The 187,282-nt window shown below is 66.7% G+C and carries 150 protein-coding genes, 1 tRNA gene, 2 pseudogenes and 1 riboswitch; of the genes and pseudogenes, 71 read left to right on the top strand and 82 right to left on the bottom strand.

Translation table 11 applies throughout. From position 1 onward, the window contains the following. Positions 1 to 587: hypothetical protein (locus AC16HO_RS17150; protein ID WP_484335600.1), on the top strand; the 587-nt coding region annotated here is incomplete at its 5' end. Positions 588 to 665: 78 nt separating this feature from the next. Here AC16HO_RS17150 and tsaB read toward each other — a convergent pair. Both tsaB and creD read right to left on the bottom strand, forming a co-directional pair. Then, on the bottom strand, positions 666 to 1,454 hold the full coding sequence (tsaB, locus tag AC16HO_RS17145; protein ID WP_395642045.1) for a tRNA (adenosine(37)-N6)-threonylcarbamoyltransferase complex dimerization subunit type 1 TsaB: 789 nt from the start codon (positions 1,452 to 1,454) through the stop codon (positions 666 to 668). A gap of 164 nt (positions 1,455 to 1,618) precedes the next feature. After that, a complete protein-coding gene (gene creD / locus AC16HO_RS17140) occupies positions 1,619 to 2,965 on the bottom strand; it encodes a cell envelope integrity protein CreD (protein ID WP_395642044.1) in 1,347 nt (448 codons plus the stop codon). Positions 2,966 to 3,137: 172 nt separating this feature from the next. Here creD and AC16HO_RS17135 point away from each other — a divergent pair, with 172 nt between their 5' ends. After that, entirely contained in the window at positions 3,138 to 3,323 is a 186-nt protein-coding gene (locus tag AC16HO_RS17135; RefSeq protein WP_395642043.1) for a hypothetical protein, read from the top strand. Between the two features lie 62 nt (positions 3,324 to 3,385). On the opposite strand, the gene AC16HO_RS17130 is transcribed toward AC16HO_RS17135, so the two are convergent. The 4 genes from AC16HO_RS17130 to mrcB all read right to left on the bottom strand — a co-directional run bounded on the left by AC16HO_RS17130 (position 3,386) and on the right by mrcB (position 9,752). Next, the gene (locus AC16HO_RS17130) at positions 3,386 to 4,201 is read right to left on the bottom strand and encodes an aminotransferase class IV family protein (protein ID WP_395642042.1); all 816 of its coding nucleotides are present in this window, start codon (positions 4,199 to 4,201) and stop codon (positions 3,386 to 3,388) included. Beyond that, positions 4,198 to 6,129 carry a DNA repair helicase YoaA gene (yoaA, locus tag AC16HO_RS17125; RefSeq protein WP_395642041.1) on the bottom strand — a complete coding sequence of 644 codons (1,932 nt, stop codon included), beginning with the start codon at positions 6,127 to 6,129 and terminating at the stop codon, positions 4,198 to 4,200. Before yoaA ends, AC16HO_RS17130 begins: the two co-directional genes overlap by 4 nt. 729 nt (positions 6,130 to 6,858) lie before the next feature. Continuing rightward, positions 6,859 to 7,383, bottom strand: coding sequence for a tetratricopeptide repeat protein (locus AC16HO_RS17120; protein ID WP_395642040.1), 525 nt, complete (start codon positions 7,381 to 7,383; stop codon positions 6,859 to 6,861). 80 nt (positions 7,384 to 7,463) lie between these two features. Continuing rightward, a complete protein-coding gene (mrcB, locus tag AC16HO_RS17115; RefSeq protein ID WP_395642039.1) occupies positions 7,464 to 9,752 on the bottom strand; it encodes a penicillin-binding protein 1B in 2,289 nt (762 codons plus the stop codon). Between the two features lie 414 nt (positions 9,753 to 10,166). Between mrcB and AC16HO_RS17110 the strand changes: the two are divergent. After that, positions 10,167 to 11,801, top strand: a pseudogene (locus AC16HO_RS17110) (glycosyltransferase); the annotation flags it as partial. Positions 11,802 to 12,392: 591 nt separating this feature from the next. Beyond that, positions 12,393 to 14,528: a glycosyltransferase gene (locus tag AC16HO_RS17105; protein WP_395642169.1), complete on the top strand. Its 2,136-nt coding sequence runs from the start codon at positions 12,393 to 12,395 to the stop codon at positions 14,526 to 14,528. A gap of 63 nt (positions 14,529 to 14,591) precedes the next feature. On the opposite strand, the gene AC16HO_RS17100 is transcribed toward AC16HO_RS17105, so the two are convergent. The 7 genes from AC16HO_RS17100 to AC16HO_RS17070 all read right to left on the bottom strand — a co-directional run bounded on the left by AC16HO_RS17100 (position 14,592) and on the right by AC16HO_RS17070 (position 25,727). Further along, positions 14,592 to 15,350: an NRDE family protein gene (locus AC16HO_RS17100; protein WP_395642038.1), complete on the bottom strand. Its 759-nt coding sequence runs from the start codon at positions 15,348 to 15,350 to the stop codon at positions 14,592 to 14,594. A gap of 19 nt (positions 15,351 to 15,369) precedes the next feature. Further along, positions 15,370 to 17,673: a serine/threonine-protein kinase gene (locus AC16HO_RS17095; RefSeq protein ID WP_395642037.1), complete on the bottom strand. Its 2,304-nt coding sequence runs from the start codon at positions 17,671 to 17,673 to the stop codon at positions 15,370 to 15,372. A 44-nt stretch (positions 17,674 to 17,717) separates the two neighbouring features. Beyond that, positions 17,718 to 18,563 (bottom strand): peptide chain release factor N(5)-glutamine methyltransferase, encoded by an 846-nt coding sequence (prmC, locus tag AC16HO_RS17090; RefSeq protein ID WP_395642036.1) that lies wholly within the window; start codon positions 18,561 to 18,563, stop codon positions 17,718 to 17,720. A gap of 161 nt (positions 18,564 to 18,724) precedes the next feature. Continuing rightward, positions 18,725 to 22,951: a hypothetical protein gene (locus tag AC16HO_RS17085; protein WP_395642035.1), complete on the bottom strand. Its 4,227-nt coding sequence runs from the start codon at positions 22,949 to 22,951 to the stop codon at positions 18,725 to 18,727. Between the two features lie 135 nt (positions 22,952 to 23,086). Beyond that, a complete protein-coding gene (locus tag AC16HO_RS17080; protein WP_395642034.1) occupies positions 23,087 to 24,208 on the bottom strand; it encodes a glycerate kinase in 1,122 nt (373 codons plus the stop codon). A gap of 22 nt (positions 24,209 to 24,230) precedes the next feature. Further along, the gene (locus AC16HO_RS17075) at positions 24,231 to 25,148 is read right to left on the bottom strand and encodes an ROK family protein (protein ID WP_395642033.1); all 918 of its coding nucleotides are present in this window, start codon (positions 25,146 to 25,148) and stop codon (positions 24,231 to 24,233) included. An 18-nt stretch (positions 25,149 to 25,166) separates the two neighbouring features. Continuing rightward, positions 25,167 to 25,727, bottom strand: coding sequence for a Pycsar system effector family protein (locus AC16HO_RS17070; RefSeq protein WP_395642032.1), 561 nt, complete (start codon positions 25,725 to 25,727; stop codon positions 25,167 to 25,169). Positions 25,728 to 25,954: 227 nt separating this feature from the next. On the opposite strand from AC16HO_RS17070, the gene AC16HO_RS17065 reads away from it, so the two are divergent. Next, the gene (locus tag AC16HO_RS17065) at positions 25,955 to 26,857 is read left to right on the top strand and encodes an alpha/beta hydrolase (RefSeq protein WP_395642031.1); all 903 of its coding nucleotides are present in this window, start codon (positions 25,955 to 25,957) and stop codon (positions 26,855 to 26,857) included. Between the two features lie 35 nt (positions 26,858 to 26,892). Here AC16HO_RS17065 and AC16HO_RS17060 read toward each other — a convergent pair whose 3' ends face one another. Further along, on the bottom strand, positions 26,893 to 27,501 hold the full coding sequence (locus AC16HO_RS17060) for an ERAP1-like C-terminal domain-containing protein (RefSeq protein ID WP_395642030.1): 609 nt from the start codon (positions 27,499 to 27,501) through the stop codon (positions 26,893 to 26,895). A gap of 56 nt (positions 27,502 to 27,557) precedes the next feature. Further along, positions 27,558 to 29,564: pseudogene (locus tag AC16HO_RS17055) on the bottom strand (M1 family metallopeptidase); the annotation flags it as partial. A gap of 237 nt (positions 29,565 to 29,801) precedes the next feature. Here AC16HO_RS17055 and ahpC point away from each other — a divergent pair. From ahpC to oxyR, 3 genes are all read left to right on the top strand, one after another. Further along, entirely contained in the window at positions 29,802 to 30,365 is a 564-nt protein-coding gene (gene ahpC, locus AC16HO_RS17050; protein ID WP_395642029.1) for an alkyl hydroperoxide reductase subunit C, read from the top strand. 164 nt (positions 30,366 to 30,529) lie between these two features. Next, positions 30,530 to 32,125 (top strand): alkyl hydroperoxide reductase subunit F, encoded by a 1,596-nt coding sequence (gene ahpF, locus AC16HO_RS17045; protein ID WP_395642028.1) that lies wholly within the window; start codon positions 30,530 to 30,532, stop codon positions 32,123 to 32,125. Between the two features lie 149 nt (positions 32,126 to 32,274). Then, positions 32,275 to 33,273, top strand: a complete 999-nt coding sequence (gene oxyR, locus AC16HO_RS17040; protein ID WP_395642027.1) for a DNA-binding transcriptional regulator OxyR — start codon at positions 32,275 to 32,277, stop codon at positions 33,271 to 33,273. Here oxyR and AC16HO_RS17035 read toward each other — a convergent pair. Next, on the bottom strand, positions 33,251 to 34,882 hold the full coding sequence (locus tag AC16HO_RS17035; protein ID WP_395642026.1) for a SulP family inorganic anion transporter: 1,632 nt from the start codon (positions 34,880 to 34,882) through the stop codon (positions 33,251 to 33,253). The two genes, oxyR and AC16HO_RS17035, sit on opposite strands and share 23 nt — an antisense overlap. Positions 34,883 to 35,101: 219 nt before the next feature. Here AC16HO_RS17035 and AC16HO_RS17030 point away from each other — a divergent pair, with 219 nt between their 5' ends. From AC16HO_RS17030 to AC16HO_RS17020, 3 genes are all read left to right on the top strand, one after another. Next, entirely contained in the window at positions 35,102 to 35,521 is a 420-nt protein-coding gene (locus tag AC16HO_RS17030) for a rubrerythrin family protein (RefSeq protein WP_395642025.1), read from the top strand. A 100-nt stretch (positions 35,522 to 35,621) separates the two neighbouring features. Continuing rightward, on the top strand, positions 35,622 to 36,965 hold the full coding sequence (locus AC16HO_RS17025) for a heterodisulfide reductase-related iron-sulfur binding cluster (RefSeq protein WP_395642024.1): 1,344 nt from the start codon (positions 35,622 to 35,624) through the stop codon (positions 36,963 to 36,965). 46 nt (positions 36,966 to 37,011) lie between these two features. Then, positions 37,012 to 37,590, top strand: coding sequence for a DUF3501 family protein (locus AC16HO_RS17020; protein ID WP_395642023.1), 579 nt, complete (start codon positions 37,012 to 37,014; stop codon positions 37,588 to 37,590). A 58-nt stretch (positions 37,591 to 37,648) separates the two neighbouring features. Here the strand turns inward: AC16HO_RS17020 and AC16HO_RS17015 are convergent, their stop codons facing one another. Together AC16HO_RS17015 and AC16HO_RS17010 are read right to left on the bottom strand one after the other, a co-directional pair. Further along, positions 37,649 to 38,167: a lipocalin-like domain-containing protein gene (locus AC16HO_RS17015; RefSeq protein ID WP_395642022.1), complete on the bottom strand. Its 519-nt coding sequence runs from the start codon at positions 38,165 to 38,167 to the stop codon at positions 37,649 to 37,651. Positions 38,168 to 38,259: 92 nt separating this feature from the next. After that, on the bottom strand, positions 38,260 to 38,994 hold the full coding sequence (locus AC16HO_RS17010) for an LssY C-terminal domain-containing protein (RefSeq protein WP_395642021.1): 735 nt from the start codon (positions 38,992 to 38,994) through the stop codon (positions 38,260 to 38,262). Positions 38,995 to 39,077: 83 nt separating this feature from the next. Between AC16HO_RS17010 and AC16HO_RS17005 the strand changes: the two genes are divergently transcribed. Both AC16HO_RS17005 and AC16HO_RS17000 read left to right on the top strand, forming a co-directional pair. Further along, positions 39,078 to 39,575 carry an SET domain-containing protein-lysine N-methyltransferase gene (locus tag AC16HO_RS17005; RefSeq protein ID WP_395642020.1) on the top strand — a complete coding sequence of 166 codons (498 nt, stop codon included), beginning with the start codon at positions 39,078 to 39,080 and terminating at the stop codon, positions 39,573 to 39,575. 7 nt (positions 39,576 to 39,582) lie between these two features. Further along, positions 39,583 to 40,179: a HutD/Ves family protein gene (locus tag AC16HO_RS17000; RefSeq protein WP_395642019.1), complete on the top strand. Its 597-nt coding sequence runs from the start codon at positions 39,583 to 39,585 to the stop codon at positions 40,177 to 40,179. A gap of 29 nt (positions 40,180 to 40,208) precedes the next feature. Here the strand turns inward: AC16HO_RS17000 and AC16HO_RS16995 are convergent, their stop codons facing one another. The 5 genes from AC16HO_RS16995 to AC16HO_RS16975 form a co-directional block, all read right to left on the bottom strand. Beyond that, complete coding sequence (locus tag AC16HO_RS16995; RefSeq protein WP_484335599.1) at positions 40,209 to 40,676, bottom strand: hypothetical protein; 468 nt, start codon at positions 40,674 to 40,676, stop codon at positions 40,209 to 40,211. 23 nt (positions 40,677 to 40,699) lie between these two features. Beyond that, positions 40,700 to 41,575 carry an FAD:protein FMN transferase gene (locus tag AC16HO_RS16990; protein ID WP_395642017.1) on the bottom strand — a complete coding sequence of 292 codons (876 nt, stop codon included), beginning with the start codon at positions 41,573 to 41,575 and terminating at the stop codon, positions 40,700 to 40,702. Then, positions 41,572 to 42,093 (bottom strand): FMN-binding protein, encoded by a 522-nt coding sequence (locus AC16HO_RS16985; RefSeq protein ID WP_395642016.1) that lies wholly within the window; start codon positions 42,091 to 42,093, stop codon positions 41,572 to 41,574. Before AC16HO_RS16985 ends, AC16HO_RS16990 begins: the two co-directional genes overlap by 4 nt. Before the next feature lie 61 nt (positions 42,094 to 42,154). Then, positions 42,155 to 43,534: a hypothetical protein gene (locus AC16HO_RS16980; protein WP_395642015.1), complete on the bottom strand. Its 1,380-nt coding sequence runs from the start codon at positions 43,532 to 43,534 to the stop codon at positions 42,155 to 42,157. 60 nt (positions 43,535 to 43,594) lie between these two features. Continuing rightward, a complete protein-coding gene (locus tag AC16HO_RS16975) occupies positions 43,595 to 44,782 on the bottom strand; it encodes a cytochrome-c peroxidase (protein ID WP_395642014.1) in 1,188 nt (395 codons plus the stop codon). Between the two features lie 263 nt (positions 44,783 to 45,045). Here AC16HO_RS16975 and AC16HO_RS16970 point away from each other — a divergent pair, with 263 nt between their 5' ends. After that, the gene (locus AC16HO_RS16970) at positions 45,046 to 45,537 is read left to right on the top strand and encodes a hypothetical protein (RefSeq protein ID WP_395642013.1); all 492 of its coding nucleotides are present in this window, start codon (positions 45,046 to 45,048) and stop codon (positions 45,535 to 45,537) included. Positions 45,538 to 45,547: 10 nt separating this feature from the next. Further along, complete coding sequence (locus tag AC16HO_RS16965; RefSeq protein WP_395642012.1) at positions 45,548 to 46,882, top strand: GAF domain-containing protein; 1,335 nt, start codon at positions 45,548 to 45,550, stop codon at positions 46,880 to 46,882. Positions 46,883 to 46,890: 8 nt separating this feature from the next. On the opposite strand, the gene AC16HO_RS16960 is transcribed toward AC16HO_RS16965, so the two are convergent. The 4 genes from AC16HO_RS16960 to sufU form a co-directional block, all read right to left on the bottom strand. Next, complete coding sequence (locus AC16HO_RS16960; protein WP_395642011.1) at positions 46,891 to 47,547, bottom strand: hemerythrin domain-containing protein; 657 nt, start codon at positions 47,545 to 47,547, stop codon at positions 46,891 to 46,893. 202 nt (positions 47,548 to 47,749) lie between these two features. Next, positions 47,750 to 48,070: a non-heme iron oxygenase ferredoxin subunit gene (locus AC16HO_RS16955; RefSeq protein ID WP_395642010.1), complete on the bottom strand. Its 321-nt coding sequence runs from the start codon at positions 48,068 to 48,070 to the stop codon at positions 47,750 to 47,752. Between the two features lie 10 nt (positions 48,071 to 48,080). Further along, positions 48,081 to 48,632 carry a GNAT family N-acetyltransferase gene (locus tag AC16HO_RS16950; RefSeq protein WP_395642009.1) on the bottom strand — a complete coding sequence of 184 codons (552 nt, stop codon included), beginning with the start codon at positions 48,630 to 48,632 and terminating at the stop codon, positions 48,081 to 48,083. Next, a complete protein-coding gene (sufU, locus tag AC16HO_RS16945; protein ID WP_395642008.1) occupies positions 48,629 to 49,078 on the bottom strand; it encodes a Fe-S cluster assembly sulfur transfer protein SufU in 450 nt (149 codons plus the stop codon). The genes AC16HO_RS16950 and sufU overlap by 4 nt, the downstream gene beginning before the upstream one ends. A gap of 76 nt (positions 49,079 to 49,154) precedes the next feature. Between sufU and AC16HO_RS16940 the strand changes: the two genes are divergently transcribed. From AC16HO_RS16940 to AC16HO_RS16930, 3 genes are read left to right on the top strand one after another with little or no spacing between them, the layout of a single operon-like run. Beyond that, complete coding sequence (locus tag AC16HO_RS16940) at positions 49,155 to 50,852, top strand: GMC oxidoreductase (protein WP_484335598.1); 1,698 nt, start codon at positions 49,155 to 49,157, stop codon at positions 50,850 to 50,852. Further along, positions 50,852 to 51,406: a gluconate 2-dehydrogenase subunit 3 family protein gene (locus AC16HO_RS16935; RefSeq protein ID WP_395642006.1), complete on the top strand. Its 555-nt coding sequence runs from the start codon at positions 50,852 to 50,854 to the stop codon at positions 51,404 to 51,406. Before AC16HO_RS16940 ends, AC16HO_RS16935 begins: the two co-directional genes overlap by 1 nt. A 28-nt stretch (positions 51,407 to 51,434) precedes the next feature. Next, positions 51,435 to 52,163, top strand: coding sequence for a 3-keto-disaccharide hydrolase (locus AC16HO_RS16930; RefSeq protein WP_395642005.1), 729 nt, complete (start codon positions 51,435 to 51,437; stop codon positions 52,161 to 52,163). 3 nt (positions 52,164 to 52,166) lie between these two features. Here AC16HO_RS16930 and AC16HO_RS16925 read toward each other — a convergent pair whose 3' ends face one another. The 8 genes from AC16HO_RS16925 to AC16HO_RS16890 form a co-directional block, all read right to left on the bottom strand. Further along, positions 52,167 to 53,387, bottom strand: coding sequence for a cysteine desulfurase (locus tag AC16HO_RS16925; protein WP_395642004.1), 1,221 nt, complete (start codon positions 53,385 to 53,387; stop codon positions 52,167 to 52,169). A 129-nt stretch (positions 53,388 to 53,516) separates the two neighbouring features. Beyond that, complete coding sequence (sufD, locus tag AC16HO_RS16920; RefSeq protein ID WP_395642003.1) at positions 53,517 to 54,638, bottom strand: Fe-S cluster assembly protein SufD; 1,122 nt, start codon at positions 54,636 to 54,638, stop codon at positions 53,517 to 53,519. A gap of 1 nt (position 54,639) precedes the next feature. Further along, positions 54,640 to 55,401, bottom strand: a complete 762-nt coding sequence (gene sufC / locus AC16HO_RS16915) for a Fe-S cluster assembly ATPase SufC (RefSeq protein ID WP_395642002.1) — start codon at positions 55,399 to 55,401, stop codon at positions 54,640 to 54,642. A gap of 27 nt (positions 55,402 to 55,428) precedes the next feature. Further along, a complete protein-coding gene (locus tag AC16HO_RS16910) occupies positions 55,429 to 55,923 on the bottom strand; it encodes a GNAT family N-acetyltransferase (protein ID WP_395642168.1) in 495 nt (164 codons plus the stop codon). Further along, positions 55,923 to 56,390 carry a hypothetical protein gene (locus AC16HO_RS16905; protein ID WP_484335597.1) on the bottom strand — a complete coding sequence of 156 codons (468 nt, stop codon included), beginning with the start codon at positions 56,388 to 56,390 and terminating at the stop codon, positions 55,923 to 55,925. Before AC16HO_RS16905 ends, AC16HO_RS16910 begins: the two co-directional genes overlap by 1 nt. Next, on the bottom strand, positions 56,371 to 56,577 hold the full coding sequence (locus tag AC16HO_RS16900) for a hypothetical protein (RefSeq protein WP_395642000.1): 207 nt from the start codon (positions 56,575 to 56,577) through the stop codon (positions 56,371 to 56,373). The genes AC16HO_RS16905 and AC16HO_RS16900 overlap by 20 nt, the downstream gene beginning before the upstream one ends. Then, positions 56,574 to 58,013, bottom strand: coding sequence for a Fe-S cluster assembly protein SufB (sufB, locus tag AC16HO_RS16895; protein WP_395641999.1), 1,440 nt, complete (start codon positions 58,011 to 58,013; stop codon positions 56,574 to 56,576). The genes AC16HO_RS16900 and sufB overlap by 4 nt, the downstream gene beginning before the upstream one ends. A 16-nt stretch (positions 58,014 to 58,029) precedes the next feature. Next, positions 58,030 to 58,476, bottom strand: coding sequence for an SUF system Fe-S cluster assembly regulator (locus AC16HO_RS16890; RefSeq protein WP_395641998.1), 447 nt, complete (start codon positions 58,474 to 58,476; stop codon positions 58,030 to 58,032). Between the two features lie 164 nt (positions 58,477 to 58,640). Between AC16HO_RS16890 and AC16HO_RS16885 the strand changes: the two genes are divergently transcribed. The 3 genes from AC16HO_RS16885 to AC16HO_RS16875 all read left to right on the top strand — a co-directional run bounded on the left by AC16HO_RS16885 (position 58,641) and on the right by AC16HO_RS16875 (position 63,522). Beyond that, entirely contained in the window at positions 58,641 to 59,429 is a 789-nt protein-coding gene (locus tag AC16HO_RS16885; RefSeq protein WP_395641997.1) for a YdcF family protein, read from the top strand. A gap of 193 nt (positions 59,430 to 59,622) precedes the next feature. After that, positions 59,623 to 59,854: riboswitch (cobalamin riboswitch) on the top strand. Positions 59,855 to 60,130: 276 nt separating this feature from the next. Further along, positions 60,131 to 62,515, top strand: a complete 2,385-nt coding sequence (locus AC16HO_RS16880) for a ribonucleoside-diphosphate reductase subunit alpha (protein ID WP_395642167.1) — start codon at positions 60,131 to 60,133, stop codon at positions 62,513 to 62,515. Continuing rightward, complete coding sequence (locus AC16HO_RS16875; protein ID WP_395641996.1) at positions 62,512 to 63,522, top strand: ribonucleotide-diphosphate reductase subunit beta; 1,011 nt, start codon at positions 62,512 to 62,514, stop codon at positions 63,520 to 63,522. Before AC16HO_RS16880 ends, AC16HO_RS16875 begins: the two co-directional genes overlap by 4 nt. A gap of 13 nt (positions 63,523 to 63,535) precedes the next feature. On the opposite strand, the gene AC16HO_RS16870 is transcribed toward AC16HO_RS16875, so the two are convergent. After that, positions 63,536 to 64,489, bottom strand: coding sequence for a transporter (locus tag AC16HO_RS16870; protein WP_395641995.1), 954 nt, complete (start codon positions 64,487 to 64,489; stop codon positions 63,536 to 63,538). A gap of 146 nt (positions 64,490 to 64,635) precedes the next feature. Here AC16HO_RS16870 and AC16HO_RS16865 point away from each other — a divergent pair, with 146 nt between their 5' ends. Then, positions 64,636 to 65,658: an aminoglycoside phosphotransferase family protein gene (locus AC16HO_RS16865; RefSeq protein ID WP_395641994.1), complete on the top strand. Its 1,023-nt coding sequence runs from the start codon at positions 64,636 to 64,638 to the stop codon at positions 65,656 to 65,658. Continuing rightward, complete coding sequence (gene murU / locus AC16HO_RS16860) at positions 65,658 to 66,347, top strand: N-acetylmuramate alpha-1-phosphate uridylyltransferase MurU (RefSeq protein ID WP_395642166.1); 690 nt, start codon at positions 65,658 to 65,660, stop codon at positions 66,345 to 66,347. Before AC16HO_RS16865 ends, murU begins: the two co-directional genes overlap by 1 nt. Positions 66,348 to 66,408: 61 nt before the next feature. Here murU and hda read toward each other — a convergent pair whose 3' ends face one another. Genes hda through AC16HO_RS16840 form a run of 4 tightly spaced genes read right to left on the bottom strand, consistent with a single transcriptional unit; the run spans position 66,409 to position 69,617 of the window. Then, on the bottom strand, positions 66,409 to 67,101 hold the full coding sequence (gene hda, locus AC16HO_RS16855) for a DnaA regulatory inactivator Hda (RefSeq protein WP_395641993.1): 693 nt from the start codon (positions 67,099 to 67,101) through the stop codon (positions 66,409 to 66,411). Further along, positions 67,098 to 68,282 carry an AI-2E family transporter gene (locus AC16HO_RS16850; RefSeq protein WP_395641992.1) on the bottom strand — a complete coding sequence of 395 codons (1,185 nt, stop codon included), beginning with the start codon at positions 68,280 to 68,282 and terminating at the stop codon, positions 67,098 to 67,100. The genes hda and AC16HO_RS16850 overlap by 4 nt, the downstream gene beginning before the upstream one ends. Beyond that, positions 68,279 to 68,884 (bottom strand): CDP-alcohol phosphatidyltransferase family protein, encoded by a 606-nt coding sequence (locus AC16HO_RS16845; RefSeq protein ID WP_395641991.1) that lies wholly within the window; start codon positions 68,882 to 68,884, stop codon positions 68,279 to 68,281. Before AC16HO_RS16845 ends, AC16HO_RS16850 begins: the two co-directional genes overlap by 4 nt. Before the next feature lies 1 nt (position 68,885). Further along, a complete protein-coding gene (locus AC16HO_RS16840) occupies positions 68,886 to 69,617 on the bottom strand; it encodes a DUF2066 domain-containing protein (RefSeq protein WP_484335596.1) in 732 nt (243 codons plus the stop codon). A gap of 160 nt (positions 69,618 to 69,777) precedes the next feature. Here AC16HO_RS16840 and purM point away from each other — a divergent pair, with 160 nt between their 5' ends. The 3 genes from purM (at position 69,778) to AC16HO_RS16825 (ending at position 72,237) form a co-directional block, all read left to right on the top strand. Further along, a complete protein-coding gene (purM, locus tag AC16HO_RS16835) occupies positions 69,778 to 70,815 on the top strand; it encodes a phosphoribosylformylglycinamidine cyclo-ligase (RefSeq protein ID WP_395641989.1) in 1,038 nt (345 codons plus the stop codon). Then, positions 70,812 to 71,474 (top strand): phosphoribosylglycinamide formyltransferase, encoded by a 663-nt coding sequence (gene purN / locus AC16HO_RS16830; protein ID WP_395641988.1) that lies wholly within the window; start codon positions 70,812 to 70,814, stop codon positions 71,472 to 71,474. Before purM ends, purN begins: the two co-directional genes overlap by 4 nt. Before the next feature lie 73 nt (positions 71,475 to 71,547). Continuing rightward, entirely contained in the window at positions 71,548 to 72,237 is a 690-nt protein-coding gene (locus AC16HO_RS16825) for a DUF3108 domain-containing protein (RefSeq protein WP_395641987.1), read from the top strand. 76 nt (positions 72,238 to 72,313) lie between these two features. Here the strand turns inward: AC16HO_RS16825 and murA are convergent, their stop codons facing one another. Both murA and AC16HO_RS16815 read right to left on the bottom strand, forming a co-directional pair. Continuing rightward, a complete protein-coding gene (gene murA, locus AC16HO_RS16820; RefSeq protein WP_395641986.1) occupies positions 72,314 to 73,573 on the bottom strand; it encodes a UDP-N-acetylglucosamine 1-carboxyvinyltransferase in 1,260 nt (419 codons plus the stop codon). A gap of 9 nt (positions 73,574 to 73,582) precedes the next feature. After that, positions 73,583 to 73,825 (bottom strand): BolA family protein, encoded by a 243-nt coding sequence (locus AC16HO_RS16815; protein WP_395641985.1) that lies wholly within the window; start codon positions 73,823 to 73,825, stop codon positions 73,583 to 73,585. A 414-nt stretch (positions 73,826 to 74,239) separates the two neighbouring features. Here AC16HO_RS16815 and AC16HO_RS16810 point away from each other — a divergent pair, with 414 nt between their 5' ends. From AC16HO_RS16810 to AC16HO_RS16785, 6 genes are all read left to right on the top strand, one after another. Beyond that, a complete protein-coding gene (locus AC16HO_RS16810; protein ID WP_395641984.1) occupies positions 74,240 to 75,256 on the top strand; it encodes a KpsF/GutQ family sugar-phosphate isomerase in 1,017 nt (338 codons plus the stop codon). A 150-nt stretch (positions 75,257 to 75,406) separates the two neighbouring features. Further along, on the top strand, positions 75,407 to 75,931 hold the full coding sequence (locus tag AC16HO_RS16805) for a KdsC family phosphatase (protein ID WP_395641983.1): 525 nt from the start codon (positions 75,407 to 75,409) through the stop codon (positions 75,929 to 75,931). Further along, positions 75,928 to 76,554, top strand: a complete 627-nt coding sequence (gene lptC / locus AC16HO_RS16800; RefSeq protein ID WP_395641982.1) for an LPS export ABC transporter periplasmic protein LptC — start codon at positions 75,928 to 75,930, stop codon at positions 76,552 to 76,554. The genes AC16HO_RS16805 and lptC overlap by 4 nt, the downstream gene beginning before the upstream one ends. Next, complete coding sequence (gene lptA / locus AC16HO_RS16795) at positions 76,551 to 77,270, top strand: lipopolysaccharide transport periplasmic protein LptA (RefSeq protein WP_395641981.1); 720 nt, start codon at positions 76,551 to 76,553, stop codon at positions 77,268 to 77,270. The genes lptC and lptA overlap by 4 nt, the downstream gene beginning before the upstream one ends. After that, a complete protein-coding gene (gene lptB / locus AC16HO_RS16790) occupies positions 77,270 to 77,989 on the top strand; it encodes an LPS export ABC transporter ATP-binding protein (RefSeq protein WP_395641980.1) in 720 nt (239 codons plus the stop codon). Before lptA ends, lptB begins: the two co-directional genes overlap by 1 nt. Before the next feature lie 31 nt (positions 77,990 to 78,020). After that, a complete protein-coding gene (locus tag AC16HO_RS16785; RefSeq protein WP_395641979.1) occupies positions 78,021 to 78,461 on the top strand; it encodes a nucleoside deaminase in 441 nt (146 codons plus the stop codon). Positions 78,462 to 78,509: 48 nt separating this feature from the next. On the opposite strand, the gene AC16HO_RS16780 is transcribed toward AC16HO_RS16785, so the two are convergent. From AC16HO_RS16780 to AC16HO_RS16755, 6 genes are all read right to left on the bottom strand, one after another. Beyond that, a complete protein-coding gene (locus tag AC16HO_RS16780) occupies positions 78,510 to 79,580 on the bottom strand; it encodes a hypothetical protein (RefSeq protein ID WP_484335595.1) in 1,071 nt (356 codons plus the stop codon). An 817-nt stretch (positions 79,581 to 80,397) separates the two neighbouring features. Then, the gene (locus AC16HO_RS16775) at positions 80,398 to 81,327 is read right to left on the bottom strand and encodes a right-handed parallel beta-helix repeat-containing protein (protein ID WP_395641977.1); all 930 of its coding nucleotides are present in this window, start codon (positions 81,325 to 81,327) and stop codon (positions 80,398 to 80,400) included. A gap of 176 nt (positions 81,328 to 81,503) precedes the next feature. Continuing rightward, a complete protein-coding gene (locus AC16HO_RS16770; RefSeq protein ID WP_395641976.1) occupies positions 81,504 to 82,970 on the bottom strand; it encodes an efflux transporter outer membrane subunit in 1,467 nt (488 codons plus the stop codon). A 164-nt stretch (positions 82,971 to 83,134) separates the two neighbouring features. Next, positions 83,135 to 86,308, bottom strand: coding sequence for a multidrug efflux RND transporter permease subunit (locus tag AC16HO_RS16765; RefSeq protein WP_395641975.1), 3,174 nt, complete (start codon positions 86,306 to 86,308; stop codon positions 83,135 to 83,137). A gap of 280 nt (positions 86,309 to 86,588) precedes the next feature. Continuing rightward, positions 86,589 to 89,846 (bottom strand): efflux RND transporter permease subunit, encoded by a 3,258-nt coding sequence (locus AC16HO_RS16760; RefSeq protein WP_395641974.1) that lies wholly within the window; start codon positions 89,844 to 89,846, stop codon positions 86,589 to 86,591. A gap of 94 nt (positions 89,847 to 89,940) precedes the next feature. Beyond that, positions 89,941 to 91,302, bottom strand: a complete 1,362-nt coding sequence (locus AC16HO_RS16755) for an MdtA/MuxA family multidrug efflux RND transporter periplasmic adaptor subunit (RefSeq protein ID WP_395641973.1) — start codon at positions 91,300 to 91,302, stop codon at positions 89,941 to 89,943. 259 nt (positions 91,303 to 91,561) lie between these two features. Here AC16HO_RS16755 and AC16HO_RS16750 point away from each other — a divergent pair, with 259 nt between their 5' ends. Together AC16HO_RS16750 and AC16HO_RS16745 are read left to right on the top strand one after the other, a co-directional pair. Next, complete coding sequence (locus AC16HO_RS16750; RefSeq protein WP_395641972.1) at positions 91,562 to 92,884, top strand: ATP-binding protein; 1,323 nt, start codon at positions 91,562 to 91,564, stop codon at positions 92,882 to 92,884. 31 nt (positions 92,885 to 92,915) lie between these two features. Next, a complete protein-coding gene (locus tag AC16HO_RS16745) occupies positions 92,916 to 93,482 on the top strand; it encodes a response regulator transcription factor (RefSeq protein WP_395641971.1) in 567 nt (188 codons plus the stop codon). Positions 93,483 to 93,503: 21 nt separating this feature from the next. Here the strand turns inward: AC16HO_RS16745 and AC16HO_RS16740 are convergent, their stop codons facing one another. Both AC16HO_RS16740 and AC16HO_RS16735 read right to left on the bottom strand, forming a co-directional pair. Continuing rightward, a complete protein-coding gene (locus AC16HO_RS16740; RefSeq protein WP_395641970.1) occupies positions 93,504 to 95,921 on the bottom strand; it encodes a sensor domain-containing phosphodiesterase in 2,418 nt (805 codons plus the stop codon). Between the two features lie 223 nt (positions 95,922 to 96,144). Continuing rightward, on the bottom strand, positions 96,145 to 97,140 hold the full coding sequence (locus tag AC16HO_RS16735; protein ID WP_484335594.1) for an isoaspartyl peptidase/L-asparaginase family protein: 996 nt from the start codon (positions 97,138 to 97,140) through the stop codon (positions 96,145 to 96,147). A 58-nt stretch (positions 97,141 to 97,198) separates the two neighbouring features. Here AC16HO_RS16735 and AC16HO_RS16730 point away from each other — a divergent pair, with 58 nt between their 5' ends. Next, positions 97,199 to 97,537 carry a DMT family protein gene (locus AC16HO_RS16730; protein WP_395641968.1) on the top strand — a complete coding sequence of 113 codons (339 nt, stop codon included), beginning with the start codon at positions 97,199 to 97,201 and terminating at the stop codon, positions 97,535 to 97,537. A 348-nt stretch (positions 97,538 to 97,885) separates the two neighbouring features. Here AC16HO_RS16730 and AC16HO_RS16725 read toward each other — a convergent pair whose 3' ends face one another. Together AC16HO_RS16725 and ubiH are read right to left on the bottom strand one after the other, a co-directional pair. Further along, positions 97,886 to 99,073, bottom strand: coding sequence for a UbiH/UbiF/VisC/COQ6 family ubiquinone biosynthesis hydroxylase (locus AC16HO_RS16725; protein ID WP_395641967.1), 1,188 nt, complete (start codon positions 99,071 to 99,073; stop codon positions 97,886 to 97,888). Then, the gene (gene ubiH, locus AC16HO_RS16720; RefSeq protein WP_395641966.1) at positions 99,070 to 100,299 is read right to left on the bottom strand and encodes a 2-octaprenyl-6-methoxyphenyl hydroxylase; all 1,230 of its coding nucleotides are present in this window, start codon (positions 100,297 to 100,299) and stop codon (positions 99,070 to 99,072) included. The genes AC16HO_RS16725 and ubiH overlap by 4 nt, the downstream gene beginning before the upstream one ends. Positions 100,300 to 100,391: 92 nt before the next feature. On the opposite strand from ubiH, the gene AC16HO_RS16715 reads away from it, so the two are divergent. From AC16HO_RS16715 to AC16HO_RS16705, 3 genes are read left to right on the top strand one after another with little or no spacing between them, the layout of a single operon-like run. Further along, complete coding sequence (locus AC16HO_RS16715) at positions 100,392 to 101,036, top strand: DUF6580 family putative transport protein (RefSeq protein WP_395641965.1); 645 nt, start codon at positions 100,392 to 100,394, stop codon at positions 101,034 to 101,036. A 12-nt stretch (positions 101,037 to 101,048) separates the two neighbouring features. Then, complete coding sequence (locus AC16HO_RS16710; protein ID WP_395641964.1) at positions 101,049 to 101,606, top strand: cob(I)yrinic acid a,c-diamide adenosyltransferase; 558 nt, start codon at positions 101,049 to 101,051, stop codon at positions 101,604 to 101,606. Between the two features lie 8 nt (positions 101,607 to 101,614). After that, positions 101,615 to 102,535: a histone deacetylase family protein gene (locus AC16HO_RS16705; protein ID WP_395641963.1), complete on the top strand. Its 921-nt coding sequence runs from the start codon at positions 101,615 to 101,617 to the stop codon at positions 102,533 to 102,535. Positions 102,536 to 102,709: 174 nt separating this feature from the next. Here the strand turns inward: AC16HO_RS16705 and AC16HO_RS16700 are convergent, their stop codons facing one another. Then, positions 102,710 to 103,618, bottom strand: coding sequence for a cation diffusion facilitator family transporter (locus AC16HO_RS16700; RefSeq protein WP_395641962.1), 909 nt, complete (start codon positions 103,616 to 103,618; stop codon positions 102,710 to 102,712). A 2-nt stretch (positions 103,619 to 103,620) separates the two neighbouring features. Continuing rightward, entirely contained in the window at positions 103,621 to 104,028 is a 408-nt protein-coding gene (locus AC16HO_RS16695) for an MmcQ/YjbR family DNA-binding protein (RefSeq protein ID WP_395641961.1), read from the bottom strand. A gap of 130 nt (positions 104,029 to 104,158) precedes the next feature. Here AC16HO_RS16695 and AC16HO_RS16690 point away from each other — a divergent pair, with 130 nt between their 5' ends. Then, positions 104,159 to 104,800: a GNAT family N-acetyltransferase gene (locus tag AC16HO_RS16690; protein WP_395641960.1), complete on the top strand. Its 642-nt coding sequence runs from the start codon at positions 104,159 to 104,161 to the stop codon at positions 104,798 to 104,800. A gap of 20 nt (positions 104,801 to 104,820) precedes the next feature. Here AC16HO_RS16690 and AC16HO_RS16685 read toward each other — a convergent pair whose 3' ends face one another. The 3 genes from AC16HO_RS16685 to AC16HO_RS16675 all read right to left on the bottom strand — a co-directional run bounded on the left by AC16HO_RS16685 (position 104,821) and on the right by AC16HO_RS16675 (position 109,059). Then, a complete protein-coding gene (locus AC16HO_RS16685; RefSeq protein ID WP_395641959.1) occupies positions 104,821 to 106,893 on the bottom strand; it encodes a M13 family metallopeptidase in 2,073 nt (690 codons plus the stop codon). Positions 106,894 to 107,004: 111 nt separating this feature from the next. Continuing rightward, positions 107,005 to 108,312 (bottom strand): metal-dependent hydrolase family protein, encoded by a 1,308-nt coding sequence (locus tag AC16HO_RS16680; protein WP_484335593.1) that lies wholly within the window; start codon positions 108,310 to 108,312, stop codon positions 107,005 to 107,007. Positions 108,313 to 108,360: 48 nt separating this feature from the next. Continuing rightward, positions 108,361 to 109,059, bottom strand: coding sequence for a L,D-transpeptidase family protein (locus AC16HO_RS16675; protein WP_395641957.1), 699 nt, complete (start codon positions 109,057 to 109,059; stop codon positions 108,361 to 108,363). A 29-nt stretch (positions 109,060 to 109,088) separates the two neighbouring features. On the opposite strand from AC16HO_RS16675, the gene AC16HO_RS16670 reads away from it, so the two are divergent. Continuing rightward, positions 109,089 to 109,670: a DUF3224 domain-containing protein gene (locus AC16HO_RS16670; RefSeq protein WP_395641956.1), complete on the top strand. Its 582-nt coding sequence runs from the start codon at positions 109,089 to 109,091 to the stop codon at positions 109,668 to 109,670. 36 nt (positions 109,671 to 109,706) lie between these two features. Here the strand turns inward: AC16HO_RS16670 and AC16HO_RS16665 are convergent, their stop codons facing one another. The 3 genes from AC16HO_RS16665 to recQ form a co-directional block, all read right to left on the bottom strand. Beyond that, positions 109,707 to 111,056, bottom strand: a complete 1,350-nt coding sequence (locus tag AC16HO_RS16665; RefSeq protein ID WP_395641955.1) for an aspartate aminotransferase family protein — start codon at positions 111,054 to 111,056, stop codon at positions 109,707 to 109,709. 81 nt (positions 111,057 to 111,137) lie between these two features. Further along, the gene (locus AC16HO_RS16660) at positions 111,138 to 111,848 is read right to left on the bottom strand and encodes an MtnX-like HAD-IB family phosphatase (RefSeq protein WP_395641954.1); all 711 of its coding nucleotides are present in this window, start codon (positions 111,846 to 111,848) and stop codon (positions 111,138 to 111,140) included. Positions 111,849 to 112,007: 159 nt separating this feature from the next. Then, positions 112,008 to 113,828 (bottom strand): DNA helicase RecQ, encoded by a 1,821-nt coding sequence (recQ, locus tag AC16HO_RS16655; protein ID WP_395641953.1) that lies wholly within the window; start codon positions 113,826 to 113,828, stop codon positions 112,008 to 112,010. Between the two features lie 113 nt (positions 113,829 to 113,941). Here recQ and AC16HO_RS16650 point away from each other — a divergent pair, with 113 nt between their 5' ends. The 8 genes from AC16HO_RS16650 to AC16HO_RS16615 all read left to right on the top strand — a co-directional run bounded on the left by AC16HO_RS16650 (position 113,942) and on the right by AC16HO_RS16615 (position 122,252). Next, positions 113,942 to 114,412, top strand: coding sequence for a hypothetical protein (locus AC16HO_RS16650; RefSeq protein ID WP_395641952.1), 471 nt, complete (start codon positions 113,942 to 113,944; stop codon positions 114,410 to 114,412). A 79-nt stretch (positions 114,413 to 114,491) separates the two neighbouring features. Further along, complete coding sequence (locus tag AC16HO_RS16645; protein ID WP_395641951.1) at positions 114,492 to 116,282, top strand: acyl-CoA dehydrogenase C-terminal domain-containing protein; 1,791 nt, start codon at positions 114,492 to 114,494, stop codon at positions 116,280 to 116,282. A 31-nt stretch (positions 116,283 to 116,313) separates the two neighbouring features. Then, positions 116,314 to 116,802, top strand: coding sequence for a GNAT family N-acetyltransferase (locus AC16HO_RS16640; RefSeq protein ID WP_395641950.1), 489 nt, complete (start codon positions 116,314 to 116,316; stop codon positions 116,800 to 116,802). A 61-nt stretch (positions 116,803 to 116,863) separates the two neighbouring features. After that, a complete protein-coding gene (locus AC16HO_RS16635) occupies positions 116,864 to 118,687 on the top strand; it encodes a tetratricopeptide repeat protein (protein WP_395641949.1) in 1,824 nt (607 codons plus the stop codon). Positions 118,688 to 118,884: 197 nt separating this feature from the next. Continuing rightward, entirely contained in the window at positions 118,885 to 119,487 is a 603-nt protein-coding gene (locus AC16HO_RS16630; protein WP_395641948.1) for an HNH endonuclease, read from the top strand. Positions 119,488 to 119,963: 476 nt separating this feature from the next. After that, positions 119,964 to 120,272, top strand: coding sequence for an EthD family reductase (locus AC16HO_RS16625; RefSeq protein ID WP_395641947.1), 309 nt, complete (start codon positions 119,964 to 119,966; stop codon positions 120,270 to 120,272). Between the two features lie 532 nt (positions 120,273 to 120,804). Beyond that, on the top strand, positions 120,805 to 121,200 hold the full coding sequence (locus AC16HO_RS16620) for an ester cyclase (protein WP_395641946.1): 396 nt from the start codon (positions 120,805 to 120,807) through the stop codon (positions 121,198 to 121,200). A 266-nt stretch (positions 121,201 to 121,466) separates the two neighbouring features. Next, positions 121,467 to 122,252 (top strand): class I SAM-dependent methyltransferase, encoded by a 786-nt coding sequence (locus AC16HO_RS16615; RefSeq protein WP_395641945.1) that lies wholly within the window; start codon positions 121,467 to 121,469, stop codon positions 122,250 to 122,252. 332 nt (positions 122,253 to 122,584) lie between these two features. Here AC16HO_RS16615 and AC16HO_RS16610 read toward each other — a convergent pair whose 3' ends face one another. Beyond that, entirely contained in the window at positions 122,585 to 124,633 is a 2,049-nt protein-coding gene (locus tag AC16HO_RS16610; RefSeq protein ID WP_395641944.1) for a hypothetical protein, read from the bottom strand. Positions 124,634 to 124,800: 167 nt separating this feature from the next. Here AC16HO_RS16610 and AC16HO_RS16605 point away from each other — a divergent pair, with 167 nt between their 5' ends. The 7 genes from AC16HO_RS16605 (at position 124,801) to AC16HO_RS16575 (ending at position 133,173) form a co-directional block, all read left to right on the top strand. Beyond that, entirely contained in the window at positions 124,801 to 126,690 is a 1,890-nt protein-coding gene (locus AC16HO_RS16605) for a chloride channel protein (protein ID WP_395641943.1), read from the top strand. 757 nt (positions 126,691 to 127,447) lie between these two features. Beyond that, on the top strand, positions 127,448 to 129,346 hold the full coding sequence (dxs, locus tag AC16HO_RS16600) for a 1-deoxy-D-xylulose-5-phosphate synthase (protein WP_395641942.1): 1,899 nt from the start codon (positions 127,448 to 127,450) through the stop codon (positions 129,344 to 129,346). A gap of 125 nt (positions 129,347 to 129,471) precedes the next feature. Next, entirely contained in the window at positions 129,472 to 130,362 is an 891-nt protein-coding gene (locus AC16HO_RS16595) for a cyclase family protein (protein ID WP_395641941.1), read from the top strand. 105 nt (positions 130,363 to 130,467) lie between these two features. Next, positions 130,468 to 131,292 carry an alpha/beta hydrolase gene (locus AC16HO_RS16590; protein ID WP_395641940.1) on the top strand — a complete coding sequence of 275 codons (825 nt, stop codon included), beginning with the start codon at positions 130,468 to 130,470 and terminating at the stop codon, positions 131,290 to 131,292. Between the two features lie 65 nt (positions 131,293 to 131,357). Further along, complete coding sequence (locus AC16HO_RS16585; RefSeq protein WP_395641939.1) at positions 131,358 to 131,630, top strand: acyl carrier protein; 273 nt, start codon at positions 131,358 to 131,360, stop codon at positions 131,628 to 131,630. Positions 131,631 to 131,765: 135 nt separating this feature from the next. Then, positions 131,766 to 132,989, top strand: a complete 1,224-nt coding sequence (locus AC16HO_RS16580) for a beta-ketoacyl-[acyl-carrier-protein] synthase family protein (protein WP_395641938.1) — start codon at positions 131,766 to 131,768, stop codon at positions 132,987 to 132,989. 109 nt (positions 132,990 to 133,098) lie between these two features. Beyond that, a tRNA-Val gene (locus AC16HO_RS16575) sits at positions 133,099 to 133,173 on the top strand. Positions 133,174 to 133,371: 198 nt separating this feature from the next. Here AC16HO_RS16575 and uvrB read toward each other — a convergent pair. Continuing rightward, positions 133,372 to 135,405, bottom strand: coding sequence for an excinuclease ABC subunit UvrB (gene uvrB, locus AC16HO_RS16570; RefSeq protein ID WP_395641937.1), 2,034 nt, complete (start codon positions 135,403 to 135,405; stop codon positions 133,372 to 133,374). A 150-nt stretch (positions 135,406 to 135,555) separates the two neighbouring features. Between uvrB and AC16HO_RS16565 the strand changes: the two genes are divergently transcribed. The 4 genes from AC16HO_RS16565 to AC16HO_RS16550 all read left to right on the top strand — a co-directional run bounded on the left by AC16HO_RS16565 (position 135,556) and on the right by AC16HO_RS16550 (position 140,731). Then, positions 135,556 to 136,683, top strand: coding sequence for an aromatic ring-hydroxylating oxygenase subunit alpha (locus AC16HO_RS16565; protein ID WP_395641936.1), 1,128 nt, complete (start codon positions 135,556 to 135,558; stop codon positions 136,681 to 136,683). A 69-nt stretch (positions 136,684 to 136,752) separates the two neighbouring features. Further along, entirely contained in the window at positions 136,753 to 138,186 is a 1,434-nt protein-coding gene (locus tag AC16HO_RS16560) for a phospholipase D-like domain-containing protein (protein ID WP_395641935.1), read from the top strand. Between the two features lie 63 nt (positions 138,187 to 138,249). Continuing rightward, positions 138,250 to 139,566: an exodeoxyribonuclease VII large subunit gene (gene xseA / locus AC16HO_RS16555; protein ID WP_395641934.1), complete on the top strand. Its 1,317-nt coding sequence runs from the start codon at positions 138,250 to 138,252 to the stop codon at positions 139,564 to 139,566. 52 nt (positions 139,567 to 139,618) lie between these two features. Continuing rightward, a complete protein-coding gene (locus AC16HO_RS16550) occupies positions 139,619 to 140,731 on the top strand; it encodes an alpha/beta fold hydrolase (RefSeq protein ID WP_395641933.1) in 1,113 nt (370 codons plus the stop codon). A gap of 20 nt (positions 140,732 to 140,751) precedes the next feature. On the opposite strand, the gene def is transcribed toward AC16HO_RS16550, so the two are convergent. After that, a complete protein-coding gene (gene def / locus AC16HO_RS16545; protein WP_395641932.1) occupies positions 140,752 to 141,285 on the bottom strand; it encodes a peptide deformylase in 534 nt (177 codons plus the stop codon). Between the two features lie 168 nt (positions 141,286 to 141,453). Between def and AC16HO_RS16540 the strand changes: the two genes are divergently transcribed. The 4 genes from AC16HO_RS16540 to AC16HO_RS16525 are packed head-to-tail and all read left to right on the top strand — an operon-like array spanning position 141,454 to position 145,407. After that, a complete protein-coding gene (locus tag AC16HO_RS16540; RefSeq protein WP_395642165.1) occupies positions 141,454 to 142,005 on the top strand; it encodes an RNA polymerase sigma factor in 552 nt (183 codons plus the stop codon). Next, the gene (locus AC16HO_RS16535) at positions 142,002 to 142,988 is read left to right on the top strand and encodes a hypothetical protein (RefSeq protein ID WP_395641931.1); all 987 of its coding nucleotides are present in this window, start codon (positions 142,002 to 142,004) and stop codon (positions 142,986 to 142,988) included. Before AC16HO_RS16540 ends, AC16HO_RS16535 begins: the two co-directional genes overlap by 4 nt. Next, positions 142,985 to 143,581, top strand: coding sequence for an IMPACT family protein (locus AC16HO_RS16530; RefSeq protein WP_395641930.1), 597 nt, complete (start codon positions 142,985 to 142,987; stop codon positions 143,579 to 143,581). Before AC16HO_RS16535 ends, AC16HO_RS16530 begins: the two co-directional genes overlap by 4 nt. Positions 143,582 to 143,634: 53 nt before the next feature. Then, positions 143,635 to 145,407 (top strand): ABC transporter transmembrane domain-containing protein, encoded by a 1,773-nt coding sequence (locus AC16HO_RS16525; RefSeq protein ID WP_395641929.1) that lies wholly within the window; start codon positions 143,635 to 143,637, stop codon positions 145,405 to 145,407. Between the two features lie 43 nt (positions 145,408 to 145,450). Here the strand turns inward: AC16HO_RS16525 and AC16HO_RS16520 are convergent, their stop codons facing one another. Together AC16HO_RS16520 and AC16HO_RS16515 are read right to left on the bottom strand one after the other, a co-directional pair. Further along, entirely contained in the window at positions 145,451 to 148,201 is a 2,751-nt protein-coding gene (locus AC16HO_RS16520; RefSeq protein WP_395641928.1) for a protein kinase domain-containing protein, read from the bottom strand. A 65-nt stretch (positions 148,202 to 148,266) separates the two neighbouring features. Continuing rightward, on the bottom strand, positions 148,267 to 148,812 hold the full coding sequence (locus tag AC16HO_RS16515) for an ECF-type sigma factor (protein WP_395641927.1): 546 nt from the start codon (positions 148,810 to 148,812) through the stop codon (positions 148,267 to 148,269). 181 nt (positions 148,813 to 148,993) lie between these two features. On the opposite strand from AC16HO_RS16515, the gene AC16HO_RS16510 reads away from it, so the two are divergent. Next, positions 148,994 to 150,577 (top strand): di-heme oxidoredictase family protein, encoded by a 1,584-nt coding sequence (locus AC16HO_RS16510; RefSeq protein ID WP_484335592.1) that lies wholly within the window; start codon positions 148,994 to 148,996, stop codon positions 150,575 to 150,577. 106 nt (positions 150,578 to 150,683) lie between these two features. Here the strand turns inward: AC16HO_RS16510 and AC16HO_RS16505 are convergent, their stop codons facing one another. From AC16HO_RS16505 to AC16HO_RS16495, 3 genes are read right to left on the bottom strand one after another with little or no spacing between them, the layout of a single operon-like run. Then, positions 150,684 to 151,427, bottom strand: a complete 744-nt coding sequence (locus tag AC16HO_RS16505) for a hypothetical protein (protein ID WP_395641925.1) — start codon at positions 151,425 to 151,427, stop codon at positions 150,684 to 150,686. A 9-nt stretch (positions 151,428 to 151,436) separates the two neighbouring features. Next, positions 151,437 to 152,090 carry a hypothetical protein gene (locus AC16HO_RS16500; protein WP_395641924.1) on the bottom strand — a complete coding sequence of 218 codons (654 nt, stop codon included), beginning with the start codon at positions 152,088 to 152,090 and terminating at the stop codon, positions 151,437 to 151,439. Beyond that, positions 152,087 to 155,320, bottom strand: coding sequence for a CHAT domain-containing tetratricopeptide repeat protein (locus AC16HO_RS16495; RefSeq protein ID WP_395641923.1), 3,234 nt, complete (start codon positions 155,318 to 155,320; stop codon positions 152,087 to 152,089). The genes AC16HO_RS16500 and AC16HO_RS16495 overlap by 4 nt, the downstream gene beginning before the upstream one ends. Positions 155,321 to 155,519: 199 nt before the next feature. On the opposite strand from AC16HO_RS16495, the gene AC16HO_RS16490 reads away from it, so the two are divergent. Beyond that, the gene (locus AC16HO_RS16490; RefSeq protein WP_395641922.1) at positions 155,520 to 160,034 is read left to right on the top strand and encodes a protease pro-enzyme activation domain-containing protein; all 4,515 of its coding nucleotides are present in this window, start codon (positions 155,520 to 155,522) and stop codon (positions 160,032 to 160,034) included. 72 nt (positions 160,035 to 160,106) lie between these two features. On the opposite strand, the gene AC16HO_RS16485 is transcribed toward AC16HO_RS16490, so the two are convergent. The 6 genes from AC16HO_RS16485 to miaA all read right to left on the bottom strand — a co-directional run bounded on the left by AC16HO_RS16485 (position 160,107) and on the right by miaA (position 166,489). Next, positions 160,107 to 161,399 (bottom strand): adenylosuccinate synthase, encoded by a 1,293-nt coding sequence (locus AC16HO_RS16485; protein WP_395641921.1) that lies wholly within the window; start codon positions 161,397 to 161,399, stop codon positions 160,107 to 160,109. 84 nt (positions 161,400 to 161,483) lie between these two features. Then, the gene (gene hflC / locus AC16HO_RS16480; protein ID WP_395641920.1) at positions 161,484 to 162,374 is read right to left on the bottom strand and encodes a protease modulator HflC; all 891 of its coding nucleotides are present in this window, start codon (positions 162,372 to 162,374) and stop codon (positions 161,484 to 161,486) included. Next, the gene (hflK, locus tag AC16HO_RS16475; protein ID WP_395641919.1) at positions 162,371 to 163,426 is read right to left on the bottom strand and encodes an FtsH protease activity modulator HflK; all 1,056 of its coding nucleotides are present in this window, start codon (positions 163,424 to 163,426) and stop codon (positions 162,371 to 162,373) included. The genes hflC and hflK overlap by 4 nt, the downstream gene beginning before the upstream one ends. Before the next feature lie 89 nt (positions 163,427 to 163,515). Beyond that, positions 163,516 to 164,964 (bottom strand): ribosome rescue GTPase HflX, encoded by a 1,449-nt coding sequence (gene hflX / locus AC16HO_RS16470; RefSeq protein WP_395642164.1) that lies wholly within the window; start codon positions 164,962 to 164,964, stop codon positions 163,516 to 163,518. A 6-nt stretch (positions 164,965 to 164,970) separates the two neighbouring features. Then, positions 164,971 to 165,231: an RNA chaperone Hfq gene (gene hfq, locus AC16HO_RS16465; protein ID WP_395641918.1), complete on the bottom strand. Its 261-nt coding sequence runs from the start codon at positions 165,229 to 165,231 to the stop codon at positions 164,971 to 164,973. Between the two features lie 292 nt (positions 165,232 to 165,523). Further along, positions 165,524 to 166,489 (bottom strand): tRNA (adenosine(37)-N6)-dimethylallyltransferase MiaA, encoded by a 966-nt coding sequence (miaA, locus tag AC16HO_RS16460; RefSeq protein ID WP_395641917.1) that lies wholly within the window; start codon positions 166,487 to 166,489, stop codon positions 165,524 to 165,526. Between the two features lie 504 nt (positions 166,490 to 166,993). Here miaA and tdh point away from each other — a divergent pair. Both tdh and AC16HO_RS16450 read left to right on the top strand, forming a co-directional pair. After that, the gene (tdh, locus tag AC16HO_RS16455) at positions 166,994 to 168,016 is read left to right on the top strand and encodes an L-threonine 3-dehydrogenase (RefSeq protein ID WP_395642163.1); all 1,023 of its coding nucleotides are present in this window, start codon (positions 166,994 to 166,996) and stop codon (positions 168,014 to 168,016) included. A 121-nt stretch (positions 168,017 to 168,137) separates the two neighbouring features. Continuing rightward, entirely contained in the window at positions 168,138 to 169,658 is a 1,521-nt protein-coding gene (locus AC16HO_RS16450; RefSeq protein ID WP_395641916.1) for a hypothetical protein, read from the top strand. Here the strand turns inward: AC16HO_RS16450 and AC16HO_RS16445 are convergent. Then, positions 169,639 to 171,087 carry a hypothetical protein gene (locus tag AC16HO_RS16445; RefSeq protein WP_395641915.1) on the bottom strand — a complete coding sequence of 483 codons (1,449 nt, stop codon included), beginning with the start codon at positions 171,085 to 171,087 and terminating at the stop codon, positions 169,639 to 169,641. The two genes, AC16HO_RS16450 and AC16HO_RS16445, sit on opposite strands and share 20 nt — an antisense overlap. Positions 171,088 to 171,202: 115 nt before the next feature. Here AC16HO_RS16445 and kbl point away from each other — a divergent pair, with 115 nt between their 5' ends. After that, complete coding sequence (gene kbl / locus AC16HO_RS16440) at positions 171,203 to 172,393, top strand: glycine C-acetyltransferase (protein ID WP_395641914.1); 1,191 nt, start codon at positions 171,203 to 171,205, stop codon at positions 172,391 to 172,393. On the opposite strand, the gene AC16HO_RS16435 is transcribed toward kbl, so the two are convergent. Together AC16HO_RS16435 and AC16HO_RS16430 are read right to left on the bottom strand one after the other, a co-directional pair. Further along, positions 172,383 to 173,150, bottom strand: a complete 768-nt coding sequence (locus AC16HO_RS16435; protein ID WP_395641913.1) for a pseudouridine synthase — start codon at positions 173,148 to 173,150, stop codon at positions 172,383 to 172,385. The genes kbl and AC16HO_RS16435 overlap by 11 nt on opposite strands. Positions 173,151 to 173,221: 71 nt before the next feature. Then, positions 173,222 to 174,355: an OmpA family protein gene (locus tag AC16HO_RS16430; RefSeq protein WP_484335591.1), complete on the bottom strand. Its 1,134-nt coding sequence runs from the start codon at positions 174,353 to 174,355 to the stop codon at positions 173,222 to 173,224. Positions 174,356 to 174,749: 394 nt separating this feature from the next. Between AC16HO_RS16430 and AC16HO_RS16425 the strand changes: the two genes are divergently transcribed. Together AC16HO_RS16425 and AC16HO_RS16420 are read left to right on the top strand one after the other, a co-directional pair. After that, entirely contained in the window at positions 174,750 to 176,744 is a 1,995-nt protein-coding gene (locus AC16HO_RS16425) for an OPT family oligopeptide transporter (protein ID WP_484335590.1), read from the top strand. Positions 176,745 to 176,872: 128 nt separating this feature from the next. Further along, a complete protein-coding gene (locus AC16HO_RS16420; RefSeq protein WP_395641910.1) occupies positions 176,873 to 181,279 on the top strand; it encodes a DEAD/DEAH box helicase in 4,407 nt (1,468 codons plus the stop codon). A 78-nt stretch (positions 181,280 to 181,357) separates the two neighbouring features. Here the strand turns inward: AC16HO_RS16420 and AC16HO_RS16415 are convergent, their stop codons facing one another. From AC16HO_RS16415 to surE, 5 genes are all read right to left on the bottom strand, one after another. Continuing rightward, complete coding sequence (locus AC16HO_RS16415; RefSeq protein ID WP_395641909.1) at positions 181,358 to 182,275, bottom strand: sigma-70 family RNA polymerase sigma factor; 918 nt, start codon at positions 182,273 to 182,275, stop codon at positions 181,358 to 181,360. Between the two features lie 149 nt (positions 182,276 to 182,424). Next, entirely contained in the window at positions 182,425 to 183,480 is a 1,056-nt protein-coding gene (locus tag AC16HO_RS16410; protein WP_395641908.1) for a peptidoglycan DD-metalloendopeptidase family protein, read from the bottom strand. A gap of 23 nt (positions 183,481 to 183,503) precedes the next feature. Further along, entirely contained in the window at positions 183,504 to 184,103 is a 600-nt protein-coding gene (locus tag AC16HO_RS16405) for a YqaA family protein (RefSeq protein WP_395641907.1), read from the bottom strand. Positions 184,104 to 184,228: 125 nt separating this feature from the next. Continuing rightward, complete coding sequence (locus tag AC16HO_RS16400) at positions 184,229 to 184,933, bottom strand: protein-L-isoaspartate(D-aspartate) O-methyltransferase (protein WP_395641906.1); 705 nt, start codon at positions 184,931 to 184,933, stop codon at positions 184,229 to 184,231. Between the two features lie 2 nt (positions 184,934 to 184,935). Continuing rightward, positions 184,936 to 185,712 (bottom strand): 5'/3'-nucleotidase SurE, encoded by a 777-nt coding sequence (gene surE / locus AC16HO_RS16395; RefSeq protein WP_395641905.1) that lies wholly within the window; start codon positions 185,710 to 185,712, stop codon positions 184,936 to 184,938. 405 nt (positions 185,713 to 186,117) lie between these two features. Between surE and AC16HO_RS16390 the strand changes: the two genes are divergently transcribed. Continuing rightward, on the top strand, positions 186,118 to 187,282 hold a 1,165-nt coding region (locus AC16HO_RS16390; RefSeq protein WP_484335589.1), incomplete at its 3' end, for a 2-oxoglutarate dehydrogenase E1 subunit family protein.

The following is a 187,282-nucleotide window of genomic DNA, read 5'->3' as shown; positions in this document are numbered from 1 at the left end:
CCCCCCCCCAGGCCACGGTCGCGTCGCCACGACCCGGCGTCATCGTCGTGGCCATCCTCGCGTTCACGCTGGCGCTGCCCGTATTCGCCCAGCCCACGCAACACGGCGGCAACATCTATGCTGCGCTGGTGCGCGGCGACATCGACAACATGGCGACCGCAAGCATCGTCGGCGTGATCGATCGCGGCAGAAACCTGGGCGAAACGATTCCCGAAGAATTCGTTCGCGGCATTCCGATACTGGCCGCGCATCGCGTCGCCCAGTTCGCCACACCCGCCGCCGCCACGATCGGCAAGACGCTGCCCGCGCAGAGCGGCATTCCCGTCGTGGATGTCACGCTGGAAACCCGACCGGTCGACGCCAACCTGCTCGGCGAGCCCGGCACCGCTGTCGCACTGCGTACGGCGCAACCGTCGCCACACGACGGTTTCCTGCTGATCGACCGCGACCGTCGCGTCGTCGGCTATGCGGTGCGCGATGCGCGCATGCAACCCGCGGGCTACAGCGGTTACGCCCGCGGCCTGCGCTCCCCCGACGAATTGCAGGCGATACCCGTCTCGACCGTCGCAAGCGGATACGAGCGCTGAGATCGCGCGGCCCGCCGCATCGAAACAAGGTCAGGATCAGGGCGGCGATCGATTTCGTCGGCGAACGATGCGCCGCTTTCAGCGCGCGCGCTGTTCTTCCAGCGTCAGCGCCACCTTGTCGCGAAGGTAGACCGGCAGCGCGGCTTCGGGCGCGAGGCCTTCGCCACGCGCGAAGCGCGGTGCCGCCAGACGCAACACGGCTCGCGCCTGCGGGTAGCGCGCACCGTCGGCGAACACCGGAGCTGCCGGCAAACGCGCGGCGAGCGCAGCGCGATGCGCATCCCAGCCGCTGCCGACCACGCTCCAGCGAACGCCGCGCAGCCCGGATGGAGGCGCGTCGCGCCGCAATCCCGGGGAATGCGTCCCGGATTCCGCTGCCGCTTCATCCGGGTTACGCGGCCGAATCCACGTTTGCGCCGGACCGACGCTCTCGTCGGCGATCGCCTCGACCAAACCATCGGTCGTGCGCTGGAACACGCCCGCGTAGATCTCGCCCATGCGCGCGTCGATCACGGCGAGTATCGCGTTGCCTCGATGCGCCTCATCGTCCGGTGCATCGATGGCAAGCGCGGCCAGCGAGGAAACCGGCACGACGGGCAGGTCGAGCCCGAGCGCGAGGCCCTGCGCGACTGAAATCGCCAGGCGCACTCCGGTGAACGCGCCCGGCCCGCGCCCGACCGCGATGCCGCCGAGATCGCGGCGCGACAGGCGCGCCTCGGCGAGCAGCGACTCGATCATCGGCAGGATCAACTCGGCGTGCCGGCGCGGCGCGATCTCGCTGCGTTCGATGACATGTCCGTCGACGCCCAGCGCGGCCGAGCAGGCTTCGGTAGCGGTGTCGATGGCGAGAATGGCAAGGTTGGACATGGGCAGCGAGGTCTCGGGAAATACCCTCTCCCCCGACGGATTCATCGTCGCAAGAGGGTGGTGTGAGGGGGCGCTTTGCAGGCGATATCGAAGTCCGGAGCGCGCGCTTACCCTACCCTCTCCCCCATCAAAAAGCGATGGGGAGAGGGGCTCTCGATGCGAATTCAACTCTGCCGCACCACGCTGGAGTACGCATACCAGTCGACCTTGCGCGTGAGGTACATCAAGGCCGCGACGACGGCGAGCAGCGCGAGCGCGCCCATCAGCAACGAGTACTGCTCGCTGACAACGAGGCCGTAGAGCAGCGCGTAGATCAGCGCGAGCGCGGCACCGAGTACCGCTCCCGCCTTTCGTGCGCGCAACACCGCCGCCGCGTAGCCACCGACGAGCACTGCCACGGAAGTTGCGGCGGCAAGATAGGCCCAAGCAAAACCGATCTGCTCCGACAGGGCGAGCAGCACGACATAGAACGTCGTCAGCGCGAGGCCGACGAGCAGGTATTGCACCGGATGCACGCGCAGCTTCTTCAGCACCTCGAACAGGAAGAACGCAACGAAGGTCAGGGCGACGAAAAGTACGCCGTACTTGCCCGCGCGTTCGTTCCGCTGATAGAGGTCGGCCGGCTGGTACAGGTTGACGCCGAACGCCGCGGCGGTCGGATCGATGCCGCCCTCGCCTTCCTGCCAGTGCTGGCCGTAGCTGCGGTTGAGATCGAGCACCTGCCACTGCGCGGAAAATCCCTTCGCGTCGAGCGCGCGCTGCGCGGGCAGGAAGGCACCGCCGAAGCCGGGATTCGGCCACGGCGCGGCGAGGCTGGCCTCGGTCCGCCGCGCGAGCGGCAGGAACTGCAGGCTGCCGGTGCCGGCGAGAGTCAATTCCAGCTCGAAGCGATGCGCCTCGTCACCCGGCGCCTTCAGCCAAGCGGACAAGTCGAGTGGCAACGCGATCGCGCGCAACGCGCCGTTGCCGTTGACTGGACCAAATGCATGTTCGCCGCCATCGACCTTCAGCGCCGAGATGCGGCGGATGCCGCGCACATCGGTAATCGGCAGGCGCAGTTCGGCCTGGTCGAACAGCCAGGTCGTCTCGCGCGTTTCCTCGGCCGCGCCCGCGCGCCCCGCGAGCGCGCGCAGATCGCGCGCACGAAATTGCCCGGACAACTTCAGCTCAGCCAGATACACCGGCGTCGAATAGATGCCGTAGCTGCGTACTTCCGGCGCGAGCGTGCCGGTGATGTCGAGCCGGTCGGCGAGCACGATCTCCGTGCCCTCCTGCGTGATCCAGCCGTTCGACGTGGACACGCGCACGCGCTTGGGAATCGCTAGTACCGCGCCGCCGACCTGCTGCGCCGCGCCCCAGCGCCGGGCGATGTCGCCGATCGCCTGCGCGCGCAAGCCACTGCGCTCACCGATCAGGCCTTGCACCTGCAACAGCGGAATCAGCATCAGCAGCGCGAGCAAGCCGATGCCGAGCACCTTGAGCGTGATCGATTGCCCGATTGCAGTGAACATGGTGTGTTTTTCCGAGGGGCCGATGTTGAGCACCATTGCAGCAGCTCCAACGGGCGTCGCGCGGCAAGACGCAGGTCGGCACGCGGGCGTTCACTGGCTTTTGAAGGGCAGCATCGGCACAGTCCACCATCATGCTTGTCCGTCTTAGCGGTGTTCGCGCGAGTTGGTCATCGTGGAAAACCGGAGTCGGAACGAGCAGTATCTGCCGCGCACGCTGTTGATGTACGACAATGGCTTTCGCGTGTTGTTCGATTGCAGTTACGCATGCTGGCGCTTGCCCGAACTGGTACGTGGTGCGCTCGCGCATCCGAATGGTCACGCATTCGCCGGCGGCGGCTTCTGGATCGAGCGCTGCTGATCACCATCACCTCGCGCATCGCCCACCGCTGTCGACGCGCCATGCAGCGAGTGGCGCAGCGATCAGGGCAATTGCAACGACTCGGATCCGTGACAGCGCCCCAGCATCGCGAAAGCGTCGTCGTCGACGTCGAGATCATGCGCATCGATGCTCGCGATGGATCTCACCGGTGTCGTTGCATTGGTGAAGAACGCGGCGCGGAATTCGCCCAGATCCGCGAGTCGGATCGTGCGCGTGATGCTGCGCATCCCGGCCCGCGCCAGCCCGGCCTTGAGCAACTGCATGGAGACGCCGTCGAGCTGCGGTGCATCGGGCCAGACGATGCCGCCGTCGCGGTCGACGAAGCCGATGTTCCAGACCGAGCCCTCGCTTATGCGGCCGTCCGCGTCTACGAACAGTGCGTCATCGCAGCCCGCCTGCCGGGCACGGCGGCGATGGTGGAACAGCGGCAATGTGCCGACATGCTTGATCGCCGGAAGGTCGCGCGTGTAGCGGAACGACTTCACGCGCAGCGGCGTCGTTGCGGGCGTCGATGCGGGCGCGACGATCACGAGCACGTCGGCAGCGACCGGTTGGTCGAGGCGTTCGCGGTCGAGCGCGCGCGCGAAGACATTGACGCGCACCGACAACTCGCGCGTCTCGCCGGCAACCGCGCGGCGCACCCAGGCGCGCACGCGCTCGCGATCGAGTTCGCTGGCGAACAGTTCGCGCGTCGCGTGCTGCAGGCGATCCAGATGCAGATCGAGGCCGCGCACCATTCCGTTTTCCACGCGGAACGCGGTGAAGTGGCCGTAGTTGGTCTGCACGAGATGACGCAGGTCGTCCGCGCTTGCGGCTTCGCCGTTCAATTCGATGCGCGGAAAAATCGCGGCACTCATCCGGCGGCCGCCGCGACATCGAAAAACCGCTGCACGTCGCCCAGCTCGCGCGTCAGCGGCATCGGCGGCAGGCTGCGCAGGAACAGCTTGCCGTAGGCCTTGGTCGTCAGGCGCGGATCGCAGAGCATGAGCACGCCGCGATCGGCGACGTCGCGAATCAGGCGGCCCGAGCCTTGTTTGAGCGCGATCACCGCGGCCGGTACCTGCCAGTCGAAGAACGGATTGGCACCGCTCTCGCGCAGTGCGTTGAGGCGCGCGACCAGCACCGGATCGTCGGGTGCGGCGAACGGCAGCTTGTCGATGATGACGCAGCTCAGCGCCTCGCCCGACACGTCGACGCCTTCCCAGAAACTCGCCGCACCGAGCAGCACGCCGTTGCCCGATTCGCGGAACTCGGTGAGCAACTGGTGCCGCGGCGCGGTGCCCTGGATGAACAGCGGAAACGGCGCATCGGCAAGCAGTTCCGCCGCGCGACGCAGCGCGCGATGCGAGGTGAACAACAGGAACGTGCGCCCGCGCGCCGCGTCGAGCACGGGCCGCGCCGCCGCGATCACGCGCTCGGTGTAGTCCTGTGCATTCGGATCGGGCAGGCCCTTCGGCAGGTACGCCAATGCCTGGCGCGCATAGTCGAACGGGCTGTCGAGCGAAAGGCGCACCGGATCGTCGAGCCCGAGCTGACGCGAAAAATGCTGGAAATCGCCCGCGACAGACAGCGTCGCCGAGGTGAAGATCCAGCTCGCATGCGAAGCCTCGCGCAGGGCGCGCATCGGCGGCGCAAGGTCGAGCGGCGTCGCGTGAAACGAAAAACCCTGCTGGAACAGCTCGTACCAGTGCACCGCGTCGTGTGCGGCGCCGTCGAGCACGGCGTGCAGGCGCTGGCACAGGGCCTCGGCACGCTGCTGCAGCGAGTCCATGCCGCGCGAGCGTTCCGCGTGCGGAGCCAGCGCCTCCGCGAGTTTCCGCAGCACCTCCTCGAGATCGTGCAGCTCACTCTGCGCGATGCTGTCGGTCTCGATCAATGCGAACGCGCCCTTCGCCGGCAGCTTGTCGAGCGCGAGGCGGGTGCGGCGCAGCGCGGGCGCGACCGCCTCGATCGGCTCCTTCAACGTGGCCAGCGCGCCGGCGACCGAAGCGCATTCGGCCAGCGCGTCCTGTGCGAGTTCGGCGATCTGGCGCGAGGTAACGCTGGTCGAGAAGAACACGCCGGCCAGCTCGGGAATCTGGTGCGCCTCGTCGAGAATGAAGGCCTGCGCGCCGGGCAGGATCTCGCCGAAGCCCTCCTGCTTGATCGCCAGATCGGCGAACAGCAAATGGTGGTTGACGACGACGAGGTCGGCCTCCTGTGCCGCGCGCCGCGCCTTGACCACGAAGCAGTCGCCGAACATCGGGCACTCAGCACCGAGACAGTTCTCCGCGGTCGAAGTCACGCGCGGCCACAGCGGCGAGTCTTCGGGCACTTCGGCAAACTCGCCGCGATCGCCCGAACCGCTGCGCTTGGCCCAGGCGCGGATTGCCTGCAGATGCGCGACCTGCTCGCGCGAAGCCAGGCGGCCGTCGCGCGCAACCTGGTCGGTGCGGTACAGGCACAGATAGTTCGCCCGCCCCTTGAGCAGGCTGGTTTTCAAACGCGCGCCGATCGTCTCGCGCACGCGCGGCAGGTCGCGATGGAACAGCTGGTCCTGCAGCGTCTTCGTGCCGGTCGACACGATCACGCGCTTGCCCGAACGCAGCGCGGGCACGAGGTAGGCGAACGTCTTGCCCGTGCCGGTGCCCGCTTCCGCAATCAGCGTTTCGCGATCGGCGATCGCTTCCTCGACGGCTTCGGCCATGACCTGCTGCGATTCGCGCGTGGCGAAGTTCGGAACTTCGTGGGCGAACGGGCCGTCGGGGCCGAGCAGTTCGCGCGCACTTTGGTTGTGAGTGTTCATGCGAGCGCGACCGTGCGTTTGCTCGTCATTCCCGCGAAGGCGGGAATCCAGTTTCTTCTTCGGCCTCTCATTTCATTGTTGCCGCGTCCATTCGCTTTTCCGCGCGCGTCCGGCGCGCGGGTCACTTTTCTTTGCTTGCACAAAGAAAAGTAACCCAAAGAAATGCACCCCGGATGCCGCGCCCTGCGCGCTTCGCGCTCCGGGTACGCGAGGTCGGGCCGGGGTTCGTTGACTGAACTTCCCTGTCCAGGCAACGAACTCGGCGCGATCCATCGCGCCGACCCTGCGGGCGTTTCCGTCATGCCCTCGCCGCGGCAAACGGGGACCCGGAGATCAAGAGCCACAGCGTGCAAGGCTTTTCTGCTTTCGCTTCTGCGCGCAACAGCGCGCTGCTCTTGCCCTTCCGGGCCCCCATTGCATTGCGGCGGCAGCGGTCGATCAGGCCCGCAGGGGGCGCGCGAGGACCGCGCGCATTGCGCTGTTGCACACGCAGGTGCAATCAGCGGAACCCGACCGCTGGCGCGGACCCGGAGCGCAGGATGCGCGCAGGGCGCAATGCTCTGGGGTGTGTTCTCTTTGGTTACTTTCTCTTGCACAAGCAAGAGAAAGTAACCCGCTCGCCGCAGGCTAGTGGAAGCTCTTGCTCTGGAAAACCGAAAAGCAAGAACTGGATTCCCGCCTTCGTGGGAATGACGGGCGAGAACAGAAGCCAAGCGCAGCGCCAACGTGTCAATAGCGCGCCGGCGCCGCCTGCCGACAGGTCGCAACCATCTGCTGCGCCTGCGCTGCGCCTGCGGCGTCGCCGAGCGCGCTGCGCACCTCGACCAGGGTCTGCTGGTTGCGCGCGCAGATCGCGCCAACCTTGGGACCGCTGTCGTAAGCCTTCTGCGCGACCTCGCCGGCCTGGCGCCATGCACGCGTCTGGATCAGCAGTTCGGCCTCGAACTGGAGAATGTCGGGCGCGGGACCGGCGATCTTCTCCGCCTTGCGCACGGCATCGAGCGCCGGCGCCGGCTGGGCCTGCGCTTCGAGGTCGCGCGCCTGCTTGAGCAGGCCTTCGGCGGCGGGGTCGCGCAGCGGCTTGACCTCGAGCGCGGAATCGACCTTGGCACCGGCCGCGCGGATCGCGGTGACTGCGGCGACCGGATCGCGGTCGGGCCGCGCCGCGGCCTTCGCCGGCGGCGCCGGCTGGGAACAGGCGGCGAGCAGCGCGCCGCAAACGACGGCAACAATCACAGACAGGAAAAATTTCATTTGTATACTCTTGGGCGGAATGCAGTTCATTTTGCCCGTCGTTCCGGCAGCGAATGCCGGGACGACAGCGACTGCATAGTTTACTGATTTCCCGAAAAAATCGATCGTATTTCCTGCATCACGCAATGGTCGGCCGCGGTCGGCGCGAAACCGGCCATGAACGGCAACTGGCGCGCACCGGTGCATTGCTCGTCAGTGCGCTCGCCCGATTGCGGGTTGACCGTGACCATTTCGATGCCGTCGAGCGGAACGGTCAGCGGCGCGCTCGGCAGTTTCTTGAACAACGCGACCCAGGTGGCGACGCCGCCGCTCCAGCTCCACAGGCCGGTCACTTTGTTGTCGTCGCGGCCGACCCAGATGACGGCGAGGTGCGAACCGGTGAAACCGGCGAACCAGGCGTCGCGCTGCGAGTCGCTGGTGCCGGTCTTGCCCGCGGCGTGCAGACCGCCGAGGCCCTGGTCGGAAATCGCATGCGCGGTGCCGCGCTCGACTACGTCCTGCATCGCGAACGTGACCAGCCGCGCCGGCTGGATGTAGTTGCCCGCGCCGGATTTCACGCCATAGCGCGCGAGCGGTTTGCCGTGCGCGTCGACCACGCCGCGCAGCGCGCGCAGCGGCAATGCGTGGCCATCGGCAGCAAAATACTGGTACATCTGCGCGACCTGGAACGGCGACAGGTCGACAGCACCGAGCAGCAGCGACGGATTGGGGTTGATCTCGGCATCGAGGCCGAACGATTCGAGCAGGCCGCGGATCTTCGCAAGACCCAGGGCGAGGCCGAGGTGCACGGTCGCGAGATTGTACGAATGCGCGAGCACGTCGATCATCGGCACCTGGCCGTGGCTTTCGTGGTCGTCGTTCTGCGGCGTCCAGCGCGAGCCGTTCGGCATCGCCATGTCCACCGGCAAGTCGTCGAGCAGCGTGGCCAGCGAGTACTTGTCCGGCTGCGCGAGGGCGACGAGATTGACGAACGGCTTGACCAGCGAACCGATCGGCCGGCGGGCGTCGAGCGCGCGGTTGAACCCGGGATCGGCCGGATCGCGCGCGCCAATCAGTGCCTGCACCTCGCCGTCGCGCGCGCCGGTCACGACCATCGCGCCCTGCGTCTCCGCCTGCTTCTTGCCGAGGCCGTCGAGCGTCTTCGTCAGCGCGGCCTCCGCGAACGCCTGGGTCGACGGCGCCAGCGTGGTGTAGACGACGAGGCCGGCGCGCTGCAGTTGCGCGTCGGGATAGTCGTTGGTCAATTGCTGGCGCACGAGGTCGAGGAACGCCGGATAGCGGTTGCGCGGCAAGCCCGGGGTGTCGGCCACGCCGAGCTTTTCCGCGCGCGCCGACTTGAGTGTGTCGGCGTCGATCAGGCCGGTATCGTGGAACGAGGCGAGCACGACGTTGCGCCGGTTCAGCGCAAGCTCGGGGTTGCGCCGCGGATCGTACAGACTCGGCCCCTTGACCATGCCGACCAGCAGTGCGATCTCGGCCGGCTTCAGGTCCTTGGCGTCGCGGCCGAAGTAGAACTCCGCCGCCGCCGCGAAGCCGTGCACCGCCTGACCGCCCTGCTGACCGAGGAAGACCTCGTTGCAATAGGTTTCGAGGATGCGATGCTTGTCGTAGCGCGCCTCGATCAGCAGCGCGATGATCGCCTCGTTGAACTTGCGCGTGAACTTGCGGCTATTGTCGAGGAACAGGTTCTTGACCAGTTGCTGGGTCAACGTGCTGCCGCCCTGCACCGCGTGCCCGGCGAACAGGTTGGCGAGAAGCGCACGCGCGATCGCGAACGTGTTGATGCCGTGGTGATGCTTGAATTCGCGGTCCTCGACCGCCTGCAGGCCGGCAACGAGCAGCGGCGGCAGCTGTTCGAGCTTGACCACGCGCCGCTCTTCCTGCTCGGAGCCATACAGGGTGGCGATGCGCGCGGGATCGAGGCGCGCGTAGTCGAGCGTGGCGCCGGTGTCGGCATCGCCGACGCTGGCGACCGCGTTCGCGGTCAGCACCACCGCGACGCGGCGCGGCTTCTGCGCCCCCTGCGCATCGACGAACGCGCGGCGCGCGATGACGAACTTCGCGCCGTTGCGCGCGTAGGTGCCGGGCACCTTTGCCGCCGCATCGGCCTCGTAACGCGCGGCGTCGAGTTCGAGCAGCAGCGTATCGGCCGACATCGGCATGCCCGCGCGCAGTTCGAGCGGGCGCGCATAGACGCGACTGGGCAGGTCCCAGGAAAAATCATCGAAGCGACTGCGCAGTTGCGCGTCGAGATTGTGCACGTACAACGGCAGGAATCCGGGCGCGAAGCCGAGGCCGAGCCAGAACGGCACGCGCAGCCAGCGCCAGAGGAAACCCGGGGTTTGCAGGAGACCGGACAGGAAGGACAATGCGGGTCGAAGTCGGTGGAATCGCAAAAAGTCTACCCGATCCGCCTGAATGCCGAGCCGCCGCGATGACTTTGCGCGCCTCATCCGCGATAATTTCGCCGTTTTGCCACAACTGGCCCCGGATTCCGCCCTCGCGCGCCGGTTGCCGAGCCAGGGCACGCAACGGACCTTGCTTTGACCGAATCGAATTCCACGAACCAAAGGCGCCTGTGCGTGTTCGGCGCGCAGGCCGCGAGCGCGACCTGGCTGGCGCGCGTACGCAACGAGATCGCGAACGCCGGGCTCGAGCTGTTCGGCCCGTCCTCGGCGCTGGCCGGCGCCTCCGCGCACGGCGCGTTCGCCGCAATCGCCGATGACGACGCCGTGGCCGTGTTGCGCGCCGCCGCCCGGGCATGGCCCGGCGACGACCTGATCATGCTGCGTGCGAATACCGTGCTGCCGCCGCTGTGGTTCGTCCGCCTCGTCAATGCCATCGGCGACGACGTGCTCGTCGCCTCGCCGCTGGACAACGTCGACCCCGCGCGCGCACCGCTGGCGACCGGTGAACACAGCGACGCCGACGCGGAATCGATCGACGCGCTCTGCCACGCCTACGGCCGCGGCCAGGCGATCGCCACCTCGGCCTGGTCGCCGCTGCTCAGCGCCTGGAACGGCGCGAACCTGCGCCGTATCGATGCGGAAAAAGTGCGATCGCATACTTTGCCGCAGACCCTGGCGCCGCTGCGCGGCGTGATGTTCGACCACCTCTACGTCGCCGACCCGGCGCGCGCGCTGCGCGGCCCCGCGCCAGTTCCGCCCGGCGGCGACGCGCGACCGCTCTCGCCGCTCGGCGAAATGCGCGAGAAGGTGTGCGCCGCGCTGGCGGCGATGGAAACATCCGCCACGCGCGATGCGTGTGAACTTCCCTTCGCGCGGGACGGGCGAAGGCCACGCGCGTACTACGGCCTCGACGGCAAGCCCGTCGTGCTGCACGTGCTGCACGGCTGGGGCGGCGGCGCCGAACGTTTCGTGCGCGATCTCGCCGCAGCGGACACGATGCGCCACCACCTCGTGCTGGTCGCACGCGGCAACTTCCCGCGCCGCAGCTACGGCGAATCGCTGGAACTGCTCGATGCGGAATTCTCCACGCCGGCGCTGCGCAGCCTTGCATTGCCCGATCCGATCCGCAGCACCGCGACCGGGGATGCGACCTACCAGGCTTTCCTCGCCGAAGCGCTGCGCGATTTCCAGGTCGATGCGCTGATCGTCTCCTCGCTGATCGGCCACAGCCTCGACGCGCTGCGCACGGGGCTGCCGACCGTGCTCGTCACCCACGACTACTATCCGCTGTGGCCGATCCTGCATCGCGATTTCGGCAATGCCGGCCTGGCTTTCGACGACGCACAGCTCGTCGCCGACCTGCGCGCCGCAGGCGACGGCTTCGAGTTCGCCGAGCGCGACGCCGACTACTGGCGCAGCCTGCGTGCGGCCTATGTCGCCGCGGTGCTCGCCGCGAAAGCGCAGATCGTTGCGCCAAGCCGTTCCGCGCTGGCCAACCTGTTGCGCATCGAGCCGCGCCTCGCGTCGCTCACCGCGAGCGTGATCGCGCACGGCCTCGCGCCCTGGCCGCCCGCAGCGCCGGTGCCGACGCCGGCACCACCCCCGCGCGACCGCCTGCGCCTGGTCGTACCCGGCCGCGTGCGTCGCGGCAAGGGCGCCGAATTGCTGCGTGCCGCGCTGCCCGGGTTGCGTCGGCATGCCGACATTTTCCTGCTCGGTGCGGGCGCCGAAGGCGAGCAGTTTTTCGGCGAGGCGAATGTCCACGTCGTACTCAACTATCGACGCGAAGACCTGCCCGCACTGTTCGCGCAACTGCGTCCCGATGCGGCGCTGCTGCTGCCCACCGTCGCGGAAACCTTCAGCTACACCTTGTCGGAACTGGCCGGTCTCGCCGTTCCTGTCATCGCCACGCGACTGGGGGCGCTCGCCGAGCGCATCGACGACGGCATCAGCGGGTGGCTGGTGGCACCCGACGCCGGCGCCGTCGTCGGGCGCGTCGCGACACTGGCCGCACAGCCGGAGGCGATCGCGGCGGCACGGGAACGGCTGATGGGCACCCCGCCTCGCGATCTGACCCGGATGGCCGCCGACTACGCCGCTTTGCTGCCGCAGGTGGCACGGCAACGCTCGCCGATACCGGCACGCGATCCCGCTCCCGCTGCGCTCAGTGCGCAGGTGCGGGCCGGGCAGCTCGGCGAGGCACAGCGTCTGAACGCCGGACTGCACGCCGAGATCGCACGACGACAGGAGGAATTGTCGCAACGCATCGAATGGGCGCTCGGCCTCGAGCGCGATGTGCGCCATGGCCGCAAAGTCATTGCCGAGCGCGAACAGACGATCGTCGAACGGACGAAATGGGCGCGCCAGGCCGCCGCGCGCGAACGGATCGCGCACAAAGCCATGGACGAGCGCACGCGCTGGGCACAGCAGCTCGACGCCGAGCTGCAGGACACGCGCGCCGAGTACGGCAAGCTCGACAACGCGCATAGCCGTTTGCAGCAGGATTTCGACGAACGCACGCGCTGGGCGCTGCAGCTCGACAACCAGGTCCAGGAAATGTTCGCAAGCACCTCATGGCGCATCACCCGCCCGCTGCGTTTCGTGGTGCGCACGTTGCGCGACGCGCGCGCGCGCATCGCCTTCCAGTTCAAGCGCGTGCGCAGCGCCGGTGCGCGCACGCGCGGCAGCCTGGCACGCAGGGGTTTGCTCGGTACGGTCCGCCGCATCGGCGACGAGTTCGCACGCAAGCGCGGCGCGCCGGTGCCGACGCCGATCATCGACGCACATCCGCAGCCGGCTGCCGCGGATGCGCCGTTGCAGACTTTCGCCGTGCCGGGTTCGGCGCAGCCTTTGGTCAGCATCGTCATCCCGGTCTACAACAAGATCGAATACACGGTCGCCTGCCTGCGCTCGCTCGCCGAGCACGCGGGCACGGTCGCGTTCGAGGCCATCGTCGTCGACGACGGCTCCAGCGACGCGACGCCGGCGCAACTCGCACGGATCGAAGGCATCCGCACGTTGCGCAACGAGCGCAATCTCGGCTTCATCGGCTCGTGCAATGCCGGTGCAGCGATCGCACGCGGCGAGTACGTGCTGTTTCTCAACAACGACACGGTCGTAACCCGTGGCTGGCTCGAAGCGCTCGCCGCCTGCTTTGCCGAGGAACCCGACGCCGGCCTGGTCGGCGCGAAGCTCGTCTATCCGGACGGGCGCCTGCAGGAAGCCGGAGGCATCGTGTTTCGCGACGGCTCGGGCTGGAACTACGGCCGCTTCGACAACCCGGGCGATCCGCGCTACGAATACCGGCGCGAGGCCGATTACTGCTCCGGCGCCGCGATCATGCTGCCGCGCGCGCTGTTCGAACGGCTCGGTGGATTCGACGTGCGCTACGCTCCCGCCTACTACGAGGACACCGATCTCGCCTTCGCCGTGCGCGCGGCGGGCAAGAAGGTCTACTACGAACCGCGCGCGGTCGTCGTCCACTTCGAGGGCGTTACCTCCGGCACCGACACGAGCGGCGGGATCAAGCAGTACCAGGTCGTCAACCGCGAGAAATTCCTCGCCAAGTGGAAGGATGCGCTCGCGCTGCAGCCCGCGCCGATAGATTCCGCGAAACTCGCGCCGGCGGCGGCGAACTTCCGCCATCCGCGCCACGTGCTCGTGATCGACGCCTATACGCCGACGCCGGACCAGGATTCCGGTTCGCTGCGCATGACCAACCTGATGCGCCTGCTGCGCGAGGCCGGCTGGCGCGTGAGCTTCCTGCCCGACAACTGGGCGCATGCGGGAAAGTATACCGAGAGCCTGCAGGCTCTCGGTGTCGAGGCGCTGTACCACCCGTTCTTCGGTGACCCGGCCACGTGGCTGCGCGAGAACGGTGCCTCGCTCGACGCGGTGATCCTTTCGCGCCACTACGTCGCGAGCAACTACCTCGACCTCGTGCGCGTGTACGCGAACCGCGCCCAGGTCATCTTCGACACCGTCGACCTGCACTATCTGCGCGAACAGCGCAGCGCCGAGCTCGAAGGCAACGCCGAGCTCGCGCGCCAGGCCGCGGCGACGCGCGAGGCCGAGTTCGAGCTGATGCGCGATTGCGACATCACTCTCGTCGTCAGCCCGGTGGAAAAGGCGATCCTCGCGCACGAAGTGCCCGAGGCGCGCGTCGAAGTGCTGAGCAACGTGCACGAGATCCACGGCCTGCGCCGCGGCTACGCGCAACGCAGCGACCTCGTCTTCGTCGGCGGCTTCCAGCACCCGCCGAACATCGACGCGATGCAGTGGTTCGTACGCGAGGTGTTCCCGCTCGTGCAGGCGCGCGCGCCGCAGATCAGGCTGCACGTCATCGGCAGCAAGGTCGTCGAAGAAGTGCTCGCCCTCGCGACCGGGAGCGTTATCGTGCACGGCTACGTCGAAGACATCGCGCCGTACATGGACGGCTGCCGCATCTCGGTCGCGCCGCTGCGCGTCGGCGCCGGGGTCAAGGGCAAGGTCAACATGGCGATGAGCTACGGCCTGCCCGTAGTCGCGACGACGACCGCGGTCGAGGGCATGCACGTGCGGGCCGGCAGCGACGTGCTTGTCGCCGACGCGCCGGCCGAGTTCGCCGACGCGATCGTCCGCCTCTACGCCGACGAGGCGCTGTGGAACACGCTGTCGGCGAACGGCCTCGCCAACGTGCGCGCGCATTTCTCGTTCGACGCCGCGCGCGCGGCGCTCAAGGCCATCCTGTCGGGCTGACGGACTCGCGCCTCGCTCGGGCCCAGCGTCCTCGACGGCCACCCCGACCAGAACACGGCCAGCTCAGAAATCGAGCGCCGACTCTCCGGTCACGAGCGCGTCCGGCCCGTAGCGTCGCTCGCGCAACGCGTGCGAACCATCCGCCCTTGCATAGGCAAGCGTGCTCGCACGCGTGCCGTAGGCATCGCCGCGCACGCTCATCGGCATGACGAAGATCGAGGCAAGACGACGCTCGAGTTCGAGGCCGATGCCCGTTTCGGGCAGGTCGCTGTCGAGCGGGTACGTGTCGTCGCAGAGCAGATCGAGGAGTGCGGCATCTTCCACTTTTCCACTTTGCAGCAACGCGGAAAACTTCTCGCGCAGGCGCCGCATCTTCGGCCATTCGTCCTCGAGCGAGCCGTTGCTGAAGGCGTGCACACCCCGGGCAAGCGTGCGCACTGCGCCGTCGATGCTGCTGACGAAGCAGGCGCCGTGCGTATCGCCTGCGACGAGGTTGAACGGACCGTACTCGGCGCGCTCGCGCGCAACGGTCGCGGCGTAGGCCGTTGCGCCGACCGTGCCGCCGACGAATCCGCCGACCAGCGCGCCGCGCGAACGCCGCGCCGGCGGCGCGCCGGACCGGCGCAGGTTCGTCACCGCAGCGTAGCGGCCGTTGCGGTTGAGCGCGAGCCAGAAGCCGCCGGCCTGCAGGTCGCGTCCGCCGAAAACATCGCCCCATTCCTGCGCCGGCGCGGTCGGCCGCGCGTGGAACTCGTCGCGGTTGCCGAGCAGCAGCCACGGCCTCCCGGGCACGGTGTCGATGGCGAGCAGCAGCAGGCACATGAGCGACGATCGTCCTCGGTCAACCGCCCGGAGGCAGGCCGCCGATCTTCGCCTCGAGCGCGGCGTTGCGCGGATTGCCCGGACTGAGCTGGCGCGCCGCGTTGAGCGTGCGCAGCGCATCACCACGCAGGCCGCGGTCGGCGTAGCGGCCGGCCTGGTCGAGGTAGACGTTGGCAAGCCGCTCGCGCAGACCGATCAGGGCCGGGTTGCCCGGATCGGTGTCGGCGATCGCATCCAGATAACCGCGCGCGCTGTTCGGCCGGCCTTCGGCGAGCGCCGCGTCGAACAAGGCGCGCGCGCGCGGCGCGATGCGTCTCAAGCCTTCCAGCGCGAGTGCGTTGTTGCCGTCGATGCCGAGCACGGCACGGTATTTGTCGTAGGCGCCGCCAGGGTCCATCAGATTGCCAGCCGCCAGCGCGCGGTCGGCGTCGGCAAGCATCTCCTCGATGCGCGCGCGCTCGGCGAGGCTGGGCTCGCGTGCTGGCGCGGTTTCGGGTTCGGCCGCGTCGCGCGCCGGGCGCCCACGCGGCGGCGTGGGGCGTGGCGGCGGTTGCGGCGTTTGGCGTGCCGCAGCCTGTGCGTCGGCCGCGCGCCGCCGCGCCAGCTCGCTGCGCAGCCCGGGAATCGCCGCGTGGTCCGGCGCAAGTTCGCCGAGCTGGATGATGCGCTGGCTGGCCAGCTCGACATCGCCCTGCGCAAGCGCCTCGCGCGCAAGCTGAGCCTGCGCCACGGCGACCTTGTCGAGCCCGTGCTTCGCCACCGCATTGGCCGCGTCGGCCTCGAGGATCTGCCGGTACAATGCCGCCGCGCCGTCGGCACCGAGCAGGCGCTTGTCGGCCAGCGCGGTGTCCGCGCGCGCGAGCAGGTTTTCGATCTGCGTACCGCGCGCCTGTGCTGCGTCGATCGCGCCCTTCAATTCCTCGACTTCGGTGCCACCGCCGAGTATTTCATTTGCGGCGTCGAGAGTCGCGCGCGCGTTGGCGAGATCGTTCTTCCCCAGGCTCGCTCGCGCCTCGGCGAGCAGGCGTTCGCCGACCTGATTGAGCCCCTCGCGGGCGCGTTCGTCGTCGGGGTCTTGCGCACGCACGCTCTGGAACAGCTCACGCGCCCCGCCCGCGCCGAGCAGATTGCCCGCGGCGAGCGCCTTCCGCGCACGTGCGATCGTTTCGTTGAGCTGGGTGTTCGGCACCAGCGCGCGCAGGCGATCCTGCCAATGCCATGCCGCCGCGCCGAGCACGGCAAGGGCGAGGGCGAGCGCGGCAGGAACGAGCCAGCCGAGCCTGTCGTGGCGTCGCCGTGCGGCGCGCCGCGCGGCAACGCGGCCTACCGCGCGATAGCTGCCGGTCTCGCCGAGGTCCTCGATGCGGCCCAGCGACGGGTCGGCGCGGTGCTGGAACGCCGCCGCGGGCGTGGTCGGCCGCACCGAGCCGGGCACCGGCGCACCGTCGGCGCCGAGATCGATCGCGTCGATGCGGAATTCGCCACTGTCGCCGTCCGCATCCGCGAGCTGCGCATGCTCGCCGGCGGCGATCGCGCGTTCGAGGCGCTCGATCGTCTCGGCCAGCTGCTGGCCGTTCTGGTAGCGGTCGTCGGGCTTCTTCGCCAGCATGCGCGCGAGCACGGGCTGCAGCGCGGCGAAGCGCCCGGGCAACACCGGCACCGGCTCGGTGATGTGCATGATGCCGACCGCGAGCGAATCCTCGGCGTGATACGGCACACGCCCGAGCAGCATTTCGTACAGGACGACGCCGAGGCTGTACAGGTCGGCACGGCCGTCGACGGTCTTGCCGCGCGCCTGCTCGGGACTCATGTAGTGGGGCGTACCGATCACCGCGCCGGTGCGGGTCATACGCGTAGCCGCATCGGCCGCGCGCGCGATGCCGAAATCGGTCAACGCCGAGGAGCCGTCCTCGCGCAGCAGGATGTTGTCGGGCTTGACGTCACGATGGACGAAACCTTTCGCGTGCGCATAGTTCAGCGCGAGCGCGATCTCGCGCGTGACGCGCAACACGAACGCAAGCGGCCGCGCCGAGCCGTCGCGCGGCAACACCGGGCCGCCGCCAAGGTATTCCATCGCGATGTAGTTGTGGTCGCCATGGCGGCCGACGTCGTGGATGCCGACGACATGCCGATGATGCAGCTGCGCCGCGATGCGCGCCTCGCGCAGGAAACGCTCGGAGAAATCGGGATCGGTCAACAGCGCTGTCGACATCACCTTGAGCGCGACCTCGCGCTGCACCGATTCCTGCGTCGCCAGGTACACCGTGGCCATGCCGCCGCGGCCGAGCTGGCGCAAGATGTGATAACCGGGAATTTCGATCAAGGGGACTATCCTGCCGCCGCCGGGCCGGGTCTATCGCCGGGGCGTCATTGACTGGCCTGTTCAAGCATAACACGCGCGTCTTCGTGTCTCGCCTGGCTGACCCGGTCGCGGCCTTCCAGGTCGGCCAGCGTCGCGACTTCCGCGTAGCCGAGTGCGGCGAGAATTCCGCGTGCGGCGGCGCCCTGATCCCAACCGTGCTCGAACAGCAGCCAACCGCCGGGCGCGAGGTGCCGGCGCGCATCGCGCGCGATGATGCGGATCGCGTCGAGGCCGTCCGCGCCCGAAGACAGCGCGAGTGCGGGTTCGAAGCGCAGGTCGCCTTGCTCGAGATGCGCATCGCCGAGCGCGATGTAAGGCGGATTGCTCACGATCAGGTCGAACACGCCTGCGCCGAGCGCGGCGCACCACTCGCCTTGGGCGAACTCGACGTTGCCCAGCGCAAGCCGTTGCGCATTCGCGCGCGCGACGGCGAGCGCAGCCGCGCTCGCATCGGTGGCAAGCACGCGCGCATGCGCGCGCTCGTGCGCGAGGGCGAGCGCGATCGCGCCGGAACCGGTGCCGAGGTCGGCGATACGCGCCCGCGCATCGTGCGCGATCCTCTCCAGCGCGGCCTCGACCAGCAGCTCGGTTTCCGCGCGCGGCACCAGCACGTCGGGGGTAACGACAAGATCGAGTCCGAAAAATTCGCGCCGCCCGGTGATGTAGGCGATGGGCTCGCCCTCGGCACGGCGCGAAACATGGCAGCGAAATTGTCCGGCAAGTACCGCGGCGACCTCGTCGTCGGCGTGCGCGAACAGCCAGGCGCGATCGACGCGCAACGTGTACTGCAGCAGCAACTCCGCTTCGCGCCGCGCCTCATTCCATTCCCTCTCGCCCAACGGCTCTTCCATTGGGCGAAAGGATCGGGACGAAGGAACGCTTTCAGCGCTTCCATCACCGGAAGAGCACACCCCACCCTGTCCTCCGAAGTCTTTTTGCGGGACAGGGCTCGAAGCCGGCGTCTGCAATACGCGCACGGCTTGCGCGATCAGGTCGCGCACCCTTGTCGTAGTCACGTTTTCTCCGTGCCGGTTTGCACGCCGCCCGTCGACGGCGTGCGCGGCGCCTCGGGCCGCGACTGCCAGTAGCCGCCGCGCGTCCACGCCGTCCATGCTTGGCGCAGCCAGACTATCAACGCATTCGCCAGCCACAACGCCCAGGCCAGCATCAGCACGTTGTAGATCCACAGCGGCAGCGAGAATGCGCTTGCCTGCGGCAACGCGTCGACGGCGCGATCGGCGAACCAGTTGAGCGAGGCGGCGCTTGAAGCGTTGCCGGCGACGTGCATGTCGGGCACGCCGAGCAGGCCGAGCTGGATCGTCGAGACCAGCGCAACGAGCGCAATCACGGTCAACACGGCCAGCCCGATCTGGACCAGATCGAAGCGCCACCACGGCGCTCCGGTCGTGCAGCGCGCGCGCCAGTCGAACGCGAACAGCCAGGCGACGAAGACAATCAGCGCCAGCCACGACGAGGTCGAGAAACCGAGGCCGAGCAGCAACCAGTCGCGGAAGCGCAACTTCATGCGTCGCGTGCGCGCGAGCGCCCAGGCGAGCGCGGCCACGACCGCGAGTTCGCCCCAGTAGAGCACGGCCGGGCCGACCGCGGGGCCGGAGGTCGCAAGCAGCCAGCGATCCGCCGGCAGATGCGCGACGAGCCGGATATTCGCCGCAGGCAACCCCAACTCCACCTGCGGGGTGCGCACGGCGAAACCAAGCGCGCTGTCGTCGCGGAATACGACGCGGTAGCGCTGGCTGCCGGGCTTGACCGGCAACGTCATTTTGCCACCCTGCGCACGCAGGCTCAGCACCTCGCCGTCGCGCTGCACGGCGGTGACCTCGGCGGCTTTCGGCAAACCGATCGCCTGTTCGCCACCCTGGCTGGCGCGCAAGGTGAAATCGAGCGTGTGCGTCGCGCTACGCTGGCCGGCCTCGCTGACCAGGCTGACCGCGTCGATCGCGCGCGTCGCACCGGACGCCGGTGCAGGCCGCGTGATCTTCACCATCAGCGTCTCGCCCGGCAACGGGTGGAACTCGAAGTTGCGATAGTCGTTCGCGTCCTCGCCCGGCTCGAGGCCGACCGCGGGCACGCCGGAAAACTCCACATGCCAGGTCGGGCTGACGAGCACGCGCCAGACCTCGGCGCGATCGGCGAGCGCGGGCGCGGTCAGGGTCAGCGTGTCGGCCTTGTCCAGCGTGCCGTTCCACGAGGCCTGCGCCTCGCCATCGGCGATCGCGACAGTTGCGGTGGAATTCTGCACTTTTATGCCCGGCGTCGACACATGCTCGCCAGCGAGCACGGGCAGCGCCACGGTGATGCCTCCCGCTGCAGGAGAAACACGCAGAACCTGAGTCTGCACGCCCCAGTCGAGGCCGAGCGAGAGCGAGCGAACGACCCGCACGTACGGCGGAAACTGCTGCGCACCGAGTTCGGGCTTCGCGCCCGCACCCGCCTCGTCGCGCACGCGCGCGAGGTTGAGCGAGCCGCCGAGCAGGCGCTCGTCCTCGATGCCGCTCGCGCTCCAGCCTGCGCCCGAGAACAGCGCACGCGCAGGCGCAAGGACGAAATTCAGCGCGAGGCGGTCGGCATGCGCGACGTAGGCCGCCTCGACGCGGTGCACGCCGCGATCGAGCGCGACCCAGGCGCTGCCGTCGGCGGCGCGCGCGACCGCAACGTCCGCGATGGTGTCCACTTTTATACTTTTCAGCGTTGCGTTCGCATCGGTGCGCGGCAGGGGCACGGCGAGGCGTTCACCCGCATGCACGTCGAGGACGACGTCGATCGCATCGCCGCCGGCAGCCACCTGCATCTGCGCGATCGCGGCGCAGGCCGGCGCGCACTTCGGCGCCTCGGTCAGACGCTCGCGCAACTGGTTCAGCAACTCGTCGGACGGAATGCCCTGTGCCTGCGCACGCGGTGCCAGCACGAAGCTGGTGGCAAGCAGCAGGCCGGCGAGAGCCACGGACGCTGCCCGCCCCGGCCGTGCCGGCGTGGCCGGCCGGCCACGCCAGCTGCTCCATGCCAACCACGCCAGCAGCAGCGCGAGCACGATGCGCAGCGGCCGCACCAGCCACGGTGAGGCGATCACGAGATGCACGTTCTGCGCCGGCGTGACCGGACCGCTCCAGCCGAGCTGCGCGGTGCTGCCGATGCGCCAGTCGGGTTCGCCCGCGCCGGTTTGCATCACGGTGGATTGGCTGTAGTGGTCGACCAGCGTCGATTTCGGAATGGCGCTGCCGGCCACCGCCTGCAATGCGCCGGCGTTGAGATGTACGCCCGGCGGCGCGCGTTTCGCCACGATCCCCGCCACCGGCCCCGGCGTCGGCGCGGCCATTGGCACAGCCTCGCCCACCATGGCCGGCGCGGGCGGCGCGGGAGCGTTCGCAACCGCTGGCGCTTCCTGCGCCGGCATGGTTCGATGCTGCTTGTGCCGATAGAGCGGTCCGTAGTTGGCGGCCGCGCCACCGGCGTCGCCCTCGGCATCGGCGGCGGCGTAGTACGGGTAGCCACCTTCCTCCAACTGCGGATGCAGCGCATAGCGCACCTGGTTCGCCGCAAACGGCAGCGCGACGACAACGAGGGCCAGCATTGCCGCGCGGCGCAGCCACAGTGCGGCGGTTTGCAGCTTGCCCGCTGGCAGCACGCGCACGATCAGGGCGAGCGCGAGCACGGCGACCAGGGTCCACAGCGGCGAACCCGGCTCCTGGTAGCCGAGCGCGAGATAGCCTAGCGCGGCCAGTGCGCCAAACGCTCCCAGCAGGCGCCACGCCAGCAGGGCGAGGATCGCGCAAACGAACACGTCGAGCAGGGTCCAGCGCGACATCCAGCTGCCCTGCACGCTGTCCGCACCCGGCGCGCCAAGCAGTTTGTAGCCGTACGGAAAATGCAGGGTCGTGTCGATGCGGTCGAAGCTTTGCTGCCAGCCGGCCGCCGGCAGGTTCGATATCGCATCGATGCGCACGGTGCCGGCGAGTTGCACGTTCGGCGTGCGCCACTCGATGCCGGACCACATCTCGTTTGCGCCGTGCGTGACCAGCAGCGCTTCGCCGCTGCCCGCATTCGCCTGCGCACGCTCGAGCTGGAACGGCGCGGCAACGTCGAGACGCCAGCCCTGCACCATCGAACCGGACACGAGGTCCTTCGCGGACCAGCCGGTGCCGGCGAAATCGAGCCAGGCTTCGCGCTGCAGGTTCAGGCGATTCGCCTCGCCGGGGGCGAGGCCGCGTGAGCGCTCCTCGATCGCGATTTTTTCTCCGTCACCCAGCGCGAATGCAGGCAGGCCCTGCCAGTGCGCCGGCACCTGCGCCTGCCGCGGATCGACCGCCAGTGCCGCCGTGGCGTTGGTCACGCGCAGGCGCGGCGCCGCCGCGTAGCTCCAGATTTCCTGTTTCGGCCAAGGCGCCGCGGGCAGACGCGCGGCCACCTCGACGAGCGGCGCGACCGCACGCGCGGTCAGGGTCAGCGTCGCGTCGCCCGGCTGCACCTGTACGCGCAGACGGCCGTCGTTGCCGAGGCGCGCCGGCCAGCCGCCGCCGAGCGCGGTGGCGACGAATCCGGCCGGCAGCACCGGCCCCAGCGTTTCCTCGCGCGCTTGCCCCGCCACGTTGAAACGGATCTGCGTGGTCAACAGCGCCGGCACGCCATCGGCCAGTTCGCGGAACACGTGCAGCTCGATGCTGTCGGCCTCGGGCGCCACCGCGGCGCTGCGCCCCAGCGTGACCGTGTTGCCATCGCGCTGCACCGGCGCGACAGCCTTGCCGTCCACGCTGAGTGCGACGAGGCCGATGTTGTCCGGCAGCGCCAGCGACTGCGGCCGCTCATGCCAGGGAATCGTGCCGGCAACGTCGTAGCCGCCCGTCGCCAGCCACAGCATCGGCGTGCCGCCGCGGTCGAGCACCGGCTGCGTCTGGCCGTTGACCTTGACCTGTTGCGGCCAATGCCGCGCGTCGCCCGGCAGCGCGATCCACGAAGGCGCATCGACGCGCCAGTGCAGCGCGAAGCTTGCACCATTCGCGTCGGCATCGAGCTTGAGGCGCCCGGGCCAAGCGCAGATGCGTCCGTTCGCGTCGTCGGTCATCTGCGTGGCCAGGAACGGGCAGGCGCGGAAATCGAGATCCTTGAGCACCCAACCGCGCCAGTCGCGCAGCACGGACGGAATCATCGCATCGTCCGGCGGCGCGGCGAACGTGAAATTGCACAGAACCAGCAACGCGAGGCAACGCAGCGACGATCGAAGCATGGTTTGTTCCCTGGACGGCAGTCGATGCAGCTTGCAACGTACGATGACCTGTCGCGGGGTCAGGACCGGTCGACAGATCCCGATCCCGCGTCGCGCGATGATATTGCCAGCGTCGACGCACGCATAGCACGAAGCTCAACCGCGAACCGCAAGTTCGTACGCAGCCCGTTCGAGACGCAACGCGTGTTTCGCCGAAGCCAGCGATGCCGGCACCGTAGCGTCGCGCGCAACCAGAGCCGCGGCGCGCGCAAACGGCAGCCGCGAGACGGCCACATCGATGCGCCCGAACACGCCCCAGACCGGCACGCGCATCTGCCGCGCATGCAGCGCCAGACGATACGGCGCCTTGCCGGACAGCGAGGTGAGGTCGAACGCGCCTTCGCCGGTGACGACGAGATCGTGTTCGCGCAGCAGCGCATCGAGGCGCATTTCGCGGCGCAGGATCTCGAAACCCGATTCGAGGCGCGCGCCGAAGAACGCCATCAGGCCGAAGCCCGCTCCCCCCGCAGCGCCGGCGCCTGCGACCTGCGCGACATTGCGGCCAAGATCACGTTCGACGATGCGCGCGAGGCGGCGCAGGCCGCGGTCGAGCGCGCGCACCGCCGCGGCGTCGGCGCCCTTCTGCGCTGCAAAGCGATACGCCGCGCCGTTGCGGCCGAACAGTGGATTATCGACATCGCAGGCGGCGACGATGCGCAGGCGCGGACGCGGTTTCGGCGCGACGATGCGGTCGAGCTGCAACAGGCCTGCGCCGTTCAACTCGATCTCCCCGCCGCGGCGGTCGAGAAATTTCCAGCCCAGCGCCGCGGCGAGGCCGATGCCACCATCATTCGTCGCGCTGCCGCCAAGGCCGATCACGATCTTCGCCGCGCCCGCGTCGATGGCCTTGCGCAATACGAGGCCACTGCCGTACGTCGAAGTGCGCAACGGACTGCGCAGAGCCCGCGGCAACTGCGCCAGACCGCTCGCGGCGGCGAGATCGAGCACCGCGCCGCGGCCATCGCCGAGCCAGCCCCAGACTGCGCGACACGGGTATCCGCTCGCATCTACGCTCGCGCAGCGACGCGACGTTCCGCCGGTCGCGCGCACGAGTGCAGCGGCAAATCCTTCGCCGCCGTCGGCCAGCGTCCGTGTCGTGAATCGCGCCCGTGGCCACGCGCAACGCAGACCGCGCACGATCGCGCGCGCAGCCTCGTCGGAAGTCAGCGTGCCCTTGAACTTGTCGGGCATGACGAGAATACGCGCCGGGCTGTCCATCGTTGCCCGCCCTGCGGAATACCTATTTCGCCGCGGCGAAATCGTGCGCCAGCTCGAGCGCGCCGATCACGCCGGCGCGGCCGCCGAGTTGCGCCGGCACGATGAGATCATCGAGCTCGATGCCGTAGGCGGCGAAATCGAAGTAGCCGTTGAGCAGCTCGCCCAGTGCGGCGCGCACGCGCGGGAACAGGTGCGTCTGCGCCATCACGCCGCCGCCGAAGATGATGCGGCGCGGTGCCGAGACGACGAGCAGGTTCGCGCACAGCGCAGCCAGATAATGCGCCTGCAGCGTCCATGCCGGATGCTCCGGCGCGAGGCTTTCCGCGTCGGTGCCCCAGCGCGCCCGCAGCGCCGGCCCCGACGCCAGGCCTTCGACGCAGCGGTCGGCATGGAACGCGCAGACGCCCGCGAATGCCGCGTCCTCCGCCGCTTTGGGCACATGCATGTGGCCGACTTCGGGATGGGCGAAGCCGTAGACGATTTTTCCGTTCGCCAGCACGCCGGCGCCGATGCCGGTGCCGACGGTGACGTAGACGAGGTCGTCGTAGCCGACGCCGGCGCCATGGCGCGCCTCGCCGAGCAGGGCGATGTTGACGTCGGTGTCGATCGCGGCCGGCGCGGCGGCCGCGCGCGCGATCTCGCCGAGAATGTCGATCCCCTCCCAGCGCAGCTTCGGCGTACGCGCGATGCGTCCGTACTGCGCGGCGCCGGGGCGCACGTGTACCGGGCCGAACGAGCCGATACCGACCGCGGCGACGCGCCCGTGGCTGACCTGCGCCTCGCGGAAGAAGTCGGCGACGCGGGCAAGCGTCTCCTTCGGCGTCGTCGTCGCGAACGCGGCCTGTGCATGCAGCCGACCGCCGGCTTCGCCGATCGCGCAGACGAACTTGGTTCCACCCGCCTCGACGGCGCCGTACAGGGTATTCCGGGAATTCGTCACGCGTGGCTCCGCGAAGGTTCAATGGGCGAACAGCAGGCGCCACGTCTGCACGAGCAGTGCGAGCACGAAACCGGTCAGGAAACTCAGGTAGGCCAGGCGGAGGTAGCGGTACTTGTGCTGCGCCAGGTAGGTACCGAGGCTGTAGATGTCGTTCGCCATCGCGCTGTAGACCGAGCCATCGGTGCGCATCGAATGCGCGATCTCGGCGAGGAAACGTTCGCGCGGCAACTCGGCGAAGTGGCCCATGAACAACAGGTTGAACCCGGGCGGCAAGCCCGACCCCGTCAACTTGAACGGCCGGTATTTCGGTAGCACCGCGAGCACGGCGAGCAACAGCGCGAGCAGAGTGAACGCGTCGAGGATCAGGACCGAATAGCGCAAGTCGGGATCGGCGAGCTTGCCCAGGCTCAGGGTCAGCACGATCGAGCAGACGGTGATGACGATGCTCGCCTTGGTGTCCGCCATCATGCTCAGCGACACATGATGCTGCTGGGTGGTGCGCAACAGCACATCGCCGGTATTGCGCTCGGGGATGTCGGCGAAAAGCTCCCGGCCGCGTTGCATTGCTTCGTCACCCATGGGCACCTCGAAAGACCGTGGCGAGCGAAGGGAATTTGCGCGTCGCCGGAGCGCAGGATCCGGAGTGTACTCAAATGCACATGAGGATGACTCGCCGCTTCCGCGGCTCGCCGTTCGGAGCGGTTGCGCTGTCCGGGCACCGCCGACGTGCGACATCGAGCGCAGCCGGGCCCTCGCGGCACCCAATGCCGATTTCCGCCGAGCATGATTCCTGCAACAATCGCACGATGATAGGAACGAAGCCGCGCCTTGGCAATTTCCTTCGCCGCTGGCGCGGCGCACGCGCGCTGGCGGCGGCGCTGGCATCGCTGTTGCTCGCGGCATGCGCGCAGATCTGGTACGCGACGCTCGGCAGCGCGGACAGCACGCACGATCTCGCCGTCCGTCGCGGTATCGTGTTCGACGCGGATCACGCGCTCAAGCTCGATGTCTACGCACCGCATGCCGCATCGGCGGCTCCGGTGGTCGTGTTCTTCTACGGCGGCAGCTGGGAGGAGGGCCGGCGGCGCTGGTATCGCTACGTCGGCGAGGCGCTGGCCAGCCACGGCGTCGTCGCGGTGATCCCGGACTATCGCAAGTTTCCGACCGTGCGCTTCCCCGAGTTCATGGTCGATGCGGCGAATGCGACGAAGTGGACTTTCGAGCATGCCGCGGAATTCGGTGGCGATGCGCGGCGCATCTTCGTTTCCGGCCACTCCGCCGGCGGGCATATCGCCGCCCTGCTCGCCTGCGACAAGCGCTATCTCGCCGCGGTCGGCCTGGCTCCGCGCGACCTCGCCGGCATGATCGGCCTCGCCGGGGCGTACGCGTTCCTGCCCTACGTCGACGACGAGGCGGAAATCTTCGGTGACGACGCCAAAGGCCGCTACGATTCGCAGCCGATCAACTTCGTCGACGGCGACGAGCCACCGCTGCTGCTGTTGCAGGGCCTCGACGACGACGAGGTGACGCCGAACAATGCCGAGGCAATGGCCGAGCGCGAGCATGCGATGAACGGCTCCGCCGTGCTCAAACTCTATCCCGGCGCCGACCACGGAGATCTGCTCGTCGCCCTCGCGCACGGGCGCAACGGCAAGCCGCCGGTACTGCGCGACATGCTGGATTTCATCGCCAGGCCGCCGCGCCGCTAGCGCCCCTTTCCCCGGACGTAGCAGGGACACCAGGGTCAGCGCGGCGGATGCGCCTCCGCCCACTGCGCCAGCGCCTTCGCACCGAAGTATTCGCGCAGCGCGCTGCAGGTGGCGACGCCTTCGAGCGACTGCGCGAGCTTGCGTTCGCCGCCGAGCATCTCCTTGATGCGCGGCGCGAACCAGTCGCGCATTTCCTCGCCGGAATCCTTGCTGCAGCGTCCGGCGCCCGCAAGGCCTATCGCGAGCGACTGGTGCGAATCCGACAGTCGCTTGCGCAGCGCGTCGAAATTCGGCTTGAGCCAAGCCCAAAAGCCGGCGCGGTTTTCTTCTTCGCCGGCATGGCTGCCGTAAAGATAGGGAATTTCACCGACGGCGACCGCGGAAGTGAGGCCATAGTCGCGCACATCCTCGCCGAGCTTCGCATCGTGCGTGGCGCCGAGCGCGGCGAGCAATTCATAGCGCTGCTTGGTCTGCGTGTTCGTCTTCAGTTCCGCCTGCACGGTTTTGTACGCCGGCTCGCCGGAATCCTGCACGGCCACCTTGAGTGCAATGCCGCGGATGTCGGGATCGAGCCTGTCGAGATCGAGATTGCCGCCGTCGAGGCCGAGCGCGGCGCGCGCGGCGGCGTTGAGCAGCGCGCGCACACCTTGTCGCGCACATCGAGTGCGAGCAGTTCGATCACGCCCATGCGCAGTCGTGTGACCGCATCGCTGTCGCCCGGCAGTTTGTGCAACCCGAGTTTCTTCAGGTGCGGCGCGTACAGACGCGTCGCGTAAGCATCGAGCGCCGGCCGCGTCGCGTCGGTCGCAAGCTGCTCTCGAATCCATCGGAACGAGCCGGTCAGCGCCAGCGCGATCTGCGGAATATCCGATGAAGCCAGCGTCGGCAGCGCATCGAGCACGACGCCGGGGTCAAGCGTGCCCTGGTCGAAGGCGCTGGAAATCGCGTCGGCGTAAACGAGCTGCTCCGCAGGCGCGAGGTCCTTGGCTTGCCGCGCCAGCGTGCCGAAGTCGCCCTGGTCGAGCGTGAACCGGCAGTAGCCCGACGCGTCCGCGTTCGGCATCACGCACTGCGCGCAGCCGCCGTCGAATGCGAACGTCCGCTTCGGCTTGTCGAGAAGAAAACATTGTCGACTCGACTTGCCCTGGCTCGCGAAGCGTGCACAAACCGGAATGCGCCACTGCGAATTGCCCGGGTCGACCACACCGTAGGGCAAATAGCGGGACTGGCTCAGTTCGATCGATCCCTTGCCGCCGTCGGCCGCTGCGGTGCATTTCAGCTCGGCGTGCACGAGCGGCAGGCCCGGCTGGTCGAGGAAGCTGCGCATCGCCTTGCCGAGCGTTTCGCCCTCGCCGCTGACCCGTGCAATCGTTGCGATCAGGTCGTCGGAATTGTCGCTGCCGAACTTGTGCCTGGCCAGATAGTCGCGCATCGCCTCGCGATACGTGTCTCCGCCGACCCATTCCTCGAACATGCGCAGTACGGCCGCCCCCTTTTGCTAGGTGATGCCGTCGAAGGCGTTCTCGATATCGTCCTGGGATGCGATCGGCTGGCGGATCCTGCGCGCCGACAGCTGGCTGTCGCCGTTCATCGCGTGCAGCGTGCCTTCGAGGCGCGACAGGTCGCCGAGATATTCGGGCCTGAGCGCGACGGTGGCCTTGCCCTGCGCCCAGGTCGCATAGGCCTCGTTGAGCCAGACGTCGTCCCACCACGGCACGGTGACGAGGTCGCCGAACCACTGGTGCGCGATTTCGTGGGCGTTGACGTTGAACGCGCTGCGGTAGGAACTCGCCGGCGACTTGTCATCGATGCGCAGCAACACGTCGCGGTAGACGATGAGGCCGGCGTTCTCCATCGCGCCGGCGGAGAAGTCCGGCGCACCGAGCAGATCGAGCTTGTCGAACGGATACGGCTGCTGCGTGTAGTCCTCGTAGTACTTCACCGTCGCCGGCGTCTGCCCGAGGATCCACTTGAGCTGCGGCCCGGCGCCGCGCGGGCCTATGCCGCGCAGCGGTACCGGATCCTTGCGCAGCGCGTTCGCGGGGATCGTCGGCCCGTCGACCACGTCCCATGGCCCGACCGCGAGCGCGACGAGATAGGTCGGCAGTGGCCTGGTCCGCGCGAAAGCGATCGTTTTCCACTTTTTGTCAGGGGACTCCGAATACCCTGTTCGTTGCGTGTTCGCGAGCACGGCTTCGTCTCTGGGCACCGTCAGCACGATGTCGAACGGCGTCTTGAACCGCGGTTCGTCGAACGAAGGAAACGCATGGCGCGCGCTGATCGCCTCCATCTGCGTGGTCACGTAGGCGTCGTGGCCGACCATGACCTTGTAAATGCCCTGCAGTTTGGTGTTGAACGGCGCGGAGTAGTCGAAAACCAGTTCCACATCCTGCGCCGGCAGCGTCGTGCCGAACGCGACCTCGGCCACGCCGGACGGATCGCGCACGCTCAGCTTCGCCTCGTGCGGCTTGCCGGCCGCGTCGATCACGGCCGCCGTCGCTACATCGATCTCGCGCGCATGCAGCCAGAGGTGATCGGCCGACGTGGCGAGCCTGACCTTGATGCGCACGTGACCGTTGAAACGATCGGCTTTCGGGTCGATCTTCAGGTCGAGCGCGTAGGCCAGCGGTTTCGCGTCATCGGGCAGCTTGCCGGTGGGCACCGCTTCGGCCGCAACGACCGCCCGCGACAGCAACGCGGCTGTCATCGCCGCGGCAAGCAACCCGCTTGTCATGCGCATGGACCGGAACCTCCTACTGGGACGCGCGAAATCGGACCCGATAGCTGCGGCCTCGGCAACCGCCGCAAGTCATCCATTTCACGTGGATCACTTTTCGATAGTTTTTATCAATCGAAAATCTGTAATAAATCAATTTTACAGATTAGGCGCCGCGCACTAGAGTGCACCTCGTTCCCTTCAACACCAACCCAAAGGAAGCAAGCGATGTCCCTCATCAATACCCCCGTCCAAGCGTTCAAGGCGCAGGCGTTCCACAACGGCAAGTTCGAGGAAGTCACCGAGCAGTCCATCAAGGGCAAGTGGTCGGTGTTCATGTTCCTGCCGGCGGCCTTCACCTTCAACTGCCCGACGGAAATCGAGGATTCGGCCGACAACTATGCCGAGTTCCAGAAGCTCAATGCCGAAATCTACGTCGTTTCGACCGATACCCATTTCGCGCACAAGGTGTGGCACGAAACCTCGCCGGCCGTCGGCAAGGCCCGGTTCTTCCTCGTCGGCGACCCGACGCACGCATTGTCGAAGGCGTTCGACGTGCTGATCCCGGAAGAAGGTCTGGCCCTGCGCGGCACCTTTGTCGTCAATCCGGATGGCGTGATCAAGACCGCCGAAGTCCATTCCAACGAGATCGCCCGCGACGTCAGCGAGACGCTGCGCAAGCTCAAGGCCGCGCAATACACCGCGGCGCACCCCGGCGAAGTCTGCCCGGCGAAGTGGAAGGAAGGCGCGAAAACGCTGAAGCCGTCGCTGGATCTCGTCGGCAAGATTTAAGCAGCGGGCGACGCCGCCCGGCGACGCGGGCCCTCGCTCTTGATCCGCTTTTGATCTTGATCCCGGGCCCCGTTTGCCGCGGCGAAGTCATGACGGAATCGCCCCAAGGGTGGCGCGCAGGATGCGCGTCAGTTCGCGAACGTAGTAAATCGGAGTCACCCGCCATGTTGGACAACGACCTCAAATCCCAGCTTCAAGGCCATTTCGCGAACCTCACGCGCCCGGTCGAAATCACCGCCGCACTCGACGCCGGCGAGAAGTCGCAGGAACTGCGCGAATTGTTGAACGACATCGTCGGCCTGTCGCCGCAATTCAAGCTCGTCGAGCGCGCGGAGCCGGGCATGCGTGTGCCGTCGTTCGCGTTGACCACGCCGGGCCAGGACATCCATCTACGCATTTCCGGCATGCCGATGGGCCACGAGTTCACCTCACTCGTGCTCGCGCTGCTGCAGGTTGGCGGCCACCCCTCGAAACTGTCGCCGGAGACCATCGAGCAGATTCGCGCGCTCGACGGTGAATACAAATTCGAAACCTACGTCTCGCTGAGCTGCCAGAACTGCCCCGAGGTGGTGCAGGCGCTGAACCTGATGGCGACGATCAATCCGCGCATCGGCGTGGAGATGATCGAGGGCGGCACGTTCGAGCAGGAAGTCACCGGGAAACAGATTCTTTCGGTGCCCGCGATCTTCCTCAACGGTCAGGAGTTCGGCCAGGGCCGCATGGGCGTGGAGGAAATCCTCGCCAAACTCGACACGGACGCGGATGCGCGCGATGCGGAAAAACTCGACGCGCGTGCAGCCTACGACGTGCTCGTCGTCGGCGGCGGTCCTGCGGGCGCCGCGGCGGCGATCTACGCCGCACGCAAGGGCATCCGCACCGGCGTCGTCGCCGAGCGCTTCGGCGGCCAGGTGCTCGACACGATGGAGATCGCCAACTTCGTTTCGGTCAAGCACACCGAAGGCCCGCAGTTCGCGGCCGCGCTCGAAGCGCACGTCAAGGACTACGAAGTCGACATCATGAACCGCCAACGCGCAGACAAGATCCTCGCCAACGGCGATCACCTCGAAGTGAAGCTCGCCAACGGCGCGACGCTGAAGTCGAAAACGATCGTGCTCGCCACTGGCGCGCGCTGGCGCAACATGAACGTGCCGGGCGAGAACCAATACCGCACCAAGGGCGTAACTTACTGCCCGCACTGCGACGGCCCGCTGTTCAAGGGCAAGCGCGTCGCCGTGATCGGTGGCGGCAACTCGGGCATCGAAGCAGCGATCGATCTCGCCGGCGTCGTCGCCCATGTAACCGTACTCGAATTCGATACGAAGCTGCGCGCCGACGAAGTGCTGCAGCGCAAGCTGCGCAGTCTGGCAAATGTGGATGTGATCCTCAGCGCACAAACTACCGAGGTGCTCGGCGACGGCGCCAAGGTCACCGGGCTTGCGTACACCGACCGCACGAACGGCGACTCGAAGCAAATCGAGCTTTCCGGCGTGTTCGTGCAGATCGGCCTGCTGCCGAACACGGACTGGCTCAAGGGCACGCTCGCGCTGTCGCCCCGCGGCGAGATCGAAGTCGACGCGCACGGCCGCACCTCGCTGCACGGCGTGTTCGCCGCAGGCGATGCGACGACGGTACCGTTCAAGCAGATCGTCATCGCCGCGGGCGATGGCGCAAAGGCGGCGCTGTCGGCGTTCGATTGTCTGATCCGCATGCCGGCAGCAACGGCGTCGCCGCAGGAAGCGCCGCGCGCAGTCGCGGCTTGACGCCCTTGCTGGTCATTCGCGAAAAAAAGAAAGACTGGATTTCCGCCAGGAGCTTGCGGGAATGACGAGCAAGGAAATTGGCCGGCTTGAATTGATTGATGCCGCCCGGCGATGGACAATGCCGATCGACTCGTGCCCGAAGTAGAACCATGAACCTGCGCGATCTCAGCTATCTCGTCTCGCTCGCCGAGCACAAGCACTTCGGCCGCGCCGCGCAGGCGAGCTTCGTCAGCCAGCCTACCCTGTCGACGCAGATCAAGAAGCTCGAGGACGAGCTCGGCGTCGCCCTGGTCGAGCGCACACCGCGCAAGGTGCTGCTGACCGAGGCGGGCCGTGAAATCGTCGCGCGCGCACGCGAGGTGCTGACCGAGATCGAGCAGATCAAGGCGATCGCGCGGCACACGATCGATCCCGAATCCGGCACCCTGCGCCTGGGCATCTTCCCGACGCTCGGCCCCTACCTGCTGCCACATGTGGTGCCGCAGGCGAGCGAGCGCTTTCCGCGGCTCGAGCTTTTGCTCGTCGAGGAAAAAACCGACGCGTTGTTGAAGTTGCTGCGCGAAGGCCGCCTCGACGCCGCCGTGCTTGCCGAGCCGATCCACGACGACCAGCTGCACGCCGAGTTCCTGTTCGAGGAACCGTTCCTGCTCGCCGTGCCCGAGCATCACGAACTCGCCAAACGCAAGACACTCAAGCTCGACGATCTTTCCGACCAGAGCCTGCTCCTGCTCGAGGACGGCCATTGCCTGCGCGACCAGGCGCTCGAAGTCTGCGAGCTGTCGGGCGCGAGCGAAAAATCCGGTTTCCGCGCGACCAGCCTGGAGACACTGCGCCAGATGGTTGCCGCGAACGTCGGCGTCACCCTGCTGCCGACGCTTGCGGTCAAACCGCCGGTGGCACGCTCGGAGAATATCCACCTCGTCCAGTTCCGCGGCCACGCGCCGAGCCGGCGCATCGCGATGTTCTGGCGCAAGAGCTCGGCGCTGACGCCATTCCTGAAGAAGTTCGTCGCCGTGTTTCGCGAGTTGCCGCGTACTCTGCTCGATCCGCACACGCTGCCCGATCCGGCTCCGCATTCGGCGCAAAAGACGCGTGCCCGGGTTGCGCCGCGACCGCGGCACCGACTCAAAGAGATGCCGTCGCGTTGATGCCCTCGCCCTTGACCGCGTCGTCGACGCTGGAGTAGTCGAGCGCGGTCGCCGGCGGCAACTGCGCGAGGTCCGCGCGCACGAGCGCGTCGCGGGCGAGATCCTTGAGCCGCGCGACACGCAGCGCGACGCCCTTGGTGCCGAGCCATGTGCAGAATTCGGCAAGCGATTCGATCGCCGTGCTGTCGAGGTCCGGCGATTCCTCCAGGCTGAGCACGACGAGTCTGGTTGCGCCGCGCTGCGCGACCAGCTGACGCGCCTGCGCAAACAACGGCTCGGCGTTGGCGAAGAACAACGGCTCTTCGGGGCGCAGCACGACCATGTCCGGCACCATCGACGCATTCGGAAAGCGCGCCGCGCTGACGTAATCGTGCGCGCCGACACGACCGAGCTCGACCAGGCGCGGGCTGGCGAGCGTGCGCAGCAGCATGACCACGCTGAACGCGATCGCGGCGAGCAGGCCATCGAGAATGCCGAACGCCATCACAGCGATCACCGCCGCGAGCGCGACGAGGCGGTCGCGCTGCCACTGGAAGTAGTTGTGGAACACGCCGACGCGCAGCGAATGGCTGACCGCGTGAATCACGATCGCCGCGAGCACCGGCTCGGGAATGTGCTCGATGAAAGGCAGGAACAGCAGCACGAGAGCCAGCACGACCGCGACGGCAGTCAGCCCGGCAAGACGCGACTGGGCACCGGCCGACTCATTCGCCGAGGTGGCGGAATAGCCCGCACCGACCGGCGCGCCGTGGAACAGGCCGGACAACGCGTTGGCGACAGCCAGCGCAATCAGGTCGCGGTTCGGCTGCACCGCGTCGTCGTGTTTGAGCGCGTAGGTGCGGATCGAACTGTACGATTCGGCGTAGAGGATGAACATCAACGCGAACGAAAACTCGATCAGTTGCAGCCATTGCCCGTTGCCCGGCTGGGCGAAGGTCGGCCATTCCAGTGCGAGATGGATCGGCCCGGTCAGCGCGACGCCCTGCGCGGCGAGCCACGACGACGCGGCAATGCTGGCAACGATCACCAGCAGCGCACCGGGTACGCGGCGCGCACGCTCGAGCACGAACAAGGCGATCAGCGCGGCAAGGCCGCAGGCGAGGCTAGGTATTTTCCATTCGCCGGCGCGGCGCACGATCTCCGCGACGAGGGTGAAGAAATTGCCGCTTTGCGCATGCATGTCGACCAGCGTCGGCCATTGCTTGACCGCGATGACGAGGGCGAGGCCGAACGCATAGCCGCGCAGCACCGGCCGCGCGATCAGGTTCGACATCACACCCAGGCGCAGCACGCCGGCAAGAAAGAAGGCGACGCCGGCGCCGACCACGAGGATCGAGGCGAGCGCCGCTCGCGCCGCCACGTCGCGACCGACCATCGCGAGCGTCGCCGCGGCGAGCACCGCGGCCGAGGAAGAGGTCGCGCTGACTATGGCATAACGGCTGCGCCCGATCAGGCCGTAGCAGACCAGCCCGGCGAACAGGGCGATGACGCCGGCCTGCGGCGGCAGCGCGGCAACACCCGAGTAGGCCACCGCCTCGGGCAACAGCAGGCCCGCAATCGACAGGCCGGCGACGATGTCCGCCGTGGGCAATGCTGCGTTGGTCCTCATTCGGCCGTCCCTCGAATCCATCGATGTCGCGCGAAGCCGCTGCACAGCCTACGCCGACTCGCGTGAGGATTTCCTGTTGCGGAAGAAATAGGCAAAGACTATCGAATCAATCGTTACAATCAATTTCATTAGAATCCGGTTCTGCGCTACGCTCGCGCCATCCGCAGCACGAGCTGCGGTCACCGCTCCCTCCAGCCAAACCACAGCAAGAGGTGTGTCATGAGCAATCTGAAAGGTTCCAGGACCGAAGACAGCCTGAAAGCCGCGTTCGCCGGCGAGTCGCAGGCCAACCGCCGCTATCTCTATTTCGCCTCGAAAGCCGACGTCGAAGGCTACAACGACGTGGCCGCGGTGTTCCGCTCCACCGCCGAAGGCGAAACCGGCCACGCGCACGGCCATCTGGAGTATCTCGAGGCGGTCGGCGATCCGGCCACCGGCCTGCCGTTCGGCGGCACCAGGGACAATCTCAAGTCCGCGATCGCCGGCGAGACGCACGAGTACACCGACATGTATCCGGGCATGGCCAAGACCGCGCGCGACGAAGGCTTCGGCGAGATCGCCGACTGGTTCGAGACGCTGGCCAAGGCGGAACGTTCGCACGCGAACCGGTTCACCAAGGCGTTGAACGAGCTCGCCTGACGCTGCCAGTGATGGCCGCATGCAGTGGCGCGACCGGTCGCGCCACTGCTTTCCCGGATCAATGCGGGGCACGTCGAATCGTGCCCTGCGGAGCCCTGTCATGAGTGCTACCCCGCCTGTCGCGCGCGAAGGCAATCTCGAAGCGCCCACGCGCCATCCGCTCGATTGGAAGAATCCCGGGTTCTACGACCAGGCCGCGATCGACAAGGAACTCGAGCGCGTCTTCGAGATCTGTCATGGCTGCCGCCGCTGCGTGAGCCTGTGCCAGTCGTTCCCGACCCTGTTCGATCTCGTCGATGCTTCCGAAACGATGGAAGTCGACGGCGTCGCCAAGGCCGACTACACCAAGGTCATCGAGCAGTGCTATCTCTGCGACCTGTGCTACCAGACCAAGTGCCCCTACGTGCCGCCGCATGCGTGGAACGTCGATTTCCCCCACCTGATGCTGCGTGCCAAGGCGGCGGCGTTCCAGCGCGGGGAAGTCCGCCTCGCCGCGAAAATTCTGTCCGCAACCGACGCGGTCGGCAAGCTGTCGACGATTCCCGTCGTGGTCGAGGCAGTCAACGCGCTCAACCGCGCACCGGCCGCGCGCAAGCTGCTCGAGATATCGCTCGGCGTGGACCGCAACGCGCGCGTACCCGCGTACACCGCGAACACGGCGCGCAAGCGCCTGCGGCATCTCGATGGCGCAGGCGACGCGCTGCCGGCGGGGCGCACACGCGGCAAGGTCGCGATCTTCGCCACCTGTTACTGCAACTACTCGACGCCGCAGCCGGTCGAGGATCTCGCCGCGGTACTGCGCCACAACGGCATCGCGGCGAAGCTGATCGAGCGCGAGGTCTGCTGCGGCATGCCCAAGCTCGAACTGGGCGATCTCGCCTCGGTGGAAAAGTATAAAAAGCAAAACATTCCGGTGCTCGCGAATGCCATTCGCGACGGCTGGGACATCAGCGCGACGATCCCGTCGTGTGTGCTGATGTTCAAGCAGGAACTGCCGCTGATGTTTCCCGATGACGAGGACGTGCAACTGGTCAAGCGCCACATCTTCGACCCGTTCGAGTATCTCTGGCAGCGCCACCAGGCCGGGCTGCTCGACACGCGGTTCAAGCAGGGCCTCGGCAAGGTTGCCTACCACGCGCCCTGCCACCAGCGCGTGCAGAACATCGGACCGAAGACGCGCGAAGTGCTGAGCCTGATTCCCGATACCGAGATTCAATCGATCGAGCGCTGCTCGGGCCACGACGGCACCTACGGGGTGAAGGCGAAAACCTACGCGTTCGCGCGCAAGATCGCCAAACCCGTGGAGACGCGCGTCGAGCAGATCGCGCCCGCCCACTTCGCCAGCGACTGCCCGATGGCCGGCAGCCACATCGCGCACGGCCTCGGCGACAGGCCGTCCGCGGAAAGCCCGCTCGGACTGTTGCGGCTGGCCTACGGAATCTGACTTGCTTCCCCACTCCCACCGGGAGAAGGGAAGTAAAGAGAGAATCATGCAAAAACTGACGCAACAAGACCTGTTTACCCTCGAAGCCTACGCGCGAGAGCGCGCCGCGTTCCGCGCGCGCGTGCTCGCGCACAAGCAGGCACGCATCGTCCATGTCGGCGCGCACGTCACCCTCGTGTTCGAGGATCGGCTCACGATCCAGTATCAGATCCAGGAGATGCTGCGCGTCGAGCGCATCTTCGAAGCGGCAGGCATCGCCGAGGAACTCGACGCCTACAATCCGCTGATCCCCGACGGCGCCAATCTCAAGGCGACGATGCTGATCGAATATCCCGACGAGAACGAGCGGGCGCGCAAGCTGGTCGAATTGCACGGCATCGAACACCGGATCGCGTTGCTGATCGCCGATCTCGCTCCGGTCGTTGCGATCGCCGATGAAGACCTCGACCGCAGCACCGACACCAAGACCGCCGCGGTGCACTTCCTGCGTTTCGAATTGAACCCGGCGCACGTCGATGCTTTCGCCGCATCGGAAGTCGTCGTGGCCATCGATCATCCGGCTTATGCCGCCCGGCATACGCTCAACGCGATGACGCGCGCGGCGCTCGCAGCCGATTTCAATTAGGACGACATTCCACGGTGCGCGGTTCCGGCACTCGCGCCGGCACGGTCCGCTTGAATAGTCAGGCTCGCTTCCAGACCAGAACGTAAGTCACCGGCAGCCCGTCGCGCGTAGCTTTTGCTCGCAGATAGAGCTCCCCATCTTTAAACTCGTATGTACGATCTATTGTGCCGGATTCCGATGGACGGAGAGTCGCCACTATTGCGTGGCTGACAACGTGTCTGTCGGAGTCAACCTTGTACGTACCAAAGTACCCGGCTGCTTCATTCTGCAGTTCGGGCGGTATCACGCTGCGCGCGGCTTCGTTGCGAAACTCGTGCATACACAGTACGAGCATACGACCGTCTTTGGTATAGATGAGACGCCCTGGCGGATGGTCACCCCAAGGGTTTGTTGCGTGACCATCGGGCCAGGCCGCTACAACCGAGACGAGTTCCCACGTCCCGATGAAGTGAGCAGCGTCGTTGACCGCGAGCGGCGGTTTCGCGAAAGAGGACTGACTAATAGCGAATATGCACAGCGAAATCAGCCATAGGCTCCGAAGACGAGGCATTGCACGCACTGCCGGTTCAAAATTCATGCGAGAACTCCTTGGAGCCAACGCTCGAGTCAAGCGGCCGCTGCCGCGATGCCCAGCATGTTAGCGCAACCACCCCACAGCGTTCGCCGGAATCACTGAGCGACGGCGATAGCGAACACAGCCAGGCGGCCGTCGGTGTGGAACGGATCGCCGCCGCCGTTGCGCCCATCGTGCGCCGGCTGGAAGTCGTCTACCCAGTCAATAGTCACGCCACCCGCGCGGCGCAGATCGGCGAGAAGTTTGTCGCGCTCCGCGTCCACATCGGCGGAAATATGATGCGTGACGTGATCGGTGACGTGTCCATTGACGCGGCTCAGGCCGATGCTCGCGTCGTACGTCGCCGCCGCCATCCACTGCGCGGTTCCTGACGCATCGATCCGCCAAAAACGCACGTGATGGCGCTTCGACGGATTGCCCGCGGCCGGCTGCTCGAAGGCCAAGTCCTGCTTGCGGTTGCGGATGTAGAGGCTGCTCACCGGCGCGTCGACATATGGCCGCCGCACTATGCTGTCCATCGTGATGCGCAGCGAACTTCGCAGCGTGACCGGATCCGCCGGAAACCAGCCCGCCCTCGCCATCAGGCGCAGCAAGTCGCCCTCGCTGCCAACGAAGGCGAGATTCAATGGATCGCCCGGCACGCCTTTGAGCGTGAACGAACGCGTGCCGACCGCCGCGAGAGCCGGATAGCGCACGGAAAAATCCGCTGCAGCCAGCTGCTCGTCCGCAAACGCCGAAACGGAACGGCAACTCCACGAAGCAGCGAGGAGCAGCAATGCACGCGCCGCGCACGCGGCAACCGTCGGCCCCAATGGAATCCTGCTCGTCATGATTTCGGCACGGCACGAAGACATCGCGAATTTGCGACGCCAAAGTCTAGAATATGCACTTTGCGAAAACACGTGCCGCTTCCATGATCCTGCCCCGCTACCACATCGCCGCCTCGAACATCACCGGCGCCGGCAAAGGCCTGTTCCTCGACGAGGCGATTCCACGCGGCCGCCTGGTCACCGCGCCGGACGACATCCGCAAAGTATACAAGTGGCGCGAGGTCGAGGCGCTGCCGAATTCGCACGATCTGCTCGCCGCGACGGTGCGCTGGTTCGAGGACCGCTACACGGTGACGCCGGAGTGGCCCGACGAGTGCTACATCAACCATTCGTTCGCGCCGAACGGGCTCTGGCATCTCGGCTTCGTGTTCGCCCTGCGCGACCTCGCGCCGGGCGAGGAAATCACCGTCGACTACCGCCACCTGCTCGCGCCGGGGCAGAAGGAAGACTTCCGCGATGCAGCCACCGGCGGCGAGATCGTCGGCTACACCTGGGCCGAGAGCCTCGCCCTGTCGAGCGCGCACCTGCACGAAATCGTCGCCGCGCCGCGGTTCGTGCAGACCGCGGCCGATTGCGGGTGATGCGCCGATGAAGATCCGCCTCCTGCGTGAATCCGACTACCGGCGCATGCGCTGGAAGAATGGCGGCGGCTGGACCACCGAGTTGTACAGCCACCCGCTGTCCGATGGCGGCGAAGGTTTCGGCTGGCGCGTCAGCATCGCCGACATCGAGAGCGATGGCGCATTTTCCACTTTTCCACAATGCGACCGCTGGATCGCACTGCTCGAAGGCAACGGCATGCGCCTGCAATTCGAAGGCCACGCGGCTGCCACGCTGAACGAGCGCCTGCGCTTCGTGCCCTTCTCCGGCGATTGGCAGACACGTGGCAGCCTGATCGACGGACCGGTGCGCGATTTCAACCTGATCGCGCGGCGCGATCTGTGGCAGTGCGAAGTCCGCCATCGCCCGCTCGTCGGTTCGATGCTGTTCGCCCCGAGCGCCGCCGATCTGTGGTTCGTCCATGTTGTCGCCGGTTCGGCGAGGATCGAACATCGCGGCGCACTGCCGGAAATCGTCGCCGGTGAATCGCTGCTGCTCGAAGCCGACGGCGACGCCGGCAGTGTCACCATAGACGGCGGCGGTGAACTCGTCGTGGCCAAGCTCGCGCGCGCCGCTTTGCCGTAATCGGCAACCCGCCCCATTGCGAACCTCGGCTACTCCTGCGCCCTGCGCAACCTGCGCGCGCGCAGGCCGTGAACGAGAAACGGCACGATCAGTGCGAGGCCGACCAGCCAGTGGATCAGGCGCACCGCGTCGCGCAGCGCGTCGTCGCTCGCGTAGTACAACAGCCAGCCGCTCGCGACGAGCGCGACAAACATCGCGATCAACACAATGCCGCTGACGCGCCGCTTCGGCCGCGCGAGGCCGTGGCGCACATGCACGGCCCAGAGCAATCCGGCCAGCCACAGCGCGACGAACGCGGCCATGCCATGCAGACGCAAACACCAGGCTTCGAGCGGATGCGGCTCGGCGCCGAATTCGCCCTGACGCTGCAAAAAATAGTGGAAAAAGAGCCAAAGTATACCCGTGGCCCAGATTGCCGCGAACGCGGCATAAGCCAGGCGTCGATGGCGTGGTGACAGGCGCAGGCCATGCTCGCCGTGCGCGCGGCGATGGTGCACATGCCGATCCAATCCGGCCGGATTCATGCTGCCCTGCCCTTCACGCCGCCGCAATCGCGCATGTCGTTGATTACGGCTTGCGCACCGTAGTGCGCAAACACGCGCCGTGCGAACGCCGGCGTCGCGGCGAATGCGACCTTGGTCAGCGCGTCGGCGATCATGCAGGTCGGCGCGACGACGCTCGCCGAGGAAGACAGGCCAACGGTTTCGCCGCTGCGCGCGTCCAGATGCGTGCCGCTCCAGCGGTCATCGCATCGCTGCCGCGTCGCCGCGCCCGCGCTCGATGCCAGTGCCGCATCGCGCAGCGCGACCGCGCCGGCGATGCCCCGGCCTTCGACGTCGCGCAGATGCACGACCTCCTCGCGCGGACCGGCCACGCGCAGGTCGCCGCCGGCATTGACCCGCATCTGCGTCGCGCCGTGTTCCTGCAGCGCGGCGATCGCGCGATCGACGGCATAGCCCTTGGCGATGCCGCCGAGATCGATCCACAACGGCCGGCGCAGGCGCACGCGATCGTCGCCGAGCAATTCGATGTCGCGCCAGTTCGCCGCAGCATCGGGCGTGAACGGCGAGCGCGGCCGCGGCAGGAATCCGCGCGCGACGAGTTTGCCGGCGACGCCGAGATCGAAGCGGCCATGCGAGCGCGCGGCCAGATCGAGAGCGCAGCGCAGCACCTCGACAGTGCGCGCATCAACCATGACCGCGGTGCCGACTGCCGCCGCGTGCAGCCGCGACAGATCGCTGTCCGCATCGTGGAAACTCATGCAGCGGTGCACGGCTTCGATCTCGGCGAACGCCGCCTCGACCGCTCGCCGCGCACATTGCGCCGCGGACGCCTCGGCGCACACCTCGACCAGCGTACCCAGCCAGGGACGCGCGCGCTGCAGGGCGACACTCACGCCGGCGCCCTCAATGCGAGCGCGTACAGCCTGAGCAGACGCTGCACGCCTTCGGTGAGATGGCGGCAGGACAGCGTCGCGCCCGAGATGATCTTGATCTCGCGGTTGAGCGCCGCCGCGTCGGCCGCGGTCTTGCCGACGAACTGCTTGCGCCACGCCGGCATGCGCACTTCGCCGCCGTGCGATTCGCGATATTCGAGCACTTCCAGCGAGATCACCGCGCCCGCCGTGTCGAGTGCGAGCGCATAGGTGATCGCCTCGCTCTTGCCGATGACCTGATCGACGATCAGCCAGCCGAGTTTCTTCCCGCTCGCGTCCGCCTCGAAAATCTGCGGCGCCCAGCCGGCTGGCACGCCGACCGCCGCCAGCGCGGCCGCATCGGGCACCGGCACGGCGCGGAATTCGCCCGCGCCGGGAAACGCTTCTTGCTGCGCCTGCGGCACGCTCAGGTACTGCGTCGCCAACGCGACCGGGCTCGCCACCGCGGCGCCCAATGGAATCAGCCAACGAACATGCATCGGATCCTCGCTTGTGGACTCCCTCTCCCCCGCAAACGACCGCGGAGGAGAGGGCCGCACATCAGAACTGATACCCCAAACCCAGATCGAAGCGGTCGCCGTAGCCGAGCACGAGGTCTTCGTAACGGAATTTCTGGTAGTCGACCTTGAACACCACGTTCGGGTTCAGATAGTAATTCGCGCCGAGCGTCCACACATGCTGCGTGGGCAGCGGCGCCGTGCCGAGGCCCAGCGGCTGCGCCGCATACGAAGCGCCGGTGTTGAACATCTCATAGCGCAGGAACGGCGCGAGGCTTGAATCGCTGCCCCACTCCAGCGCGCGCCACGCGCCCTGCACGTAACCGCCCCAGAACGATTTCGGCACCGGCGTCGGCTGGCCGAGGAACTGCAGGTTCAAGTCCTGCGTGTTGCTGATCGTGCCGCGCGTGTACAGCGCAGAAATGTCGAACGGGCCCGGCTGCCAGCGCAGATGCGCCTCGCCGAGCACCAGCCGCGACTTGTCGACCGGCAGCGTGGCATCGCCCTGCCCGATCTTGCCGGTGAACACGCCGCCGCCGACGAGCAAGCCCGGAATGCCCTGCCAGTTTCCCGCCGCGTAGACCGACGGATCGCGCGCTTTGGCGAGCTGCAGCTCCTGATGGATGCTGCCGAGCGGCGAGATGCGGCCTTCGTCCGCGGCCGGGTCCCAGGCGCCGAGATTGGGACCGGTGCCGATGCCGACGTTCCAGTTGAATCCCCAGTCGGTGTTGCCGTACATCGACACGCCGCCTTCGCGCCAGGTGCTCGGGATGATCGCCGTCTCGACGAAATTGCGCTCGACGCCGTAGAAGTTGCTCGGCTCGTGGTGCTCGTTGAGCAGGCCGAGCGGCACAAGGGTGAGGCCGACGCGCACGCCGTAGTTCTGCGCCAGCGCGTGCTCGACGTAAAGTTGCTCGATCTCGGTCTCGCCCTGGTCCGAGCTCGACGCGATCGCATGCTCCCATTCGATCTCGCCGTAGACCCGGGTGGCCTCGTCGAAGACGTGGTTGAAGCCGATCACCGCGCGCGTGAGATCGGCCTGCGCGTCGGCCGCGCGCGCCGTCGGACGGTTGTAGTCGAGCTGGCCGTAGCCCCAGAACGAGGTATTCGCGCCGAGCGCGACACCGCTGCCGCCGGTGCCGGGCACGGGTTGGCCCGCAGCCGTGGTGGCGGCCGGCGCAGCGGCAACCGCAGCCGCAGGCGCGACCGCGACGCCAGTCGACGCAACCTGCGTCGCCACGACCGGAGAGGCCGGCGCCGGCGCACGCTGCGCCTGCATCTCGCGCACGACGCCGCGCAGCTCGGCCACTTCGGCGCGCAAGGCCTCGACCTCGGCCTTCAGTTTCGCCTCGTCGGCGTGAGCGGCCGGTGCGAGTCCCGCGCACGACAGCAGGACGGCGAGTGCCAGCGGTTTGCGCTGCATGTCATTTCTCCAGAAATACAAAACGATACTTTTCTCTGCGAAGCGGCGCGGACTGCGCGTTCACGGCTGCGCCAGATCGCGCGCCGGATCGGCCGTGTCGGTCACCGGGTCGTAGCCGTCGGTCAGCGTGCCGAGGAAGGCGACGACATCGTCGATTTCGAGTTCGCTCAGCGCAGGCGCCTCGCCCGGATGGCGGTTGTACGGCACTTCGCTCGTGTTGACGTTGCGCGCGAGCAGCGCCGGCACATCGTTGAATTTCTGCACGCTGCCGTCTGCGGCAAGCGGATACCACTTTTCGGGATTCGTGTCGCGCTGCACGTAGAACTCGATCGCCTCGCGCAGCGAGGCGAAATAGCCGTTGTGGAAGATCACCTTGCGTGTGGCCACGTTGCGCAAGGTCGGCACCTTGAACGCGCCGCAGAGGTCGCGGCGCGCGGCAAGGTCGGTGCGTTCGGGTCCGCACAGGCCGAGGTCGAAATAGCCGGGGTCGGCATTCGCCGGAATCTGCGCGTTGCGCGGCACGCCGAGGTTGTCGTAGGTGTAGTCGGTGAACAACGGCGGCTCGCCATTCGGCGCGCGCGTCGACGGATGACAGCCGGCGCAGCCACCCTTGGCCGGGCTGTTGAACCAGGCGAAGCCGCGCAATTCCTGTGCGCTCAGCTTGACCTTGCCCTGCAGGAACCGGTCGAACTTCGAGGAAAACGGGCGGAATTCCGGCGCCGTCGCCTCGTACACCGCGAGTGCATAGCGCGCGGCGAGGAACGCATCATCGGCGCGCGCGAACACGTCGGCGCCGAACAGGCCGCGGAATTCGTCCGCATAGCTCGCGCGACCGAGTTTGTCGACGACCGCGGCGGCGTCGCCGTTCGCCATCTCGTGCGCGGCGAGAAACGGCCGCTGCGCCTGTTCGATCAGCGTGTTCGCGCGCCCGTCGCGATTGAAGCCGCCGGTCGACGTGCCGTCGCTGGCGAAGAAGAACGGAATGTTCAGATTGAGATAGCGCAGGCTCGGCACGGAACGGAAACCGGGCACGTCGAGATTCGCTCCGCCCGATTGCACCGGTAGAGCATTGTTCTGCGCATGCGCGAACTTCGGATCGTGGCAGGTCGCGCAGGACATCCTGCCCGAGGCCGACAGTGATTCGTCAGCGAAGATCTTCCTGCCCAGTTCGGCCAAGGCAGAAGTGGAAGGCGCCACGGCCACGGCGCTGCCTCCACCGATCAGGGCGAGTACGGCGAGGAGGGACATCCAGTGACGGGCGCCGGATCGCGACGCGGCACCGGCAACCTGCGCAACAGCGGGCGGGAGGGGTCGCGCACGCGCGCGCAGCGGGAAACGAGCGATCGGCATGGTCTGGTCGAAGGCAAAAGCAAATGAGAACAATTCTTGTTTTCAAAAGAATTTACATAATTAAGCCTTCCTCTGTCAATGCGGCGGCCCCTTTCACCCCGCATCGCCGCGGTTTTTCGTCTCGTCTTTGCGCGTTGCAAAGGCACTGTTAGCATTCGTCGATGCCCGCCTCTCCCGCCTCCGCGCCACTCAACGAGACGACCGCGCGATTCCTGCAATCCGGTGTATCGATCACGGTCGCTGCGCGCAATCGGCGCCTCGTGCCGTCGATCGCGAAAGCGGTCGGCTGCCGCGTGGAAACCGACGGCTCGGTGGCGTTGTTCCTGTTCGTCAACCTCGCCGAAACAGTGTGCGCGGACGTCGCCGAGAACGCCCAGGTCGCGGCCTGCTTCAGCCGGCCGAGCACGAACCAGACCGTACAGATCAAGGGCAGCGATGCGCGCTGCGAGCCTGCGCTCCCCGCCGACATCGTCGCGGCGCGACGCTGCCTCGACCTGCTTTCCGACGACCTCGTCCCGCTCGGCTTCGGCAGCGATCTGCTCGAAGCGTTCTTCTGGGGCGATCCAGAGAAACTTGTCGCGCTGCACTTCACTCCCGAAGCGGCGTTCGTGCAGACGCCGGGCCCGCAGGCCGGCGCCGTGCTGCGCGGCTGAAGGACGACCGATGCCGCACGCCGTCGCCCTCGATGCGATCCGCGCCTGCCTCGAAGGCGTGATTCCGGCGACCGTCGCCACGTGCTCGGCCGACGGCGTGCCGAACGCGACCTACGTGTCGCAGATGCAGTACGTCGATTCGCGCCACGTCGCGCTGTCGTTCCAGTTCTTCAACAAGACACGCAAGAACATCCTCGACAATCCGCAGGCGACCGCGCTCGTCATCGACCCGGTCACCGGCGAGGCGTACACGCTGACCCTGCTGTTCCTGCGCACCGAGACCGACGGGCCGCTGTTCCAGAGCATGAAGGCCAAGCTCGCCGGCATCGCCTCGCACGAAGGCATGACCGGCGTGTTCAAGCTGCTCGGCGCCGACGTTTACCGCGTGCTCGAGGTCGAACGCATACCGGGCCGCGCGATCGAGCGGCCCGCGCCGCGGCGCAGCCTGCTCAATGCGCTGCGCCAGGCCAGCGCGTCGCTCAACGCCTGCGCCTCGCTCGATGCGCTGTTCGACCAGACCCTCGCCGCACTCGGCAGCGAGTTCGACATCGGACACGCGCTGCTGCTCATGGCCGACGAAGCGCACGAGCGCCTCTACGTCGTCGGCAGCCGCGGCTACAGTGCGACCGGCGTCGGCTCGGAGATCGCCTTCGGCGAAGGCGTGATCGGCGTCGCCGCGCAGTACCGCACGCCGATCCGCATCAACCACATGACGATGGAATACGCCTACGGCCGCGCCGCACGCGACGCGGCGGCGGAACAGGCGCTGCCGCTCGACGCGCAGATTCCGTTTCCGGGCCTGGCCGAACCGCACAGCCAGCTCGCCGTGCCGATCCTCGCCTGCGGCCGCCTGCTCGGCGTGCTCTGCGTGGAAAGCGCTCAGGACCTGCGCTTCAGCTACGACGACGAGGATGCGCTGGTCAGCCTCGCCGCGCAGTTCGGCGCGCTCGCGCTGTGCCTGCAGCGCGACGACGAGGACGCCGCGGTCGCCGCGCCGAGCGCTTCGCGCATGCCCGCCGGCGAAGCGATCGAGGTGCGCCACTACCGCGTCAACGACAGCGTGTTCTTCGACGGCGACTATCTGATCAAGGGCGTGCCCGGCGCGATCCTGTGGAAGCTGCTCAAGTCCTGCATCGAGCAGGACCGCTGCGAATTCAGCAACCGCGAACTGCGCATGTGCCCGGAACTGCGCCTGCCCGAGATCAGCGACAACCTCGAAGCGCGCCTGATCCTGCTGCAGCGGCGCCTCGTCGAGCGCTGTCCGCAGCTTGCGATCGAAAAGACCGGACGCGGACTGTTCCGCCTGCGCATCGACTGCGCGCTGCACCTGATCGAAGCGAACTGAACTTGCGGTCAGGCCGCGAGTGCGGCATCGAGCTTGAGCCGGTCGCGGCTGCCGAGCAGCGGCCGCAGCATGTCGACGACGCCGTCGAACACCTCGGCCGGCGCGCCCGTGCGCATCTGCGCGAGCATGCCCGCGCGCTCGCCCGCGCTTACGTGCGGCAGCATCCAGCGCAGACCGATGCGCGACTGCTCGGGCGTCAGGCTGGCGAGGATGCGGCCGTGCAGCGCGTGGATTTCCGCATCGGTGTGCGTGGCCCACAGCGCCGCGTTGTGGCGCGTCTCCTCCTCGTGCATGTGCGCAAGGTTGTGCGCGACGAAGGTCGACAGTGCGAGGTAGAGCGCATGCGCGGCCTGCGCATCGCCGGGAATGCGCTTGAGCAGTTCGCACAGGTGCGCGATCTCGGTATCGTAGCGCTCGTGGTCGGCGGCGATGGCGAGCGTGACGCCCGGGCTGCGCGCCTCGAGCGCTGCGTGAATGACGCTGTCTTCGTGCTCGGCGTGGCCGAGGCTGAAATCGAGCAGTTCGGTGACCTCGCGCGTGACCTCGGCGGTCTCGGCGGCATCGAGCGGATCGAGACGGCCGACGCGGAGCAGAGCGTGCGCCATGAACGCGCGCAGGCCCTTGTGGATCGGGGCATAGATGTCGAAGCGGGAAAGCGGTGGCATGCGAAGACTCCAAAGCGTTGACGGGACTGAGGATCGTTTCGATCCGACCGCCGGCACGATAGACGAAGGCCCACGTCCGCGTTCGTAAATCTTGGCTCGCGCAATCCTAAGAATTTCCTAAGAGCGCGCAGCACACAGGGCAAGCGTGGCGCAGTCGACGCTTCATCCGTGGCGCGCTTCGCAGCGGGCCTGACTACGCGACTCAATCGAAGCGATCGTCGCGCGTGTACACCTGCGCGTCGTCCACCTTCACCGGAAACTTCGCGATCGGCTCGTAGGCCGGCGGGCACATCGCCGCGCCGGTGCGCAGGTCGAAGCGCGCGCCGTGGCGCGGGCATTCGACCTCGAAGCCATGCACCTCGCCGCCGGCCAGTTCGCCACCGTCGTGCGTGCAGACATCCTCGACCGCGTACAGCTCGCCGTCGATATTGAACACCGCGATCGCGGTGTCGCCATCCCAGGCGAGCTTGAACTCGCCGGGCAGCAACTCGGATTGGGCGCAGACGTGGATCCAGTCGCTCACGGTCGGGCACTCACAGTGGCTTCACCAGCAACTCGAACTTCAAATCGCCGCGCTTGGGAATGCCGAAGCGCTCATCACCGTACGGAAACGGCTTGTACTTGCCGGTGCGCGAGTAGCCGCGCCGCTCGTACCAGGCGATCAGTTCGTCGCGCAGCGAAATCACGGTCATCTCCATGCGCGCACAGCCGAAGTCGTCTCTGGCCACACGCTCGGCCTCGGCCATGACCAGCTTGCCGAGGCCGACGCCCTGCTGGGTTGGATCGACGGCGAACATGCCGAAGTAACAGGCTTCGCCCTGCTTCTCGATGTGGCAGCAGGCGAGCACGAGCACGCCGCGCCCGGCAAGCAGAACGAGGCTGCCCGGTTTGTCGATGACTTCCTTGACGCCCTCGGGATCGATGCGCTGCCCGTCGAGCAGGTCGGCTTCGGTGGTCCAGCCGGCGCGGCTCGCCTCGCCGCGATAGGCGGAAGTGACGAGCTTCTCGATCGCCGCGACGTCGGCACGCGTGGCCAGGCGAAACTCGACGGCAGCTTCGTTCGGCAGGTCGTGCACGCAAGTCATCGATGGTCTCCCTCGGTCGTGGTTCTGGCCGCGCCTGCAAAAGCCGCGCGCAGCGCCGCGAACGGCAGCGTCGCGCATTTGCGCCGCGACGGATAGTGCGCCAGCGCGGCGAGCGCGTTCAAGTCGCCGAGCGTACCATCGCCCGCGAGCTCGCCTGCGATCACGCGCGCAAACCGCGCTTCGAGTCGCGCCGCGCCATCCGCATCGAGCTGCATCGCCGCCTCGCCCAGCATCGAAGCTGTCGCCTTCGCGATCGCGCAAGCATCGCCGCGGAACGCGATCGCGGCGATGCGTCCGTCGACGACGCGCAGGTCGACGTGCAGTGAGTCGCCGCACGAAGGATTGATACCATCGGCCGCGTGCGTCGGTGCAGCCAACTCGCCGAAATGGCGCGGCGCACGGCTGTGCTCGAGCACTAGACGCTGGTAAAGCTCGTTTGCCGACATGTGCACATTGTACGTCGCCGCGCGCAGAAGACGAGGGCTCTGGCGCGGCGGGCGTTACATGCGCACAATCGGCCGCATGACGGCGACCCACTACGACGCGATCGTGATCGGCAGCGGCATCAGCGGCGGCTGGGCGGCGAAGGAACTCTGCGACCGGGGTCTGAAGACGCTTGTGCTCGAGCGCGGCCGCGATGTGCAGCACATCAAGGACTACCCGACGATGTCGCTGCGCCGCTGGGACATGGACCTGCGCGGCGACAATCCGCGCTCGTGGAGCGAGGCGAATCCGCTGATCTCGCGCGCCGCGGGCTACGACGCGACGACCAAGCAGTTTTTCGTCGAGGATGCCGATCATCCCTACGTGCAGGAAAAACCGTTCCTGTGGGTGCGCGGTTATCAAGTCGGCGGCAAGTCGCTGATCTGGGGCCGCGCCTGCGCGCGCTGGTCGCCGATGGATTTCGAGGCACCCAAGCGCCTCGGCTACGGTATTCCCTGGCCGATCGGCTACGACGACGTCGCGCCGTGGTACAGCCACGTCGAGAAATTCATCGGCGTCTGCGGCACGCACGAGGGCATCGCCACGCTGCCCGACGGCGACTATCTGCCGGCCTACGATCTCAACACGGTCGAACAGCATCTGCGCCGCGTGCTCAAGGACAAGTTCGGCCGGCATTACGTCTCCGGCCGCTGGGCGCACATCACCGACGCGCAGGAAATTCACCGCCAGCAGGGCCGCGCGACCTGCCAGAACCGCAACCTGTGCATGCGCGGCTGTCCGTTCGGCGGCTACTTCTCATCGAACGCGAGCACGCTGCCGTGGGCGCAGAAGACCGGCAATCTCACCGTGCGTCCGTTTTCGGTCGTGCATTCGATCCTTTACGACGACGCGACGAAGCAGGCCAGCGGCGTCAAGGTGATCGATGCGAACACGCACGAGGAACTCGTGTTCAAGGCCAGGGTGATCTTCGTCAATGCCTCGGCGCTGAACTCGACCTTGATCCTGCTCAACTCGACATCGCAACGCTTCCCGAACGGCCTCGGCAACGACCACGGCGTGCTCGGCAAGTACGTCGGCTTCCACAACTATCGCGCCGGCATGGGAGCGGAGATCGAGGGCTTCGAGGATTCGTACTACGAGGTCTACAAGCCGGCCGAGAACATCATTCCGAACTTCCGCAACGTCGGCAAGCAGGACGCCGACTTCCTCGGCGGCTACGTGATCTTCAGCGGCGCGAGCCGGCGCCTGATCGACGACAATGATGCGCATGACGAGACGATCGGGGCGAAATACAAGCAGGCGATCAGCAAGCCGGGCAAGTGGACCGCGTACATGTACATGCAGGGCGAGACGCTGCCGGACGCCGCAAACCATGTGCGGCTGTCGCCGGACAAGAAAGATCAATGGGGCATTCCGCAGCTCGTCATCTCGGTCGGTTACGACGACAACGCCGAGCGCATGGTTCAGGACTTTCTGCGTGAAGGCCGCAGGATGTTCAACGCGGCGGGCTTCACCAACATCAGCACGAACGACAACCACTGGCCGCCCGGCCTCGACATCCACGAAATGGGCGGCGCGCGCATGGGCTCGGATCCGAAAACCTCGATGCTCAACGCGCACAACCAGATGCACCTGTGCCGCAACGTCTTCGTCACCGACGGCGCGTGCATGACGAGCACCGGCAGCCAGAGTCCGTCGATCCTGTACATGGCGCTGACCGCGCGCGCGGCGAACCATGCCGCAGACCAGCTCAAGAAACACGGGAGGATCGTCTGATGGATCGACGTGAACTCCTCCGCTGCATCGCCGCGCTGACCGGCGCTGCATTCGTCGGCGCCGATCGTGTTGATGCGGCTGTCACCGATTCCGATGCTTACACGCCCGCGCAGATCGCACTGCTCGACGAAATCGCCGAGACGATCCTGCCGCGCACCGACACGCCCGGTGCGAAGGATGCCCAAGTCGGCGCCTACATCGCACGCTACTCGGCCGCGTGCTACAAACCGGCCGACTTCGCCATCCTGCGCGCCGGCCTCGGCGATATCGATGCGCGTTCGCGCAAGATCCATGGCGCCGAATTCGTGAAATGTACCGGCGCGCAGAAGCAGAAGCTGCTGGTCGACATCGACGCAGAAGCCAAGCGCCACGCCGGTGAACCGAAAGCAAGCGACGACCGACCGGCGCACTGGTTCACGCTGTGCAAGCAACTCACCCTGCTCGGATTCTTCACCTCGGAAGCGGGCGCGACGCGCGTGGCGCGCTATCGTCCCGTGCCCGGCCACTACAAGGGTGTGGTGGCGTACCACGGCGAGACGTTCTGGGCTTGGTGATCGCGCCATCCAACGGAGACAAAGACGAATGAAATGTGCCGCTGTGTTTTTCGCTGCCGCTTTCGGCCTCGCCGCGCATGCGAGCGAACCTGCCAACAACACGCTGTCCGCTGCGCAGCAACGCGAAGGTTGGAGACTTCTGTTCGACGGCAAGTCGACCGCGGGCTGGCATCGCTACAACGAAAAGACGATCGGCAAGGCGTGGGCGGTCGACGGCGACAGCCTGCATCTCGATACCGGCAACAAAAAACGCGGCTGGCAGGCGCCCGACGGCGGCGATATCGTCAACGACGGCGTGTTCGTCAATTTCGATCTGAAGATCGACTGGAAAATCGCGCCTGCCGGCAACAGCGGCGTGATGTTCTACGTGCAGGAAAGCCCTGATCACAAATATCCGTGGCAGACCGGCATCGAGTCGCAGGTGCTCGACAACGTCGCCGCGGAGGATGCGAAGTTCGACAAACATCGCGCCGGCGACCTGTACGACCTGATCGCCGGCAAGCCCGAAGCCGTGCGACCGGCCGGCGAGTGGAATCACCTCGAAATCATCTGCGACCACGGCCGCCTGGTCGAAAAGCTCAACGGCATCGTGGTGGTCGAGACGACGCTATGGGACGATGCGTGGAAGAAATTGATCGCCGGCAGCAAGTTCCGCGACATGGCGGGCTTCGGCATGTTTCGCTCCGGCAAAATCGCGCTGCAGGACCACGGCGCCGACGTGTGGTTCCGCAACATCATGATTCGCGAATTGAAATAACCGTTACGCGAGCAGCTTGCGCACCTTCGCGATCGCGACGATGAACGCGTCGATCTCCTCGCGCGTGTTGTAGAACGCGAGCGATGCGCGCGCCGTCGCCGGCACGCCGTAGAACTGCATCAGCGGGTGCGCACAATGGTGGCCCGAGCGCACGGCGACGCCTTCGTGGTCGAGCAGCGTCGCCAGGTCGTGCGCGTGCACGCCGTCGATCAGGAACGAGAACACCGCGGCCTTGTCTTTCGCCGCGCCGAACAGGCGCAGGCCGGGTACCGATTTGAGCGCGTCGCTCATGTAGGCGGCGAGTTCGCGCTCGATCGCGCCGATCGTGGCCAGGCCGATGCGATTCACGTAGTCGATCGCCGCGCCGAGGCCGACGAAACCGGCGATGTTCGGCGTGCCGGCCTCGAATTTGTGCGGCGGATCGGCGAACGTGGTGCCGTCGAAGCTCACCGTGCGGATCATCTCGCCACCACCGAAGAACGGTGGCATGTCGGCGAGCAGTTCCTTGCGCGCCCACAGCACGCCGGTGCCGGTCGGGCCGTACAGCTTGTGCCCGGTCAGCACGTAGAAATCGCAGCCCAACGCCTGCACGTCGATCGGCAGGTGCGGCGCGGCCTGCGATCCGTCGACGAGCAGCGGGATTCCGCGCGCGCGGCAGGCCTTGGCCAGTTCGCGGATCGGATTGATCGTGCCGAGCACGTTCGACACATGGGTCACGCCGGCAAGCTTCACGCGCGGATTCAGGCGCGCGATGAATTCCTCGACGATCAGTTCGCCGCCTTGGGTGATCGGCGCGGCGGTCACCTTGGCCCCGGTGCGCGCCGCGACGAGCTGCCAGGGCACGATATTGGCGTGATGCTCCATCGTAGTGACGAGGATCTCGTCGCCCGGCTGCAGACGCGGCAGCGCGTAGCTGTAGGCGACCGTGTTGATCGCCTGCGTCGTGCCGCTGGTGAAAATCACTTCGTCGCGTGTCGGCGCATTGATGAAGCGCACGAGCTTGTCGCGGGACGCCTCGTAGGCCGAGGTCGCCTCTTCGCCCAGGGCATGCACGGCGCGTGCAACATTCGCGTTGGTCTCACGATAGAAACGATCGACCGCCTCGATCACCTCGGCAGGTTTCTGTGCCGTATTTGCGTTGTCGAAATAGACCAGCGGCTTGCCGTGGACTTGGCGAGCAAGGATCGGGAAGTCCTTGCGGCCGAGGTTGGAATCGGAGTTCATCGCCATATACTCGTCATCCCGGCAGAGACTGCCGGGATCCAGACGGCATAAATGCCAATCTGGAAAGTTGCTGTGTCAAACCCGTCCTTGGAGCCTGGATTCCGGCAGTCCCTGCCGATATGAGGTTGTTCAACCTTCGGCTGCACTCGGCAACACGGCCTGCAACCGCTGCGCAAGAATTTCGCGCATTCCCGCGCCCGCAACGCCAGCGAGCACCTCGGCGCAGAACGCCGTCACCAGCATGCGCCGCGCCTCGGCCAACGGAATGCCACGCGACCGCAGGTAGAACAGCGCGCGCTCGTCGATCTGGCCGACCGTCGCGCCGTGTGCCGCCTTGACCTCGTCCGCGTAGATTTCGAGTACCGGCTGCGTATCGATCTCGGCATTCGGCGACAGCAGCAGGTTCTTGTTCGACAGCTTCGCATCGCTGCCGTCAGCGCCTTTGGCGACGGTGATCGCACCGTGGAAAATTCCGCGAGCGCGCTGATCGGCAACCCCGCGCCAGACGACGTCGCAAGCCGTGTCGCGCGCGGTATGGCGGATGTCGAGCTGCGTGTCGGCGTGCGCACGACCGCGCAGGGCGAAGACGCCGCGTGATTCCAGACGCGCCTGTTCTCCGGCGAGATCGACTTGGATGTCCAAACGCTGCAGACGGCCGCCGAGAAGCACATGTGTCGCGGCGAATGTCGCCTTCGCAGCGAGATGCACGTCGAGCAGTCGATACAAGGCGACCGACTCGGGCAAGTCGCACAGGCTCACCAGTTCCAGCCGGGCCCCTTCACCCACATCGATGCGCCGGTGCACCGAACCGAGCACGCCGGCACCGTCGATGCCGAGATGCTGCTCGATCATGCGCGCGGAGCCGTTGACGACGATCATCGACGTGCTCGTCTGCCAGCGACTTGGCTGTGCGGATGGAAGGCTGACGTAAACGACCTGCACCGGCTCGTCGATCTTTCCATCGATGCGCACCGCGTAGCTACCGCCGGTTTCGCCGACCGTGACCATCGCGCCGACGTCGGCAAAGTCCGAATAGTGCTCGGACACCACGCCGTTGACGACGACGACGCGGCGGCCGCGCGTCTGCGCCCAGTCGAATTGCGCGCGCAGCGTGTCGGGCAGCTCGGCGTGCGCATCCGCGGCGACGAACTCCTGCTGCGCCAGCGAGCGCAGCACCATTTTGCTGTAGCGCCACGCCTCTTCGCGCGCGCGCGCGTCGCCGCGGCTGAATTCTTCAAGCAGCGCGCTCACCTCAGGCAGCTCCGGCGAGCTTGCGCTCGGCAATCCATGCGTAGCCATGCTCTTCGAGCTTGTGCGCAAGGCTGGCATCGCCCGATTCGACGATGCGCCCCTCGGCAAGCACGTGCACGACGTCGGGCACGATGTAGTCGAGCAGACGCTGGTAGTGCGTGACGACGAGGAACGCACGCCCAGGTGAGCGCATCGCGTTGACGCCGTCTGCCACCATCTTCAGCGCGTCGATGTCGAGACCCGAATCGGTTTCGTCGAGGATCGCGAGCCTGGGTTCGAGCAGCGCCATCTGGAAGATCTCGTTGCGCTTCTTCTCGCCGCCGGAGAAACCTTCGTTGACCGCGCGATGCAGCAGTTCATCCTTGAGATGCAGCACGGCGAGCTTTTCGCGAACACGCTTCAAGAACTGCATCGAATCGAGCTCGGCTTCGCCGCGATGCTTGCGCTGCGCGTTCAACGCCGTGCGCAAAAAATACGTGTTGTTCACGCCCGGAATCTCGACCGGGTACTGGAAGGCGAGAAAAACGCCTTCGGCCGCGCGCTCCTCGGGCTCGAGTTCGAGCAGGTTCCTGCCTTCGTAGACGACCGAACCCTGCGTGACTTCGTAGCCTTCGCGCCCCGCAAGCACGTTGCCGAGCGTGGACTTGCCCGCGCCGTTCGGCCCCATGATCGCGTGCACTTCGCCGGATTTCACTTCGAGCGAAAGGCCCTTGAGGATTTCCTTGCCCGCGACGCGGACGTGGAGATTTTCGATTTTCAGCATTTGCGTTCCCGATATTCTCGGCAGAGGTCAGCCATCCGCCAATTTTTTCAACGCGTCGCCCTCGACGCGACAGCCCAGCCACTCCGGCGTCTTCTTCGCGCCGAGCGATTCGTAGAACTCGATGGCCGGCGCGTTCCAATCGAGCACCGACCATTGCAAGCGCGCGAGCCCCTCGGCCACGCAGCGCCCCGCCAGACTCACGATCAGCGCCTTGCCGATGCCGTGCCCGCGGAACGCCGGGCACACGAACAGGTCTTCCAGGTAGATGCCGTGGCGGCCGCGGAAGGTCGAATAGTTGTAGAACCACAGCGAGAAGCCGGCGACCTCGCCGTTCCATTCCGCGATTTCGGCGAACACGCGCGGATTCGATCCGAACAGATCGCGCTCGATGTCTGCGGCAGTCGCATCCACTTCGTGGCGCAGTTCTTCATAGTCGGCCAACTCGGAAATCAACGCGAAGATCGTCACGACATCGGCGCGGCGAGCCAGACGGATCGTCAACGACTTGGCCACAACGTCCATCAACGCGCACTCCCTCGTGAATCGTCTTCCAGATTTTCCAGGTCCGCCAGATCCTGCAATCGCCCGACTGCGCGTTTGTTCTTGCGCAGATCCTCCAAGGAGATCACCGAGGCAACGGCAGCGCCGATCGGAATGTCCACGCGTCGCGGAAAACACTCGTCGAAATCCACGCCGTCGGCGAAATTGATCAACTCGATCTGGTTCGGCTCCGCTCCAATCACGAGCATCGCACGCGGCTTGCAAAATTCCGCCGACGGTAGCTTCAGCGATTCGAATCCGAAATTGCGCAAAGCGGTGATCAACCGCTGCGCATTCTCTTCCGTGCCGCGAAACCAGACATCCAGGTCCTTGGTGAATCGAACATGCCCATGCGCGCCTACGGCAACGCCGCCGACGATCATGTATTCGACGCCATTCGCAGCCAATGCGCGAATGAATTCCTGCCAATCACCGCCGATCGACGACATCGCGCACCCTTATCTCGTACACGAAAGACGGATTGCCGCCGCGAAACAATTCATTGCCTTCACCATGCAGCCTCAACGTTTCGGCAAGCCGTTCCGCGGCGCTGCGCGTACGCCAGTAGTCAATCGGCTTGCGTTCTGCGTCGACGTCTCCGGCGACTCGAATCGTGCGTTCGATGCGTGCGCTCATCCCACCGCCCCTTCCAGCGACACTTCGAGCAACTTCTTCGCCTCGACCGCGAACTCCATCGGCAGTTCGCGGAACACCTGCTTGCAGAAACCATCGACGATCATCGATACCGCGTCTTCCTCGCCGATGCCGCGCGAGCGGCAGTAGAACAGCTGGTCGTCGGAAATCTTCGATGTCGTCGCTTCGTGCTCGACGATCGCGCCGGGGTTCTTGACCTCGATGTAGGGGAACGTGTGCGCGCCGCATTTCTTGCCGATCAACAGCGAATCGCACTGCGTGTAGTTGCGCGCGCCCTCGGCGCCCTTCTCGACTTTCACGAGACCACGGTAGGTGTTCTGTCCACGCCCGGCGCTGATGCCTTTCGAGACGATCTTCGACTTGGTGTTGCGGCCGATGTGGATCATCTTCGTGCCGGTGTCGGCCTGCTGGCGATGGTGGGTCAATGCGACCGAGTTGAATTCGCCGACCGAGTCGTCGCCGCGCAGCACGCAGCTCGGGTATTTCCAGGTGATCGCAGAGCCGGTCTCGACCTGGGTCCAGGAAATCTTCGCGCGCGCGCCGCGGCAGTCGCCGCGCTTGGTGACGAAATTGTAGATGCCGCCAACGCCGTTCTCGTCGCCCGGATACCAGTTCTGCACGGTCGAGTACTTGATGTTCGCATCGTCCAGCGCAACCAGTTCGACGACCGCCGCGTGCAGCTGGTTCTCATCGCGCATCGGCGCGGTGCAGCCTTCGAGGTAGGACACGCTCGCGCGTTCTTCGGCAATCAGCAGCGTGCGCTCGAACTGGCCGGTGTCGCGCGCGTTGATGCGAAAATACGTCGACAGCTCCATCGGGCAGCGCACGCCCTTCGGCACGAACACGAAACTGCCGTCGGAGAACACCGCCGAGTTCAACGCAGCAAAATAGTTGTCGCCCGGCGGCACCACGCTGCCGAGATATTTCTGCACGAGTTCGGGATGCTCGCGCACGGCTTCGCTGATCGCGCAGAAGATCACGCCGGCTTCGGCCAATTCCTTGCGGAACGTCGTGCCGACCGACACCGAGTCGAACACCGCATCGACCGCGACACCGGCGAGGCGCGCGCGCTCGTGCAGCGGCACGCCGAGCTTGTCGTAGGTCTCGAGCAGCTTGGGATCGACTTCGTCCAGCGATTTCGGCCGGTTTTTCGGCTGCGAGTAGTAGCTGATTGCCTGGAAATCGATCGGCTCGATTTCGAGCTTGGCCCAGTGCGGCGGTGTCATCGTCAGCCAGTGACGGTACGCCTTGAGGCGCCACTCGGTCAGCCATTCCGGTTCGTTTTTTCGCGCGGAAATCGCGCGCACGACCTCCTCGTTCAAGCCCGGCGGCAAGCTGTCGCTTTCGATGTCGGTGACGAAGCCGGCACTGTAGCGTCGATTGAGCGCGGCTTCGATTTCTTGCGGTTGGGTGGCCATGTGGCTGCCTGAGGATTTATGCGGTTGCCAGTTGCGATGGAATGATCCGGCGCCTGGGCGCAAGCGGCCGGCGCATGTCGGCCAGCGTCATCTGCCGCAGCGTCGTCTCGATCACCTCGCTCACCGCGCGCCAGTTGCCGCGCACACCGCAATGCGGCTCGTGTCCGCACATACCTTGGTGCGCACTGCACTCGGTCATGCCGAACGGCCCTTCCATCGCGACGAGGATGTCGGCGAGGCTGATCCGTTGCGGCTCGCGCGCAAGACGGTAGCCGCCGTTGACACCGCGGAACGACTCGACCAGTTCCGCCTGCGCAAGCTGTTTGAGCAGCTTCGACACGGTCGGCAGTTCCAGATGCGCGCGCTCGGCCAGCGCCTGCGCGCTGAACACCTCGGCCGGCTCGTCGGCGAGCACGGTCATGACGACGGTGGCGTAGTCGGTCAATTTGCTGACACGGAGCATGATCGAGGCTCTGGTTGAGAAATGCCGCCAGGATGTCGCTTTTCGATTCCCGCGATCAGGGGCAATCGCAAGGATACCGTACTGAAATAGTACTGTTTTACCGCGCGCCGGTCAAACGACCGGCTATAGTCGCGTGCCCGAATCCGGCAATCGGCGAGGCGCAGATGATCGTTTCCGTCGTGGTGGCGCTGCTGTTTTTGGCGTTCGCCCTGCACCGCCGCCAGCGGCGGACGGCCGGCGTGCTTGCCTGCGGCGGCATCCTCCTGCTCGTGTGTTCCGGATGCGGCCTGCTGACGTTGCCCATGCTGAGCGGCCTGCAGGCACCCTTCCTCAAATTGCCGCACGTCGACTGGGGCGCAAGCAACGCGATCGTCGTGCTCGGTGTCGGTACGGCGAAGATCGACGGCGCGATCGAATCGCCTCCTTTTGCCTACGCGCGCATACTGCGGGCGCTCGAACTCTACCGGGACTGCAAGAGCCATGGCCGTTGCCGGATCATCCTCAGCGGCGGCGATCCGCAACACCACGGCGCGCCCGAAGCCGCCGTCTATGCGGCCGAACTGGTCAAGGCGGGCATTGATCGCGCCGACATCGTGGTCGACGAGGCGAGCCGCAACACCTGGGAAAACGCGAAGTTCACGCGTGCGCTGCTCGAACGCGAGGGCGCGGACAACATCGTGCTCGTCACCGCGGCGCTGCACATGAGGCGCAGCCTGCTCTACTTCACGCATTTCGGGATTGCCGCCACCCCGATCCGCGCCGAGGCGATCGAAAGCGAACTTTCGCTGCTGCCGAACAGCCTGAACATCGCGTACTGCGACAGCGCGCTGCACGAATACCTCGGCATCGCTCAGTATCACCTCTACAACTTGCTCGGATGGAACACCGCGCCGCTTGCGAGCTTGCGTGCGCCGGTCGATGCGGCGGCAGCACCGCGGCCACCGAGCTCATGAATACCCGAACGCGCCACGGCCGATTGCGCCTTGCGCGCCGGGCGCGCGACCGCCAGCGGCCTTTGCGACGACATCGCGACGCCGCTGCCCTGCCGTCGCCGGAGAGCACGCCGATCACCGGCCGGCATATCGAAGCCCCGAGCGGCTGGCTCCGCGGCTGGAGACTTCGATTGACGCGCCCGACGATACGGCATATCTTGTGTCCGTCAACGGCGTCCGACCCAGCATCTTGTTGGTGACGACTTAAACGGGAACCCGGTGGAAATCCGGGACTGCCCCGCAGCGGTGACCGGGAACGAACGATGCCAACAGCACTGGACCCCAGGGTCCGGGAAGCGGCATCGCAGTAGGTGAGATGGATGACGCGCAAGCTTCATCCCCTCGCGCCCGGGAGTCCGAATACCGGCCCGCGATCGTCGCGCGCAAGCGCGGCGTCTGGCTTGCAGACCTTCGCGGGAAGGACGGCCGGGCAGCGTGGCGTTCGATTTTTGGTCGCGCATCCCTGCCCCGCCGCTCTCCTCAAAAGTTCTGCATTCGCTCGCGGGAGCGATGGCCGGCGGTCGTAGCCTGCCTCAACGCATCCGCGCCGCCTGCCTTGCTTTCCTCATGCACCACGAGAAGGAGAGGCACGCATGTCCCACGCAGAAACATTGGCGCTATCGGCGGCGCAACCATCATCAGCTCCGATCACCGCGGCCGCGATGTCGAATCAATCAGGCTTTGCCCTGACGCCGCCGCACCACGCACCCGCGGCGATGCGCGTGGCCAAGCGCTCCGGCGCGAGCGAGCCGGTCGACCTCAACAAGATCGTGCGCGCGGTGACGCGCTGCTGCGACGGCCTGCGCGACGTCGACCCGATGCGCGTCGCGGTGAAGACGATCACCGGCCTCTACGACGGCGCCTCGACGCGCGCGCTCGACGAGCTGTCGATCCGCACCGCGGCTTCGCTGATCGCCGAAGAACCCGAATACTCGCAGCTCGCCGCGCGCCTGCTCGCCGGCTACATCGACAAGGAAGTGCAGGCGCTCGGCGTCTACTCGTTCTCGCAGTCGATCCGCCTCGGCTTCGACACCGGCCTGATCAACGAACGCGTGCTCGCCTTCGTCGAAACCAACGCACGCAAGCTCAACGACGCGATCGATGCGGGCCACAACGCACGCTTCGAGTATTTCGGCCTGCGTACGCTCTACGACCGCTACCTGCTCAAGCATCCGCACCAGCGCCAGGTGATCGAAACACCGCAGCATTTCTGGATGCGCATCGCCTGCGCGCTGACGCAGACCACGAGCGACGCGATCGAGCTTTACCGCCTGTTCGCCACGCTCGACTACGTGCCGAGCTCGCCGACGCTGTTCAACGCCGGCACGCGCCACGAACAGTTGTCGAGCTGCTTCCTGCTCGATTCGCCGGCCGATTCGCTCGACGCGATCTACGAGAAGTACAAGGACATCGCGCAACTGTCGAAATTCTCCGGCGGCATCGGCGTGGCCTGGCACCGCGTGCGCGCGGAAGGCTCGCTGATCCGCTCGACGAACGGCCTGAGCAACGGCATCGTGCCGTGGCTGAAGACGCTCGATTCCTCGGTCGCCGCGGTCAACCAGGGCGGCAAGCGCAAGGGCGCGGCCTGCGTGTATCTCGAACCGTGGCATGCCGACATCGAAGCTTTCCTCGAACTGCGCGACAACACCGGCGACGAGGCGCGGCGTACGCATCATCTCAATCTCGCCAACTGGGTGCCGGACCTGTTCATGCGCCGCGTCGACGAGGACGGTACATGGTCGCTGTTCGATCCGGCCGACGTGCCCGACCTGCCCGACCTGTGGGGCGCGGCGTTCGAGCAGGCCTACGTGCAGGCCGAGGCGCAGGGCCGCGCGAAGAAGACGCTGAAGGCGCGCGACCTCTACGCCAAGATGATGCGCACGCTCGCCCAGACCGGCAACGGCTGGATGACGTTCAAGGACGCCTGCAACCGCGCCTGCAACCAGACCGCGATTGCGGAAAACCGGGTGCACCTCTCGAACCTGTGCACCGAGATCATCGAAATCACGGGCGGTGCGGAAACCGCGGTATGCAATCTCGGCTCGATCAACCTCGCGCGCTGCGTCATCGACGACGCGTTCAACTTCGACAAGCTCGCGCACACCGTGCAGGTCGCCGTGCGCCAGCTCGACCGGGTGATCGATCTGAACTTCTATCCGATCGCGACCGCCCGCGCCTCGAATCTGCGCTGGCGGCCGGTCGGTCTCGGCCTGATGGGCTTGCAGGATGTGTTCTTCCAGCTGCGCTTGCCGTTCGACTCGGCCAGCGCGCGCGAATTGTCGGCGCGCATTTCGGAGGAAATCTACTACCACGCGCTGCATGCCTCGCTCGAACTCGCGCGTGCGCACGGCGTGCATGCCGCGTTCGCCGAGACCCGCGCCGCACGCGGCGAGCTGCAGTTCGACGCCTGGAACGTGACGCCGAGCGACAGCGCGCGCTGGAATGCGCTGCGCGAAGAGATCAAGGCGCATGGCCTGCGCAACTCGCTGCTGATCGCGATCGCGCCGACCGCGACGATCGCCTCGATCGCTGGCTGCTACGAGTGCATCGAGCCGCAGCTCTCGAACCTGTTCAAGCGCGAAACGCTGTCGGGCGATTTCCTCCAGGTCAACCGCTATCTCGTCGAGGAATTGAAGCGTCTCGGCCTGTGGACCGTGGAAATCCGCGATGCGATCAAGCTCGCCGAAGGTTCGGTGCAGTCGCTCGCCGCGCTGCCCGAGGAACTCAAACTCATCTATCGCACGGTCTGGGAGCTGCCGATGCGCGCGCTGATCGATATGGCAGCCGAGCGTGGCGCGTTCATCGACCAGAGCCAGTCGCTCAATCTGTTCATCGAGAACCCGAACATCGGCCAGCTGTCGAGCATGTACATGTACGCGTGGAAGCGGGGTCTGAAGACGACGTACTACCTGCGCTCGCGCCCGGCGACGAAGATCGCCAAGGCCACGGTGGCCGCGAGCGACGCCGCGCCGAAGAAGACCTATACCGACAGCGAGGCCGTCGTCTGCTCGCTCGAGAACCCGGAACTGTGCGAGGCCTGCCAATGACGACGCAGCGCCTGCTCGATCCCGGCTTCGCCCTAACCCTGCGGCCGATGCGCTATCCGCAGTTCTACGAGATGTACCGCGCCGCGATCAAGAACACCTGGACGGTCGAGGAGATCGATTTCCAGATCGACTTGAATCATCTCGACAAGCGCATGACGCCGGCCGAGCGCCATCTGATCGAACGCCTCGTCGCCTTCTTCGCCACCGGCGATTCGATCGTCGCCAACAACCTCGTGCTCAACCTCTACAAGCACATCAACGCGCCCGAGGCGCGCATGTACCTGTCGCGCCAGCTCTACGAGGAAGCGCTGCACGTGCAGTTCTACCTGACCCTGCTCGACAACTACATTCCGCAAGCCGAGCGGCGCGCACAGGCGTTCGCCGCGATCGAGAACATTGCCTCGATCCGGCACAAGGCCGAGTTCTGCCAGCGCTGGATAGCCTCCATCCAGAGACTCGACCGCGTCGACAGCGACGCCGACAAGCGTCAGTTCCTGCTCAATCTGACCTGCTTCGCCGCGTGCATCGAAGGTCTGTTCTTCTTCGCCGCGTTCGCCTACGTCTATTTCCTGCGCTCGCGCGGACTGCTGCCCGGCCTCGCCGCCGGCACCAACTGGGTGTTCCGCGACGAATCCGCGCATATGGCCTTCGCCTTCGAGGTGATCCGCACCGTGCGCACAGAGCAGCCGGACTTGTTTGACGATGCGTGGGCCGACAATGTGCGCACGATGCTCGCCGACGCGGTCGAATGCGAAACGCAGTTCGCCGAGGACGTACTCTCGGGCGGCGTGATCGGTTTGTCGGCGACCGAGATGCGCCAGTACCTCGAATACGTCGCCGACCAGCGCCTGTCGATGCTCGGCCTCGCACCGATCTACGGCGCGAAGAACCCGTTCCCGTTCATGGAACTGCAGGACGTGCAGGAGCTGACCAACTTCTTCGAGCGCCGCGTGTCCGCCTACCAGGTCGGCGTGCAGGGCGAGGTCAGCTTCGACCATGCCTTCTGAGCCGCCCGCGGCGTCAAAACACCATGTTGAGCGCGAGTGCCGGCGTCGCCGTCGCCGGCGCCGCGCTCGTGCGCGGGATCACGCGCACGCCGAGCAACAGGCCGATATTCGCGTTCCAGTTGTATTCGACTGCGGGCGCGAGCGCGAACGACACGTGCGGCCCGGTGTCGATGCGCACGTCGTCCGCCGCCGCGTCGGGTGCGGAGCGGCCGCGGATGCGCGTGCTCGCGGCATGGCGGTAGACGAAGTCCATCGCCAGTACCCAGTTCCGGGTCAGGCTGTATTCGAAGGCGAGATCGACGCTGCCGACGTCGCCCGGGCTCGCTCTGCCGCGGAAGCCCTGCGCGGTGCCGTAGACGCTGGCGTCCTCGACGTTCGCATCGCGCGAAAACGCCCAGGAGAAATTCAGGCGTGTGCGCAGGATGCGCCCGTTGGGCATCCAGTAATACGTCTGCATGTACCAGCCCAGCGTCGTCGTCTGCGCGCCGCTGCCGAAGCCGTCGCCGGCGTGGCGGCCGAGATGATCGAACTTGCCGGTCGGAAACGACTGCTGCACGTTGACCGCCATCGCCGGCAGGCCGCTGTCCGCATCGAAGCGGGTCACGCTCCACTGCGCCTGCACGCTGATGTCGCCGATGCCGACGTGCGAGGAACTCGCGTCGCCATCGATGCGGTTGTAGCCGAAAGTCGGAATCATGCCGACGGTGAAGCGATCGGTGACGCCGTAGTTGAGGTAGCTCAGCGAGCCGAAGCCGTCGGCATGCGGTGCGATCACGTCGTAGAGATAGGGTTCGACCAGCCAATGCCCCTGCGGCAGCGTGCCGGCCGACGGCGCCAGCATCGGGCCGGTCCACCAGGCTTCGTCGAGCGACTGGCGCGAGGTCGCCGGCTCTGCAGCGGCCGCCGCAGCGCAAGCCAGCAGCACGACGAATGCAGAGGCACGAACGACTGTCGATACGAACGCCACGATCAAGCTCTCCTCGCCAAAGTGCGGCTATGCTGGCTGCTGCTCCAATCGCCGGACAGGGGCACTCCGCGGCAAATCGACGGGACCAATTCCACCCAGGCCACAAGCCGTGCATCGTCGCGGCCACAGCCGCTACACTGCCGCGCATGACCGAGCCGCAATCCTCCCGCCACCGCGAACTGCGCGATTTCGCCAGCGCGCATTTTCCGCAACGCGAGTTCGCCATTGCAGCCGCCTCTGCCGACGCGAGCTTCCGCAGCTACTGGCGCGTCGATGCCGGCGGACAAACACGCATCGTCATGGACGCGCCGCCGGACAAGGAGAACATCGCGCCGTGGTTGGCCATCGGTGCGCGCCTGCATGATGCAGGGCTGCACACGCCGCAGGTCTTCGCGGTCGATCACGCGCGCGGCTTCATCCTCATGGAGGACCTCGGCAATCGCACCTACCTGCCCGAGTTGAACGACTCCAGCGCCGACGCGCTCTACGGCGACGCATTCGATGCGCTGCTGACGATGCAGACGCGCGTGTCGCCGGCGGATCTGCCGCAATTCGACCAAGCCTTGCTGCGAACCGGCATGGAGAATTTGCCCGAGTGGTTTTTCGATCGCCATCTCGGCTTCGTGCCCGCCAGCGAGGATCGCACCGTGATCGAGGCGGCGTTCGCCCTGCTCGTCGCCAATGCACGCGCGCAGCCGCAGGTGTTCGTGCACCGCGACTTCCACAGCCGCAACCTGATGATCGTGGCGCGCGACAATCCGGGAGTCATCGACTTCCAGGGCGCGCTGCACGGCCCGATCGCCTACGATCTGGCTTCGCTGCTGCGCGACTGCTACATCGCCTGGCCGGGCGAACGCGTCGATGCATGGGTGCGCGGCTACCACCAGCGTCTGCGCGCAGCCGGCGTCGTCGATGCCGATGTGGTCACCTTCCGGCGCTGGTTCGACCTCGTCGGGCTGCAGCGGCACACGCGCCTGCTCGGCCAGTTCTGCCGGCTCAACTATCGCGACGGCAAGCCCGGCTATCTCAACGACCTGCCGCTGACCCTGCGCTACGTGCTCGACGTTGCGCGCGGCTATCGCGAACTCGCCGCCTTCGCCGCGCTGATCGAGCGCGCGGTCGGCGATCGCGACATCACTCGCGCGCGCGTGCAGGAGCAGCCCGCATGATCGAGCGTGCGCTGATCTTCGCCGCCGGCCGCGGCGAGCGCATGCGCCCGTTGACCGACGCGACGCCGAAGCCGCTGCTCGAAGTCGGCGGCAAGCCGCTGATCGAATACCACCTCGAAAAGCTCGCGCGTGCGGGCGTGCGCGAGGTCGTGATCAACACCTCGCATCTGGCCGAGCAGTTTCCGGCTGCGCTCGGCGACGGCGCGCGCTGGAACCTGCGCATTCGCTATTCGTACGAAGGCGCGGAGCCGCTCGAAACCGGCGGCGGCATGCGCCATGCGCTGCCTCTGCTCGGCACCGACCCGTTCATCGCCGTGAACGGGGATATTTTTACCGTATTTGATTTTTCCACTTTGCCGCAAAACCCCGCCGGACTGGCGCACCTGGTTCTCGTCGACAACCCGCCGCAGCATGCGCGCGGAGACTTCGTGTTGCGTGGCGGCCGGGTGCACGATGAGGAGTCGCCCAGACTCACCTTCGCCGGCATCGGTGTGTACCGTCCCGAGCTGGTTGCCGCACATGCGCCGGGCGGATTTCCGCTCGCGCCGCTGTTGCGCGAGGCGATGCGGCGGGATGGCATCTCGGGCGAGCACTACGGCGGCGTGTGGGCCGACATCGGTACGGCACAGCGCCTGGCGACCCTCGACGCCGGCCTGCTGGCGGCGCAGCCGGCCGCGCCACGCGATTGATGGCGCGGCGCGTTCCAGACGCCGCTCGCTGCGCCGCAGCGCCGGCGCGGCGCCGGGTTCGTTACCCCAGCAGCTTGCGCAGGAACGCCACGGTCACCCGGCGTTTCTCGGCCAGCGAGGCGCGGTCGAGGCGATCGAGCAAGGTCGTGAGGCTGGCAAGGTCGCGCTCGGTGTGGGTGAACAGCCAGGTCAGCGCGGCATCGTCCAGTTCGACCCCGCGTGCCGCAGCGCGTCCGCGCAGCACTTCGCGGCGGGCATCGTCGTCGAGCAGCCGCAGCGGCGCCTGCGCGCAGGCCGAAAGGCGCGAAGTCAGGTCGGGCAGACTCATGCCGAGCTGCGCGGGCACGCGCGACGCGGCGAACAGAAAAGTGTACTTCTCCACTTTTCCACGATTGTAGAAGTCGAACAGTGCGTGCTCGGCTTCGTGCCGGCCGGCCAGCGCGTCGAGATCGTCGAGCGCGAGCAGATCGCTGCCGCCAAGGCCGCGGATCGCGTCTGCCACGCCGTCGGTCACGCTGCGCAACGAAAGATACTGCGCGCGGCGACCGGCGGCGGTCGCCGCGGCACAGGCAGCGAGCAGCAGATGCGTCTTGCCGCTCGCGGCGGGACCGCTGACGAACACCCAAGGCGCATCGGTCTCGGTCGCCGCGCGCCGCGCGAGATCGGGCGCGGCGCCATTGTCGCCAGCGAAGAACGTCTCGAAGCGCTGCTGTGCCGGCCAGCGCATCGCCAGCGGGAGCTGGTCGGGCTTCATGCGCGCGGGGCCGCGGGCGCGGGCGGCGACGTCTCCGTCTTCGGCTTCGCGTCGGCCGCCGGCGCGGGCGGCAAGGGTACGCCCGCGGCGTCGGCATGCGTTGCCACCGCAGCGGCCGGCGCCTCATGCGCGTAGAGCAGGCTCGCGCGATAACGTTCGTTCGCGTAGCGCAGCAGCACCATCAGCACCGATGCGACCGGAAGCGCGAGGAGCACACCGAGGAACCCGAACAGCTCGCCGCCGGCGAGGACGGCGAAGATCACCGCGACCGGATGCAGGCCGATCTTCTCGCCGACCAGGCGCGGCACGAGCACATAGCCTTCGAGCAACTGGCCGATCACGAACACCGCGACGACGAGGGCGACATGGGTGACGTCGCCGTACTGCACGATCGCGGCGATCACGCCCATGAGAATGCCGGTGATGCTGCCGAGGTACGGCACGAAGCTGATCAGCCCGGCGATCAGGCCGATCAGCGGGCCGGTGCTCAGGCCGACGGCCCACAGGCCGACCGCATAGATGACGCCGAGCGCGATCATCACCGACAGCTGGCCGCGCACGAACGCGGAGAGCGTCTCGTCGGACTCGCGCGCGAGGCGCGACACGGTCGGCTCGATCGAGCGCGGCAACAAGTCGTGGATCTTCGCGATCATCACGTCCCAGTCGCGCAACAGGTAGAAGAATGCGACCGGGACGACTACCAGGCGCGTGATCCATGAGATCACCGCGAAGCCCGACTTGGAAATGCCGGCAACGATCGTCGTCGCGATGCCGCCGGCCTCCTTCCAGTGCGCCTGCAGCACGGCGACGATCTGCTGCAGGTCAGGCAGCTCGAAGTCGAGCTCGAAGCGTTCGTGCAGCCACGGCACGGCAACGTTTTGCATCCAGGCAAACCATTGCGGCAAGGCCGTGATGAACGTCGCCATCTGGCGCGACAGGTACGGAATCAGCAACAAAAGGATCAGCGTGACGACGAGGCTCAGGGCGAGGAAGACAACGCTGACCGCGGCGCTGCGCGACAGCTTCCAGCGCTCGAGCAGGTCGGCGAGCGGATCGAACAGGTAGGCGAACATCGCCGCGATCGCGAACGGCGTCAGCACCGGCGCAAGGAAGTACAGCGCCGCGACGAGCAGCACGGACAGGGCCAGCATTTGCCAGCGCAGGTTGTTGGTCGAGTTCATGCGTTCTCCCTGCGCCGGGCTTCGAGCGCCTTGTGCGACCATACGACGACGTAGTGCACGCCGCTCGCGACGGTCGCCAGTGCGGTGAGCCAGATCAGCGTGTCATCGACGGCATCGGGCAGCGGCAACAGCCCGCTCAACTTGAGCAGCAGGGCCAGCGCGCAGACGATCTGGATGAACGTCGTGAGCTTGGACAGCAGCGACGGCTGCGGCACGACGCGGCCAATCAGGAGATGGTAGGCGGTCGCGCCCGCGGCGATGACGAAGTCGCGGCCGACGACGAGCCACATCAGCCAGTCCGGGATCGCGTCGGCGAGATCGAGCGAGACGAAGCAGGCGACGAGCAGCAGCTTGTCGGCGAGCGGATCGAGCACGCCGCCGAGCCAGCTCTGCCAGCCGCAGCGCTTGGCAAGCAGGCCGTCGAGCGCGTCGCTCGCGCCAGCGACGGCGACGACGATCAGCGCCGCTTCGAAGCGATGGCTCGCGATCAGCCAGACCAGCGGCACGACCAGCACGATGCGCGCGAGCGTGATCGCGTTCGGCAGGTGGCGCCAACGGGAGTCTGTGTTCGGCGTGGGTGGCATGCGCGGGGTGGTCGGCACTTCACGGCTCGAAATCGAGCACCGCATCGACGCCCTCGAGCGGCGGCTTCGTGTTCGTCGGATGCGCGAGCCGCGCGGCATCGAGCGCCTCGATCAGGTCCCGCAGCGAGCCGCGCGCGTCGACACGTGCCTGCAGGACGTTGCCGCGCGCCTGTTCGACACGGAACCCGCGCACTTCGGGATTGGCGCCGAGCGCCCCGACCAGGCGTGCGTAGTCCTCGGCCGAACGCAGGCCGCTGAACCAGAGGCGATAGCTGCCGGACGGCGCGGGCGGCACGGCATCGGCTGCAACCGGCGCCGCATCCGCACCGGTACCGGCCGCGGGCGGCACGCCCGCCGACGCCGTGGCCGCGGTCGCGCCCTCCGCGGACGTTGCCGCGGCTGCGGGAGCCGCGACCTGGTCGCGTACCAGCGCGTCGATCTGCGTCGCGTCGAATTGGGCGACGAGCAGAAACTTCGCCGGCGCCTTGTTCGGCTCGGCGTTCGCTGCGGTGTTGGGCTGGTAGCTGTAACTGCGCGCGTAGCGTTCCGCGCGGGTCAACGCACGCGCGACCTCGGGACGCTTGAGCACACCCGCATCGCCCTTCGCCGCCTGGGTCACGGCCTGGCCCAGCGCAATGCGCAGCGCGGTGGCGCGATCCTGGTCCGACTGTGAGGCGACCGGCGCGGTTCCGGTGTAAACGCCGGCCGCAACAGCGAAAACCGGCGCGAGGCTGGCGAGAACCAGCAGCAATGACCTGAAAATTCGATGATTCCCTGGATTCACGAAATCCTTCCTGCCGGACATGCCGGAGAGGTTCCCGGCCATGCCGCAAGATAACAAATTTGCCTTGCGGCCGTGAAATCGCGGTGTACGGTATCATGCGCGCCCGTTCCGGCCGACTTCCTCGTCCATGTCCGCAGAAAAAGAATCGCTCACCTATCGCGCCGCAGGCGTGGATATCGACGCGGGCGAGGAAGTCGTCGAGCGCATCAAGCCGCTGGTCAAACGCACGTTCCGCAAGGAAGTCATGGCCGGCCTCGGCGGCTTCGGTGCGCTGTTCGAACTCGCCGGCCGCTACCGCGACCCGGTGCTCGTTTCCGGCACCGACGGCGTAGGCACCAAGCTCAAGCTCGCGCAGACCCTCGGCCGTCACGACACGATCGGCATCGACCTCGTCGGCATGTGCGTCAACGACGTGCTCGTGCAGGGCGCGGAGCCGTTGTTCTTCCTCGACTACTTCGCCACCGGCAAGCTGCACGTCGACACCACGGTCGCGGTCGTCGGCGGCATCGCCAAAGGCTGCGAACTCGCCGGCTGCGCGCTGATCGGCGGCGAGACCGCCGAGATGCCCGACATGTATCCGCCGGGCGAATACGACCTCGCCGGCTTCTGCGTCGGCGCGGTGGAGAAGGCCGCGCTGATCGACGGCTCGAAGGTGCGGACGGGCGATGCAATCATCGGCATCGCCTCGAGCGGGCCGCATTCGAACGGCTATTCGCTGATCCGCAAGATCGCCGCGCGCGCCGGCAATCCTTTCGATCTCGATCTCGGTGGAACCAAGCTCGCCGACGCACTGATGGCGCCGACGACGATCTACGTCAAGCCGATCCTGGAATTGTTGAAGGCGCAGCCCGTGCACGGCATGGCCCACATCACCGGCGGCGGCCTGACCGAGAACATCATTCGCGTGGTACCCGACGCGCTCGGCATCGCGCTCGACAGTTCGACGTGGAAACTGCCCGCCGTGTTCGACTGGCTGCAGCGCGAAGGCAACGTGCCGCAGGCCGAAATGTGGCGCACGTTCAATTGCGGCATCGGCTACACGCTGATCGTCGCACACGACCAGGTGGCGGCGACGCTGCAACGCCTCGCCGCGCTGAACCTCGCCGCGTCGGCGATCGGCGAAATCGTGCCAGCGCGCGGCGACGAGCGCGTGCATATCGCGTGACCGTGCGCCGCCGCGTCGTCGTCTTCGCCTCGGGCCGCGGCAGCAATTTCGCCGCGTTGGTCCAGGCGCAGCGTCGCGGCGAACTGCCGGTCGATATCGCCGGCCTGCTCTGCGACAAGGCCGCCGCGCCGGCGCTTGCGCTTGCACGCGCGGCGGGAATCGAAGCGGTGGCATTGAGCCCACGCGACTACGCCAGCCGTGAGGACTTCGATCGCGCGATGTTCGCACGCGCCGCGCGGCTCGCCCCGGATCTGATCGTGCTCGCCGGCTACATGCGCATCATCGCTCCGGCCGTGGTCGAGGCATGGCGCGGACGCATGATCAATATCCATCCCTCGCTGCTGCCGAAATATCCCGGCCTGCACACTCACCAGCGCGCGATCGACGCGGGTGATGCCGAACACGGATCCAGCGTGCACTTCGTCACCGCCGAGCTCGACGGCGGCCCGGTGATCGCGCAGGCGGGCTTGCCGATTCTGCCCGGCGACACCGCCGAGACGCTGGCCGCAAGACTGCTGCCGCTCGAACACCGCCTGCTCGTCGCGACAACGCGACTGGTCGCCGACGGCGAGGCTGCCCTGGCCGGCGATCAGGTCGTCCGCGGCGGGCAGGCGCTCGCCGCTCCCCTGCATCTGGACGCGAACGGCAACCTCGCCTGATCCGGTCCGATATCGGTTCCGTTCAGTCGGCACGCGGCAGACTGCCAGCGCGTTTCCACCGACCCGAACCTCCATGCGCACGCTCGCCCTCGCACTCCTCGTCGCCCTGCCCACCGCCGCCGTCCACGCCGTCGAGCTGAAACCGGCCAGCGCGATCTATGCGGTCACCCGCAACGGTTCGGCGATCGGCGACTCGAACTTCAACCTGAAGCGGAATCCCGACGGCACCTGGACGCTGACCAGCGAGACGAAAGGTACGTCGGGCAAGGCGCGCCTGCTCGGCATCGACGTGCGTGAAGAGTCCACGTTCCGCTGGAATGGCGGCAAGCCGCAGACCCTGGTCTACGACTACCGGCAAAGTTCGATGATCAAAAGCCGCACGCGCCACATCGACTTCGATGCGACCGCGCAGCAGGCGCATTCGCAGGAGAACAAGGATCGCTTCACCTACGCGACGCCGCCCGGCACCACCGACCGCGGCACGCTGCAACTGCTGCTCGCCGCCGCCGTTGCCGATGGCGCGCACGAAGTCAGCGCGCCGGTGGCGATCCGCGACCGCGTCGAACAGCAGCACTACGCCGTCACCAGGGACGAAACCATCCAGGTTCCCGCCGGCAGCTTCAACGCCACCCGCGTCGAACGCACCGACAACCCGGGCAAGGCGGTCAACTGGTACGCACCGAACGCGGGCGTGCTGCCGATCAAGGTGCAACAGGTATCGGGCGATGGTTCGACGGTGGTACTGGAGCTGAAGCAGAAATAGGGCGCGGGGAATCTCCGACCCCGTCGTTGCGCTTTCCACCCTGACTTTCCGCGCGCCCGGCGCGCGACTTGTTGCGCTACGACGGCAGTCGCCGGATATGCGCCCCGAGCGAGCCGAGCTTCTCCTCGATGTTCTCGTAGCCACGGTCGATGTGATAGACACGGTCGACCGTGGTATCGCCCTTCGCGGCAAGCCCGGCCAGAACCAGACATGCGGAAGCACGCAGGTCGGTTGCCATTATCGGCGCGCCGGTCATCGTGGCGACACCATGGATCGTCGCGATATTGCCATCAACGCGAATATCGGCGCCGAGGCGCTGCAGCTCCTGCACATGCATGAAGCGGTTCTCGAACACGGTTTCGGTGATCACGCCGACGCCTTCGGCGACCGCGTTGAGCGCGGTGAACTGCGCCTGCATGTCGGTGGGGAACGCGGGGTACGGCGCAGTGACGATGTCGACCGCCTTCGGCTTGCGCCCGCGCATGTCGAGCTGGATCCAGTCTTCACCGGTGGTGATCTCGGCGCCGGTTTCCTCGAGCTTCTGCAGCACGACGTCGAGCGTGTCCGGACGCGCGCGCTTGGCCAGCACGCGGCCGCCGGAAATCGCACCGGCAACGAGGAAGGTGCCGGTCTCGATGCGGTCGGGCAGCACGTCGTAGTCGGTGCCGTCGAGGCGGTCGACGCCTTCGATGACAATCGTCTCGGTACCGGCGCCGGAAATCTTCGCGCCCATCGTGTTGAGGCAGTTGGCGAGATCGACGACCTCGGGTTCCTGCGCCGCGTTCTCGAGCACGGTCGTGCCCTTGGCCAGCGCGGCGGCCATCATGATGTTCTCGGTACCGGTCACGGTGACGATGTCGAAGCGCACGCGCGCACCCTTCAGGCGTTTCGCACGCGCCTTGATGTAGCCGTTCTCGACGGTGACGTCGGCGCCGAGCGCCTGCAACCCCTTGATGTGCAGATCGACCGGCCGCGAGCCGATCGCGCAGCCACCCGGCAGCGACACGTCGGCCTCGCCGAAACGCGCGACGAGTGGACCGAGCACGAGGATCGAGGCGCGCATCGTCTTGACCAGATCGTACGGCGCGAAATAGCGGTTCGCCGTGCGCGGATCGATGTTGATGCGCATGCGCTCGTCGATTTCGAGGCTCACGCCCATCTGGCCGAGCAGTTCCATCGTCGTGGTCACGTCGTGCAGGTGCGGCACGTTGGTGATCGACACCGGGCCGTCGGCGAGCAGGGCCGAGGCGAGGATCGGCAGCACGGCATTCTTGGCGCCGGAAATCTGCACTTCGCCGTTGAGCGGCGCACCGCCCGAGATCACGATTTTTGCCATGGTTGGGAGTTACCGTTGTTGTCTGGCCGACTCTTCTGGAGTCAGCGTTTTCAGCGCGAGCGCGTGGATCGCGCCGCCCATGAGATCACCCAGGGTCGCGTAGACGAGGCGGTGGCGCGCCAGCGGCAGCTTGCCGGCGAAGGCATCGGCGACCACGACGGCCTCGAAATGCACGCCATCGGCGCCCTGCACCTCGGCCGTCGCGCCCGGCAGGCCGCGCTCGATGAGATTCTTGATCGTTTCGGTGTCCATGGTAGGCGGCAATTGTGGCGCGGAGCGGGCACGCGGACGGTTTGTCCTCCGCGCGGCGGTTGTTGCGTTGTTTTCGTCTTGAATCGCCCCGACCCGTGCAAGCCGCGGCGGAACCGGCCACGGCCCGCCGCTGTCCCAGCGCAGGGATCTTCTGGCTGGCACAGGGGGTGACGGCTACAATAGGAAAACGGGTACCTCGAAAAACCGTGGCGAGCGAAGAGAATTTGCGCGTCGCCGGAGCGCAGGAACCGGAGCATACATACGAGTATGTGAGGATTCCGAGCACCGCCGGCGCGCAAATTATCGAGCGCAGCAGGTTTTTCGAGGTACCCGAACGGCAATGGTAACGAATTACCTCGATTACAGAAACCCGGACCCTGCCTATCCACCGCTGTCCCTGCTCAACCCCTGCTGATGAATGCGAAGATCCAGCCATTGAACCCGGCGCCGACGCGGCTCGACCCCGCCGCCTTGAGGCGCAGCGCGACCACGGTGATCGAGACCGAGGCGCGCGCGATCGACCTGCTCAAATCGCGTATCGATGGCGCATTCCTGCATGCATGTGAACTGATGCTCGACTGCAACGGCCGCGTCGTCGTCTCGGGCATGGGCAAGTCCGGACATGTCGCGCGCAAGATCGCCGCGACCCTGGCCTCGACCGGCACCCCTGCCTTCTTCGTCCACCCGGGCGAGGCCAGCCACGGCGACCTCGGCATGATCACGCAGAAGGACGTGGTGCTCGCGCTGTCTAACTCCGGCGAGACCGACGAGCTGCTCGCGATCCTGCCGCTGGTCAAGCGCCAGGGCGTGGCGTTGATCCTGATGACCGGCAACCCCGATTCCACGCTTGCCGCGATGGCCGACGTGCACCTCGACGTCAGCGTGCCCGAGGAAGCCTGCCCGCTCGGTCTCGCGCCGACCGCGAGCACGACCGCGGCGCTGGTCATGGGCGATGCGCTCGCCATCGCCCTGCTCGAAGCGCGCGGCTTCACCGAGGAGGACTTCGCCCGCTCGCACCCGGCTGGCGCGCTTGGCCGGCGCCTGTTCGTGCACATCGGCGACATCATGCACACCGGCGAGCGCATCCCGACCATTACCGTCGACGCGACGATCTACGAAGCCATGGCCGAGATGACGCGCAAGGGCCTCGGCATGACCGCGATCGTCGACACGGATGGCGCGCTCGCCGGCGTGTTCACCGACGGCGATCTGCGCCGCGCGATCGACAACGACCATATCGACCTGCGCAAGACCCCCGTCACCGAGCTGATGAGCACCGCGCCGAAGACGATCCGCGCCGACAAGCTTGCGGTCGAGGCCGCGCAGCTCATGGAGGCCCACAAAATTCACGCCCTGCTCGTCGTCGACGCGGACGAGCGCCTCGTCGGCGCCCTCAACATCCACGATCTGTTCCGTGCGCGCGTGGTCTGAGCACGCAGAGCCGCGGTGAATCGTGCCGGACGCGGCGCAGGCACCCGACGCCCGCCCGGCAGCGCCGCGCAGGGGGTGGCAACGCCCATCGTCAGTCTGCGTTAACTGCCAATCCCTGTAGAATCGCGGCTCGCCTGCCCTCAATCCGCCATGCTGCCGACCGACCTGCCCGCCGACATCCTCCAGCGCGCCGCGCGCATCAAGCTCGCCGTGTTCGACGTTGACGGTGTGCTCACCGACGGGCGGCTGTGGTATGCCGCAGACGGCAGCGAGCTGAAGGCGTTCCATGCGCACGACGGCGCGGGGATGAAACGCCTCGCCGCTGCCGGTATCGAGATCGCGGTGATCACCGCGCGCTCGAGCCACGTGGTCTCGGTGCGCATGGCCGAACTCGGCATCGTGCATGTTTACCAGGGCCGCGCCGACAAGCTCGCCTGCTTCGAGCACCTGCTCAAGGCACTGCAGCTCGAGCCCGCGGATGCCTGCTACACCGGCGACGACGTGGTCGACCTGGCGCCGATGCAGCGCGCCGGGCTGTCGATCGCGCCGGCGAACGCACACCCGTACGTGCGCGAGCACGCGGCCTGGCGCACGCGGCAGGCCGGCGGCAACGGCGCGGCGCGCGAGGTCTGCGACCTGTTGCTCGCCGCGCAAGGCAAGCTCGGACTGCCATGATCGAACGCCGCACCTGGCTCGTCATCATCGTCCTCGCCGTGATCGCGTTCGCCGCGTGGATGGAGGTGTGGCTGATGCGCGCGCGCGACACGAGCGAGGATTTCACCGGCCCGCCGCGCTCGGACTACACGATGAACGACTTCACCCTCGACGCGCTCGACAGCGAGGGCGCGCACTCGTTCACCGTGACCGGACCGCGCATGTCGCGGCGCGGCGACGACGGCTCGGTCTACGTCACCCGGCCGAACTATGAAATCGTCGACAACAGCAGCAACACCTGGAAAGGCACGTCCGACTCGGCCTGGGTCGACAAGGACGGCAACGTGATGAAGCTCGAAGGCAAGGTGCTGATGCACCGCGAGCCCACCGACAAAGCCGAGCGCGTGGACCTCGACACCAACGACCTGACGATCACGACCGACCCCAAGCTCAAGGATGCACAGGGCCATCCCGTGGCCAACGCGCCACACCGGAACAAGCGCATGGAAACCGCAGCGCCGACGCGGATCGTCGAGACCGACAATACCGCCTACGGCGTCGGCATGAAGGCCGATCTCGACCTGAAGACCGTCGAGCTGTTGTCCGACGTACACATCGTTAGCATGCCGGGGAAAGGAAAATGACGACGCGCAACTTCATCACCGCCTGCGGCACGGCCGCGTTGTTGCTCGCAAACCATGCATCCGCATTGAAGAGCGACAAGGACCAGCCCGCCAACGCCGACGCGAACTACTCGAAGTCGGTGCAGAGCAGGACCGGCGCGGCGAACGACCCGGACGTGTTCGATCTCGACGGCAATGTCGTCATCACGCGCGGCTCGATCAGGATGACCGCGGCGCATGCAACCATCCAGCAGATTCCCTCCGGCGCGAAGGACCCCAACGCCGGCAAGATGTCGCGCGTGATCCTGACCGGCAAGCAGGCCCATCTGCAGCAGGTCCACGACGGCGACTGCGGACTGATGACCGCGAACGCCGACCGGATCGACTACAACCCGTTGACCAACCTCGCCGAATTGACCGGCGGCGTGGTCGTAGTGCAGCAGGGCCGCGGCGAATTCCACGGCGAGCACATGATCTACAACACCGACACCGGCGACATGGAATCGGGCAACAAGGCCGAACCCTCGGGCCGCGTGCACCTCGTCATGGAGGCAAAAACGCAGACGCAATCGGCGAGCGCGAACAACTGCGGCTTCCCGGCCGGCGCGGCAAAACCCGTCGTGGCGAAGCCGCTGGACAGGCCTGCCGAGGCCAAGCCGCAGCCGAAACAGGCGAAGCCGGCGGTGAAGCCGGCGGCCAAGCCGGCACTCGACAAGAGCGGGGACGGGGCGCACTGATGCTCAACGCGGTCGGCCTGCAGAAAAGCTACAAGGGTCGCGCCGTCGTGCGCGATTTCGAGTTCAGCCTCGAACAGGGCGAGATCGTCGGCCTGCTCGGCCCGAACGGCGCCGGCAAGACGACGACGTTCTACATGGTCGTCGGCCTGGTCGGCGCCGACGCCGGCCGCATCACCCTCGACGAGCACGACATCACCGCGATGCCGATGCACGCGCGCGCGCGCCTCGGCGTCGGTTACCTGCCGCAGGAACCTTCGGTGTTCCGCCGCCTCAGCGTCGAGGAGAACGTGCTCGCCATCCTCGAACTGCGCGACGACCTCGACGCCGCCGGCCGCCGCCGCGAACTCGAATCGCTGCTCGACGAACTGCAGATCGCACACATCGCCAAATCCAAGGGCCAGTCGCTGTCGGGTGGCGAGCGTCGACGCGTGGAGATCACGCGCGCGCTCGCGGCGAATCCGCGCTACATGCTGCTCGATGAGCCATTCGCCGGCATCGATCCGATCTCGGTCGACGAAATCCAGCGTATCGTGCGCCAGCTGAAGGCACGCGGCATAGGCATCCTGATCACCGACCACAACGTGCGCGAGACCCTGGGCATCTGCGACCGCGCCTACATCATGAGCGAAGGCGGCGTGCTCGCCAAAGGCTCGCCCGAAGACGTGCTCGCCAACAAGCAGGTGCGCGAGGTGTACCTGGGAAGCAAGTTCCGCATGTAGGTTCACCCAGCACCGCAACACTGGAGTCACCATGTCCGACCCTTTCCTCGACGCCGCGATAGAAGAAGCAGAGCTTGGCCTCGCCGAGGGCGGTATTCCGATCGGAAGTGTGCTTGTGCACGAAGGCCGCATCATCGGTCGCGGCCACAACCGGCGCGTGCAGAAGGGCAGCCCGACCCTGCACGGCGAGATGGACGCGCTCGAAAACGCTGGTCGTCACCCGGCAATGGTATATCGCAACGCCACGATCTACACGACGCTGTCGCCGTGCTCGATGTGCTCGGGCGCGATCGCGCTCTACGGCATCCCGCGCGTGGTGATCGGCGAGAACCAGACCTTTCTCGGCGAAGAAGACTGGTTGCGCGGCAGGGGCGTGCGGCTCGAAGTCGTCAACGATGCTCGCTGCATCGAGCTCATGCGCAAGTTCATCGCCGCGCGGCCGCAGTTGTGGAACGAGGACATCGGCGAATAGCGCCGGGTCACGGCCCGGCCACTCCGGCGTGGTCGCTGCGGCGGATGTTCAGGCCCGGTGTACCGAATGCAGACTGCGGGTCGCTTGCGCGCTCGCGGGACGGATCGTCGCTCCGAGCCAGCGGATGCCCAGTCGCCCCTGCCGCCAGGGAAACTGCGCGACCGAAAACGTCGCCACGCGCCGGCCGTCGACGGACAGTTCAGCCCCTTCGGCATCAGCGCGCAGGCGAACCTCGCCCGACAAGGGCACGTCCCCCGAATCGAGCGCCGGCTTGATCGACCACTCGCCATCGGCATGGACCCAGAGCTGGAGCACGGCGCGATGCTGGTCGACCACATTGATCAACAGCGCATGCATGTCGGTATCGCTGCCATTGCCGCGGTAGACCACGACGGCGACATGCGACTCGCCGTGACTTTTCGCCAACTCGTAGCGAAAACCCAGCTGCGTCTCCGGCTTGTCTTCGGCACCGAGCCGGGAGATCAGGCAGAGATTCCGCTGACCGGCGGTGCGTGCGCCGTTTGCGCCGGCGACGGGGGTACCGTATCGGGTTTCGAACCCAGGCCACAGCACGCGGCTGTCGCGCGCCCTGCCGCTGGCCTTCATTTTTTCCACCGCGACAACTGAGCGCAGATCGCATGCGCGCAGCTCGGACAAACCGGCGAAGGGGTGGCCGTGGTGGGCGAGATCCTCGACGTTGAGCAGACGCACTTCATGGACCTGCCCATAGGGGCCGAGCGGGAAATAGTCCACTGCCTGCCAGGTTCGCCGGTCGAGCATCCACAAACCGCATTGGCAATTTCCACGCTGCCCGCGAAGCGCCCTTTCACTTTCGCCGACGAGAACGAAGTCGCGCGAAACGGCGAGGCCCCGCGTATACACGGGGCCGCCCGATTCCCACAGCAAGCGATTGGTTTCAAGTTCGATCACCGCGCCAGCTTCGGAATGACAACTGATCGCCTCTCCCTCATCGCCTATCCAGATGTTGTGCAGCCCGGTGCGGCCCTCGATCGCCCTGACTTCGACCAGCTCCAGGCCCGGATACGCGAACACTCCGAGTTTCGAGCCGTTCGTGAACCGATGCGCCATCACGTAAAGACGGCCGTTCTTCTCGAACACCGAATTGAGATGGTCGCCTTCTGCCCCGTCCGCATTGAATCGGTCCCAGCGCGCGTCGGACAGCCTGACTTCCTGCACCTGTCCTGGCCGGTCGAAATCGAACACGGCGACGGCGTTGCGTCCGGTATTCGTGCAAACGATGCGACCATCGGATGCGCACAGGATCTGATGCGGCGCGGAGAGGAAACCCGGTGTCGTACGCTGTCCGCAGGAAACGACGCCGACTTCGGACGCGGCGTAGGATCCGATGTCGGCGAACGTGACGTGTTCGGCTCTGTCGTGGGAAAGCACGAGGTCTTTGCCTTGGGGATGCCAGGAAATGCCGTAGTACCCGGGGCGATGCGATTCCAGAGGCACCACGCGCCGCGATGTCAGGTCGATCAGCAGCAGGAAGTGGATCGTCGAGACAATCGCCAGAATCGGACCCGGATCGCGCGTACCTTCTTCGGAGGCGGGCTGCCGCACGGGCGATCGGCCGGATATTTCGTTTACAGCACCATTCATCGGGGTCTCGCCAGATCGGGAAGCCGGACATCCCAAGAAAAGAACCGGGAGTCACAACGCATTCCTCTCCCATCTGTTGACAAGAAATCGCGACGAAAAGATTCAAAGCCCTGCCCGCTCCACGCTGAACCGCATCGGCCCGAGTTGCAGAGTCCGTCGATCGCGCGAGGACGAACGGGACAACGAGTCGACAATGCGCGGAGTACGGCGGCATGCGCTGCCTGCCGAGAGTCAATCGCATGCAGCCATCGGGAATCCCAAGCACGGCGCCGGAAGAGATTCATCCCGGCGCCGAGAAGAAGAACGCTGCAATTCACAACGAACCGATGGTCTGCGTCGGCGCACCCGAAGTGTCCGTGACGTTGCCGGCAATGTGGTTGTTGCCGAACGAGATCAATGAACCGCCGACTGCGGCGATGCCCCCGCCGTTGCCCGTGATCTGCATGTTCGAAATGTATACCGTCGCGCTGGTGCCCGAATAGACGCCCCAGTTCGCATTCGATGCGACCGTACCGCCGTCGATACTCAGCTTCGCCAGCCTCGCATCGAGCGAGCCGGCATTGAATCCGTTGCCGCCGCTGCCGGTGACGACACAGTTGAGCACGGAAGCATTGACTCCACCAGTGATCCTGAGCCCGCGCAGATTGCCTTGCATGAGCACATCCGACAGCGTGGCCGTGGCGGCCACGGAGCTTCCCGGTGCCACGTAGATCGCGCCTCCGGCGTTGCTCAGCAACTTGGTGTTGTTGACGTAGAGGGCGCCGGTGGAGCCGGTTCCGGGAGCAAAATTGATGCCTTGCTGGGTAAACCCGTAGATCTTGCTGTTTTCGACGTGCAGGGTCCCGCCGCCGATATGGGTGATGCCGTTGAGGCCGGTTCCCAATCCATTGATGTCCAGATTGCGCAAGGTGACGACGTCGCTGGCGCCGGCGTTCACGACGATGCCGTTGGTTCCGGAAACGAGCACGCCGGCAATGCTGCCGCCGCTGCCGTCGATCGTGATCGATTTGGTGATCGTCACCGCGCCGAACCCGCCAGGATCGAGCACGTTGATTTCACCGCTGGGAGCAGTCTTGGAAATCGCTCCGGCGAAAGTCTTGCACGGCGCGGTCCGGCTGCATGGGTTGACATCGTCGCCGACGCCGGAAACCCAGGTTCGCGTAGCCTGGGCGTTGACCTGAGTGGCGGCGAACAGGCAGAAAACGAAAAGCGAAAGCTTGTGGAACAAGTAGCGTATGTTCATGACAAATCCCCTGGATATGTTGAGAGTCGGAATTGCAGGTCCCGCGAACGGCCCGAATCGAAGCCGGCGGCCCATGCCAAGCGCTGCACATGCTGCGCGTTATATGTAACATTTTTCCTGCGGCGAATAGCGTATTCTGCGCACACTATCCGGCAAGGCATCGACTACCGGCCGGGCTATCTTCCGGTCGAGCCGTCTGCGTTCGTTCCGCCGGTGTTTGCCTCGCGCACATCCTGCGTCCGCCAGCCACCGCCCAGAGCCTTGATCAAGCCGACGCTGTCGTTGAGACGCGTGCCCAGCAAAGTGATCGCGGCGCGTTCGTTGCTCAGCGCGGTGTTCTGCGCGGTGACGACGTTGAGATAGCTGACCAAGCCGGCACGGTACTGGTTGGTCGCGATCTTCAGCGATTGCCCGGCCAGCGCGACCGCCTCGTCCTGCGTCTGCGCCTCCTGATCGAGAATACGCAGCGCGGCAATCTGGTCCTCGACGTTCTGGAACGCGGCCAGCGATACTTGGCGGTAGTTCGCAACCGCGGCATCCCAGGCCGCGCGCGCCTGCGCATTCTGCGCGCTGCGCGCGCCACCGTCGAACAGGGTCTCGGCGAGCTTCGGGCCGATCGACCAGTAGCGGCTGGGCGCCTCGAGCAGTTGCGACCACACCGAGCTGGAATAGCCGCCGCTCGCGGACAAGGTCAGCTGCGGAAACCACGCGGCCACGGCGACACCGACCTGCGCATTGGCCTGCGCGGCCTGGCGCTCGGCGACGGCGACATCGGGGCGGCGTTCGAGCAGTTGCGACGGCAGGCCGGTGGGAATCGGCGGCGGCTTGAGCGCAAAGGTCGTCACCGGCGCAAGCGAAAACTGCGCCGGCGTCTTGCCGACGAGCAGGGCCAGCGCATGCTCGTACTGCGCGCGGGCGATGCCGAGATCCATCGCCTGCACCTGCGCACTCTTGAGCTGGGTCTGCGCCTGGATCACGTCCGCGCGCGCGGCGACGCCGGCCTTGTACTGGTTCATGGTCAACTGTTCCGCCTTGCGGTAGGCATCGACGGTGTCGTCGAGCAGGCGCTTCTGTACATCGACGATGCGCAGCTGGAAATAGGTCTGCGCCAGCGTCGCCTGCAAGGACAGGCGCGTGTTCGCCAGTGTCGCCGCGCTCGCCTGTGCGCTGGCGGTCTCGCTCTCGATCTGGCGCCGCACGCCGCCCCACAGGTCGGGCTCCCACGTCGCCGCGATCGGCAACTGATACGCCTTGCTGATCGCCGCGCCGGAGCCGCCGCCGATCACCGTGCCGCCGGAGACGATGCCGCCGCTCGCGTTGCTGTAACGCGCGGAACGCGTCGCGCTGAGGTTCGCCGACACGCTCGGCCAAAGGCTGGCGCGCGCGCCCGCGACCAGTGCGGACGCCTGCCGGTATTGCGCCTCGATCTGCTGCAGGTTCTGGTTCGACGCGAGCACCTGTTGCTGCAAATCGTCGAGTACCGGGTCGTCGAAGAGCTTCCACCACATGCCGCGATCGAGTGCATCGGCTGGCTGCACGGGCTTCCACCCGGCCAGCTCCTTGTACGTATCGTTCGCGTAGGCCGCCGCGCCTGCCACCTCCGGGCGCCGGTAGTCGGGTCCGGCGGCGCACGCGGAAAGCATCAACAGCACCGTACCCACGCACAGTCGAAGGCGAGCGTCGAAGCTCTCCCCGGCACTGCGGAAGCGAACGCATACGGCACCGGCCCGGCGGCCGTGCAAAGCATTCCACTTGTACTTTTTTTCGCACTTTTTCAGCATGACGTTCTTCAGTTTTCCCACCATTTTCACGGGATGGCCGGCGGAGCCGCTCCGGGCGGCACCGGGTAGCTACGTGCCCACGCCCGCTTCGCCCACAGACGGAAGCGGTCGAGATACAGATACACGACCGGCGTCGTATACAACGTCAGCAACTGGCTCACGAGCAGGCCGCCGAAGATCGAAATACCGAGCGGGCGGCGCATCTCGCTGCCCTCGCCGAAACCGAGCGCAAGCGGCAGCGCGCCGAGCATCGCGGCCAGCGTGGTCATCATGATCGGACGAAAGCGCAGCAGGCAGGCGCGGATAATCGCCTCGCGTGCGACCAGCCCTTCCCCACGTTCGGCCTCGAGCGCGAAGTCGATCATCATGATCGCGTTTTTCTTGACGATGCCAATCAACAGGATCACGCCGATCAGCGCGATCACGCTGAACTCGGTGCCGCAGGCGAGCAGCGCGAGCAGCGCGCCGACGCCGGCGGACGGCAACGTCGAGAGGATCGTCAGCGGATGCACGTAGCTCTCATAGAGCACGCCGAGCACGATGTACACGGCAAGCAGCGCGGCCAGGATCAGGAACGGCTGGTTGTCGAGCGATTTCTGGAACGCATTCGCCGTGCCGGCGAATGCGCCGTGGATCGACACCGGCGCACCCACACGCGCCATCTCGCGATTGATCGCGACGGTCGCATCCGACAGGCTGTAGCCGTCGGCAAGGTTGAACGAAACCGTGGCCGAGACGAACTGGCCCTGATGGTTGACCTCGAGGGGCGCAGAACCCGGACCGTAGGTGGCGAACGACATCAGCGGCACCATTTTGCCGCGCGTGCTGGCGACGTAGATGTCGCGCAGCGTGTCGGGGTTCTGCACGAACTGCTCGGCGACTTCCATCACCACGTGGTACTGGTTCAACGCGTTGTAGATCGTCGACACCTGACGCTGGCCGAACGCGTTGTTGAGCGCGCTGTCGACCGCACTCATCGTCACCCCGAGGCGGGACATCGTCGTGCGGTCGAACTGCAACAGCGTTTCCAGACCGCGGTCCTGCTGGTCGCTGTCGACGTCGGTGAGTTCGGGCGCGAGCTTCAACGCGTCGGCGATCTTCGGGCCCCACTTGCGCAGATCCTGCAGGCTGTCGCTTTGCAGGGTGTACTGGTAGGTCGAATTCGACTGGCGGCCGCCGATGCGGATGTCCTGCGCGGGCGCGAGAAACAGGCTCACGCCGGGAATCGTCGCAAGCTTCGGGCGCAGTCGTCCGATCACCTGCATCGCCGACAGCTTGCGCTCGGCGAGCGGCTTGAGCGAGATGAACATGAAGCCGCCGTTGCTGTCGCTGCCGCCGGTGAACCCGGCCAGCGACTGCACCGCGGGATCGGCCTTGACCATCTCGGTCAGCTCCTTCATTTTCGCCGAGGTCGCCTGGAACGATGAGCTCTGGTCGGCACGGAAACCGCCGACGAGCATGCCGATGTCCTGCTGCGGGAAAAACCCCTTGGGGATGACCATGTACAGGTAGACATTGAGCAGCACGGTCAGCAGCAAGGCCCACATCATCAGCAGCGGGCGCGACAGCGCCCAGCCCAGGCTCGACTCGTAGTGCGCGTGCAGCCATGCGAACGCGCGCTCCGAGCACGTGCCCCAGCGGCGGAAGAAATCGAGGAATTTCGTGCGCGCATCGCCGGCCGGCCGTTCGCGGGCATCGGCGCGATGCGGCGTGCGACTGCGCAAGAGATACGCGCACATCATCGGCGTCGTCGTCAGCGAAACCACGAGCGAAATCAGGATCGCCACCGACAAGGTCACCGAGAACTCGCGGAAATAGCGTCCGACGATGCCACCCATCAACAGGATGGGCACGAACACTGCAATCAGCGACAGGCTCATCGACAGCACGGTGAAGCCGACCTCGCGCGCGCCGGTCAGCACCGCCTGCATGCGCGACATGCCATCCTCGATGTGGCGCGAGATGTTCTCGAGCACGACCACTGCGTCGTCGACGACGAAGCCGGTGGCTATGGTCAGCGCCATCAGTGAAAGATTGTCGAGGCTGAAGCCGGCGAGGTACATCGCCGCGAACGTGCCGATCAGCGAGACCGGAACCGCAATCGCCGGCACCAGCGTCGCGCGCCACGACCGCAGGAACACGAACACGACGAAGACGACCAGGACGATCGCTATGACCAGCGTGCGCTCGACGTCGTGCAGCGAGGCGCGGATCGTGGTCGTGCGTTCGTTGATCGTCGTGATTTCGATGCCAGCCGGGATCGATGCGCCCAGTTGCGGCAACAGCGCCTTCACCCGTTCGACGGTATCGAGGATGTTCGCGTTCGGCTGCTTGAGCACCCAGATCAACACCGCCCGCTCGCCGTTGGCGAGGCCGAGGTTGCGCACGTTCTCGACCGATTCGCTCACCTCGGCGACATCGGACAGACGCACCGCGGCGCCGTCCTTCCAGGCGATGATCAAGCCGCGATATTCCTGCGCCGTGCGCGCCTGGTCGTTGGTGTAGACCTGCCAATGCCGGTCGCCGAGCTCGACCGAACCCTTGGGCCGGTTCGCGTTCGCGTTCGCGAGCGCGTTGCGCACGGTGTCCATCGACACGCCGAGCTTGTTCAACGCGTTGAGATTGAGATCCACGCGCACCGCGGGCAGCGAGCCGCCGCCGACGTTGGCCTGCCCCACACCACCGACCTGCGAAATCTTTTGTGCGACGATGGTCGACGCCGCATCGTAGATCTTGCCGATCGGCAAGGTATCCGAGGTCATCGCCAGCACCATGATCGGCTGGTCGGCGGGATTGACCTTGCGATAGGTCGGATTGCTCGGCATGCCGCTCGGCAACTGTGCGCGCGCCGCGCTGATCGCCGCCTGCACCTCGCGCGCGGCGCCGTCGATGTCGCGCGACAGGTCGAACTGCAACACCACGCGCGTCGAACCAGTCGAACTCGACGAGGTCATCTCGGTCACGCCGGCAATGCGCCCGAGCTGGCGCTCCAGCGGTGTCGCCACCGAAGTCGCCATCGTCTCCGGACTCGCCCCGGGCAGGCTCGCGCTGACCGAAATCGTCGGGATATCGACCTGCGGCAGCGGCGACACCGGCAACAGCGCGAATGCGACGATGCCGGCGAGGGCCACGCCGAACGTCAGCAAGGTCGTGGCGACGGGGCGGCGGATGAAGGGTTCGGAGATGGACGTGAATTTCATCGCTCTTGCCCCCCTTCTTCCGCCGGGAGAAGGTGTCCGAAGGGCGGATGGGGGAAGTACGCCGCGCTTTGCATCACGACTGCGCACGCGCGTGTCGCCATTGAAACAGAAGCTTCCGCTCGCCCTGCGGACGAGCGTCTCACTTTCTCTTGCACAAGCAGGAGAAAGTAACCCGCGCGTCGGGCGCGCGCGGAAAACTGACGGGACGCGGTCGCAAAAGAATCAAAAGCCGGATTCCAGCGTTCGCTGAATTGACGAGCAAGAGCCGACGCGCGCGAGGTCATGCGTGTGCCCCATCACCACGCGCATCGCGCGAGCCATCCGCCACATCGTTCGGCGGCGCCAGCCGCTTGGCCAAGCGTTGCTGCACGCGATCGAACGCGAGATAGATCACCGGTGTCGTGAACAACGTCAACACTTGCGAAACGATCAACCCACCGACGATCGTCACGCCCAAAGGATGGCGCAACTCCGAGCCCACGCCCGTGCCGAGCATCAGCGGCAGCGCGCCGAACAGCGCCGCGAGCGTGGTCATCAGGATCGGGCGGAAGCGCAGCAGGCACGCCTGGTAGATCGCCTCGCGTGGTGTCATGCCCTGTTCGCGTTCGGCGTCGAGCGCGAAGTCGACCATCATGATCGCGTTTTTCTTGACGATGCCGATCAGCAGGATGATGCCGATGATGCCGACGATGCCCAAATCGCTGCGCGCGATCATCAGCGCCAGCAGCGCGCCGATACCGGCCGAAGGCAGCGTCGACAGGATGGTGATCGGGTGGATGAAGCTCTCGTAGAGCACGCCGAGCACGATGTACATGGTGACGATCGCCGCCAGGATCAGCAGCACCGTGTTCGTCAGCGACGACTGGAACGCAGCCGCCGCGCCCTGGAACTTGGTCTCGATGTCGAGCGGCATGCCCAGCTCCTGCTCGACCGCCTTGATCTTCGCTACCGCCGCGCCCAGCGAAGCACCGGCGGCGAGGTTGAACGACACCGTTGCCGCAGGAAACTGGGCGAGGTGGTTGATCACCAGCGGCGCGGCGCGTTCGCTCAGTCGCGTCACCGTCGTGATCGGCACTTGGCCGTTGGTGCTTACGCTCGCCGTCGCCGTGCTGATCGTGCTGCCCGACTGGGTTGCGGTGTTCGTCGTCGAGGTAGCGGCGCCCGAGGTCGACAACGACCCGGCCGAGGTCTGCGAGATGTTGTTCGCGCCAGCAAGGCCCGGAATGTACATCTTGTTCAGCGCCTGCGGCCCGTTCTGGAACTCGGGCTTTACTTCGAGTACGACACGATACTGGTTCGACTCGGTGAAAATCGTCGAGACCAGACGCTGGCCGAACGCATCGTAGAGAATATTGTCGATCGCGGCCGGCGTGATGCCGAGGCGGCCAGCGGTATCGCGGTCGATGTCGAGGTAGGCCTGCAGCCCCTGCGACTGCAGGTCGCTGGCCACATCAACGAGTTCGGGCTGCGCGCGCAGCTTCTCGACCAATCTGGGTACCCAGGTGTTGAGCGCGTTGATGTCGGGTGAGCCCAGCGTGAACTGGTACTGGGTGCGACTGACGCGATCCTCGATCGTCAGGTCCTGCACCGGCTGCAGGTAGAGCGTGATGCCGGGCAGCGTGGCCGCCTCGTCCTGCAGGCGGCGGATCACGGCTTCGGCACCGTCGCGCTGGCCGTGCGGCTTGAGGTTGATGAGCAGGCGGCCGCTGTTGAGCGTCGTGTTCGTGCCGTCGACGCCGATGAACGACGACAGCGAGGCGACCGCAGGGTCCTTCAGGATCAGCGCCGCGAGCTGTTGCTGCCTTTCCGCCATCGCTGCGAACGAAACCGACTGCGGCGCTTCGGAGATGCCCTGGATCACGCCGGTGTCCTGCACCGGAAAGAAGCCCTTCGGCACCACGATGTAGAGGATCACGGTAAGCACGAGCGTGGCGACCGCGACGATCAGCGTCGCGCGCTGGCGATCGAGCACCCAGTTGAGCCAGCGTCCGTAGACCGCGATCGTGCGGTCGATCAGCTCATGCGACTTGCGCGCGAAGCGCGACTCCTCCGCGGGCGTGCGGTGCCTCAGGATCTTCGCGCACAGCATCGGCACCAGGGTCAACGAAACGACCGCGGAGATCAGAATCGTCACCGCGAGCGTGATCGCGAATTCACGGAACAGGCGCCCGACCACGTCGCCCATGAACAGCAGCGGGATCAGTACCGCGATCAGCGAAATCGTCAACGACACGATGGTGAAACCGATCTGGCCCGAACCTTTCATCGCCGCCTCGAACGGCGTGTCGCCTTCCTCGAGATAGCGCGCGATGTTCTCGATCATGACGATGGCGTCATCGACGACGAAGCCGGTCGCGATGGTCAGCGCCATCATCGTCAGGTTGTTGAGGCTGAAGCCGGCGAGGTACATGATCGCGAACGTGCCGACCAGCGACAGCGGCACCGAGAAACTCGGAATGATCGTCGCCGGCAGATTGCGCAGAAACAGGAAGATCACGAGCACGACGAGCACGACCGAAAGCAGCAACTCGAACTGCACGTCCTCGACCGAGGCGCGCACGGTCACGGTGCGGTCGGTGAGCACGGCGACGTCCACCGCGGCCGGCATCGATTGGGTCAGCGTCGGCAGCATCGCCTTGACCCGGTCGACGACCTCGATCACGTTGGCGCCGGGCTGGCGCTGGATGTTCATGATGATCGCCGGCGTCGTGTCCTTCCATGCGGCGAGCTTGTTGTTCTCGGCACCCTCGACGACATCGGCAACGTCGCGCAGGTAGACCGGCGCGCCGTTCTTGTAGGCGATGATGATGTTGCGGTACTCGGCCGCCGACTTGATCTGGTCGTTGCCGTCGATCGTGTACGAGCGCGCCGGCCCGTCGAACGAGCCCTTCGGCCCGTTGACGTTGGCGCCGGTGATCGCGGTGCGCAGGTCCTCCAGACTCATGCCATACGAGGCCAGCGTGGCAGGGTTGGCCCGGATGCGCACCGCCGGGCGCTGGCCGCCGGACAAGGTGACCAGGCCAACGCCGGAGATCTGCGAGATTTTCTGCGCGAGGCGCGTGTCGGCGAGATCCTGCACCTGTGGCAGCGGCAGGGACTTCGACATCAACGCGATCGTCAGCACTGCCGTGTCGGCCGGATTGACCTTGCTGTACACCGGCGGCTGTGGCAGGTCGCTGGGCAGGAAATTGCCCGCCGCGTTGATCGCCGCCTGCACCTGCTGCTCGGCGATGTCGAGCGAAAGGTCGAGGCTGAACTGCAAGGTCACCACCGAGGCGCCCGCCGAACTCGTCGACGACATCTGGTTGAGTCCCGGCATCTGGCCGAGCTGGCGCTCCAGCGGCGCGGTGACCATCGACGTCATCACCTCGGCGCTCGCGCCGGGATACAGGGTCGTGATCTGGATCGTCGGATAGTCGACCTCCGGCAGGGCGGACAGCGGCAGGTATCGGTAGGCGAATACGCCGACAAGCAGGATCGCCGCCATCAACAACGTGGTGGCGACCGGCCGCAGGATGAAGATACGCGAGGGATTCATGCCGCACCCCTGCGGCGATTGCCATCATGCCCCTGCCGCGGCGAACACGGCAGCGCCATCACCAGCCGCGGCATGAGCGACAGCCCTGCATGGCTCATTGCTTCTTCTCTTGCGCCGGCTTCGCGTTCGCCGGCTGCGTCTGCGTCGTGCCGTTGGCGCTCGTGCTGCGGCCATGCGCGGCCGGCGCGGCGGCGTGCGCGGGCGCGCCGGCATCGGTGGCAGCATCGGTTGCCGGTAGCTCGACCACGCTGCCTTCGCGCAGCTTGTCGATGCCGTCGGTGACGACGATCTCGCCGGGTTTGACGCCGTCGCTGATCGCGACGCGCTCGCCTTCGGTCGGCCCGGTCGTGACCAGCCGCTGCGACACCGTCTGGTCGGCAGGGTTGACGACATAGACGAACAGGCCATTGGCCGCGTGCTGCAGAGCCGCGGTCGGGATCACGGTCGCGCCGTGCAAAGTGTCGAGCAGCACGCGCACGTTGACGAACTGGTTGGCGAACAGGCTTTCGTCGTCGTTGGCGAATTCGGCCTTGGCCTTGAGCGTGCCCGTGTTCGCATCGATCGTGTTGTCGAGGCTGACGAGCACGCCATCGGCAAGCTTGTTCTTGATGCCGCGATCCCAGGCGTCGACCGGCAGCTTGTTGCCCGCGCGCATCCGCTTGAGCACGGCCGGCAGGCTGTCCTCGGGAATCGTGAACAGCACGTTGACCGGCTTCAACTTCGTGATCGTCACGATCGCCGTGCCGGTGGCGACGTTGTTGCCCGGATCGACCGCGCGCAGGCCGACGCGGCCGCTGATCGGCGCGGTGATCTTGGTGTAGACCAGATTGACCTTGGCCGCCGCGACGGCACCCTGGTCGGCACTCAAAGTGCCTTCGTACTGATGCACGAGCGCTTTCTGCGAATCGAGTTGCTGGCGCGCAATCGAATCCTGTTCGAACAAGGTCTGGTAGCGAACAAGGTCGGTCTTCGCGTTCGCCAGCGTCGCCTGGTCGCGTGCGAGCGCGCCCTGCGCCTGCTCGAGCGCGGCCTGGTAGGGGCGCGGATCGATCTCCGCAAGCAAGTCGCCCTGCTCGATCATCTGCCCCTCCTCGAACTTGACGCTGAGCAGTTGTCCTGCGACCTGCGCGCCGACGGTGACGTTGCGCAGTGGTGTGACCGTACCCAGCCCGTTCAACGTGATCTTGATGTCGCCGACCACCGCGGTCGCCGTGCCGACCGGCATCGGCGGCGCCTGGAACATGCCCGCCATGCCGGCGCGCGCGCCCGCCGCGGAACTGCGCGAGCCGCCACCGGGCGGGCGCCCGCGCATCTGCATGAACTGGGCCATCTGCGCATACTGCGTGCGCTTCGCAAGCCAGTAGCCGGCCAGGGCGATGGCCACGACGATGCCGAGGACGATGACATAGGGCAACCACTTGCGTCGCGGACGGTTGTGCATGGAGGTAGGGTTCATTCCGGTTTTGATCGAATCGGGCAACGGCAGTCGGACCACCGAACGGCCGCCAAGTTACCGCGTGACAGGCGAATGCGCTATTACGGTCTGCAATGGCCTGCCATTTGTAAGCGGATGTAAGTGCGGAACGGCATCAGAACACGCAAATACGCAGCAAGTTTGAAGCCGGCGGAATTTTTCGTAACGCTCGTCCCGCCAGCGCCGTTCGGCAGCGGCGGCGAACTGCGGCAGAATAGGGCTTTTGCGCCACGATTCCGCCATGCCCGTTCCTGTGTCCAGCCGCCTGCACGCCCGCTACAGCCCGCGCGCCCTCGCGGCGACCCTCGCCTGGCTGCGTGTGTGCGCCGTGGTCGGCCAGCTCGCCACGGTGCTCGGCGTCGCGCATCTGCTTGAGCTGCCGATCGCCGAAGGCGCGCTGCTCGCAGGCATCACCGCGCTCGCCGCGTTCGACGCCGCCGTCTGGTGGCGTCTGCGCCAGCGGTGGCCGGTCGGCGAAACCGAGGTCGTCGCTCACCTCGCCGTCGACACGGGTGTACTTTGCTATCTTTTATACCTGACCGGCGGCGCGACCAATCCGTTCGTCTCGCTCTACATCGTGCCGATCGCACTTGCCGCGATGGCGTTGTCGCCGCGCCATCTCGCCGCGAGCGTGGGGATCGCCTGCCTCGCCTATTTCATCGTGCTGATCCGGCACGAGCCGCTACCCGACATTGCCAGCCACGCCGCGCACGGTGGGCAAGTTTTCGCGGCGCGCGACTTCAACCTGCACGTGCTCGGCATGGCCGTGAACTTCGCAATCAGCGCGGTCCTGCTCGGCTTCTTCATCTGGCGCCTCGCCCGCGACCTGCGCCGGCGCGAGACGCTGGCCCAGCGCGAGCGTGAACGGGCGCTGCGCGATGAAGGCATCCTCGCGATCGCGACCCAGGCCGCCGGCGCCGCGCATGAGCTGAACACGCCGTTGTCGACGATCCGCACGCTGGTCGGCGAACTGCGCCGCGAGCACCCGGCCGACACGCCGCTGGGCGAAGACCTGGCCCTGCTCGCCGGCCAGGCCGATCGCTGCCGCGACATCCTGCGCGAACTCGTGCAGGTCGGCAGCGCACAGCTGACCGAACAGGCGCAGGTGCAAACCCTGCCCGCGTTCATCGCCGATTGCGCCGAACGCTTTCGCCTGCTGCGCCCGGCGGTCAATCTCGACATCACGCTTGCCGATGAGGCGCACCTCGCACCGCTGCGCATCGTGTCGGCATTGCGCCACGCGATCCTCAACCTGCTCAACAATGCCGCCGACGCCTCGGAACTGAGTGCGAGTGCAAAAGTGGAATTCGCGGCAAATTGCACCGCCACGGACGTCGTCATCGAAGTGCGCGACCATGGCCCCGGCCTGCCGCAGGCGGTGCGCGAGGCCGCCGGCATGCGCTTCGTTTCAGCCAAACGCGACGGCCTCGGCCTTGGCCTTGCGCTGACCAATGCGACGATCGAACGCTTCCACGGCAGCCTGCGCGCCGATGCCGCGATGGGCGGCGGCACGCTGACACGGCTGACCCTGCCGCTGTCGGCGCTGCGCGCCCAAGCGCAGTAAAATCGCGCAATTTCCCGCCTGCGATGCCGCCATGACGTCCGCTCCGTCCGAACCCAAACGCGTACTGCTGATCGACGACGACGAAGTCTTCACGCGCGTACTCGCGCGCGCGCTGGCGGCACGCGGTTTCGCTGTCGCCATCGCGCACGACGCCGCGCAGGCGCGTGCCCGGGTGCGCGCCGAACCGCCGCAGTTCGCCGTGCTCGACCTCAAGCTCGGCGCCGACAACGGTCTCGCCCTGATTCCCGAGCTCAAGGCGCTGCGTCCCGATCTGCGCATCCTGCTGCTCACCGGCTATGCCTCGATCGCGACCGCGGTCGAGGCAATCAAGCGCGGCGCGGACGACTACCTGGCCAAGCCGGTCGACGCCGACGCGATCGTCCACGCCCTGCTCGAAACCCAGCATGCCGGCGCCGCAAGCGACGAAGTCGCGTTGCCGCATGCGCCACCACCGTTGAAACGGCTGGAGTGGGAGCACATCCAGCGCGTGCTCACCGAATGCGAGGGCAACATCTCCGAGACCGCGCGCCGTCTCGGCCTGCATCGGCGCACGCTGCAGCGCAAGCTGGCCAAACGCCCGGTACGCGAAGCCGATTGACGTGATGCCGCGGCGCGGCGCTCACGCGCGCGCGCGTTGCGCCTTCGTCTGGCGCACGAGCAGCTCGCGCATTGCCTGCGCGTCGAGCGTATTCGAGTAAAAACGCCCCTGGACGAGACGACAGCCGAGCACCTCGAGCACACGCACCGTGCCCTGGTCCTCGACCGCCTCAGCGACGAGGTCGATGTCCAGCGTATTCCCGAGCGCGAGGATGCTGGCGACGATGCGGCGCGCCTTTTCGTTCTGGGTGAGGTCGGAGACGAAGACACGGTCGAGCTTGATGCGGTCGACCGGCAGCTGGCGCAGGTAGGCGATCGACGAATAGCCGGTACCGAAATCGTCGAGCGCGATGCGCACACCCGCCGCGCGCAGCGCGTCGAGCTGGGACAGCACGTTGCCGTCAGCGCGGATCAGCACGCCTTCGGTGATTTCCACGCACAGGTTGCGCCCGGGAATGCGATGGCGCGCGAGCTCGCGCAGCACCTGTCCGGCCCAGTCCGGGTCGTGGATGTCGGTGGCGGAAAAATTGACCGAGATCGTGAACGCGGGCAGGCGCGCGAGCGGCCAGTCCGCTGCCGCGCGCAATGATGCGACGAGCATCTCGTGGTCGAGCTGACCGATGAGGTTGTGCCGTTCGGCCCAGTCGATGACGTCGCTCGGGGCCACGCTCTCGGGCGCCCCCCGCCAGCGCAGCAGGGCTTCGACGCCGCGGATCTCGCCGCTGCGGATGTCGACGATCGGCTCGAAGTGTGGTTCGAAGGCACGCGCGTTCCATCCGGCCTCGATCGCCGCGTCGGCGCTGTTCGCGGCGAAGGCGCGCCGGGAGGCTTCGCGGCGGTGATCCTCGACATAGCCGGTGTAGTAGCGCTCGAGCTGGAAGATCTGCCGGTCGCTGCCCGCGACCGTCGCCAGAAACAGGCCGACCAGCACGCACAGCACCTGCGGCAGGGTCTGTCCGAACCACCACAGCGGCGCACTCAGGTACGGCACACCGGCCTTCGACGTGGTCACGCCGAGATCCAAGCTGTCGGCACCGGCATCGAGCTCGAACCGTTGCGCGAGCCGCGGGTCGGCGCCGCTCAGGGTGCCCGGCCGTGGCTCGATCTGCGCGAGCGTTCCACCGTCGGCGCCGCTCAACACCAAGCCATGGCCGCGGGCAAGCAGTTGCCGCCCCGACTGCGACTCGCCGAGCAGCACTTTGACATCGAGCGCGGCGACGACGACGCCGCGCGGGTTCGCCGTAGCAAGATACAGCCATATGCCCGGCGCCGGCCCGCCGGCCTGCATCGCGAGCGGGCGCGAAGACGCGGTCAACCCGTCACGCTGGGCGGCAAACAGGGCATTGCGCCGGCCTGGTTCGGACGCCAGGTCGAAACCGAGCAGAACCCGGCGCGCGGCCGGCGCGGCGCGCAGCAGCGGCCAATATTCCTCGCGCCGCCGCGCCGTGACGAGCCTGCCGTCGGTATCGAACTCGCTCAGCGACACGGTGCGGCCCTGCTGCGCGGCGAGGGCGACTTCGGCCGCGGCACGCTCGCCATCGGCAACGCGCCCGGCCCAGTCGAGGCCGAGCAGCAACGGAGTGTGGTCGAGCAATTCGTCGGCGAACTCGGCGAAGCGATCCGGCGCGACCTCGCCGCTCACGCGGTAATAGGCGCGCAACGCGCCGAGCTTCTGCCCGGCCAGATCGAGGCCGGCCTGGACCTCTGCCCGGAACGCGGCACCGAGTTCGCCGAAACGTTGCTGCTCGCGCGTCACCTGCTGCGCCCCGGCATAAGCGGCCAGCACCCAGGCCGGAAGCGCGACCAGCGCCAGCGCAATCCATGGATTGCGCAACCGGTTCTGGGCGAGTTTCGGCAGGCCCGTGCGCAGTTCGCGGATCGCTATCACCGGCACCGTCATGCATATCGCAAGCGTGGTCGACACCCACATCACGCTGGCGAAGGCGACGTTCTCGGGCCGCAGCGGCAGCGTGATCCAGCCGAGCGCGAGCGCGAGCATCACGGTCTTCAGCAGGCACGCCACCGGGCCGGCGAGCAGCAGCATCGACAACCATCCGGAAGCAGACAACGCGCCGTCGCGCAACGCCGGCATGTACCGGTGCAGGACCTGCGCCGAAAGCCAGGCCTGGATTGCGCTGGCGAAGGCGATGACGATCAGCGGAACATCGGCAAAGTCGTGCGCACCTTGCGCGCCGAGCAGGCTGAACCGCTGCCAGTCGATGCTGATGTTGTAGGCCAGCGAACCGAACAGGACGCCGGCGAGCGCGGGCCATTTCCAGTAGTAGACGCATAGCAGGGCGACGCCGCCGACCGGCCAGAGCAGACTGTACGGGTTGGCCGCCGTGACAAGCGCGCTGATGGCGTGCGCCGCGACGATCATCGCCAACGCGGTCGCCGAAGCCTTCGCCGCAACCGACCACTTGCCGGTAAACAGAGTCACCCGACCGCCCCCGATCGATGAACCGCCACCGCAGCCTCGCTGCGCCCCATCCTGCCCGCGGATACGTCGTCCTCGACGTCCGTCCCGACCATGTCGCTCGTAGCGTCAATACTGGCGGCATCCTCTGGCGCCCGCACCGTTCGCGGCCTGTCCGCATTGTGTTCCACCCGGCGGGTTTCGCCAAGCGGTCGGAAAAAAAATTTTTGTCCGCCGGCAGCGCGGTTTATTCGCCGGCGTAGATCGCCACGTGGGTCTTGCCGTCGCGATCGACCCAGCCGCGGAACATGCCGTCCGTGTTGAACGGCATCGCGATGTTGCCGTCCTTGTCGAGCGCGATCACGCCGCCATCGCCGCCGAGCTTGGGGATCACGCCGAGCACGACTTCGTCGGCCGCCTTCTTCAGCGCATCGCCGCGGAATTCGACGCGCGCACAGATGTCGCGCGCCGCCGTGGCGCGGATGTAGAACTCACCCCAGCCGGTCGCCGACACGGCGCAGCGCGCGTCGGCGTAAGTGCCGGCGCCGATGATCGGCGAATCGCCGACGCGGCCGAAGCGCTTGTTGGTCATGCCGCCGGTCGAGGTGCCCGCGGCCAGATTGCCTTTGGAATCGAGCGCAACCGCACCGACCGTGCCGTGGTGCGGCGTCTTGCCCGGCTCGACGGTCTTTGCTTTCTCTTCTGCGATCGCTTCCTGCAGCGCCTTCCAGCGCGCTTCGGTGTAGAAGTACTTCGGATCGACCAACTGCATGCCTATCGATTGGGCGAACTTCTCCGCGCCGTCGTCGATCAGCATGACATGCTCGGATTTTTCCATGACCGCGCGCGCCAGCTCGATCGGGTTCTTGATCCGGTGCACGTTGGCCACCGCACCGGCGCGCAACGTCGCGCCGTCCATGATCGAGGCGTCGAGTTCGTTCTTGCCGTCGTGGTTGAACACGGCGCCCTTGCCGGCGTTGAAATTCGGATCGTCCTCGAGCACGACGATCGCATGCGTCACCGCGTCCAGGCTGCTGCCGCCGGACTTGAGCGTGCTGTATCCCGCCTGCAGCGCCCTTTCCAGCGCCGCGCGCACGGCCTTTTCCTTTTCCGGAGTCATCTCCTTGCGCACGACGCCGGCACCGCCGTGGATGACGAGAACGGGAGTGGCGGCATGGGTCATCGAAACAACTCCGAGGCTGAGCAACAGGGCGGGTAAAAGGCGGCGGGACGGATGCGACATGCTGTACTCCAACGTGGGCTTGAAGTATACGGGGACGAATTGGAACGGGAATCCTGAAATGTACAACTATCTGTTGCCGATTGTCCTGCTGCTCGCCTCGAACGTGTTCATGACGTTCGCCTGGTACGGGCACCTGAAATTCACCGACCGGCCGCTGTGGATCGTCATCCTCGTCAGCTGGGCCATCGCCTTTTTCGAATACTGCCTGCAGGTGCCGGGCAACCGCATCGGCTATCGCGTCTACAACCCGGCGCAACTGAAGACGATCCAGGAGATCATCACCCTCGCCGTCTTCGTCGCCTTCTCCACGTTCTACCTCGGCGCCGAGATCAAGTGGAACCACCTCGTCGGCTTCGCCCTGATCGTGGCCGCGGCGTTCTTCATTTTTCTCGACTAGATGCCACCACTCTTTCAGACGAATGAACCTGACCCGCTGTCCGGACCCGCTTTCCCGAGCCGATCACTATTCCGTCCCGAAATGGCCGATTGAACGTATGGCTTCGCGGCGGCAGACTCGCTCCCAGCCCGAGCACACGATGCTCACCCCAAGGCCATGGCGCATGCTCCGCGCACAATCAATTCGGCGGCCATGACAAGATATTGTGTGCAAAGCGCGCGCTACGAGCCATCTCATGACTACACGAACCGCTTCCTGCTCTTGCGGCCAACCACGCATCGAAGCCTGGGGTGAGTAGTAGCCCGGAAGAAGCGCAGCGAAATCCAGGGCCGTGCCGCGCACGCCGGCTCAGCCCGCCGCACGCCGCGCGAAGAAGCGTCTGAGTGGAGCGATGCGCCCGACCAGGGCAAGGCCCGCGCCACGCATCGCGGCAACCACGGCGACATCGCTGCCGAAGCCGCTCTGGATCGCGTCGAAGGCGTGCGCGGAGATCGCGTTGTCGCTGCGCCGGCGGCGCTCGTAGCGGCGCAATGTCGCCTCCGATGCGATATCGGCTTTGCGTATCCGCGCATCGTCCAGCACGCCCGCAAGTTCGGCCGCATCGCGGAAACCGAGATTGACGCCCTGCCCCGCGAGCGGATGCACGACATGCGCAGCGTCGCCGACCAGGGCGAAGCGCGGCGCGACATAGCGTTCGGCGAGACGCATCCTGAGCGCAAAGGCCGCGCGCGCCGTCGTCGCGGTGATCGCGCCGAGGCGGAAGTCGAACGCCGCGCCGAGCTCGGCGCGGAAGGTTGCGTCGTCGAGCGCGAGCAGGCGCGCGGCTTCCTCGTCCGCCACCGACCAGACGATCGAGCTGCGCCCGTCGGTCAGCGGCAGGAACGCAAGCGTCGCGCCGGGCAGGAAACGCTGCCATGCGGTCGCTTCGTGTGGGCGCTCGTGCGCGACGTGGGCGACGATGCCGCGCTGGGCGTAGTCGCGGTCGCGCGTTTCGATGCCGAGCAGGTTGCGCAGAACCGAATCGGCGCCGTCGGCCGCGACGACGAGGTGCGCGCGCAGATGCGTGCCGTCATCGAGCGCGAGCGAGCGCGTGTCACCGTGCGCGTCGAGCTCGCTCGCCACCACGCGCGCCGGACAACGCAGCATGATGCCGTCGTGGCGCTCGATCGCCTGCCACAGCAGCGACTGGATCAATTTGTTCTCGACGATGTAGCCGAGCGCGGAGGCGCCTTCGTCGGCCGCATCGAAGGCGAGCGCGCCGGGCGCGAGCGCGTCCCAGACGCGCATGCGCCGATAGGCGCTCGCACGCGCCGAGGCGATGGCCGTCCACACGTCCAGACGCTGCAGCAGCGCGATCGACGAAGCGGCGAGCGCGACCACGCGCAGATCGACTTCGTCCTCGGCACGCCATGGCGCGGGCGCGCGCGATTCGACCAAGGCAACCTCGAAACCGCGCTGCGCGAGGTCGAGCGCGAGCGCCGCGCCGACCATGCCGGCGCCGACGATAGCGACGTCAGCAATCTGGCGTCTGCTCATACGCCGCCCCGCAGCGCCAAAGCCGGCGCATGCCCGCGAAAGCCCATGCCGCGCGCGACCACGGCCTGTTTCAACGGCGCGATACGATCGATCGCGATCAGGCCGAGCGAACGCAACGCCTTCAGCGGCAGCGCCTCGCTGGCGGTCCAGCGCGCAAGGGAATCGCTGGCCGCCGCGGTGCCTTCGCGATCCTCGCGGCGCAGTTCGACGTAGCGCCGCAGCAGCGCGGCGTCGCCGGCATCGCCGCCGGCGCGCGCCTGCGCGACCAGAAGTTCGGCCAGGGTCAGTGCATCGCGCAGGCCGAGGTTGAATCCCTGCGCGCCGATCGGGTGGATCGTCTGCGCCGCATTGCCGACCAGCACCGCACGCGGCCCGATCACGCGCTGCGCAAACATGCGTGCGAGCGGATGCGAAACCCGCTTGCCGAGGCGTGAGAATTTGCCGAGCCGGTAGCCGAAGCGTTCATGCAGCTCGGCGAGGAAGCCGGCATCGTCGAGCGCGGCCACGCGCGCCGCATCCGCAGTCGGTACCGTCATGACGACTCCTGCGCGCCGGTCCGCGAGCGGCAGCACCGCCACCGGGCCGGTCGCGGTGAAGCGCTCCCAGGCGCGGCCGTCCATTGCGCGCTCCGGCTGCACGGTCGCGACGAAAGCGGTCTGCGTATAGTCGAAGCGGTCCGCGCCGATGCCGAGCGCATCACGCACGAACGAGCCGGTGCCGTCGGCGCCGACGAGCAGGCGCGTGCGCAGGCGTTGTTCGCCTTCGCCGGCCGCTAGCGTGGCGAGGATGCCGTCGTCGTCGGATTCGATCGCGCTCAACCTCGCCGGCGCGTGGCGCACGAGATTCACGCAGCGCTCCAGCCGCATCAGCAAGCCGTTGCCGAGTTCGCACGCGGGGCAGGTCGCGCCGAAGGCATCGAGGCCGTGTTCGGCCGCGGCCAGGCGTATCGCGCCGAACTCACCGCGGCGGCTGACGTGCACGCTCCGGATCGGCGTCGCCTTCGCCTCGACCAACGGCCACACGCCGAGCGCGCTCAGCGCGTTGACGCTCGCGCGCGCGAGCGCGAGGCAGCGCTCGTCGGGATTCGCCAGCGGATTGATCTGCGACGCCACGGCCTCGACCTGGGCGACGCGCAGGCCGCTGCCGTCGAGCGCGATCGCGAGGCTGGAACCGACCAGGCCACCGCCGACGATCAATACGTCGCAGTCGTTGGTTTCGGCGCTCATTGGCGGGATTCGTCATTCATGGCGCCAATGATATGATACGAACCGCATTTCGGCCCGGTTTTCCGCGCCGACGTTTGGACACGGAGACCACCATGCAGCCCGACACCCCCTCTTCCACCGTTTCGCCGCGCAGCCTGGTGCTGATCGCGATGATCGCCTGCGCGATCGGCGCGCGCCTGATCAATTGGTACGTGCCCGGCGTGCTGCCGCAGAATTTCACGCCGGTCGAAGCGACCGCGCTGTTCGGCGGCGCCTATTTTGCCGACCGCCGGCTTGCTTTCATCGTGCCGCTGGCCGCGATGCTGCTCGCCGATTTGCTGATTTCGTTGTCGCTGTCGCTGCAATTGGTCAGTGACTGGCTGCACACGCTGCCGGCGGTCTATCTGTGCATCGCGTTGACCGTGTTCGGCGGTTTCGGTCTGCACAACAAGGTCAGTCCACTGCGCGTCGGCGCATACGGCTTTGCCAGCGCGGTGCTGTTTTTCATCGTCACCAATTTCGCGGCCTGGCTTGCGGCGCATCCCGAGTTGCTTTTCAACGACCAGTTCGCGGCGGTGCGAGCAAGCTATCCGAGTGCGGAAGACGCGTGCGTCAAGGGACTCGCCGCCTGCTACATAGCAGGCATCCCGTTTTTCAAGGGCACGCTGTACGGCACGCTGTTCTGGAGCGCCGCACTGTTCGGCGGCTTCGAGCTGATGCGCCGCCGCTGGCCGAGCCTGCAGCCGGCGCACGCGTGATGCGGGTGCGGTGTGGGTAACCGCCTCTCCAAAATCTATACGCGCACCGGCGACGACGGCACCACCGGCCTCGGCGACGGCACACGCGTGGCCAAGGACAGCGCACGCGTCGCCAGCTACGGCACGGTTGACGAGTTGAACAGCGTGGTCGGCGTCGTGCTTGCGCAGGACATTCCCGATGCGGTACGCGAGACGCTGATCCAGGTGCAGCACGACCTGTTCGATCTCGGCGGCGAGCTGTGCATCCCCGGCATGGCGATGATTCACGCGGCCGACATCGACCGGCTCGAAACCACGCTCGACGGCTTCAACACCGACCTGCCACCGCTGAAGGATTTCATCCTGCCCGGCGGCGGCGCGGCCGCGGCGTACTGCCATGTCGCGCGCACGGTGTGCCGGCGTGCGGAACGCGAGGTCGTCGCGCTCGCGCGCAGCGAAGCGGTGCGCGCGGAGGCGATCCGCTATCTCAATCGCCTCTCCGACCTGCTGTTCGTGATCGCGCGCGTGCTCGCGCGTGCCTCGGGCCACGGCGAGGTTTTGTGGCAGCATGAGCGCAGGAAGCGAACCTGACGCCTCTCATGCATCCGCTGCTCTACACCCATCCTGCATGCCTGCGCCACTCGGCCGGGCCCGGTCATCCCGAATCGCCGGCGCGCCTGCAGGCCGTGCTCGAAGCGCTCGACCACGACCGCTTCGCGATGCTCGACCGCATCGAGGCGCCACGCGCGACCCGCGCACAGCTCGAGCTCGTGCACGATGCCGGCCTCGTCGCGCTCGTGCACGCCACGGCGCCGGACGAAGGCTATGCGCAACTCGATGCCGACACCGCGATGTCGCCCGATTCGCTCGAAGCCGCACTGCGCGCCGCCGGCGCCGTCTGCGCCGCGGTCGATGCCCTGCTCGACGGCAGCGCGACACGCGCGTTCTGCGCGGTGCGCCCCCCGGGCCATCATGCCACGCACGAGACGCCGATGGGGTTCTGCCTGTTCAACAACGTCGCGGTCGGCGCCGCGCACGCGCTCAGCAAGGGGCTCGAACGCATCGCCATCGTCGACTTCGACGTGCACCACGGTAACGGCACCCAGGACATTTTCTGGGACAATGCGGGCGTGCTCTATGCCTCCACGCATCAGGCGCCGCTGTACCCCGGCACCGGCGCGGAAAACGAGCGCGGTGTCGGCAACATCGTCAATGCGCCATTGCCGGCCGCATCGAACTCATTCATGTTCCGCGAGGCCTGTCGCGACATCGTCCTGCCCGCAGTCGAGCGCTTCCGTCCGCAACTGGTGATGATTTCAGCGGGCTTCGACGCGCACTATCTCGATCCACTCGCCAACCTCAACCTCGGTGCGCCCGACTTCGACTGGATCACGCGCGAGCTGGTCGACATCGCGCGCAAGCATGCGCGCGGACGCGTCATCTCCAGCCTCGAAGGCGGCTACAGCCTCACCGCGTTGCGCCAGTCGACGGCGGCGCACGTCGCCGCGCTGATCGAGTGATGCTGCATTCCATTTTTTGAGCCATCGTTAACGCGGATCAGAGCGGACCAAGAAAGACAAGAGCGGAAACAACTGTTCGGTCAATCCGCTTTTATCCGCTATATATCCGCTCGTATCTGCGTTAAGACTTTCCGGCGGAGGGCAGCGCGATGCGTCGACGACCGCCCGATTGCTTCAATCCGCCACGTCCGGCTCGAAGAAACTCCAGCGGATCTCGGGAAAACGCTGCTTCATCGCGGCCTCGACCGCGTTGATCGCCTCGATCACGCCGCGGTCGGACCGGTTGCCGCGCATCTCCACCTTCACCGCGACCATGATCTCGCTGCCAAGCTGCAGCGTGATGAGGTTGAATACGCGCGCGATTTCGGGGCGGCCGTCGAGGAACGCGCGGATCGCCGCGTTCACTTCGGCGTCAGCGCTCTGCCCGACCAGCAGCGCCTTGACTTCGATCGCGACGAACACGGCGACGACGACGAGCAGCACGCCGATCGCGAGCGTGCCGATCGCATCGAAGATCGGGTTGCCGGTAAGCACCGTGAGCAGCACCGCGAGCAGGGCGAAGACAAGGCCGAGCAGCGCGGCGAGGTCCTCGCCGAAGATCACGATCAACTCGCTCTGCCGGCTTTCGCGGAACCAGTGCCAAAGCGAGTGTGAGCCGCGCACCTTGTTCACTTCGATCATGCAGCCACGCATCGAAAAACTTTCGGCGACGATGCCGAAGGCGAGTACGCCGACCGCCAGCCACGGCCACTTCACCGGCTCGGGCTCGTGCAGCTTGTGCAGGCCTTCGTAGATCGAGAATGCACCGCCGACGCTGAACAGCAACAGGGCGACGAGGAATGACCAGAAATAGATTTCCTTGCCGTGACCGAGCGGATAGTCCGGCGACGGTGGCGCCTTGGCCTGCTTGAGGCCGAGCAGCAGCAGCAACTGGTTGCCGCAGTCGGCGAGCGAGTGCACGGCTTCCGCGGTCATCGCACCGGAGCCGGTGATGACGGCGGCGGCGGCCTTGGACAGAAAAATCGCGAAGTTCGCGCCGAGCGCGTAAAAGATCGTTTTCAGCGAATCGGCCTTGCCCGACATTGTTATACTTTTTCCTTTGTGGATTTCTTCGCGATTCCGGCACCCGCTCCCGCGGCCGCAGGCTGGTCCAGCGCCGCCTGTTGACGCTTGCTCAGACCTGCGCGCACGAGCGCATAGGAACGCTGCACGAATTCGCCGATCTTCGCGCGCGCGAACCGCTCGGGCTCGGCGATCGATACCCAGAACGCGCGCGCCATGTACGCGGCCGGCACGATGCCGGGCTGGTCGGTCAGCTCGAGGAAGCGCTCGGCATCGACCTTGAACGAGATGCGCCCGCGGTGCGGACCATGCAGGCAGTACACGGCGAACATCTTGCCGCAGACGGTGAAAACCAGGTCGTCGTCCCATTTCACCGCGCTGGCGACGCCGGGCCAGCCCCGGCTCAGCGCTTTCAGTTCCGTTTCGTTCATGATGCGATCACCGAAAAACGCACAACGCCGAGGGTTTGCAGCCGCCGCATGAACGACGGGTCATATTGCTGAACGATTGCGGCGGCATTTAGGTGGGCTGCTCCAAATCGAACGCCCAAGATGCGATGCCATGAACACTGTAGCAAATCCGCGCAGGCTCGCCGAGCGCTGGGCGCTGCCGCGCCAGGCGCGCGGCATGCGTCCGCCGCCGCGCCGCAGCGAACGGCGCACACCGCGGCGCGACGCCGACGGTGGCGAGCGGCTGACCGCCCGCGACGGCACGCCATTGGTGCTGCGCCAGATTCGCGCCGATGATGTCGAGGCGCTCCAGCGCTTCTTCCATCGCCTGACTCCCGAGGAAGTGCGCCTGCGTTTCCTGCACCCGCTCAACGAGCTGCCCGACGCGTTCGCGCACCAGCTCTGCGAGCTCGATCCCGCGCTCGCTTTCGCCTGGGTGCTGGCGGCGCCGGACGATCCGGTACGCCCCGACCTGCCGATCGAAATCCATGCGGTCGCGCGTGCGCACTTCGATCCCGTGCTGGCCCACGCCGAGTACGCAATCGTCGTCGAAGGCCGCTTCGCGCGCCAAGGCTTCGGCAGCCTGCTCATGCAGCGCACGATCGCCTCGGCGCGCCGCCTCGGCGCAGTTGAACTGTGGAGCGATGTGCTGCTGGAAAACAGCGCGATGCTCGACCTGTGCACGCGACTCGGTTTCCACCGCGGCATGTCGCTCAACAACCCGGGCGTCGTGCGCGTCAGCCTCGCGCTGTAGCGCACGACCGCCCGGTGCGGTCACCAGATGCGCACGCGATCGGCCTCGGCGCGATACATCGCCTGACCCGGCTTCACCCCGAACGCTTCGTGGAATTCGCCGATGTTGGAGAGCGGACCGTTGACGCGCCACTTCGCCGGCGCATGCACGTCGCTGAGCAGGGACTGGCGCAGCGCTTCCTCGCGTTCCTCGAAGATCCACGACAAGGCATAACCGAGGAAGAAGCGCTGCACCGGCGTGTAGCCCGCGATCTTCTCGCCGCGCTTGTACTGCTCGGTCTTCTTGAACGCATCGAGGCCGATGAGGATGCCGCCGTAGTCGGCGATATTTTCGCCGAGGCTGGCTTTGCCGTTGATGTGCAGGCCCGGCAGCGGCTCGTAGCCGTCGAACTGCCTGACCATGACCTGCGCGCGCTCGGTGAACTTGCGCGCGTCGTCGGCGGTCCACCAGTCGCTGAGGTTGCCCTTGGCATCGAACTGGCGGCCCTCGTCATCGAAGCCGTGGGTGATCTCGTGGCCGATCGTCGAGGCGGCGGCGTAGCCGTAGATGACCGCGTCGTCGATGTCGCCGTCCTTGAAGCCGGGAATCGCGAACTGCGCGGCCGGCAGCACGATTTCGTTGTTCGGGGGATAGTAGTAGGCGTTGTAGGTCTGCGGCGTCATCTCCCACTCGCTGCGGTCGACCGGCTTGCCGAACTTCGACAACATGTCATTCCACGCCCAGCGCCGCGCGTTCATGACGTTTTCCGCGTACGACGCGCGGCCGACGCTCAGCGCGGAATAATCCTTCCACTTGTCCGGGTAGCCGACCTTTTTCGTCACCGCGGCGAGCTTCTCGCGCGCCTTGGCCTTGGTCGCCGCGCTCATCCAGTCGAGCTTGTCGATGCGTTCGCCATAGGCGCTGCGGATCGCCTCGACCGCGGCGTTGTAGCGCTGCTTGGTCTGGTCCGGAAAATATTCGGCGACGAAGATGCGGCCGAGAATCATGCCCATCGCGCGGTTCTCTGCGTCGAGCGTGCGCTTCCAGCGCGGACGCTGTTCCTTCTGCCCGCGTAGCACCTTGCCGTAGAAGTTGAAGCTCTCCTCGTCGAAGGCCCGATTCAACGCGCCCGCATAGGAATCGACGAGGCGCACGCGCAGGTAGTCGCGCAGCACCGGCGCTGGCGTGCCCTTGAGCTGCGCCTGCAGCCCGGCGAAGAATTCCGGTTGACCGACGATGACGTACGCTGCGTCGAGTTTCCAGCCGTGCAGGCGATCGGCCCAGGCGATCGCCGGAGTAACCTTTTGCGTGAACTCGGCCGGCACCATCTTGTTGTAGTTCTTTTCCGGGTCGCGCAGATCCTCGAGCTTGCGCGAAACCTTCGCCAGCGCGGTCTCGAACGCCATCACCTTCTGCGCCTGCGCGGTGGCCGACTTCGCCTCCGCGCCGAGCAGCTTGAGCACGTTGGCCAGATGCACCACATAGGCCGCGCGCGCCTTGGCCACGCCGGCTTCGGTGTTGAAGTAGTAGTCGCGCTCGGGCAGGCCGAGGCCGCCTTGCGCGGCATGCACGGCCATCACCTCGCTCGCCTTTTCGTCCTGGAACACGCCGAAATCGAAGAACGCGCCGACGCCGAGCGGTTGCAGCGCGAAGGCGACGTCGAGCGCGGAGGCGGAGTCGTTCACTGCGTCGATCCGCGCGAGCTGCGCCTTCAGCGGCGCGAGCCCGTTGCGCTCGGCGAGGGCTTCGTCCATCGCCGTCGCCCAGAAGTCGCCGATCTTCTGCGCATCGCTGCCGGGTGCGGCGTTCTTCTGCGCAGCCGAGTCTTCACTGATCTTGCGCAGTCGGGTGTAAAGCTCGTCCTGCACCGCGCGGCCGATGCCCCAGTTCGCCTCCGCGGCCGGGATCGGATGCGCCTTGAGCCAGGCGCCGTTGGCGTAGGAAAAAAAATCGTCGCCCGGATTGACCGCGGCGTCGACGTTGGCCGCGACCACGTCGGGCTTGACCGCCGCCGCCGTGTCCGCGACCGCGATGGAAGAACCCATGCCGAGCACGCCCACGCCGACCGCACAAGCGAGCGACAACCGGCTCAAGGAAATGGCCAGCTTTTTCATCAGCAATTCCCCGCAGCAGAAAGAGCGCCGATGCTAGCGCGCCGGGGCGATCGAACGCCCCTGCCTCAAGTCACGACTGCATGGCGCTCCTCGCCCAGACACGCGCCAAATTCATTCCGCCGCCGCGGTCGCGGGCTTGCCCTGCGCGCGATAGACCACACCGCCTTTCATCACGAAATCGACCTTGCGCAGCAACGCCGGATCGGCGAGTGGATCGCCGCCGACGGCGACGAGGTCGGCATAACGTCCCGGCTGCAGCGAGCCGATGCGGTCGCTCGCGCCGATCAGCTCGGCCGCGTTGCGCGTCGCGGCGAGGATCGCGTTCTGCACACTCATGCCGTTGGCGGTCAGCAGCGCGAACTCCTCGGTATGGTCACCTTCGCCGATGTCAGTGCCGTAGGCGATCTTCACGCCCGACTTCAGCGCCAGCGGCAGGTTCTTCTTCGGCAGCAGATCGTTGGCCAGCTCCTTCTGCGCGGTGCCCGGAGGCAGCAGTTCGGGGTGCTCCTGCGCGACCTGGTAGAACACGTCATACACCGTCAGTGTCGGCACGAGATACGTGCCCTTCTCCTTCATCAGCGCGAACGTCTGCGCCGTGGCGAACGAGCCATGCTCGACCGAGTCGACGCCGGCGCGCACCGCGTTTTCGATCGCGCCGGCCGGGTAGATGTGCGCCGCCACCTTCATGCCCAGCGCGTGCGCGGCCTCGACCGCGGCGCGGATTTCCTCGTTGGTCATGGTCTGCGCGCGCGGATCGTCGCCGGTCGAGGCGATGCCGCCCGAGGGCATCAGCTTGATCAGGTCGGCGCCGCGGCGCTTGTGCTCGCGCACGCGCAGGCGCGCCTGCTCGGGCGAGTCGACGATGCCGTTTTCCCAACCGACGTGCGCGAGTTTCGGATCGAGGCCGTTGCGCGGATCGCCGTGGCCGCCGGTCGGGCCGAGCGGCTCGAGCGCCACCCACAGACGCGGCCCCGGCGTCTTGCCTGCGTTGATCGCATCGCGCAAGGCGACGCTTTCGTCGCCGCCGCCCGCATCGCGCGCGCTGGTGAAGCCCTGCTGCAGCATCTGCCGCGCAAACAGGGCTGCGTCGAAGGCGCGGTCGAGGTCGGAATGGGTCAGCCAGTCCTCGACCGCGTTGGTGCGGCTCGGCAGCTTCGCCGCCACGTGCACGTGGCAGTCGATGAAGCCCGGCAGCACGGTCGCTTTGGACAGATCGACCACTTCCGCGCCGGCCAGCGTCTTGAAGCCGGGTTCGACCGCAGTGATGCGGTCGTCATGGATGAGGATCGACACATCGTGTCGCGGCGCGCCGCCGCTGCCGTCGATCAGCGTGCCGGCGTGGACGACAATGTCCTTTGCCGTGGCGAACGAAACCGTCACGAGAAGCAACGCGGCGGTGAGCGACATGCGCTGGATCATGGTTGGCCTAGCCTCGGGAAGTTCGTATGCAAAACGATGACCGCCACTCTAGCGCGCGGTTCCGGCGGATGCGAGGCGATAGTGACCATCCTTGACTGAAATCCGCGGCGGCACGCGATCGCGCTCGAACAGCGCGTGCGCCGGCGCGAGCTCCTGCCAGAACGCATGCCACGGCGAGCCTGCACTTGCCGCGAGCGTGGCGTCGGTGGGACGAAATGGAAAGACGTGCACGTCGAACGCACTCTGTCCCGCGCGCAGCGCTGCCGCAGCCAGCGTGTAGATTTCCTCGATGCCGGCATCGCCCATCGCGTAGCAGCCGATGGACACGCAGCCGCCGTGCACCATCAGCGCGCTGCCGCTGCGGCCATGCGCGCGATCGTAGTCATTCGGGTAGCCGAGGTTGAAGGCGAGATGGTAGCGGCTCAGCGGATTGAGCTGGCGCGCCGCGACCGGATAAAAGCCTTCCGGCGCCTGGTTGTCGCCCTCGTGCAGCTTCGGGCCGAGATCGCCGGAGAACTTGCAGATCGGGTATTTGCGGAAAAGCACGAATGTCCCATCGTCGCCGCGCAGCCATAGTTCGAGTTCCGCCTCGCGCTTGAAGATGCGGATGAACACCGGCGCGCCGTAGCGCAGATGCCGTGCCGCTAGTCCGTGCTCGAGCGCGGGCCGCACGCGCGCAGCCGCCGCGCGTGCGCGCGCGGAGTCGGGAATGGAATCGGCAGCAGCGGTGCCGGGCACGGCGGTCATCGTCAGTGCAACGCGAGCAGGATGCGGAAGTGAGGAAACGCGCGGCGCGCATACCCTGCCTCGGCATTGCCGTGGACTGCATCCACGCCGGTCGAGGCCCGCGCGACGCGACGCTCGCCTCCCTGCCGACTGCGGCCTTGCATCCCGGCCGGCTTCGTCCGAGCATGCGCTATCGCGACGGTGACCATGCCGTCGCCGACCAAGGAATCCTGATGAAGCATCACAGCAAAGGCGCGTTCGAGGTGAAGCTGCAGCCGCTGGACGCGTACAACCGCACCGAAGGCTCGGGCCTCGGCCGTATGTCCATCGACAAACAGTTTCACGGCGAACTGGATGCGACCAGCCAGGGCGAAATGCTGCACGCCGGAAACTCCAAGGGTTCGGGCGGCTACGTCGCGATCGAGCGCGTGACCGGCACGCTCGACGGCAGGCGCGGCGCGTTCTCGCTGCAGCACAACGCGACGATGACCAACGGCGTACCGTACCTCGACATCATCGTCGTGCCGGGTTCGGGCAGCGGCGAACTCGTCGGGCTCGATGGCACGATGAAGATCATCATCGAGGCCGGCGGCAAGCATTTCTACGAATTCGACTACGAACTGGCGCAGTAGCTTCCCTTCCCCGGTGGGAGAAGGGAAGAAAAGATCTCACACTCTGCGCGCCAACTCTGCAGCAACATCCTTCGCCGCAACCAGCGTCTTCGCGACGTCGTCGTGCGTATGTGCAGTGGAGACGAACAGGTTCTCGTAGGCGCCCGGATGGAACAGCACGCCGCGCTTGAGCATGCCTCGCCACCAGACATCGAAAATCTTCTGGTCGGCGTGCCGCTCGGCGTCGCGGTAATTGTGAATCGGCGCGTTCGCGAACCAGACCTGCATGAGCGGGCCGATGCCGACGACGTACGCCGGCAAGCCCGCATCCTTGAGCACCTTTTCCAGGCCGAAGCGCAACGCGTCGGAGACCGCGTCGAGCCTCGGATAGAGCCCCGGCGTATTGAGCTCGTCGAGCGCGGCATTCGCCGCGGCGATCGCGATGCCGTTGGCGCTGTAGGTGCCGGCCATCGACACCGTGCCGTTGGCGACCAGCGCCATGATATCGGCGCGGCCGCCCATCGCCGCGACCGGGAAGCCGCCGCCGACGCCCTTGGCGAACACGGACAGGTCGGGCTTGATGCCGAGACGGCCCTGCGCGCCGGCGAGGCCGAGGCGGAAGCCGGTGATGACTTCGTCGAAGATCAGCACGATGCCGTGCTTGCGGGTCAGCTCGCGCATCGCCTCGAGATAGCCCGGCTGCGGCAGGATGCAGCCGGTATTGCACATCACCGGTTCGGTCAGCACCGCGGCGATGTTGTCGCCTTCGCGCTTGATCGTCTCGGCGAGCAGGTCGGCATCGTTCCACGGCAGGATGATCAGATTTTCCTCGACGCCCATGGGCATGCCCGGGCCCTGCGCCACCGGAACCGGATGGTCGTCGGGGCCGGCTTTGTCGAGCGCCGGGTGTTTGCTCCAGTACACGCCATCGGAGAAGCCGTGGTACATGCCCTCGAAGCGGATGATCTTGTTGCGCTTGGTGAAGGCGCGCGCGAGGCGCGTCGCGTAGAGCACGGCCTCGGTGCCCGTATTGCACAGGCGCACCCTATCCACGCTCGGCACGGCGTCGACGATCTTCCGCGCCAGACGCGCTTCGTCCGCCGTCGGCAGCGCGAACACGGTGCCGCGCTGCTGGATGAAATCGACCACGGCCTGGGTAATGCGCGGCGGACGATGGCCGAAGATCATCGGCCCGAGGCCGAGCAGATAGTCGATGTAGACGTTGCCGTCGACGTCGGTGAGGCGCGAGCCTTCGCCCCGGTCGACGAACAGCGGATACGGATTCCAGCCCGACCAGGTCGCACGCGCGGTGCTGTTGACTCCGCCGGGAATGAGCTTGCACGCGGTCTCGAACAGCTTGCCGCTGCCGCTGGTTTCGAGACCGGCGATGAGTTGGGTGTTGGACATGGAGTTACCTCAGAAAGAAATGCTTTTCGTCCGTCATTCCCGCCTTCGCGGGAATGACGAGCGGAGAATTGATACGGAAGTCTAAGCCGAAACCGCATTCGGCAACGGAGCCGCCGCAGCGCGCGGCGTACCGACCAATTTCCCCGAAACCAGGGCAGGCAGCAGCGCAAGCGCCTCGGCGAAGTCCTTGATCGGTGCGTGCGGAATCTTCTTCGCTCGGCAATGATCGACGAGCTTGCCCTTGGCGAAGACAAAATCGGCGGCTTCGGCGACGCAGTAGTCCGAGGCGCCATCCCCCACCATGAGCACGCGCCGGCGAGGACCCTGTGCACGCGCTGCCGCAGTGCATTTGCAGGTGCCGCTCTTCGCGCGGCACATCGGGCTCGCGTTCGGAAACCCGAGGCGCCATTCGCGCTCGCCGACTTCCTCGAGCCGATTCGCGGTGACCGGCAGGTAGTCGAAGTCGTAGTGGCGCAGGATGAAATGGATCGCGTAGTCGAGGCCGTCGCTGAGGATCTCGACCGGCATGCCATGCTCTTTCGCGCTGGCGACGAACGCGGCGAACCCCGGATCGATTGCGCGCTCGGTCAAATGTCGGTCGAGCTCGTCGCGGCTCATGTCGAGCAGGGCGACCTGCCCGGCCATGCACTCGCGCGAACCGATGCGACCGGCTTTCCAGTCGTCCTCCAGTTTCTCCCAACCAGGCTGGCCGAAACGTTCGAGCAAAGTATCGGTGGTGTCTTCGACGGAAATGGTACCGTCGAAGTCGCAAAGCAGGGTCCAGTCGGACACGGGGTACCTCGGAATACGGGAATCGGGGCGCGTGCTTGTTTTGCTTGTGGGGTGTGCGCCGGAGCGGCATTTTAGTGCTGCGGACACGGGTACGAAAGCGGTACGGTCCGAAAAGCCCCATTTTCTACAGCCGGGATTAAGGTTTTCTGCGCTGGCGGCTCAGGCTGCGCCACGCACGGTGGCGAGGAAGGCGCCGCCGTACCGCTCCAGCTTGGCTGCGCCGACGCCACCGATCAAGCCGAGTTCTTCGGCATTCCGCGGCCGCGCGCGCAGCATTTCGAGCAGGGTCGCGTCGTGGAAAATCACGTACGCGGGTACGCCCTGCTCGCGCGCCAGATGGGCGCGCGTGGCACGCAGCGCGTCCCACAGCGCCGTCTCGTGCGGCGCGATGTCGAGGCTCTGGCGCGCGCGCGCGCCGCGGACGGCCTTGCGCGTCGCGCGGCGCTCCTCCCGGCTCGCGGGTTTGCGCAACGATACCCGCACCTCGCCACGCAGCACGCCGCGCGCGGCGGGAGTCAAACGCAACACGCCATAACCCTCCGCGTCGGTCGCGAGCAGGCCGTTGGCGACGAGCTGGCGGAACATGCTGCGCCACTGCTTCTCGTCCAGGCCTGCGCCGACACCGAATACACTGAGCCGGTCGTGATCGAGGCTGCGCACGCGTTCGTCGTCGATGCCGCGCAGCACGTTGGTCAGATGGCCGACACCGTAGCGCTGGCCGGTGCGGTAGACGCAGGACAATGCCTTCTGCGCCAGCTCGGTGCCGTCGAACGACACGGGCGGGTTGACGCAATTGTCGCAATTTCCACAATTGTCCTTTTCCACTATTTCGCCGAAATAGCCGAGCAGGTGACGGCGGCGGCAGGTCGCGATCTCGGCGTAGCCGAGCAGCGCATCGAGTTTCGCGCGCTCGACGCGCTTGCGCTCCTCGCCGGACTCGGATTGGGCGATGAACTGTGCCAGCGTCACCACATCGCCAAGGCCATAGCACATCCACGCCTCGGCCGGCAGTCCGTCGCGGCCGGCGCGGCCGGTTTCCTGGTAGTAGCCTTCGAGGCTCTTGGGCAGATCCATGTGCGCGACGAAGCGCACGTCGGGCTTGTCGATGCCCATGCCGAACGCGATCGTCGCGCACATGACGATGCCATCCTCGCGCAGGAAGCGCTGCTGGTTGTGCACGCGCTGGGCTGCGTCCATGCCGGCGTGATACGGCAGCGCGGCCACGCCCTGCTCGACCAGCCCCGCGGCCGTCTCCTCGACCTTGCGCCGCGACAGACAGTAGACGATGCCCGACTCGCCCTGGTGACCGGCAAGAAAGTCCTTGAGCTGGCGTCTGGAATTTTCCTTTTCCACGACGCGATACTGGATGTTCTTTCGATCGAAGCTCGAAACGAACTGGCGCGCGCCTTCGAGGTTCAGGCGTTCGACGATTTCGCGCCGCGTCGGCGCGTCTGCCGTCGCGGTCAGCGCGATGCGCGGAATGCCGGGGAAGCGCTCGTGCAGGATCGTGAGCTGGCGGTACTCGGGACGAAAATCGTGCCCCCATTGCGACACACAATGCGCTTCGTCGATCGCGAACAGCGCGACATTCGCCTTCGCGATCAGGTCCAGGCAACGTTCGCTGAGCAAACGCTCGGGCGCGACGTAGAGCAGCTTCAGCTTGCCCGCGGCGAAATCGCGCTCGACCTCGAACTGCGCGCGCGCGTCGAGGCTCGAATTGAGAAACGCCGCGGCCACGCCGAACTGGCGCAGCGCCTCGACCTGGTCCTGCATCAGCGCAATCAGCGGCGAGACGACCACGGCCGTACCCGAGCGCATCAGCGCCGGAATCTGGTAGCACAGCGACTTGCCGCCACCGGTCGGCATCAGCACGAGCGCATCGCCACCGCCGCCGACCTGCTCGATGATCGCCCGCTGTTCGCCGCGAAACCCGGAGTAGCCGAAAACCTGGTGGAGAATGTCGATGGCGTCCCGCGTCATGCGTGAATTTTACCAGCCTCGACGTTTGAAACGGTCCGACGCGCAGCGATGCTTCCGCCGCAACACGGTTTTGGCTAAGGTAGCGATCCACCACATCGCATCGAGTCCGCTCCATGGCCCGCCTGCTCCGACTTTTCGCCCTCGTCGCCGTTGCCGTATCGCTTGCCGGCTGTTTCGGCGGCGCCACCAAACACCCGATCAACCCGCCGAACGCCTCGATCCAGTTGCTCGAAGTGTTGCCGGACGGGCACTGGAAGCTGTCGATCCGTCTCGAGAACTTTTCCGACCAGACCGTGCACTACTCCACACTGAAAGGCGAGCTGCGCGTCAGCGGAATGGATGCCGCACAACTCGACCTGAAGCCGGAAATGGACATTCCCGGCCTCAACGCCGACATCGTCGAAACGACACTGTCGCCGGGCGCCGACCTGCAGAAAGCGTTTGCGCTCGACGTGAAAGCGCCGGGCGGCGCGGCGTACGAGCTCAAGGGCACGATCGGCGTGCCCGCCGCCGACAAGGATTTCAAATTCGAGCACAAGAGCCGGCTGTCGCCGGTTCCGGGCATTCCGAACCAGTACCGGTAAAACCGCCAAGCGCTGAAGTTCAAACGCGACGCGCACCGGCCTTGAGCCCTCAGCTCCCGGCCCCAATCGAGGAAACAAGATGACCCGTTACGCCGCCCCGCTCGCCGACATGCGTTTCGTGCTGTTCGATTTGCTCGACGTCGAAAAACAATACGCACGCCTGCCCGGCGGCGACGCGGCGACGCGCGACACGCTCGATGCGATCTTCGAGGAGGCGGCGAAGTTCTGCGAGCAGGTGCTCGCGCCGATCAATTCGAGCGCGGACGAAGAGGGCTGCACACTCGACAAGGCCACAGGCAACGTGACCACGCCGAAAGGCTTCAAGGAGGCGTACAGGCAATACGTCGACGGCGGCTGGAGCAGCCTCAATGCGCCGCAAGCCTACGGCGGCCAGCACCTGCCCGAGTCGATCGGCGCGCCGATCAAGGAGATGCTCGATTCGGCCAATCTGTCGTGGGGCAACTTTCCGCTGCTCTCGCACGGCGCGTCCGAAGCGCTGCGGCTGCACGGCGAGGAATGGCAGCGCGTCGCCTTCCTCAAGCCCATCGTCGAGGGCCGCTGGACCGGCACGATGTGCCTGACCGAACCGCATTGCGGCTCCGACCTCGGCCTGCTGCGCACGCGCGCCGAAGCGAACGCCGATGGCAGCTACCGCATCAGCGGCACGAAGATCTTCATCACCGCCGGCGAGCACGACCTGACCGAGAACATCGTCCACCTCGTGCTCGCGCGCCTGCCCGACGCGCCCGCGGGCGTGAAAGGCATCTCGCTGTTCATCGTGCCGAAGTTCAAGGTCGACCGCGATGGCAGGATGGGCGCGCGCAACGCTGTCGTCTGCGGCGCGATCGAGCACAAGATGGGGATCAAGGCCTCGGTCACCTGCGTGATGAACTTCGATGCCGCCGAGGGTTATCTCATCGGCGCACCGAACAAGGGCCTCAACGCGATGTTCACGATGATGAACACCGCGCGTCTCGCGGTCGGCATCCAGGGCCTCGGCCTGATCGAGCGCGCCTACCAGATCTCGCTCGCCTACGCGCGCGAGCGCCTGCAGGGCCGCTCGCTGAGCGGGCCGAAATTCCCCGACAAGCCGGCCGACCCGCTGATCGTGCATGCCGATATCCGCCGCATGCTGCTCACGCAGAAGGCCTTCGCCGAGGGCACGCGCGCGCTGAGCTATTACGCGGCAAGCCTGGTCGACCTGGTCGAACGTTCGCCCGACGAAGCCGAGCGCAAGCGCGCCGACGAGCTGCTTTCGTTCCTGATCCCGATCGTCAAGGCGCTGCTCACCGAAGCCGCGAACGAATGCGCCTATCACGCCGTGCAGATCCATGGCGGCCATGGCTACATCCGCGAAACCGGCATCGAACAGTTCGCGCGCGACGCGCGCATCACGACGATCTACGAGGGCACCACCGGCATCCAGGCGCTGGACCTGCTCGGACGCAAGATCCTCGCCACGCAGGGCGTCGGCCTGCGTCATTTCCTCGAGGAAATCGGCGGGTTCTGCAAGGCGCAGGCGGACAATGCCGCGCTCGCCGAATTCACCGGCCCTCTGACCAAGGTGGCGCAGGAATGGGGCGATCTGACCCTCGCGCTGGGCAAGCGCGCGATGGCGAACCCGGACGAGGTCGGCGCGGCCGCGGTCGACTATCTGTTCTATTCCGGCTACATCGCCCTCGCCTATTTCTGGACGCGCAGCGTCGCCGCAGCCGAAGCCTCGAAACAGCCCCCGGATTTCAAGGCGGCCAAGCGCTACACCGCCCGCTTCTACTTCGCGCGCATCCTGCCGCGCACGCTGGCGCACAAGGCCGCGGTCGATGCGGGTACGGACAGCCTGCTCGCAATGCCCGAGGCGATGTTCGGATAGCATTCACCCCAGCAGCCGTTTTCGTTTTGCCATGAACGACCCCGCGCCGGAAATCGAAGTCCACATCCGCCTCGCCCACGCCGACGACGACGAGTTCATCCTCGCACTCGCCGGTCGCTTCGCCGAGTTCGAGTTGCCGCCGTGGCGCAAGCGCGCGGAAACGCTGGCCGGCATCGAGCGCGACATCGAACACCACTTGCGCACGCTGCCGCCGGCATCGCACCTGTTCGTCGCCGAGGACGACGATGCGATGCAGCTCGGCTTCCTGCATCTGCAGACGCGCAAGGACTTCTTCACCGGCGCGCTCAACTGCCACATCGCCGACCTCGTCGTTGCCGCCGAGCACGAGGGCCGCGGCACCGCCTCGGCAATGCTGCGCTTCGCCGAGGCCTGGGCGAAGGAACATCGCTGCCGCTTCCTCACGCTCGGCGTGTTTCCGAACAACGAGCGCGCGCGTCGACTGTACGAACATCATGGCTTCGGCGTCGAAATTTTGAGCATGGTCAAGCCGGTTCGCTGATGCTGCATTACACTTCGGCAATCTCAACCCCCATTCGCGCCGAACCCTCCGCAAGCGCGGCATGAGCACACCCAACCCCGCCATCATCCAGTCCATGCAACGTGCCTCCGCGTTGCTGCAGGCAGGCAATTTCGTCGCCGCGCGCAGCCTGCTCGAACAGGTCGTGCAAGCGGCGCCCGGCTTCGTCGAAGGGTACCGCCTGCTCGCGGGCGCGCAGCTCGCGCTCGGCGACAGCAACGTCGCGGAACGCAGCCTGCGCCACGCCGTCGCGATCGATCCGGATTGGGCGCCCGCGCAAGCCGCCCTCGGCGAACTGCTGATCGGCTCGGGCCGCGGCGATGAAGGCGAACGCGCATTGCGCCGGGCCGTGGCACACGCTCACCGCTATCCGCGCGCACTCTATCTGCTCGCGTGCCTGCTCAATGAATCGAACCGGCATGCCGAAGTCGCCGATCTCACCGCAACGTTGGCTGACGACGCGCGCGCCGATCCCGACCTGCTGCAACAACGCGCGATCGCGCTGGCCAAACTGGCACGGCTCGACGAGGCAATCGCGATCCAGCAGCGCCTGGTCGCGATGGCCCCGGACAACGCGACCGTGGAGTTGCTTCTCGCCGGCACGCTCGATACGGCCGGCCGGCATCGCGAAGCCGAGCGGCATGCGCGCAGCGCGATCGGCAAGGGCGCGAGCAGCGCCGAGGCACACTACCTGCACGCACGCACCCTGATCGCCACCGATCGCGCCGACGAAGCCGAGACGCTGCTGCGCAACGTCGTCGCCGCGCAACCGCTGTTCGCCGACGCGCAGACCAATCTCGCCCAGCTGATCTGGATGCGCACGGGCGATGCCGAGGCCGCCGGCGAGCACATCGACCGCGCACTGCGGCGACATCCCGACGATAGCGCGCTTGCCATCGCCCGTACCAACCTGCTCGCCGGCTCCGGCGACGCGGGCGCGGCGCTCGCCGCGATCGAAGCACGCGCGGCGTCGGCGAGCGCGGACCTGCTCGTGCTCGCCTGTGCCAGTCAGGCCGCACTGCAATCCGGCGACGGCGCACGCGCGCTGAGCTACGCGCTGCGCGCCGTGCGGCTTGCGCCTGCGGAACCGCTATCGAACCACAGCCTGATCGAAGCCCTGCTCGCCACCGGCGATGCCGACGCCGCCCGCCACCGTGCCGAAGCACTGCTGCGCACTCACCCGGACGACCAGTTCCTGATCGCCGCACAGACCACCGCTTGGCGTCTGCTCGGCGATCCACGCTACGTCGCATATTGCGACTACGCCGGCATGGCGCGCGCCTGGCCCCTCGACACGCCGCGCGGCTGGCGCGACTTGCCGGCCTACCTGGCCGATCTTGCGACGAGCCTGAAACGCCTGCACACGATGCGCGCGCATCCTCTGCACCAGACCTTGCGCCACGGCTCGCAAACCGCGCAGAACCTGCTCGACGTCGACGATGCGCCGATCCGTGCGTTCTTCGGCGCGATCGACGCGCCGATCCGCCGGCACATCGAGGCGATCGGTCGCGGCGATGATCCCTTGCGCCGGCGCAACAACGGGGCCTACCGGATCGCTGGCATCTGGTCGGTGCGCCTCAACGCGCAAGGCTTCCACACCAACCACGTGCATCCGCAGGGCTGGCTTTCTTCCGCGTGCTACATCGAACTGCCACGCGCCGTCGCCGGCGACAACCCCGGCCGCGAAGGCTTCCTCAAGTTCGGCGAACCGGGATATCCGACGCAGCCCGGACTCGAACCCGAATATTTCATCCGCCCCGAACCCGGCCTGCTCGCCCTGTTCCCGTCGTATTTCTGGCACGGCACGGTGCCGTTCGGCGGCGACGACACTCGGTTGACGATCGCCTTCGACCTCGTCCCGGCGTGAGCGGTGGCGGCGTGGAGCGGGCGGCGCCAGCGCACATTCGCAAACCCTGCCTGAATTCGGCTATGCTGCGAAGCCGGATACGATCGTTTGGCAGCGAATCGCCCAAGCCCGCCTGTTGGCGCCATTGGTGACACCGGATGCCGAGTCATAGATCACAAATCGCCGCGACGAAGTCCCCGAACCTCGAACTCGACCGCATGGCCCTGTTCGAACCGCGCAAGGTCAGTGACATCCACGCCACGCGCGTGCTCTCGCTCGATTCCAACGGCCGCATCCTCGACTGGATTTCGTGGCAGGACGCGGTCTGCCTCTACGTACGCGACGCCGTGTCGTGGACCTTGGGCAATCCCTGCCTGACCATCCACGGCGGCACCAGCCGCGAAACCGGCGAGCAGTCGACGCTGGACCTGCACCCGATCGTCGCCAGCCGCGGCCACGCGCGCCTGCACGCGGTCGATCCCGCGCCGGCGTTGACCAATGCCGCGCTGTTCGCGCGCGACCGCATGCTCTGCCTGTACTGCGGCGAGCACTTTTCGCGCGGCGAATTGACCCGCGATCACGTCGTGCCGCTGTCCAAAGGTGGCCGCGACTCCTGGGAAAACGTCGTCAGCGCCTGCCTCGCCTGCAACATCCGCAAGGGCAGCCACACCCCGCAGCAAGCCAGCATGCCGCTACTGGCCGTGCCCTACCGACCAAGCTGGGTCGAACACTTGATCCTGTCGAACCGCAACATCCTTGCCGACCAGATGGAGTTCCTCATGAACCATCTGCCGAAAAATCGGCGGCGGATGCAGGCTTGAACAGCGGCCGACGGTCGAAACCTCCAACCCCGTGGCGGGTGCGTAGTCGCCCAGCCAGTACGGATAGAAAATAAAGTCGATAATCGTCGTCGGCAAAAAGTTGCCTGACGGTTGTTGCCGCACCGGATCAGACGTAGCGAAACCCAAGACAGTATTAGCCGTGGCAAACTAGGGCGCTGCGCGCGCGTCGCGCACGATCGCCCGGACGAGGCCGGACAATTGCGCGCGAGTGCGGCGACGATCTTGTTTTTGTGCCGTTGCCGGGCACTCAGCCGGCGATAGCGGGAGCACCAACGGCAGCACCAACCCCGCTACCCAGACGCAGGCGTGTTTTCCCGCTTGCCTTGTGCACTGGACTTCAGTCAGGCGCCGTCCAACCCAGTGCAGCAGCCCTGCTTGACGCCCCGCAGTCCCGTAGCTACCGTCAATCTCACCCTCCGGCCCTTCGCTGGTAGGCGACAAACGGAGTACACAACATGGCAAAGCTCTTCGCGATCTACCAGCAACCCAAGGATCCGGCCGCGTTTGACAGCTACTACTTCAGCAAGCACGTCCCGCTCGCAAAGACCATCCCCGGGCTTAAGAGCTATGAGGTGACCCGAGGGGACGTCATGGGAATGGCAGGGAAGCACGGCGTCTACCTCGTCGCCGTCCTCGAGTTCGAGTCCATGGAAGCCATAGGGGCAGCTATGGCATCGTCGCAGGGTCAGGCGACCGCCGCCGACCTCGCCAACTTCGCGAGCGCAGGAGTTGACGTGATGATGGGTGAAACCAGGCTGGTCTAGCACTACCGAGGTGCTGCCTAGCCCCTTGGTCGAGCCGACCCGCTACGGCAGCCGGCGCCTGACGGCTCCAGGCGCCAATGGCTTCATGCCTTCCGCCGCCAGGCACCGTCCGCCTCTGCGGGCTGCTCACCTTGAACGTCTAGGCACCGGAAAATGCTGAGTCGTACATCCCTTAGATTTCTTGCACTACTCTTGGTCTTATCTATTCCATTTTGGATACTAGGTGCTGTATTCAGTGCCAAGTTGCCTGGATCGATACCGCTAAGTGCTCTTCAGTTCTTTGCCGTCTCCACGGCGGCCGTCCTCTCGTGTCAGGTCAACTGAATGCAGCACACTCAGTTTGGCACTTCGATGCCGATATACCGGCGGGAGGAGTCCATTCGATCAGTCAAGTGGACCGCGGCGACGGGCCGCGCTATCTTCGTACGCATCGTGGCCGCGGCCACTTACCTCAAGCGTTGGACATCACGATCAGAATTCGCGATGGCGGACCCATACCTTGATGACGCAGCATGAAGCGAGGAGAGCCCGGATGACAGTCGATCCCGCAGCAGTACGTGCGATGGTGTCCGCTTATACGGCAGCCTGGAACTCTGGCTCACCGGAGGCCGTTGCTTCCTTTTATGCCCCGGACGGGCGTATTGTCATTAATCGCGGTGAGCCTTGGGTAGATCGCAAAGGTATCGGTGAAATGGCCGCTGGCTTCTTTGCCGACGTTCCGGATCTCACACTGATATGCGAAGACGTGCGTTGCGCGGGCAATCATGTCGCATACTTCTGGACCTTCACTGGGACACATGCTGCCACGAAGAATCCACTCCGCGTTTCCGGTTGGGAGGAGTGGGATCTCAATCCGGACTTAAAGGTAGTTGAATCGCGTGGTTGGTACGACGCAGCCGAATACGAGCGGCAGACCGCGGCCCGTTAGTGATGCCCAACCCGGCGTTCAACCGGACGCGCACCCGAAGTCGTTCGCTCTCCGAGCGTTCTCGGGCGCGCCGGTTGACTTTGCGTTGGCGGACGCGCCACACCCTCACCGCTGACGCAGACGTTGATGCTCCCGGAGCAAACGGTCTGCTCTCCTGCCGCTACGGCGTGTGCGGCGGCGTAGCATCGTTGCGGCGTTGACCACCCGAACAGAACACCGCTGTAACGGTGCTTGCATCTAGCGGGCCGGATCATTGAAGGCGAAGCATGAAAGATAATCGGACTCCCAATTACGGTCTGGATGCCCCGGTGGCGGTGCGCAACATGCTCGTTGTCGCGGCGTTTGGGATCATCTCGCTGATCACGCGGCTGCTTGGCGTGTGGTCCCGGCAGGATGCTATTGCGGTGATCGCCCGGCCGTTGATGTTGGCCGGTCTGGGCTTCGGCGCGATGGCCTTGTGGATGATTTACGACAGCAAGATCGGGAAGATACGCGAGCGGGAAAGATATCTGGACAAGATCAACTGGAAAGGGCACGAGCGCGTATTGGATGTGGGGTGCGGGCTGGGACTATTTCTCATCGGCGCGGCCAAACGGCTCTCGACCGGACGCGCCGTCGGCATCGACAAATGGCAGCAGGAAGATCTCAGCGGCAACAACGCTGAGGGCACGATACGCAACGCGTTGATCGAAGACGTCGCAGATAAAGTCGAAGTGAACACCGGCGATGCGCGACACCTTCCCTTCGCTGATGCCAGCTTTGACGTGGTGCTCTCGAGCATGGCGCTGCACAACATTTACAACGCAGACGAGCGGCAGACCGCCGTGCGCGAGATCGCACGCGTGTTAGCACCTGGTGGGCGCGTGCTCATCATCGACGTACGGTACACGTCGACATACGCCGCCACGTTGCGTGACGCAGGGTTAACGGATGTGCGCTGCGTGCAAGGCGTGTTCCCGTATCTGCTGACGCTGATCACGTTCGGCTCGTTGGGATGGGGCTACGTGATCGGTACAAGAGTGATCGACAAAACATCATCGAGCGCCGCCTAACAATTCCTGTATGGACTCCCATTGCAAGTGACCGAGTAAAACACTGTTTGGCAAGCGATGCGGTTGCAGTCGTGTATACGGCCTTGGGGTGAGCGGCTTGCGCTCGGGCCAGGAGGGAATCCGACAGGACGAAGCCACACGTTCAATCGGCCACTGACGGCCAGAAGTGTTATCGGCTTACTCGCCCCGGGGCCCGACTTGCTTGCCATCGACGTTCGTCTTACCTGCAACGCGGTGGAAGGAACTCAGTGAGTTGGCCACCTACTGGCGTGGTCGGAATCGAAGCTCATGCGGTGGTGTTCGGCGGCCCACAGGCGCCGCGCGATTCCGCCTCAGTGCATTTCATCGGTTGGCTCGGGAATCGCCAGGTACACCGTACTCCAGAGTTGCGCGGCGTTGGATTCGTCGGCGTCGTTCTTGCGCTGGCCGAAGGGGCTCATGACGTAGCGGCCATCGACGTAGGTCCACGACCACAGTTCGGACGTACTCATTTTTTTTGTGGCGCGAATCACCCGCCAGAGTTCCATCTGTGCCTTTTTCAATGCGGCCCGCGTCGGTTCCGGCAGATCGCTGCGTTCGAGCTGACGCGCCAGACCTGCCGTCATCAGGGCCTGCTGCCATGACCAGACCACGGCGCCGTGATAGGCGTTGCGGCCGAGGATTTTCTGCAGGTCGGCACCGGCATAGACCGCATCGGCGACCACCATGCCCACGCCGGTCATCAGGCCGGCGGGAAACGGGCGGAAAATCGCCGCGAGGGCCGCATCCAGTTGCGCGGCATCGGGACGGCCGAACAGCAGCGCGAAGCCGTCGTCCGAATTCAGCACGGGAATCGGCTTGCCTTGTGCATCGAGGGAGAGCGCGTTGAACGTGATTTCGCCGCTTGCTGGCAGGCTGGCCAGCGCCGCTGCCGGGTCGATGCCCTGGGCCCTGGCATAGCCCGCCACGTCGGCGCGCGCGACCGCGACGGGCAGTTTGACCAGGAACAAGGGCGGCGCACGGCGCGACCAGACGGCGGCGAGCTTGTCTGCGGATGCCGCTTCGTTGCCGGTGGAGTCCGGCGGCGTCAGCCCCGCCTTGCGCAGGCGCGCGATGGCTTCGAGCGCAGCCGGCATCAGGATCGCGTTGACGTCGTAGGGGATGCGCCCGCCGGCAAGACCGATCTCGCTGTCGCGCCACTCGCCTACTTTTTCGCCGGGTTTGAGCGCCACCAGATTCGTCGCCGACGGATCGCGCGCGAACGGCCGCGCGTGCGCGAGCACGAGGGCGAAATTGCGCGCCAGCGCGGCGCCGGCGGTTTCACCGGAGTCGAGCTTGCGCGCGAGAAACGCCTTGGCGCGCGCCCTGCCGTCGGAGCTGTCCAGCAGATAGGCCGCGGCGACCGGCGCGAGCATGACGTCGCTGTCGATCATCTTGTAGTCGTAGATCGGCGCATCGCCGGCGCCCGTGCCTTCCTTGCGATGGCGAAGCACCGCGAACTCGCCGATATCCTCCTCGTGCGCAACCTGGCCGTCCGGTGAAAGACGGTTCAACACCGCGGCTAGCCCATCCTCCACCGCCAGCGGTTGCAGCGCCGGCAGCAGCAGGCGCAGCGACATCAGCGTATCGCGGCCGAAATAGGTATCGAAGCGCCACGAGCCGGCGAGGAATTTTTCTTCGTAGCTGAGAAAGCGCAGCGCGTTGCGCCCGCGCTCGTCGCTGCCGGCGTTGGAACTGAACAGCGCATCGGCCGCGAACGGCGTCAGCGGCTTCTCGCCGGTCAGCGCGCGCAGGCGCAGGCGCAGCGGTTTGCCGTCCGTCGGCCGGGTCAGCGTCCACGGCTTGCCGTTGCCGCCGGCCAGGCTGCCGTCTTCCACCGACAACGCGATCTCGTAACCGGGCGCGCCGTCGAGCCGCGTGCGCGACCAGGTCAGCGTATTGCCTTCGCGCCGCGCATGCGCTGCCGTTCCCGGCGGGTACGGGTGATCGAGCTGGTAATCGCGCAGCACACGCACGCTGCCGAGTACGGCATCACGGATGCGCAGCGGCGACGACGTGGCCAGCGTCGCCTCGGCCTCGATGCCGTGCAGCGCGCGCCCCTGCGCATCCTTCGCCTCCAGCGGTTGCACGCTCTGGAGATGCCATTGCACGGGCGTGGCCACCGGCTCGAACCAGATGCCGACGCCGCTGTTGCCGGCCGGGAACGCCGCGAGCACACGCGGCTTCAAGCCCGAGCTCAACAACAGGTGCGCGGCGACAGGCCCGTCCTGATAGAACGCGTTCTCGACATCGCCCTCGCTGATGCGGAATTGCAGTGGCTCGGCCACCGCCGGGCGCGGCGACGGTGCCATCGCTGCCAGCAGGCCCGCCAGCGCGACGGAGAAAAAACGACGAACGAACATGGCATCTCCGAAATGGACCCGACCACCGCGAACCGCGAAGCCCGTGCAATTTAGCAAATGCCGCGTCGCGAGGAACGCGTGCATTTCCGGCCGGGGTCGCATCCGCGAATTTACTGTAGCCGCGGCGAGGGTTATCCTGCACCGCTTATCCCGCATTGCAGCATGCCATGACCGGTGCATCTGTTCCTCCCCCTCGCCCGAGCGCGGCCGACCCGTTGCCGGTATCGCCCGGTCTCGGCGACGTGATGACTGCCGCGCGCATGCCGCGCAAGTCGGTGCAGTTGGACAAGCGCGTGCTGCTGATTTCGACGATCGCGATCCTGCTCGCCGCAACCTGTGCATTGATCGCGCAATGGCTGACGGCGCTGATCGGCATCGTCACCAATTTTGCCTTCTACGGCCGCTGGTCGACCGAGCTGACCTCGCCGGCGGGCAACCATCTCGGGGCCTGGGTGATCCTCGTTCCGGTCGTCGGCGGCCTGATCGTCGGCGCGATGGCGCGCTGGGGTTCGGCGGCGATCCGTGGCCACGGCATTCCCGAGGCGATGGAACAGGTGCTGCTCAACCAGAGCCGCATCCCGCCGCGCATCACGTTTCTCAAGCCGGTTTCGTCGGCGGTCGCGATCGGCACCGGCGGGCCGTTCGGTGCGGAAGGTCCGATCATCGCGACCGGCGGCGCGCTCGGCTCGCTGATCGGGCAACTCATGCACGTCACCGCGATCGAACGCAAAACCCTGCTCGCCGCGGGCGCGGCCGCCGGCATGGCGGCTGTGTTCGGCTCGCCGATTTCGGCGGTGATCCTCGCCGTCGAGCTGCTGCTGTTCGAGCTGCGTCCGCGCTCGCTGATTCCGGTCGCGCTCGCGGCGACGACGGCGACCGGCATCCGCTACGCAATGGTCGGCTCGCACGCGGTGTTTGCGATGCCGCAGGTCGCGATTCCTGGCGCCGGCGCGTTGCTGTTCTATGTCCTGCTCGGCGCGGCACTCGGCTTCATCAGCGTCGGCGTCACGCGCGCCGTTTACGCGGTCGAAGACGCGTTCGACCGCTTGCCGATCCACTGGATGTGGTGGCCGGCGCTCGGCGGGCTCGCGGTCGGCGTGGTCGGCTTTTTTGCCCCGCTGACGCTCGGCGTCGGTTACACCAACATCGAGCAGATCGTCTCGGGCGGCTTCGCGCTCAATGCGCTGATGTTCCTGTGCGCGATGAAATTCCTGTCGTGGGTGATCGCCCTCGGCAGCGGCACCTCGGGCGGCACGCTGGCGCCGCTGTTCACGATCGGCGGCGCGCTCGGCGCGGCGGCCGGCATGCTCGCCGCGCCGCTGCTGCCGCGCCTCGGCATCGATCCGCGCATCGCCGGCCTCGTCGGCATGGCGGCGATGTTCGCCGGCGCCTCGCGCGCGGTGCTCGCCTCGATCGTGTTCGCATTCGAAACCACGCTGCAACCGGCCGGCCTGCTGCCGCTGCTCGGCGGCTGTTCGATGGCCTATCTGGTCTCGTGTCTGTGCATGCGCCAGACGATCATGACCGAGAAGATCGCGCGCCGCGGCGTGCGCGTGCCGAGCGAATACGCGGCCGACTATCTCGACCAGGTGCTGGTGCGCGATTCCTGCTCGCGCGACCTCACCGTGCTGAACGCCGCCGACGATCTCGGCAGCGTGCGCCGCTGGCTCGCCTCGGGCGACGCCAAGGCGCAATTCCTCGGCTATCCGGTGCTCGATCAAACCGGCAACCTGCGCGGCATCGTCACCCGCCGGCAATTGCTCGATGCGCAGAATGCCGATGCCAAAGGCGTGGGCGAGCTGCTTCCGACGGCACCGATCATCGTCTTCGAGGACAATTCGCTGCGCGAAGCCGCCGACCACATGGTCGAGGAAAAAGTCGGCAGCGTCGCCGTCGTCACGCGCGAGGCGCCGCAAAAAATCGTCGGTGTGCTGACCCGCGGCGACCTCGTCACCGCGCACACGCGCCGCCTGAGCGAAGCGCGCGATGCGAACCGGCAGATCCGCGTGCGCCAGGCAATTCGCGAGCGGTTGCGCAGGACTCCGGACGGCGGTTGAAGCCTGTCGGCTAAGCGCCTCGCAATACCGCCAGCCGACTCTGCAGCGCCCTGTTCGCCGAGCGCATTGCGCTGACTCAAGTCAAAACCGCGCGTAACGATCAACTGCGCAATACGCCTGCCGAGCAGACGCTCGCCGGTGCGCAGGAAAGGCGCAGTACGCACATGCGCGAGAACGACGGCTTTGCCACAGAAATGGAATGCAGCGCCCCGCACGCCGCGGATCGCCACGAAAAAACGCAACGTTGACCACGCCGTCAGCGACGATGAGTGCCAGCGGCGGCAGGGCCAGCTTCCAGGTATGCGGGCCGGCGAGAATCGAAAAATCCGCCAATTGAAGGCAAAGGCAGCCAGCACCAGGCAGATGCCGGCGAGGACCAGCAGCGAGAGCAGGAAGAACTTTGCCGCCTGCCACGGCCGGCGATATTCGTGAAAGGTATCGTGCAGGATGCGCAGAACGAGCACGCGCACGCCTTCGAACGGGATCAACACGACCAGACCGTCCAGCCACTCGTTCGAGTCGTCCCATCGTGGCTGCACGGCCCAGCGGGCGAGGCCGGCGACGACGAGCGTCGGCACGATCAGGCCCGGAACGAGCGCCCGCCAGTCCGTTCGTGCCGCGATCGCCGCCATGCGCGCCCCTCCCCGGCGGCCGCCAGCATAAATCCCGCGTTTCGCCATGGCGAGCGCCCCTGCCCCGGTCAACTTGCCGCTGATGACGCAATGAACGAAAATGCTTGATTGGACAAGATATTCCCATGATCGATTCTCAACACTACCCGCGCCTTTCGCGCATCGCCTCGCCGACCGATCTGCGCAAGTTCGACGAAGCCGAGCTGCCTGAAATCGCGCGCGAGCTGCGCGAATACCTGATCGAGCAGGTCGCCGGCGTCGGCGGCCATTTCGGCGCGGGCCTGGGCGTGGTCGAGCTGACCGTCGCGCTGCACTATTTGTACGAGACCCCCGCGGATCGCCTGGTCTGGGATGTCGGCCACCAGTGCTATCCGCACAAGATCCTGACCGGGCGCCGCGATCGCATCCACACGATCAAGCAGAAAGACGGCCTCGCGCCGTTCCCGCGCCGCGACGAGTCGCCGTACGACACCTTCGGCGTCGGCCATTCTTCGACTTCGATCTCGGCCGCGATCGGCATGGCCGTGGCCGCCCAGCGCAAAGGCGACGCGCGCAAGATCGTCGCCGTGATCGGCGACGGCGGCCTGACCGGCGGCATGGCCTACGAGGCGCTGCACCACGGCGGCGATCTCGACACCGATGTGCTCGTGATCCTCAACGACAACCAGATGTCGATCAGCGAGAACGTCGGCGCGCTGCCGAAGATGCTCGCGCGCCTGATGACCAGCCGCACGCTCAACGCGATGCGCGAGCGCGCGAAGAACAGCATGCGCCGGCAGGGGTTCCTGTGGCGTTTCTTCAAGCGCTGGGAAGAACACCTGAAAGGGATGTTCGTGCCCTCGACCCTGTTCGAGGAATTCGGCTTCCACTACTTCGGTCCGATCGACGGCCACGACCTGCCGCAGCTGCTGCATGCGCTGAAGACGCTGAAGGAACTCAAAGGCCCGCAGTTGCTGCACGTGATCACGACCAAGGGCAAGGGTTACGCGCCGGCCGAGGCGCAACAGATCGACTATCACGCGGTCGGCCCGTTCGACCCGGTCAAGGGCCTGGTCAAGAAGGCGCCCGGCAAGCTGACCTACACCGACGTGTTCGGCGACTGGCTGTGCGAGCAGGCACGCGCGGACGAGCGCCTGCTCGCGATCACGCCGGCGATGCGCGAAGGCTCGGGCCTGGTGCGCTTCTCCAAAGAATTCCCGCAGCGCTACTTCGACGTCGGCATCGCCGAGCAGCACGCGGTCACGCTCGCCGCGGGCATGGCCTGCGAGGGCGCCAAGCCGGTGATCGCGATCTACTCGACCTTCCTGCAGCGCGCCTACGATCAGGCGATCCACGATGTCGCGGTCCAGAATCTCGACGTCACCTTCGCGCTCGACCGCGCCGGCGTCGTCGGCCCGGACGGCGCGACGCACGCGGGCAGCTTCGATCTGTCCTACCTGCGCTGCATCCCCAACGTCATCGTCGCCGCACCGAGCGACGAGAATGAATGCCGCCGCCTGTTGACCACGGCATTCCTGCACGACGGTCCGGCCGCCGTGCGCTATCCGCGCGGCACCGGCCCCGGCGCGAAGATCGACTCCGGTTTGGAACCGCTTCCGGTCGGCAAGGGCGAAGTGCGCCGGCGCGGCGCGAACCTCGCGATCCTCGCCTTCGGCAGCCCGCTCGCTGCCGCGCTGAATGTCGGCACCGAACTCGGCGCGAGCGTGGTCGACATGCGCTGGGTCAAGCCGCTCGACGAAGCGTTGATTCTCGAACTCGCACGCACGCACGACGCGATCGTCACCGTCGAGGACAACGCGATCGCCGGCGGCGCCGGCAGCGCCGTGGCCGAGTTCCTCGCCGCGCGCAACGTGCAGGTGCCGCTGCTCCATCTCGGCCTGCCGGATGCGTATCTCGAACACGCCAGTCGCGAGCAATTGCTCGCCGAAGCCGGCATCGATGCGGCCGGCATCCGTGCCGCGATTCTCGAGCGCTGGCCGCGTCCGGCGCCGAAGCTCGTCGGCGAGATCCGCAGCGCGGTCTGATCCCCGCGCCGCGGCGGGCGCAGAAGATTTCTGGCCCGCGCAGCCCCGCCCATGGCCCGGATCGGTCGCGGCGCGGCGCGGCCGTTGCGCTATGCTGCGTCGACCTTCGCAAGCTTTTGCCGCGCATGGCTCACCGCGTCCAGTTCGACTTCGAGATCGACTTCACCAACGGCGGCGGCATCCAGGGCCAGGATTTCCGCCTCGACATCGCGGGCGACGACATCTCCGACCGCGAACTTGCGGACTACCTCGTCGCCGATCTGCGCCTGCTCATGGTCGGCGCGGTGCGCATCCTCGACAAGCGCATCATCTCCGAGGCGCACAAGCGCGAGCCGATCGATGCACCGCGGCTGTCGCGCTTCATCGACCTCAGCCACACGATCGAACATGGCCTGGTCACCTACAAAGGCTTGCCCGCGCCGATTGTCTGCGACTATCTGAGCCGCGAGGCGTCGCGCGCGATCTACGCATCGGGCACCGAGTTCCAGATCGGCAAAATCGAGATGGTGACGAACACCGGTACCTACCTCGACTGCCCGTTCCATCGCTACGCGGACGGCAAGGATCTTGCCGAAATCGCGATTGCGGCGATGACCGACCTCGACGCGATTGTCGTGCGCGCGCCGCACACGCCCGCGCAGGCGATCGACGCCGAGGTGTTCCGCGAGCGTGAGATCCGCGGTCGCGCCGTACTCGTGCATACCGGCTGGGACGTGCACTGGAACACGCCACGCTACTACGAGGGCGGGCCGTTCCTGACCGCGGCGGCGGCGCGGTACCTGCGCGACTGCGGCGTGTGCCTGGTCGGCATCGACGCGCACAACATCGACGACACGCGCGGCGGCGAGCGGCCGGTGCATTCCACCCTGCTCGGCGCCGGCATCCTCATCGTCGAGCACCTGTGCAATCTCGGCGCGCTGCCGGACGAGGGCTTCGCCTTCAGCGCAACGCCGCCGAAATTCAGGGGAGTCGGCACGTTCCCGGTCAGGGCAATGGCCAAGCTGAGGCGCGCCTAGACACGCAAAGACCACCGGGAACGCCAGCGGACGAGCGCATTTGCGTCGCGATCCGGTAAAATTCCGTAAAGCGCCCCTTAACGCCCCGGGCGCGACACTCCGGACATGATAAAAAACGTCGAATACCTCCTGCCCGGCGGCCGCTCGGGCGTGCTGCTCATCCATGGCCTGACCGGCACCCCGACCGAGATGCGGTTCGTCGCCAAGGGCCTGCAGCGCCACGGCTTCAGCGTCTACGGCATGCAGCTCGCCGGGCATTGCGGCGACGAAGCCGATCTGCTCGCGACCGGCCGCAGCGAATGGTTCCAGAGTGTGCGCGAAGCAGCCGACAAGTTCGCCGCGCAAGTCGATCACCTGTTTGTCGCCGGCCTGTCGATGGGTGCGCTGCTCGCATTGCGTCTCGCCGCCGAGCGCCCGCAACAGGTCGCGGGACTCGGCCTCTACGGCACGACGTTCCGCTACGACGGCTGGACGATACCGTGGTACGGCAAGCTCTCGTTCCTGCTGCCGATGGCGGTCAGCGTCGGCATCGGCCGGCACGCCAGGTTCCACGAGCAGTTTCCGTACGGCATCAAGGACGAGCGCATCCGCCAGCGCATCGCCGGCGCGATGCTCAGCGGGGCGAGCGACGAGGCCGGTCTGCCCGGCAACCCGTGGCCCTCGCTGGCCGAGTTCTATCGCCTGTCCTGGCGCGTGCGCAAGCTGCTGCCGCAGGTCAAGGCGCCCGCGCTGATCATGCACGCCAAGGAGGACGACGTCGCCAGCCTGGCCAACGTGCATCGCGCGGAGCGCGGCCTCGGCGGGCCGTACGAGACGGTGATCCTCGACAAGAGCTACCACATGATCACGGTCGACCAGGAACGCGACGTCGTCATCGAGCGCAGCGCCGCGTTCTTCAAACGCATCGCCGAAGGCAAGCCGGCGGCCTGATCGGTCGGCATTCAGTCCACGCGAAGCGCTTGCGTTATCATTGCCGCAACTACGGAGACCTTCTCATGAGCCAAGTCCAGGACGCCGTCTTCGGCATCATCGCCAAGGAAGCGAACATCGACGTAAGCAAGATCACGCTCGACTCGACCTTGAAGGACCTCGAAATCGCCTCGCTCGATGCGGTGCAGATCATTTTCGAGATCGAGGACCACTTCAAGATCACGATGCCCGACCGCGACCCGAATTTCGATACCGAATCGGTGCGCGGCCTGGTCGAGGCGGTCGACAAGCTCGTCGCCGAAAAACCGGCGGGTACCGCGCCGCCGGCGGCCGGCTGAAAAGTCGAAGAGCTGAGCAAAGCTTTACCACGAAGACACGAAGGCCACGAAGAAGAGCAACGAAGTATTCTCTGTTTTTCTTCGTGATCTTCGTGTCCTCGTGGCACCTCCTTTGACCTTTCCATTTTCCGTTCCATGAGCCACCCAAGACGTGTCGCCATCACCGGCATGGGCGCGATCACCGCGCTCGGCCATACCGCCGCCGCCACCTGGGCTGCGCTGAGCGAAGGACGTTCGGGCATAGGCCCGATCGAGACCATCCCGACCGAACTGCTCAACGTCAAGATCGCCGCGGAAGTGCGCGGCTTTGATCCGGCGGCACACATCGACAGCAAGAAGCTGCCGCTGCTCGACCGCGTCTCCCAGTTCGCCCTGGTCGCGGCGCGCGAGGCGGTGGCCCAGTCGGGCCTCGACTTCCGCGTCGGCGGTCGTGGCGAACGCAGCGCCTGCATCGTCGGCAGCGGCATCGGCGGCGAAGGCTCGCACAACGAGCAGTCGCGGCGCTTCTACGCCGACAAGAACCCGCGCCTGCACCCGCTCACGATCCTGCGCGTCATGGCCAACGCGCCGGCCTGCCACATCGGCATCGAGTACGGACTGACCGGACCCACGTTCGCCGTGGTCAGCGCCTGCGCCTCGGCCAACCACGCGATGAGCCAGGCCGCGGACATGATCCGCAGCGGCAAGGTCGAGTTCGCCGTAACCGGCGGCACCGAAGCCTGCGTCACCGTGCCGACGATGAAGGCGTGGGAGGCGATGCGTGTCACCGCCGACGACACCTGCCGGCCATTCTGCAAGCAGCGCCGCGGCATGGTGCTTGGCGAAGGCGCGGGCATCTTCGTGTTCGAGGAATACGAGCACGCACGCAAGCGCGGCGCCGTGATCCTTGCCGAATTCGCCGGCAGCGGCACGACCGCCGACGCGGCCGACATGGTGTTTCCGTCCGAGGTCACCGTCGCGCGCGCGATGCAGAACGCGCTCACCGATGCCGGCCTCAACCCCGAAGACGTCGGCTACATCAACGCGCACGGCACGGCGACGCCGGCGAACGATCCGACCGAGTCCAAGGCGATCCGGCGCGCGTTCGGTGCGCATGCCGACGTGCTGGCGGTATCGTCGACCAAGTCGATGCACGGCCATGCCCTCGGCGCGGCCGGCGCGCTCGAGATGATCGCTGCGATCGGCGCGCTGCGCCACGGAATCCTGCCGCCAACCATGAACTTCATCGACCCCGACCCGGCCTGCGACCTCGACTATGTGCCCAACGTAGCGCGCGAAAAAGCGGTCGCCGCGGTGCTGAGCAATTCGTTCGCGTTCGGTGGGCTCAACTCGGCAATCGCCTTGAAAAAGGCCGGCTGAGGCGCCGACTGCGCCGTCTGCAAGACGACGAAAAAGGTTGCCGAACCCCAGCCGTTCCGTTATTCTTGCGCCCCCTTGCCGGAACCGGCTTGCGGCGCAGCTACGAAGTGGGCAGTTAGCTCAGCGGTAGAGCATCACCTTGACATGGTGGGGGTCACAGGTTCGATCCCTGTACTGCCCACCACTTCGTACGCAGCCTCGCGGCCCGCAATCGGGCCGATTCTCCACGTCTGCTTGCAACGCAATCGATCGTCCGGACCGGCGGCGGCCCCACCATCCATCCCACTAGCTTCCTCCGTTCGCTTCACCCAAACCTGCTCTCGCCACCGCGCATCGGCGGCGCACGGCATCGGGCGCCTGGTTCGCCGCGTTCGCGGCGGGATTAGCTCAGCAGACCGAGCGCCTTCACGCGCTGCAACTCGTCGCGCACGCGCGCGGCTTCCTCGAACTGAAGATCCTGCGCGAGCTTGTACATCTGCGCTTCGAGCTTCTTGAGCTTGGCCGCGAGCTGGTCTGGCGACAGCGCGGCATAGTCGGCCGCTTCCTCCGCAATGGCGAACGCGCGCTGCTTGCCGCGCTTGCCGCCGGCACGTTCCGCTTCGGCATCGGCGCGCGCGCCTTCCATGATGTCGGCGATCTTCTTCACCACCGACTTCGGCGTGATGCCGTGTTCGAGGTTGTAGTCGATCTGCTTCTGCCGGCGCCGATCGGTTTCCTCGAGCGCGCGTTTCATCGAGTCGGTGATGCGGTCGGCGTAGAGGATGGCCTTGCCGCGCAGGTTGCGCGCGGCGCGGCCGATGGTCTGGATCAGCGAACGGGTCGAGCGCAGATAGCCTTCCTTGTCCGCGTCGAGGATCGCGACCAGCGACACCTCGGGCATATCGAGGCCTTCGCGCAGCAGGTTGATGCCGACGAGCACGTCGAACTTGCCCAGGCGCAGATCGCGCAGGATTTCCACGCGCTCGACCGTCTCGATGTCCGAGTGCAGGTAGCGCACGCGTACGCCGTGTTCCTCGAGGTAGTCGGTCAGGTTCTCGCTCATGCGCTTGGTCAGCGTGGTCACGAGCACGCGATCGCCGATCTTCACGCGTGCGTGGATCTCGCCAAGCAGATCGTCGACCTGGGTGCGCACCGGACGGATCTCGACCTCGGGATCGATCAGCCCGGTCGGCCGCACCACGAGTTCGACCACGTTGCCCTGCGAATGATTGACCTCGTAGTCGGCCGGCGTCGCCGAAACGTAGATCGTGCGCGGCTCGCGCGCGACGAACTCGTCGAACTTTAGCGGCCGGTTGTCGAGCGCCGAGGGCAGGCGAAATCCGTACTCGACCAGATTTTCCTTGCGCGAGCGGTCGCCCTTGTACATGGCGCCGAGCTGCGGCACGGTGACGTGCGATTCGTCGATGACGAGCAGCGAATCCGGCGGCAGGTAATCGAACAGCGTCGGCGGCGGCTCGCCGGGCTTGCGTCCGGTGAAGTGGCGCGAATAGTTCTCGATGCCGTTGCAGAAACCGATCTCGGCCATCATTTCGAGGTCGTACTGGGTGCGCTGCTGCAGGCGCTGCGCCTCGACCAGCTTGTTCGCCTTGTACAACTGGTCGAGGCGTTCCTTGAGTTCGGGCTTGATCGTCTCGATCGCGTCGAGCACGCGCTTGCGCGTGGTCACGTAGTGCGTGGCCGGATAGATCACGCAGCGCGGCTGCTTGCGCAGCACCGCGCCGGTGAGTGGATCGAACACCGAAATGTTCTCGACCTCGCCGTCGAACAGTTCGATGCGGATCGCGTCGAACTCGCTCTCGGCCGGGAACACGTCGACCACGTCGCCGCGCACGCGGAACGAGCCGCGATGCAGTTCGTAGTCGCCGCGCTCGTACTGCAATTCGGTCAGATGGCGGATCAGCTCGCGCTGGTCGACGCGCTCGCCGCGCGCGAGGATCAGGCGCATCGACAAGTAGTCCTCGGGGTCGCCGAGGCCGTAGATCGCCGACACGGTTGCCACGATCAGCGCATCGGGCCGCGACAGCAGCGCCTTGGTCGCCGACAGGCGCATCTGCTCGATGTGCTCGTTGATCGACGAATCCTTCTCGATGTACGTATCGCTGGCGACGACGTAGGCCTCGGGCTGGTAGTAGTCGTAGTAGCTGACGAAGTACTCGACCGCGTTGTTCGGGAAAAACTCCTTGAACTCGCCGTAGAGCTGCGCGGCCAGCGTCTTGTTCGGCGCAAGCACGATCGTCGGCTTCTGGATCTGCTGAACGACGTTGGCGATCGTGAACGTCTTGCCCGAGCCGGTGACGCCGAGCAGAGTCTGGTTCGCGAGGCCGTCGTTGAAGCCGGCGACGAGGCGGCGAATCGCCTCGGGCTGGTCACCCGACGGCTGGAACGGGGAAACGAGTTGGAAACGGTCGGCGGACATGCGGACAAGGTGCGGACGAAAGCGCGATCCGCAAGTGTAATCCAGCGCGGCGAAGCGAGTCGTTACAAACAATGCGCTGCTGACACGCGGCGGCAGCAGTATTGTAGGATGCGATGGGCTCCCGCCATCGTCACCATCCGGATCGCCGCCATGAAATCACGCACCTCACACGGCCAGCACACCCTCGGCCGCGAGTATTTCGTCTCGGACGAAATCTGGCGGGCCGAGCACGACAACATTTTCTACCGCTCCTGGATGCTCGCCGGCCACGTCTCGCAACTCGAACAGCCGGGCAGCTACTTCCTGTTCGAACTCGGCAGCGAAAGCGTGGTCGTACTGCGCGACCACGATGGCGGACTGCGCGCATTCCACAACCATTGCCGGCACCGCGGCAGCAAGCTCTGCCGCGAGGCGCAGGGTACGCTCGGCAAGACGATCCAATGCCCCTATCACGCCTGGACCTTCGGTCTCGACGGCGCGCTGCGCGGCGTGCCGACGATGACCGAAGTCGCCGGCTTCGATCCGGCCGACTATCCGCTGCACACTGCGGCACTGACGAACTGGGAAGGCTTCCTGTTCGTAAACCTGTCGTGCAATCCGCAGCCGTTCGCCGAAGCGCTGCCCGGCCTCGCCGACCGTTTCCGCCAGTGGCGCGGGCCCGAACTGCGCGCGGCCGCACGGCGCGAATACGAGGTCGACGCGAACTGGAAGCTGATCTTCCACAACTTCAGCGAGTGCTACCACTGCCCGCTGGCGCATCCGCACCTGAACAAGCTCACGCCATTCCGCAACTCCGAGAACGATCTCGACGAAGGGCCCGTGCTCGGCGGCCCGATGTGGATGAGCAACCGCGACGGCAGCATGACCATGGGCGGCGAACGCTGCGCGCCCGCACTGCCCGGCATCACCGAAGCGGAACGCGGCAAAGTATACTATTACAGCCTGTTCCCGAGCGGCTTCCTCTCGTTTCATCCCGACTACGTGATGATGCACCGCGCCCTGCCGCTGTCGAAGGACCGCACGCGCGTGGTCTGCGAATGGCTGTTCCATGCCGACGCGATCGCGGCGCCCGGATTCGATGCGAGTCCCGCGGTCGAATTCTGGGACCTGACCAACCGTCAGGATTGGGAATTGTGCGCCAACGCGCATCTCGGCGTGACTTCGCAGGCCTGGCAGCCGGGGCCGTATTCCGAACTCGAAAGCCAGCTCGCCGCGTTCGACCGCCAGTACCTGCGCACGCTGGGCGAAAACGCCTCCGGTGCGCGCCGCGCGGGCTGAGCACACGCCGCGACCGGGCCGGGCGGGAAACTACCGCCGCATCGCCGCGACCCGTAGAATCAGCGCGGCATGTCTTCGCTTGTCGATCCCTCCGCCGCAGCGCGCTCCGCGCAAAACCTGACCGCGCACGCGTTCGAACGTGCTACCGGCGCGACCCTGAGCGCGGGCAACGCGCTCGACCTTCTGATCGATGCGCGTGCGAATTTCGATCGCTGGCTGGCCGCGATTCGCGCGGCCCGGGCCAGCATCCTGCTGGAAAACTACATTGTCGCGGACGATGCGGTCGGCCGCGAATTCCTGGCCGCGCTGAGCGAGCGCGCCGCGGCTGGCGTGCGCGTCTGCGTGATCCGCGACTGGCTCGGCTGCGTCGGCAATTCCAAGCCATCGTTCTGGCGGCCGTTGACCGACGCCGGCGGTGAAGTGCGCGCCTACAATCCGCCGCGCTTCGACAGCCCGTTCGCCTGGCTCGGCCGCGATCATCGCAAACTGCTCGTCGTCGACGGCGGGATCGCCTTCGTCTCCGGCATCTGCGTCGCGCAGAAATGGCTCGGCGACCCGACGCGCGAGATTCCACCCTGGCGCGACACCGGCATCGCGATGCGCGGGCCGGCATGCGCTGAAATCGCGCGTGCATTCGCCGACAACTGGGCCCAGCTCGGAACGCCGCTCGCGCTCGACATGCGCACGCCCGGAGCTGCCGGCGACATCGGCCTGCGCGTGATCGCGACCACGCCGAACCGTGCCAGTGTCTATCGCACCGATCTGTTCGTCGCCGCGATGGCGCGCAAGACGTTGTGGCTGACCGATGCATATTTCGTCGGCTTCGCGCCCTATGTCCAGGCGCTGTGCGCGGCTGCGCGCGACGGTGTCGACGTGCGCCTGCTCGTGCCCGGAACGAGCAACCTCAAGCTCGTCGCGCGCTTCTCGCATGCCGGCTACCGTCCACTGCTCGAGGCCGGGGTAAAAGTATACGAGTGGAACGGCTCGATGCTGCATGCCAAGACCGCAGTGGCTGATGGACGCTGGGCGCGGGTCGGTTCGAGCAACCTCAATATTGCCAGCTGGCTGACCAATTGCGAGATCGACGTCGCGGTCGAGGACGAGGGTTTCGCGCAGAAAGTGGCGGCGCAGTACGAGGCCGATCTGCGCAACGCGACCGAAGTCGTGCTCGACGATCGCACCCGGCCCACGCGCTCGCCCGCGCGCCGCATGCGCGTGGGCGGCGGCAGCTCGAGCCGCGCCGCCGCGAGCACGCTGCGCCTGGTCAACACGGTCGGCGCGGCGATCGGCGGCCGCCGCCTGCTCGGCGGCGCCGATGCCGGCCTGTTGCCACCGGCCGCGCTGCTGCTGATCGTCGTCGCCACGCTGGCGGCGATCTGGCCGCGCCTCGTCGCGTGGCCGCTGGCGCTGCTTACATTCTGGATTGGCGCGAGCCTGCTGTTGCGCTGGCGCAAGCTGCGGCGCGAGCGCGGCAAGGTTGGCGCAGGCAAGTCGGCAGGGTAACCTTGCCGCACCGCCTGTTTCTGCCCGTCATTCCGGCATGCGCCTGAACAACGGCATCCGTGCATGTCCGAGCCTTCAAACAACGAACGTGAAATCTTTTCCCCGAGCCAGCTGGTGCGCCTCGCGCGCGACCTGCTCGAAGACACGTTTCCACTGATCTGGATCGAAGGCGAGATCTCGAATTTCTCGCGGCCGGCCTCCGGCCATCTGTACTTCAGCCTGAAGGATGCGCAGGCACAGATCCGCTGCGCGATGTTCCGCAACCGCTCGATGCTGCTGCGCTTCAAACCGGCGGACGGCACGCGCGTGCTCGCGCGCGCGCGCGTGAGCCTGTACGAGGCGCGCGGCGAATTCCAGCTCATCGTCGAGCATCTGGAGGAGGCCGGCGAAGGCGCACTGCTGCGCGCGTTCGAGCAGCTCAAGGCGAAGCTCGCCGCCGAAGGCTTGTTCGACGCGGCAAAGAAACGGCCGCTACCGTCGTTGCCGCGGCGCATCGGCGCGATCACCTCGGCCACGGGCGCAGCGATCCGCGACGTGCTCAGCGTGCTGGCGCGGCGTTTTCCGCTCGTCGAGGTCGAGGTGATCCCGGTGCCGGTGCAGGGCAAGGAGGCACCGCCGGCGATCATCGCCGCACTGAACGCGGCCTCGCAGGCGCGGCGCCACGACGTGCTGTTGCTCGCGCGCGGCGGCGGCTCGCTCGAAGACCTGTGGGCGTTCAACGACGAGGGCGTCGCGCGCGCGATCCGCGCGAGCGCGATTCCGGTCGTCAGCGCGATCGGGCACGAGGTCGATTTCACCATCGCCGATTTCGCCGCCGACCTGCGCGCACCGACGCCCTCGGCCGCGGCGGAAATCCTCGTGCCGGATGGCGCCGCGATCCTGCGCGATCTGCGGCGCGACGAGACGCGGCTGCAAACGCTTGTGCTGCGCCGCCTGCAGAACGCCGCGCAACGCCTCGACCATGCCTGGACACGCCTGCGCACGCAACACCCGCGCGCGCGCCTGCAGCGCGGCGGCGAACGCCTCGCGCACTTGCGCGCGCGCCTGCAGGCGCAGCATCCACTGATCCGCCTGGCTCGGCGCGACGAGCAACTCGCCGCGCTGAAGCAACGCTTGCATGCCGCGATCGACCGGCGTCTCGACCGACGCCGACACGAACTCGCCGAACTCGCGCGCACGCTCAACGCGGTCAGTCCGCTGGCGACCTTGCAGCGCGGTTACGCGATCCTGCTCGACCGCGACAGCGGCGAGGTATTGCGCACCGTCGAACGGGCGCGACACGCCACCCGCCTCGTCGCACGCCTCGCGGACGGCGAGCTTGCGTTGCGTCACGAACCTGGTAGGCGCGTACGAAATACGCCGCAATCCGGCCACGATTGATGCGTACCGCCTTGCGGCGAGAAACCACGGCTGTCTGCTTGCACTCTTCCCCATGCAACGAATCGATCCGGTGACCCAGATGCTGCGCAAATGCCCGCCTTTCCTTTCCGCTCTCCTCGCACTCGTCGTCTGCGCATCCGCGCACGCGGACGCGTGGCCGACACCAAGTGAGGGCGACTACACGATCAAGGACTTTCGCTTCGCCAGCGGCGAGACGCTGCCCGAGCTGCGCCTGCACTACCGCACGCTCGGCAGGATCCATCGCGATCGCAAGGGGCACGTCGACAACGCCGTGCTGATCATGCACGGCACCGGCGGCGCCGGCACGCAGTTCCTCAACGACCACTTCGCCGGGCAACTGTTCGGTCCCGGCCAGCCGCTGGATGCGGCGAAACACTTCATCGTGCTGCCCGACGGTATCGGCCACGGCAAGTCGAGCAAGCCCAGCGACGGGCTGCGCATGAAGTTCCCACACTACGACTACGACGACATGGTCAAGGCCGACCATCGGTTGCTGACCGAAAAGCTCAAGGTCGATCACCTGCGCCTGGTCATGGGCACTTCGATGGGCGGCATGCACAGTTGGGTCTGGGGCGAAACGTATCCGGACTTCATGGACGCGCTGATGCCGCTCGCTGCGCTGCCGGTCGAGATCGCCGGACGCAACCGCATGTTCCGGCGCATGTTCATGGACGCGATCCGCAACGATCCCGAATGGAACAACGGCGACTACACGAAGCAGCCTCGCGGCCTCGCCGACGCGCTGCACATCCTCGTCATCATGGGCTCGGTGCCGCTGCAATGGCAGAAGGACTACCCGACGCGCGACGCCGCGGACAAGTATCTTGAAGACCGTATCGCCACGCTGATGCAGCAGGACGACGCCAACGATTGCCTCTATCAGGTCGATGCATCGCGCAACTACGATCCGCAGCCGAAGCTCGGTGCGATCAAGGCGCCGCTGCTCGCGATCAACTCGGCCGACGACCAGATCAACCCACCCGAACTCGGCATTCTCGAACGCGAGATCCGGAACGTCACGCATGGCCGCGCCATCGTCATTCCGATCAGCGCGGCGACCCACGGCCACAGCTCGCACACCTGGGCGGCGCTGTGGAAAGATCACCTTGTCGAATTGCTGGCCTCCTCGCGGCCGGCGCGCTGAATTCCACGCGCGCGCGAAAGCTACTCGTCGGCGCCCGGATCGAGGTCGGGGAACAGGATTTCGGTGAATCCGAACTTGGAAAAGTCCGTGATGCGCGACGGATAGAGCCGGCCGATCAAGTGATCGCATTCGTGCTGCACGACGCGCGCATGGAAACCTTCGGCCTCGCGCTCGATTTTTTCCCCGCGCGGATCGACGCCGGTGTAGCGGATCAGCGAATAGCGCTCGACCGCGCCGCGCAACCCGGGCACGGACAGGCAGCCTTCCCAGCCCTCCTCCTTGTCCTGCGACAGCGGCGTGACCTCCGGGTTGAGCAGGACCGTGCGTGGTACCGCGGGTGCGTCGGGATAGCGTTCGCTGCGCTCGAAACCGAAGATGACGAGCTGCAGGTCGACGCCGATCTGCGGCGCGGCGAGGCCGACGCCGCCCGCGGCCTGCATGGTCTCGAACATGTCGGCGACCAGCGCATGCAGTTCCGGGGTGTCGAACGCCGTGACCGGCCTGGCGACGCGCAGCAGGCGCGGATCGCCCATCTTGAGGATTTCTCGGACCACGCGGCACCTCCTTCGTTCTCGACGTACCCGTTCGGCGCATCCTAACCCCGCCAACGTTTGCTCCGCGTTACATCGCGCATGGCCGCCGTCGTTTCCGCCGCCCATTCCGGCATCCGCGCAAGCGGTGCCGCTGCCGCGCGCGCGGAATTTGTCGTACCCTGCGCGACAATGGGGACCGAGAAGACCGACGAGGAATTGATGCTTGCCTATGCGCACGGCGATGCGCCCGCGTTCGACGCGCTCTACCAGCGTGCGCGCGGCATGCTCTATCGCTTCATCCTGCGCAGCGTGCCCGAACGCGCCGTCGCCGACGAACTGTTCCAGGACACCTGGAGCCGCGCGATCCAGGCGCGCGCACGCTATCGTATCGAGGCGAAGTTCAGCACCTGGCTGCTGCAGATCGCGCACAATCTGATTGTCGACCACCTGCGCCGCAAGCGGCCGCAGGCCGACGTCGACGAGACCGAATACGTGCTCGGCCTGCTCGATGCGCCCGAACACGAGCGGCCCGAGGAAGTGCTGAGCGATTTCGAACAACGCCGGCGTCTGCAACTGGCGCTCGAGGCACTGCCCGACGAGCAGCGCGTGGCCTTTCTGCTGCGCATGGAATCGAACCTCGGTCTCGATGAAATCGCGCAGGTGACCGGCGCGGGCCACGAGACGGTGAAGTCGCGCCTGCGCTACGCCTTCGGCAAAATACGCGAGAGGCTGGCCGAATGAGCGACATCCGCAAACCCAGGCAGACCGCATCGCCGGGACAGGACCTCGACGCCGGATTCGATGCGTTCCTGCGCGAGAATGATTCACGCATCAAGACGCTGTATCGCAAGCTACCGCATCCGGAGCCGGATACCGAACTCGATTCGCGCGTGCGTGCGCTGGCGCGCCGGGCCCTGCACGGGCAGACTGCGCAGCCCACGCCGCCCGCACGCGCGCGCCGCTGGCTGCCCGCCTTCGCGACGGCGGCGACGCTGATGCTCGTCGCCGGGCTGGCCTGGCGCCTGGTACCACCGCACGCACCATCGCGCGAAGCCCTGCCGATGGCGGATTCCGCGGCACCAACGGCCAGCGCCGCGGCAAGCGGCAATGCCGCGCCCGTTGCCCAACAACCCATCGCGGCTGCGCCAGCGCCGCAAACGTCGGCCAAGGCCGCGATGCAAGAACCGCGGGATCGTTACGCGATGGGCGGTGAGGCGAAGGCCGCACCGGACGCCGCTGCCGCGGCGAACGACACGGTCGCGGCGTCACCGCAGCCGGCGGCACCCGCATTCGCAGCGCGCGCCGACGCCGAACCTGCAGCGTTTCCGCATGCGACCGAAGCGGCTCGCGCGGCGAGCGCTTTGCCTTCCAAACCGGCGCCGTCACCCGCGACGGCCGCGGCGCCGCGCCTGGCCGCGACCAAAGGCCGCGCCGAAACCACGCCGGAGCACAGCCACGATTCGCTTGCGCAAGTGCGCGGACTCACCATCGACGCCGATCCTTCCGTCCCGACACGCTATCGCTGGAAGGCGCCGGGCGACGCGGCGACGCCAGCGCGCAGCGGCACGTATCCACCCGACCCGCCGCCGCTGCCCGGCTGGGTCGAAATCGTGCGCAGGATGCTGCGCGATGGCCATCGCGACGCGGCGAAGCAGGCACTCGCCGAACTGCGCGCGCGCCACCCGGACTACCTCGTCCCTGGCGATCTGCGCCCGCTCGAATGAGTGTCACGCGCTTCGTACCCATAGCACCGGCGACGCTGCGCCAGGAGGTGAGGAAAAGTATATTTTTGGCAAATGCCGCGAATGCCGCCTCGCCCGAAGCAGCGCTCGATTTCATCGCCGCGGTCTCCGACCGCGACGCAACGCACAACTGCTGGGCCTGGCGCATCGGCCAGCAATACCGCTTCAGCGACGACGGCGAACCGGGCGGCACCGCCGGCCGACCCATCCTACAGGCGGTTGACGGACAGCGCATGGACAACACCGTCGTCGTCGTCACGCGCTGGTACGGTGGCATCAAGCTCGGCGCGGGCGGCCTCGCGCGCGCCTACGGCGGAGCCGCCGCCGAATGCCTGCGCCTCGCCGCGAAGACGGAATGGGTGGTGATGTCGGCGGTCGAATTCTTCCTGCCCTTCCCGATCCTGCCACTGCTGCACGCGCGTCTGGCAGAATTCTCGGCGACGATCGAGCACGAACGATTCGACGCAAACGGCGCCGTTCTGCGCGTCGGCCTGCCGGCAGCGCGCGTCGAAGCCTTCGACGCCTGGGTCGTCGCTGCGACACGCGGTCGCAGCGCGGCGCGCCGGGTGGATTGAAATCGCGTTTCCCGGCACCATGCTGGCACTGCATTCCTGCCTGAGCCGAGCGCGTGTCCGCCACTTCCGAATCCGAAAACGCACCACGCAGCCGCTACTCGGCCTTGCCGCTGCTCTGGCCTTATCTGCGGCGCTACCGCGGCCTGGTGGCCGGCTGGCTTGCGTTCCTCACGCTGTCTTCGCTCGCCACGCTGACCCTGCCCGTCGCCGTACGCGCGATGATCGACCACGGCTTCGTCAACGCGAACCCGGCGGTGATCGACTCCGGTTTCCTCGGCTTGCTCGGCGTCGCCGGCGTGCTCGCGTTCGCGACGGCCGCGCGCTATTTCTGCATCACCCTGCTCGGCGAACGCACGGTCGCCGACCTGCGCCGGCAGCTCTATGCGCACCTGCTCACGCTCGACCAGCCTTTTTTCGAGCGCACGCGCGTCGGCGAGCTGACTTCGCGCCTTTCGGCCGACACCGAACTCGTGCAAACGGTCGTCACCTCATCGCTGTCGGTCGCGCTGCGCAGCGTGGTCACCGCACTCGGCGGCACGGCGATGCTGGTCGCGACCAGCCCGCGCCTGGCCGGCTACGCCGCGCTCGTGATTCCGCTCGTGATCGCGCCGATCGTGCTGATGGGGCGGCGCCAGCAGCGTCTGGCGCGCGCCAACCAGGATCGCATCGCCGACGCAGCGGCGATCGCCAACGAAACGCTCAACGCGACCTACGCGGTGCAGGCCTATGCGCGCGAGCCCTACGAGATAGCACGCTACGACGACGCGATCGTGCGCGCGATCGCCACCGCGAAGAAACGCATCGGCCAACGCGCGATCCTGACCGCGCTGGTGATCCTGCTGATCTTCGGCGCGATCACGCTCGTGCTGTGGAGCGGCGCACGCGGCGTGATGGAAGGCCGGCTCAACGTCGGCGTGCTGAGCCAGTTCGTGTTCTATGCGGTGATCGCGGCGGGCTCGATCGGTGGCCTTACCGAGGTGTGGAGCGAGATCGCGCGCGCCTCGGGCGCGATGGAGCGTATCGGCGAACTGCTTGCGACGCAGCCGTCGATCCGCACGCCCGCGCAACCGGTCGCACTGACCAGACCGCTGCGCGGCGAGATTCGCTTCGAGCACGTCGAATTCCGCTATCCGTCGCGCCCCGAAGCACCGACGCTGCACGACTTCAGCCTGACCGTGAAGCCGGGCGAGACGGTGGCACTGGTCGGCCCCTCCGGTGCCGGCAAGAGCACGGTATTCCATCTGCTGCTGCGCTTCTACGACGCACAGCACGGCGCGATTCTCGTCGATGGCATCGATCTGAAGCAACTCGCCCTGCCCGATCTGCGCGGCGCCATCGCGCTCGTGCCGCAGGACACGGTGATCTTCGGCGCGAGCGCACGCGACAACATCCGCTTCGGCAGCGTCGGTGCCAGCGACGAAGAAGTGGTCGCCGCGGCGAAGACCGCCGAAGCGCACGACTTCATCGCCGCCCAACCCGACGGATACGACACCTACCTCGGCGAGCGCGGCGTGCGGCTGTCGGGCGGGCAGCAGCAGCGCATCGCGATTGCGCGCGCGCTGCTCAAGGACGCGCCTATCCTGCTGCTCGACGAAGCGACGAGCAACCTCGACGCGCAGTCCGAAGCCGCGATCCAGCAAGGTTTCGAGCGCCTGATGCACGGCCGCACCACGTTGATCATCGCCCATCGTCTGGCCACGGTGCTCAAGGCCGACCGCATCGTCGTCATGGACGCCGGCCGCATCGTCGCCCAAGGTACGCATGCGGAACTGCTGCAGGCGGGCGGGCTGTACGGCGAACTGGCGCGCCTGCAGTTCGCCGCCTGAGCACGGCGGCTTCGTCTCTGCGCGACGGCTCGCGCGCTGCCTCTCATCGATGTGATGACGCTGGCATCGCGGCGCGCCCCGCTGCGGCGATGCGGTGCATCTCCGCGATCCGGTCGGGATGCTTCGCGTCGCTCGCCGCATCGTAGTCGATCGCCGCCTGCGCCGCTGCGGCGGCCTCGCCGGGCCGTCCCGCGGCGGCGAGCACGCGCGCCTTCAGCACCAGCATGTCGAAGCGCGAGACGCCCTTCGGCGCAATCGCGGCGTACCTCGGCTCGATCTCGAGAATTTCGCTCGACGCCGCTTCGATGCGCTTGAGCGCGAACAGCGCGGCTGCGCGCCAGTAGCGCGTGTACAGCTCGGACTGCAGCATGCCTCCTTTGACCTGCCGGTTGATCGCGAGCACCTGGTCTGCTGACGCGATGGCAGCTTCGTATTTTCCGCCCTGTACCTGCGCAACGACGAGGATGTCGAGGATGAATGCATAGGCCGGGCTCTGGTCGCCAGTGCGCTTCTTCTGCAACTCAAGCGCCTCGCGCAGATCGCGCTCGGCGTCGTCGAAGCGCGACAGACGACTCCAGGCGCGCGCACGGAACGCGAGCAGACGCGGGCAGACGTTGTCGTCGATTTTTGCCTTGCGGCAGGTGTCCACGCCCTGCCCGAACCAGTGCGCGGCTTCCTCGAACTTGCGCTCGCCGAGATAGAGCTTGCCCATGCCGGCAATGCCGTAGAGCGTGCGCGAGTCTTCGTTGCCGAATACCGCGCGACGCATGTCGAGTCCGCGGCGCGCGTAGGGTTCGGCTTCGGCGAAGCGCCCCTGCGCGATCAGGAAAGTCCCGTACATGCCGACGTTCCATGCGCTCGCCGCATTGGGCTTGTCGAAGAACCGGTCGGCATAGGCGATCGCGTCCTTGTATGCGGTTTCCGCGCGTGGCATGTCGCCGATGGCCTCCGCACCGATCGCGATCGACTGGTACAACTCGATGATGCTCTGGCTCGGCTTCGCACCGAGTTTCTGCCACAGCCCGAGCGCCGCGTCGGCCGCATCGATGCCGTCGCGAAAGCGATGGGCGTCGATCAAGCCGCCGGTCTCGCGGATTGCCGTGTCGAGCAACCTGGCGGGATGTTTCGCCGCGTCGACCGATGCGAGTTCGCGCGCGCGATGCAGCAGGGCGAGACCGTCGGCTTCCTTGCCGGCGTGGTTCAAGGCGAGACCGAGCGCGACAAGGCCATCGACGCCGATGCCGTCGTTGCGCGCGAGCAATTGGCCGCGCAGCGGATCGAGCACGGCCACGGCGTCGGCGTTGCGTTCCGTGTCGCCGAGAGCGACCGCACGCAGGATCTTCGCGTTCCACCACGGCGCATCGCCGGAGCCGTACAAACGCTCGACCTCGGGCGCGGCGACGTCGAGCAGGCTCAGGCTGCGCGCATTCGCGCCGACGCTGTGCGCGACTTTCGCCAGGGTCAGCAGCAGGTCGACGCGCAGGGCGTCGGAAAGATCGCCGCGATCGGTCAATTGCCGCGTCGCCTGATCGACGATGTCCTGCGTCGTCGGGCGTTTGTCGAGCGGCAGATCGGCGCCGGCCGATTCGAAGATGGAGACCAGAAAGTCGCGCACCGCGTTCGCGCGCGCTGCCTGCTGCCGCGCGAGATTCGCCTGCCACATCGCGACGGCCAGTGCGGCGAACACGGCGAGCGTGAGCAGGGCCGTCGCGGTCACGCCGCCGCGGTGCCGGCGGATGAATTTGCCCGCCCGGTACCAGCGCGTCGGCGCGTGCGCGGCGACCGGGCGGCCGCGGAGATAGCTTGCGACGTCGTCGGCGAGCGCATCGGCCGAGGCGTAGCGGCGTCCGGGTTCGGCGGCCAGCGCCTTCATCGCGATGTTGTCCAGATCGCCGCGCAGCACGCGCATGCGCGCGGCATCGACCGCCGCCGCACTCGGCTGCGCTACCCGATCGTCGACACGCACCTCGCGCAACGCCCGCCCGCTGATGAGCTCATGCAGAACGCAACCGAGACCCCAGATATCCGTCGCGGTGGTCACGCTGCCGCCGTTACGCTGCTCGGGTGCTGCGTAGGCGGGCGTGTACGCCTGCGTCGCGGTCGCATCGCCACTGTCCGCATCGAGCAGTTTGCCGATGCCGAAGTCGAGCAGCACGGGTGTACCGTCTTCGCGCACGAGAACGTTCGCCGGCTTGATGTCGCGATGCACGATCAGATGCTGATGCGCATGCTGCACGGCGCGGCAGATCTGCACGAACAGTTGCAGGCGCGCGGGAATGTCCAATGCGGCGGTTTCGCACCAGGACAGCAGCGGCGCGCCGTTGACGTATTCCATCGCCAGATACGGCGTGCGATCGGGCGTTTCGCCCGCGTCGAGCAGACGCGCGATGTTCGGATGATTGAGTTCGGCCAGCAGCGCGCGCTCGCGCGCAAGGCGTTCGCGCGAGGCGGCGGTCGGAATGCCGCGGATCAGCTTGAGCGCGACCTTCTGCGGGGTGTCGCCGAGCAGGCGTTCGGCCAGCAGCACGGTGCCCATCCCGCCCGCGCCGAGTTCGCCGAGGATGCGATAGGCGCCGATCTGCGTCTGCATCGGTGCAGGCATGCCGGTCACCGCATCGAGCGCGACATCGAGAAAGCCCGTGTCCTGCGCATGCCGCGCGAGCAGCCGCTCGACTTCGGCGACGATCTGCGCGTCGGGCTCCTGCGTGGTCAGGAAATCGCGCCGCTCGTGCGCCTGCCGTTCCAGCGCGGCATGGAACAGCGTTTCGATGCGCGAGAATCGTGAACTGTCCAAGCAAGCCTCGAAGCGTTGTCGAACCCTAGAAACGCAGAACCGGGCTCGCGCCCATCACGAAGTTTTCATTGCAGCCGCTCGCGCAGCCAGGCGCGCGCGAAACGCAGGTCGCGCTCCACCGTGGGCACGGAAACGTCGAGCGTCTGCGCGATCTCCTCCTGCGGCAAGCCAAGCAGCAACGACATTTCGACGACGCGGCATTTGCGCGCATCGAGCGCTTCGAGTTCGGCCAGCGCGCGTTCGACGCCGAACCATGCTTCCGGCCCGGCCACGGCGATGCCGGCAGCGGCGGCGAGGCTGATCGTGGCGAGCCCGCTGCCGCGTTTCTCCGCGTGATCGCGGCGCAGCGCATCGATCAAGGCCTGGCGCAGGGCAAGCGCAACCGTGCGGAAGAAATGCACGCGATCGACCGCATCGAGCGGCCTCTGCAACAGGCGCAGGAACGCTTCATGGGCGAGTTCGGTGGTTTGCAGCGGCGCGCCGCCGCCGGCAAGCCGCCGCGACGCCATCGCGCGCAGGTCGGCATAGACCAGATCGGCGAGCGCGCGCGGCGCGGCTTCGTCTCCGGCGCGCCACGCGGCGAGGAGGTCGGTCACGCTGTCGGCGCGCATGCGAATGATGGCTCCCAGGACCCATTTGCGTAACGGTGAAGTAGCGGCAACCCACCGCTACGTTTCCCTCGCCGTTTCGCCCCTTACGTCCGGCCGGGGCAGTCTACATCAGCATTTGCAACGGGAGCATTCCACGATGGACGCAGTATCGATACGAGATGACCGAAGCTTGGCCCGAGCCGTGGTCGGGGTATTCGTGGCGACGATCATCGCCACTGCCATGCCGTCGGCATATGCGCAGCTCACCGACGCTACCCAGACCCGGCCGGGCGTTCCCGGCGGTGCGATCGGCAAGTCGCTGCAGCAGCAGATCGGCGCGGGTCGCGGCGACGAATTCACGCCGGGCAGTTCGCTTTACCTGATCGCGCGCGATCCCGCGCGGGCGATCCGTCGCGGGCGCCAGTTGTTCCAGCGCAAGTTCACGTTCGAACAGGGCCAGGGGCCGCGCGTGGATTCGCTTTCGCACGGCGACATCATGGCGCACCCCGCGCTCGGCGCCGGCCTGACCGACAGTTGCGCGGCCTGCCACGGCCGTCCGCGCGGTGCGGCCGGATTCGGCGGCGACGTGGCGACGCGGCCCGACAGCCGCAATGCACCGCATCTTTTCGGCATCGGTTTGCGCGAAATGATCGCCGATGAAATGACGAACGAACTGCGCACGATCCGCGACGTGTGCGGACTCGTCACCACTATCACCGGTATGTCGATCACGCTGCCGCTGACCAGCAAGGGCGTGTCGTTCGGCTGGATCAAGTCGCTGGCGGACGGCGGCTGGGATACCTCGCAGGTGCAGGGCGTCAATGCCGACTTGCGCGTGCGCCCGTTCTTCCACGACGGTCGCGAGTTCTCGCTGCGCGCGTTCGCGGTCGGTGCGTTCAACGACGAGATGGGCTTGCAGGCTGCAGATCCGTTGCTGTGCGCCGCGAACGATGCGGCCAATCCCGCCGCGGTCACCACGCCGGCCGGCCTCGTGCTCGATCCGAAGCTCGACACGATCAAGGCTGCGCCGACCTGCTCGAGCAGCGACGATGCGGACAAGGACGGCGTCGCCAACGAGATCGATCCGGCGCTGCTCGATTACATGGAGTTCTATCTTCTGAACTACTTCAGCCCCGCGATCGGCAAGCAGACCGAACGCGCAGTGCAAGGACGCGCGCTTCTCGACGGCATCGGCTGCACAGCCTGCCATGTCGCACGCTTCAGGATCGAACACGATCGCCGCGTCGCCGACGTCGACACAAAATACGACCCGGCGCGCGGCATCCTCAACCATCTCTATTCGAGTGTGACCACGATGTTCCGAGTCGTCGCCGATGGCGCTGCGTATCCGAAACTCTTGCCCAAACGCCAATCGTTCGTCGTCGACAACCTGTTCACCGACTTCAAGCGCCACGATCTCGGGCCGCTGTTCCACGAACGCAACTACGACGGCAGTCTGCACACCGAGTTCATGACCACACCGCTGTGGGGAGTCGGCACCAAGTCGCCCTACGGTCACGACGGCCGCAGCACGAATCTCGAGGAGGTGATCCTGCGCCACGGCGGCGAGGCGCAACCCGCGCGCGACGCCTTCGCTGCGCTCGACGACGACAGCCAACACATGCTGATCGAGTTCCTGCAGACGCTGGTACTGTTCCCGCCCGACGACACCGCGTCGAGCCTCGACCCGGGCATACCGGGCAGCATCGCGCCGCAGGACCCGGCCCAGCACGGCAGCATCGCCCTGTCGGCGCTGTTCCAGATTCCGGCAGAAGGTACCGAGTAGCGCCGGTGGTACGGGTATGCCGACGACGCGCTCGCCTGTGCTTGCCGCGACGCGACGTCGTCGTCCGCCGTCGAACCACGCCCGCCTCGCCCGGGGCGGAACCGGATCACCGCGACATGGGCATCTGCACGTCCCAGGACGACACCGGAAAATCCTCTGCGCCTTGTTCCGCCACGACGACGCGACGCGTATCGGGACCGAGATCCGCCGCCGGCACGACCGCTTCGACAAAGCGATACGGGCCCGCCGCGCGCAGCCGAAGGCCACGAGCCGCGAACAGGATGCGTTCGCCATTGGCGACGCTGAGCACGTAACGCGACGATGACGTTGCCGCACCGTCGCCGATCTGCGCCTGAACCCGCACGTCGCCGGCATGCGCGGGCAACGCAATCGGATCCGACACGCCGCGTTGTTGTCCGGCGAGCAGCGTCACTACCGGCAAGGAAGCCGTGTTCGCCGCTTGCTCCGCAGGCGCCGGCACGAGTGTCCACCAGCGAACGCCGACGACGGCGAGCAGCAGCGATGCCGCGATTGCGGCCGCGAACCCCGCGCGACGCAACCCGGGTGCACACGTCTTCGGCGCCGGGACCGGCATCGGCGCGATGCGTTGCGCGTCGATGAGAGCCCTGGCGAAGCGCACACGCCAGGCGTCGCGCGCGCGCACGAGGCGTGCATCGGCCGTCGGCAGGCGTCCGCACGCACAATCGTCGATCAGATCGCACTCGATGGCATCGATGCGGTTCGCCAGGTCGACATCGACGAACAACTGTCGTTCAAGCTCGGCGCTGTGCCGGACATCGAGTCGGCACAGCAGCCAGTCGCGGATTTCCGGATCGCCCATCTCAGTCATCGCGGCCAGTCATCGTGGTTTCGGGTTGTTGTCATGATCGAGAGTGTCGGTTCGCCCGGTTCCATCACGACGCCGATCCGGCGCCACGCCCTGCGTACGCCGGCGCACGCAGGCCTCGAGCGCTTCGCGCAGGCGCAATGCGCGGTTGCGCAGGGCATTCATCGACACGCCGAGCCGGGCGGCGAGATCGCGTCGCGTGGCGATGCGTCGCGCATCGTCGTCGCGATAGTAGGCGAGCATCAGCTCCGTTCCGCGCGCACCGAACTCGCGCAGGCAGGCACGCAACGCGGCGAGCAGGAGCGGGTCGGTTGATTCGACCTCATCGACTTCGTCCTCGACCGCGGCGATCGCTTCCTGGCGCACGGCCTCGTGCCGAGTACGCCGCTCGCGCGCCTCGAACAGCATCAGCTTGGCAATGCCGAATGCGTAGAGCGCCGCGTTGTCGATGACGGTGCCTTCGTCGAGACGACGCGCAAGCCGGTCGAGCGCACCGTCGGCCAACGATTCGGCATCGACCGGTTCACTCTGGCGGAAAAACAGGACGAGTCGACGGCGCAGCTGCTCGTAGTCGAAACCGGCAGCGTCGGCGCGCAGGCGCTCGATCAGTCCATGCAGGCGGCGGCGGGCGACTTCGCCGGTGTCGGCCGCGGCGTCGGCGCTCATCGCCAGTCTCCGTGCACGACGAAGCCAGCCCAGTAGTACGGCGACGCCCAGCGCGGATCGTGGCGCATTTCCGCCTGCGCGGTGCTCAGCGCGTTTTGCGGCGAGGCATGCTTGCGCAGCAGCTCGCGATAGAACTTCTCCATGAGTACGGCGCTGGCGCGATCGTCGACCGGCCACAGGCTGGCAACGACGCGCCGCGTGCCGGCATAGAAAAACGCGCGCGCCAGGCTGTACGCGCCTTCGGAGCCCTGCATCCTGCCGACACCCGAATCGCAGACGCTGAGCACGACGAGGTCGGCCGGCATGCGCAGGTTGTAGATGTCGTTCGCGCGCAGGAAACCATCCTGCGCATTGCCATCGGCGTCGTACAGCGAAAGCACGATGCCGGACATTTCCGGGTGGCGCAGGTTGAGCAGCGCGTGTGTGGCAAAGTGTACAAGTGAAAATCTATCCCATCGCGCCGCAACGGCCGCGCCGCGGTTCGCGGCAAAGTCGAGCGCCAGCCACAGGCTGCCCTGCGGCGCCAGCGCGGCTATGCCTTGCGCCTCGCGCCGCGTATTGGGCAAGCGCGTCAGCCTGGCGATGCCGGCTTCGGTCATCGCCCGCGACAGCATCGTGCCAGCCTCAGGCAGAGCGCCGCCCGCGTGACCATGCAGGCGCGCGTCATCGCTGCGGAAAACCGGATCGGCGAAGATCGCCAGCGCGTCTGTCGCTGCCGTGGGACGTGGCAGCGCGCGCAGTCCACGCAACGTCGCCAGCGAAGGCAGGTACACGAAAGTCGATCCGGGCGCCGTTCGCGCCGATGGACCTTGCGCGAACGGCAGCAGGGCGAATGGCAGCAGTTGCAGGTCGCCGTCGGCAACCACCACGATCTGCGCTCGCAGGCGGGCGCGCGTCGCCGCGGGCAGGATGCGTTCCTGCAGCGCGCGTGCCTGCGCCGCGACTGTGGCGTCCGCCGACGCATCCTCCTCGGCCAGGCGTTCCATCGGCACCGACGCCGGGTGCGACCCGCGCGCGAGCAACGCCGCGCGCAACGCCGCCACCGGCTGCTCGATCGCCGCACGCGCCGGCAGCACCTGTGCATCGACGCCAGCGCGGGTGATCGACCAGACATAGCTGCGCTCGTCGCCGAGCCAGTATTCGAGCACGCTGACATCGTCGTCGAGCAGTTGTCGGCGCACATCGTCGAGATCGAGGCGCAGCGGGCGCATCAGGTCCGCGTAGCGCGGACTCGATTCGCGCACGCGCGCACGCGCGGTGTCGAGACGGACATTCGCCGCGTCGAGCGCTTTCTGCAGCAGTTCACGGCGCTCATCGCCCGCGGCGGCGGACACGCGTTCGAGTTCATAGGCGGCGGCGTGCACGTCGTCCTCGGCATCGCGCTCACGCGCGAGCAACGCGGGATCGACCCCCTTGTGGATGTCGATGCCGCGTTCGGTCAATTGGTCCTGCAGCGACCGCGCGCGGGCGCGTTCCGCGACCAGCAGCGCAGCGGACGCATGGCCGGCATGCGGCTCACGCCGATGCAGCTGCATCAGGATGTCGATGTACAACTGGTAGTAGGCGCGCATCGACGAGAAATAGCTGGTGCGCAGATGCAGGTTGCTGAGTCGGGCGCGCTCGGATTCAACCAGATCCAGCGCCTGTTCGATGAGTCGCCCGGCACTACCGAGGTCTCCCGTCTGCTGCGCGGTTCTGGCCAGCGCCGCCAAGGCCGCCGGCTGCTTGCTCAGCGCGCGCGTCTGTCGCGCGAGGTTGAGCGCGCGCGCATAGTGTGCCTGCGCCGCCACGAATCGGCGCTGGCGGCTTTCGAGATCCCCCTGGGCGAGTTCGATCTCGATGATCTCGTCCTGTGCGCCTTGCGCGGCGGCCACCTCACGCGCCGCGGCGAAGCGGGTTTGCGCCTGGTTCCAGTCCGCGCGTTCTAGCGCGACAAGGCCGAGGCCGCGCAGGCTGTGTGCGCGTTCGCGCGCGAAACCGCCGGCGCTGCCGAGTTGCAAGGCTTGCCCGTACAGCTTCGCGGCGGCATCGACGCGGCCGGCGGCGAGCTCGGCGTCGCCCTGGTTCGCGAGCGCCTCGGCCACCGCCGGCGGCTCCTTGTTCGCCACGGCGGCGGCTTCGGACCTCTTGTAGGCGGACAACGCCTCGTCGGCTTCGCCCGATTCGCGGTAGAGGTTGCCGAGGTCGCTCCAGGCCATGTTCTCGACCATCGGATACGGCGTCCGCCGCAGGTCCTCGAATACTTGCGCGAACACCTCGAGCGCGCGGCTGTATTCGCCCCTTCCCATCAGCACCGCTGCGAGGCGCTCGCGGCAGAAGGCGACCCCGGGCTCATCGCCAGTCGCCAGTGCGAGTTTCAGCGCTTCCGCCGCGGCATCGAACGCCTTGCCCTTCTGCCCGGTTTCCGAGTAGTCGACAACGATATTGCCGAGCACGACGCCCTGGAAGCGCTCGTCGCCGGTCTTGCGGTACAGCGACAACGCACGCTGCTGCGCGGCGATCGCGCCGAGCCGGTCGCCCTGATACGCCAGGCTGGCGCCGAGCGTGCGTTCTGCTTCTGCCTGGTAGGCCGATACGGACGCATCGCCGTTGCGCTCGCAAGCGGCATCCAATGCTGCACGCGCGGCCGCCTGCGCCTGGGCGTAGTCGCCCAGCGCAAACAGCAGCCGCGCGTGGCCGGACAAGGTCCGCCGCACTTCGCAGGAATCCCCGACGGACTGCCACGCCGCCAACGCGTCGCGATAGGCTTGCGCCGCGTGCGCCGCCGCGGTCCGGTCGATGTTTCCCGCCTCGAAACTGCCCGCCGACCTGCGCAGGTCGTTGGCCGTCGCCAGCAGCATCTGCGCGGCCGCGCGACGACGGTCCGCGTCGGTCGCCGCATGCGCCGGACCCAGCGCGATTTCGAAAGCGCCACCCAGTTTCGCCGTCACCGACAAACGCATCGCGGCAGCGTCGGCGGGTAACAGCATCACGCGCTGCACGGCCTGCTTGCCCGCGTCCACCTGGAACGAGGGACGGGTGGACCCGCCGGCGAAGCGCAGTGCGATCGTGTGCAGGCCAGTCTGACGCAAGCTCACTTCCGCGGCCTGCCCGGAAGGCAACTGCACGACGTAGTCGCGATGCTGCCCGGCGTTCAATTGCGCGCTGTACGCTTGCCCGGGCCTCAGAACCTCGGCGGGGCCATCCGGCGTCGCGCGCGCGAACGCGGCGATGCATATGGCGGCGAACATCGCCGCCACCCGAATCCGAACCGATACTGCTGCCCAGCGCGCGCTCACGACGCCCCCATGCCGCCCAGGTGGATACCTTAGCAAAGCTCGGCATCGCTGCGTGATGGATTTCGCAATTCGCCCACTACTGGTCAAGGACCGCGCGCGAGGTGGTTCGCGTGTGCGGATGGGCGAAGCAACTTTGCGAAGGGGCGATTCCATGCGAACGACGGCCTGGTTGAATGTGGCGCGCGCGGCGGCACGACGTGCGATTCTGGTTGCGGCGATTGCGCTGCCAGTCTTCCTGAGCGCGACGACCTACGCGGGGCCGGCGCCCGCGCAGACCGACGCGACGATGCGCCTGAGCGGCCATGTGCTGCCGGCGCTCGCGCACGCCACGCGCCAACCGCAAAGCTGGACAAAATGGCTGACCGGTTCGGACGCAACCGACGCGCAGAGCATCACTCTGACCATCGTGCTCAACCGCGACGACGAAGCCGGCTTCCAGCAATACCTGCGCGATGTCTACGACCCGGCGTCGCCGATCTTCCGCAAATTCCTCACCCCGGCGCAGATCGCGGAACGATTCGGCCCGACACAGTCCGCCTACGACGACACGCTGGCTTGGCTGAAGTCGCAGGGCTTCGAGTTGGTCGAAGGTTCGACGAACCGGATGACGCTGGCCGTGCGCGGCACGCGCGCCAGCGCGGCGAAATCCTTCGCCGTGACGATCGACGACTACGCCGTCGGTGAGCACAGCTTCTACGCCAACAACACCGACCCTGCCCTGCCGCCCGGCATCGCGGTGCACGTGCAGGCGATCGCGGGGCTGTCGAACCTCGGTGTGCCGCACGCGCCGCAGCCGCAACGCATGATTCGCCTGGTTTTCGGTACCGCCGTGTGTTCGCTCTGGGCGGTGGCGGCCGGGGAAGCATTCAAAGCCGGCGCCGGCGCCGGCAGCACTTACAACTATTACGCCGAGTTCATCAAGTGCTTCAAGAATCTCGAGGGCAAAAGTCCCTACGACATGCTCAATGGCAGCGATCCGCCGCCGCCCGCCTGGCAGGATGCCAACGGTACGGGCCAGACCATAGGCCTGGTCGAGTTCGACTCCTACAATTCCAGCGATATCGCCGACTACATCGCGCTTATCGGCCTGCCGGACGCCAAGATCAACGACGTCAGCCCGATCCACGTCAACGGCGGCGCGGGCGCGCCGGCCGCCAGCCAGGACGAAGTGCTGCTCGACATCGACACCGTGCTCACGCTGGCCCCCGGCGCGGCGATCCGCGTCTACGACGCACCGTTCGCGGGCGGCGCAAGTTTCCAGGCGCTGTTCAACCGCATGATCACCGATCACGTAACGATCATCAGCAACAGTTGGGCCTATTGCGAGGACCAGACCACGCTCGCCGACGTGACCAGCATCGACAGCGTTCTGCAAACCGCGGCTGCGGCCGGCATCAGCGTCTTCAACGGCGCCGGCGACACGGGCAGCACCTGTCTGGACGGCGCGGCGAACACGATCGGCGTGCCGGCCGATTCGCCGCATGCGACCGCGGTCGGCGGCACCTCGCTCACGCAAGGGCCGGGACATACCTACGGCAGCGAAACCTGGTGGAACGGCAGTGCCGACACGCCGCCCAGCGGCCAGGGCGGATTCGGCGTCAGTCGATTCTTCGCGCGGCCGGCCTGGCAGAACGGCTTCACCGGTTCGGCAATGCGCTCGATTCCCGACGTCGCCTCGAACGCCGATCCCGCGCACGGCATCGTGATCTGCAACGCGAACGAAGGCGGCTGCCCCACCGGCGCGCTCAACGGCGGCACGAGCTTCTCCGCACCGACTTGGGCCGCATTCACGGCCCTGCTCAACCAGACCCAGGGCAGCAATCTCGGCGCGCTCAATCCGCAAATCTATCCTCTCGCCGCGAGCGGCGCGTTCCACGATGCGGCCTCGATGGGCAGTGACTTCGCCCATGTCGGCCTGGGTTCGCCCCGGCTCGGACTGCTGCACCAGAAACTCACCGCGCAAACCACCGGCGCGGTCGATGCGGCCGTGTCGACCGTCTTTGCCTATGGCTACGACAACCTCGCCACGTTTCCGGCCACAGCGGACGGACTCCTGCTGTTCGACGACGGCGCGACCAGCGGCTACGTCGTGGTCACGCTCGCCGATGCGATGGGGAATTTCGCGCCCGGCAAGACGGTCACGCTGACCGCCAATGCCGGCGCACATGCCACGATCACGCCAGCGAGCGCCGTCACCGACATATCGGGCAAGGCGGTCTTCAAAGTCACCGACCTGACCGCCGAGCCGCTCGTGCTGACCGCGCGCGACCAGACCGACGGCGTCGCGTTGACCCAGACCGCCAAATTCGATTTCTTCGTCAATCCGGCGGCGAGCAGTTCGATCGTCGCCCTTACCGCGACCGCCGCGGCCGACGGCGTCAGCACCGACTCGATCACCGTCACGCTGCAGGACGCGCTGGGACGTCCGACACCGGGCAAATTCGTCGCGCTCGCACAGACGGGCCACTCCGTCATCAGCGCGCCGAGCCCGAGCGTGACCGACGCGAGCGGGAAGATCGTGTTCATCGTGACCGACACGGTGCAGGAAACAGTGACCTACACCGCGACCGACGTATCCGACGGCGATTTGCCGGTGCCGGGCTCGGCGCTGGTCACGTTCAACGCCGGCGGCGGCGACAACTGCGGCGGCAGCAACTTCGGCGATCCGAACATCAGCGCGGCGCCCGGCTATGCGATGACGCCGTACGCGACCGGCTTCCTGCCGCGCAACGTCGCCGCGGGCGGCCTCTATTCGCAGTGCCGCGGCGCGAACGGCCTCGCCTTCGACGCCGGCGGCAACCTGTTCGTTTCCGATGCGTCGAACGGCAACATCTTCAAATTCCCGCCCGGCGGCGGCGTCGCCGGCGCGGGCACCCTGCTCACCTCGACCCCGCTCGGGCCGCTGCTGGCGGGCCTCACCTTCGGCAAGGACGGCAAGTTCTACGCCGCGCAGATCGCGACGACCGGCAACTTCCTCACCGGCGCGGTCCTTGAGGTCAATCCGGCCAATGGTGCGCTGGTGCGCACAGTCGCTTCTTCGATCACCTGCGCGAGTTTCCTCACGACCGATCCGGCAAGTGGCGATCTGTTCGTCGACGATTCCTGCGGCGGTGGCGGTTCGGACAATCCGTCGATCTGGCGCATCGCCAGTCCGGGCAGCGCAACGCCGGCGACAACCGTGTACGCGACGACTTCCGGCACCAATGGCGGGCTCGCCTTTGCGCCCGGCGGCACGCTGTACGCGATCGATTACCTCGGCACAGGCTTGTCGAAGATCGCCGGCACCGCCGCGACCACCCCCGGCCTGCGCACCCAACTCAACGGCGTGGTCTCACCTGCGCTCGACATCGTTGCGCTCGGCACCGGAACGAACGGCGATGCGGCGACATTGGTCGCCGGCACGCAGGCGATCGCCGGCGGTCTGCCGGCCGGCATCAAGATCTACGATGCCACGACCACGCCGATCAGCGCGAAGGCGATGCTGGTGAACAACGCTTTCGCCACGGTCGATCTGCTCGGCCCGGACGGCTGCCTGTATGCCGGCATGGTCACCACGGTGTACAAAATCACCAATGCCGACGGCAGTTGCCCGTTGAAACTCAATCCGGCACTGCTGACACTGAGCCCGTCGACAGTGTCGCCGAATCCCGCACAGGGCACGACACAGACCTTCACCACGCGGTTGCAGAACGCAACCGTGACTGCCGGCACGCCGGTCTACTTCCAGGTCAGCGGCGCCAACTCGCAAGCTCGAATGGTGCGCGCCGACCAGTACGGCGTTGCGACATTCGCCTTCAACGGAGTCCATGCGGGCGACGACCGTGTTGCTGCGTCAATCGCCATCAGCGGGGGGACGACGTTGGTCTCCAACGTCGCCAAAGTGGCTTGGGCCAACGGGTCGCATGTGACCTCGCTCTCGCTCAATCCGAGTCTGCTTGGCGGCACGGCGGGGCAGAGCATAGCGGTCAAGGCCGTGTTGATCGACCTGTCGGCCAACCCGCTGGTGCGGCTGTCCGGCCAGAGCGTGACGTTCACGCTCGGCACGCAATCGTGCGTGGGCAGCACCGATGCGAACGGCGTGGCAAGCTGCGCGATCGCGCTGCCCAGCACGCAAATCGGCCAGGTCACGCTGCGCGCGAACTTCGCCGGCTCCAGCCAATTTCTTGCCTCTAGCGACAGCAGCGCGTTCACGATCCTGGCTGCCGCCGCCGTGATCACGCCGACGACCACCGCCCTGACCGCTTCACCGAATCCGGTGACCGCGGGGCAAGCGCTGACGTTGACGGCAAGCGTTGCCGCCAATGCGCCCACGTCGACGACCGGCAGCGCACAAGCCCTGCCCGCCGCGGCAACCGGCAACGTCACCTTCACCGACAACGGCGCAACGATCGGCGGCGCCGCACTCGATGCCAGCGGCCGCGCGACGTTCGTCACCTCCGCGCTCGCGGTCGGTGCGCACAGCCTCATTGCGAGCTATGCGGGCGATGCAAACAACGCGGCGAGCACGAGTGCCGCCCTCGCCATCACGGTGCTCGCCGCACCGAGCGGCATCGCGGTACCGGCACCAGCACTCGCGGCTTGGGCGCTCGCGGCGCTCGCGATTGGTCTGATGCTCGCCGCAGCACGCAAGCGGCGACCGCAGCGGCGCGCGCGGGTCCGGCCCTGACCCGTCCCGATCCACTCGCGTCGGCGGCGAGAAATCCGGCCAGCCCCTGCATTCGCCGCAGGTTCGACGGCCCTAGGCGAACGGATCGCGCAGCACGATCGTGTCTTCGCGGTCCGCTCCCGTGGCAACGAGGGCGAGATGGCAGCCCGACAGTTCCTCGACCGCACGCAGGTAGGCGCGCGCGGCGGCCGGCAGCTTGTTCCAGTCGCGCACGCCGCCGGTCGGTTCGTCCCAGCCGGGGAATTCGAGGTAGACGGGCTTGCACTCCTCCCAGCCGTCGGCGTCGAGCGGCGCGAGTTCGCGGCGCTTGCCGCGGTATTCGTAGGCGATGCAGACCTTGACGCTGGGCAGGCCGTCGAGCACGTCGAGCTTGGTGATCGCGAGGCCGTTGATCGCGTTGATCTGCGTGGCGCGCTTCAAGGCGACGAGGTCGATCCAGCCGCAGCGGCGCGGACGCCCGGTGCTCGCGCCGAACTCGTTGCCGACGCGGCGCAGGCGCTCGCCCATCTCGTCGTGGAGTTCGGTCGGGAACGGGCCACCGCCGACGCGCGTCGCGTAAGCCTTGCAGATGCCGAGCACGTAGTCGATGTCGCAGGCGCCGACGCCGGTGCCGGCGAGCGCACCGCCGATCGTCGTGTTCGACGAGGTGACGTAGGGATAGGTGCCGTGGTCGATGTCGAGCAGCGCGCCCTGCGCGCCTTCGTACATGATGTGCTCGCCGCGGCGGCGCGCGTCGTAGAGCAGCGTGGCGACGTCGTCGATCATCGGCTTCAAGTATTCGCCGAACGCGAGCGCGTCATCGAGTACCTTCTGGTAGTCGACCGCGTCGGCCTTGAGCCACTGGGTCAAAATGAAATTGTGGTAGTCGACCGCGCTGCGCAGCTTTTCCGGCAGCTCCGACGGATACATCAGATCGGCGACGCGTACGCTGCGGCGCGCGACCTTGTCCTCGTAGGCCGGGCCGATGCCGCGCCCGGTCGTGCCGATCGCCGACTTGCCCGCGGCCTTTTCGCGCGCCTGGTCGACGGCGATGTGGTAGGGCATGATCAGCGGCGTCGCCGGGCTGATCTTCAGGCGCGAGCGCACCTCGACGCCGTTCGCCTCGAGCTCGTCGATCTCGGTCTTCAGCGCCGCAGGCGAGAGCACGACGCCGTTGCCGATCAGGCACAACGTTCCTTCGCGCAGGATGCCTGACGGGATCAGGTGCAGCACGGTCTTCTTGCCCTTGATCACGAGCGTGTGGCCGGCGTTGTGGCCGCCCTGGAAACGCGCGACCGCGCCGACGCGCTCGGTCAGCAGATCGACGATCTTGCCCTTGCCTTCGTCGCCCCACTGCGCGCCGAGGATTACGACTGACTTGCCCATGGTTCGTTCTCGCTCTACATCTTGCCCGTTTCGCCCTGCGCGAAGAGCAAAGAAAGATGGAATGCCGGCGGGCGCCGGCATGTGCTATTTGCCGCCTTCGCCCTTGCTTTCGCCGAAGTACTTCATGAACTCCGACTTCGGATCGAGCACGATCACGTCGCCGCTGCCGAACGCACTGCGGTAGGCGTCGAGCGAACGATACAGCGCGTAGAAGTCGGGATTCCTGCCATAGGCCGCCGCGTAGACCTCGGTCGCCTTGGCGTCGCCTTCACCGCGCTTGACCTGCGCATCGCGCTCGGCCTCGGCTTTGATGATCTGCACCTGGCGATCGGCGTCGGCGGTGATCTTCGCCGCCTGTTCGGAGCCAGTCGAACGCAGGTCGTTGGCAAGGCGCGCGCGCTCGGAACTCATGCGCTTGTACACCGAGGCCAGCACTTCGTCGGGGAACTCGATGCGCTTGATGCGCACGTCGACGACGTGGATGCCGAGACCCACGGCCGCCTTGTTCGCCTGGTCGCGCACGCGCTCGGTGATGTCCGAACGCGCGCTCGCAATCAGGTCGGACAAGGTGTGCGAGTTGAACTCGAAACGCAGAGGATCCTTGATGATCGGGGTCAGCCGGCTGTTCGCCTGGCTCTGGAACGAGTCCGCGCCGAACGAGCGGTAGTACAGCGCCGGGTTCTCGATCTGCCACTTCACGTAGAAGTCGACATTGACCGGATTCTTGCCCGAGTCGAAGTAGCGTTCCGGCTTGGCTTCGAGATTGAGCATGCGCCGGTCGAAGCGCACCACGTCCTGGATCAGCGGAATCTTGAAATGCAGACCAGGCGCATAGTCGGGGCTGGCGTTGCCGCCATCACCCTGGATGCGACCGAACTGGGTGACGAGCGCGCTCTCGCCTTCCTTGACGACGAATGCGGAGTTGACCGCGAGCACGACGAGGAGCAGAGCCAGGACTGGAGTGATCAGTTTCATTGCGCGGCTCCCGTCGCAGCAGCGGCGGCGGCCGCCGCATCAGCCTTCATCTTGTCCAGCGGCAGATAGAGGATGTTCTTGCCGTTGCCCGAATCGACCACCTTCTGGCTGTGTCCGAGCACCTGTTGCATCGTCTCGAGGTACAGGCGCTTGCGCGTCACCTCGGGTGCGGCGCGGTACTGCGCCTCGATCAGACTGAAGCGCTGTGCATCGCCGGTCGCCTTCGCGATCTGCGCGCTCTTGTAGCCCTCGGCCTCGGCGAGAATCCTCGCCGCGTCACCGCGCGCGATCGGCACGACCTTCGCCGCATAGGCCTGCGCATCGTTGATCGCCTGCTTCTGGTTGTTGCTCGCGTTGTTGACGTCGTCGAAGGCTTCCTTGACCTCGTGCGGCGGAGCGAAGTTCTGGAAATTGATCTCGTTGACGTTGAGTCCGACTGCATAACCGTCCAGCGTGCCCTGCAGCACCTTTTTCGTCTCACCGACGATGTCGGCGCCGTGGCTGGACAGGATCTGGTCCATGTCGCTGGAGCCGATCACCTGACGCACCGCGCTTTCCGCGGCCTGCTTGAGCGTGTCGTCGACCGCGGTCGCCGAAAACAGGTATTTCTGCGCGTCGACGACTTGATACTGCACGGTAAAGTTGATCTGGACGATGTTCTCGTCCTTCGTGAGCATGCGCACTTCGTCGGCGGTCTGCCGGCTGATCGTCTCGACCTTGATCACACGCTCGATCGGCGCAGGCCACTTGAGGTTGAGGCCGCTGCGCATGATGCGATCGAACTTGCCGAAACGCAGGACGACACCGACGCGCTGCGCGTCGATCGAAACCCAGCTGTCGAACACGGCCCAGACCATCATCAGCGCGACGATGCCGAGCAGGATGCCGCCGAACGGCGGCGAAGACGAGGCGCCGCCGCTACCGCCGTTGCCGCCGCCGAACAGGCCGCCCAGGCCTTCGCGCAGCTTGCGCAGGAATGCCTCGAATTCGTTCGAGTCGTTCTTGCGTTTCCAGGGATCGCGGTTGCCGCTGCCAGGTTCGTTCCAGGCCATCTTGGTCTCCGATAGGCAACCGGAATTCAACCAGCGGTTGCCTTGGAATTGTACGGGTCAAAAGTCAAAGGTCAAACGTTGGCGGCGATTCAGTGCGGCAGCCACAACTCGCCGCCGGCTTTCCGCCGGGGGTCTTCGCCATGGGCCGGCGGTGCCGTATCGTCGTCGATACCCGATGCGATCTGCGCGCGCAGCCACTCGCCTTCGCCGTCCGGCAAGCCGAACAACGGCTCGATCAACGCGCGCGGCGCATCGATCCGGACTTCCCAACCGCACTCGGCCGGGCGCTCCGCGCGGACGAAGCCCGCCGCGATCAAGCGCGCACGCAGGCGTCCGGCATGGTCCGGCAACGCAAGCCAGCCGTGCACGCGATCGTGCTGCAGCGCCGTCGTCAACGCGTCGCGCAGCAGATCGATGCCCGCACCGGTGACCGCGGACACCCAGGCGCGCGCGGTCCGCCCGCCATCGAGGCGATCGAGGCGCGGAGCAGTCTGCTTCTGTTGGGACGTGCGGACGGGATCGGATGCGCCTTGATCTTCGCCGTCATCGGCGGTGGCCAGCAAATCAATCTTGTTGTAGACGAAAATCTGCGGCACGTCCTGTGCACCGATTTCCTCGAGCACGCGCTGCACTTCCTCGATGCAGCGGTCGCGCTCGGGATCGGCCGCATCGACCACGTGCAGCAAGATGTCCGCCTCGCGCGTCTCCGACAGAGTGGATTTGAACGCGGCGACGAGATCGTGCGGCAGATCGCGGATGAACCCGACCGTATCGGCGAGCAGCACCGGCCCGCAGGCGAGACCGTCAATGCGGCGCAGCGTAGGGTCCAGCGTCGCGAACAACTGGTCGGCCGCGTAGACGCCGGCGCCGGTGATCGTGTTGAACAGTGTCGACTTGCCGGCGTTCGTATAGCCGACCAGCGCCGCCGTCGGCACCGAATTGCGCTGGCGTGCGCGCTTGGCCGTGTTGCGCTGGATCTCGACCTTTTCCAGACGCTGTTCGAGCTGCTTCATGCGCGCGGCGAGCAGGCGGCGGTCGAGTTCGAGCTGGGTTTCGCCGGGACCGCGCAGGCCGATCGCACCGCCGCGCTGGCGCTCCAGGTGGGTCCAGCCGCGCACCAGTCGTGTCGACATGTGCTTGAGCTGGGCGAGCTCGACCTGCAGTTTGCCCTCGTGCGAGCGCGCACGCTGGGCGAAGATGTCGAGGATGAGGCCGGTGCGGTCGACGACGCGGCACTCGGCATACCTTTCCAGATTGCGCTCCTGTACGGGCGAGAGCGCGTGATTGACCAGGATCAGATCGGCGTCCAGCGCGGCTCGCTGTGCTTTCAGCTCCTCGGCCTTGCCGGTGCCGACGAAGAACTTCGGATTCGGCTTGTCGATGCGCGCGCCGAGACTGCCGACCACGGTTGCGCCGGCCGAACGCGCGAGTTCGCCGAACTCGTCGGCCTCATCGACATTGCGGGAAGCGGCGGGATCTCCCACCCAGCGCGGCTGCAGCAGCAGCGCGCGTTCACCTTTGCGCGAACGTTCGAACAGGAGGATTTATCCTTCCGCAGCGTCCGTCTCGGTCCCGCCATGCGCCTGATCGCCGCCGATGCGCACGTTGCGGCTCGGCACGATCGTCGAAATGGCGTGCTTGTAGACCATCTGGCTGACGGTATTGCGCAGCAGCACGACGAACTGGTCGAATGACTCGACCGTCCCCTGCAGCTTGATGCCATTGACCAGATAGATCGACACCGGAACGCGCTCGCGGCGCAACGCATTCAGGAACGGATCCTGCAACGACTGACCCTTGGACATTCTTCTTCTCCTTGCTTTCTTACCAACTTGTACGAACCGACAAAAAGCGGCGACCCAAGGAAAATATGGTCGCAGCGCTTCGGCTCAAGATGGTGAAATTCTATACCTTTTCAACAAATTAACAAGTCCGCGGAGATTTTCCGAACAGCGTGCCCCTGGAGGCGTTCCCGCGAGGACGGGCTTTCAACGGCAGAAGGGCTGGCCAACCCGTTCTTGCTCTCGTGCCGGAGAACCAACAACTGGGTGCCGGATTCCGCTTCGCCGGCCCGGAATGACGGGCAAATAGCGCGCCCTACGAGCGCAGGAAATCGGCGGCGAGCCGCTCCGCCCGCACAGCATGTCCGGGATCGAACGGATCGATCGCAACCGCGTCGCGATCGGAGCGGAACCAGGTGATCTGGCGCTTGGCGAGCTGACGCGTGGCGTGGATCGCGCGTTCGCGGCATTCGGCCAGATCGTATGCGCCGTCGAGATGCTGCCAGACCTGACGATAGCCGACCGCACGCATCGAGGCGAGATCGGGGTGCAGCGCCTGCCACGGACTCGATCCGGGGCCGCCACGCGCGCGCAAGCGGCGTACCTCGTCGAGAAACCCCTGCGCGAACATCGCATCGAGGCGCTCGGCGATGCGTGCGTGCAGAACCGCGCGATCCTCGGGCATCAGCACGAGCTTGAGCACCCGATACGCGAAACGCTCACGCAATCCGCCCTGCTGCCGGGAGAGAGGCTTGCCGGTCAACTCGATGACCTCGAGCGCGCGCTGGATGCGCTGCGTGTCGCCCGAACGGATGCGTGTCGCGGCCGGCGGATCGAGCGCGGCCAGGCGCGCGTGCAGGGCCGGCCAGCCCAGATCCCTCGCCTCCCGCGCAAACCGCTCGCGCAAAGCGGCGTCGGCTTCGGGAAGGTCCGACAGCCCGTACTGCAGCGCACGGAAATACAGGCCGGTGCCACCGACCAGCAGCGGCGTCTTTCCCGCGGCAGTGATTGCCGCCATCTCGCGCAGCGCATCGACGCGGAACTCGGCCGCCGAATAGGTCTGCGCCGGATCGCGTATGTCGATCAGCCGATGCGGGCAGCGTGCCAAGGTATCCGCGTCCGGCTTCGCCGCGCCGATGTCCATGCCACGATAAACCAGCGCCGAATCGACGCTGACCAGTTCCACGTCGAAACGCTGCGCCAGACGCAGGGCGAGCGCGGTCTTGCCCGAGGCGGTCGGGCCCATGAGGAAGATGGCGAGCGGGCGGTGATCTGCAGCCATGACGGTCGTGCTGCGCTGGCTCAGACGTCAGCGAACTGCTTAAGCGCGATTTGCATGGTTGTCCGATCTCCATCCTTGCGGTTGGCTGCCTTGATCGCAGCCCTGCCCGTCAGTCGCCGCGACCGGGCCCGGGTAGTCTACACATGAGCCGATATCGTCCGCAGCGTGCCATCGGTGCATCATTCGCATAATACTTTTTGAAGTATTACCTCACGCAAACCGCGAACGTCACACAGAAGGGCCGGATCACCGTGCCGTCGGGGCATCCGGCGCGCACTCGGCATCCGCCCTGGCGGCAAGGTGCGCTGCACGCGCAAGGGCCGCGGCGTGCTGGTCAATGCAGTCGATGAACCGGAGGCGGCTTCGCCGTCCGGCGTGGCGGCGCCGTGCGGCATACGTTCGACCGCAATCTGGCCAAACTGCAAGGCACGAAAGCCGTGAGTTGATGGCGCGCGCGGTATAATCACGCACTCCATTCAGGACACACCCATGTCGCAAGCAATGATGAAGGCGCTGGTCAAGCGCGAAGCCGGCAAAGGCATCTGGATGGAGCAAGTGCCGATGCCCGAGATCGGCCCGAACGAGGTGCTGGTCAAGCTCGAAAAGACCGCTATCTGCGGCACCGACCTGCACATCTACAAATGGGACGAGTGGTCGCAGCGCACGATCAAGCCGGGCCTGGTCATCGGCCACGAATTCGTCGGCCGCATCGTCGACATGGGCCCCGGCGTGCGTGGCTACACGATCGGCCAGCGCGTCTCGGCCGAAGGCCACATCGTCTGCGGCGTCTGCCGCAACTGCCGTGCGGGCAAGCAGCACCTGTGCCCGCACACGATCGGCATCGGCGTGAACCGCAACGGCGCGTTCGCCGAATACATCGCGATGCCGGCATCGAACCTGTGGCCGGTGCCGGACCAGATTCCGTCCGAACTCGCCGCGTTCTTCGACCCGTACGGCAATGCCGCGCACTGCGCGCTCGAGTTCGACCTGATCGGCGAGGACGTGCTGATCACCGGCGCCGGCCCGATCGGCATCATCGCCGCGGGCATCGCCAAGCACGTCGGCGCGCGCAACGTCGTCGTCACCGACGTCAACGACTATCGATTGAAACTCGCCGCCGACATGGGTGCGACGCGGGTGGTCAACGTGTCCAAGCAGTCGCTGAAAGACGTCATGGCCGACCTGCACATGGAAGGCTTTGACGTCGGCATGGAGATGAGCGGCAACCCGCGCGCATTCGGCGACATGCTCGACTGCATGTACCACGGCGGCAAGATCGCGATGCTCGGCATCATGCCGAACGGCGCCGGCATCAACTGGGACAAGGTCATCTTCAAGGGCCTCGTCCTGCACGGCATCTATGGCCGGCGCATGTACGAGACCTGGTACAAGATGACCCAGATGCTGCTGACCGGATTCCCGCTGCAGAAGGTGCTCACCCACCAGATCCACATCGACGACTTCCGGCGCGGCTTCGAGCTGATGGATGCCGGCGCCTGCGGCAAGGTCGTCTGCTCCTGGAATTGAAACGTACGGCGGTCGCCGCAACGGCGGAAAAGACGCACCGTCGTTGCGTCGACGCCGGCATGAACGCGGACGCATGCGTATGCCGGCAGTTCATCCCGCCACCCGCACCATTCCGGCATCCGTGAAACTGCTGCCGGTCCTGTTCCTGTTGGCCGCGCTGTCGCCACGCGCGTCCGTCGCGCGCGACGTGCCCGCGTGCGTGCGCGAGTGCGGCTACGAATCCGAGCCCGTGCTCGATTCCGCCGCGGTTGCCGAACCGGCGCTGCTGAGCGGGCCGAACTTCACGGTCGATCCGAAAACGCAGCTCGCCGGCTACATGGCGCGCTTCTCGATCACCACGAAGTACGGCTCGCTCACGGCCGACAGTGCGCAGATGCTCGCGATCCGCGTCAGCGAGATTCCGGCGATCGAGGCGCTGGACCAGGCCACGCGCAGCGGCGCGTTCGGCCACGCGCTGGCCGAACGCGGCAGAAGGACCGGCGCGACGATCGTCAACGTGATCCGCCATCCAGTCGATTCGATCGTCGGCCTGCCGATGGGTGTCGTTCGCTACTTCAAGAAGCAGATCGGCATGTGGGCCAACCGCGCGCAAAGCGTCAGCGACCGTTCCGCGCGCATCATGGAAAACAAGGGTGATCCATTCCGCGCGCCTAACGGCCCGATGACTGCCGGGCGTGATGCGCCGCCCGATGCCGCCGCGCGCGCGAATGCCGATGCGCAGCAGCGCGAGGCTGCCGCGCAAGGCTACGTCAGCGTCGACGGGCCGCCGATGGGCGGCGACGAGGCGCAGAGCACTCCCGCCGCGCCCGAGCAAGTGGAGAAGCCGAGCAAGGCCTGGTACGCGCGCGCCGGCCGCGATGCCGGGCGCGAGGTCAAGCGCTATCTCAAGTACAACTCGTCGCGCAACGATATCGCCAGGCGTCTGGGTTTCGATCCGAACACCTCGAACCCTTACATCGTCGAACGCCTGGACTCGCTCGCCTGGGCCGCGGTCTGGGGCAACTTTTCCGCCGGTCAGGCGCTGGCCACCATCGGCGGCACCGCCGCGGACGTGATCGCCGATTCGGGAATGGTCAACGAATATGTGCTGAACCACACGCCCGAGCAGATCCGCGAGCGCAACGAGAAGCAGCTCGCTTCGGTGTGCAGCGACGAGTTCGGCATCCGCCAGTTCCTCAGACGCGGTGGTTTCAGCGACACGATGCGCACCCAACTCGCCGACTCGCTCGTCGCGCTGGCGCCGGATGCCGGTTGCAACGAATTGCTCGAACTCGGCACGGTGACGCACGGCGAGGTCGAGGGGCGCTACCTGGTCAACGCGCTGTCGCAGATCCGCAAGTACCCGCGCGACGCGCGCCATGGCAAGCTCGTGATCGCCGGCGCCGCGCTCGTCTACGTCACGCGCGACGGCAAGCTGCTGCTGCCGCTGCCGGTCGATTGCCTGAGCTGGACCGCCGAAGTCGACGAATTCTTCGACCGCGCGGAATTCAAGCACGGCGACAGGACCGCGCTGATCGGCGGCGGGATCACCGCGCTTGCGCAGCGCAGGTTGCGCGAGCGCGGCTGGCGGGTCGTGCTGCGCGCGCCCTACGACGGCGCGCCGAAATACCCCCCCGGCGCATTCACCGCGACGCGGCGCTAGCCGCGTCCCTGGCGGCCTCGATCCTGTCGAGCTGATCCTCGTAGTAGGTACCGCCCGAGGCGTAGAAGAGGAATTTCCTCGCCGCCTTGTGCGCGGCGGCATCGACGCCCGCGTCGCGCAGGGTGTCCTCCGCAGCGGTGGTGAACAGGCGTTGCACGTTCTGCAGGTTGGCATCGTATTGCTCGCGCAGGCGCTGGAACAACGCTGCGCGCTGCGCCGAATCGAACCCGCGCACCTGCGCCGCGGTCTGCGCACGCAATGCGGCAATCGCCTCGTCGGCGGACTTCGGCGGAGGCTCGGGCCGTGCATAGCGGATGCGTCCGAAGGTTTCCGCATACGCGCCCTGGTCGAGCCGCCAGACGAGACGCTCGCCGCGCGCGAATTCGGCCTCGTCCGGCGTACTGGCAATGAGACGCGTGCCACGGGTGACATCGTCGAGCATGTCGCTCGCGATCGTCGCCCAGTCGCGATTCGCGCGCGCGATGAGCTTCGGCAGCATCTCGCCCCACCACGGCAGCGCGAGCAACGGCAGCAGCGTGAGTGTCCACAGGACGAGCGGGGATGGTTCGGCAGGAAAGAAGACGCGCACGCCCATGCGCCAGACCCAGAACCCCGGAATGGCAAGCAGCAGCGCGAGGACCGCGGCGGTCGGGTTCCAGGCACGGCTGTCCTCGACGACGCGGGCCGGCATCGCCTCCTGCGGGCGCTGCGGATCGAAGCGCAGCGGAAAATCCGGCACGGCATGGGTCCAGCTCAACACCGCGACATCGACCGGCAGATCGAGCTGTTCGCGCAGCGCCGCGAGTGCGGTGGCCGGTGGCGGCTTGCTCATCATGAACGTGTCGCGCGGCGGATGGTGCGAGATCCAATCCAGGGTCGTGCGGTTCATGCGCACCTCCTGCAGCTCGAAGCCGCTCGCATCGCGCAGGAACGTGAAAGGAATGCCTTCCTGCACCGCTTCGGCCCAGTCGCTCAGGCGGAAGTTGTCGCTGAACTGCAGGCGCATGCCGCAGAACGCGCGGCGCAACGGCGTGCCCCAGTCGCCCGCGTTGTATTCGACGACCGTACAACGTGAAATCTTGCTGGCTCGATCCCAGTACAACTTGCCCGCGGGAAGGCTGGCCGGATCGAAGTTGATCGCCGCCCAGCTTTCGACGATGTGCCCGGACGTGGACGCGCTGAACCCGGCGTATTGACGCATATCGACCAGCGGTTTCATCGCCGCCTGCCAGGCGACGCCGAGAAAGATGCCGCCGAACAGCAGCAGGAAGCCGGTGAAAATGCCGATCACGGGCGCCGCGGCCATCATGCCGAGCGTGCCGACCAGCCAGTCGCGCAGGCGATGGCCGCCGGTGGGCGATGACGGCGAGACAGCGTCCGCAGGTGCCGCCGCGCTGCGCTTGCCTTGTTTCGGAAGCCGACCTTTCATCGCATTCCCCCCGCATGGCGCGCAGATGCGATCCGCGCCGCACCGGCATCTTATCCGGAAGAATATCCTTGCGCACGCGAATCGCGGACAATGGCGCTTTCCGCCGGATTCCGCCATGACCTACGCCGCCCAGAACCGCCTGCAGTCCGAACTTGAATCGATCCGCGACGCTGGCTTGTACAAGACCGAACGCGTGATCGCGACGCCGCAATCGTCCTCGATCAGGACGAGCGATGGCCGCGAGGTACTCAACTTCTGCGCCAACAACTACCTCGGCCTCGCCGACAATGCCGAGATCATCCAGGCGGCGAAGGACGCGCTCGACACGCACGGCTTCGGCCTCGCCAGCGTGCGCTTCATCTGCGGCACGCAGGATCTGCACAAGCAGCTCGAGGCGACGATCGCGAAATTCTTCGGCACCGACGACACGATTCTGTACACCTCGTGCTTCGACGCGAACGGCGGTCTGTTCGAAACGATTCTCGGCGAAGAAGATGCGGTGATTTCGGATGCGCTCAACCATGCCTCGATCATCGACGGCATCCGCCTGTGCAAGGCCGAGCGTCGGCGCTACGCGAACGGCGACATGGCCGAACTCGAAAAGCACCTTGCCGAAACCCAGGGCAAGCGCACGCGCCTGATCGCGACCGACGGCGTGTTCTCGATGGACGGCTACATCGCCAAACTCGACGAAATCGTCGCGTTGAAGAAGAAATACAACGCGATGCTGATGGTCGACGATTCGCACGCGACCGGCTTCGTCGGCCCTACCGGCCGCGGCTCTGCGGAACTGCACAGTGTGATGGGCGAGGTTGACGTGTTCACTTCCACGCTCGGCAAGGCGCTCGGCGGCGGCTCGGGCGGCTTCACCACCGGGCGCCGCGAAATCGTCGACCTGCTGCGCCAGCGCTCGCGTCCGTACCTGTTCTCGAACACGCTGCCGCCGCCGCTCGTCGCCGCATCGATCAAGGTGTTCGAGATGCTTTCCTCGAGCACCGCGCTGCGCGACAAGGTCAACGACAACGCGCTGTATTTCCGCAAGCGCATGAGCGAAGCGGGCTTCGACATCCGCCCCGGCACCCATCCGATTGCACCGGTCATGCTGGGCGACGCCAAACTCGCGCAGGAATTCGCCAAACAACTGCTGGACGAGGGCATCTACGTGATCGGATTTTTCTTCCCGGTCGTACCGAAGGGCCAGGCGCGCATCCGTACGCAGATGAGCGCGGCGCATACGCACGAGCAGATCGATCGCGCGGTCGCGGCGTTCGTCAAGATCGGCCGCACCCTCGGCGTCATTCGCTGACCGGCGGGACGGCGCGCTTCACACCGATCGCTTCGGCCAGGCGCCGCATGTCCGATGCGGTCAGCGCGCGCGTTTGGCCCTTGGCCAGATCGCCGAGCGCGAGCGGACCGATCGCGACGCGCACGAGACGCAACACGCCGATGCCGAATGCGGCGAGCACGCGACGGATCTGCCGGTTGCGGCCTTCGTCGAGGACGATTTCCAGCCAGGAATTCTTCTCGCCGCGGCGCAATTCGCGCACGGATTTCAACCTCAGTCGTTCGCCCGCATCATCGATGCCGACGATCAGGCGCGCGAGCAGTTCCGCGTCGGCCAGCGTATCGATCTGCACGTGATAGGTCTTGTCCAGATGCGAGGCCGGGTCGGTCAGATGTGCGGCCCATGTGCTGTCGTTGGTGAACAGCAGCAGGCCCTCGCTGGCCTTGTCGAGACGGCCGACCGGGGCAAGCCAATGCGCAGGCGCAGCCGCCTGCGCGGGGAGCTTGAGCAACTCATAGACCGTGGTTCGCCCGCGCTCGTCGCTGGCCGTGGTCACATAACCGCGCGGTTTGTTCAGCGCGAGATAGACTTTTTCCTGCGCCGTGACTTCTTCGCCGTCGACCGCGACGCGGTCGCGCGCGCCATCGGTCGGCGTTTCCGGATCGCGCACGATGCGTCCGTTCACGCGCACGCGTCCCGCGCGCACCAGCGCCAGCGCCTGGCTACGCGAACAGAAACCAAATTTGCTCAGGACACGGGCAAGGCCATGCTTGACCATCGATTCTTCCCAACGAAAAAGCCCGGCTTGCGCCGGGCTTCTTCTTGTTGCTTGCACCACCTCGAACGATCTTACTGCTTGAGTTCGACGCGGCGATTCTGCTGACGGCCTTCCGCAGTGTTGTTGGGGGCGATCGGCTGATCCTTGCCGAAACCCTTGTGGCCGGTGATCTGACTGTCAGGCACGCCGTGCGCGATCAGATAGTCATACACGCCCTTGGCGCGACGCTCCGAAAGCTTCTGGTTGTAAGCCTCGGTACCGATGCCGTCGGTGTGACCGTCGACTTCGACGCGGAGCTCCGGATTGCGCTTCAGCGTATCCACGGCTTCGTCGAGAATCTGCACCGACGCGGCGGTCGGGGCCTTCAGCGACGGCACCAGCTTCTCGCCCGGACGCGGATGGTCGAACTTGAACTCGACACCACGCAGGTCGATCGGAGCCGGCGGCGGCGGCGGCGGGGCAGCCGGCGGCGGCGGCGGCGGAGCCGGCGGCGGCGGCGGCGGCGGCGCAGCGGGGGCCGCACCGAAGCTGTAGGTCAGGCCAACGGTCACGAGCGCGTCGGTGAAGCCCGAATGGCGCTTGAAGCCGTACGACTGGGCCAATGCCGAGTTCAGCGAGTTGTTGTCGTGGTCGTAACGCGCCGCGACTTCACCGCGGAACGCGAGGCGATCGGACAGGCTGTACTGGATACCGGCGCCGAGCAGCGCCATCGGATCCCAGCCACCGCTATCGGACTGGCCAGCAGCCGAGAGCAGCGAACCCGAGTAGGCCTTGTGGCGCAGCGCGCCAACGGCGCCGACCACATACGGACGCCAGCCGGCGCCGATGTCACCGAAGAACCAGCGCGCCGCGACGTCGAGCTGCACGCTTTCCCACTGATGGGTATTGCGCGGCGAGCTGTTCTTGAAGTCGGCGTTGTTGATGCCGTATTCGAAATCGACGGCGAAGTTCGGGTTCACCCAAACGCCGACGCCAATACCACCGAAGCCCGACACCTTGGTGGTGCGGTTGCTGTCCGGAACGACAGCGCCGAGGCGCGGGGCGACATACCAGGAACCGAAGTCCTGGGCTTGCGCCGTGCCGATTGCGCCGATACCACCCAGGGCGAGGGCGAGAGCGGCAAACAAGGTATTACGTTTCATTCGGAGTCTCCTTTTGCATGGTTTTTCTTCGGGCGTCCGCCAAACCCCGTGTGCGGCACGCATATCCAATCACGTCACACCAAATTCTGATGCGTGCTTCGCGTTAATAAAACGTTAGGCAGCGGCAACGCGAGCGGTCGCATAGTAACAAATCCAAGCGTTTGACTCCACTCCGAACCTTAATCATTCAGAATCGAGTCAGTCTGCCCCAGCCCTCTTTCGCCAGTCATGGCCAGAACCTGTTGTTCGAATTGAATAATTTCTTAACCATTCGAGGCCGCGATCCGGACGTATCGGCTCGACGAATGCACGCGCGCGGCACGTACGAAAACCGTCGTTGCGGCGATGTTTGCCGCTTTGCAGCATGAGAAGCGAATCTTCGCCTGCGCATGCGGACCGGAAATGTTTGCCATACTTTGCTGTTTCCGACACCGGGGGCTTCATGGCCAATCAACACATGACGACAGCCGAGTCGCGCAGCGAGCTCACTTTGCGCGGCGTACTCCTCGGCATCACGATCACGGTGGTGTTCACGGCGGCGAATGTTTTTTTCGGCCTCAAGATCGGCCTCACCGTCGCCACATCCATTCCCGCCGCGGTGATTTCGATGGCCCTGCTGCGCGGCTTCAAGGATTCCACGGTGCAGGAGAACAACATCGTGCAGACGATCGCCTCGGCGGCCGGAACGCTGTCGGCGATGTGTTTCGTGCTGCCCGGTTTCCTGATGATCGGCTGGTGGACGGGATTTCCATTCTGGACCTCGTTTGCCATCTGCGCGCTCGGCGGCGTGCTCGGCGTGATGTATTCGATTCCATTGCGCCGCGCGCTCGTGACCGGCTCGGATCTGCCGTTTCCCGAAGGTGTCGCCTGCGCCGAAGTGCTCAAGGTCGGCAGCCCCGGAGCCACCGCCACGGCGGGCGGCGCGGAAGACAGTCGCACCGGATTGCTTGCGGTGGTCTGGGGCTCCATCGTCGCGGCGCTGTTCGCGGTGGTCGTCGCCACGCGCGTGTTTGCCAGTGACGTCATGCAGTATTTCCGCCTCGGCGGCGAACGCGGCCCGGTGAGCGGGTACGATTTCAGTCTGTCGATGGCGCTGTTCGCGGTCGGACATCTCGTCGGACTGTGGGTAGGCATCGCGATGCTGGTCGGCGCGGCGATCGCCTGGGTTTGGGGTGTGCCGCACTACTCGGCCATCGCGGCGACGGCAGGCGACGCGGCGAAACTCGCCGCCGACATTTCCAAGACCCAGATCCGGTTCATCGGTGCCGGGACCATCGGCATCGCCGCGATCTGGACCTTGCTCAAGCTGGTGAAACCGGTCGCTTCGGGCCTCGCCTCGGCGCTGGCCGCGCAGCGCGCGCGCAATACCGGACAGGCCGCGCTGCTGCCACGCACCGAACAGGACATTCCGATCACCTTCGTCGGCCTGACCATGCTCGTGTGTTTTGTCCCGGTCGCCTTGCTGCTCGGACATTTCGCCATCAACGGCGGGCTCGGCGATCACCTCTGGGCGCTTGCCCTGGGTGGACTCGCCTATTGCGTGCTGATGGGCTTCTTCGTTTCCGCCGTGACCGGCTACATGGCGGGCCTGATCGGCGCGTCCAACAGCCCGTTGTCCGGCGTCGGCATTCTCGTGGTGATTGGCGCGGCGCTGCTGCTCGTGCTCGGCGTCAAACCGTATGTACCGCCCGGACTGGAGAAGGCGCTGGTCGCCTTTGCCCTGTTCGTCACCTCGATCGTGTTCGCGATCGGCACCATCGCCAATAACAATCTGCAGGACCTGAAAACCGGCCAGCTCGTCGACGCGACGCCGTCCCGGCAGCAATGGGCGCTGGTGATCGGCGTGATTGCCGGCGCGCTGATCATCCCGCCCGTGCTCGAAGTGCTCAACCAGGGATACGGCTTTGTCGGCGTGCCCGGCAACACGCACGAAAACCCCTTGGCCGCGCCGCAGGCGGGGCTGATTTCCGCACTGGCGCAGGGTGTGATCCAGAACAATATCCGCTGGGACCTGATCGGCATCGGCGCGGGCATCGGCGCCGTACTCATCGTCATCGACGAGATATTGCGCCGCGTCACGCGCCATGCGCATCTGTCGCCGCTGGCGGTGGGACTGGGCATTTACCTGCCGACCTCGAGCACCTTGATGGTGGTCGTCGGCGCGATCGCCGGCGCGTACTACGACAAGCGCGCGCAGCGGACGGCGAAACCCGAATCCGCCAAGCAGCTCGGCGTGCTGCTCGCCTCCGGCATGATCGTCGGCGAAGGCATGATCGGCGTCGTCATCGCCGCGATCGTGGCATTCTCGGGCAAGGATTACCCTCTCGGCCTAGTCGGCAACGAGTTCGCCACCGGCCCGGCGATCTGGATCGGCGGCATGGCGTTCGTCGTGATCATGCTCGCCCTGTACCGCTGGATCGAAAATCTCGCACGCCGCGGCAACGGGGTCTGATCCACACGACCGTCCGGCGTCTCGCGCGCTGAGACGCAGGTCGGGCACGCTGCATTCCCTTCGACGGAGTCGCAGCAATGCGCCAGCTGGGCCTGTCATTCGCGCAAAAGGCCCCCAATTCGGCGCGCATGAACAAAGGCGCGTCCGAGGCGCATAATTTTCCCGTGCCGCTGCAAGACTTCCATCCCGCCGTCGCCGCGTGGTTCGCGCAGACGTTTACCGCGCCGACACCCGCGCAGGTGCGTGCTTGGCCGGCCATCCGCTCCGGCCGGCACACGCTGATCGCCGCGCCGACCGGCTCGGGCAAGACGCTCGCCGCGTTCCTCGCCGCGATCGACGAACTGGTGCGTGCGGGCTGCGAAGGCGCGCTCGCCGACGAAACGCGGGTCGTCTACGTCTCGCCGCTCAAGGCGTTGTCGAACGACGTGCGGATCAACCTGCAGGCACCACTGGAAGGTATCCGCGCGCGGCTTGCCGAGCTCGGCCATCCCGATGTGGAAATCCGCGCCAGCGTGCGCACCGGCGACACCCCGCAGAGCGAGCGCCAGGCGATGAAGCGGCGCGCACCGCATATAGTCGTGACCACGCCCGAATCGTTGTACGTCCTGCTCGGCTCCGACTCCGGCCGCGCGATGCTGGCGACGACGCGCAGCGTGATCGTCGATGAAATCCACGCGCTCGCACCGTGCAAACGCGGCGCGCATCTGGCGCTGTCGCTCGAACGCCTCGACGCGCTGTGCGGGCGCAGGCTGACGCGCATCGGCCTGTCGGCGACGCAGAAGCCGATTTCCGAAGTCGCCAAGTTTTTGGTGGGCACAACGGAAATCCCCTCCCCCGGTTGCGAAACTATCGACGTCGGTTTCGCGCGCGAGCGCGACCTCGCCCTCGAACTGCCGCCGGCGCCGCTCTCCGCGGTGATGTCGGGCGATGTCTGGCTCACGGTCTACCAACGTCTCGCCGAACTGATCCAGGCGCACAAAACCACGCTGATCTTCGTCAACACGCGGCGCATGGCTGAGCGCCTGGCCAGGCATCTATCCGATCTGCTCGGCAAGGAGGCGGTGACCTCGCACCACGGAAGCCTCGCGCGCGAGCAGCGCCTTGCCGCCGAGCAGCGCCTGAAGCGCGGCGAGTTGCGCGCACTCATCGCCACCGCCTCGCTCGAACTCGGCATCGACATCGGCGACGTCGACCTGGTCTGCCAGATCGCCTCGCCGCGCTCGATCTCGACCTTCCTGCAACGCGTCGGCCGTGCCAACCACTCGGTCGACGGCACGCCGAAGGCGCGCCTGTTCCCGCTGTCGCGCGACGACCTGGTCGAATGCGCGGCGCTGCTCGACGCGGTGCGCCGCGGCGAACTCGATACGCTGCGCGTCGAACGCGACGCACGCGACGTGCTGGCGCAGCAGATCGTCGCCGAAGTCGCCTGCCGCGAATGCAACGAGCAGGAACTGTTCGACACGATCCGCCGCGCGTACCCGTTCGCCGACCTCAGCCTCGACGCCTATCGCGACACGCTGCGCATGCTCGCCGACGGCTACACGACCCGGCGCGGCCCACGCTCGGCGTATCTGCATCGTGACGCGGTCAACGGCGTGCTGCGCGCACGCCGCGGCGCACGCCTGACCGCGCTGACCTCGGGCGGCGCGATTCCGGATACGGCCGATTACGAAGTCGTGCTCGAACCGCAGGGTGCGCGCATCGGCACCGTGCACGAGGACTTCGCGGTCGAAAGCATGGCCGGCGACATCTTCCAGCTCGGCAACACCTCGTACCGCGTGCTGCGCGTCGAACGCGGCCGACTGCGCGTCGAAGATGCGAAAGGCGCGCCGCCGACGCTACCGTTCTGGCTCGGCGAGGCGCCCGGACGCAGCGACGAGTTGTCGTATTCCGTGTCGCGCCTGCGCGAAGAAATTTCCATGCAGCTTGAATTCGGCCCCGCGACGGCCTTGCGCTGGCTGCGCGAACAAGTCGGCTTGAACGAATCCGGCGCACGCCAGATCGTCGACTACCTCGGCGCGACGCAGGCCGCACTCGGTCTGCTGCCGACGCAGACACAGCTCGCGATGGAACGCTTCTTCGACGAGTCCGGCGGCACCCAGCTCATCATCCACTCGCCATTCGGCAGCCGCATGAACCGCGCCTGGGGCCTCGCCCTGCGCAAGCGCTTCTGCCGCACGTTCAACTTCGAACTGCAGGCCGCGGCGACCGAGGACGCAATCGTGCTGTCGCTGTCGACCAGCCACAGTTTTCCGCTCGACGAAGTCTCCCGCTATCTGCACTCGAGCACCGCCGAGCATGTGCTGATCCAGGCCCTGCTCGACGCACCGATGTTCGGCCTGCGCTGGCGCTGGAACGCGGTGACCGCGCTCGCGCTGCCGCGCTTCCAGGGCGGCAGCAAGGTGCCGCCGCAACTGCAGCGCATGAAGAGCGAGGATCTGCTCGCGGCGGTGTTTCCCGACCAGGTCGCCTGCCTGGAAAACATCGTCGGCGAGCGCCGGATTCCAGACCACCCGCTGGTCGCGCAAACGCTGCACGATTGTCTGCACGAGGCGATGGACGTTGCCGCGCTGCTGCGCCTGCTGCGAATGCTCGAAAGTGGAGAAATCCACATTGTTGCAAAAGATCTGACTGCACCTTCGCCGCTCGCTGCCGAAATCCTCAATGCGCGGCCCTATGCCTTCCTCGACGATGCGCCGCTCGAGGAACGTCGCACCCAGGCCGTGCAGAGCCGGCGCTGGGGCGACATCGAAACCACCGAGGACTTCGGCCGGCTCGACGCGGGGGCGATCGCTTGCGTGCGCGATGAGGCTTGGCCCGAAGCGCGCGATGCGGATGAATTACATGAGGCGTTGATGGGGTTGGGCTTCGTCGCCGAGGTGGAGATGCGCGACCACGCATCGTGGCGCAACTTGTTCGAGCAACTCATCGTTCAAAAGCGCGCGACGCAACTGGCATCGTCGGAGGGGGCGCGTGTATTCGTTTCCGCCGAACGCTTGCCGCAGTTCGCGGCAATATTGCCCACGCTTCGTTGCGAACCGAGCATCATCGCTCCTCCGGAGTACGCCGCCGTCGCCTGGACGCGTGAAGACGCGCTGGTGGATCTCGTGCGTGCACGGCTGACCGGCCTCGGCCCCGTGCCCGCGACCGACATCGCCGCATCGCTCGGCCTGCCGCAAAACGACATCTTCCTCGCCCTGCTCGCACTCGAACGCCAGGGCTTCGTCATGCAGGGCCGCTTCACGCCGGACGCGACGACCACCGAATGGTGCGAGCGCCACCTGCTCGCGCGCATCCACCGCTACACGGTCAATCGCCTGCGCCGCGAGATCGAGCCGGTCGAGCCGCGCGACTACCTGCGCTTCCTGTTCGAGTGGCAACGCGTCGCGCCGGGCACGCAGGTAACCGGGCCCGACGCGCTTGCCGGCGTGCTTGCCCAACTCGAAGGCTACGAGGCGCCGGCCGCGGCCTGGGAGACCGAGATTCTTCCCGCGCGCGTCGCCGGCTACGAAATTTCCTGGCTTGATGACCTGTGCCTTTCCGGCCGCGTCGTGTGGACACGCCTGCGTGCGCCCGCAGCGCGCACAGACGAAGACGATCCGCGCCCGCGCGCCGCGTCCGGCCCCGTGCGCGCGACGCCGATCGTGCTCGTGCAGCGACGCAACCTCGCGCTGTGGAATGCGCTCGGCGCGGCCGCGCGTAGTGGCCTGACCGCACTGTCTTCGCGCGCGCAGGCGGTGGCCGATGCACTACGCGAGCACGGCGCCTCGTTCTTCGACGAGTTGGCCGACGCCACACGCTTGCTGCACGCCGAACTCGAGGATGCGCTCGCCGAACTCGTCGCCGCGGGCCGGATCAATTCCGACAGTTTCGCCGGCCTGCGCGCGCTGCTCGTGCCGGCCTCGCGCCGACCCTCACCGCAACGGCGGCGTGGGCGTGGCTCGCGCGGACTGCTCGGCATCGCCGATGCGGGGCGCTGGTCGCTGCTGCGGCGTACGAGTACAGAAGTGGACGATTCCACGAAAGCGCAATCCAGCACGGACCGGCGTGGCGACGCCGAACAGGCGGAGCACGTCGTCCGCACGCTGCTCAAGCGCTACGGCCTGATCTGCTGGCGCCTGCTCGCACGCGAGGCGGCGTGGCTGCCGCCGTGGCGCGAGCTGCTGCGCGTCTGTCACCGCCTCGAGGCGCGCGGCGAGATTCGCGGCGGCCGCTTCATTGCCGGGCTCACCGGCGAGCAATTTGCGCTGCCGGAAGCGATCGCACCGCTGCGTGCGATCCGCAACCGCCCGCGCGACGGCAGCCTGGTCGGCGTCTGCGGCGCCGATCCGCTCAATCTCGTCGGCCACCTGCTCGCTGACGAGCGCGTGCCGAACCTGACCAACGCGCGCGTGCTCTATCGCGACGGCGCGCCGATCGCGACGCTGGTCGCCGGCGAGTTCGCCGCGCTGGAACCGATGGACGAGGCTACGCAGTGGGTGGCGAAGAAGCGGCTGCTGCAGGGCGCGCCGGAGACGGAAACGGCTCTGCCATGAACAATCTTCGCTGATCCCGGCAAGGCTTTCCGCCGTCATTCCCGCATGCTTCCAGCGGCAATGACGACCGGAAAATGTTCAATCGCCGTCGCCGCGATCCGCGTTCTCGCTCTCGACCAGTCCGCGCAGGCGCAGCAGCGCCTCGCTCTGAATCTGGCGCACGCGCTCGCGGGTCAGGCCGAGCTCGGCGGCGATCTCGGCGAGCGTCTGCGTGGCGTGGTCGTTGAGGCCGTAGCGCCGCTGCAACACCAGGCGCTGCCGTTCGGACAACCGCGCTAAGCAGTGCTCGATGCGCGAGTCGCGCGGTTCGCCCGCATGCGCGCGCGCCATCGCCGCGCCGGCATCGTCGACGACGAGCTGCTCGATCAGCGCGCGGTCGTCGCTCGCCGACAGCGGCGCGTCTAGCGAGGAAATGCGGTCGGTCAGGGTGAACAGGCCGGCGATATCGGCGCCGCTGCGGCCGAGGTGGCGCGCCAGCTCGTCGATGCCCGGCATGCGCCCGAGCTCATGCGTGAGCTGGCGCCGCGCGCGCAGCACCTGGGCGAATTCGCGCAGCACATGCACGGGCAGACGCACGGTGCGGCCCTGGCTCATCAGCGCGTGCTGCACGCCGTCGCGGATCCACCAGGTCGCGTAGGTCGAGAAGCGCAGACGACGCGACGCATCGAATTTCTCCACCGCACGGATCAGGCCGAGATTGCCCTCGGCGATCAGGTCGAGCAGCGGCACGCCGCGGCCGACGTAGCCGCGCGCGATCGAGACGACGAGGCGCAGGTTCGCTTCGATCATGCGCCGGCGCGCGTCGGCATCGCCTGCGGCCACGCGTTCGGCCAGACGCAATTCGTCGTCGGCGTCGAGCAGCGGAACCAGGCCGATTTCGTTGAGATAGGCGCTGGTCGAATCGCGGGCCTCGTCGTCCTGCTGCGGCTCGACCGCGTGGACCAGTTCGAGCAGCTCGTCCGATTCGATATCGTCGGCGCGTAGATCCGCGTTCATGGGCCTAGGATAACGCGGTTGCGAAAGCAAAAGAAAAGATTCACCACGAAGCCGCGAAAAAAAGAGCACAAGTCCCGAATCGACTTTCTTCGTGGCTTTTCTTCGCGATCTTCGTGCCTTCGCGGCAATTCTTTTGAGCTTCTCGACGCTCAGCGAGGCGGAAGGTAGTCCAGCGGATTGACCGGCTTGCCGTTCTTGCGGATCTCGAAATGCAGTTCGTCGCGGCTGGCGCTGCTCGAACCCATTTCGGCGATCTGCTGGCCGGCGCGTACCTTCTCGCCCTCGGCGACGAGGCGCCTGCGGTTGTGGCCGTAGGCGGAAAGGAAACTTGCGTTGTGCTTGACAATGATGAGCTCGCCGTAGCCGAGCAGGCCGTTGCCGCTGTAGACGACTTCGCCGTCGGCCGCGGCGAGTACCGGGTCGCCCGCGGCGCCGGCGATGTCGACGCCTTGCCTGGTCTGGTCGCCGGCGACGTAGCCACCGACCATCTTGCCGCCGCTCGGCCAACGCCAGACAACGCCGCCGACATTGGACGCCGCGGATTCGACCACCGGTTTCGCCGGCGGCGGCTCTGCCGCGGGAACCTTGGCCGCGGGCGGCGGCATTGCGATCGCGACGGGCGCCACCGGTTCCGCGGGCGGCGGCGCAGTCTGCGGTGCGGGCTTCGACACCGTGGACTGCGTCGACGCAGCCGGTTCGGATTGGGCGGGAGCCGACGTGACGGATTCGTTCGGCACGTCCTCGAACATGCTCGTGCTTTTCGGCGCCGGAGCCGGCGTTGCGGCGACGGCGGGGCCGGAGGCGGGCGTTGGCGTGTGTGCCGCATCCGCGTGCCGTGCCGACGCATGGGCATTGGCCGTCGCGACCTGCGCGCCGGGCGGGCTGAGGCGGATTTCCTCGCCGACGAGAATCTTGTACTGCGGTGCGGCGATGCCGTTCCACTGCGCCACGTCGCGATAGTCGAGGCCGCGCTTGAATGCGATCGAGTACAGCGTATCGCCCCTGACCACGCGGTAGCTGCCGCCCGGTGGCGTGGCCGCGCGCGCGGACTGCGGCGACTGCAGCGACGGCGACTCACCGATCGAGCGATCCTCGACGTCGGCAGGATCGGTGGCGCAACCGGCCAGCCATGCGGCGCCGACCACGACCAGTGCGGGCCAGTGCCTGTTGCGGGATTTGCCGAAGATCGCCTTGATCGTTTGCATTCCGGGTGCCTGCCTCACGCCGCCTATCGGTGCAGGAACTTGAAATACACCACAGCAAGGACAACCAAAGCAAGCAATCCCCAGCCGATCCATTCGACCCATTTATGCACGGTTTGCTCGGCCTTCTCGCCACCGAGACGGATCGTTCCGCAGAGCAGATAGACGCGCTTGCCGCGGCCGACGATCATCGCGGCGAGAAACGCCCAGATCGGCACGCCGACGATGCCCGACGACCAGGCAATGATCTTCATCGGGATCGGCAGGAAGCCCCCGCCGACGAGCAGCCAGAACACTTCCCAGCCACCGAGACCGCGCAGTTTGGAGACGTAGCTGTCGATGGCCGGCAGCCAGCCGAGGTCGTCGAGCAGCGGCCGCAGGAGTTCGAAACCATAGTGGCCCATCAGATAGCCGATGATCGACCCCAACGTGGAGAAGAGCAGGCTCAGGCTGGCATAACGCGCCCAGCGTTCCGGCTTCGCCAGCGTCATCGGCGCGAGCATGATTTCGGGCATCAGCGGAAAGATGAAGGCCTCGACGAAGCTGATGCCCATCAGATAGCGCTCGGCGAGCGGATGCATCGCCCAGACCAGGGCTTTTTCGTAGATCGGTTTGAACAGATTCAAAGCGGTATTCCCAGGAAAATGCGAATGGTCAGCGGTTTGCGTTGAGCGGTACGCGGGAAACCCGGCGGACCCACACGCTTTTGGTCCTTCCGCCCACCGCTTGCTGCTGCCCGCGCTCTATTTTTCTACACCAGGCCACCGAGCAGCGGCACGAAGCTGACGTCGCCGAGCGATTCGCCGACCCACATCGCGCCCGTCTCCTTTTCGACGAGGCGATAGCGCAACAGCTTCTGCACGCCGGGCTTGCCGACCGGCGCGACGAGCACGCCGTCGGGCGCGAGCTGGTCGAACAGTTCCGGCCGCAGTGCGTCGTCGGCCGCGGTGAGGACGATCGCGTCGTACGGCGCGTGCTCGGCCCAGCCGAGTTTGCCGTCGGCATGTTTCGAGCGGATGTTGTCGATGCCGAGTTTGCGGAAGCGGCGGCGCGCGTTGCGCAGCAGCTCGTCGATGCGCTCGACCGTGTATACATTTTCCACGAGCGCGGCCAGCACCGCGGCCTGATAACCGGAGCCAGTGCCGATTTCGAGTACCTTTTTCGGCACGGCGTACTCGATCAGCGCCTCGGTCATGCGCGCGACGACCCACGGCTGCGAAATCGTCTGCGCGCGACCTATCGGCAGTGCATCGTCCTCGTAGGCCCGCGAGGCCAACGCTTCCTCGATGAACAGGTGGCGCGGCAGCACGCGCATGACGTCGAGCACGCGCCGGTCGGCGATCGGTTTGCGCGCATCGTTGGGCAGACGCGTGGCGAGCCGGTCGATCAGGCGATCGCGCGCGCGCTGGCTGGTCATGCCCAGGCCACGCACCTCTGGAGTCAACCGCTGCATCATCGTCACGCGGCCGGATCCAGCTGCAGCGTCAGCGAAGCGACCCAGCTCGACACCTTTTCCAGCGCCTGGAAGCGGGTCAGGTCGACGTGGATCGGCGTGATCGAGATATAGCCCTGGCGCACCGCGTGGAAATCGGTGCCGGGGCCGTCGTCGTCGACCTCGCCCGCGGGCCCGATCCACCACAGCGGCCGCCCACGCGGATCGACCTGTTTGATGCACGGCGCCGAGCGGTGACGCTTGCCGAGTCGGGTCACGGCGAAGCCGCGCAACTCGTGCCAGGGCAGGTCGGGCACGTTCACATTGAGGATCGTGTCGGCCGGCAGCGGATCGACGACGAGCCGGCGCATGATCGCAAGCGTCGCCTGCGCCGCGCTGTCGAAATGATGGCCGCTGTCCTCGCCGGTCACGAGCGACACGGCGATCGCGGGCAGGCCGAGAAAACGCCCTTCCATCGCCGCGGATACGGTGCCCGAATAGATCACGTCGTCGCCGAGGTTGCAGGCGTTGTTGATGCCGGAGACGACGATGTCCGGGTCCTTGTCGAGCATGCCGCACAGCGCGAGGTGCACGCAGTCGGTCGGCGTGCCGGCGACGCGGTAGCGGTTGGTGTCGAGCCTGGCGACGCGGATCGGCTGGTCCAGCGTCAGCGAATTGCTCGCGCCGGAGCGGTCGCGGTCAGGCGCGACGACGATGACTTCGCCGGCCGCCGCGAGCGCGCGCGCGAGTACGGCTATGCCCGGCGCTTCCACGCCGTCGTCGTTGCTTACCAATACCCGCATGTCCTCGCTCGCGCCCCGAAGTAGTACCGCGCGCCAGCGCGGTCTCTTGTCCTGTACGTAAGCGTTCATTGTAGCGGAGGCAGGAAACGTTTAGCACTCGCTGCGCGATTGCGCGGAAGTGGAACGCCCGCGCAATCGCGCGCAACGGTTCCGAACACACCGCGATTTCGCGGCCGTTGCGAGGGATTCCTCGTGTGCGGGGCCGCCCTCGGCGCACGCGGCGGCGGCTTGGCCGGAGCGGACGCGACGCGCTTTGCAGGAACGGCCTGGATCGTCGCCAACCTTTCACGGAATTAATGTCCAATCCGGCCGCCTAGCGTATAATTCGCGGCCCGCGAACGGCTGCCTTCCTGGCCGCGGTTTCACAGGCACGGTCGCGCCCGCCCCCATTGCCGGTACGTCAGCGTGAGCGTCAATCTCCTCAAGGAATTCTCCGAATCCTCGCAACTTTCCGGAGGCAATGCCGCCTTCATCGAGGATCTGTACGACAGCTACCTGCGCGATCCCTCCTCGGTCGCGCCAGAGTGGAAGAAATATTTCGACACGTTCCGGGGCCGCGAGGCCGGCGACCAGCCGCACGGCGACGCGGTCGTGCGCATCGAGCAGGCGCAGAAGGTCAACGGCCGCGCGGTGCTGCTCGCCACCGGCCCGCTGACCGACGCGGTCAGCCAGAAACAGACCGGCGTATCGCGCCTGGTCACCGCGTACCGTTCGCGCGGCCATCTCGCCGCCAGGCTCGACCCGCTCGACATGGAAGGCACCTACCCTGCCGCCGACCTCGAGGAAATCGGCCTGCTGCCGCGCCCGGGTGCGCCCGACCTCGATCCGTCCTGGCACGGCCTCGGCGCCGTCGACATGAACAGCGAATTCAACACCGGCTTCCTCGGCGGCCCGCCCAGGCTCAGGCTCGGTGAACTGCTCGAGCGCTTGAAGAAAACCTACGCTGGCAGCATCGGCGCCGAGTTCATGCACATCCGCGACGCCGACGAGCGGCGTTGGGTGCACCAGCAGTTCGAAAGCGCGGGCGGCGACTACGGGCTCGCCGCGGATGAAAAGAAAAAGCTGCTCGAGCACCTGGTCCAGGCCGACGGCCTCGAACGCTACCTGCACACGAAATACGTCGGCCAGAAGCGCTTCTCGCTCGAGGGCGGCGACAGCCTGATTCCGATGGTCGCCGAACTGGTCAAGCGCGGCGCCGCCAACGGGGTCAAGGATCTCGTCCTCGGCATGGCCCACCGCGGCCGCCTCAACGTGCTCATGAACATCATGGGCAAGTCCGTGGCGGACGTGTTCTCCGAGTTCGAAAAGGGCGACCCGTGGGAGTCGATCGGCTCGGGCGACGTGAAGTACCACATGGGCTACTTCCGCCAGTACACCACCGAAAAGGGCCACGAGATGTACCTGGCCCTGGCCTTCAACCCGTCGCACCTCGAGGCGATCGCCCCCGTCATCCAGGGCCGCGTCCGCGGCAAGCAAGACGCCATCGGCGACAACGGCGGCGAAAAAGTCATGGGCATCACGATCCACGGCGACGCCGCCTTCGCCGGCCAGGGCATCGTCCAGGAGACCC

This window comes from Rudaea sp., from assembly GCF_057139185.1.
Note: the sequence above shows the minus strand (reverse complement) of the source record. Positions and strands in the feature narration are given on the sequence as shown.

Coding starts and splice junctions, on each gene's coding strand:
- tsaB (WP_395642045.1), bottom strand. CDS start 1,454: ATGTCCAACCTTGCCATTCTCGCCATCGACACCGCTACCGAAGCCTGC.
- creD (WP_395642044.1), bottom strand. CDS start 2,965: ATGTTCACTGCAATCGGGCAATCGATCACGCTCAAGGTGCTCGGCATC.
- AC16HO_RS17130 (WP_395642042.1), bottom strand. CDS start 4,201: ATGAGTGCCGCGATTTTTCCGCGCATCGAATTGAACGGCGAAGCCGCA.
- yoaA (WP_395642041.1), bottom strand. CDS start 6,129: ATGAACACTCACAACCAAAGTGCGCGCGAACTGCTCGGCCCCGACGGC.
- AC16HO_RS17120 (WP_395642040.1), bottom strand. CDS start 7,383: ATGAAATTTTTCCTGTCTGTGATTGTTGCCGTCGTTTGCGGCGCGCTG.
- AC16HO_RS17100 (WP_395642038.1), bottom strand. CDS start 15,350: ATGTGCCTGCTGCTGCTCGCCATCGACACCGTGCCCGGGAGGCCGTGG.
- prmC (WP_395642036.1), bottom strand. CDS start 18,563: ATGGAAGAGCCGTTGGGCGAGAGGGAATGGAATGAGGCGCGGCGCGAA.
- AC16HO_RS17085 (WP_395642035.1), bottom strand. CDS start 22,951: ATGCTTCGATCGTCGCTGCGTTGCCTCGCGTTGCTGGTTCTGTGCAAT.
- AC16HO_RS17080 (WP_395642034.1), bottom strand. CDS start 24,208: ATGGACAGCCCGGCGCGTATTCTCGTCATGCCCGACAAGTTCAAGGGC.
- AC16HO_RS17070 (WP_395642032.1), bottom strand. CDS start 25,727: ATGGGTGACGAAGCAATGCAACGCGGCCGGGAGCTTTTCGCCGACATC.
- AC16HO_RS17065 (WP_395642031.1), top strand. CDS start 25,955: ATGATAGGAACGAAGCCGCGCCTTGGCAATTTCCTTCGCCGCTGGCGC.
- ahpC (WP_395642029.1), top strand. CDS start 29,802: ATGTCCCTCATCAATACCCCCGTCCAAGCGTTCAAGGCGCAGGCGTTC.
- ahpF (WP_395642028.1), top strand. CDS start 30,530: ATGTTGGACAACGACCTCAAATCCCAGCTTCAAGGCCATTTCGCGAAC.
- oxyR (WP_395642027.1), top strand. CDS start 32,275: ATGAACCTGCGCGATCTCAGCTATCTCGTCTCGCTCGCCGAGCACAAG.
- AC16HO_RS17035 (WP_395642026.1), bottom strand. CDS start 34,882: ATGAGGACCAACGCAGCATTGCCCACGGCGGACATCGTCGCCGGCCTG.
- AC16HO_RS17030 (WP_395642025.1), top strand. CDS start 35,102: ATGAGCAATCTGAAAGGTTCCAGGACCGAAGACAGCCTGAAAGCCGCG.
- AC16HO_RS17025 (WP_395642024.1), top strand. CDS start 35,622: ATGAGTGCTACCCCGCCTGTCGCGCGCGAAGGCAATCTCGAAGCGCCC.
- AC16HO_RS17020 (WP_395642023.1), top strand. CDS start 37,012: ATGCAAAAACTGACGCAACAAGACCTGTTTACCCTCGAAGCCTACGCG.
- AC16HO_RS17015 (WP_395642022.1), bottom strand. CDS start 38,167: ATGAATTTTGAACCGGCAGTGCGTGCAATGCCTCGTCTTCGGAGCCTA.
- AC16HO_RS17010 (WP_395642021.1), bottom strand. CDS start 38,994: ATGACGAGCAGGATTCCATTGGGGCCGACGGTTGCCGCGTGCGCGGCG.
- AC16HO_RS17005 (WP_395642020.1), top strand. CDS start 39,078: ATGATCCTGCCCCGCTACCACATCGCCGCCTCGAACATCACCGGCGCC.
- AC16HO_RS17000 (WP_395642019.1), top strand. CDS start 39,583: ATGAAGATCCGCCTCCTGCGTGAATCCGACTACCGGCGCATGCGCTGG.
- AC16HO_RS16985 (WP_395642016.1), bottom strand. CDS start 42,093: ATGCATGTTCGTTGGCTGATTCCATTGGGCGCCGCGGTGGCGAGCCCG.
- AC16HO_RS16980 (WP_395642015.1), bottom strand. CDS start 43,534: ATGCAGCGCAAACCGCTGGCACTCGCCGTCCTGCTGTCGTGCGCGGGA.
- AC16HO_RS16975 (WP_395642014.1), bottom strand. CDS start 44,782: ATGTCCCTCCTCGCCGTACTCGCCCTGATCGGTGGAGGCAGCGCCGTG.
- AC16HO_RS16970 (WP_395642013.1), top strand. CDS start 45,046: ATGCCCGCCTCTCCCGCCTCCGCGCCACTCAACGAGACGACCGCGCGA.
- AC16HO_RS16965 (WP_395642012.1), top strand. CDS start 45,548: ATGCCGCACGCCGTCGCCCTCGATGCGATCCGCGCCTGCCTCGAAGGC.
- AC16HO_RS16960 (WP_395642011.1), bottom strand. CDS start 47,547: ATGCCACCGCTTTCCCGCTTCGACATCTATGCCCCGATCCACAAGGGC.
- AC16HO_RS16950 (WP_395642009.1), bottom strand. CDS start 48,632: ATGACTTGCGTGCACGACCTGCCGAACGAAGCTGCCGTCGAGTTTCGC.
- sufU (WP_395642008.1), bottom strand. CDS start 49,078: ATGTCGGCAAACGAGCTTTACCAGCGTCTAGTGCTCGAGCACAGCCGT.
- AC16HO_RS16940 (WP_484335598.1), top strand. CDS start 49,155: ATGACGGCGACCCACTACGACGCGATCGTGATCGGCAGCGGCATCAGC.
- AC16HO_RS16935 (WP_395642006.1), top strand. CDS start 50,852: ATGGATCGACGTGAACTCCTCCGCTGCATCGCCGCGCTGACCGGCGCT.
- AC16HO_RS16930 (WP_395642005.1), top strand. CDS start 51,435: ATGAAATGTGCCGCTGTGTTTTTCGCTGCCGCTTTCGGCCTCGCCGCG.
- AC16HO_RS16925 (WP_395642004.1), bottom strand. CDS start 53,387: ATGAACTCCGATTCCAACCTCGGCCGCAAGGACTTCCCGATCCTTGCT.
- sufC (WP_395642002.1), bottom strand. CDS start 55,401: ATGCTGAAAATCGAAAATCTCCACGTCCGCGTCGCGGGCAAGGAAATC.
- AC16HO_RS16910 (WP_395642168.1), bottom strand. CDS start 55,923: ATGGACGTTGTGGCCAAGTCGTTGACGATCCGTCTGGCTCGCCGCGCC.
- AC16HO_RS16905 (WP_484335597.1), bottom strand. CDS start 56,390: ATGTCGTCGATCGGCGGTGATTGGCAGGAATTCATTCGCGCATTGGCT.
- AC16HO_RS16900 (WP_395642000.1), bottom strand. CDS start 56,577: ATGAGCGCACGCATCGAACGCACGATTCGAGTCGCCGGAGACGTCGAC.
- sufB (WP_395641999.1), bottom strand. CDS start 58,013: ATGGCCACCCAACCGCAAGAAATCGAAGCCGCGCTCAATCGACGCTAC.
- AC16HO_RS16890 (WP_395641998.1), bottom strand. CDS start 58,476: ATGCTCCGTGTCAGCAAATTGACCGACTACGCCACCGTCGTCATGACC.
- AC16HO_RS16885 (WP_395641997.1), top strand. CDS start 58,641: ATGATCGTTTCCGTCGTGGTGGCGCTGCTGTTTTTGGCGTTCGCCCTG.
- AC16HO_RS16880 (WP_395642167.1), top strand. CDS start 60,131: ATGTCGAATCAATCAGGCTTTGCCCTGACGCCGCCGCACCACGCACCC.
- AC16HO_RS16875 (WP_395641996.1), top strand. CDS start 62,512: ATGACGACGCAGCGCCTGCTCGATCCCGGCTTCGCCCTAACCCTGCGG.
- AC16HO_RS16865 (WP_395641994.1), top strand. CDS start 64,636: ATGACCGAGCCGCAATCCTCCCGCCACCGCGAACTGCGCGATTTCGCC.
- hda (WP_395641993.1), bottom strand. CDS start 67,101: ATGAAGCCCGACCAGCTCCCGCTGGCGATGCGCTGGCCGGCACAGCAG.
- AC16HO_RS16850 (WP_395641992.1), bottom strand. CDS start 68,282: ATGAACTCGACCAACAACCTGCGCTGGCAAATGCTGGCCCTGTCCGTG.
- purM (WP_395641989.1), top strand. CDS start 69,778: ATGTCCGCAGAAAAAGAATCGCTCACCTATCGCGCCGCAGGCGTGGAT.
- AC16HO_RS16825 (WP_395641987.1), top strand. CDS start 71,548: ATGCGCACGCTCGCCCTCGCACTCCTCGTCGCCCTGCCCACCGCCGCC.
- murA (WP_395641986.1), bottom strand. CDS start 73,573: ATGGCAAAAATCGTGATCTCGGGCGGTGCGCCGCTCAACGGCGAAGTG.
- AC16HO_RS16815 (WP_395641985.1), bottom strand. CDS start 73,825: ATGGACACCGAAACGATCAAGAATCTCATCGAGCGCGGCCTGCCGGGC.
- AC16HO_RS16810 (WP_395641984.1), top strand. CDS start 74,240: ATGAATGCGAAGATCCAGCCATTGAACCCGGCGCCGACGCGGCTCGAC.
- AC16HO_RS16805 (WP_395641983.1), top strand. CDS start 75,407: ATGCTGCCGACCGACCTGCCCGCCGACATCCTCCAGCGCGCCGCGCGC.
- lptC (WP_395641982.1), top strand. CDS start 75,928: ATGATCGAACGCCGCACCTGGCTCGTCATCATCGTCCTCGCCGTGATC.
- lptA (WP_395641981.1), top strand. CDS start 76,551: ATGACGACGCGCAACTTCATCACCGCCTGCGGCACGGCCGCGTTGTTG.
- lptB (WP_395641980.1), top strand. CDS start 77,270: ATGCTCAACGCGGTCGGCCTGCAGAAAAGCTACAAGGGTCGCGCCGTC.
- AC16HO_RS16785 (WP_395641979.1), top strand. CDS start 78,021: ATGTCCGACCCTTTCCTCGACGCCGCGATAGAAGAAGCAGAGCTTGGC.
- AC16HO_RS16775 (WP_395641977.1), bottom strand. CDS start 81,327: ATGAACATACGCTACTTGTTCCACAAGCTTTCGCTTTTCGTTTTCTGC.
- AC16HO_RS16770 (WP_395641976.1), bottom strand. CDS start 82,970: ATGCTTTCCGCGTGCGCCGCCGGACCCGACTACCGGCGCCCGGAGGTG.
- AC16HO_RS16765 (WP_395641975.1), bottom strand. CDS start 86,308: ATGAAATTCACGTCCATCTCCGAACCCTTCATCCGCCGCCCCGTCGCC.
- AC16HO_RS16760 (WP_395641974.1), bottom strand. CDS start 89,846: ATGAATCCCTCGCGTATCTTCATCCTGCGGCCGGTCGCCACCACGTTG.
- AC16HO_RS16755 (WP_395641973.1), bottom strand. CDS start 91,302: ATGAACCCTACCTCCATGCACAACCGTCCGCGACGCAAGTGGTTGCCC.
- AC16HO_RS16750 (WP_395641972.1), top strand. CDS start 91,562: ATGCCCGTTCCTGTGTCCAGCCGCCTGCACGCCCGCTACAGCCCGCGC.
- AC16HO_RS16745 (WP_395641971.1), top strand. CDS start 92,916: ATGACGTCCGCTCCGTCCGAACCCAAACGCGTACTGCTGATCGACGAC.
- AC16HO_RS16735 (WP_484335594.1), bottom strand. CDS start 97,140: ATGTCGCATCCGTCCCGCCGCCTTTTACCCGCCCTGTTGCTCAGCCTC.
- AC16HO_RS16730 (WP_395641968.1), top strand. CDS start 97,199: ATGTACAACTATCTGTTGCCGATTGTCCTGCTGCTCGCCTCGAACGTG.
- AC16HO_RS16725 (WP_395641967.1), bottom strand. CDS start 99,073: ATGAGCAGACGCCAGATTGCTGACGTCGCTATCGTCGGCGCCGGCATG.
- ubiH (WP_395641966.1), bottom strand. CDS start 100,299: ATGAGCGCCGAAACCAACGACTGCGACGTATTGATCGTCGGCGGTGGC.
- AC16HO_RS16715 (WP_395641965.1), top strand. CDS start 100,392: ATGCAGCCCGACACCCCCTCTTCCACCGTTTCGCCGCGCAGCCTGGTG.
- AC16HO_RS16705 (WP_395641963.1), top strand. CDS start 101,615: ATGCATCCGCTGCTCTACACCCATCCTGCATGCCTGCGCCACTCGGCC.
- AC16HO_RS16700 (WP_395641962.1), bottom strand. CDS start 103,618: ATGTCGGGCAAGGCCGATTCGCTGAAAACGATCTTTTACGCGCTCGGC.
- AC16HO_RS16695 (WP_395641961.1), bottom strand. CDS start 104,028: ATGAACGAAACGGAACTGAAAGCGCTGAGCCGGGGCTGGCCCGGCGTC.
- AC16HO_RS16690 (WP_395641960.1), top strand. CDS start 104,159: ATGAACACTGTAGCAAATCCGCGCAGGCTCGCCGAGCGCTGGGCGCTG.
- AC16HO_RS16685 (WP_395641959.1), bottom strand. CDS start 106,893: ATGAAAAAGCTGGCCATTTCCTTGAGCCGGTTGTCGCTCGCTTGTGCG.
- AC16HO_RS16680 (WP_484335593.1), bottom strand. CDS start 108,312: ATGATCCAGCGCATGTCGCTCACCGCCGCGTTGCTTCTCGTGACGGTT.
- AC16HO_RS16675 (WP_395641957.1), bottom strand. CDS start 109,059: ATGACCGCCGTGCCCGGCACCGCTGCTGCCGATTCCATTCCCGACTCC.
- AC16HO_RS16665 (WP_395641955.1), bottom strand. CDS start 111,056: ATGTCCAACACCCAACTCATCGCCGGTCTCGAAACCAGCGGCAGCGGC.
- recQ (WP_395641953.1), bottom strand. CDS start 113,828: ATGACGCGGGACGCCATCGACATTCTCCACCAGGTTTTCGGCTACTCC.
- AC16HO_RS16650 (WP_395641952.1), top strand. CDS start 113,942: ATGGCCCGCCTGCTCCGACTTTTCGCCCTCGTCGCCGTTGCCGTATCG.
- AC16HO_RS16645 (WP_395641951.1), top strand. CDS start 114,492: ATGACCCGTTACGCCGCCCCGCTCGCCGACATGCGTTTCGTGCTGTTC.
- AC16HO_RS16640 (WP_395641950.1), top strand. CDS start 116,314: ATGAACGACCCCGCGCCGGAAATCGAAGTCCACATCCGCCTCGCCCAC.
- AC16HO_RS16635 (WP_395641949.1), top strand. CDS start 116,864: ATGAGCACACCCAACCCCGCCATCATCCAGTCCATGCAACGTGCCTCC.
- AC16HO_RS16630 (WP_395641948.1), top strand. CDS start 118,885: ATGGCCCTGTTCGAACCGCGCAAGGTCAGTGACATCCACGCCACGCGC.
- AC16HO_RS16625 (WP_395641947.1), top strand. CDS start 119,964: ATGGCAAAGCTCTTCGCGATCTACCAGCAACCCAAGGATCCGGCCGCG.
- AC16HO_RS16620 (WP_395641946.1), top strand. CDS start 120,805: ATGACAGTCGATCCCGCAGCAGTACGTGCGATGGTGTCCGCTTATACG.
- AC16HO_RS16615 (WP_395641945.1), top strand. CDS start 121,467: ATGAAAGATAATCGGACTCCCAATTACGGTCTGGATGCCCCGGTGGCG.
- AC16HO_RS16610 (WP_395641944.1), bottom strand. CDS start 124,633: ATGTTCGTTCGTCGTTTTTTCTCCGTCGCGCTGGCGGGCCTGCTGGCA.
- AC16HO_RS16605 (WP_395641943.1), top strand. CDS start 124,801: ATGACCGGTGCATCTGTTCCTCCCCCTCGCCCGAGCGCGGCCGACCCG.
- dxs (WP_395641942.1), top strand. CDS start 127,448: ATGATCGATTCTCAACACTACCCGCGCCTTTCGCGCATCGCCTCGCCG.
- AC16HO_RS16595 (WP_395641941.1), top strand. CDS start 129,472: ATGGCTCACCGCGTCCAGTTCGACTTCGAGATCGACTTCACCAACGGC.
- AC16HO_RS16590 (WP_395641940.1), top strand. CDS start 130,468: ATGATAAAAAACGTCGAATACCTCCTGCCCGGCGGCCGCTCGGGCGTG.
- AC16HO_RS16585 (WP_395641939.1), top strand. CDS start 131,358: ATGAGCCAAGTCCAGGACGCCGTCTTCGGCATCATCGCCAAGGAAGCG.
- AC16HO_RS16580 (WP_395641938.1), top strand. CDS start 131,766: ATGAGCCACCCAAGACGTGTCGCCATCACCGGCATGGGCGCGATCACC.
- uvrB (WP_395641937.1), bottom strand. CDS start 135,405: ATGTCCGCCGACCGTTTCCAACTCGTTTCCCCGTTCCAGCCGTCGGGT.
- AC16HO_RS16565 (WP_395641936.1), top strand. CDS start 135,556: ATGAAATCACGCACCTCACACGGCCAGCACACCCTCGGCCGCGAGTAT.
- AC16HO_RS16560 (WP_395641935.1), top strand. CDS start 136,753: ATGTCTTCGCTTGTCGATCCCTCCGCCGCAGCGCGCTCCGCGCAAAAC.
- xseA (WP_395641934.1), top strand. CDS start 138,250: ATGTCCGAGCCTTCAAACAACGAACGTGAAATCTTTTCCCCGAGCCAG.
- AC16HO_RS16550 (WP_395641933.1), top strand. CDS start 139,619: ATGCAACGAATCGATCCGGTGACCCAGATGCTGCGCAAATGCCCGCCT.
- AC16HO_RS16540 (WP_395642165.1), top strand. CDS start 141,454: ATGGGGACCGAGAAGACCGACGAGGAATTGATGCTTGCCTATGCGCAC.
- AC16HO_RS16535 (WP_395641931.1), top strand. CDS start 142,002: ATGAGCGACATCCGCAAACCCAGGCAGACCGCATCGCCGGGACAGGAC.
- AC16HO_RS16530 (WP_395641930.1), top strand. CDS start 142,985: ATGAGTGTCACGCGCTTCGTACCCATAGCACCGGCGACGCTGCGCCAG.
- AC16HO_RS16515 (WP_395641927.1), bottom strand. CDS start 148,812: ATGCGCGCCGACAGCGTGACCGACCTCCTCGCCGCGTGGCGCGCCGGA.
- AC16HO_RS16505 (WP_395641925.1), bottom strand. CDS start 151,427: ATGACTGAGATGGGCGATCCGGAAATCCGCGACTGGCTGCTGTGCCGA.
- AC16HO_RS16500 (WP_395641924.1), bottom strand. CDS start 152,090: ATGAGCGCCGACGCCGCGGCCGACACCGGCGAAGTCGCCCGCCGCCGC.
- AC16HO_RS16495 (WP_395641923.1), bottom strand. CDS start 155,320: ATGTTCGCCGCCATATGCATCGCCGCGTTCGCGCGCGCGACGCCGGAT.
- AC16HO_RS16490 (WP_395641922.1), top strand. CDS start 155,520: ATGCGAACGACGGCCTGGTTGAATGTGGCGCGCGCGGCGGCACGACGT.
- AC16HO_RS16485 (WP_395641921.1), bottom strand. CDS start 161,399: ATGGGCAAGTCAGTCGTAATCCTCGGCGCGCAGTGGGGCGACGAAGGC.
- hflC (WP_395641920.1), bottom strand. CDS start 162,374: ATGAAACTGATCACTCCAGTCCTGGCTCTGCTCCTCGTCGTGCTCGCG.
- hflK (WP_395641919.1), bottom strand. CDS start 163,426: ATGGCCTGGAACGAACCTGGCAGCGGCAACCGCGATCCCTGGAAACGC.
- hfq (WP_395641918.1), bottom strand. CDS start 165,231: ATGTCCAAGGGTCAGTCGTTGCAGGATCCGTTCCTGAATGCGTTGCGC.
- miaA (WP_395641917.1), bottom strand. CDS start 166,489: ATGGCTGCAGATCACCGCCCGCTCGCCATCTTCCTCATGGGCCCGACC.
- tdh (WP_395642163.1), top strand. CDS start 166,994: ATGAAGGCGCTGGTCAAGCGCGAAGCCGGCAAAGGCATCTGGATGGAG.
- AC16HO_RS16445 (WP_395641915.1), bottom strand. CDS start 171,087: ATGAAAGGTCGGCTTCCGAAACAAGGCAAGCGCAGCGCGGCGGCACCT.
- kbl (WP_395641914.1), top strand. CDS start 171,203: ATGACCTACGCCGCCCAGAACCGCCTGCAGTCCGAACTTGAATCGATC.
- AC16HO_RS16435 (WP_395641913.1), bottom strand. CDS start 173,150: ATGGTCAAGCATGGCCTTGCCCGTGTCCTGAGCAAATTTGGTTTCTGT.
- AC16HO_RS16430 (WP_484335591.1), bottom strand. CDS start 174,355: ATGCGTGCCGCACACGGGGTTTGGCGGACGCCCGAAGAAAAACCATGC.
- AC16HO_RS16425 (WP_484335590.1), top strand. CDS start 174,750: ATGACGACAGCCGAGTCGCGCAGCGAGCTCACTTTGCGCGGCGTACTC.
- AC16HO_RS16420 (WP_395641910.1), top strand. CDS start 176,873: ATGAACAAAGGCGCGTCCGAGGCGCATAATTTTCCCGTGCCGCTGCAA.
- AC16HO_RS16415 (WP_395641909.1), bottom strand. CDS start 182,275: ATGAACGCGGATCTACGCGCCGACGATATCGAATCGGACGAGCTGCTC.
- AC16HO_RS16410 (WP_395641908.1), bottom strand. CDS start 183,480: ATGCAAACGATCAAGGCGATCTTCGGCAAATCCCGCAACAGGCACTGG.
- AC16HO_RS16400 (WP_395641906.1), bottom strand. CDS start 184,933: ATGATGCAGCGGTTGACTCCAGAGGTGCGTGGCCTGGGCATGACCAGC.
- surE (WP_395641905.1), bottom strand. CDS start 185,712: ATGCGGGTATTGGTAAGCAACGACGACGGCGTGGAAGCGCCGGGCATA.